Annotated in this window: 224 protein-coding genes and 2 riboswitches (2 of these 226 only partly in view); of the genes, 8 read left to right on the top strand and 216 right to left on the bottom strand. The window is 46.9% G+C overall.

Going from position 1 to position 230,686, the window contains the following annotated elements:
- The 124 genes from mutL to HAP68_RS07660 all read right to left on the bottom strand — a co-directional run.
- Window positions 1-1,201: the 5' portion of a DNA mismatch repair endonuclease MutL gene (gene mutL / locus HAP68_RS08275; protein WP_003154106.1), read on the bottom strand. The gene continues 677 nt to the left of window position 1, outside the view; 1,201 of the gene's 1,878 nt are visible here — the first part of the coding sequence; its start codon is at window positions 1,199-1,201; the stop codon falls past the left edge of the window.
- A 15-nt stretch (window positions 1,202-1,216) separates the two neighbouring features.
- Window positions 1,217-3,802: a DNA mismatch repair protein MutS gene (gene mutS / locus HAP68_RS08270; protein WP_024085312.1), complete on the bottom strand. Its 2,586-nt coding sequence runs from the start codon at window positions 3,800-3,802 to the stop codon at window positions 1,217-1,219.
- 118 nt (window positions 3,803-3,920) lie between these two features.
- Window positions 3,921-4,466: an outer spore coat protein CotE gene (gene cotE / locus HAP68_RS08265; protein ID WP_003154111.1), complete on the bottom strand. Its 546-nt coding sequence runs from the start codon at window positions 4,464-4,466 to the stop codon at window positions 3,921-3,923.
- Between the two features lie 253 nt (window positions 4,467-4,719).
- Window positions 4,720-5,151 carry a regulatory iron-sulfur-containing complex subunit RicA gene (gene ricA / locus HAP68_RS08260; protein ID WP_003154113.1) on the bottom strand — a complete coding sequence of 144 codons (432 nt, stop codon included), beginning with the start codon at window positions 5,149-5,151 and terminating at the stop codon, window positions 4,720-4,722.
- Between the two features lie 2 nt (window positions 5,152-5,153).
- Entirely contained in the window at window positions 5,154-6,683 is a 1,530-nt protein-coding gene (gene miaB, locus HAP68_RS08255; RefSeq protein WP_024085311.1) for a tRNA (N6-isopentenyl adenosine(37)-C2)-methylthiotransferase MiaB, read from the bottom strand.
- 142 nt (window positions 6,684-6,825) lie between these two features.
- Window positions 6,826-8,004: a glycine C-acetyltransferase gene (locus HAP68_RS08250; RefSeq protein WP_088037143.1), complete on the bottom strand. Its 1,179-nt coding sequence runs from the start codon at window positions 8,002-8,004 to the stop codon at window positions 6,826-6,828.
- Between the two features lie 12 nt (window positions 8,005-8,016).
- Window positions 8,017-9,063, bottom strand: a complete 1,047-nt coding sequence (gene tdh / locus HAP68_RS08245) for an L-threonine 3-dehydrogenase (RefSeq protein ID WP_024085310.1) — start codon at window positions 9,061-9,063, stop codon at window positions 8,017-8,019.
- 258 nt (window positions 9,064-9,321) lie between these two features.
- Window positions 9,322-9,582, bottom strand: a complete 261-nt coding sequence (gene spoVS, locus HAP68_RS08240; protein WP_003154135.1) for a stage V sporulation protein SpoVS — start codon at window positions 9,580-9,582, stop codon at window positions 9,322-9,324.
- A gap of 199 nt (window positions 9,583-9,781) precedes the next feature.
- On the bottom strand, window positions 9,782-10,576 hold the full coding sequence (locus HAP68_RS08235) for a TIGR00282 family metallophosphoesterase (protein WP_003154137.1): 795 nt from the start codon (window positions 10,574-10,576) through the stop codon (window positions 9,782-9,784).
- A 60-nt stretch (window positions 10,577-10,636) separates the two neighbouring features.
- Window positions 10,637-12,196, bottom strand: a complete 1,560-nt coding sequence (gene rny, locus HAP68_RS08230) for a ribonuclease Y (protein WP_003154140.1) — start codon at window positions 12,194-12,196, stop codon at window positions 10,637-10,639.
- A gap of 292 nt (window positions 12,197-12,488) precedes the next feature.
- The gene (locus HAP68_RS08225; protein WP_003154142.1) at window positions 12,489-13,670 is read right to left on the bottom strand and encodes a serine hydrolase domain-containing protein; all 1,182 of its coding nucleotides are present in this window, start codon (window positions 13,668-13,670) and stop codon (window positions 12,489-12,491) included.
- Window positions 13,671-13,838: 168 nt separating this feature from the next.
- Window positions 13,839-14,882 (bottom strand): recombinase RecA, encoded by a 1,044-nt coding sequence (gene recA, locus HAP68_RS08220; protein ID WP_003154145.1) that lies wholly within the window; start codon window positions 14,880-14,882, stop codon window positions 13,839-13,841.
- A 170-nt stretch (window positions 14,883-15,052) separates the two neighbouring features.
- Entirely contained in the window at window positions 15,053-16,303 is a 1,251-nt protein-coding gene (locus tag HAP68_RS08215; RefSeq protein WP_024085307.1) for a competence/damage-inducible protein A, read from the bottom strand.
- Window positions 16,304-16,320: 17 nt separating this feature from the next.
- Entirely contained in the window at window positions 16,321-16,902 is a 582-nt protein-coding gene (gene pgsA, locus HAP68_RS08210; RefSeq protein ID WP_003154147.1) for a CDP-diacylglycerol--glycerol-3-phosphate 3-phosphatidyltransferase, read from the bottom strand.
- A 74-nt stretch (window positions 16,903-16,976) separates the two neighbouring features.
- A complete protein-coding gene (locus HAP68_RS08205; RefSeq protein WP_024085306.1) occupies window positions 16,977-17,867 on the bottom strand; it encodes a helix-turn-helix domain-containing protein in 891 nt (296 codons plus the stop codon).
- 18 nt (window positions 17,868-17,885) lie between these two features.
- On the bottom strand, window positions 17,886-18,677 hold the full coding sequence (locus HAP68_RS08200; RefSeq protein WP_003154149.1) for a DUF3388 domain-containing protein: 792 nt from the start codon (window positions 18,675-18,677) through the stop codon (window positions 17,886-17,888).
- A 127-nt stretch (window positions 18,678-18,804) separates the two neighbouring features.
- Window positions 18,805-19,062 (bottom strand): DUF3243 domain-containing protein, encoded by a 258-nt coding sequence (locus HAP68_RS08195; RefSeq protein ID WP_024085305.1) that lies wholly within the window; start codon window positions 19,060-19,062, stop codon window positions 18,805-18,807.
- 75 nt (window positions 19,063-19,137) lie between these two features.
- Complete coding sequence (gene ymfI / locus HAP68_RS08190) at window positions 19,138-19,866, bottom strand: elongation factor P 5-aminopentanone reductase (protein ID WP_014305021.1); 729 nt, start codon at window positions 19,864-19,866, stop codon at window positions 19,138-19,140.
- Window positions 19,867-19,924: 58 nt separating this feature from the next.
- Window positions 19,925-21,211 carry an EF-P 5-aminopentanol modification-associated protein YfmH gene (yfmH, locus tag HAP68_RS08185; protein WP_014305020.1) on the bottom strand — a complete coding sequence of 429 codons (1,287 nt, stop codon included), beginning with the start codon at window positions 21,209-21,211 and terminating at the stop codon, window positions 19,925-19,927.
- Window positions 21,208-22,488, bottom strand: coding sequence for an EF-P 5-aminopentanol modification-associated protein YfmF (gene yfmF / locus HAP68_RS08180; protein WP_014305019.1), 1,281 nt, complete (start codon window positions 22,486-22,488; stop codon window positions 21,208-21,210). Before yfmF ends, yfmH begins: the two co-directional genes overlap by 4 nt.
- Before the next feature lie 151 nt (window positions 22,489-22,639).
- Window positions 22,640-25,759 (bottom strand): MMPL family transporter, encoded by a 3,120-nt coding sequence (locus tag HAP68_RS08175; RefSeq protein WP_024085304.1) that lies wholly within the window; start codon window positions 25,757-25,759, stop codon window positions 22,640-22,642.
- Window positions 25,759-26,214, bottom strand: coding sequence for a MarR family winged helix-turn-helix transcriptional regulator (locus HAP68_RS08170; protein WP_003154157.1), 456 nt, complete (start codon window positions 26,212-26,214; stop codon window positions 25,759-25,761). Before HAP68_RS08170 ends, HAP68_RS08175 begins: the two co-directional genes overlap by 1 nt.
- A gap of 106 nt (window positions 26,215-26,320) precedes the next feature.
- Window positions 26,321-27,550, bottom strand: coding sequence for a bacillibactin exporter BcbE (bcbE, locus tag HAP68_RS08165; protein WP_003154158.1), 1,230 nt, complete (start codon window positions 27,548-27,550; stop codon window positions 26,321-26,323).
- A 111-nt stretch (window positions 27,551-27,661) separates the two neighbouring features.
- Complete coding sequence (locus tag HAP68_RS08160; RefSeq protein WP_015388224.1) at window positions 27,662-28,387, bottom strand: GntR family transcriptional regulator; 726 nt, start codon at window positions 28,385-28,387, stop codon at window positions 27,662-27,664.
- Between the two features lie 124 nt (window positions 28,388-28,511).
- Complete coding sequence (locus HAP68_RS08155; RefSeq protein ID WP_014305017.1) at window positions 28,512-30,872, bottom strand: FtsK/SpoIIIE family DNA translocase; 2,361 nt, start codon at window positions 30,870-30,872, stop codon at window positions 28,512-28,514.
- Between the two features lie 134 nt (window positions 30,873-31,006).
- Window positions 31,007-31,216 (bottom strand): YlzJ-like family protein, encoded by a 210-nt coding sequence (locus HAP68_RS08150; RefSeq protein ID WP_003154161.1) that lies wholly within the window; start codon window positions 31,214-31,216, stop codon window positions 31,007-31,009.
- Entirely contained in the window at window positions 31,213-31,950 is a 738-nt protein-coding gene (locus tag HAP68_RS08145; protein ID WP_003154162.1) for a ClpP family protease, read from the bottom strand. The genes HAP68_RS08150 and HAP68_RS08145 overlap by 4 nt, the downstream gene beginning before the upstream one ends.
- Before the next feature lie 114 nt (window positions 31,951-32,064).
- Window positions 32,065-33,732, bottom strand: a complete 1,668-nt coding sequence (gene rnjB / locus HAP68_RS08140) for a ribonuclease J2 (protein WP_003154163.1) — start codon at window positions 33,730-33,732, stop codon at window positions 32,065-32,067.
- Between the two features lie 178 nt (window positions 33,733-33,910).
- Complete coding sequence (gene dapA / locus HAP68_RS08135; RefSeq protein ID WP_003154166.1) at window positions 33,911-34,780, bottom strand: 4-hydroxy-tetrahydrodipicolinate synthase; 870 nt, start codon at window positions 34,778-34,780, stop codon at window positions 33,911-33,913.
- 30 nt (window positions 34,781-34,810) lie between these two features.
- A complete protein-coding gene (gene dapG, locus HAP68_RS08130; RefSeq protein WP_003154168.1) occupies window positions 34,811-36,025 on the bottom strand; it encodes an aspartate kinase in 1,215 nt (404 codons plus the stop codon).
- 88 nt (window positions 36,026-36,113) lie between these two features.
- A complete protein-coding gene (gene asd, locus HAP68_RS08125; RefSeq protein WP_003154169.1) occupies window positions 36,114-37,154 on the bottom strand; it encodes an aspartate-semialdehyde dehydrogenase in 1,041 nt (346 codons plus the stop codon).
- Window positions 37,155-37,288: 134 nt separating this feature from the next.
- Window positions 37,289-37,879, bottom strand: coding sequence for a dipicolinate synthase subunit B (dpaB, locus tag HAP68_RS08120; protein ID WP_003154171.1), 591 nt, complete (start codon window positions 37,877-37,879; stop codon window positions 37,289-37,291).
- A gap of 2 nt (window positions 37,880-37,881) precedes the next feature.
- Complete coding sequence (dpaA, locus tag HAP68_RS08115) at window positions 37,882-38,772, bottom strand: dipicolinic acid synthetase subunit A (RefSeq protein WP_003154173.1); 891 nt, start codon at window positions 38,770-38,772, stop codon at window positions 37,882-37,884.
- A gap of 156 nt (window positions 38,773-38,928) precedes the next feature.
- Window positions 38,929-39,186, bottom strand: a complete 258-nt coding sequence (locus HAP68_RS08110; RefSeq protein ID WP_003154176.1) for a YlmC/YmxH family sporulation protein — start codon at window positions 39,184-39,186, stop codon at window positions 38,929-38,931.
- A 78-nt stretch (window positions 39,187-39,264) separates the two neighbouring features.
- Window positions 39,265-40,500: a M16 family metallopeptidase gene (locus HAP68_RS08105; RefSeq protein ID WP_003154178.1), complete on the bottom strand. Its 1,236-nt coding sequence runs from the start codon at window positions 40,498-40,500 to the stop codon at window positions 39,265-39,267.
- A 36-nt stretch (window positions 40,501-40,536) separates the two neighbouring features.
- Window positions 40,537-41,496: a polysaccharide deacetylase family protein gene (locus tag HAP68_RS08100; protein WP_003154180.1), complete on the bottom strand. Its 960-nt coding sequence runs from the start codon at window positions 41,494-41,496 to the stop codon at window positions 40,537-40,539.
- 112 nt (window positions 41,497-41,608) lie between these two features.
- Window positions 41,609-43,732, bottom strand: coding sequence for a polyribonucleotide nucleotidyltransferase (pnp, locus tag HAP68_RS08095; RefSeq protein ID WP_003154181.1), 2,124 nt, complete (start codon window positions 43,730-43,732; stop codon window positions 41,609-41,611).
- A gap of 174 nt (window positions 43,733-43,906) precedes the next feature.
- Window positions 43,907-44,176: a 30S ribosomal protein S15 gene (gene rpsO, locus HAP68_RS08090; RefSeq protein WP_003154182.1), complete on the bottom strand. Its 270-nt coding sequence runs from the start codon at window positions 44,174-44,176 to the stop codon at window positions 43,907-43,909.
- A 165-nt stretch (window positions 44,177-44,341) separates the two neighbouring features.
- Complete coding sequence (gene ribF / locus HAP68_RS08085; protein WP_003154183.1) at window positions 44,342-45,283, bottom strand: bifunctional riboflavin kinase/FAD synthetase; 942 nt, start codon at window positions 45,281-45,283, stop codon at window positions 44,342-44,344.
- Window positions 45,284-45,302: 19 nt separating this feature from the next.
- Entirely contained in the window at window positions 45,303-46,232 is a 930-nt protein-coding gene (gene truB, locus HAP68_RS08080) for a tRNA pseudouridine(55) synthase TruB (protein ID WP_024085303.1), read from the bottom strand.
- A gap of 83 nt (window positions 46,233-46,315) precedes the next feature.
- Window positions 46,316-46,669, bottom strand: coding sequence for a 30S ribosome-binding factor RbfA (gene rbfA, locus HAP68_RS08075; RefSeq protein ID WP_003154185.1), 354 nt, complete (start codon window positions 46,667-46,669; stop codon window positions 46,316-46,318).
- 16 nt (window positions 46,670-46,685) lie between these two features.
- Complete coding sequence (locus HAP68_RS08070; protein ID WP_003154188.1) at window positions 46,686-46,964, bottom strand: DUF503 domain-containing protein; 279 nt, start codon at window positions 46,962-46,964, stop codon at window positions 46,686-46,688.
- Entirely contained in the window at window positions 46,961-49,111 is a 2,151-nt protein-coding gene (infB, locus tag HAP68_RS08065) for a translation initiation factor IF-2 (RefSeq protein WP_003154190.1), read from the bottom strand. Before infB ends, HAP68_RS08070 begins: the two co-directional genes overlap by 4 nt.
- 19 nt (window positions 49,112-49,130) lie before the next feature.
- On the bottom strand, window positions 49,131-49,433 hold the full coding sequence (locus HAP68_RS08060; RefSeq protein ID WP_003154192.1) for a YlxQ family RNA-binding protein: 303 nt from the start codon (window positions 49,431-49,433) through the stop codon (window positions 49,131-49,133).
- A 1-nt stretch (window position 49,434) separates the two neighbouring features.
- The gene (gene rulR / locus HAP68_RS08055; protein ID WP_003154193.1) at window positions 49,435-49,710 is read right to left on the bottom strand and encodes a glucose-induced regulator RulR; all 276 of its coding nucleotides are present in this window, start codon (window positions 49,708-49,710) and stop codon (window positions 49,435-49,437) included.
- A 13-nt stretch (window positions 49,711-49,723) separates the two neighbouring features.
- Window positions 49,724-50,845, bottom strand: a complete 1,122-nt coding sequence (gene nusA / locus HAP68_RS08050) for a transcription termination factor NusA (protein WP_003154195.1) — start codon at window positions 50,843-50,845, stop codon at window positions 49,724-49,726.
- A gap of 39 nt (window positions 50,846-50,884) precedes the next feature.
- The gene (gene rimP / locus HAP68_RS08045) at window positions 50,885-51,355 is read right to left on the bottom strand and encodes a ribosome maturation factor RimP (protein WP_003154197.1); all 471 of its coding nucleotides are present in this window, start codon (window positions 51,353-51,355) and stop codon (window positions 50,885-50,887) included.
- A 239-nt stretch (window positions 51,356-51,594) separates the two neighbouring features.
- Window positions 51,595-55,908, bottom strand: a complete 4,314-nt coding sequence (locus HAP68_RS08040) for a PolC-type DNA polymerase III (RefSeq protein WP_024085302.1) — start codon at window positions 55,906-55,908, stop codon at window positions 51,595-51,597.
- A 111-nt stretch (window positions 55,909-56,019) separates the two neighbouring features.
- Complete coding sequence (locus HAP68_RS08035) at window positions 56,020-57,714, bottom strand: proline--tRNA ligase (protein ID WP_024085301.1); 1,695 nt, start codon at window positions 57,712-57,714, stop codon at window positions 56,020-56,022.
- Window positions 57,715-57,745: 31 nt separating this feature from the next.
- Window positions 57,746-59,014 (bottom strand): RIP metalloprotease RseP, encoded by a 1,269-nt coding sequence (rseP, locus tag HAP68_RS08030; protein WP_088005384.1) that lies wholly within the window; start codon window positions 59,012-59,014, stop codon window positions 57,746-57,748.
- A 6-nt stretch (window positions 59,015-59,020) separates the two neighbouring features.
- Window positions 59,021-60,172, bottom strand: a complete 1,152-nt coding sequence (gene dxr, locus HAP68_RS08025) for a 1-deoxy-D-xylulose-5-phosphate reductoisomerase (protein WP_003154208.1) — start codon at window positions 60,170-60,172, stop codon at window positions 59,021-59,023.
- 55 nt (window positions 60,173-60,227) lie between these two features.
- Window positions 60,228-61,025 carry a phosphatidate cytidylyltransferase gene (locus HAP68_RS08020; protein WP_021734132.1) on the bottom strand — a complete coding sequence of 266 codons (798 nt, stop codon included), beginning with the start codon at window positions 61,023-61,025 and terminating at the stop codon, window positions 60,228-60,230.
- A 3-nt stretch (window positions 61,026-61,028) separates the two neighbouring features.
- A complete protein-coding gene (locus HAP68_RS08015) occupies window positions 61,029-61,811 on the bottom strand; it encodes an isoprenyl transferase (protein WP_003154211.1) in 783 nt (260 codons plus the stop codon).
- 125 nt (window positions 61,812-61,936) lie between these two features.
- Window positions 61,937-62,494: a ribosome recycling factor gene (gene frr, locus HAP68_RS08010; protein WP_003154212.1), complete on the bottom strand. Its 558-nt coding sequence runs from the start codon at window positions 62,492-62,494 to the stop codon at window positions 61,937-61,939.
- A gap of 2 nt (window positions 62,495-62,496) precedes the next feature.
- Window positions 62,497-63,219 carry a UMP kinase gene (gene pyrH / locus HAP68_RS08005; RefSeq protein ID WP_003154213.1) on the bottom strand — a complete coding sequence of 241 codons (723 nt, stop codon included), beginning with the start codon at window positions 63,217-63,219 and terminating at the stop codon, window positions 62,497-62,499.
- Window positions 63,220-63,364: 145 nt separating this feature from the next.
- Complete coding sequence (gene tsf, locus HAP68_RS08000; protein ID WP_003154214.1) at window positions 63,365-64,246, bottom strand: translation elongation factor Ts; 882 nt, start codon at window positions 64,244-64,246, stop codon at window positions 63,365-63,367.
- A gap of 99 nt (window positions 64,247-64,345) precedes the next feature.
- Window positions 64,346-65,086 (bottom strand): 30S ribosomal protein S2, encoded by a 741-nt coding sequence (gene rpsB / locus HAP68_RS07995; protein WP_003154215.1) that lies wholly within the window; start codon window positions 65,084-65,086, stop codon window positions 64,346-64,348.
- A gap of 143 nt (window positions 65,087-65,229) precedes the next feature.
- Entirely contained in the window at window positions 65,230-65,703 is a 474-nt protein-coding gene (locus HAP68_RS07990) for a DUF6115 domain-containing protein (RefSeq protein WP_014305010.1), read from the bottom strand.
- 27 nt (window positions 65,704-65,730) lie between these two features.
- A complete protein-coding gene (gene sigD / locus HAP68_RS07985) occupies window positions 65,731-66,495 on the bottom strand; it encodes an RNA polymerase sigma-28 factor SigD (protein ID WP_003154217.1) in 765 nt (254 codons plus the stop codon).
- Window positions 66,496-66,521: 26 nt separating this feature from the next.
- Window positions 66,522-67,022 carry a chemoreceptor glutamine deamidase CheD gene (cheD, locus tag HAP68_RS07980; protein WP_003154219.1) on the bottom strand — a complete coding sequence of 167 codons (501 nt, stop codon included), beginning with the start codon at window positions 67,020-67,022 and terminating at the stop codon, window positions 66,522-66,524.
- A complete protein-coding gene (gene cheC, locus HAP68_RS07975; RefSeq protein ID WP_003154222.1) occupies window positions 67,019-67,648 on the bottom strand; it encodes a CheY-P phosphatase CheC in 630 nt (209 codons plus the stop codon). The genes cheD and cheC overlap by 4 nt, the downstream gene beginning before the upstream one ends.
- Before the next feature lie 15 nt (window positions 67,649-67,663).
- Window positions 67,664-68,137, bottom strand: a complete 474-nt coding sequence (cheW, locus tag HAP68_RS07970; protein ID WP_003154225.1) for a chemotaxis protein CheW — start codon at window positions 68,135-68,137, stop codon at window positions 67,664-67,666.
- Window positions 68,138-68,159: 22 nt separating this feature from the next.
- A complete protein-coding gene (cheA, locus tag HAP68_RS07965) occupies window positions 68,160-70,178 on the bottom strand; it encodes a chemotaxis protein CheA (RefSeq protein WP_015388231.1) in 2,019 nt (672 codons plus the stop codon).
- A gap of 5 nt (window positions 70,179-70,183) precedes the next feature.
- On the bottom strand, window positions 70,184-71,251 hold the full coding sequence (locus tag HAP68_RS07960; protein ID WP_014305008.1) for a protein-glutamate methylesterase/protein-glutamine glutaminase: 1,068 nt from the start codon (window positions 71,249-71,251) through the stop codon (window positions 70,184-70,186).
- Window positions 71,248-72,141, bottom strand: a complete 894-nt coding sequence (locus HAP68_RS07955) for a MinD/ParA family protein (protein WP_003154229.1) — start codon at window positions 72,139-72,141, stop codon at window positions 71,248-71,250. The genes HAP68_RS07960 and HAP68_RS07955 overlap by 4 nt, the downstream gene beginning before the upstream one ends.
- Entirely contained in the window at window positions 72,138-73,229 is a 1,092-nt protein-coding gene (flhF, locus tag HAP68_RS07950) for a flagellar biosynthesis GTPase FlhF (protein ID WP_003154230.1), read from the bottom strand. The genes HAP68_RS07955 and flhF overlap by 4 nt, the downstream gene beginning before the upstream one ends.
- The gene (flhA, locus tag HAP68_RS07945) at window positions 73,229-75,262 is read right to left on the bottom strand and encodes a flagellar biosynthesis protein FlhA (protein ID WP_003154231.1); all 2,034 of its coding nucleotides are present in this window, start codon (window positions 75,260-75,262) and stop codon (window positions 73,229-73,231) included. Before flhA ends, flhF begins: the two co-directional genes overlap by 1 nt.
- 33 nt (window positions 75,263-75,295) lie before the next feature.
- Complete coding sequence (gene flhB, locus HAP68_RS07940; protein WP_003154232.1) at window positions 75,296-76,375, bottom strand: flagellar biosynthesis protein FlhB; 1,080 nt, start codon at window positions 76,373-76,375, stop codon at window positions 75,296-75,298.
- Window positions 76,375-77,154, bottom strand: a complete 780-nt coding sequence (gene fliR, locus HAP68_RS07935; protein ID WP_003154233.1) for a flagellar biosynthetic protein FliR — start codon at window positions 77,152-77,154, stop codon at window positions 76,375-76,377. Before fliR ends, flhB begins: the two co-directional genes overlap by 1 nt.
- 6 nt (window positions 77,155-77,160) lie before the next feature.
- Window positions 77,161-77,430, bottom strand: a complete 270-nt coding sequence (fliQ, locus tag HAP68_RS07930) for a flagellar biosynthesis protein FliQ (RefSeq protein ID WP_003154234.1) — start codon at window positions 77,428-77,430, stop codon at window positions 77,161-77,163.
- A gap of 14 nt (window positions 77,431-77,444) precedes the next feature.
- Window positions 77,445-78,110 carry a flagellar type III secretion system pore protein FliP gene (gene fliP, locus HAP68_RS07925; RefSeq protein ID WP_003154235.1) on the bottom strand — a complete coding sequence of 222 codons (666 nt, stop codon included), beginning with the start codon at window positions 78,108-78,110 and terminating at the stop codon, window positions 77,445-77,447.
- The gene (gene fliZ / locus HAP68_RS07920; RefSeq protein ID WP_003154237.1) at window positions 78,103-78,756 is read right to left on the bottom strand and encodes a flagella biosynthesis regulatory protein FliZ; all 654 of its coding nucleotides are present in this window, start codon (window positions 78,754-78,756) and stop codon (window positions 78,103-78,105) included. Before fliZ ends, fliP begins: the two co-directional genes overlap by 8 nt.
- A gap of 14 nt (window positions 78,757-78,770) precedes the next feature.
- Window positions 78,771-79,133, bottom strand: coding sequence for a chemotaxis protein CheY (cheY, locus tag HAP68_RS07915; protein WP_003154238.1), 363 nt, complete (start codon window positions 79,131-79,133; stop codon window positions 78,771-78,773).
- Between the two features lie 26 nt (window positions 79,134-79,159).
- Entirely contained in the window at window positions 79,160-80,296 is a 1,137-nt protein-coding gene (fliY, locus tag HAP68_RS07910) for a flagellar motor switch phosphatase FliY (RefSeq protein ID WP_003154239.1), read from the bottom strand.
- Entirely contained in the window at window positions 80,286-81,284 is a 999-nt protein-coding gene (gene fliM, locus HAP68_RS07905; RefSeq protein ID WP_003154240.1) for a flagellar motor switch protein FliM, read from the bottom strand. Before fliM ends, fliY begins: the two co-directional genes overlap by 11 nt.
- Before the next feature lie 33 nt (window positions 81,285-81,317).
- Entirely contained in the window at window positions 81,318-81,737 is a 420-nt protein-coding gene (gene fliL / locus HAP68_RS07900; protein ID WP_003154241.1) for a flagellar basal body-associated protein FliL, read from the bottom strand.
- The gene (gene swrD / locus HAP68_RS07895) at window positions 81,734-81,949 is read right to left on the bottom strand and encodes a swarming motility protein SwrD (RefSeq protein WP_003154243.1); all 216 of its coding nucleotides are present in this window, start codon (window positions 81,947-81,949) and stop codon (window positions 81,734-81,736) included. The genes fliL and swrD overlap by 4 nt, the downstream gene beginning before the upstream one ends.
- A 39-nt stretch (window positions 81,950-81,988) precedes the next feature.
- Entirely contained in the window at window positions 81,989-82,765 is a 777-nt protein-coding gene (gene flgG / locus HAP68_RS07890) for a flagellar basal body rod protein FlgG (RefSeq protein WP_003154244.1), read from the bottom strand.
- A 24-nt stretch (window positions 82,766-82,789) separates the two neighbouring features.
- Window positions 82,790-83,230 (bottom strand): flagellar hook assembly protein FlgD, encoded by a 441-nt coding sequence (gene flgD, locus HAP68_RS07885; protein ID WP_003154247.1) that lies wholly within the window; start codon window positions 83,228-83,230, stop codon window positions 82,790-82,792.
- The gene (locus tag HAP68_RS07880) at window positions 83,231-84,574 is read right to left on the bottom strand and encodes a flagellar hook-length control protein FliK (RefSeq protein WP_024085300.1); all 1,344 of its coding nucleotides are present in this window, start codon (window positions 84,572-84,574) and stop codon (window positions 83,231-83,233) included. It abuts the gene before it with no gap.
- Between the two features lie 6 nt (window positions 84,575-84,580).
- Window positions 84,581-85,195, bottom strand: coding sequence for a MotE family protein (locus HAP68_RS07875; RefSeq protein WP_015388236.1), 615 nt, complete (start codon window positions 85,193-85,195; stop codon window positions 84,581-84,583).
- Window positions 85,196-85,206: 11 nt separating this feature from the next.
- A complete protein-coding gene (fliJ, locus tag HAP68_RS07870; RefSeq protein WP_003154253.1) occupies window positions 85,207-85,650 on the bottom strand; it encodes a flagellar export protein FliJ in 444 nt (147 codons plus the stop codon).
- 5 nt (window positions 85,651-85,655) lie between these two features.
- Window positions 85,656-86,972, bottom strand: coding sequence for a flagellar protein export ATPase FliI (gene fliI / locus HAP68_RS07865; protein WP_003154254.1), 1,317 nt, complete (start codon window positions 86,970-86,972; stop codon window positions 85,656-85,658).
- Window positions 86,969-87,724 carry a flagellar assembly protein FliH gene (fliH, locus tag HAP68_RS07860; RefSeq protein WP_003154255.1) on the bottom strand — a complete coding sequence of 252 codons (756 nt, stop codon included), beginning with the start codon at window positions 87,722-87,724 and terminating at the stop codon, window positions 86,969-86,971. The genes fliI and fliH overlap by 4 nt, the downstream gene beginning before the upstream one ends.
- Window positions 87,717-88,733 (bottom strand): flagellar motor switch protein FliG, encoded by a 1,017-nt coding sequence (gene fliG / locus HAP68_RS07855; protein WP_003154256.1) that lies wholly within the window; start codon window positions 88,731-88,733, stop codon window positions 87,717-87,719. Before fliG ends, fliH begins: the two co-directional genes overlap by 8 nt.
- A gap of 12 nt (window positions 88,734-88,745) precedes the next feature.
- Window positions 88,746-90,356, bottom strand: coding sequence for a flagellar basal-body MS-ring/collar protein FliF (gene fliF / locus HAP68_RS07850; RefSeq protein ID WP_003154257.1), 1,611 nt, complete (start codon window positions 90,354-90,356; stop codon window positions 88,746-88,748).
- A gap of 42 nt (window positions 90,357-90,398) precedes the next feature.
- Entirely contained in the window at window positions 90,399-90,719 is a 321-nt protein-coding gene (fliE, locus tag HAP68_RS07845; protein ID WP_003154258.1) for a flagellar hook-basal body complex protein FliE, read from the bottom strand.
- Window positions 90,720-90,729: 10 nt separating this feature from the next.
- Window positions 90,730-91,182 carry a flagellar basal body rod protein FlgC gene (gene flgC, locus HAP68_RS07840; RefSeq protein ID WP_003154259.1) on the bottom strand — a complete coding sequence of 151 codons (453 nt, stop codon included), beginning with the start codon at window positions 91,180-91,182 and terminating at the stop codon, window positions 90,730-90,732.
- Window positions 91,182-91,571 carry a flagellar basal body rod protein FlgB gene (gene flgB / locus HAP68_RS07835; RefSeq protein ID WP_003154260.1) on the bottom strand — a complete coding sequence of 130 codons (390 nt, stop codon included), beginning with the start codon at window positions 91,569-91,571 and terminating at the stop codon, window positions 91,182-91,184. The genes flgC and flgB overlap by 1 nt, the downstream gene beginning before the upstream one ends.
- Before the next feature lie 353 nt (window positions 91,572-91,924).
- Window positions 91,925-92,704, bottom strand: a complete 780-nt coding sequence (gene codY, locus HAP68_RS07830) for a GTP-sensing pleiotropic transcriptional regulator CodY (protein WP_003154263.1) — start codon at window positions 92,702-92,704, stop codon at window positions 91,925-91,927.
- 37 nt (window positions 92,705-92,741) lie between these two features.
- A complete protein-coding gene (gene hslU, locus HAP68_RS07825) occupies window positions 92,742-94,145 on the bottom strand; it encodes an HslU--HslV peptidase ATPase subunit (protein WP_024085299.1) in 1,404 nt (467 codons plus the stop codon).
- A 16-nt stretch (window positions 94,146-94,161) separates the two neighbouring features.
- Complete coding sequence (hslV, locus tag HAP68_RS07820) at window positions 94,162-94,707, bottom strand: ATP-dependent protease subunit HslV (RefSeq protein ID WP_003154267.1); 546 nt, start codon at window positions 94,705-94,707, stop codon at window positions 94,162-94,164.
- A 15-nt stretch (window positions 94,708-94,722) separates the two neighbouring features.
- Window positions 94,723-95,640 (bottom strand): tyrosine recombinase XerC, encoded by a 918-nt coding sequence (xerC, locus tag HAP68_RS07815; RefSeq protein ID WP_007409774.1) that lies wholly within the window; start codon window positions 95,638-95,640, stop codon window positions 94,723-94,725.
- Between the two features lie 69 nt (window positions 95,641-95,709).
- Window positions 95,710-97,017: an FADH(2)-oxidizing methylenetetrahydrofolate--tRNA-(uracil(54)-C(5))-methyltransferase TrmFO gene (gene trmFO / locus HAP68_RS07810; protein ID WP_003154273.1), complete on the bottom strand. Its 1,308-nt coding sequence runs from the start codon at window positions 97,015-97,017 to the stop codon at window positions 95,710-95,712.
- A gap of 64 nt (window positions 97,018-97,081) precedes the next feature.
- Window positions 97,082-99,157, bottom strand: a complete 2,076-nt coding sequence (topA, locus tag HAP68_RS07805) for a type I DNA topoisomerase (protein ID WP_003154274.1) — start codon at window positions 99,155-99,157, stop codon at window positions 97,082-97,084.
- A 181-nt stretch (window positions 99,158-99,338) separates the two neighbouring features.
- On the bottom strand, window positions 99,339-100,238 hold the full coding sequence (gene dprA, locus HAP68_RS07800; protein ID WP_015388238.1) for a DNA-processing protein DprA: 900 nt from the start codon (window positions 100,236-100,238) through the stop codon (window positions 99,339-99,341).
- A gap of 64 nt (window positions 100,239-100,302) precedes the next feature.
- Window positions 100,303-101,205: a succinate--CoA ligase subunit alpha gene (gene sucD / locus HAP68_RS07795; protein ID WP_003154281.1), complete on the bottom strand. Its 903-nt coding sequence runs from the start codon at window positions 101,203-101,205 to the stop codon at window positions 100,303-100,305.
- 28 nt (window positions 101,206-101,233) lie between these two features.
- Window positions 101,234-102,391 (bottom strand): ADP-forming succinate--CoA ligase subunit beta, encoded by a 1,158-nt coding sequence (sucC, locus tag HAP68_RS07790; RefSeq protein WP_003154283.1) that lies wholly within the window; start codon window positions 102,389-102,391, stop codon window positions 101,234-101,236.
- Between the two features lie 174 nt (window positions 102,392-102,565).
- Window positions 102,566-102,847, bottom strand: coding sequence for a FlhB-like flagellar biosynthesis protein (locus HAP68_RS07785; RefSeq protein ID WP_003154284.1), 282 nt, complete (start codon window positions 102,845-102,847; stop codon window positions 102,566-102,568).
- Complete coding sequence (locus tag HAP68_RS07780) at window positions 102,844-104,547, bottom strand: hypothetical protein (RefSeq protein WP_024085298.1); 1,704 nt, start codon at window positions 104,545-104,547, stop codon at window positions 102,844-102,846. The genes HAP68_RS07785 and HAP68_RS07780 overlap by 4 nt, the downstream gene beginning before the upstream one ends.
- 16 nt (window positions 104,548-104,563) lie before the next feature.
- Entirely contained in the window at window positions 104,564-105,331 is a 768-nt protein-coding gene (locus tag HAP68_RS07775; RefSeq protein WP_014304999.1) for a ribonuclease HII, read from the bottom strand.
- Between the two features lie 72 nt (window positions 105,332-105,403).
- On the bottom strand, window positions 105,404-106,252 hold the full coding sequence (ylqF, locus tag HAP68_RS07770) for a ribosome biogenesis GTPase YlqF (protein WP_003154287.1): 849 nt from the start codon (window positions 106,250-106,252) through the stop codon (window positions 105,404-105,406).
- Window positions 106,253-106,394: 142 nt separating this feature from the next.
- Complete coding sequence (rplS, locus tag HAP68_RS07765) at window positions 106,395-106,742, bottom strand: 50S ribosomal protein L19 (RefSeq protein ID WP_003154288.1); 348 nt, start codon at window positions 106,740-106,742, stop codon at window positions 106,395-106,397.
- Between the two features lie 140 nt (window positions 106,743-106,882).
- Window positions 106,883-107,614 carry a tRNA (guanosine(37)-N1)-methyltransferase TrmD gene (trmD, locus tag HAP68_RS07760; protein WP_003154289.1) on the bottom strand — a complete coding sequence of 244 codons (732 nt, stop codon included), beginning with the start codon at window positions 107,612-107,614 and terminating at the stop codon, window positions 106,883-106,885.
- Window positions 107,611-108,135, bottom strand: coding sequence for a ribosome maturation factor RimM (rimM, locus tag HAP68_RS07755; RefSeq protein ID WP_003154290.1), 525 nt, complete (start codon window positions 108,133-108,135; stop codon window positions 107,611-107,613). Before rimM ends, trmD begins: the two co-directional genes overlap by 4 nt.
- A gap of 4 nt (window positions 108,136-108,139) precedes the next feature.
- Complete coding sequence (locus HAP68_RS07750; RefSeq protein ID WP_003154291.1) at window positions 108,140-108,526, bottom strand: YlqD family protein; 387 nt, start codon at window positions 108,524-108,526, stop codon at window positions 108,140-108,142.
- 90 nt (window positions 108,527-108,616) lie between these two features.
- Window positions 108,617-108,862 (bottom strand): KH domain-containing protein, encoded by a 246-nt coding sequence (locus HAP68_RS07745; protein ID WP_007611392.1) that lies wholly within the window; start codon window positions 108,860-108,862, stop codon window positions 108,617-108,619.
- On the bottom strand, window positions 108,862-109,134 hold the full coding sequence (gene rpsP, locus HAP68_RS07740; RefSeq protein ID WP_003154296.1) for a 30S ribosomal protein S16: 273 nt from the start codon (window positions 109,132-109,134) through the stop codon (window positions 108,862-108,864). The genes HAP68_RS07745 and rpsP overlap by 1 nt, the downstream gene beginning before the upstream one ends.
- 105 nt (window positions 109,135-109,239) lie before the next feature.
- A complete protein-coding gene (gene ffh, locus HAP68_RS07735; protein WP_003154298.1) occupies window positions 109,240-110,580 on the bottom strand; it encodes a signal recognition particle protein in 1,341 nt (446 codons plus the stop codon).
- 13 nt (window positions 110,581-110,593) lie between these two features.
- The gene (locus HAP68_RS07730; protein WP_003154299.1) at window positions 110,594-110,926 is read right to left on the bottom strand and encodes a putative DNA-binding protein; all 333 of its coding nucleotides are present in this window, start codon (window positions 110,924-110,926) and stop codon (window positions 110,594-110,596) included.
- A gap of 121 nt (window positions 110,927-111,047) precedes the next feature.
- On the bottom strand, window positions 111,048-111,818 hold the full coding sequence (locus HAP68_RS07725) for a phosphotransferase family protein (RefSeq protein ID WP_024085297.1): 771 nt from the start codon (window positions 111,816-111,818) through the stop codon (window positions 111,048-111,050).
- 83 nt (window positions 111,819-111,901) lie between these two features.
- The gene (gene ftsY / locus HAP68_RS07720; protein ID WP_003154301.1) at window positions 111,902-112,891 is read right to left on the bottom strand and encodes a signal recognition particle-docking protein FtsY; all 990 of its coding nucleotides are present in this window, start codon (window positions 112,889-112,891) and stop codon (window positions 111,902-111,904) included.
- Window positions 112,892-112,910: 19 nt separating this feature from the next.
- Complete coding sequence (gene smc, locus HAP68_RS07715) at window positions 112,911-116,471, bottom strand: chromosome segregation protein SMC (RefSeq protein WP_024085296.1); 3,561 nt, start codon at window positions 116,469-116,471, stop codon at window positions 112,911-112,913.
- Between the two features lie 101 nt (window positions 116,472-116,572).
- On the bottom strand, window positions 116,573-117,322 hold the full coding sequence (rncS, locus tag HAP68_RS07710; protein WP_003154303.1) for a ribonuclease III: 750 nt from the start codon (window positions 117,320-117,322) through the stop codon (window positions 116,573-116,575).
- A 138-nt stretch (window positions 117,323-117,460) separates the two neighbouring features.
- Window positions 117,461-117,694, bottom strand: a complete 234-nt coding sequence (gene acpP, locus HAP68_RS07705; RefSeq protein ID WP_003154310.1) for an acyl carrier protein — start codon at window positions 117,692-117,694, stop codon at window positions 117,461-117,463.
- 84 nt (window positions 117,695-117,778) lie between these two features.
- Window positions 117,779-118,519 carry a 3-oxoacyl-[acyl-carrier-protein] reductase gene (gene fabG / locus HAP68_RS07700; RefSeq protein WP_003154312.1) on the bottom strand — a complete coding sequence of 247 codons (741 nt, stop codon included), beginning with the start codon at window positions 118,517-118,519 and terminating at the stop codon, window positions 117,779-117,781.
- Window positions 118,512-119,465, bottom strand: a complete 954-nt coding sequence (gene fabD, locus HAP68_RS07695) for an ACP S-malonyltransferase (protein WP_024085295.1) — start codon at window positions 119,463-119,465, stop codon at window positions 118,512-118,514. Before fabD ends, fabG begins: the two co-directional genes overlap by 8 nt.
- An 18-nt stretch (window positions 119,466-119,483) precedes the next feature.
- Window positions 119,484-120,482 carry a phosphate acyltransferase PlsX gene (gene plsX / locus HAP68_RS07690; protein ID WP_003154319.1) on the bottom strand — a complete coding sequence of 333 codons (999 nt, stop codon included), beginning with the start codon at window positions 120,480-120,482 and terminating at the stop codon, window positions 119,484-119,486.
- Window positions 120,483-120,495: 13 nt separating this feature from the next.
- The gene (gene fapR, locus HAP68_RS07685; protein ID WP_003154320.1) at window positions 120,496-121,062 is read right to left on the bottom strand and encodes a transcription factor FapR; all 567 of its coding nucleotides are present in this window, start codon (window positions 121,060-121,062) and stop codon (window positions 120,496-120,498) included.
- 106 nt (window positions 121,063-121,168) lie between these two features.
- Entirely contained in the window at window positions 121,169-123,217 is a 2,049-nt protein-coding gene (gene recG / locus HAP68_RS07680; RefSeq protein WP_015388243.1) for an ATP-dependent DNA helicase RecG, read from the bottom strand.
- The gene (sdaAA, locus tag HAP68_RS07675; RefSeq protein ID WP_024085294.1) at window positions 123,195-124,097 is read right to left on the bottom strand and encodes an L-serine ammonia-lyase, iron-sulfur-dependent, subunit alpha; all 903 of its coding nucleotides are present in this window, start codon (window positions 124,095-124,097) and stop codon (window positions 123,195-123,197) included. Before sdaAA ends, recG begins: the two co-directional genes overlap by 23 nt.
- Window positions 124,098-124,117: 20 nt before the next feature.
- A complete protein-coding gene (gene sdaAB, locus HAP68_RS07670; protein ID WP_003154325.1) occupies window positions 124,118-124,780 on the bottom strand; it encodes an L-serine ammonia-lyase, iron-sulfur-dependent subunit beta in 663 nt (220 codons plus the stop codon).
- A gap of 142 nt (window positions 124,781-124,922) precedes the next feature.
- A complete protein-coding gene (locus tag HAP68_RS07665; protein ID WP_003154326.1) occupies window positions 124,923-126,590 on the bottom strand; it encodes a DAK2 domain-containing protein in 1,668 nt (555 codons plus the stop codon).
- A 15-nt stretch (window positions 126,591-126,605) separates the two neighbouring features.
- Window positions 126,606-126,968, bottom strand: a complete 363-nt coding sequence (locus HAP68_RS07660; protein WP_003154327.1) for an Asp23/Gls24 family envelope stress response protein — start codon at window positions 126,966-126,968, stop codon at window positions 126,606-126,608.
- A 259-nt stretch (window positions 126,969-127,227) separates the two neighbouring features.
- Between HAP68_RS07660 and rpmB the strand changes: the two genes are divergently transcribed.
- Window positions 127,228-127,416: a 50S ribosomal protein L28 gene (gene rpmB / locus HAP68_RS07655; protein WP_003154328.1), complete on the top strand. Its 189-nt coding sequence runs from the start codon at window positions 127,228-127,230 to the stop codon at window positions 127,414-127,416.
- A 77-nt stretch (window positions 127,417-127,493) separates the two neighbouring features.
- Here the strand turns inward: rpmB and spoVM are convergent, their stop codons facing one another.
- The 17 genes from spoVM to HAP68_RS07570 all read right to left on the bottom strand — a co-directional run bounded on the left by spoVM (window position 127,494) and on the right by HAP68_RS07570 (window position 145,047).
- A complete protein-coding gene (gene spoVM, locus HAP68_RS07650; protein WP_003154329.1) occupies window positions 127,494-127,574 on the bottom strand; it encodes a stage V sporulation protein SpoVM in 81 nt (26 codons plus the stop codon).
- An 86-nt stretch (window positions 127,575-127,660) separates the two neighbouring features.
- A complete protein-coding gene (locus HAP68_RS07645) occupies window positions 127,661-128,305 on the bottom strand; it encodes a thiamine diphosphokinase (RefSeq protein ID WP_015388245.1) in 645 nt (214 codons plus the stop codon).
- Between the two features lie 65 nt (window positions 128,306-128,370).
- Entirely contained in the window at window positions 128,371-129,024 is a 654-nt protein-coding gene (gene rpe, locus HAP68_RS07640) for a ribulose-phosphate 3-epimerase (RefSeq protein ID WP_003154331.1), read from the bottom strand.
- Between the two features lies 1 nt (window position 129,025).
- Entirely contained in the window at window positions 129,026-129,916 is an 891-nt protein-coding gene (gene rsgA / locus HAP68_RS07635) for a ribosome small subunit-dependent GTPase A (RefSeq protein ID WP_003154333.1), read from the bottom strand.
- Between the two features lie 14 nt (window positions 129,917-129,930).
- The gene (gene pknB, locus HAP68_RS07630) at window positions 129,931-131,874 is read right to left on the bottom strand and encodes a Stk1 family PASTA domain-containing Ser/Thr kinase (protein WP_024085293.1); all 1,944 of its coding nucleotides are present in this window, start codon (window positions 131,872-131,874) and stop codon (window positions 129,931-129,933) included.
- Window positions 131,868-132,629, bottom strand: coding sequence for a Stp1/IreP family PP2C-type Ser/Thr phosphatase (locus HAP68_RS07625; protein WP_015388247.1), 762 nt, complete (start codon window positions 132,627-132,629; stop codon window positions 131,868-131,870). The genes pknB and HAP68_RS07625 overlap by 7 nt, the downstream gene beginning before the upstream one ends.
- Before the next feature lie 5 nt (window positions 132,630-132,634).
- The gene (gene rlmN, locus HAP68_RS07620; RefSeq protein WP_003154339.1) at window positions 132,635-133,726 is read right to left on the bottom strand and encodes a dual-specificity RNA methyltransferase RlmN; all 1,092 of its coding nucleotides are present in this window, start codon (window positions 133,724-133,726) and stop codon (window positions 132,635-132,637) included.
- 2 nt (window positions 133,727-133,728) lie between these two features.
- On the bottom strand, window positions 133,729-135,072 hold the full coding sequence (rsmB, locus tag HAP68_RS07615; RefSeq protein ID WP_003154341.1) for a 16S rRNA (cytosine(967)-C(5))-methyltransferase RsmB: 1,344 nt from the start codon (window positions 135,070-135,072) through the stop codon (window positions 133,729-133,731).
- Window positions 135,059-136,012, bottom strand: coding sequence for a methionyl-tRNA formyltransferase (gene fmt, locus HAP68_RS07610; protein ID WP_014304991.1), 954 nt, complete (start codon window positions 136,010-136,012; stop codon window positions 135,059-135,061). The genes rsmB and fmt overlap by 14 nt, the downstream gene beginning before the upstream one ends.
- Window positions 136,013-136,016: 4 nt before the next feature.
- Complete coding sequence (gene def, locus HAP68_RS07605) at window positions 136,017-136,499, bottom strand: peptide deformylase (RefSeq protein WP_003154343.1); 483 nt, start codon at window positions 136,497-136,499, stop codon at window positions 136,017-136,019.
- 24 nt (window positions 136,500-136,523) lie between these two features.
- The gene (gene priA / locus HAP68_RS07600) at window positions 136,524-138,935 is read right to left on the bottom strand and encodes a primosomal protein N' (protein WP_024085292.1); all 2,412 of its coding nucleotides are present in this window, start codon (window positions 138,933-138,935) and stop codon (window positions 136,524-136,526) included.
- Window positions 138,932-140,152, bottom strand: coding sequence for a bifunctional phosphopantothenoylcysteine decarboxylase/phosphopantothenate--cysteine ligase CoaBC (gene coaBC / locus HAP68_RS07595; RefSeq protein ID WP_003154345.1), 1,221 nt, complete (start codon window positions 140,150-140,152; stop codon window positions 138,932-138,934). The genes priA and coaBC overlap by 4 nt, the downstream gene beginning before the upstream one ends.
- Before the next feature lie 90 nt (window positions 140,153-140,242).
- Window positions 140,243-140,446: a DNA-directed RNA polymerase subunit omega gene (gene rpoZ, locus HAP68_RS07590; RefSeq protein WP_003154346.1), complete on the bottom strand. Its 204-nt coding sequence runs from the start codon at window positions 140,444-140,446 to the stop codon at window positions 140,243-140,245.
- 3 nt (window positions 140,447-140,449) lie between these two features.
- The gene (gene gmk, locus HAP68_RS07585; protein WP_003154347.1) at window positions 140,450-141,064 is read right to left on the bottom strand and encodes a guanylate kinase; all 615 of its coding nucleotides are present in this window, start codon (window positions 141,062-141,064) and stop codon (window positions 140,450-140,452) included.
- Between the two features lie 7 nt (window positions 141,065-141,071).
- Window positions 141,072-141,341 (bottom strand): extracellular matrix/biofilm regulator RemA, encoded by a 270-nt coding sequence (remA, locus tag HAP68_RS07580; protein WP_003154355.1) that lies wholly within the window; start codon window positions 141,339-141,341, stop codon window positions 141,072-141,074.
- Window positions 141,342-141,417: 76 nt separating this feature from the next.
- Complete coding sequence (locus HAP68_RS07575; RefSeq protein ID WP_003154356.1) at window positions 141,418-142,293, bottom strand: YicC/YloC family endoribonuclease; 876 nt, start codon at window positions 142,291-142,293, stop codon at window positions 141,418-141,420.
- A gap of 81 nt (window positions 142,294-142,374) precedes the next feature.
- Window positions 142,375-145,047, bottom strand: a complete 2,673-nt coding sequence (locus HAP68_RS07570) for a calcium-translocating P-type ATPase, SERCA-type (RefSeq protein WP_014304989.1) — start codon at window positions 145,045-145,047, stop codon at window positions 142,375-142,377.
- A gap of 119 nt (window positions 145,048-145,166) precedes the next feature.
- Between HAP68_RS07570 and HAP68_RS07565 the strand changes: the two genes are divergently transcribed.
- Entirely contained in the window at window positions 145,167-146,873 is a 1,707-nt protein-coding gene (locus tag HAP68_RS07565) for an Rqc2 family fibronectin-binding protein (protein ID WP_015388250.1), read from the top strand.
- Window positions 146,874-147,296: 423 nt separating this feature from the next.
- Here HAP68_RS07565 and HAP68_RS07560 read toward each other — a convergent pair whose 3' ends face one another.
- The 50 genes from HAP68_RS07560 to HAP68_RS07315 form a co-directional block, all read right to left on the bottom strand.
- Complete coding sequence (locus HAP68_RS07560) at window positions 147,297-147,785, bottom strand: precorrin-2 dehydrogenase/sirohydrochlorin ferrochelatase family protein (protein ID WP_024085291.1); 489 nt, start codon at window positions 147,783-147,785, stop codon at window positions 147,297-147,299.
- On the bottom strand, window positions 147,766-148,551 hold the full coding sequence (locus HAP68_RS07555) for a sirohydrochlorin chelatase (RefSeq protein WP_024085290.1): 786 nt from the start codon (window positions 148,549-148,551) through the stop codon (window positions 147,766-147,768). The genes HAP68_RS07560 and HAP68_RS07555 overlap by 20 nt, the downstream gene beginning before the upstream one ends.
- Window positions 148,552-149,325: a uroporphyrinogen-III C-methyltransferase gene (gene cobA / locus HAP68_RS07550; RefSeq protein WP_003154361.1), complete on the bottom strand. Its 774-nt coding sequence runs from the start codon at window positions 149,323-149,325 to the stop codon at window positions 148,552-148,554. It abuts the gene before it with no gap.
- 124 nt (window positions 149,326-149,449) lie between these two features.
- Window positions 149,450-150,043: an adenylyl-sulfate kinase gene (gene cysC / locus HAP68_RS07545; RefSeq protein ID WP_003154363.1), complete on the bottom strand. Its 594-nt coding sequence runs from the start codon at window positions 150,041-150,043 to the stop codon at window positions 149,450-149,452.
- Between the two features lie 13 nt (window positions 150,044-150,056).
- Window positions 150,057-151,205: a sulfate adenylyltransferase gene (gene sat / locus HAP68_RS07540; protein WP_024085289.1), complete on the bottom strand. Its 1,149-nt coding sequence runs from the start codon at window positions 151,203-151,205 to the stop codon at window positions 150,057-150,059.
- A gap of 48 nt (window positions 151,206-151,253) precedes the next feature.
- Window positions 151,254-152,318: an inorganic phosphate transporter gene (locus tag HAP68_RS07535; RefSeq protein WP_003154367.1), complete on the bottom strand. Its 1,065-nt coding sequence runs from the start codon at window positions 152,316-152,318 to the stop codon at window positions 151,254-151,256.
- 12 nt (window positions 152,319-152,330) lie between these two features.
- The gene (locus HAP68_RS07530; protein WP_003154369.1) at window positions 152,331-153,032 is read right to left on the bottom strand and encodes a phosphoadenylyl-sulfate reductase; all 702 of its coding nucleotides are present in this window, start codon (window positions 153,030-153,032) and stop codon (window positions 152,331-152,333) included.
- Between the two features lie 127 nt (window positions 153,033-153,159).
- Window positions 153,160-153,264: riboswitch (SAM riboswitch) on the bottom strand.
- Between the two features lie 101 nt (window positions 153,265-153,365).
- Window positions 153,366-153,998, bottom strand: a complete 633-nt coding sequence (gene pyrE, locus HAP68_RS07525; RefSeq protein WP_007611309.1) for an orotate phosphoribosyltransferase — start codon at window positions 153,996-153,998, stop codon at window positions 153,366-153,368.
- Window positions 153,995-154,714: an orotidine-5'-phosphate decarboxylase gene (pyrF, locus tag HAP68_RS07520; RefSeq protein WP_024085288.1), complete on the bottom strand. Its 720-nt coding sequence runs from the start codon at window positions 154,712-154,714 to the stop codon at window positions 153,995-153,997. The genes pyrE and pyrF overlap by 4 nt, the downstream gene beginning before the upstream one ends.
- Window positions 154,683-155,618 carry a dihydroorotate dehydrogenase gene (locus HAP68_RS07515; protein WP_024085287.1) on the bottom strand — a complete coding sequence of 312 codons (936 nt, stop codon included), beginning with the start codon at window positions 155,616-155,618 and terminating at the stop codon, window positions 154,683-154,685. Before HAP68_RS07515 ends, pyrF begins: the two co-directional genes overlap by 32 nt.
- On the bottom strand, window positions 155,618-156,388 hold the full coding sequence (locus HAP68_RS07510) for a dihydroorotate dehydrogenase electron transfer subunit (RefSeq protein WP_014304981.1): 771 nt from the start codon (window positions 156,386-156,388) through the stop codon (window positions 155,618-155,620). Before HAP68_RS07510 ends, HAP68_RS07515 begins: the two co-directional genes overlap by 1 nt.
- Window positions 156,385-159,600, bottom strand: coding sequence for a carbamoyl-phosphate synthase (glutamine-hydrolyzing) large subunit (carB, locus tag HAP68_RS07505; RefSeq protein ID WP_003154382.1), 3,216 nt, complete (start codon window positions 159,598-159,600; stop codon window positions 156,385-156,387). Before carB ends, HAP68_RS07510 begins: the two co-directional genes overlap by 4 nt.
- The gene (locus HAP68_RS07500; protein WP_024085286.1) at window positions 159,585-160,679 is read right to left on the bottom strand and encodes a carbamoyl phosphate synthase small subunit; all 1,095 of its coding nucleotides are present in this window, start codon (window positions 160,677-160,679) and stop codon (window positions 159,585-159,587) included. The genes carB and HAP68_RS07500 overlap by 16 nt, the downstream gene beginning before the upstream one ends.
- Window positions 160,676-161,962, bottom strand: coding sequence for a dihydroorotase (locus HAP68_RS07495; protein WP_014304980.1), 1,287 nt, complete (start codon window positions 161,960-161,962; stop codon window positions 160,676-160,678). The genes HAP68_RS07500 and HAP68_RS07495 overlap by 4 nt, the downstream gene beginning before the upstream one ends.
- Window positions 161,946-162,860 (bottom strand): aspartate carbamoyltransferase catalytic subunit, encoded by a 915-nt coding sequence (locus HAP68_RS07490; protein ID WP_014304979.1) that lies wholly within the window; start codon window positions 162,858-162,860, stop codon window positions 161,946-161,948. Before HAP68_RS07490 ends, HAP68_RS07495 begins: the two co-directional genes overlap by 17 nt.
- A 141-nt stretch (window positions 162,861-163,001) precedes the next feature.
- Window positions 163,002-164,312: a uracil permease PyrP gene (pyrP, locus tag HAP68_RS07485; protein ID WP_003154389.1), complete on the bottom strand. Its 1,311-nt coding sequence runs from the start codon at window positions 164,310-164,312 to the stop codon at window positions 163,002-163,004.
- 154 nt (window positions 164,313-164,466) lie between these two features.
- On the bottom strand, window positions 164,467-165,012 hold the full coding sequence (gene pyrR, locus HAP68_RS07480; RefSeq protein ID WP_014304977.1) for a bifunctional pyr operon transcriptional regulator/uracil phosphoribosyltransferase PyrR: 546 nt from the start codon (window positions 165,010-165,012) through the stop codon (window positions 164,467-164,469).
- A gap of 188 nt (window positions 165,013-165,200) precedes the next feature.
- The gene (locus HAP68_RS07475) at window positions 165,201-166,115 is read right to left on the bottom strand and encodes an RluA family pseudouridine synthase (protein ID WP_024085285.1); all 915 of its coding nucleotides are present in this window, start codon (window positions 166,113-166,115) and stop codon (window positions 165,201-165,203) included.
- Window position 166,116: 1 nt separating this feature from the next.
- Entirely contained in the window at window positions 166,117-166,578 is a 462-nt protein-coding gene (gene lspA / locus HAP68_RS07470) for a signal peptidase II (protein WP_003154398.1), read from the bottom strand.
- A 101-nt stretch (window positions 166,579-166,679) separates the two neighbouring features.
- Entirely contained in the window at window positions 166,680-167,051 is a 372-nt protein-coding gene (locus HAP68_RS07465; RefSeq protein ID WP_014304976.1) for a TraR/DksA family transcriptional regulator, read from the bottom strand.
- A gap of 149 nt (window positions 167,052-167,200) precedes the next feature.
- Complete coding sequence (ileS, locus tag HAP68_RS07460) at window positions 167,201-169,966, bottom strand: isoleucine--tRNA ligase (RefSeq protein WP_024085284.1); 2,766 nt, start codon at window positions 169,964-169,966, stop codon at window positions 167,201-167,203.
- 341 nt (window positions 169,967-170,307) lie between these two features.
- Window positions 170,308-170,802 (bottom strand): septum site-determining protein DivIVA, encoded by a 495-nt coding sequence (gene divIVA / locus HAP68_RS07455; RefSeq protein ID WP_003154406.1) that lies wholly within the window; start codon window positions 170,800-170,802, stop codon window positions 170,308-170,310.
- A gap of 94 nt (window positions 170,803-170,896) precedes the next feature.
- On the bottom strand, window positions 170,897-171,667 hold the full coding sequence (locus tag HAP68_RS07450) for a YlmH family RNA-binding protein (protein WP_014304974.1): 771 nt from the start codon (window positions 171,665-171,667) through the stop codon (window positions 170,897-170,899).
- 61 nt (window positions 171,668-171,728) lie between these two features.
- Window positions 171,729-172,007, bottom strand: a complete 279-nt coding sequence (locus tag HAP68_RS07445) for a YggT family protein (RefSeq protein ID WP_003154408.1) — start codon at window positions 172,005-172,007, stop codon at window positions 171,729-171,731.
- Between the two features lie 6 nt (window positions 172,008-172,013).
- The gene (gene sepF, locus HAP68_RS07440) at window positions 172,014-172,472 is read right to left on the bottom strand and encodes a cell division protein SepF (protein WP_003154410.1); all 459 of its coding nucleotides are present in this window, start codon (window positions 172,470-172,472) and stop codon (window positions 172,014-172,016) included.
- Complete coding sequence (locus HAP68_RS07435; RefSeq protein ID WP_024085283.1) at window positions 172,469-173,161, bottom strand: YggS family pyridoxal phosphate-dependent enzyme; 693 nt, start codon at window positions 173,159-173,161, stop codon at window positions 172,469-172,471. The genes sepF and HAP68_RS07435 overlap by 4 nt, the downstream gene beginning before the upstream one ends.
- A gap of 4 nt (window positions 173,162-173,165) precedes the next feature.
- Window positions 173,166-174,002, bottom strand: coding sequence for a peptidoglycan editing factor PgeF (gene pgeF / locus HAP68_RS07430; protein WP_014304972.1), 837 nt, complete (start codon window positions 174,000-174,002; stop codon window positions 173,166-173,168).
- Between the two features lie 154 nt (window positions 174,003-174,156).
- A complete protein-coding gene (locus HAP68_RS07425) occupies window positions 174,157-174,408 on the bottom strand; it encodes a YlmC/YmxH family sporulation protein (RefSeq protein ID WP_003154415.1) in 252 nt (83 codons plus the stop codon).
- A 60-nt stretch (window positions 174,409-174,468) separates the two neighbouring features.
- Window positions 174,469-175,749, bottom strand: coding sequence for an acetylornithine deacetylase (locus HAP68_RS07420; protein WP_024085282.1), 1,281 nt, complete (start codon window positions 175,747-175,749; stop codon window positions 174,469-174,471).
- Window positions 175,750-175,822: 73 nt separating this feature from the next.
- A riboswitch (TPP riboswitch) is annotated at window positions 175,823-175,927 on the bottom strand.
- A 4-nt stretch (window positions 175,928-175,931) separates the two neighbouring features.
- Window positions 175,932-176,729: an ABC transporter ATP-binding protein gene (locus HAP68_RS07415; protein WP_024085281.1), complete on the bottom strand. Its 798-nt coding sequence runs from the start codon at window positions 176,727-176,729 to the stop codon at window positions 175,932-175,934.
- A gap of 128 nt (window positions 176,730-176,857) precedes the next feature.
- Window positions 176,858-177,640: an RNA polymerase sporulation sigma factor SigG gene (gene sigG / locus HAP68_RS07410; protein WP_003154420.1), complete on the bottom strand. Its 783-nt coding sequence runs from the start codon at window positions 177,638-177,640 to the stop codon at window positions 176,858-176,860.
- Window positions 177,641-177,780: 140 nt separating this feature from the next.
- Complete coding sequence (gene sigE / locus HAP68_RS07405; RefSeq protein WP_007409714.1) at window positions 177,781-178,500, bottom strand: RNA polymerase sporulation sigma factor SigE; 720 nt, start codon at window positions 178,498-178,500, stop codon at window positions 177,781-177,783.
- 57 nt (window positions 178,501-178,557) lie between these two features.
- Window positions 178,558-179,487: a sigma-E processing peptidase SpoIIGA gene (spoIIGA, locus tag HAP68_RS07400; RefSeq protein WP_024085280.1), complete on the bottom strand. Its 930-nt coding sequence runs from the start codon at window positions 179,485-179,487 to the stop codon at window positions 178,558-178,560.
- Between the two features lie 216 nt (window positions 179,488-179,703).
- Complete coding sequence (locus HAP68_RS07395; RefSeq protein WP_024085279.1) at window positions 179,704-183,999, bottom strand: S8 family peptidase; 4,296 nt, start codon at window positions 183,997-183,999, stop codon at window positions 179,704-179,706.
- Window positions 184,000-184,273: 274 nt separating this feature from the next.
- The gene (gene ftsZ, locus HAP68_RS07390; RefSeq protein WP_003154424.1) at window positions 184,274-185,422 is read right to left on the bottom strand and encodes a cell division protein FtsZ; all 1,149 of its coding nucleotides are present in this window, start codon (window positions 185,420-185,422) and stop codon (window positions 184,274-184,276) included.
- Window positions 185,423-185,457: 35 nt separating this feature from the next.
- A complete protein-coding gene (ftsA, locus tag HAP68_RS07385) occupies window positions 185,458-186,771 on the bottom strand; it encodes a cell division protein FtsA (RefSeq protein ID WP_003154425.1) in 1,314 nt (437 codons plus the stop codon).
- 549 nt (window positions 186,772-187,320) lie between these two features.
- The gene (locus tag HAP68_RS07380) at window positions 187,321-188,109 is read right to left on the bottom strand and encodes a cell division protein FtsQ/DivIB (protein WP_024085278.1); all 789 of its coding nucleotides are present in this window, start codon (window positions 188,107-188,109) and stop codon (window positions 187,321-187,323) included.
- Window positions 188,110-188,238: 129 nt separating this feature from the next.
- A complete protein-coding gene (gene murB, locus HAP68_RS07375) occupies window positions 188,239-189,150 on the bottom strand; it encodes a UDP-N-acetylmuramate dehydrogenase (RefSeq protein ID WP_014304967.1) in 912 nt (303 codons plus the stop codon).
- 25 nt (window positions 189,151-189,175) lie between these two features.
- Complete coding sequence (murG, locus tag HAP68_RS07370; RefSeq protein ID WP_003154428.1) at window positions 189,176-190,267, bottom strand: undecaprenyldiphospho-muramoylpentapeptide beta-N-acetylglucosaminyltransferase; 1,092 nt, start codon at window positions 190,265-190,267, stop codon at window positions 189,176-189,178.
- A gap of 116 nt (window positions 190,268-190,383) precedes the next feature.
- Complete coding sequence (gene spoVE, locus HAP68_RS07365) at window positions 190,384-191,484, bottom strand: stage V sporulation protein E (protein ID WP_003154430.1); 1,101 nt, start codon at window positions 191,482-191,484, stop codon at window positions 190,384-190,386.
- Window positions 191,485-191,542: 58 nt separating this feature from the next.
- Window positions 191,543-192,898 (bottom strand): UDP-N-acetylmuramoyl-L-alanine--D-glutamate ligase, encoded by a 1,356-nt coding sequence (gene murD, locus HAP68_RS07360; protein WP_003154432.1) that lies wholly within the window; start codon window positions 192,896-192,898, stop codon window positions 191,543-191,545.
- Window positions 192,899-193,873: a phospho-N-acetylmuramoyl-pentapeptide-transferase gene (mraY, locus tag HAP68_RS07355; RefSeq protein WP_024085277.1), complete on the bottom strand. Its 975-nt coding sequence runs from the start codon at window positions 193,871-193,873 to the stop codon at window positions 192,899-192,901.
- 107 nt (window positions 193,874-193,980) lie between these two features.
- Window positions 193,981-195,453 carry a UDP-N-acetylmuramoyl-L-alanyl-D-glutamate--2,6-diaminopimelate ligase gene (locus HAP68_RS07350; protein WP_003154436.1) on the bottom strand — a complete coding sequence of 491 codons (1,473 nt, stop codon included), beginning with the start codon at window positions 195,451-195,453 and terminating at the stop codon, window positions 193,981-193,983.
- Between the two features lie 195 nt (window positions 195,454-195,648).
- Window positions 195,649-197,568 carry a stage V sporulation protein D gene (locus HAP68_RS07345; protein WP_003154438.1) on the bottom strand — a complete coding sequence of 640 codons (1,920 nt, stop codon included), beginning with the start codon at window positions 197,566-197,568 and terminating at the stop codon, window positions 195,649-195,651.
- A gap of 113 nt (window positions 197,569-197,681) precedes the next feature.
- Window positions 197,682-199,826, bottom strand: a complete 2,145-nt coding sequence (gene pbpB / locus HAP68_RS07340) for a penicillin-binding protein 2B (protein ID WP_015388269.1) — start codon at window positions 199,824-199,826, stop codon at window positions 197,682-197,684.
- Window positions 199,827-199,832: 6 nt separating this feature from the next.
- Complete coding sequence (gene ftsL, locus HAP68_RS07335) at window positions 199,833-200,186, bottom strand: cell division protein FtsL (RefSeq protein ID WP_003154442.1); 354 nt, start codon at window positions 200,184-200,186, stop codon at window positions 199,833-199,835.
- A gap of 39 nt (window positions 200,187-200,225) precedes the next feature.
- Entirely contained in the window at window positions 200,226-201,161 is a 936-nt protein-coding gene (gene rsmH, locus HAP68_RS07330) for a 16S rRNA (cytosine(1402)-N(4))-methyltransferase RsmH (RefSeq protein WP_003154444.1), read from the bottom strand.
- Window positions 201,162-201,230: 69 nt separating this feature from the next.
- On the bottom strand, window positions 201,231-201,662 hold the full coding sequence (mraZ, locus tag HAP68_RS07325; RefSeq protein ID WP_013352164.1) for a division/cell wall cluster transcriptional repressor MraZ: 432 nt from the start codon (window positions 201,660-201,662) through the stop codon (window positions 201,231-201,233).
- A gap of 125 nt (window positions 201,663-201,787) precedes the next feature.
- A complete protein-coding gene (gene bshC / locus HAP68_RS07320) occupies window positions 201,788-203,407 on the bottom strand; it encodes a bacillithiol biosynthesis cysteine-adding enzyme BshC (RefSeq protein ID WP_024085276.1) in 1,620 nt (539 codons plus the stop codon).
- Window positions 203,408-203,493: 86 nt separating this feature from the next.
- Window positions 203,494-204,375, bottom strand: a complete 882-nt coding sequence (locus HAP68_RS07315; RefSeq protein ID WP_024085275.1) for a 2-dehydropantoate 2-reductase — start codon at window positions 204,373-204,375, stop codon at window positions 203,494-203,496.
- Between the two features lie 162 nt (window positions 204,376-204,537).
- Between HAP68_RS07315 and HAP68_RS07310 the strand changes: the two genes are divergently transcribed.
- Window positions 204,538-205,020, top strand: coding sequence for an N-acetyltransferase (locus HAP68_RS07310; protein ID WP_003154449.1), 483 nt, complete (start codon window positions 204,538-204,540; stop codon window positions 205,018-205,020).
- Between the two features lie 40 nt (window positions 205,021-205,060).
- On the opposite strand, the gene gerR is transcribed toward HAP68_RS07310, so the two are convergent.
- The 3 genes from gerR to HAP68_RS07295 form a co-directional block, all read right to left on the bottom strand.
- Window positions 205,061-205,636, bottom strand: coding sequence for a sporulation-specific transcriptional regulator GerR (gene gerR / locus HAP68_RS07305; RefSeq protein WP_003154450.1), 576 nt, complete (start codon window positions 205,634-205,636; stop codon window positions 205,061-205,063).
- 158 nt (window positions 205,637-205,794) lie between these two features.
- Window positions 205,795-205,974 carry a 50S ribosomal protein L32 gene (gene rpmF / locus HAP68_RS07300; protein WP_003154457.1) on the bottom strand — a complete coding sequence of 60 codons (180 nt, stop codon included), beginning with the start codon at window positions 205,972-205,974 and terminating at the stop codon, window positions 205,795-205,797.
- A gap of 21 nt (window positions 205,975-205,995) precedes the next feature.
- Window positions 205,996-206,514 (bottom strand): YceD family protein, encoded by a 519-nt coding sequence (locus tag HAP68_RS07295; RefSeq protein WP_003154459.1) that lies wholly within the window; start codon window positions 206,512-206,514, stop codon window positions 205,996-205,998.
- Between the two features lie 208 nt (window positions 206,515-206,722).
- Here HAP68_RS07295 and HAP68_RS07290 point away from each other — a divergent pair, with 208 nt between their 5' ends.
- Complete coding sequence (locus tag HAP68_RS07290; RefSeq protein WP_024085274.1) at window positions 206,723-207,970, top strand: nucleotidyltransferase; 1,248 nt, start codon at window positions 206,723-206,725, stop codon at window positions 207,968-207,970.
- An 18-nt stretch (window positions 207,971-207,988) separates the two neighbouring features.
- On the opposite strand, the gene HAP68_RS07285 is transcribed toward HAP68_RS07290, so the two are convergent.
- Together HAP68_RS07285 and HAP68_RS07280 are read right to left on the bottom strand one after the other, a co-directional pair.
- Window positions 207,989-209,011: a SepM family pheromone-processing serine protease gene (locus tag HAP68_RS07285; RefSeq protein WP_003154464.1), complete on the bottom strand. Its 1,023-nt coding sequence runs from the start codon at window positions 209,009-209,011 to the stop codon at window positions 207,989-207,991.
- A gap of 5 nt (window positions 209,012-209,016) precedes the next feature.
- Window positions 209,017-209,796, bottom strand: a complete 780-nt coding sequence (locus HAP68_RS07280; protein WP_014304961.1) for a patatin family protein — start codon at window positions 209,794-209,796, stop codon at window positions 209,017-209,019.
- Between the two features lie 179 nt (window positions 209,797-209,975).
- Between HAP68_RS07280 and ylbJ the strand changes: the two genes are divergently transcribed.
- Entirely contained in the window at window positions 209,976-211,202 is a 1,227-nt protein-coding gene (gene ylbJ / locus HAP68_RS07275; protein WP_024085273.1) for a sporulation integral membrane protein YlbJ, read from the top strand.
- Between the two features lie 18 nt (window positions 211,203-211,220).
- On the opposite strand, the gene coaD is transcribed toward ylbJ, so the two are convergent.
- The 9 genes from coaD to HAP68_RS07230 all read right to left on the bottom strand — a co-directional run bounded on the left by coaD (window position 211,221) and on the right by HAP68_RS07230 (window position 215,811).
- The gene (gene coaD, locus HAP68_RS07270) at window positions 211,221-211,703 is read right to left on the bottom strand and encodes a pantetheine-phosphate adenylyltransferase (protein WP_024085272.1); all 483 of its coding nucleotides are present in this window, start codon (window positions 211,701-211,703) and stop codon (window positions 211,221-211,223) included.
- Window positions 211,704-211,707: 4 nt separating this feature from the next.
- Window positions 211,708-212,262, bottom strand: a complete 555-nt coding sequence (gene rsmD, locus HAP68_RS07265) for a 16S rRNA (guanine(966)-N(2))-methyltransferase RsmD (protein ID WP_024085271.1) — start codon at window positions 212,260-212,262, stop codon at window positions 211,708-211,710.
- On the bottom strand, window positions 212,262-212,471 hold the full coding sequence (locus HAP68_RS07260) for a hypothetical protein (RefSeq protein ID WP_015388275.1): 210 nt from the start codon (window positions 212,469-212,471) through the stop codon (window positions 212,262-212,264). The genes rsmD and HAP68_RS07260 overlap by 1 nt, the downstream gene beginning before the upstream one ends.
- 90 nt (window positions 212,472-212,561) lie before the next feature.
- Complete coding sequence (locus HAP68_RS07255) at window positions 212,562-212,834, bottom strand: YlbG family protein (protein ID WP_003154470.1); 273 nt, start codon at window positions 212,832-212,834, stop codon at window positions 212,562-212,564.
- Between the two features lie 58 nt (window positions 212,835-212,892).
- Window positions 212,893-213,342: a regulatory iron-sulfur-containing complex subunit RicF gene (gene ricF, locus HAP68_RS07250; protein WP_003154472.1), complete on the bottom strand. Its 450-nt coding sequence runs from the start codon at window positions 213,340-213,342 to the stop codon at window positions 212,893-212,895.
- Window positions 213,343-213,412: 70 nt separating this feature from the next.
- Entirely contained in the window at window positions 213,413-213,652 is a 240-nt protein-coding gene (locus tag HAP68_RS07245; RefSeq protein ID WP_003154475.1) for a YlbE-like family protein, read from the bottom strand.
- Window positions 213,653-213,667: 15 nt separating this feature from the next.
- Window positions 213,668-214,078, bottom strand: coding sequence for a YlbD family protein (locus HAP68_RS07240; RefSeq protein WP_014304959.1), 411 nt, complete (start codon window positions 214,076-214,078; stop codon window positions 213,668-213,670).
- Between the two features lie 164 nt (window positions 214,079-214,242).
- Entirely contained in the window at window positions 214,243-215,283 is a 1,041-nt protein-coding gene (locus HAP68_RS07235) for a CAP domain-containing protein (RefSeq protein ID WP_003154477.1), read from the bottom strand.
- Window positions 215,284-215,367: 84 nt separating this feature from the next.
- Window positions 215,368-215,811 (bottom strand): CBS domain-containing protein, encoded by a 444-nt coding sequence (locus HAP68_RS07230; protein WP_003154478.1) that lies wholly within the window; start codon window positions 215,809-215,811, stop codon window positions 215,368-215,370.
- A gap of 140 nt (window positions 215,812-215,951) precedes the next feature.
- Here HAP68_RS07230 and HAP68_RS07225 point away from each other — a divergent pair, with 140 nt between their 5' ends.
- The gene (locus tag HAP68_RS07225; RefSeq protein ID WP_003154479.1) at window positions 215,952-216,311 is read left to right on the top strand and encodes a YugN family protein; all 360 of its coding nucleotides are present in this window, start codon (window positions 215,952-215,954) and stop codon (window positions 216,309-216,311) included.
- A 33-nt stretch (window positions 216,312-216,344) separates the two neighbouring features.
- Here HAP68_RS07225 and ctaG read toward each other — a convergent pair whose 3' ends face one another.
- The 6 genes from ctaG to cyoE form a co-directional block, all read right to left on the bottom strand.
- Window positions 216,345-217,229, bottom strand: coding sequence for a cytochrome c oxidase assembly factor CtaG (gene ctaG, locus HAP68_RS07220; protein ID WP_003154480.1), 885 nt, complete (start codon window positions 217,227-217,229; stop codon window positions 216,345-216,347).
- Between the two features lie 24 nt (window positions 217,230-217,253).
- Window positions 217,254-217,586: a cytochrome c oxidase subunit IVB gene (gene ctaF, locus HAP68_RS07215; protein ID WP_003154481.1), complete on the bottom strand. Its 333-nt coding sequence runs from the start codon at window positions 217,584-217,586 to the stop codon at window positions 217,254-217,256.
- Between the two features lie 2 nt (window positions 217,587-217,588).
- Window positions 217,589-218,212 carry a cytochrome c oxidase subunit III gene (gene ctaE / locus HAP68_RS07210; protein WP_003154482.1) on the bottom strand — a complete coding sequence of 208 codons (624 nt, stop codon included), beginning with the start codon at window positions 218,210-218,212 and terminating at the stop codon, window positions 217,589-217,591.
- The gene (ctaD, locus tag HAP68_RS07205; RefSeq protein WP_007611227.1) at window positions 218,212-220,080 is read right to left on the bottom strand and encodes a cytochrome c oxidase subunit I; all 1,869 of its coding nucleotides are present in this window, start codon (window positions 220,078-220,080) and stop codon (window positions 218,212-218,214) included. The genes ctaE and ctaD overlap by 1 nt, the downstream gene beginning before the upstream one ends.
- A 31-nt stretch (window positions 220,081-220,111) precedes the next feature.
- Window positions 220,112-221,182, bottom strand: a complete 1,071-nt coding sequence (coxB, locus tag HAP68_RS07200) for a cytochrome c oxidase subunit II (RefSeq protein ID WP_024085270.1) — start codon at window positions 221,180-221,182, stop codon at window positions 220,112-220,114.
- A 217-nt stretch (window positions 221,183-221,399) separates the two neighbouring features.
- The gene (gene cyoE / locus HAP68_RS07195) at window positions 221,400-222,317 is read right to left on the bottom strand and encodes a heme o synthase (protein WP_003154486.1); all 918 of its coding nucleotides are present in this window, start codon (window positions 222,315-222,317) and stop codon (window positions 221,400-221,402) included.
- Window positions 222,318-222,660: 343 nt separating this feature from the next.
- Here cyoE and ctaA point away from each other — a divergent pair, with 343 nt between their 5' ends.
- On the top strand, window positions 222,661-223,587 hold the full coding sequence (ctaA, locus tag HAP68_RS07190) for a heme A synthase CtaA (RefSeq protein ID WP_003154488.1): 927 nt from the start codon (window positions 222,661-222,663) through the stop codon (window positions 223,585-223,587).
- Between the two features lie 96 nt (window positions 223,588-223,683).
- On the opposite strand, the gene pyc is transcribed toward ctaA, so the two are convergent.
- From pyc to glsA, 4 genes are all read right to left on the bottom strand, one after another.
- The gene (gene pyc / locus HAP68_RS07185; RefSeq protein ID WP_003154490.1) at window positions 223,684-227,130 is read right to left on the bottom strand and encodes a pyruvate carboxylase; all 3,447 of its coding nucleotides are present in this window, start codon (window positions 227,128-227,130) and stop codon (window positions 223,684-223,686) included.
- A gap of 75 nt (window positions 227,131-227,205) precedes the next feature.
- Entirely contained in the window at window positions 227,206-228,417 is a 1,212-nt protein-coding gene (locus HAP68_RS07180; protein WP_003154492.1) for an FtsW/RodA/SpoVE family cell cycle protein, read from the bottom strand.
- Between the two features lie 204 nt (window positions 228,418-228,621).
- Window positions 228,622-228,903, bottom strand: coding sequence for an Fpa/YlaN family protein (locus tag HAP68_RS07175; RefSeq protein ID WP_003154494.1), 282 nt, complete (start codon window positions 228,901-228,903; stop codon window positions 228,622-228,624).
- A 107-nt stretch (window positions 228,904-229,010) separates the two neighbouring features.
- Window positions 229,011-229,940: a glutaminase A gene (gene glsA, locus HAP68_RS07170; protein ID WP_003154495.1), complete on the bottom strand. Its 930-nt coding sequence runs from the start codon at window positions 229,938-229,940 to the stop codon at window positions 229,011-229,013.
- A 103-nt stretch (window positions 229,941-230,043) separates the two neighbouring features.
- Between glsA and HAP68_RS07165 the strand changes: the two genes are divergently transcribed.
- Window positions 230,044-230,520 (top strand): hypothetical protein, encoded by a 477-nt coding sequence (locus HAP68_RS07165; RefSeq protein ID WP_003154496.1) that lies wholly within the window; start codon window positions 230,044-230,046, stop codon window positions 230,518-230,520.
- On the opposite strand, the gene HAP68_RS07160 is transcribed toward HAP68_RS07165, so the two are convergent.
- On the bottom strand, window positions 230,515-230,686 hold the 3' end of the coding sequence (locus HAP68_RS07160) for a PhoH family protein (RefSeq protein WP_003154497.1). 1,157 nt of this gene lie beyond the right edge of the window; 172 of the gene's 1,329 nt are visible here — the last part of the coding sequence; its start codon lies beyond the right edge, outside the window; it ends in the stop codon at window positions 230,515-230,517. The genes HAP68_RS07165 and HAP68_RS07160 overlap by 6 nt on opposite strands.

Genomic DNA, 230,686 nt, shown 5'->3' with positions numbered 1-230,686 from the left:
CTCCGTGACCTGCTTCATCCGGCAGGGACTCTTCTTCTATGACCGGCTCCGGCTCTTTTACGACCGAACTCAGCTTCATCGGTGAGTAAGACGGCTCCGGCGTTTTTTCAGGAAGTTTCCGCTCAGGCGCGCTTTCCTCGAATGTCATAAATTGCTGTTCGTTTTTGGCCGGTGCCGGCGCTGTTTTTTTCGGGAGCTGGGCGCTCGGAATAAGCCGCTGCTTTTGAAACACTTCCTTTATCCCGTCACGGATCAGCTCATGCAGCTCCGTCTCTTTGCTGAGGCGAACTTCAAGCTTCGACGGATGGACATTGACATCGACCAAAATCGGGTCCATCGTAATTTCGATAAACGTAATCGGATGGCGGCCGATCGGCAGAAGTGTGTGATAGCCCTCATGCACCGCTTTTACAAGCGGAAAATTCTTAATGTATCTGCCGTTAATGACAGATGACATGTAGTTTCTGGATGCACGCGTGATTTCCGGAAGCGCGATGTAGCCCTTGACTTCAAAATCAAGCGAGCTGACATGGAGCGGTATCATTTTTTTCGCAACCGCCGTCCCGTAAATTGCGGCCAGCACATGGCGCACGTCCCCGTTACCGTTTGTCTGCAACAGATTTTTCCCCTGATGGCGCAGACGGATGGATACTTCCGGATGCGCAAGAGCAATCCGGTTGACAACATCCGTAATATTGCCGAGCTCCGTATGCACGGTTTTCATATATTTCAATCTGGCGGGCGTATTGAAAAACAGGTTGGTAACGATAATCTCCGTTCCTTTTCTGCTGGAGGATTTCTGCTCAGAAATGATATTCCCGCCCTGAAGAATGAGATGGGTTCCCGCCCCCTCTCCGATGCTCGTTTTGATTTCCAGATGAGAAACAGACGCGATACTTGGCAAAGCTTCTCCGCGGAAACCGAGTGTTCTCACCCGGAACAGGTCGTTTTCATCTTTGATTTTACTGGTCGCGTGGCGGCGGAAAGCCCGCTTGCAATCATCGGTTTCCATCCCTTCGCCGTTATCGAGCACCCGAATCGACGAAAGCCCCGCTTCCTCTATGTCGATCTCAATGACTGTGCTGTTTGCGTCAATGGCGTTTTCCACCAATTCTTTAACGACTGAGGCAGGCCGTTCGACCACCTCGCCGGCCGCTATTTTATTCGAAAGTTCATCTGACAGCTGGATGACTTTTGCCAAGTCCGTCACCTCTTTCTATTTTAATTTTTTTTGCAGCTCGTACATTTCATTCATCGCCTCAAGCGGCGTCATATCGAGAATATTGATTGACTTAAAAGCTTCAAGCACTTGTTTTTCTTTATTAGAAACCGCCGGTGCCTTCTGTTCTTTTTCACCGTCAGCAAAAAAGGACAGCTGTGCCGGTTCTTCTTTGACGGCGGGCTTTTTCTCAGGTGCCGCCGGAAGCTCCGGTTTATCTCCCGTCTGCTCAAGCTGTTTCAAAATCTCCTGCGCGCGGCTGATCAGATCGTCCGGGAGCTCCGCAAGCTGGGCGACATGAATGCCGTAACTTTTATCTGCGGCTCCTTCTTTGATTTGATGGAGAAACACGACCGTTCCGTTATATTCCTCTGCACGCACATGAACGTTTTTCAGCTGAGGAAGCTTATCTTCAAGCACCGTCAGCTCATGATAATGCGTGCTGAACAGTGTTTTAGCGCCGATATGATCATGAACATATTCAATAATCGCCTGTGCCAGCGCCATTCCGTCGTACGTTGATGTCCCGCGGCCGATTTCATCAAACAGGATCAGGCTGTCTTTTGTGGCGTTCACAATCGCGTTTTTCGCTTCCAGCATTTCCACCATAAAGGTGCTTTGTCCGGAAATCAAATCATCCGCTGCCCCGATTCTCGTGAAGATTTGATCAAAAATCGGCAGAACCGCTTCTTTTGCGGGCACAAAACAGCCGATCTGGGCCATGATCGATAGAAGTGCGATCTGTCTCATGTACGTGCTTTTACCTGACATATTCGGACCCGTAATCAGGAGCATTTCCCGCGAATCGCCCATCAAGCAGTTGTTCGGCACGTATTCTTGACTGTCCATCACCTTTTCAACGACGGGGTGTCTCCCTTCAATGACTTTTACTTCATTATCAGAAAAGACGGGCTTTGTGTAATGCCTGTTTTCACTGATCGTAGCAAAGCATTGCAACGCATCCAGCTCACTCATTTGTTTGGCAAGACGCTGCAGACGCGGAATAAATTGTTTGACCTTTTCACGCAGACCGGCAAAAAGCTCATATTCCAGCTCGCAGATGTTGTTTTCCGCTTCTAAAATAAGCGCTTCTTTTTCCTTCAATTCCGGCGTAATGTACCGTTCGGCGTTTGTGAGGGTCTGCTTCCGCTCATACCGCCCGTCCTCAAGCAGATGAAGGTTTGCTTTTGTGACTTCAATATAATAGCCGAACACTTTATTGAAACCGACCTTTAATGAACGGATGCCCGTATAAGCGCGTTCCTGCTGCTCCAGTCTGGCAATCCAGTCTTTACCGTTTTTGCTGGCGTCACGGTACTCATCGAGCTTCTGATGATAGCCGTCTTTAATTAAGTTGCCTTCTTTTAACGATAACGGCGGGCTTTCATGAAGGGCTTCTTCTAACAGGTCAAGCAAATCTCCGCACGGATCAATCAAGCCGGCGCGTTCTTTTGCTTTTTTATGGTTAAGAGATCCTACAAGCTCTTTAATGCTCGGCACTTGTTTTAAAGATTCTTTCAGCTGGATTAAATCTCTTGCGTTGACGTTTCCGAATGCGACCCGGCCCGCCAGACGTTCTAAATCGTATACTTCCTTCAGGCGCTCGCGCAGATCTTCACGCTCAAACAGATGATTGATCAGCGTCTCGACCATTTCCTGGCGTTCTTCGATTTGGGATGCCCTGATCAGCGGGCGGTCAATCCATTGTTTGAGAAGCCGGCCGCCCATTGCTGTTTTCGTCTCGTCTAAAAGCCAAAGCAATGACCCTTTTTTGCTTTTCGAACGGATCGTTTCCGTCAGCTCAAGATTCCGTTTTGAATACAGGTCAATTTTCATCGCTTCTTCCAATTCATATACTTGAACCGGCTGCAGATGATCCAGGCTCCGTTTTTGCGTTTTCTGCAAATACGTATATAAACGCATAAACGTCTCTGTCAGCTCTTCGCCCGGCAAGTGCTTTGCGATTTCAATGCGTTCTGTTATTTCCCCGTCTTCGATGGAAATCGTTGCGCCGCACCGTTCTTTCAGCTGAGCAGCCGTATGTTCGTTAAACTTGCTTGATACGACAATTTCCTTTGCGCCGACTGAGTAAATTTCTGACATGACATCTTCAATCCGCTCAATAAATACGGCCAGGTTTTCTCCGGTCGTTAAGTCTGATAAAGCGAGACCGTATCCGTTACGAAATTCGGAAACGGAAGCGATAAAGTTGTTTTCCGACTCATGGATGCCTTTTCCATCCATCACGGTTCCCGGGGTGATCAGCTGGACGACTTCTCTTTTTACAACGCCTTTAGCCGCCTTCGGATCTTCCGTCTGCTCACAGATCGCCACTTTATAGCCCTTTTTAATCAGCTGTTCAATATAAGCCGCCGCGGAATGATACGGCACGCCGCACATCGGAATTTTATCAGCCGAACCTCCGTCTCTGCTTGTCAGTGTAATTTCAAGCTCTTGCGACGCTTTTTTTGCATCTTCAAAAAACATTTCATAAAAGTCACCAAGCCGAAAAAATAAAAAGGCATCTTGGTGCTCTGCCTTTATCTTCAAGTATTGCTGTATCATAGGCGTGTAACTAGCCATCATTTAATCCCTCACTATGTATCTTCTCTTATCCGAATCCCATTATAACATAAACAAAAGAGTGATATCTTTATATATAAAAAAGAGACTCGGGGTGTTAAACTCCCCTAGCCTCAACTTATTCTTCAGGATCTCCGACTAAAAATTCAGGGTTAATGTCCTCTAATTCTTCGTCAAGATCGTCTTCCCAATCATCATCATCGTCTTCTTCCCAGTCAGGATTGACTTCGACGACGACTTTCGTTTCACCGACCACTTCTGCTAAAAATTCCCTCTCTGCCTGAACAACGATTTTATTTCCGTTAGGAGAAATGGTGACTTCAAGACAATTCGGCTGCTGCAGCACTTTGGCAATGACTTCGTGTTCGTCATCTAAGTAATTTGTATCTCTGTATCTGAGTTTAATCACATCGACATACTTTACTCTCTCGGTTACAACTTCCGTTTTTGTATTATCGGCGTAAGAGTACCAGACGTTTATATCATAATACCCTTCAATTTCTACAGTCTTCCCGATCTTTTCGGCATCGTACTTGTGGTTGATAATCCAGCCGCCCAGTATACTTGACGGTTTTTCTCCAGGCGAGATCGTGTTGGTGCATTGGGTGAATTTTCTTCCTTTCGCAACTACCGCTTTCGTAATAATTTCCCTGTATTCAGACATTCCGGCAGGCCTCCTTGTTCTTCTTCGTGTTATCTTATGCTGGGCATTTGTCTCATGTGCATTTTTATAATAAAAATATAAAAATACAAAGTTTCTGTTTCATTGTATGCAGCCCTGCCCAGAAACTTTACTTTTAAGTATGATAAAACTTTCCAGTAAAAAGAGGACAAAACGTTGAGACAATGAAAATTTAGTACATATCACAATTAGTTCTTAAACAGCAAAAAAACACGGGCCGATGAAGGCCCCGTGTTTAAATAGAACAGCTGTTATTCGAATGTTTTACTTTTGAACCGGTTTCTCCCGTCAGCAGGTTGCCTCCGGTAGATGTAATAATTTCGTTTGTCACCTGATTTGAGATCGTATGTGCGACAAGCTGAAGAAGGTCATTGACCTCAATCTGGGAATCTCTGAATTCCTGAATGATCGGAATCCCTTCAAGCTCTTCCTGCAGGGCGTCAATTTTACTTTCCACTTGCTTCAGCGCTTCAAGCTTTTCGTAGTGCTTCAGGTTAACGGCTTGCTTTTGCAGGGTTTTAATCTGATTAATAATCGCAGAGACTTTTTCATTTTCGTTAATCTGCGCCTCGGCGCGTTTGAAAAAATCAACTTCTTCTGTTTCAGAAATCATTTTCGCAAGGTTCCTAGCCTGCTGTACAATGTCTTTCTTTGAGTAAAGCGTCATTATTATTTCACCTCGATTGCTTCTCCTGCCATCACACCGTCAAGCGACCATGTTTTCGCCTGTTCGATTTTGACGCGTACAATCTTGCCGATGGCGTCTTTCGGCCCTTTGAAGTTGACGAGCTTGCTTTTTTCCGTATAGCCGGCAAGAATGTCAGGGTTATTTTTGCTTTCTCCCTCAACTAATACTTCGACAGTCCTGCCTTCATATTCCTTCATTTTTTTGGCTGAAATTTCTTTCACCAAATCATTAAGGCGCTGAAGACGTTCTTTCTTGACCCTCATCGGAACATTGTCTTTCATCTTCGCTGCCGGCGTGCCTTCACGAGGAGAGTAAATAAACGTATATGCGCTGTCAAATTCCACTTCGCGATATAACGAAAGCGTTTCTTCAAATTGTTCATCGGTTTCATTCGGAAAACCGACAATAATATCGGTCGTCAGTGAAGCGTTCGGCATCGCCGCTTTAATTTTTCCGACAAGCTCCAGATAGCGTTCTCGGTCATATTTACGGGCCATCATTTTTAACATCGCTGAGCTTCCTGATTGAACCGGAAGATGGATATGGTCTAAAAGGTTGCCGCCTTTGGCGAGCACTTCGATCAGATGATCATCAAAGTCACGCGGATGACTCGTCGTGAACCGGATTCTCGGAATATCAATTTTACGCAGTTCGTCCATTAAATCACCGAGACCGTACGTCATATCCTCAAAATCTTTTCCGTACGCATTCACGTTTTGACCGAGCAGCGTGATTTCTTTAAAGCCTTCGCTTGCAAGTCTTCTGACTTCCTGGATAATTTCCTCAGGACGGCGGCTTCGTTCTTTTCCGCGGGTATACGGTACGATGCAGTATGTGCAGAACTTGTCGCAGCCGTACATAATGTTGACCCAGCCTTTAATTTTTCCGTTGCGGACTTTCGGAAGGTTCTCAATGACATCCCCTTCTTTCGACCACACTTCAATGACCATCTCTTTTGATAAATATGCCTCTGATAACAGTTCCGGCAGACGGTGAATGTTGTGCGTGCCGAAAATCATATCGACAAACGGGTGCTTCTTAAGGATGCGGTTTACGACTGATTCTTCCTGTGACATGCAGCCGCAGACGCCGAGAATCAAGTCCGGGTTATTTTTTTTGAGCGCCTTTAAATGGCCGAGCTCTCCGAACACTTTGTTTTCAGCGTTTTCCCGGATGGCGCAAGTGTTTAATAAAATAACGTTCGCGTCATCTACCGAATTTGTCGCTTCATAACCGAGCGCCATAAAAATACCCGCCATGACTTCCGTATCATGCTCGTTCATTTGGCATCCGTACGTGCGGATATAAAATTTCCTGCCTTCACCAAGGCCTTTAAATTCTTCAGAGATTTTAAAATCGTTATGATATTGAACGGATTCTTTGCCCCGTTTTTTTGCATCTTTTAAAGAAGGCGGAATATATACGGCTTCAAAATACTTGCTGTAATCCTTTTCGGATTTTTTGTCCGCCGGATTCACTTGTCCGCTTTCCTGCTTTTGCTTTTCATTCATGTTCGAATGTCTCCTTTCAACCGAAACTTCCACCCTCAAGTATACTGGTTAAAAGCGTTTGGCACAACCGCCAGCCTATTATTGTACACCTTATTGAGAATAAGAATCAATAAGAAATAAAAAAGAGGGAATCATTTCCCCCTTACACAAGCTGAAGCTCTTTTGCGGCTGAACGGATTACTTCAAGGGCCCGGTCAAGCTCCTCTTTTGTATGCTCCGCCGTAATAATGGTGCGGATTCTCGCTTTTCCTTGGGCGACCGTCGGATACACGATGCTTTGTGCAAACACGCCGCGGGTCAATAAAAGGTCTGATAATGCCTGGGCTTTTTCTTCCTCCCCTATTAATATCGGCACGATCGGTGTTTCGCTTTTTGTGAGGGTCAGCCCCATTTGAACCAGTTTGTCTTTGAAATACGCCGTGTTCTCCCATAGCTTTTCCATATGCTCAGGCTCTTCCAGCAGGACGTCAATGGCTTCTATGCATGCGGCCGTTACTGCAGGCGGATGAGAAGTGCTGAATAAGAAAGGACGCCCTTTATGGCGCAGGTAATCGATCAGAACCTGCGACCCTGCGGCGTAACCGCCAAGCACTCCGATGGCTTTGCTTAATGTGCCCACCTGTATGTGGACTCTTCCGTCAAGCCCGAAGTGATTAACCGTCCCCCTTCCGTTTTTTCCGAGTACGCCGGAAGCATGCGCATCGTCGACCATCACAAAGGCATCGTACGCCTCGGCAAGTTTGACGATGTCAGGCAAAGGAGCGATGTTGCCGTCCATTGAGAATACGCCGTCGGTGACGATCAGGCGCATGCGGTAATTCATTGATTTTTTCAGCACCCTTTCCAAATCGTCCATATCAACATGGCGGTACACCTTTTTATCTGCTTTTGTCAGCCTGATCCCGTCAATAATGGAAGCATGGTTCAGTTCGTCAGAGATCACGATATCTTCTTTTGTAAGAATGCTTGATAAGACGCCCTGATTCGTTGTGAACCCCGATTGAAAAACAAGTGCCGCTTCTGTTTTTTTAAAGGTTGCCAATTTTTTCTCCAGCTCATTGTGCATTGTGAATGTTCCGGCGATTGTACGGACGGACCCCGTACCCGCTCCGAATTCTTCCGCGGCGCGTTTGGCCGCTTCGACAAGTCTCGGATGCGACGTCAAACCGAGATAATTGTTCGATGAAAGCTGTATCACGTTTTCCCCTTTGACTTCCACCGACGGACCCTGCTTCGTTTCAATTTGTTTCATTTGCTGCCACGTTTTATTTTCTTTCATTTTATCAAGCTCTGCTTTTAGAAATTCAAATTCTTTCATTATAGAACCCTCCCCTTATGGAATCAAAATGACTTTGCCGCACTGTCCCTTTCTCATCAGGTCAAACCCTTTTTCAAAGTCTTCAAGCGGAAACTGATGCGTGATCACCGGCGTCAGATCAACAAGGCCGGATTCAAGCAGGTGCGATACCTGCCGCCATGTTTCAAACATTTTTCTGCCTGTGATGCCTTGGACGGTAAGTCCTTTAAACACCACGTCATTTGTCAGGTCAACCGTCACCGGACGTTCCGGCAGACTCAGCATGTGGAACCTCCCCCCGTTGGCCGCCATCTTTAATCCTTGTGTTATGGCTGCCGGGTGGCCTGACATTTCGCAGACAAGGTCGATCCCTTCTCCGCCTGTTAAGGTGTCGATCACCTCAAGCGGATCTTCCTCGTCAGCTGAAATGGTGATCGCAGCTCCCAATTTCTTCGCAAGAGCCAGCCTGTAATCATTTTTATCAATGGCCGCAATACGGGATGCACCGGCCGCTTTAGCCACCGCCACCGCCATCAGCCCGATCGGTCCGCAGCCGATAATTGCAGCGGAACCGCCCGCAAGCCCGCTGCTTTCCAGCACCGTATGCACCGCGTTGCCAAGGGGCTCTTGAACAGAGGCGACGGCGGGGTCCATATCAGCGGGGTTTTTCCAAACATTTCGGGCCGGCACTTTGACATATTCAGCGAAGGAGCCGGCTGTATCTACCCCGAGGATCTTTGTATGGGTGCACACATGATGTTTTCCTGTTAAACACGGGACACAAGTACCGCAGACGAAGTGGGTTTCAGCCGAAACGTAGTCACCTATTTTGACATTTGTGACGTGCTTGCCCGTTTCCGCTACGATACCGCTGAATTCATGTCCGAATACTTGAGGTGTTTTGATTCGTTTCTGCGCCCATTGATCCCAATTATAAATATGCACATCTGTACCGCATATAGATGCGGCCTGTACTTTAATGAGAACTTCATTCTCATTAATGGAAGGTATGGGAATTTCTTTCAGCGTTGCTCCGAAAGCGTTTTCATTTTTAACGATAGCTTTCATCTTTCCTCCCAACATGTACACTCCTCCTCGAAAAAACACTGTAATAACTGGATTGTAACATGAGATAAAAAGGAGGTAAACACCAGTGTCCAATCGAGGAAAACAACTGCTTCCGTCCGGAAAAATGGGCGGGATTTTTTTTGAATATTATATGAATAAAGCCATTTATCATCTCTTCGTACTATCAATATAATATTGTGAGAAAATATGACAGCAATAAAAACAACCTGCTCGCCTTACGCAAGCAGGTTGAGAATGTACATGTTTTTGTTTTTAACGGGGTTCGACGATTAACTTAATCGCCGTTCTTTCTTCTCCGTCAATCTGTATATCTGTAAAAGCCGGAATACAAATCAAATCTACGCCGCTTGGCGCGACAAAGCCTCTGGCAATCGCAACCGCTTTAACAGCCTGGTTTAAGGCACCCGCCCCAATTGCTTGAATTTCGGCGGCTCCGCGTTCCCTCAATACGCCGGCAAGCGCGCCTGCTACTGAATTTGGACTTGATTTTGCTGAAACTTTTAAGATTTCCATTTCTGCTCCCCCTTAGTTTTACAATGGATAAGTGAGTGTTCATTAGAACAATCATTATTAGATGTTGCTATCCAAAAAGCCATCCCCACAATGCTTTTCAAAAATAGCGGGCTACCTTCCATTTCTACTATATTCACTAAGAAGTTGCTATATTCCTGCTTTTCCTTTTAATATTTTTATAAAATAAACACATGATCACCTATTCAAAGAACATATGGTCATCATTGATTAATATCCGTTCGATATTTACGGCCTTTTTCGTTTGATCGTCGATGTCAATGAGCACTCCGCTCAGCGTAGTTTTACCTTCCGCCACCGTAAACCGGACGGGAAGATTGGTTTTAAACCGCTTGATGACCGTTTCTCTGTCCATACCGAGAATTCCGTCGTACGGACCCGTCATGCCTACATCAGTAATATATGCCGTTCCTTTCGGCAAAATGCGGTTATCTGCCGTTTGCACGTGTGTATGGGTGCCTACTACGGCAGAGGCTCTTCCGTCTGTATACCAGCCGATCGCAATTTTTTCGCTTGTCGCTTCCGCGTGAAAATCAATAAAAATGTACGGTGTGCGCTTTTTCGCTTCTTCTATTAATTCATCCGCTTTAGCAAACGGATCATCAAGCGGCGGAAGAAACGTCCGCCCCTGTAAATTAATGACGGCAAGCTCTTTTCCGTTCGATTTAATATAAGTAATGCCTTTGCCCGGCGTACCTTCCGGGAAATTCGCCGGCCGGACAAGATGCGGCACATCATCAATAAAGTCGAAGATCTCTCTTTTATCCCACGTATGGTTTCCCATTGTAATGGCGTCGGCTCCCGCTTCCATCAGGCTGTGGTAGATCTTTTCCGTCAGTCCTTTTCCGTGTGCTGCATTTTCTCCGTTAATAATTGTAAAATGCGGTTTATGTTTCGCTTTCAGTTTCGGGACATATTCTTTTACCATGTCGCGGCCCGGGGAACCGACAACATCTCCGATAAATAAAATTCTCATACATTCCATTCCTTCCTTTTCAGGGACTCAAAAAAATAAAGTGATGCGCTAAGCATCACTTTATTTTGCATACTCTACGGCTCGAGTTTCTCTGATCACGGTCACTTTAATGTGTCCCGGATAATCAAGCTCGTCCTCAATTCGTTTACGGATATCACGCGCCAAACGATGGGCTTCTAAATCATTAATGGAGTCCGGCTTCACCATGATGCGAACTTCACGGCCGGCCTGAATCGCAAATGATTTTTCAACACCTTCGTAAGACTCGGAGATTTCTTCAAGCTTTTCAAGTCTGCGGATATAGTTTTCGAGCGTTTCACTTCTCGCGCCCGGTCTTGCGGCTGACAGTGCATCAGCGGCAGCGACCAGAACGGCGATAATGGAAGTCGGCTCTTCGTCTCCGTGGTGTGACGCAATACTGTTAATGACGACTGGATGCTCTTTATATTTGGTCGCAAGCTCCACTCCGATTTCCACGTGGCTTCCTTCCACTTCATGGTCAATTGCTTTTCCGATGTCATGCAGAAGACCGGCCCGCTTGGCAAGCTTTGCATCTTCTCCAAGCTCGGAAGCCATTAAACCGGCTAAAAACGCAACTTCCATAGAATGTTTCAGTACGTTCTGCCCGTAGCTTGTACGGAATTTCAACCGGCCGAGGATCTTGATCAGATCCGGGTGAAGTCCGTGAACGCCGACTTCAAACGTCGTCTGCTCACCCATTTCCCGGATATAGTCATCAACCTCACGGCGGGATTTTTCAACCATTTCTTCAATTCGCGCCGGATGAATACGGCCATCCTGAACGAGTTTATCAAGAGCGATTCTTGCCGTCTCCCGTCTGATCGGATCAAATCCGGAAAGAATGACTGCTTCAGGTGTGTCATCAATAATCAGGTCAATACCTGTAAGCGTTTCAAGCGTACGAATATTACGCCCTTCACGGCCGATGATACGTCCTTTCATCTCATCATTCGGAAGATTGACGACCGATACCGTCGTTTCGGCAACATGATCTGCTGCACAGCGCTGCAAAGCAAGCGACAGAATGTTTTTCGCCTTTTTATCTGCCTCTTCTTTCGCACGGTTTTCGGTTTCTTTTGTCATGATGGCGATGTCATGTGAAAGCTCATTTTCAACCCGGTCAAGAATGATTTGTTTCGCTTCATCCCGTGTCAGGCTCGAAATGCGTTCGAGTTCTGACTGCTGCATACGAATCATCTCATCCACTTTGCTTTCCATCTCTTCAATATGTTGTTGTCGTTCATTCAGAGAATGATCTTTCTTCTCCAACATCGCTTCCCGTTTATCAATTCCTTCATGTTTACGGTCAAGATTTTCTTCTTTTTGAAGTAAACGGTTTTCTTGTTTTTGAAGCTCATTTCGTCTTTCACGAACTTCCTGTTCAGCATCTATTCGAAGTGTATGGATTTCGTCCTTTGCTTCAAGCAGAGCTTCTTTTTTCAGTGCTTCAGCATCACGCTTTGCATCTTCAAGGATTTGCTCGGCAGCACCGCGTGCGCCCGCAATCTTTGCTTCGGCAATGGTTTTACGAACATAGTAGCCAACAACTAAACCGAGCAGAGTCAGCAAAATGGAGATGAGAACCGTCATTGGGGTCATACTTTCACCTCCTCTTGCTATGAACTTGGTTTTTGCTTAAATAAGTGCCGGCATGTACATTGTCTGATTTTCTCAACATACAGAACCTTCACAGGGAATGAGTCTCTCATGCCCTTGTCAAGTTTAAATGGTTTAACAATCATGTTAAAAAAACAAATGTTACAACTTCATTGTAATTGTGTCGGAAATACTTGTCAAGCTTGCCAGCTTAACGATTCGCCTTCAGCTCGGATCGCCGCCCATGTATATATCATACCATACCTTCATCCGCTTTTCGTGAATGACGGCTCTGTCAGTCCGCCTGGTTAAGCAATTGGTAAATTCTATTGTTTACCTGTCCTAATTTGGCGTTATTCTGAATGTTTGACAGTAATATGACATATTTGCTTGCCGAATGGCTGAAGCTGTTTAAAATGTTGTAACCGGGCATAACACCGTGATTGGAATAGCTGCCCGGATCAATGTAAAACCCCATCCCGTAAGCGGCACTGCTTCCTGCTGTAAACATTTTTGTGAAGCTTTCTTTTGAAAGGAGCGTGCCGTTTACGATCGCTTTATCAAATTTATAAAGATCTTCAGCGCTCATATACATGTCGCCCGCCCCGTAAAGCTGCGATAAGTCCAAAAGGTGCGGCGTTACAAGACTGCCGCTCTCATCGACTTTGTAGCCGACGGCAGGATATTTGGCTTCAGCAAATGTTTTGTAAAATCCGGCATGCTTCATTCCGGCCGGTTTGAACACGTGTTCTTTTATATATTGTTCATAAGACTCCCCGCTGACCTGAGATACGATATAAGCAAGCACTGAATAGTTGGAATCCCTGTAATCCCAAACCCCGGGCTGCCTTTTAATTCCGCGGTATTCTATATCCTTGATTAAATCAATTGGAGAAATCGGTCCCCGACCCTCAATATGCCCGTTTATGCCGGACGTATGATTGAGCAGGTTTTTCAATGTGATGCGCGTGCCGTTAGGAAAATTCGGCAAGTATGTACTGACGGGGTCACTCGTCTGCAGCAGCCCTTTTTCTTCAAGCTGCAGGACAGCCGTCGCGATTAACGCTTTTTGTGAAGAACCGATATAATATGATGTCTCCGGATTGTTTTTAATTTTTTGTTTTCGGTCTGCATAGCCAAAGCCTTTTTTCAGCACAACTTTTCCATCTTTTACGATCATTGCTGTGCCGCTGAACCCGATCTGTTGCAAGTAATTGCTGATCTGTTTATTGTGATCGATTGATTTAGGTGTTTTCTCTTTTTGCGTCTTTTCTTTTTTCTGTTGAGTCTGGTCTTTTGAAGTATCAGATTGAGCGGCGGGAGCGTTTTTAACGGATTCCTTCTCCCGATGATGCGCTGTGACGGTCCAGATCATAATAAAAACAGTGACAAGCAGCAGAAAAAGAAACAGCCCTCCCGTTTTCATCAGCTTCTTCTTTCTTTTTTTATTTATTCTTGTGCGGCGGGGGCTCGTCATCTTTTTTCCTCCTCAGATATAATTTCAACTTTCGCCATGATGTTAGACGAGTGAAGGGTGAAAAAAGTTGTAACATTCCAGATAAAATTTTCCGAAACAGCCAGTGTTTTTTTGAAACATACAAAAAAAAGAGCGGAAATTGCTTATTCCGCTCTTTTGATCGTGTTTTTATTCTTCTAATTCCATCTCTTCCTGAACTTCTTCCGCTTTGTCCGTTACACCGTTATTGTCTAAACCGTAATATTCACGGATTTGTTCCTGAATCATCAGCATGATGTCTTTATTTTCTTTTAAGAACTGCTTGGCGTTTTCACGGCCCTGACCGAGGCGTTCTTCTTCATAAGAATACCACGAACCGCTTTTTTGCACGATATCCAGTTCAGTTCCAAGGTCGATGATTTCCCCTTCTTTGGAGATTCCTTCACCGTACATAATGTCCACTTCAGCCGTACGGAACGGAGGAGCGACTTTGTTTTTTACGACTTTAATTCTCGTTTTATTCCCCATCACGTCGTTGCCCTGCTTTAATTGCTCGGCACGGCGCACTTCAAGACGCACGGAAGAATAGAATTTCAGCGCGCGGCCGCCCGGTGTCGTCTCCGGATTTCCGAACATAACGCCGACTTTTTCACGAATCTGGTTAATAAAGATTGCGATTGTTTTAGATTTATTGATAGCGCCGGAAAGCTTACGGAGCGCCTGAGACATAAGACGCGCCTGTAAACCGACGTGTGAATCACCCATGTCACCTTCAATTTCAGCTTTTGGAACAAGCGCCGCAACAGAGTCAACGACTACGATATCAACAGCTCCGCTTCGCACCAGCGCTTCAGCAATCTCAAGCGCCTGCTCTCCCGTATCCGGCTGAGAAAGCAGAAGCTCTTCGATATTGACACCGAGCTTTTGCGCGTAAACAGGATCAAGAGCATGCTCAGCATCAATAAATGCGGCCTGTCCGCCTTTTTCCTGAACCTCAGCGATTGCGTGAAGCGCTACAGTCGTTTTACCTGAACTTTCAGGTCCGTATACTTCAATAATCCGTCCGCGCGGGTATCCGCCTATTCCGAGAGCGGTATCAAGTGCAAGGGAGCCGCTTGGCACCGTTGAAATTCTTGTATCCGTTTTTTCTCCGAGCTTCATGATGGAACCTTTGCCGAATTGTTTTTCTATTTGCTTAAGAGCCATATCTAAGGCTGCCTGACGATCACTCATTTATTTTTTCCTCCTTTATCTTGCCACTACATATACTATACCTTGTTTACTGGCATTTGCCAAGAAAAAAGCGAACGCATATTCGGATTTTTTCCGCGTTCGCTTTTCTGCAAAAGAGCATAATTTCCCTTATGAAACTTAAAAATCAGAGAAAAAAGCTCTTTAAAACTTTATTTTTGATCCAGCATTTTTAAAATGAGATGGCAGCCGTATTTAGCGGCGCGCTTTCTGATTCCGGTTCTTGAGCCGGCAAAGCGAAATTCGTGCACCTCTTCTTTTCCTTCCGCTGAAATGCCGATAAAGACGCGGCCCGGCGCATGCCCTTCCTGCGGGTCGGGACCCGCGACCCCGGTAAAGCTGATGCCGATATCGCTTCCGGTCAGCTTTCTCACACCGGCTGCAAGCTCTTTCGCACACTCTTTGCTGACCGCTCCGCTTTCTGCGAGCGTCTCAGCTTTCACGCCGAGCACATGCTGTTTCACGCTGTCGGAATAGCAGACAACGCCTCCTGCAAATAGTTGAGACGCACCGCTTAAATCAGTCACCCACTCTGAAAACAGGCCGCCTGTAAAGCTTTCGGCAGAAGAAATCGTGATTTTGTTTTGTCTGCATGCTTTTGAAAGCTCCTTCACCAGGGACGTATCATCATATCCGTAGAAAAATTCACCGACACGTTCTAAAATGGCGGCTTCCGTTTCTTTTAAAAGCCGTTCTGTTTCTTTTTCGTCAGCATGTTTCGCCGTTAAACGCAGCGTGACCTCGCCGTCAGCAGCAAGCGGCGCAATCGTCGGATTCGTCTGCGCGTCAATGATATCTTCTAAATCAGCTTCAAGCTGGGATTCACCGATTCCGAAAAACCGCAGCACGGTTGAAACGATTTTCTCATTAGAACCAAGCTTTTTAAGAAGCAGCGGTTTCGCTTCATTTTCAAACATCGGACGCAGCTCGCTCGGCGGCCCGGGAAGCAGCATATAAAGCCTTGAGCCGTGCTCTGCAAGCATTCCCGGCGCCATGCCGAAATGATTCGCCAAAACGTCCGAGCCCTCAATGACGAGCGCCTGTTTGCGGTTATTCGGCGACATGGTCCGTTTTGTTTTCGCGAAATATTCTTCGATCGACCGGAACGCTTCGTCATTCAGAACGAGCGGGCGCCCCAGTGTGTTTGCAATGGTTTCTTTCGTCAAATCGTCCTTGGTCGGTCCGAGGCCGCCTGAAAAAATAATCAGGTCTGAGCGCTCTTCGGCAATGCGGATGACTTGCTTAAGCCGCTCCGGATTGTCACCGACAGCGGTATGATAAAACACGTTTACACCGATTTCCGCCAGCTCTTTACTGATAAACTGCGCGTTCGTATTGGCGATCTGGCCGAGCAGAAGCTCCGAGCCGACCGCAATGATTTCTGCTTTTTTTGCTATTTCCATCTTTAAGTCCTTCTTCCTTAGTTAGATGTTTTTAACGCATCCCAGTTCTTCGCAAAATAATCCCAGCCGGAAATGACTGTGAAGAGCACGGCCACCCATAAAGCGATATCGCCGAACGGGAAAGAAACGAGCTCAAACGGAAGATTATGCAGCAAAAGCGCGGCAACAGCGATGATCTGGGCCCATGTTTTAATTTTCCCCAGCATATTGGCGGCTACAACTTCCCCCGTTCCCGCCAGCACAAGTCTTAATCCCGTTACGGCAAATTCGCGGCTGATGATGATGATGACCATCCACGCCGGCGCAAGGTCAAATTGCACAAGCGTAATTAATGCCGCGGACACCAGCAGTTTGTCAGCCAGCGGATCTAAAAATTTCCCGAAGTTTGTCACGAGGTTCAGTTTTCTGGCGTAGTAGCCATCCACCCAGTCAGTCGTTGATGCGATAATGAACAAAACAGCTCCCGTAAGATGCGCGACCGGAATCGATTCATCCCCTATATGAACGCTGCCCCAATGAAAAGGAACAAGCATGATAATCATAAATACAGGAATTAAAGCGATTCTTGCCAGTGTGATTTTATTCGGTAAGTTAAACATAAAGCCCCTCCAATAATATGTACTCGGACGTGAAGAAAAAGTCATCTTAATCGTTCAGATGACTTTTTCCCCTTTTATTTTTTCATCTTGATTGTGATGGTCTGCGCCATCACATCATGCGGATTGAGTTCATAGGACAGAACCTCTCCGTTGATTTTAATTTTCAGGTTAGGGGCATAGCCCGTGCGGATTTCAATCTGCTTTTGATCCGTGACGTCTTTTTTAAAGGTTTCGCCTTTTTGCAGCGTTCCTTCTTTTAAAGAACCGCCGCTGTCATCACGGACGCGGATCCACGCGCTGTCAGAAGCAATCAGTTCAAGCTTATACTTATCTGCCCCGGAGACGTTGTATGAAGAAGCCGAGCCTTCCGTTCCGGCCGCTTTGATCTCCGTCTTTTCACTGCTTTTTTCTTTCTTTTTCTGCTCTGACGCTTTTGTGTCTTTTTTGCTGTCAGATTGCGCTTCGTCGTTTGTATTGCCGTCGTTTTTCAGCGCAGAATCCTTAGGAATCTCATACTTGCTCTCACTTTGGGTGACGGCCTTATCTCCGTCTGTCTGCCCGGATTTGCTCATTCCGAACTGAATAATCGCATAAATGATCGCGATGACGATAATGACACCGATGACGACAAGGACGGTCGGAAGCCATTCCGCCGCCTTTGAAGCGGACTTAGGAAGCTCCCTTTGCATGGCGAGACCGGAGATTTTTTCCGACACATCGTCATGGTACGTCTTAGGGATGTCTTTTTTATATTCTTCGAATAACTGATCTGAATCAAGCCCGACAGCTTCAGCGTACTGCTTGATAAACGCCCGCACATAAAAATTGCCGGGAATGACGTCATAATTGCCTTCTTCCAGAGCGGTTAAGTATCTTTTCTGAATTTTCGTCGCCGCCTGGAGTTCATCCAATGACATCCCTTTTTCCTCTCTGGCTTCTTTAAGCCGGATTGCTAATTCTGTCACAACAAACACCTTCCAATATTAAAAATCAAAGCTTGAAAAACCGGTCTGGTCAAACATTTGCGGTTCTTCTGCATGTTCATATGTAATGACTTCGTCAGGATCATTTCTGAGTTCGATAATATAATCGAAATCATCGAGCGTATACTCCGAATTTTGAACAAAAATATCGGGGTGCTCCACGACCTTTGTCGCCGGAAGCCGCATAATTTCACTGACGAGCTGAAGATGGCGCTCAGATCCCCGTCTTGTCGAAACGATGCCGTCGAGGATAAACACGTTTTCCGTGCTGTATTCATCGGCAACCAGCTGGCTCCGGATCGTTTGTTTTAGCAGCGTTGATGATACGAAAAGCCATCTTTTGCTGGCACAAACGCTTGACGCAACGATGGACTCCGTCTTTCCGACCCTCGGCATTCCCCGGATTCCGATCAGTTTGTGCCCTTCTTTTTTAAACAGCTCGGCCATAAAGTCAACCAGAAGACCGAGCTCGTCCCTTTCAAAACGGAAGGTTTTTTTGTCATCGGCATCACGCTGAATGTATCTTCCGTGGCGGACTGCGAGACGGTCGCGAAGCCTCGGTTCTCTCAGCTTCGTTACTTTAATGGTCTCCATTGTTTTTAAAATTGATTCCAATCGTTTAATTTGATCTATATGCCGGCATCTGAGCAGCATTCCCCTTCTGGAAAGGTCGACACCGTTAATTGTGACAATATTAATTGACAGCATCCCGAGAAGAGATGAAATATCCCCGAGCAGGCCGGGGCGGTTCACTTGAATTTCATATTCAAAATACCATTCGAGCTTTGCCAAATGATATACCCCCTCCATTGTGGCAAATTTTTACCTTCCTTTATCATAAAACATTTTTCTCTAATTAGAAAGAAGAATGTTGCTCTATAGAGGAAAACATAAAAAAAGAGAGGAGAAATCCCCCCTCTTAATGAGTGCTGTTATTTTCAACAAGCTTCACCATCATATTTGCGATGGCGCGCTGTTCATCTTGAGAAGCAACGCTCCAAAGATCAGCAAGCACTTTTTCCTGATGGTTTTTCGAGTCGACTTCGTTCGCAAGGTAACCGCCGATTTCTGTAGCGAGGTCAGTGATCGTTTCATCACTCATCCCTTTTTCCTGCGCATAGTTCAATCTGTCGCCAAGGAAATTCTTCCAATTATCCCAGTTTTCTAATACTGACATGTTGGGTTCCTCCATTTCATCTGTTGTTACAAAATTATTTTGTCCGTGCAGATGCAAACTATACACACATTTTTTTCAGCAGTGCCAGCCGCCGTTTACGGATAATATATGCCCCGTAATATAGGAAGCCTTGTCCGATAATAAAAAGGCCGCCGCTTCGGCGATTTCCTCCGGCTTTGCCAGCCGGCCCGCGGGAATTTCCTCTGCCAACGCTTCTTTTTCATCAGACGTGAATTGATCAAGCATATTTGTATCAACGGCACCCGGCGAGACCGCATTCACGCGGACGCCGCTCGGAGCGAGCTCTTTGGCAAGCGCTTTGACGAACGAATGCTGCGCTCCTTTGACCATGCTGTATAATACCTCGCACGATGCACCTGTTTCTCCCCAGACGGAACCGATCGCGACAATGCCCCCGCATTTTTTCCGGATCATGCCGGGCACCAGATTACGCGCCAAAAGAAACGGACTCGTCACATGCAGCTGCACCATCTCCCGCGCCGTGTCATCCGTAACGTCCGTAATCAGGCCGAAATGACTTTTGCCGCTGTTTAATATCAGAGCGTCCACAGGCTGCTTAACGGAACGGCTGAGTGTCTCCGCGCCATCCGGTGAGGACAGATCAGCCTGGATAGCGGAGGCTTTTACGCCGAATGATGCGCTCAGCCTTTCCGCAAGCCTGTTTGCGGCTTCCTTATTAGAATGATAATGCAAAAGGACGTCATATCCGTTTTTTGCGAGGACTTCACTTATACTTTGTCCGATTCCGCCGCTTGCTCCGGTTACGAGCGCTGTCTGTTTCATCAATCAATACTCCTTCTTTCCCCAGAAAAACATCCCTCAGGGCGTGAGGGATGTTTTGTTATGATTTTGGCACGACTTTGCAGACTGTCAGCCTGTCTTCTGATATTTCTTCTTTAATGACCCGCTTTACGTCTTCCAGGGTGATCTGCTCCAGTACGGTTACGACATCAAACAGACTCATATCTAAAAAGGCGTAGCGTGTGAATTGGTTGGCGATGTATTCAGGCGAATTGAGCGCTTTTAAAAATGACCCGATCTTCTTTTTTCTCGCAAGGTCAAGTTTTTCCGCAGTCACGGCTGATTCTGCATCAAGAAGCATCTGTTTTAATTCGTCAGCGAGCTTATCCGGCTCCGGTGTATCTCCTCCGACAGAGGCAAAGCCGAATCCGTATTCAGCCGTGTAATCAAAGCTGAAGGTTTCATCAATGTAGCCTTTATCGTACAAGTTGCCGTAATGCGGTGAGCTTTTTCCGAAGAGACATTCAAGCATGAGGTTCATGCTGAGCTCGTGCTTCAACAGCTCCCGCCCCGTTTTATAAGGGTCTTTCGCCTTTAAACCGACAAGACATTTTGAGCCTTGCACGTTCATTTTTAATTCCTGCTCCCGGCGGAAAACCGCTTCCTGCTCCTGAACCTCTTTACGTTTGATTTCAGGCTGGTCTGTAAACGGCTTTTTCTCCTGGTTTTTCCGCACCTGGCTGATGATCGCTTCAGGATCTGCGGGGCCGACGATAAAGAGCAGCATATTGCTCGGATGATAAAACGTTTCGTAGCACTCATACAGCAGATCTTTCGTAATATGAGAGATGCTCTCCACCGTTCCGGCAATGTCAATTTTTACGGGGTGGTCTTTATACATATTTTCGATAAGGCCGAAAAACAGCCGCCAATCCGGATTATCATCATACATATTGATTTCCTGGCCGATGATGCCTTTTTCTTTTTCAACTGATTTTTCCGTGAAATACGGGTCCTGAACAAAATCAACGAGTGTTTCCAGGTTTTTCTCTACATTAGAAGTGCTGGAGAACAGATAAGCGGTTCGTGTAAATGATGTAAAGGCATTTGCCGACGCCCCCTGCTTACTGAAGTCCTGAAACACGTCGCCGTCCGCTTTTTCAAACAGTTTATGTTCCAGAAAATGCGCGATTCCGTCAGGCACGTGTACCATTTCTTCCTTATTTAAAGGAACGAATTGATTGTCAATGGAACCGTACTTTGTCGTAAACACGGCGTATGTTTTATTAAAACCCTGTTTCGGCAGCACATAGACATCAAGGCCGTTTGCCATTTTTTCATGATACAGCGTTTCCTGAAGCTGTTCGAAATTTATCGGTTTAGTCAAGATGCTCCCCCCGTCCCTTTTAAGAAATAAGTCGTATCCAGCTTAATGTTCTTTCCGACATTGATAATGTCCTCTTTTGTCACTTTCTCGATATTGTCGAGGAAAGTTTCGATCGGTATCTCCACTTGGGCTGAAGCCTGCTGATACAGAAATTCCGCTAAGCCGTATGCCGTATCAATCGTTTCTAACACTTGGTTTTTAATAACGGCTTTCGTTTGGGCGATATCGTCCTCTGAAAAGTCACCGTTTTGCATAGCCTGAAATTGTTCTTCGATAATGGTGACGGCCTGCTTATAATTTTTCACCTCAATGCCCGACATGACCATCAAAAGCCCTTTGAAGCTTTCCACCCTTGAGGCTGCATAATAGGCGAGGCTTGCTTTTTCACGGACATTTATAAACAGCTTTGAATGAGAGAAACCCCCGAACAGCCCGTTAAACACCTGCAATGCCGGATAATCCGGATCTGTATATGTCGTATTGGTCCGGAATCCGATATTCAGCTTGCCCTGCTTGACGTCCTCTTCATCAATGACTTCCTTCGGATCAGGCTGTTCATTCGCCGCGCTTCTTTCAAAAGGCTGCAGCTCCCGTTCTTCCGTTTTAAAATACGTATCAACGGCCGTTTTCACCTGATCTGAATCAACATCGCCGATGACGTACAGGTCCAGCTGATCTTCGCGTATGGCTTTTTGATAGGCTTCATACAAATCTTGCGGTGTAATGTGTTCGACATCATCGAACTCGCCGTTGACGTGAAGGGCATACGGTTCGCTTTTGCACATTTCCTGAACGAGACGCAGATTAGAATATCTCATCTTATCATCATATACGGCTTGAATCCGCTGTTTCAGCGTCCGTTTTTCCTGCGTGACATAAAGGGGCAGGAAGGCACCGTTTTCCAAAGCGGGCGAAAAGACAAGCTCTGATAAAAGCTGAAGGCCTTTTTCCAATAACGGTGTGCGGTCCTTCAGATACTTTTCGTTAGGAATCTCAAGTCTGAACGTAATGACATGACGTTCTCCCTTTTTTGTCAGATCAGCTGAAACGGATGTGCCGTACAGCTCATCAAAATAAGAACGCAGATCAGCGGTTTTCGGGCGGCTTTCTGTTCCGCGCAGAAGCACATGCGGAAACAGCGCCCTTTTTGTTACGAGCTCTTTCGTTAAAGGAGCCAGCATTTTAAACGTCAGCGAAACGGTTTTAAATTTCTCAGTCTTTACGATGTGGGCGGTGATCCCGCCGTGCTTTGACTTCATTTCATTTACGTAAGTCATGTGAAACCTCCTTCGTTCATTCTTTAATAGTATGTATTATGGCCAAATTTCAGGATTCGCAAAAAAGAGTGCGCAGATGTAATTATATCAACTGGAGGATTTATAAGGAAACAAAAAACCTCTGCCCGAAAACAGGCAGAGGCATTGAACGTTATTTTTTCAAATTGAAAGGCCACCAGTTGGCTCTTCCGAATATTTTCACCATGACCGGCACAAAAAACGGAAGGACGACAATTGCGTACATGAGAAGGCCTGTTAATACCACGGTTGCAATCTGTAATAAGGAAAGAACGCCTGACGGCAGCATGGCCGCAAAGGTTCCCGCTAAAATAATCGCCGCAGAAATGATGACGGAACCCATATTTTTCATACTGCTGATCATTGCGGGTTCCGTTCCTTCTTTTTTCAGCTCATTAAAGCGGTCCATTAAAAAGATGGAATAATCCACACCAAGAGCCATCAAAATGACAAAGCCGAAGAACGGCACGGCCCAGTTTACGCCCGGATACCCGAAGAAGTGTGTAAAGATGTATTCCGTCACGCCGATGGATGCGAAATACGTCAGTACGAGCGACGCCACTAAATAAACAGGCATAATGAGAGAGCGCAGCATTATGATGAGAATCAGAAAAATTCCCGCCAGCATAAACATTGCCGTCCGTTTGAAGTCTGAATCCGATACTTCTTTCAGATCGGCATTCATGCTGGAGACTCCCGAAACGCCGAAAGAGGCATTCTTCAGATCCGTGTTCGGAATGGCCCTTTTTACGCTCGCTTTGATCGCTTGAATATCTTGAATGGCCGTATTTGAGTAAGGATTGTTATCAAGAACGACGGTCAATTCTGTCGTTTTTCTGTCATCTGACATGTACGTATTAAACACGCTTGTGAAATCACTGTTTGTCAACGCGTCTTTCGGCACAAACCAGCCTGTCATTTCTTTATCTGAGGCCTTGTGAAGCTCACCCAGGTAATCATTCGCCCCCATCATGCCGCTTGATACTTTCTTAAGCCCTTTTACACTATCGTTAAGGCCTGAAGAAAGATCGCTGAGCCGGGAAGAAAAATCACCGAGACCGCTCTTCATTTTTTTCTGGCCCTCCGCGAGCTGTCCTGCCGCCGATTCAAGGCGCGGCATTTGTCCTGCAAGAGCCCCCTGTCCGTCTGACACTTGCTGCAGACCGTTTTCAATACTGGTCAGACCGTTGATCATTGCGTTAATTTGAGTGTCAATCTTCTTTTGAGCGGCTGCCAGCCGGGCAAATTGTTTTTCCGCTTGCTGCAGATGATCCTTTTGACTGTCGACCTGTTTAGAAAACGCTTCTGCATCCGCGTTTGCCTTGGAAACGGCTGACTGTACACCCGTAAAGGCCGATTTGATTTCTTTGTAAGAGGGATCGGTTTTGACTGACGGTATTGACGCTTCCAATTTTGCAAACGGCAGCCGGGCAAGCTGCTTGTTCAAATCGGCAAGCTGTCTGCTGGCTTCATCTTTCATCGGCAGGACGGTTTTTACCAATTTTAAAGCATTTTGCGTTTCTGAAGCGAGACCGCTGTTTTGTTTGAGCTGTGAAGTCAGCATTTGTTTTTGCTCTTCAATCTGCTTTCTCATCTGGGCGACGCCGGCTTTATTCTCATTCACGCCAGCCTGCAGTTTATTCAGGTTTTCTCCTATATCAGAAAGCCCGGATTTCAGAGACAATGTTCCGTCAATAAGCTGATTGACGCTTTTCCCCGACTCTTCGATCTGCGGCTGTGAATCAGCTAACGACTTTGCGGCATGCCCTAATCCGTCCGTGATTTTTTCAAGTCCTGTATTGCCTTTATCAAGCCCTTCTTGAAGCTGCTTTGCCTGATTTGTGACAAATAATTGATTCAATCCGTTTCCGGCAGGGCGCGTGGCGCTTCTGACCGTTTTTACCCCCTCTGTTTTTTCAAGTTCCCTGCTGATTTTTTCGATATCAATCAGGTGTTTTTCGGTATTTAGAGGCTCATCATTTTTGATGACGACTGTGGCCGGAAGAAGCTCCCCCGGGCCGAATGCGTCAGAAATCGTATTAAACGCGCGGACGGATTCATATTTATCCCCGATTTCGTCAAGGCTGTTGTAAGATAGCGATCCTTTGTAAAGAAGGATAGGCGGGACGGTGAATACCGCAACGATTGCAAGACTGATGAGCGGCCTTTTAAATGAAAACCGCCCTGCCGTTTCCCAAGCTTTGCTTTGAGGATGGGAAATATCACCCTTAACGGGCCAAAACAGTCTTTTTCCTAAAACAGCCATAAAAAACGGCACGATCGTCATGAGCGCAAGCAGCAGCACCGCGACACCGACCGCAACGGCGGCTGCCGACTGATACAGCTTAAATGTCGCAAACCCGATGCAGGCAAATCCGATCAGCACCGCACCGCCGCTGTACAAAACCGTCTTTCCGGCCGTTTTGTAGGTGACGACGATCGCCTCTCTTATATCAGCGCCATGCGACAGTTCTTCTTTAAATCTGCTGAGAAGCAGAATGCAGTAGTCTGTGCCGATTCCGAACATAATCGCAACCATGAAAATCTGCGTAAAAGTTGAGAGCGGAAAATTCAGCTGGTCGACTAAAAATGCGACAATCGACTGGCTGACTAAATAAGATATCAATACAGATAAAAGCGGCACAAACGGAGCGACCACTGACCGGAATACAAGGATCAGCACGATCAGGATAAAAGCGACCGTTATATATTCAGTCTTTTTCAATCCGTCCTGTGAGCTTTTTAACACATCTTCATCGATCAGCGACTGGCCTGTAATGCCGTATGATACGCCGTACGGTTTCAGCTCTTTATCAATTTTATTTTTGATTTCGAGGATATCGTTTTTGGATGTATCAAGCTGCAGCTGAACGAGCATCGTTTGTCTGTCTTTTGACAGCAGCTGTTTTTTGATGTCGTCATTTTTCTCCCCGAAGTATGAAGTCACCGTTTTAATCTGAAGCGCTTTTTTCTGTTCAGACAAAGTGCTGACGGCTTCTTCCAGACGATCTTTTTTGTCTGTCATTAAGCCTTTTTCGTGAAATACGATGACGGCAGAAGAAGACGGTGCATCTGAATCAGACATTTCATCAAGCAATTCATGGGCATAAGAAGAGGAATATCCGTCCGGTACGGAAATCTGCCCTTTCTCCCGTGTCAATTCAGCCATATCAGGCGCTGTAAGCATAAATATCACCGTTGCGGCGATCCATACCGCGGCGATGATCCAGCGGGCTCGGATAATGTTTTTCATTATGTCTGCTGATCCTCCTCTGTCATCATCAATCGATATAATTTTTCATATGTATTAACGAACATCTCCGCCTCGTCTTCATCAAAATACATAATATATGAACGGACGAGTTCCTCAATCCGCCGCTCCACACGGTGAAATACTTCCGTCCCCTTTTCCGTGACATTTAAAAGTATGCTCCGGCGGTCGCTTTGGCTGCGTTCTCTATTGATGTAGCCTTTTTCATACAGGCGGTTCGTCATCGATGTAATGGCGCTTTTGTTGACGTGGCACACCGCGGCCAGTTCAATTGATTTGCAATCCGGATTGAGCATAATATAGCGGAGTATGTAATATTGATCCAATGTCAGCTCTTTGTTCACTTTTTCAGCGATAATGCTGTCAATTTTTTTTAAGACGTGCAGGTATACATCGGAATAACGCTGAATCAGCTGCTTTACTTTTTCTTCATGCATCTTTTCCCCCTCCTTCCAATAGTTAAAATGTTTAACTATTAAAAAGGATAACGACTTGACGATATCATGTCAATCTTCAAAATAAAATAAAAAAAGACAGTGCAGATTACACCGTCTTTAATGATTCCTTTTTTTCTTTTGCTTGTGATGAGATATTTAACAGCGCTAAAAATACAGACACAATGCCGCAAAAAGCGGATAAAATAAAAATCAGCCAGCCTGCATTTGACATCAGGGCAGCAAAGATCGGCGGTCCCGCAGCTACTCCGATAAACCGCATGCTGTTATAAAATGAGGTGATGGTTCCCGATTCCTCGTTGTCTACGCCTTCTGTGATGACAGCGTCTAATGCCGGTAATGCTATTCCGATACCGATACCGCTGACACACAAAAAGATAAATAATAAATAAAAACTGTGATTCCACCATAGGCCGATAAACGACAGTGTCACGGCACTCATTCCGAAAACGATGCAGAACTTCATTTTGCCTTGGTCTTTCCCGATTTTTCTGCCTGATATATATGAACTGACGGATAGAAATAAAAGCGGGATTGCCAAAAGCGCTCCTTTAGCCACACCGTCAATTCCGTATTTCTTCTCCAGTGAGTCTGATAAATAAAAAAGAACCCCGAACAGCAAAAACATAATCACGCAGCCGATGATAAATACCGTAAAGAGCCAGCGTCCGTCACGCTTAAATATGCGGCCGACATTTTTTACAAACTCGGAAATAGAAGGGGCTTCTTTTTGTTTCTCCGGCTTTGCCACCAAAAACAATACGAGAAAAAAACTGATAAGCGAAAAAAACGGAATGAACCAAAACGGCATAAACCAAAACCATGCAGCCAAGAGCGACCCGAGAATCGGGCTTAATACTTTCCCGGCCGTGTTTGACGTCTCAATGTCGCCGAGCCCCGCGGTAATCCGCTCATCATCCCCTTTGAATAAATCACCGATAAACGGCATCACTACAGGAGCCGCCCCTGCCGAACCGATTCCCTGCAGCACCCGCCCCGCCAAGATAATGGGATAAGGATGCTTGAACGCGGTGGAAGCTATCGCGGCAAGCGCTCCGCCCGCACCGGCTATGAGAAGACAAGGCAGAAGAACCTTTTTTCTTCCGAATTTATCGGACAAATATCCGGCAATCGGAATACAAATAATCGCCACAATCGAATAGACCGTTATAATTAACGATACTTGAAAAGACGATATGGACAGCTTCTTTTCAATCATCGGAAGCACAGGAATCAGCATGGAATTCCCGAGTGTCATCACGAGCGGTACAGAAGCCAGAGCAATGATATTTTTTGTTCCATTTTTCTTCTTACTCAACTTATTCACCCATTCACTATACTTGGTTGTTTCCTGTTTTATTGTGCCTTGCGGAAAACAAAGTATGTATTGAAGCGGCAAATAAAAAAACAGACACATGACGCGTCTGTCTTAAAAACGTTTTCTTACAACATGAAAACTGAACTTATCAGCCCGGAAATAATTTAATGAATACAGCACAGGTTCATCATTCTGATTATAGTGGGTTTGCTTCAGCAATAAAAGCGCCGTCTCCGGCTCGCACTCCAAAACCGGTGAAATCGTATCGTGATATCCGATCGGTTCGATATCAGCAACGGCATAGCTGATCACAGACCCGGAGTTTTTTTCCAAAAGATCAAAAATAGATTCCTGTTCATGACAGAAAGAATTCGGCAGAATGTGCATCGGAATCGTATCTAAACAGTAAACGACCGGAGTGCCGCTTGCCGTTCTCACGCGTTCCAAATAAAAAAGCTCCTGCTCAGGCTCAAGCCGGAATCTAGCGATATCTTCATCAGACGGCGTAATGACCTGAGACGACAAAAAAATCGTACCCGGCACCATGTTCGCCTGCTGAATCATTTTCGTCACGCTGTTGAGCTGTTCAATACCTGAAAGAAACAGCGGTTTTGTATGGACGAAAGTGCCCACACCGTGCCTTCTGATAATCACATGCTCCTCTTCAAGGATACGCAAAGCTTCACGCAGAGTTGCCCGGCTGACACCCATAGATTTTGAAAGCTCAAATTCAGAAGGAAGCTTTTCCTTTTCGGTGTAAATTCCGTTTTGTATATCCTCTTTGATTCGCTCAATCACTTTTAGGTACAAGTGACGATTGTCAGCTTTTGTAGACATGTTTCCCCTCCGTAAACCACTTTCATAAATTATTGAACAATTGGGACAACTATATCATGTTTTAATAAAAAAATAAATAGGAATGATTTTGGTGATATCATTTTCAGTGAAAACTCTCTCCTTTTTAAGAAGAGAGCTCATCATATTGTTCCTTAGATAATAGTACTTCCCTCGGTTTGCTTCCTTCATACGGCCCGACGACGCCCCGTTCCTCCATTGCGTCAATCAGACGGGCAGCTCTCGTATATCCGATTCTGAACCGCCTTTGAAGCATGGAGACTGATGCCGTCTGCATGCCGATAATCAAATCGACCGCCTCGTCATAGAGATCATCCGTTACTTCACTGTGTGTTTCCGACACTTCTTCCGGAATCATCTCTTCTTGATACTGCGCTTTTTGCTGCGTAATGACATGATCGACGACATGCTCAACCTCTTCATCGGATAAGAATGCCCCTTGCACACGCACCGGCTTATTTGCGCCTACAGGCAGAAACAGCATGTCTCCGCGCCCCAGAAGCTTTTCAGCGCCGCCCATGTCTAAAATTGTCCGTGAATCGGTCTGAGATGAGACACTGAAGGCAATTCTTGACGGAATATTGGCTTTAATAACACCGGTAATGACATCGACTGAAGGCCGCTGAGTCGCGATAATCAAATGAATTCCCGCCGCCCGCGCCATCTGTGAAAGTCTCGTAATTGAATCTTCCACGTCGGAAGAAGCGACCATCATCAGATCGGCAAGCTCGTCAACGATGACGACGATGTACGGCAGCTCAGGCTGCTTGACTTCTTCTTCGGCATTTGACCGCTTAATATGGTCGTTATAGCCTTCTATATTTCTCGTACCCGTATGGGAGAACAGCTCATAGCGGCGCTCCATCTCATTGACGACCTTTTTCAAAGCCTGCGAGGCCTTTTTCGGATCTGTCACGACCGGCGCAAGCAGATGAGGAATGCCGTTATACACATTCAGCTCAACCATTTTCGGGTCAATCATCATCATCTTCACTTCATGCGGTTTGGCCCTCATCAGAATGCTCGTAATAATACCGTTGACACAGACGCTTTTTCCGCTTCCCGTTGCCCCCGCTACGAGCAGGTGGGGCATTTTGTTCAGTTCGGCAAGCACGGCTTCCCCGGAAATATTTCGTCCCAAGCCGATCAGAAGCTTCGCGTCCGGCTTGTCATTGAGCTTGGATTCAAGCACTTCTTTTAACGAAACCATCGCAACTTCAGCATTGGGCACCTCGATGCCGATTGCTGATTTGCCCGGAATCGGCGCTTCTATCCGGATATCCTTCGCGGCAAGCGCGAGCGCGAGGTCATCGCTCAGATTCACGATTTTACTGACTTTGACCCCGACGTCCGGATACACCTCATATTTTGTGACCGCCGGGCCGAGATGAACTTGGGTCACTTTCGCCTTTACCCCGAAGCTTTGAAAGGTCCGTTCGAGTTTTCTTGCATTCTCGTAAATGTTTTTCTTATCGGTCTGCTGGCCGGTATGTTTCGGGTCAGCCAGGATGTCCAATGAAGGCATTTGATAATCTTTATTTTCAAGCTCTGTAAACGTCATCGGCGGAGCCGCAGCCGTTTCGTCACTGTCTTGAACGCCGCCGGAAGGCTCATCTTTTGCCGTTTGCGCCGTCTCCTGCGTTTTTTCCGGAATCAGCGGTTCGACGCGTTCTTCCTGACGGTCTGAAAAACTTGAAATAATCGGCTCTGAATGGATGATCGGCGAAATGATTTCCTCATCCTCTTCTTCGGGCTCAGGCACTTCTTTTCTCTTTTGAACCCGTTTTTGTTTTTTGCCCGATTTGGTTTTTGTTTTCGGCGAAGACATATTCGTTCTGACCGTTTTCATATCCTCAAGAAATGCCTGCCATTGACCGCGGATAAACCGGCCGACGGGGCTCGTCCACTTTTTGAGCGTTTCCTGCAGTGAACGCCCCGTTACAAGAATCAGCCCCATTAAGATCAGCACGATCGCCATGATCTGTGAACCCGTTGATGCAAATAAAAAGTGGGAAGCTGCAAACAGCACCGCGCCGATCATGCCGCCGCCCAAATCAGGGGAAGCAGCCTGCTGTTTCATGTCAATCATAAACAGCTCCCACGTGTTGCCGATGACACTTGCCGACCGAATCGACCCGTGATGAGACAGATTTTTAAAGAGCTGCACGTGAGACAGCAGCAAAATACTGGCGATAATACAGTACAACCCTGCCTTTCTCCTCGTTAAAAGGCTTGGACTCTTCTTTTTCCAAAACAGCGAAATTCCGAGAAGGAAGAGCGCAATTAAGCATAAAATAAACCACTCTCCGGCAAAAAAACGGAACAAGTACACAAATGTCTGTCCCACAACGCCGAGCTGCAAAACAGCAATAATCGAGATTGCAACACAGAGCAGTCCGCTTAGTTCGTATTTTAGATTGAGCTTACTCTCTTGTTTCTTTTTAGATTTCCGTTTTTTCTTTGCCACACTCATCACCTTACTGCGTTAAAAAATGTAAAATCATACATCATGAAGAAAAGCAGCCTTTTGCCGGCTGCATTTTTCTGTAGGATTCCCCTATTATAGCATATTTTGCCCCCGAGAAACGGACTGAATGCCGGTTAGATTTTCAGCTTGATTTTTTGTCCCGGAGCGATGTCCGGATTCAGAAAATCCATCGGGTTCGTACTTAAAATCTGTACGACTTCAGCTTCATTTCCCTTCATCTCAACCAGCAGCGGCACGCCGGCGTAATCTACCTGTTCATGCACGCTTTGCTCTATATCCTGACCGTAAACGACTTCTTGTGGCATGACGGTATAAAGGATCATTGAATCATCCTTCCTTCCTCGCCCTTTCGTTCCTCAATCAGCTGATTCAGCTTTTTTATCGCCTGTCCGACGCCGCCCACGGCATCAATTAATCCGTAATCAGCCGCATCTTTGCCGACTACGTTCGTTCCGATGTCCCTGGTTAAGTTTCCTTTTGAAAACATCAGCTCTTTGAATTTTTCTTCGGAAATATTTGAATGATGGGTCACAAAGTTGACGACCCGCTCCTGCATTTTATCCAGGTATTCAAACGTTTGCGGAACGCCGATAACCAGACCTGTAAGCCGAACGGGGTGAATGGTCATTGTCGCTGTCTCCGCGATAAAACTATGATCACATGACACGGCGATCGGCACACCTATGGAGTGGCCCCCGCCGAGTACGATTGAGACGGTCGGTTTTGATAAGGATGCGAGCATTTCCGCAATCGCAAGCCCCGCTTCCACATCGCCTCCGACGGTGTTTAAGATGATCAGAAGTCCTTCGATTTTCGGATTTTGCTCAATGGCGACGATTTGCGGAATGACATGTTCATATTTGGTTGTTTTATTTTGCGGCGGGAGCTGGACGTGCCCCTCAATTTGGCCGATGATCGTCAGGCAGTGAATATTGGTATCTTGGGACATTTGCGGCAGAGATGTCTCTCCCAGCTGCTGAATTTTGCTCATAATGCTGTCTTTCGCATCTGATTTTTCGGGCTGCTGTTCTTCGGTGTTTTCCATACGATGATCCATTTTATCTTTCACCCTTTCCGAATGTCTCTTTGTATTATGAACAAAGATGATGATTTCCATCCGGGACATGAACAAAAACAAAGCCGGAGCATCATGCGCTCCGGCTTTGTAACATTATACTTCCATAATGATCGGAATGATCATCGGCTTGCGTTTTGTTTTTTCATAAAGGAATTGATTCAGCGCATCACGCATTGCTTGTTTCAGCGTGGACCATTCTACGGCAGATGTTTCCGTCGCTTCAGTCACGATAGAGCGGACGAGCTCAGTAGCTTGTACAATTAACCCCTCTGATTCTCTGACATACACGAAACCGCGCGTAATGATCTCAGGGCCTGAAACAAGGTTCTTCTTCTGCTTATCGAGTGAAATCACGACGATGAGAATGCCGTCTTGTGACAATAAGCGGCGGTCTCTCAGCACGATGTTGCCGATGTCGCCGACTCCGAGGCCGTCAATCAGAACGTTTCCGTATGTGACTTTATCCCCGATTTTCACATTCTGGCCGCGGAATTCAACGACATCACCTTTTTCAATCAAGAAAATGTCGCTGCGTTTCATGCCGATCTCTTCTGCGATTTTGGAATGCGCTTTTTGCATTCTGAATTCACCGTTAACCGGAATTAAATATTTCGGTTTCAGCAAATTAAGCATGAGTTTCAATTCTTCCTGCGAACCGTGACCGGACACATGCACTCGTTTTTGGGCGAAAATGACTTGAGCGCCGGCGCGGGCAAGCAGGTTGACGGTTTTGGAATATATCAATTCATGCCCCGGAATCGGTGTTGATGCAATGACAACGGTGTCTCCTTCTTCAATGTTAAGCTGCTTGTGCGCCTGCTTGGCCATTCGCGTAAGAGCGGCCAGCGGCTCACCATGGCTTCCGGCTGTAACAATTGCCACGTCCCGCTTCGGATATTTTTTCACATCCTGCACAGGAATAAACATTTCATCTTCGGCTTCAATATAGCCGAGCTTGCGTCCAAGCTGAAGCACGTTTTGCAGATTTTTTCCGGCGATTGCAAGTTTGCGGCCGTTCTGGACGGCAGCCTGTATCACTTGCTGAATCCGGTTGATATTAGACGCGAATACAGCAATGATGACACGGTTTTCTGAATTGTTCATCGCATCGGAAATTTCACCGCTTACATATGCTTCTGACGGAGTATACCCCGGGCGCTCCGCATTGGCGCTGTCAGAAAGCAGGGCGAGCACGCCGCTGTTTCCGATTTTGGCAATTTCGCCAATATCACATGATTGATGATAAGCAGGCGTCTGGTCAAATTTGAAGTCTCCCGTGCATACAATAGAGCCAAGTGATGTTTTGAAGCTGACTCCCACTGAATCCGGAATACTGTGAATCGTTTTAAAGAACGATACTTTCGTTGATTCAAATGTAATGACTGATTTAGAGTGAACTTCACGTAAATCAGCTTTTCGATTATGCCCGTACTGCTTGAGTTTTTCTCTCAGTAATGCAAGCGTAAGCTTCGTTCCGTATACCGGCACCGACAGCTTGTTCAATAAATAAAAGACGCCCCCGATGTTTTCATCGTGCCCGTGTGTCAGAAAGATGGCCTTCACGCGGTCAGCCCGTTCTACTAAGTAGGAAATATCCGGAATGACGACATCAATACCGAGCATTTCATTTTCAGGGTGCATCAGCCCCGCATCCACTACAAATATGTCTGAGTCAATTTCAATGACATATAGGTTCTTCCCAATTTCTCCGACGCCGCCAAGGGCGATAATTCTGACGTTTTCTGTATTTTTCTTTTTCAAAATCTGTATCCTCCTAGTCTCATACCCGTCCATCATCACTTGTTCCTATTATAACTGATATCAATTTTAGAAAACAAGAAGAAGCGGAAGGTTTAGGGAAAACCAATATGTATACAAAACGGTCAAACTCACGATAAAAATGAGAATGACCGCGTATTTCAACTGTATAAATTTTTTCTTACAGTTCGCTGATGACGCTGCTCAGGCTCAGACGTTCATCTTCATTCAGCGGGATAAGAGGAAGACGCACAGATCCGACATCAAGGCCTTTCAGCTGCAGCGCCGTTTTGACCGGAGCCGGATTAGGCGCTTTAAAGAGCTCCTTCATGATCGGCAGAAGCTTCTGATGAATCAGTGCCGCGGTTGCCGTCTGCCCGTTCGTATAGTTTTTAATCATCTGCTGCATGTCAGAACCCACAATATGGCTGGCCACTGACACGACTCCTCTTCCGCCGACTGCAAGAATAGGAAGCGTTAACCCGTCATCACCTGAATAGACGTAAAAATCTTCCGGTGTTTCGGCAATGATTTTCGTAATGGCATCAAGATCGCCGCTCGCTTCTTTAATCGCAGAGATATTCGGAATCTCCGCAAGTCTGATGGCCGTTTCCGGCGCAAGCGAAGCGACCGTTCTGCCCGGCACGTTGTAAAGCATCACAGGAAGAGACGTTTCTTCAGCTATGGCTTTAAAATGACGGTACATCCCCTCTTGGGAAGGCTTATTATAATACGGCGTGACAAGCATAACGCAATCGACGCCGGCTTCTTCAGCTTTTTTTGTCAGTTTAATGGAGTCTTTCGTATTGTTGCTTCCCGTACCCGCAATAACAGGCACGCGTCCGTTCACTTCTTTGACTGTAAATTCAAAGAGTGCAATTTTTTCTTCCGTTGAAAGTGTCGGGGATTCGCCGGTCGTGCCTGCGACGACTAAAGAATCCGTGCCGTTTTTCAACAAATAGTCGATTAATGTAGACAGTTTTTGAAAGTCTACATTCCCTTTACTGTCAAAGGGGGTAATCATCGCTGTAGATATATTTCCGACATTCATTTTTTTCACCTCATCATGATTCAATCACATTTACTTTGAAAGTTCAAACACTTCATGCAGCGCATTTACGGCCGTTACCATATCTTTTTCATGAACGAGCACCCAGATCGTCGTATGGCTGTCGGCAGATTGCAGAATCGGAATGCCTTTATCAGAAAGTGCGGAGACGATTTTTGACGTGACACCCGGAACACCCATTATTCCGGCGCCGACCGCTGACACTTTCGCACAGCTTTCCGTCACTGTCGGCTCATATCCTAATTCAGCCAAAATGCTGCGCGCGGCTTCCGTTTTACTGCCGGCTACGGTATATACGATTTCACTCGGCGTAATGTTAAAGAAATCTACACTGATTCCGGCATTTGCCATTGCTTTAAAGACTTCAGTCTGAACGTTGTATTGCCCCATTTTGGCGGGAACCTTAAATTGCGTCACGTCTTTCACATGGGCGATCCCCGTAATCAGCCGTTCGAATACATCGCTGCCGATGTTAGACGAATGATGGGACGTCACCAAAGTGCCTTTGTCTTTTGAATAAGTGGAGCGCACGCGGATCGGCACCTTTGCCTGCATGGCGATTTCCACCGCGCGCGGATGAATGACTTTCGCGCCTTGATAAGCAAGGTTGCAGATTTCCGTATATGTGACATTCGGAAGCGGCTTAGCATTTTCCACGATTCTCGGATCGGCTGTCATAACACCTTCCACGTCCGTAAAAATGTCGATAAACTCAGCATCAACCGCCGCGCCGAGCGCCGCCGCTGATGTATCGCTTCCACCTCTGCCGATCGTCGTCGTGTCGCCTTTTTCAGTCGCTCCCTGAAAGCCTGCGACAACGACGGCATCATGGCTGGCGAGTGCAGCGAAAAGCCGCTCTGTTTTCATTTCTATAATTTTGGCGTCAGTATGCTGGGCATTGGTTAAAAAGCCGGCCTGAGCTCCTGTTAAAGCTGCGGCTTTTATGCCGTTTTCCTTCAGCATGCTGGAAAAAACAACGGACGAAATCGTTTCTCCGCAAGACAGAAGCATATCCTGCTCTCTCGGAGAAATGTCGGACTGGCTGCCGTAAAGGAGCCCGATTAAAGAATCTGTCGCGTACGGGTCTCCTTTTCTTCCCATCGCCGATACGACAACGACAACCTTATAACCTTCACTTATGGCATCTTTTATGTGTGCTAGCGCAAGCTTGCGGCCTTTGTCATCTTTTACGGATGTTCCGCCGAATTTTTGAACAATGATCTTCACTATTTTCACTCCAAATTAGTCTGACGTAACAGAAGAGAGCAGGCAGAGCCTTACTCTCTTCTGTTCGCCTATAGAAAATACGTTTGTTTTATACGAGGTTCAGTTTTTGCAGGCTTTCCGCGATTTGAACTGAGTTCCAAGCGGCGCCTTTTAACAGGTTATCAGAAACAACCCACAAATGAAAACCGTTTGCTCTGTCCAAATCTTTCCGAATTCTTCCTACAAATACATCGCGTTTGCCGACGCAATCAGCAGGCATCGGGTAAAGCTGCTCCGCCGGATCATCCTGAAGCGTAACACCCGGAGCTTCTTTTAAAAGCTGTTTAATATCTTCAACGGTTGCGTCATCACGGTCAAGCTCAATGTAAACAGATTCTGAATGCCCTGTTTCAATCGGCAGTCTTACACATGTCGCAGCCACTTCCAGCTTCGGCATATGCATGATTTTTTTCGTTTCATTAATCATTTTCATTTCCTCAAACGTATAGCCGTTGTCTTGGAATTTATCAATTTGCGGAATGGCGTTAAATGCGATTTGATAATGCTTTTTGTCGCCTTTAACCGGCATAATGGACGGTTCTGCGGGTTCATTGTTTAAAATCGCCTTTGTCTGGCTGTACAATTCTTTCGCCGCTTCATTGCCGGCTCCGGACACAGCTTGGTAAGTAGATACAATGACTTTTTTCAAACCGTACGCTTTGCGGATCGGTTCAAGCGCAGCCACCATCTGAATCGTTGAACAGTTAGGGTTGGCGATAATGCCGTTATGTTTGTGCAGATCACCTTCGTTCACCTCAGGCACCACGAGCGGTGTATTTTCGTCCATACGGAATGCGCTCGTATTGTCAATCACGATGGCTCCCCGTTTTACAGCCTCAGGCGCCAAGCTTTGTGATACGCTTCCGCCGGCGCTGAATAACGCGATATGAACGCCTTCGAAGCTTTCAGGAACAGCTTCCTGCACTGTATATTCTTCGCCTTTAAACGTTACTTTCGTACCAGCAGAACGCTTTGAGGATAGTAGTGTGAGTGTTTCGATTTCAAAGTTTCTGTCTTCCAGTGTTTTCAGCATTTGCTGTCCTACGGCTCCCGTCGCTCCGACAACTGCTACGTGTAATCCTCTTCCCATCTGTAAAACTCCTTCCGCCAATTAAGCATCATTTGTTGAATTGACTTTGCATTTTACGTTTTATTTTACCATAGAATAGTCACGGATTGACCGAATTTTTTTATTCCGGAATGATTTTCTGTCATCATGATTTTTTATTCATGATGGTGTACGAGCACCGGCTGAACCTGCTGGTGCAAAAGAGCTTTTTCTACCGTAATCGGAAGGAGATCCATTCTGGCGACGAGCGATGTCGGTTTTTTCACGTGGTCATCCTGTCCGAACGGGATGAAATATATGTTTTTTGCGGACATCAGCCTCATTAAATTCGTTCCGTTTAAACCAAGTCCGTCATTTGTCGAAATTCCGAGCACGACCGGGCGGCCGTTGCGGATCGTGGCTTTCGCAGCCATAAGGACGGGGCTGTCGGTCATCGCATTTGCGAGTTTGCTCATTGAATTTCCGGTTAAAGGGGCGATGACCATGCAGTCGAGCGGAAGTTTCGGCCCGAGTGGCTCCGCTTTTACGATGGAATCAATCGCCTCAAAGCCTGTTGTTTCTTCAATTTTTCTGACCCAATCTCCCCCCTCCCCAAAGCGGGTATCGGTCGATTGAACGGTTGATGTCACGACCGGCCGGACTTCAGCTCCTTGACTGATAAGCGCCTCTATTTGCGGAAACACTTCCTCATATGTGCAATGCGAGCCGGTTAATCCGAATCCGATTCTTTTCCCTTTCAGAGACATGGTTATTTCCCCTCTTTCTTTAAGTCTGCCAAAAGCTTGCTCAATACGTTCGCAATAATCTGTCCGGCTGTTTTCGGGGCCACAATTCCCGGAAGACCCGGAGCAAGCAGCGCTTTAATGCCTTGTTTTTCAGCATATTTGAAATCCGTTCCGCCCGGACGGGATGCTAAATCCAAAATCAAGGTCTTCGGCGTCATGCGCGATAAAACGCTTTGATTCAGAATCAAGCTCGGTACGGTGTTAATGCAGATATCAATATCATTTACATGATCAGTAAGCTCTTCAAGTTGAAAAGGAGAAAGCCCCATTTCCGATATACGGGCTAAATGAGCCGAACTCCGTGCGCCCACTTTTACTTTCGCCCCTAACGCTGCAAACGTCCGGGCGATCGTCATACCGGTGCGCCCCATGCCGAGAACGGCGACATTTGATCCGTGAATGGTATAGTCCGTATGCTGAATCGCCATCATGATTGTTCCTTCAACAGTGGGAATCGAGTTGAATATCGCGATGTCGTCCCGCTCAAATAATTTCACAAGCTTACGGCCGGCTTCGCTGGCGATCCCCTCAAGATACGCGTTGGAGATGCCTGAATAAATGACGCAATGCTCCGGTGTCCGCTCAAGATAGCTCTGCTTTAATACCACTTCTTCATTTGAAAAAACCGTGGAAACAACGCCTTCTCCGGTCGTTGCCGATACAGGCAGGATGATACTGTCTATTTTTTGAAAGGGAATCTCATCAATTTTGCATTTGACGGTTCCTGTAAAACCGTCATCCAATTGGTCAAACCCTGCAAGATAAATATCGGCATGCTGTTCTGTCAGCTTTCTTATAATCTCAAGCTGTCTTGCGTCACCGCCAATGATCGCAATTGTTAATCCGGTTAACATCTGAAACGTTCACCTTCTTTACAGTTACTGGATCCTTTAAGTGTCATCCTCCTCTTCATCGTATGTGCAAAGAGAAAGGGCGGTGAATGTACAGCGTCTTTTTCATAAAAAAAGCACCGGCTGTATGAGCCGGTGCTTGCAAAAAATGAATAAGATCTACTCTTCGGGAGGCGTGATCTCCCCCGGAACGTCTAAAATGATCATGTCTGACCCGATTTTTTGGATATGGTTCCAGGGGACGCGGATGTCGTGGCCTTGTTTTCGCAGTCCGAACCATTTTACCGTCGGTATCAACAGCGCGGTAATTTGTCCGTCCTGTTCATTAATTTCCAAATCGGTCTGGCCGAGCACGCCGAGCCGCTCTGCCCGTTTAATGTCCACAATTTCTTTACCTGACAGTTCACTGAGCCTCATGATAGCCACCCCCTTGTACTATATGACCGGGAGCAAAAAAAAATGCCTGCCCCGTACAGAGGCAGACTGCTTTGCAGCTTAAGACGAGGCCGGTATATTGCCGGTCGGGCTGATGAGCGATAGTGCGTAATCATCCGTAAATAAGCGGCGGCTGAGGCCGTTGACGCTTTCCAGGCTGACCGCATTTAATTCAGCGATAATTTCATCCATGGTCTTATGCTTTCCGAGCAGGAGTTCATTTTTCCCGTTCCGGCTCATTTTGCTGTTTGTGCTTTCTAAGCTGAGCATTAAGCTCCCCTTCATTTGCTCTTTGCTGTTTTCCAGCTCTTTCGGGGTGATACCGTCACGTTTTAGAACCGATAACGTTTCCTGAATGGTTTCAGACAGAAGTCCGAGCTGATTCGCGCCGGTGCCTCCGTAAATCGTCAGCATACCGCTGTCTTCATAGGAACTGTGATAGCTGTATACAGAATAGGCCAGTCCTTTATCTTCGCGCACATCCTGGAAAAGACGGCTGCTCATGCTTCCGCCAAGCACGTTGTTTAAGACGATCAAATCGTAAATGTCCGGATCTCCGACTTTCAGGCCTTTGAAACCGAGACAGAGATGCGCCTGTTCGGTGTCTTTTTTTCTCGTCAGCTTTTCATAATGAAACTCAGGCTCGCTGATGCCGCTTGCTTTGCCCTTCGCTTCGTATGTACCGAACCATTTCTCCACGTCTTTAATGAATTGTTCCGTTACATTTCCGGCGACAGAAATGACGACGCGGTCCGGCGTGTAAAAGTCATCCATATGCTGTCTGAGAGAATCGCCGTTAAACGACGAAAGCGTTTCCTCCGTCCCGAGAATCGGGTATCCGAGCGAATGATTGCCGTATGTCGCTTTGCTCAGCAGATCGTGGACAATGTCATCCGGTGCGTCTTCATACATTTTGATTTCTTCATATACGACGTTCTTTTCTTTTTTGAGCTCATCTTCGTCAAAAGCAGAATGAAAGAACATATCAGCCAGCACATCAAGTGCGTAGTTTGCATGCTCATCCAGCACTTTGGCGTAATAGCACGTATATTCTTTTGAAGTGAAGGCATTCACTTGGCCGCCTATCCGATCGAAGGATTCTGCGATTTCACGTGCGGACCTGGTATTTGTTCCTTTAAAAAACATATGTTCAAGAAAGTGCGAAATACCGTTTGTCTCCGGCGTTTCATGACGTGATCCCGTCCCGATCCATACGCCGATTGCCACAGACCGCACCGTTGGATTATTTTCAAGCACAACTCTTACACCGTTTTGGCATGTATAGCGTTTTATCAAGTCTGTTCCTCCTATTCAAAGACAGGCAACTGCCTGCTACTTCATCAGCCTGTTTTCATCCATTAAGTCAGACACTGAGCCGAGCGCGTAGCCTTTTTCTTTGATTTTTGCAATCAGTGTATCCAGGCTTTTCGCAGTCGGATCAGTCGGATGCATTAAAATCATGGCTCCGTTATGTATTTTGCTCAAGACCCTTGTTTGTAAAACAGCGGGAGACGGTTTTTGCCAGTCAATGGTGTCAACGGTCCACATGATGGTGCCCATTCCTTTTTCCGCCGCAAGGTCGACCACGGCTTTTCTGAAGCTGCCGCTTGGCGGCGCAAACCATTTCGGCTTCATGCCGAGCGTCTCGCTGATTTGTGCATTGGTTTTGTCAAGCTGTTCGGAAATGCTTCCTGAAGTCAGTTTGCTCATATCAGGGTGATTGTATGAATGATTTCCGATTTCATGTCCGTCTGCCGCTATTTTTTTCCCCAGTTCCTGATTGTTTTTCAGCCATTTCCCTTCAAGAAAGAAAGTTGCTTTGACCTGGTGCTGCTTCAGAATAGGCAGCATTTGCTCCACGTATTCATTTCCCCAGGCGACATTTATCAGGAAAGCGACCATCGGTTTGTCGGGATTTCCTTTATAAATGGGTTCGGGCGCGAGAGAATCAAGATGGACTTTCGGCTTTACCTGCTCATAGACAAGGTCGTCTTCGTGAAATTCTCCGTCCTTTTTCATTTGTTTATAGGATTTTTCCACATTGACTTTTAAACCGTTATATCCCGGTATACTCTTCCATATTTTATCAATCCGAGCGTCTTGCGGCTTCACTTCATACTCTGACGCTTTTTGCAGTAATTCTTCATAGAGCGGATCTTTTGATGCTGACACAGTTACCGCGTCTTTTTTCATTGCGTCTATGTAATCAACTGTATACGGGTTTTTTAACATTTCAAACGAAACAAAAAAAAGAAATAAAAAAACGGCAAACGGCACGAATTTTTTCAACATGTCCTTCCCCCCTCATCACACATTATGTATGAGGAGGACAAGGTAGAACCCGTCTGTTGTCTTTCTCAAAATAAAGAAGCCGGGTCTCCCAGGCTCCTTGTTAGGTTTTCATTTATGATTGTTGTTGTTCCTGTTCTTTTTCTTTCTCTTCGCGCAGCACTGCTTTACGCGACAGATTCACTCGTCCCTGTTTGTCAATTTCAGTTACCTTCACAAGGATTTCGTCACCGATTTTCACAACATCCTCAACCTTGCCGACCCGTTCGAGCGCTAGTTCAGAGATGTGAACGAGACCGTCTTTTCCGCTGAAGATTTCAACGAAAGCGCCAAATTTCTCAATCCGTTTCACTTTACCGAGGTAAAGCTGGCCGACTTCGACTTCTCTGACAAGATCTTCGATGATTTTTTTCGCTTTTTGGTTGCTGCTTTCATCAGTAGAAGAAATAAAGATGGTGCCGTCTTGTTCAATGTCAATTTTAACACCGGTATCTTCAATGATTTTGTTGATTTGTTTACCGCTCGGTCCGATAACGTCACGGATTTTATCCGGATTAATGGTCATCGTTAAAATTTTCGGCGCATATTGAGAAAGTTCTTTTCTTGATTCACCAAGCGTGCTGAGCATGCTGTCCAAGATTTCCATTCTTCCTTTTTTCGCCTGCTGAAGCGCTTCTTCAAGAATTTCTCTTGAAAGGCCTTCAATTTTAATGTCCATTTGCAGCGCTGTCACGCCTTTTTCCGTGCCGGCTACTTTAAAGTCCATGTCACCGAGGGCGTCTTCCATCCCTTGAATATCCGTCAATACTGTATAGTACTCGCCTGATTTCACAAGTCCCATCGCGATACCTGCAACAGGGGCTTTAATCGGAACACCTGCGTCCATCATGGCAAGCGTACTTGCGCAGATGCTGGCCTGTGAAGTGGAACCGTTTGATTCAAGCACTTCAGATACGAGGCGGACCGTATACGGGAAGTCTTTTTCATTCGGAATGACCGGCTCAAGCGCACGCTCTCCAAGAGCACCGTGACCGATCTCACGGCGTCCCGGTCCGCGCATCGGGCCTGTCTCCCCTACGCTGAACTGCGGGAAGTTATAATGATGCATAAAGCGTTTTGACTCTTCCACGCCTAAACCGTCAAGAATCTGAACGTCTCCAAGGGCGCCTAATGTACAAACGCTGAGCGCCTGCGTCTGTCCTCTCGTAAACAGCCCGGATCCGTGCGTTCTCGGCAGAAGGCCGACTTCTGAAGAAAGCGGGCGGATTTGATCAACGCCGCGGCCGTCCGGACGGACTTTTTCTTCTGTGATCAAACGGCGCACTTCGTTTTTCACGAGTTTAGACAGTGTCTGTTTCACTTTTTTAATTGTATCTTCATCATGCTCTTCTTCTTCGAATTTCGCGACAACTGCATTTTTCACTTCATTGATCGCGTCTTCGCGAGCATGTTTTTCGTGAACCTGAATGGCGCTGAGAAGATCCGGCTCCGCAAGGCTTTTTACTTTTGCGCTGAGCTCTTCGTCAATTTCATACAGTTCGATCTCTGTTTTCTCTTTGCCGACTGCTGCGACGATTTCTTCTTGGAATGCGATCAGGCGCTTAATTTCTTCGTGACCGAACATAATCGCCTCAAGCATGATTTCTTCAGGAACTTCATCCGCTCCGGCTTCCACCATGTTGATGGCATCTTTTGTGCCTGCAACGATGAGGTTGATATCACTTTTTTCAAGCTGGTCAACCGTCGGATTGATGACGAATTTCCCGTCAATGCGGCCTACCGTCACACCCGCGATCGGGCCTTCAAACGGGATATCGGAAACGCAAAGAGCGAGTGATGAACCGAACATTGCAGCCATTTCAGATGAGCAGTCCTGATCAACACTCATGACAATGCTGATGACCTGTACTTCGTTACGGAATCCGTCTGCGAAAAGCGGGCGGATCGGACGGTCGATCAGACGGCTGGCTAAAACGGCCTTTTCACTTGGACGGCCTTCTCTTTTAATAAAACCGCCCGGAATTTTACCTACTGCGTATAATCTTTCTTCATAGTTAACGGTAAGCGGGAAAAAATCTAGCGGTTTCGGTTCTTTTGATGCGGTTGCTGTGCTGAGCACTGCAGTATCGCCGTAGCGGACCATGACAGCGCCGTTTGCCTGTTTGGCAAGCTGGCCGGCTTCTACTGTAAGCTGTCTGCCGGCCCAATCTATGGTAAAGACATGTTTCTCTTGTCCCATTCGATTACGAGCTCCTCTCTTAATGTGTGAAATAATCAATTACTCCTATTATGAACGAAATGAATTGAACATATCAATGTCAAAGTAGTATGTAAAAGGATTTCATTGTTTTTTTATTATTATTTTTTTCGCTTTAATACGATAAAAAAGCGGGAATCCTCCCGCTTTTTACGATTATCGACGTAAGCCTAGTTTGTTAATTAACTCACGGTAACGAGTTACGTCTTTATTACGCAGATACGTAAGAAGATTACGACGTTTACCTACCATTTTAAGAAGACCGCGACGTGAGTGGTGATCTTTCTTGTGAGTACGCAAATGCTCGTTCAAGTTGTTAATTGAGTCTGTTAGGATAGCGATCTGAACTTCTGGAGAACCAGTATCAGATTCGTGTGTTTTGAACTCGCTGATGAGTTGATTTTTACGCTCTTGAGTAATTGCCATCCTGTTTCACCTCCATATCATAATTAGCCCCAGTTACCTAGCAACCGTCGGTGACTTCGGATTGCCAAGCAATGGTTTTAAGACTACGAAACATATGATACTAAAAATCGCGCCCATATGCAAATCTTTTAGAATAAAATTTGTGTACTTTTGATGTTTTTTCCGTTATTTGCTGAAAAAACGGATCGCTTCTTGTTTGTCTTTCCCGATCTGAGCCGTCAGTTCATCGATGCCGTTAAACTTCCGTTCGCTTCGGATTCGTTTGTACCACTCGATTTTAACGTCTTCTCCGTATACATCCTGTTGAAAATTAAACAAATGAACTTCAATTGACGGCTGATCGGGACGCTTTTCATAAAAGGTCGGTTTGTAGCCGATGTTGCAGACGCCTTCATACACCTCGCCTTTTATTTCGGCTTTCACTGCATACACGCCTGTCGGCGGCACGATATAGCTGTTGTGCAGGCCGATATTCGCGGTCGGAAAACCGATGGTGCGGCCTCTCTTGTCTCCGTGAATCACAGTGCCCCGGATAAAATACGGCTGACCGAGAAGAGTGTGCGCAAGTTCAACGTCACCATCCTGGAGCGCTGACCGGATATAAGTAGAGCTGATCTTTCTGTCCTGCTCGGTCTGTTTCTCGACAGTCGTGCATCCGGCCTTGCCGTTTAAATCGTCCGGCAGCGTCTCCATCGTGCCTTTTCCGTATTTTCCGTACGTAAAATCGAAGCCTCCCACAGCGTGCCGCGCGTTCAACCCTAAAATATACTCCTCGGCAAACTGTTTTGGAGACAGAGACGCAAACGCTTCATCAAACTTTACGACATACAGCACATCAGCGCCTAAACGCCCGATCTGGCTGATTTTATCTTCAAGCGGCGTAATCAGATCCTTTGGCTCTTTGTCCCTGCCCAACACATGGGAAGGGTGTGGATGAAACGTCATAACGGCCAGCGACAGGCCTTTTTCTTCGGCAATTTGTCTGGCTGTTCCGATTACTTTCCGGTGTCCCAAATGAACGCCGTCAAAGTAGCCGAGCGCCATGACAGACGCCGGCTGCTCTTCTTTTTGTAAATGATGCGGATGAGAAATATGTATCGTCTTCACAGAACGGTCACCTTTTTTCTTATTGTTCGCTTTTTTGCATGAGCACTTTAGCCGGTTTCAGCAGTCCTTTTTTTGAAGGATGCGGCATATAAATGGCCACACATTCTCCGTCTTCAGTACAGACCGCTATACGGGCATCAGCTGTCATTGCAGAAAATTCCGCCGGGATGTCAAACACTGACCCGTTTTCAGCTTTCTTAGCTAATGTATCACTTATGACCCATTTCGGCAAATGATTGAGCGCTCTATCGATCGGCACGGCATGCTCTGCAACCGTTCCGTCCGAAACCTGCTGTTCAAGTTCCTCAAACGTGAAACATTCATCAAGGCTGAAATCGCCCGAAGCAGTGCGGATGAGATGCGACATATGCGCGGGATAGCCGAGTTTTTCACCGATTGTCACCGCCAACGTTCTGACGTAAGTGCCTTTTGAGCACGTGACTGTAAAGCGGAATGATGCTGTGTCTTCGTTATAAGTGACAAGGGAAGTGAGCGCGATATCTTCAATCGTGATATTCCGCTTCGGCCGCTCCACTTCAATACCCGCTCTGGCGTATTCATAGAGCTTTTTCCCGTTGACCTTTACCGCGGAATACATCGGCGGCACTTGCTCCTGCGGTCCCTTCAATTCGTCTAAAACGGCTTTGATATCCGCTTCTTCCAGCGGCTCCCTGACAGGCTTTACGCTGACCGTTTCTCCAGTCTGATCTTCGGTCGATGTGGAGAAACCGAGAGTGATCTCAGCATCGTACGTTTTTGACTTGTCGGTGACGTACTCAACGATCTTTGTAGCCCGTCCGACACAGATCGGCAGTACGCCTGACACTTCCGGATCAAGGGTTCCCGTATGCCCGACTTTCTTTGTTTTTAACAGTTTTCTTATTTTCATTACACAGTCGTGAGAAGTCATGCCGACCGGTTTATGTAAAAGGAGAACTCCGTTAACCATCTGTCTTTCGCTCCTTTGTTATCAATTGTATCCCGTAAAACGCAGAAAAGAGGACAGACGACACTCGCCCATCCTCTTTCCCGTTATTCAGACGGTTTATCTGAATGCAGTTCGTGAATCAATGTTTCAATACGATTGCCGTACTCAATTGATTCATCAAATTCAAATTCAAGCTCAGGCGTTTTGCGGAGTCTGATTCGGCTGCCGATTTCGGAACGGATAAATCCTTTCGCTTTCTCAAGCCCTTTCAGCGCCTCCTCTTTCTTTTTCTCTCCGCCGAGAACGGAGATATACACCTTCGCTATTTGCAAATCACCTGAAACACGTACGTCTGTTACAGTGAGAAATCCGATTCTCGGGTCTTTCAGCTTTCGGCTGATAATATCCCCGAGCTCTTTTTTCATCTGCTCGCCGACACGGTTTGCTCTCATACTCAATTCAATCACCTCTAAGTTAAAACCACTCTGTTCTAGTGATCGTCCGTTCTATCTCGGGAAAGGAGTCAATAAACGCGAGTACGCGCTGGATCTCCTTTTCCGCCTGAACGTGAGAGGAAGAGACGACGGCGATTCCGAAGCTGGTCCGCTGCCAAGTGTCCTGATAGCCGATTTCTGCGGCCGACACGTTGAACTTATTCTGAACCCTCGTTATAATCCGCTTCAGAACGGCTCGTTTCTCCTTTAATGATCCCGCATCATAAATGATGCATTCACATTCCGCAAATCCGATCACTTTCTTTCGATTTCCTGCATGACATACGCTTCAAGGACGTCGCCTTCGCGAATGTCATTGTATTTCTTAATCGTTATACCACATTCATATCCTTGTGAAACTTCTTTCACATCATCTTTGAAGCGTTTCAGAACGTCTACTTCCCCTTCGAAGATGACCACGCCGTCACGGATCAGGCGGAGTCCGCTGTCACGTGTAATGTGGCCGTCTGTTACATATCCGCCGGCAATCGTGCCGATTTTCGACACTTTGAATGTTTGGCGCACTTCAACCTGACCGATGACTTTTTCTTCGTACTCAGGATCAAGCATTCCTTTCATCGCCGCTTCAATTTCTTCGATGACTTTGTAAATGATACGGTGAAGACGGATATCTACATTTTCAGCTTCAGCCGTGCTCTTAGCATTTCCGTCTGGGCGCACATTAAACCCGATAACGATTGCATTTGAAGCTGATGCGAGAATGATGTCTGATTCCGTAATCGCACCGACGCCTGTGTGAATGATTTTCACTTTTACGCCTTCTACTTCAATTTTTTGAAGAGCGGCTGTTAACGCTTCGGCTGAACCTTGAACGTCAGCTTTTACGATTAAATTGATGTCTTTAACATCGCCTTGTTTAATTTGTTCAAACAGATCATCAAGGCTCAGCTTCGCTTTGTCGCTGCGCTGTTCTTCCAGTTGCTTGGAAGCGCGTGCTTCACCGACAGAACGGGCTGTTTTTTCATCTTTAAAGACGAGGAATTGATCGCCAGCCTGCGGTACGTCGTTTAAGCCCGTGATTTCTACAGGTGTGGACGGTCCGGCTGTTTTCACGCGGCGGCCGAGATCATTGACCATGGCCCGCACGCGGCCGAATGTATTTCCGACAACGATCGGATCTCCGACATGCAATGTTCCCGTTTGAACGAGAAGTGTTGCGACAGATCCTCTTCCTTTATCGAGCTCAGCTTCAATAACCGTTCCTTTTGCCTGACGGTTCGGATTGGCTTTCAGCTCTTCCACTTCACTGACAAGCAGAATCATTTCGACAAGCTCGTCAATTCCCTTGCCTGTAAGAGCAGACAGAGGAACGAAAATCGTTTCTCCTCCCCATGCTTCAGGAACGAGTCCGTATTCAGTCAGCTCCTGCATGACACGGTCAGGGTTCGCGCTTTCTTTATCCACTTTATTCACGGCAACGATAATCGGAACCTCAGCCGCTTTCGCATGGTTGATGGCTTCGACTGTTTGCGGCATAACGCCGTCATCAGCCGCTACGACTAAAATGGTAATATCAGTTACTTCCGCACCGCGCGCACGCATTGTTGTGAACGCCGCGTGTCCCGGAGTATCTAAGAACGTGATTTTTTTGCCGTTTTCTTCGATCTGGTACGCCCCGATATGCTGGGTGATTCCGCCGGCTTCACCTTCAACAACCTTTGTTTTTCTGATACTGTCAAGGAGGGTCGTTTTCCCGTGGTCAACGTGGCCCATGATCGTCACGACAGGCGGACGGATTTGAAGATCTTCTTCTTTGTCAGCCTCTTCATATTTTTCAAGCTCAGTTTCTTCAAGCACAATCACTTCTTCTGTTTCCACACCGTATTCAGATGCGATCAGTTCGATTGTGTCTTTGTCAAGCTCCTGGTTAATGGTAGCCATTACACCCAGAAGCATCAGTTTTTTAATGAGTTCAGACGGTTCTTTGCCAAGTTCTTCGGCTAAGGCCCCGACTGTTAAAGAGCCGGAAAACGTAATTTTCTCAGGAAGCTCTTTTTTCGGTTTCAGCGGTTTTTGCTGATACTGATTTTTGTTGTTATGATTGCGTTTGTTTTTGTTTTTGTTGTTGTTGTTATTCTTCTTGTTTTTGTTAAATTGATTATTCTGCACGTCATTCTTCTTTCCGTCTCGAATTTTGTTTGGTTGATTCCCAGCAGGCTGCTGATTAATCCCTTGCGGCTTGTTTTTGTTCGTTTCCGCAGGCTTCTGAGATGTAACGCCGGCGCCGCCTTTTTTAAATTTCGCATCAAGCTGCTTAATGGTCTTTTCTTCAAGCATTGCCATATGGTTATTTACTACTATATCCATGTTTTTCAGCGCAGTCAAAATTTCCTTGCTTGAAACATTGATGGCTTTTGCATATTCGTAAACTCTCATTTTAGCCATTCGTTCACCCCCAAAAATATTAATCGAGCAAGCTGATCAGCTTATTCGCAAAACCTTGGTCAGTGACGGCGACAACGACACGTGATTCCTTGCCGATAGAGCGGCCGAGATCCGCGCGGCTTTCGACTTTTTTATAAGGCACTTTATAATAATTGCATTTATCGGATACTTTTTTTGCAGTATTCGCAGATGCATCTTCTGTCAGCAGAACAAGTTTTGCACGCGCATTTCTAATTTCTTTTATAACCAAGTCCTCGCCCGACACGACCTTACGAGCTCGATTGGCCAGACCCAGCAAGGGAAACCATTCCATTCCAGACATGTTATTTTTTCACCTTTTCCGCCAGTTCCAGCAATTCTTCGAAAATCTGGTCATCGATTTGTGATTGAAATTGATTTTGCAATGTGTTTTTCTTTTTCGCAGCTAAGATGCATTCTTTCTCAAGGGTGATATAGGCACCCCGCCCGTTCTTCTTTCCGGTCGGATCGACTGAAATCTCTCCTTCTTTAGAACGGACAATTCGGATCAGTTCCTTTTTAGGCTTCATTTCCCCCGTTACCACGCATTTGCGCAGAGGAATTTTTTTTCGCTTATTCACCTAAAGTCACCTCTTATTCATCCGATTCGGCTGTTTCAGGCTCCATAAAGAGCGGCTCTAAATCGTCATCTTCTTCATGCTCTCTCGGATAGATGCCAAGGTCTCTTGCATCCGTTTCACTTTTGATATCGATTTTCCAGCCTGTCAGTTTCGCGGCTAAGCGGGCGTTTTGCCCTCTTTTTCCGATTGCCAGAGAAAGCTGGTAATCAGGAACGATGACAGTCGTGGCTTTTTCTTCTTCGCTGACGATGACATCCAGTACTTTAGACGGGCTGAGCGCATTGGCAACAAATTCAACCGGATCATCAGACCAGTTGACGATATCAATTTTTTCGCCTTTCAGTTCATTGACGATCGCCTGCACCCGCTGGCCTTTAGGACCGACGCATGAACCGACCGGATCAACGTCAGGGTCATCAGTGCGGACGGAGATTTTAGAGCGGTCGCCCGCTTCTCTGGCAACGGATTTCAGTTCGACCGTTCCGTCATAAATTTCCGGCACTTCGATTTCAAAAAGACGCTTCAACAGACCAGGATGCGTTCTTGATACATAGATCTGCGGCCCTTTTGTCGTTTTTTCGACTTTTGTGATAAATACTTTAATCCGATCGTGCGGTTTATAGCTCTCATTCGGCATTTGTTCATTGACGGGCAGCAGCGCTTCAATCTTGCCGAGAGACACGTAAATAAACTTGCTGTCTAAGCGCTGTACAATTCCCGTCATGATGTCTTCTTCACGATCGATAAATTCTGAGTAAATCACGCCGCGCTCAGCTTCACGGACACGCTGCGTCACCACTTGTTTCGCCGTCTGCGCAGCAATGCGGCCGAAGTCTTTCGGCGTGACTTCTATTTCAACGACATCTCCGACAAGGTAGTTCGGATGGATGTGCTGGGCGTCGTCAAGCGAGATTTCAAGTCTTGAATCGTATACCTCGTCTACGACATCCTTTCTTGCGAACACGCGGATCGTGCCCGTCTCACGGTTCAGATCGACCCGTACGTTTTGCGCCTGGTTAAAATTTCGCTTATACGCGGAAATTAAGGCAGCTTCAATTGCTTCGATGATAATGTCTTTACTGATGCCTTTTTCTTTTTCAAGAATAGTGAGAGCATCTAATAGTTCACTGCTCATGTTAGCGGTCTCCCCCCTTAAACACTAATACTTCATTCATTAAAATGTTACAGCTAATCTTGCGTTAGCTATTTTTTCATACGGAATATTGACCCGTTTCTTTCTTGTTTTGACCGTCATCTCTATTGTAACAGTTTGTCCATCAAATTCAGCCAATTTGCCTTCAAACACTTTTAAACCGTCAATCGGTTCGTACGTTTTCATGTACACATTTTTGCCCAGTGATTTTTCGAAGTCGGCTTTTTTCTTTAATGGACGCTCGGCTCCAGGAGAAGATACTTCAAGAAAGTAGTTCTGAGTGATCGGATCGGCCTCATCCAGCTTTTCGCTTAACGCTTCGCTGACTTTGGCGCACTCCTCAATATCAACACCGTTATCGGAATCAATAAACACGCGAAGGAACCAGTTTTGACCCTCTTTGACAAATTCAATGTCTACGAGTTCAAGCTGAAGGTCATCCAGTATGGGCTGAGCCATTCCTTGAACGGTATCAGTCACTTTTTTGCTCATGTTTTTCCTCCTTGTGCTGTCGATATCATATCAGCCGTTCCTCTGCATAAAAACCCTGCTTCTAAAGAGCAGGGGCATTGAGAAAACGATGGACATGTCGAGGCAAAATTGCCTGTTCAATACAAAAGAGCGGGTTTCCCCACTCTTTGCCTCGGTAATCGTTAGCATTTCCAATAAAACTATACCATAACCATATATTTAATGCAAATCAAACTCCGCTCGGAGGCTGTGCACAAAGCTTAAAACAGCGACAGCTGATTTTGGTCCGGAAGCGACTCAAGACAGCCGTGACGATCTAAATACTCTAAAATGGTTTTTGACACTTTTCCTCGTTTTTGAAGGTCCTCTTTTGAAAGGAACTCCCCTTCTTCCCGCGCTTTCACAATATTGAGAGCGGCGTTGGTTCCGAGTCCCGGAATTGAGTTGAACGGCGGGATGAGACTGTTGCCGTCAATGATAAATTCCGAAGCGCTCGAACGGTATAGATCGACCTTCTGGAAGGAATAGCCGCGCTCACACATTTCAAGCGCAAGCTCTAACACGGTAAGGAGGTTTTTCTCCTTAGGCGAAGCATCAAGCCCTTTAGAGCTGATATCATCCATCACCGCTCTGATGGCGGTCGAGCCTTTAATCATTGTATCAATGTCAAAGTCATCTGCGCGGACGGTAAAATACGCAGCATAATATAAAAGCGCGTGATGCACTTTAAAATAGGCAATCCGCACCGCCATCAGCACGTATGCGGCGGCGTGGGCTTTCGGGAACATGTATTTGATTTTTTTGCATGAATCAATATACCAGTTCGGCACATTGTTCTTTTTCATTTCTTCTTCCCATTCCGGCGTCAGGCCTTTGCCTTTACGCACGAATTCCATGATTTTAAAGGCCAGTGAAGGCTCAAGGCCCTGATAAATCAAGTAAACCATAATGTCATCACGGCAGCCGATCACTTCGCTCAGTTCACACGTATTGTTGTGTATCAGTTCCTGCGCGTTGCCGAGCCATACGTCCGTGCCGTGGGAAAGCCCGGAAATCTGGACAAGCTCGGAGAACGTCGTCGGCTTCGTATCCTCAAGCATCTGCCGCACAAATCGCGTCCCGAATTCAGGAATACCGAGCGTCCCCGTTTTACAGCCGATCTGCTCTTCAGTGACGCCGAGCGATTCTGTACCTTGGAAAATCTTCATAACTTCCGGATCATCTGTCGGAATCGTCTTCGGATCAATTCCGCTTAAATCCTGGAGCATCCGGATGACTGTCGGGTCATCGTGCCCCAATATATCAAGCTTCAGCAGGTTGTCATGAATGGAGTGGAAGTCAAAATGAGTCGTTTTCCATTCAGACCCCGTCGCATCTGCCGGGAATTGTATCGGGGAAAAATCGTAAATATCCATGTAATCCGGGACAACGATAATCCCCCCCGGGTGCTGGCCGGTCGTTCTCTTAACGCCGGTGCAGCCCTGCACCAGACGGTCGATCTCCGCGCCGCGCATGTGTAGGTTGTGATCACCCGCATAGCCTTTCACATATCCGTAAGCCGTCTTTTCCGCAACGGTGCCGATCGTTCCCGCGCGATACACGTTATCTTCACCGAACAGCACTTTCGTGTAGTTATGGGCATGGGGCTGATACTCACCTGAGAAGTTCAAGTCGATATCGGGTACTTTGTCACCTTTAAAGCCTAAGAACGTTTCAAACGGGATATCATGCCCGTCCTTTTTCAAAGGTGTGCCGCAAGACGGGCAGCTTTTATCCGGAAGGTCAAAACCGGAACCGACTGATCCGTCATTAAAGAATTCGGAATATCGGCAGCTCGGGCACACATAGTGCGGAGCGAGCGGATTCACTTCAGTAATTTCCGTTAAGGTCGCCACAAGCGATGAACCGACGGACCCCCGGGAGCCGACGAGATAACCGTCATCCAGAGACCGTTTTACAAGCTTATGGGAGATGAGATAAATAACGGCGAATCCATGACCGATGATGCTTTTTAATTCTTTTTCTATTCTCGCTTCCACAATTTCAGGAAGCTCTTCACCGTAAATGCTTCTGGCGCGCTGATAGCTCATTTCACGGATTTCTTCATCGGCTCCGTCAATTTTCGGCGTGTACAGATCGTCTTTGATCGGTTTGATCTCATCGATCATCGAAGCGACTTTCTGCGTATTGTCAACCACGATTTCTTTCGCTTTTTCCGCACCGAGAAAGGAGAAAGCATCCAGCATTTCATCTGTCGTTCTGAAGTGCACTTTAGGCAGTTCGTGCCGGTTTAACGGGTTGGCGCCGCCTTGGGAAGATATTAAGATCTTCCGGTAAATTTTATCCTCATCGTTTAAATAGTGGACATTTCCGGTGGCAACGACCGGCTTATTCAATTTTTCCCCGAGCTTCGTGATGTTGGCGATGATTTCTTTCAGCGCTTTTTCATCCCGGACGAGCTCAAGCTGCAGAAGGTGTCTGTATACTTCCGGCGGCTGCACTTCAAGATAATCATAGAATGATGCGATATCTTCAACCTCTTCAGGTGATTTTTGCATCATGCCTTCAAAGACCTCTCCCCTGTCACAGGCAGAGCCGATTAACAGACCTTCTCTGTATTTATTAAGCTGCGACCTCGGAATGCGCGGCACTCTGTAGAAATATTGAATATGAGAAATGGACACGAGCTTAAACAGATTTTTAAGGCCGGTCTCATTTACGGCAAGCAATGTAGCGTGATAAGGCCTTGATCTTTGATAAGCATTGGATTGTCCCATATTCTCATTCAGCTGATCATGATAAAAAATGTCTTTTTCAGCGGCATCTTTGAGCATTTTCAACAGCAGGTAGCCCGTTGCTTCAGCGTCAAAGACCGCTCGGTGATGCTGGGTTAATTCGATATCAAACTTCTTACATAACGTATTTAAGCGGTGATTTTTAAACTCAGGATACAGGAAACGCGCGAGTTCCAGCGTATCAATAACCGGATTTTTCGCTTTTTCCGTTTTCAAAAGACGCTTGTACGCCACATTTAAAAATCCCATATCAAAGCTGGCGTTATGAGCCACAAGCACGTCATCGCCGATCCATTCTTTAAAATCCCGGACGACGTCAACGACATCGGGAGCGTCGCGGACCATGTCATCCGTAATCCCGGTAAGCTCTATCGTCGTTGCTGACAGCGGATGGTGCGGATTGGCGAACGCTTCGAATTTATCGATGATTTCTCCGCCTCTTATTTTGACTGCGGCAAGCTCAATGATGGTGTCATACACTGCGGACAGACCTGTCGTTTCAACGTCAAAGACGACGTATGTGTCTTCTTCCAAGAGACGGTGAGCTGGATTGTATGCGATCGGAACGCCGTCATCCACGATATTGGCTTCCATTCCGTAAATCATTTTAATGCCGTGTTTTTTCGCGGCGGAATAAGCATCCGGGAAAGACTGCACAACGGCATGATCAGTTAACGCAATCGCTTCATGTCCCCATTTTTTCGCCTGTTCGACAAGCTTTCCGATGCCCGTTACAGCATCCATTTGGCTCATCGGAGAATGCAGATGAAGCTCAACCCGTTTTTCGCCTTCAGGAGCGGTGTCTTCACGGGTTTTGGCTTTTATTTCATTCACGTCATTTGCAATCATGACGAGGTCTCTGACGAATGTATCGTTTTGAATGCTTCCCCGCGCCTTCACCCACATGCCTTTTTTCAGCGTTTTCATCAAAGCGGCGTCTTCTTTTTCTCTGGCGAACATTTTTACTAAAATACTGTTTGTATAGTCCGTGATTTTGAAAATGCAGAGCGTGCGTCCGCTTTTCAGCTCGCGTGTTTCAGCATCAAACACAAACCCCTGCACCGTGATTCTTCTTTCTTCATCCATGATGCTGTCAAGCGTCCGGATTTCTTCGTTCTCTTTAATTTGATAGCCGATGACAAGCGGGCCGGACGGCGCTTGATCCTCATCGCCCTCTTTTTCCTTCTTCTCCATTTCGATAAGCGCCTGCATCGCCCGCTCCTGATCTTCAGCAAGCTTTTGCTCGCGGAATTTCTGGACTTCTTGGTCAGATACGAAAATTTCGGTATCCAGCTGCAGTTCCGGAAATCCGAATTGGCGGTAGCTGTGCTGAATCAGTGCGCTGTATTTATTTTTGAGCGCCGATGCTTCTGTATCTGTTTTTGTTTTCACGATCAGTTTGTTTCCCTTGAGCTTCGGCTTCTGCTGATTCAAAAGAGCCACCATCGGCGGCGAGGTTCCTTCAAGCTCTTCAATACAGCGTGTCCAATAATCCTGTACAAGCTCCTCTGTCACTGTAGGATCGATGACCTGAACAGACGATGTGACACGGGCGATGTGAGCAAACGATTGTGTTAACCTCATCATGAATGAATCGTATATTTGATACGGCAAAAGAGCCTTAAAGCGAAATTGGAAATGCCAGGCTTTTTCTGCTTTATGGATTGTCAGTTTATCAATCTCTCCGTCTTCAAAGTATGTCATGAAGGTATCATCTGTCATATTAAGCTGCTGCAGAAGAATCTGAAACTGTCTTCTGTTTACTGATAACTGTTCCATTCAGACAGTATCCCTCCCTTAAAACATCATAAGTGAAGGTACCTCCGCAGGTGATGAGGTACCTTCTTTTTTCTCTATTTTAACATGATTTTGTACGATTCGTTATGGTGATTACTTCGTCTTAATAAATTCAGAAAGCTCATCCACTGAAACTTCAGCAGATTCACCGGTTTTGCGGATTTTCACTTCTACGATGCCTTCGTCGGCACGTTTTCCGACAGTGATGCGGATCGGAAGGCCGATCAGATCAGAATCAGCAAACTTCACGCCTGCGCGTTCAGCGCGGTCATCGTATAAAACCTCATAACCTTCCGTCTGGAATTTTCCGTAAAGCTGTTCAGCAAGCTCTTTTTGCGCTTCATTTTTCATATTCAGCGCCAAAATATGAAGATCATACGGAGCAACGCTCTTCGGCCAGATCAAGCCTTTTTCGTCGTGATGCTGTTCAGCGATGGCAGAAAGCGTTCTGGACACGCCGATTCCGTAACATCCCATCAGCATCGGCTGCGCACGCCCGTTTTCATCAAGGTATGTCGCATTCATCGCTTCAGAGTAACGCGTGCCGAGTTTAAAGACTTGTCCGACCTCAATCCCTTCAGCGAAACGGATCGTGCCTTTTCCGTCAGGTGACGGATCGCCTTCCTGAATGATTCGAAGATCGGCATACGCTTTTACAGACGCGTCACGTTCGATGTTTACGTTTCGGTAATGACGGTCTTTTTCATTCGCGCCGCAAACGGCGTTTACCATTACTTTCACGGCTTGGTCGGCATAAATCTCAATGTCGCCGGCAGCGCCGATCGGCCCCGCAAATCCCGGCTCCGTGCCAAGTTTCTCCGCTACTTCTTCATGAGACGCAAGCTCAACCACTTCCGCGTTCAGAAGGTTTTTCACTTTCACGTCGTTGACCTCATGATCGCCTCTTACTAACACGAGAACAAATCGGTCATCCGCTTTAAACAGCATTGATTTGATGCAGGCGCTCGGCTCGATCTGCAAGAACGAAGCGAGCTCTTCAATGCTTTTGACATTCGGCGTATCAATTTTCTCCAATGCCTCGGGTGTTTCATCTGAAGGCTCGCTGTTCATGACAACTTCCGCCATTTCCGTATTGGCTGCGTAAGAGGATCCATCGGAATAAGCGATGGTATCTTCCCCTATTTCAGAAAGAGCCATAAATTCATGCGTGTCTTTTCCGCCCATCGCGCCTGAGTCGGCAATAACGGGACGGACGTTTAATTCACAGCGTGCGAAAATGCTGCTGTATGCGCCGTACATGTTTTGGTACGTTTCCTCCAGACTTTCTTCAGAAGCATGGAAAGAATACGCATCTTTCATGATGAATTCGCGTCCGCGCAATAACCCGAAACGCGGGCGTTTTTCATCTCTGAATTTAGACTGGATCTGGTAAAGAGTGAGCGGCAGACGCTTATAAGATTTCACCTCATCACGCACGAGAGAAGTAATGACTTCTTCATGTGTCGCGCCTAAAGCAAATTCACGGCCGTGGCGGTCTTTCAGACGCATTAATTCAGGCCCGTACGTATACCATCTGCCTGATTCCTGCCATGTTTCAGCCTGCTGAAGGGCCGGCATCAGCATTTCCACCGCGTTGATTTTTTCCATTTCTTCACGCACGATCTTCTGAATGTTTTGAATGACCCTGTAAGCCAGGGGCATGTAGCTGTAAACCCCGCTCGTATTTTGTCTGATAAATCCCGCTCTCAGCAGAAGCTTATGGCTTTTTGCTTCAGCATCAGCCGGCACTTCTCTCAGGGTCGGAATAAGCGTCAAACTTTGTCTCATGTCTTCGCACCTCTGATTTTTTACTAGTCAATTATAAGAATAAACGCTGGATATCGTTCCATGTGACAACCAGCATAAGAAGCATTAAGAAAGCTACGCCGATAAATACGACAAATGCTTCCTTGTCACGGTTTATCGGCTTGCCGCGGATTGCTTCAATGAATAAAAACAGCAGCCGTCCGCCGTCAAGCGCCGGTATCGGCAGCAGGTTGACGATTCCCAGGTTGATGCTTAAAAACGCCGCAAACTGGAATAGGTTGATAATACCGGTTTTTGCAACTTGATCCGTCATATCATAAATGCCGACAGGACCCGAAAGCATATCAAGCTTAAACTGGCCTGTCACAAGTTTGCTCAGATTGGTCAGGATCGCTTTTGTGACATCAACGGTAGATGTCGCGCCGTAAGCAATCGCTGCAAGCGCGCCTTTTTCAGTCGGCGCATAAGAGCCGAAGCGGCCGATTGTTTTTTTATTTTCATCTTTTACAGCTTCAGGTGTAACCGAGATATGAAACGATTTGCCATCCCGTTTGACGGCGACATCGATTTTTTTCCCGGGATTTTCTTTTACCGCTGTCACGATGTCGGTCCATGACCTCATTTTTTCACCGTTAATGCTCTGGATATAGTCGCCTTCTTTTAAACCTGCAGCAGCTGCGCGTCCATTGTCTGTCAGCTTCCCGAGCTCAGGCTGATTTGAAGGCACGCCTTGAATGAATCCGAGCATGACGAGAATGACATACGCTAAGATGAAGTTCATAATCGGACCGGCAGCAATCGCCTTAATCCGCTTCCATACGGGTTTAGACCCGAATTGTCGATTGTAAGGCGCAATCTGCACTTCTTCTCCGTCTACGATAAAAAAAGAGGTCTGACTGACAGTAAAGCCCGCCAGTTCATCTTCTTTCCCCTGCTCGTACCCGGTAATCTTCATTTCGTGCTCAAGATCAGCCGTCTCCACCTCGATAATTAAAGCGTCGGGATACTTTTCCTTTTGATTAATGATGACTTTTTCCACTTCGTCCTCTTTATTAAAAAGAAGCCCGACGGTATAACCGGGTTTGACTTCGATCATCTCTGGGTCTTCACCGGCCATGCGGACGAACCCTCCGACCGGAAGGAGTCTGATCGTATACACGGTTTCATTCTTTTTAAATGAAAAGATTTTAGGGCCGAAGCCGATCGCAAATTCACGGCAAAGGATTCCCGCTCTTTGGGCGAGCAATAAATGCCCGAGCTCATGGAAAAAAACGAGCGTTCCGAAAATAATAATAAACGCGATAACTGTATTCACGAACATACCACCTTATGTGAGTATTGAATTAACGTATCCCCGGGTGTCTTTGTCCACTTCTTGGATATCCGCAAGACTCGGATCCTGAATTACGCTGTGGCGGTCCAATGCTTTTTCAATCAGGTCCTCAATCGATAAGAATGAAATCCGTCCGGCAAGAAAAGCGGCAACGGCTTCTTCGTTGGCCGCATTTAAAACCGTCGGCATCGTTCCCCCTATTTTACCTGATTCAAAGGCAAATTGTAAGCAGCGGAACCTTTCAAAGTCAGCTTTCGCAAAATGAAGGCTTCCGATCTCCCATAATTCAAGCCTTTTTGTTTCAGGCAGAGGCAGCCGGTCCGGATATGTCAGCGCGTATTGAATCGGCACCCTCATGTCCGGATTTCCGAGCTGGGCGATGACGCTTCTGTCGTGAAATTCAACCATCGAATGAATGATGCTCTCTTTATGTAATACAACGTCAATCTGTTCATACGGAATGTCAAACAGCCAATGTGCTTCAATGACTTCAAGCCCTTTATTCATCATTGTAGCCGAGTCAATCGTAATCTTTGCACCCATCGACCAGTTCGGGTGATTAAGGGCGTCGGCAATCGTTACAGACTCAAGCTCCTGCCGCGTTTTATCCCTGAAACTGCCGCCGGATGCCGTAATGATCAGGCGCTCGATATTTTTGCTCTGTTCGCCTTGCAGCGCCTGAAAAATAGCGGAATGTTCGCTGTCAACCGGAAGAAGAGGAACACCGTATCGTTTTGCGTGTCCTTTCACTATATGCCCGGCAGTGACGAGAGTTTCCTTATTTGCAAGCGCAATTGTTTTTTTCTGTTCAATCGCTTTCAAAGTCGGGATTAAACCGACGCTTCCAAGCAGCGCATTGACCACGATATCCACTTCGTCCATGACTGCCGCTTCAATCAGGCCTTCTTCTCCAATGCCGATTTGACATTCATGCGAAAAAGACGCTTCTTTCACTTTTTGATATGTATCCATGTCGCCGACTGCTACATATTTCGGCTGAAACGTTCTGATCAACGGGATCGCTTTCTCGGCGTTTTTACCGAAAGTCATCGAGACGAGACGGAACTGATCTTGATGCATGCGCAATACGTCTAACGTCTGCTCCCCGATTGATCCTGTTGCTCCTAAAAGACAAATATTCTTCAAAATGCCACTCCCATTCTATGCGTCCAGATCGGTCTTATTTTCATATTAGCCTTTCTCATGAAAAAAGCGCAAGCAGAAAGTATAAGAACGGCATGACAAACAAAAAGCTGTCAAATCGGTCTAAAATGCCGCCGTGCCCGGGAAGGATTTTCCCCGAATCCTTCACATCATAGTGCCGCTTAAGCGCTGATTCAACCAAATCCCCGATCTGTCCGAACACAGACAGAACAAGCGTGATGACCAAAAGAACCGGATATGAAATCGGAAGGTGAGCAAACAGCTGAAAAACGGCCGTAAAAATAAGGGCGATGACAATACCGCCGAGAAACCCTTCCACTGTTTTGTTGGGACTGATTTCGGGCCACAGCTTCCGCTTCCCGAGCGACTTTCCGACGAAATATGCGCCTGAGTCCGTTGACCATATGACAACGCAGGCATAAAAGATATACAAAAGCCCGTTTGTTTCAATGTTTCTGATTTCAATAAAATAATGAAAACACAGTCCGATATATACCGTCGCGAGAACGATAAACCCGACTTCGTCAAACGTAAAGGTGTTTTTCACGAGCACCGTATAGCTGAGCAGAATCAATACGGCGAAAATCGTTACTTCCATTTTCGCATCGAAAAAATGATATTTGTCCGGCATCATATACAGCCATAACAACAAGAAGCTGATCAGACCCGGAAAAGAAAAAAATCTGAGCTTTTTCATCCGCAAAAGCTCAAAAAGCGCTATACTTCCCATCACGTAAACAAATACGGTGAACGGCAATCCTCCGAAAATAACCAAAAATAAAAATAGTGCCGCTGCCAGAACACCTGTTAACAGTCTTTGTTTCATTTCCACCATCCTCTAAATTCCGCCAAACCTCCGGCCCCGCTGCTGAAATTCTCCCACTGCCTGCAGAAAGTGATCTTCTTTAAAATCGGGCCACAGGACATCTGTAAAAACAAATTCACTGTAAGCCACCTGCCAAAGCATAAAGTTGCTCAGTCTGATTTCTCCGCTCGTTCTGATGAGCAGCTCCGGGTCCTGGATTGATTCTGTCATTAAATGCCCGGAAAAGAGCGCTTCATCAATGTCTTCGATATTCAGCGTGCCGCTTTTCACCTGTTCGGCCAATGCTTTTGCCGCATTGACGATTTCCGTGCGTCCGCCGTAGTTCAAAGCGAAATTGAGAATCAGCCCGTCATTTTGTTCTGTATCTTTTACGGCCTTCTCAATCGCCCTGTACGTATGAGAAGGGAGCGCGGATTCATCTCCGATAATTTTCACCTGTACATTTTCCTCTATCAATTCAGGAAGATACGTATTCAGGAACTCTTCCGGAAGCTTCATCAAAAAGTCGACTTCCATCTTCGGTCGCTTCCAATTCTCCGTTGAAAACGCATAAAGAGTCAGAACTTTAACGCCGAGCTGATTTGCGAGCTTTGTCACCCTTTTTACCACTTTCATTCCTTCATGATGTCCGGCAATCCGCGGGAGTGAGCGCTTCTTCGCCCAGCGTCCGTTTCCGTCCATAATAATGGCAATGTGTGCGGGAATTTCACCCTTCAGTATGTCTTCTTTTGTATACCGTTCTAAGTTGGAAGCCGCATTCTGCTGATTCTTCCAATTTTTGAGTATGTTGAGCATGAGATTCCTCCGTCACCCAAAAAGGTTGCGTTGCTGATGATCAATGTAATCAACAGTATTAACAAAAAAACCCCCTGTAAACATGAGAGGGTCTTTTCACATTATCTATTGTACATAGTTTTTCATTAAACTTCCATGATTTCTTTTTCTTTGTCTTTCGTGACGCTGTCAATTTTTGACACATATTCATCTGTCAGCTTTTGAACGTCTTCACTGGAAGCACGAAGCTCGTCTTCTGTAATGTCCCCGTTTTTCTCAAGTTTTTTGAGGTCGTCGTTGCTGTCACGGCGGACATTACGGACTGCTACTTTCGCTTCTTCCGCGTATTTTTTCACGACTTTGACAAGTTCTTTACGTCTTTCTTCCGTCAGAGCCGGGATCGCGATGCGGATAATTGTGCCGTCACTTGTCGGAGTTACGCCAAGGTCAGCTTTCAGGATCGCTTTTTCAATATCGCCGATTGCCGTTTTGTCATACGGTGTGACAACAAGCATACGCGCTTCAGGCACATTGATGGAAGACAGCTGGTTTAAAGGTGTTTGGGCACCGTAGTATTCTACTGTCACTTTATCCAATAGAGATGGGTTGGCACGTCCCGCGCGGACTGACGCCAATTCACGTGAATAAGCGGCAACCGCTTTTTCCATGCGTTCTTTTGTTTGTGTTAATACTTCGTTTGACAACGTTATTTCCCCCTTACGATCGTTCCGATTGATTCGCCGATTACGGCACGCTTAATATTTCCTTCTTCCATAATAGAAAAGACGATCAGCGGAATATCATTATCCATACATAGTGAAGAAGCCGTAGAATCCATGACTTCCAGCCCGTCTTTTAACACATCGAGATAAGATAACTTTTCGTATTTAACAGCTGACTCATCTTTTCTCGGATCGGCATTATACACACCGTCGACATTATTTTTCGCCATTAAAATCACATCCGCTTCGATTTCAGCGGCACGCAGCGCTGCGGTTGTGTCCGTAGAGAAATAAGGGTTTCCCGTTCCCGCGGCAAAAATCACAACGCGTTTTTTCTCCAGGTGGCGGATGGCTTTTCTTCTGATATAAGGCTCAGCGACCTGACGCATTTCAATTGATGTCTGCACTCTGGACTGAATTCCGAGCGTTTCCAGGCTGTCCTGCAGGGCAAGTGAGTTCATGACTGTAGCAAGCATGCCCATATAATCGGCCGTCGCACGGTCCATTCCTAAGTCACTGCCTGTTTTTCCGCGCCATAAGTTGCCGCCGCCTACAACTACGGCCACTTCGACGTCAAGCTCAGCGATTTCTTTTACCTGTTTAGCGATGGATTGGATAACAGTCGGATTAATGCCGTTTCCCTGCTCTCCTGCCAATGCTTCTCCGCTAAGCTTTAAAACGATACGATTGTATTTTGGTTTTTCCATAATAACCTCCAAGTGTAAACATTGCCGTTTCCTATTATGCAAGAGAAAAAAAGGTTTGTAAATATAGTTTTAAAAATAGGGAACACAAGTAGTGTCCCCTATACTGCCTGAAAAGCCGCGAAAGATTCGCCAAGGCTTTCCGCCATTATTTTTTCACTTGGTTCATAACTTCTTCAGCAAAGTTTTCTTGGCGTTTTTCAATGCCTTCTCCAACTTCGTAGCGGACGTAAGTTTTAACAGATGCGTTTTTCGCAGCCACAACTTGTTTCACTTTTTCGTCTGGGTTTTTAACGAAAGCTTGGTCTAATAAGCAAATTTCTTCGAAGAATTTGTTCAGACGGCCTTCAACCATTTTAGCTACGATGTTTTCCGGTTTGCCTTCTTGAAGAGCTTGCTGAGTCAGGATCTGACGCTCATGGTTTGCTTCTTCTTCAGACACTTGGTCGCGGGAAATATAACGAGGATTTACCGCTGCAACATGCATCGCGATGTCTTTTGCAAGATCTTCGTCAGTTGTTCCGCTAAGAACGGATAATACGCCGATGCGGCCTCCCATGTGAAGGTAAGCACCGAACGCTTCGCTGTCTTCTTTTGTAAGAACAGCAAAACGGCGAAGAGTGATTTTCTCTCCGATTTTAGCAACGTTGCTTGTGATGTATTCTTCAACAGTAGAACCGTTTTCCATCTTTTGACCCATCGCTTCTTCAAGATCAGCAGGAGCGTTTGCAAGAAGGTGGTCAGCAAGCGTGTTCAGAAGCTCTTTGAAGCCTTCGTTTTTCGCAACGAAATCAGTTTCAGAGTTTACTTCTAAGATAACGCCTTTGTTGCCGTCAGTTTTAATAAGAGTAGAACCTTCAGCAGCGATACGGTCAGCTTTTTTAGCCGCTTTCGCAATTCCTTTTTCTCTCAGAAGGTCGATTGCTTTGTCCATATCTCCGTCAGTTTCAGTCAATGCTTTTTTACAGTCCATCATACCAGCGCCTGTTTTTTGACGCAGTTCTTTTACCTGCTGTGCAGTAATAGCCATTTGAATTCCTCCTTATATGTGTAAACAAGATATGTATAGATACATTTTTCTTGAAAAAAGGTGATAAAAGGCAGTCCCTCTTATCACCTTTTGATTAGGTTACGCAGTTGTCGTTTCTGTTTCAGGTGCAGTCTCTTCAGCAGCTTCCGCTTCTTCTTCGCCTTGCTTCGCTTCAAGAATGGCATCTGCCATTTTAGAAGTAAGAAGTTTGACAGCGCGGATTGCGTCATCGTTTGCAGGGATTACGACATCAATTTCATCAGGATCACAGTTTGTATCTACGATTCCGATGATAGGAATGTTCAATTTGCGAGCTTCCGCAACAGCGATGCGCTCTTTGCGAGGATCGATGATGAATAATGCATCAGGAAGATCCTTCATGTCTTTAATTCCGCCGAGGAATTTTTCAAGACGCTCTAATTCTTTTTTCAATTGAACAACTTCTTTTTTCGGAAGTACTTCAAATGTACCGTTTTCTTGCATTTTCTCGATGTCTTTCAGACGCTTAATGCGTTTTTGGATTGTTTCGAAGTTTGTCAGTGTACCGCCCAACCAGCGTTGGTTGACATAGTACATGCCAGAGCGTACAGCTTCTTCTTTAACAGAATCCTGAGCTTGTTTTTTTGTGCCGACGAAAAGGATTTTTCCGCCTTCAGCAGCAAGGTTTTTCGTGAAGTTGTAAGCTTCCTCTACTTTTTTCACTGTTTTTTGAAGGTCAATGATGTAGATTCCGTTACGCTCCGTGAAAATGTAACGCTTCATTTTTGGGTTCCAGCGGCGTGTTTGGTGGCCGAAGTGAACACCAGCTTCAAGCAATTGTTTCATAGAAATAACTGACATGTGATTTCCTCCTAATAAAATGGTTTTTTTCCTCCGCTTAGGTCATTTTTGTGCAGAACTGCCGTTTGCAGCACCCTCTGCATAAATCGTTAAGCGTGTGTATTTAACACCAAGACATAATATAACACAGCTTTATGCGACAATCAAGAATCCTTTACAGCTTTGCCGCGAAATTTTAAAAACAGCTCGATTTCTGTCTTTCCGCTCTGCACCCGTTTGGCGATTTCCGCAGGGGTGAGCCCTTGTTCATATAATTCTGAAACACGTTCTTCAAACGAATGCGCACCGTTGTTTTCGTCACTTTCAGCCCGTTCCGTTGCACTGATGAGCTTTTCCATGTGATCCGGAATATCAGGCTCTTTTTTCGGTTCCGGCCGGGGTTCGGCGTCTTCTGCGTCAGGCGCTTGATCATTCCGGCTTTTTGTGTCTTCGAGTCTTTCATTTTCTTCTTTCAGCTCAAGCAGAAACGCTGCAAGGGTGTTTTCCGTCTCTTCAAGAATCTTCTTCTGCTGGCGCTCCGTCTCCTTGAGGGCTGAAAACCTCGTGTACAGAATAATGACGGCATAAAGCAGTACGCCGTGAAGCACAAAGCTTAAAAGCCATAATAGTGTTGACATGTTTTTCACTCGCTAACCATGAGTTCATTATTGAATTACTTTTTCAAGCAGGTGCTTTAATTTAAACAGCGCCTTTGAATGAATCTGTGAAATCCGCGACGTCGAAAGGTTCAGGACTTGTCCGATTTCGGTCAAAGTCAGTTCTTCTTTATAGAATAAACTGACGACAAGCTGCTCTTTTTCAGAGAGCTCGTGAATTTTGCCCGCAAGCTGAGCGATCAGCTCGTCCTTCATGATTTTTTCTTCCGGCGGCACATTTTTGTCATCTCTGATCATCACTTGAATATTCTCACCGTCATCCTGGTCGTGAAGCTTTTCATCAATTGATAAGAGATTGGCAAAAAACCCTTCATTCATCGTTGATACTACGTCCTGCTCCGTCATCCCCAGCTCTTCTGCGATCTCTGAAGGCGTCACATTCCGAAGGTAGCGCTGTTCAAGTTTTTCGATTGCCGCTTCGACTTTTTTTGTCTTCTCCCGTGAAGTTCTGGGCAGCCAATCTTCTTTACGCAGCCCGTCGATGATTGCACCGCGAATTCTAAACGAGGCATAGGTATCAAATTTTAAATCCCGGCCGGGGTCAAATTTTTCTAGGGCATCATATAAACCAAGCATACCAAGGCTCATTAGATCGTCTTTATGCACCGATTTCGGCAGTCCGACGGAAATTCTGCCGACATGATATGTGACCAGCGGCATGTAACGGCGCATTAAATCATCACCGGCTTTAGGATCTTTCCACTCTTTCCAGCGCGACCAAAGCACCTGATCTTCATAATTCAAGGATTGCATTGTTATCCCCCTACCTCATACCTTTATTAAATCGTTGTTTCACCTTGTTTAACAGTTCGAATGTGCAGCATGCAGGACTTTGGCTCAAATTCAATCGTCCGGCCGCTTGAGCCGCCCGTATCTTCACTGATGACCGGAATGTTATACAATGAAAGCTGCTCTTTGATAGCCGCTACATTCCTCGGGCCGATTTTCATCAGGTCGTTTGTCATTTTAAACTTAAACATCTCCGCTCCCCCGGCGAGTTTTGCCTTCAGGGCAAACTTGCGGCAGCCGGCTTTCAAAAGCATATCAATCGTCATCTTAACGGCGGTGTCCGCGTATTTTGCACGGTTGAGCTCCGCCGTTTTTGATAAACCGGAGTCCGGCAGCATGACGTGAACGAGTCCTGCCGTTTGTTTGTCTTTATCGTATAAAACCAGCCCCACGCATGAACCGAGTCCCGAAGTCCGGATTTTATCCGGATAACGCGCGACTTGAACATCCGCAATCCCCACTTTAACGACTGCGGCTTCCGCACGGCTCATAAAGCCGCACCCAATGAGACGAAGAGCTTTTCAAAAGAATCATAGTCCGGGAGCATAAACATATGGGCTTTGAGCTCCTGCCGGCTGCCCTGGTCAAAAATAGAAGTATCCACGACAATGGCATGCTCTCCGACTTGGCTGAGCTCCATCAGTCCTTCACTGATAACCGCGCCGAACATATCAAGTGAGATTTCCGGCACGCTCGGGTAAATCTCAAGCTTTGTCAAATCAGCCAATGCCGTTAAATAGGAGCCTGCTAAAATATTGCCGAACTCATGTAAAGCAGAAGAACTCAAATGATCTTCGCCCAACTGGTCAATATCAAAATCCGGATTTCCGATCAGCTCTCTGATAAACTGTTCCGCCTGATGGAAAGGCATGATGAGAAAGATAGAGCCTGTCATGTCGCCTTCCATTCTTAAAAAGATACTGGCGACCGGCGTTTCAGCCCCGCCGAAAAAATCAGCGAGCTCATCAAATGTCAATAAAGTCGCAAACGGCACTTCCATGTCTATCTTTCTGTTCAGCAGCTGAGCCATGGCAGAAGCCGAGTGACCCGCCCCGATATTTCCGACTTCCCGCAAAATATCCATCTGCTCTTCTTTGATCGCTTCAAACTTACTCATGTTGTCTTTTCCCCTTTAAGCATTCGGCTCTCCGGACGCAGATGCCGAAGCACCTTTATCCAGCACCGCATGCGCATCAATAATATTGAGGAGCCTGTTATCTTGCTTGACGATCTGTTTAATCCACACATCCGTTTCCTTTGTCTGGCTTTCAGGCGCGGATTCGATTTCATTTTCATGCACGGTGATGACGTCATTGGCCTCATCCACGACCCATCCGACATCGGCGTCACGGTAAGAAATGATGATAATCCGTGTCTCTTCTGTGATGTCCTGTTCAGGCTGGTTCAGACGTTTTCTTAAATCAAGAACCGGGGTAATTACTCCGCGCAGATTGATAACGCCGCGGATATACGATTCCACACCCGGGACCCTCGTCGGTTTTTGCCACTTTTCAATTGATTTCACCTGGGAAACTGAGATAGCGTATTCTTTCCCGTTTATCATAAACACAATCATTTTTTCACCTGTTTTGATTTCAGCAGTCATGCGGGCACCTCCTCGTGTCGTTTTAGTAGATCAGCGCATTGCAATCAATAATCAGCGCCACTTCTCCGTTTCCGAGAATCGTAGCGCCGGAAATCGCAAAGACGTTCGTCAAATAGTCGCCGAGTGATTTCAGTACGACTTCCTGCTGTCCGATAAAAGAGTCCACGACAAAAGCAGTGGATTTATCGCCCTTTTTCACGACGATTACATGGAACTGATCGGCATCCTGTTTTGAATCTGTAATGCCGAATTCTTTTTTGAGATAGACGATCGGAACGATTTGTCCTCTGAAATCAATCACTTCTCTGTCATGCGTCTGCAGGATATCTTTCTTATCAATAACAGCCGTCTCTATAATAGAAGAAATCGGTATCGCAAACGTCTCTTCTTCCAGTTTAATGAGAAGAACGGATATAATTGAAAGTGTCAGCGGAAGCTGGATACTGAAAAGAGAACCTTGGCCTTCCGCGGATTTGACACTGACAGAGCCGCCGAGTGATTCGAGTTTATTTTTTACGACATCCAGACCGACGCCCCGACCTGAAATGTCAGAAATTTGATCGGCAGTCGAGAAGCCAGGAGCAAAAATAAGCTCGTAAATCTCATTATCTTCAAGCGTTTCAGCATCACGTTCGGTAATTACACTCCGCTCGAGCGCTTTTTCAAGAATTTTCTTTCTGTTCAGGCCGGCCCCGTCATCTTCAACCTCAATAAAGACATGATTGCCGCTGTGATATGCCTTAAGCACGACATGACCCGATTCCGGTTTTCCTTTATTCACCCGCACTTCAGGCGATTCAATGCCGTGATCGATGCTGTTTCTGATTAAATGGACAAGCGGATCGCCGATTTCATCAATCACCGTGCGGTCCAGCTCCGTTTCAGCTCCGATGATGGACAATTCGATTTTCTTGTTTAATTCCTTTTGAAGCTGGCGGATCATTCTCGGGAAACGGTTAAAGACGGTTTCTACCGGCACCATCCGCATATTAAGAATAATAGACTGAAGGTCGCCCGAAATTCTGGTCAGGCGTTCAACGGTTTCAGTCAGCTCATTGTGGTCAAGCTCTTTGGCGATCTGCTCAAGACGTCCGCGGTCAATGACAAGTTCTTCAAAAAGGTTCATTGAAGAATCCAGTCTTTCAATGTTGACGCGAATCGTTTTCGAGCCGCTGTGATGCTTCGGCTGCTCTTCCGTTTTCGCTTGCGGTTTCGGCTGTTTTTCAGCCTTTTTAACCGGAGTTTCCTTCACCGGTTCAGCTGCTTGCGGTTTTTCGGCCGTTTTTAACGGCGCACCGGCAGAAATTTCGACATTCTCCACTTCTGAAATGCCGCTGATGAGTTCTTTAATTTCTTCAGCAGGCTGCTTTGTCAAGAAACACACCTGAAAATCCGTTCCGAAATCTTCCGTCTCAAGCACTTCCGCGGCAGGTATCGTTTTTGCGACTTCCCCGGCTTCATTCAGCTTTTCAAATATCATGTACACGCGCACGGCTTTGAGCATGCAGCTTTCATTCAGGGAAACCGTTATTTCATAGCGGCTGAATCCTTGCTCTTCCGCCTCTTCAATAACAGTCCGTTCGAACTCATCATAATTCCATTCAGTTGAAGTCTGTTGTTTTGAAGCCGGCGGTTCTGCTGTTTCGGCTGAAGCCGCAGTCTCATGCACCGCATTTACGTCGAGCTTCGCACTCACTTCAGAAATATCACGTTTGCCGTCTCCTCCGTCAATAATGGACTGCACCATCTCTTCAAGATGATCAAGCGCTTCAAACAGCACGTCCAGCCAATCCGATGTAACGGGCATTTCTCCGTTGCGGATGGCGTCCAGCACATTTTCCATCAGGTGGGTTAAATGCGCCAGATCTGTATATCCCATCGTTGCGCTCATGCCTTTCAGCGTATGGGCAGCTCTGAAGATGTCATGCACAAGCTGAAGGTCTGCCGGATCTTTTTCCAACAGCAGCAGCTTTTCGTTACATGTCTGTAAGTGCTCTTTACTTTCATCAATAAAGACATCTAAATATTGATTCATATCCAATTGATTCACACCCTCTCTTTTTTCACACATCCGGTGATGGATGCCGCGATATCTTCCACATGTTTAATCTCATGAATGAGGCCCGCCTTTATCGCTGACTTCGGCATTCCGAACACAACACAGGATTCGTCCGATTCCGCAATCGTTTTAACGCCGCCTGTTCTGAGCATTTCTTTTACGCCTTCGGTTCCGTCGCTGCCCATGCCTGTCATAATGACGGCTACCTTTTCGTAACCGGATAAACGGCTTGCCGACCGAAACAAATAATCGGCTGACGGTTTATGCCGGCTTTCCGTATCATGAACATCAAGAATGATGCGGAGCCTTCCGCCTTCCTCTGCAACCGTCATATTTTTTCCGCCGGGCGCGATGTACACCCATCCGTCTTTCGCTTCTTCACCGTTTTCCGCTTCTTTGACCTGAATATCTGACAAATGGTTGAGTCTGTCTGCAAGTGAAGCGGTGAAGCCTTCAGGCATGTGCTGAACGACAAATACAGGCGCCTTTAAATCCTTCGGCAGTTTCGGAACCACCTTTTGCAGAGCCCGCGGTCCGCCTGTAGAGGTCGCGATGAATACGGCCTGCTTTGCGGATTTTGCTTTCGGTCTTTCAAATCCCGCCAAAGCCGGACGTTCCGGGATAGAAGACTCTTTCACTGCCGCCTCAGGTTTTTGTGCGCGGGACATCCCGGCTGCAATCACCCTCTCAATCAGCTGCTCTTTAATTTTATAAAGATCAAGTGAAATCGCTCCGGAAGGCTTAGTGATAAAATCAAAAGCGCCCATCTCCAGGCAGTTGATCGTTCGGTCCTTCCCTTGCTGTGTCTGGCTCGATACCATGATGACGGGAAGTTTATATATGCTGATGATCTTCCGCAATGTATCCGTTCCGTTCATGACCGGCATTTCAATATCAAGCGTGACAACATCCGGTTTGAGAAGCTCTATTTTCTTCAGCGCCTCTTCCCCGTTTCTGGCTGTCCCGATGACTTCTATCTGCACTTCCGCAGCCAGAAAATCGGTAATCATCTTTCTCATAAAAGCTGAGTCATCAACGACAAGCACACGAATCACTGTAAAGTCCTCCTCAATAAAAAAGAAGATAATCTCTCAATAAAAGCCGGTTTCTCTTCTCTTGGTTTGTTTTCTTCCGTTTGAAACAAGACATCCGTCAGAAGACGGACGGACCTGCTGGCTTTTGCTTGAGGACTTTTTATTAAAAAAGGCACCTGGTCAATGACGGCTTGACTTACTAGCGGATCATCGGGTATGGAGCCGGCGAAACGCACCTCCGCGCCTAAAAACGTGTGGATCGCATGAGAAAGGCGGTTGTACGTGTCCAGCGCCTGTTTTTGGGCGCGGGCGCGATTGACGGCAATGTTTACGGTCAGCCGTTCATCCGCGAGCAAAAGATGTTTGATCGCGCTGTACGCATCCATAATGGCCGTCGGCTCAGGCGTTGTCACGGCGAGAATGTCTTCCGCCGATAAAATAAACGGCAGCTGTTCTTTTGAAAGTCCCGCTCCCATATCAAACAGAACGTAATCAAAATCGCTTAATACAGCGGAAAGACCATTCATAAAAGCCGACCACTTCTCTCTGTCTGCTTGATAGAACGCCTCAAGCCCCGTTCCTCCGGATATGTAGCGAAGGCCTTTCGGACCGGAGGAAAGTGATTGAGCCAACGCGTGCCGATTCTCCATCACATCAATAATGGTGCGGGAAGAAGCAGCTCCGATCAGCACATCAATGTTGCCCATTCCGATGTCAAGATCAATGATGAGTGCTTTTTTTCCTTTTTCCTGCAGGGCAACTGCCATGTTTAATGTTAAATTAGATTTTCCGACGCCGCCTTTACCGCTTATGACGGCTAATGTCTTCGCTTTTTTCTCATAAAGCTCCGGCTTGATCATTTGCCTCTCTCTCATTTTCCTTCTTAATGACTCTGCCTGATCGGGTTTCATGCCAAAAGCATCCTTACAAACTCTTTTGGTGAAGCCGATAGGATGTCTTCAGGCACATCCTGTCCATTTGTCAAATAGGCGGCGCCGATTCTTGATTCCGACAGCACTTGAAACACGGAGCCGAGTGAGGCGGTTTCATCCGTTTTCGTGAAAATGAATTGATTGACCGGCACACCGGAAAACTGTTTCAGCACCTGTTTCATATCTTCATATTTTGCAGATGCCGATAATACGAGAAAGGATTGTAAGCCTGATTCAAACGGAATCATCTCTTGTAATTCCGTAATATACTGCTCTTCTTTAAAGTTTCTGCCGGCTGTATCAATGAAAACATGGTCGTATTCAGCGAATTTTTCCAGTGCCTTCAGACATTCTTCCTTTGAATAGCATACTTCAAGAGGAGCCTGAAGCAGCTCCGCATATGTCTTCAGCTGCTCGACCGCGGCAATCCGGTAAGTATCCGTCGTCATAAAGGCAATTTTTTTATGCTCTGTCAGCATTGATGAGGCCGCAAGTTTCGCAAGTGTAGTCGTTTTGCCGGCCCCGGTTGAACCGAAAAGCACGACGTATTTTGATTGAATCCCTTCCTGCCACCTGTCTGTCGAAGGGAGTTTTTTCACTAACAAATCCTGCAGCTTTGAGCTGACATTATCTTCAGTTAAATCTCCGGAAACAATTGAAGAACTGAGCAATTCACTGAGTACGGCGTTTTGCGTATGATCAGGAAGCCCGGCTTGCTTCAATAGTCTCTCGGCTTTTTTTAATGGTTCAGGGAGCACTTCTTTCAAATGCGCCAGTTCGCCGGAAATACTTTGATCCGGAAGACGCGGCGGCTGAACAGGCTCAGCTTTCTCCGCCGTTTCCGTCTTTTTCATTTCTTCAGCGGCAGCCGGCGGCGTTTTTCTCGCTTCCCTGACGTCACGATCTAAAACCGCTATCACTTCGACGGCCTGCTGCGACCGCAGCCCCAGCCATTTTCGTTTCTTTACTTGTTTGGAATGTAAAATAACGGCATCATTGCCGAGTTCCTTTTTGATTTGCTTCGCGGCATCCTGCATTGAAGCGGCTGTAAATTTTTTTATTTTCATTAAATATCCACCACTCCAATGCTCTGTACTTCAACATTTGCTTCCAGCTCATTATAAGAAAGAACCGGAAGATCAGGGAAATACCGTTCTAACAGCTGTTTTACATACATTCTGACAGCAGGCGAGCAAAGAAGAATCGCCGACTCCTGACGGATGGAAAGCTGCTCGGCCTCTTTAGCGACAGAACGGATGATGCTGTCCGAAACCTCAGGGTCGAGTGACAGGTAATTGCCCTGTTCAGTCTGCTGAACCCCGTCTGCAATCGCTTTTTCCACCCGGCCTGAGCATGTGATGACCTTCAGCGTTTCATGCTCTCTCGCATATTGTGCCGTGATTTGTTTGGCAAGCGACTGTCTCGCGTATTCTGTCAAAAGGTCTGAATCTGTCGTTAATCTTCCGTAATCGGCAAGAGTTTCAAAAATGGTCACCAAGTTTCTGATTGAAACTTTTTCTCTCAGCAATTTGGCAAGCACCTTTTGAATATCGCCGACAGAAAGAGGGTTCGGCGTGACTTCCTCAACAAGCACAGGATAATTTTCCTTCAGATGATCGATCAGCTGCTTTGTTTCCTGTCTGCCGACCAGTTCATGAGCATGCTGCTTAATTTTTTCTGTAATATGCGTAGATACGACTGACGCCGGATCAACAACTGTATACCCCAGCATGTCCGCTTCATCTTTTGCAGCTTCGCTGATCCATTTTGCGGGAAGTCCGAACGACGGTTCAATCGTTTCAATTCCTTCAATGACGTCATCTTCAGGCGTCGGTGACATCGCTAAATAATGATCCAGCAGGAGCTCTCCTTTAGCGACTTCATTGCCTTTAATTTTCAATCTGTATTCATTCGGCTGGAGTGCGATGTTATCCCTGATGCGCACAACCGGAATGACAAGTCCCAATTCAAGCGCAAGCTGACGTCTGATCATGACGATGCGGTCAAGAAGATCACCGCCCTGCCCCGCGTCTGCAAGCGGCACGAGTCCGTATCCGAACTCAAATTCAATCGGATCAATATGTAAAAGCTGCACAACGCTTTCCGGGCTTTTCAGTTCATCCGCCTGAGCCTCTTCTTCAAGAATTTCTTCCTCTTCTTCGCTCGGCTTATCCGCTTTGGACAGCATATAAGCGCCGAATGCAAGCAGACCGGCGATCGGCCCCGTCAGCAGAATACCGATCGGTGTAAGCAGACCGAGCAAAAGTACAGTTCCCGCGGCTACATACAAGAGCTTCGGATAAGCAAACAGCTGGCCTGTAATATCATGACCGAGGTTTCCTTCAGATGCCGCTCTCGTCACGACAATCCCCGTAGCCGTTGAAATGAGCAAGGCCGGCATTTGAGAAACGATACCGTCACCGACCGTCAGCATTGTAAAGTGAGACGCAGCTTCTTGTATGCTCATCCCCTGCTGCAGCATGCCGATTACGATTCCGAAAATAATATTGATCATCACGATGATGATCCCCGCGATGGCATCCCCTTTGACGAATTTGCTCGCACCGTCCATGGCGCCGTAAAAATCCGCTTCCCGGGCGACTTTTTCACGTCTGTGCTTTGCATCCTGCTCCGTAATCATGCCGGCATTTAAATCCGCGTCAATACTCATTTGCTTTCCGGGCATCGCATCGAGCGTAAATCTCGCCGCCACTTCCGATACCCGCTCGGCGCCTTTTGTAATGACGATAAACTGAATAATAATTAAGATAATGAAGACAACAAGCCCTACCAGCACATTTCCGCCGACAACGAAATTCCCGAATGTCTCAACAACCTTTCCCCCTTCTCCGTGAGAAAGAATCGAACGTGTCGTCGACACATTGAGCGCAAGCCGAAACAGCGTCAATAACAGCAGCAATGACGGGAATATCGAGAATTGCAGCGGTTCTTGCATATTCATTGTGGTGAGAAGCACGATCAACGCAAGAGAGATATTAATGATGATCAAAATACTTAACAACCATGGAGGGAATGGAATCACCAGCATTGCCACAATGAGGACAACACTTATTAAAACCGATAAATCTCTTGTTGACATGCTGTTTTTCTCTCCTTTTGAATCTGAAATTCACTATACTTTTTGTTTCGTTTTATATACATAAGCCAAAATTTCCGCAATGACTTTGAAAAACTCTTCCGGCACAGCCTGGTCAATGTCAACCTGATCATATAACGCACGCGCGAGCGGCCTGTTTTCAATCGTCATGACATCGTGTTCTTTGGCGATCTGCCTGATTTTTAATGCAAGATGGTCGACCCCTTTGGCAACAATGTAAGGGGCGTCCATTTTCTTTTCATCATATTTTAAAGCAATCGCATAATGGGTCGGGTTGGTAATGATGACATCCGCTTTCGGCACTTCCTGCATCATCCGCCTCATCGCCATTTCCCGCTGCTTCTGCTTAATTTTGGACTTGATAATCGGATCACCCTCCGATTTTTTGTATTCATCTTTTATATCCTGCTTTGACATTCTGATATTTTTCTCATAGTCAAAACGCTGATATAAATAATCAAGCCCGGCCAGCAGCATTAGAGCCCCTGATCCCGCAAGCCCCATCCAAAGCGTGAGCTTAGAAACGAAAGTGAGCACTTCCGCAGGTGTTAAAAGCGGAAGGCGGAGAATATCGCCATAATGCAGCCAGAGCACCATAAAGGCGGCAAAACCGACCACAGTAATCTTCAAAATGGATTTGACCAGTTCAACAATCGCCCTCATGCTGTAAATCCGCTTAAATCCTTTCAGCGGGCTGAGCTTATTCAAGTCAGGCTTGAGAACTTCCGCAGAAAACAGAAAACCCACCTGCATGTAATTGCTCACGACACCTGCCACAAGCGCGACCAGCATAATCGGCGCGAGGATGAGGCTGATATCTTTCACCGTATCTACGAACAGTTCATGCACGGAAGATGCTGACAGATGTAATGATATCGATTTCGTATAAAACGTTTTAATAAAGGACAGCAGCCTGTCCCGCATATAAGGACCGAGCGCGATCAGCGAAAGAAAGATAATCAGTAAAGAAACGGCTGTATTCACATCCGTACTTTTCGCGACCTGTCCTTTCTTTCTTGTATCCTTCCGTTTTTTCGGAGTGGCTTTCTCCGTTTTTTCACCGGCAAAGAATTGCAGATTCAGTCTGAGTCTCATCATGTCACACCGACCAATGCCAATAGATTCCGCATGGTTTCAACGGTAAGGCTGAAGATGTTGCGGACGACGACAAACATCACCGCCATACAAACGATCAGCATAATAAAGCTCACGGCTATTTTCAGAGGAAGCCCGACAACGAAAACATTCAGCTGCGGCACCGTTCTCGCCACAATACCGAGCGCCAAATCAACTAAAAACAGACTGGCCACAACCGGCGCAGACATTTGAAAAGCGATAATGAACATGGCATTGAAGCTTTTTGCGATAAAAAGTCCAAAGTGATCATTTCCAAACGACGGAAATGCCTGATCAAGCGGGATATACTGAAAGCTGTAATAAATCCCGTCCAATAAAAGATAATGGGCGTTTACGCTGAGCATAAATAACAGCGCCAGCGTATAAACGAATTGTCCGATCAGCGGGCTTTGCGTTCCTGATTGCGGATCAATGACATTGGCGATGGAAAAGCCCATCTGAAAATCAATAAAGGAACCCGCTATCTGAATGGCTGTCATCATCATGAAAGCAATCAGCCCGAGGCTCAAGCCAACAACGGCCTCTTTTATGACAAGCAGCATATACTGTTCCCCTATTTCTATTTCCGGCGCATGTTTCAGCGTGCTGAAGCAGATCACCGAAAGAAAAAAAGCAAAGCCGATTCGGTGAACCGCCGGCAGATTCCGATGTCCGAACACCGGCACCGTTACAAAAAAAGCAGAGATTCTGATAAAGACCAATAAAAAAGCGGGAAATAAATCAATGATGGAATTCATTTGATTCTACCCTGCAAATCGGTTCAGATGAGAGAACAGATCAGTTGTGAACGAAAGAATCGTCGACAGCATCCAAGGACCGAAAAAGATCAGTCCAAGCATCACCGCCACGATTTTCGGAATGAACGCAAGCGTCTGTTCCTGGATTTGAGTTGTCGCTTGAAAGATACTGACGAGCAAACCGACGATCAGCGCGATCGCAAGCAGCGGCCCGCTGATCATTAGTGTTACATATACGGCTTTTTCCGCCATGGAAATTACAAATTCTGAACTCACAATTAGCACCTACCCTAAAAGCTGTCAAGCAAAGATTTCACGATTAAATACCATCCATCGACCAAAACGAAAAGCAATATTTTAAAGGGCAGAGAGATCATAACCGGCGGTAGCATCATCATTCCCATTGACATTAAGACGCTCGCCACGACCATATCGATAATTAAAAACGGAATAAAAATCATAAAGCCCATTTGAAAAGCGGTTTTGAGTTCTGATATCGCATAAGCGGGCACCATCGTCGTCAAAGGAATATCCTGAATCGATTCAGGTTTTTTCATTTTGGCATAGTTCATAAACAGCGCCAGATCCTTCTGCCTTGTATGCTTGCTCATATACTCTTTAATCGGCTTCTCGGCTTTTGTATATGCTTCATCGAGACTGATTTTGTTGTCCATCAGCGGCGTTAAGGCTTCCTTATTAATCTCTGAAAAAGTCGGCGCCATAATAAAAAACGTCAAGAACAGCGCAAGGCCGATTAAAACCTGGTTCGGAGGCATGTTCTGCGTCGCCAGTGAGGTTCTCACAAAAGACAGAACGATGACGATTCTCGTAAAGCAGGTCATCAAAATCAGAATCCCCGGCGCTACTGAAAAGACAGTCAAAAGCAGCAGTAATTTAACAGTGGAGCTGACTTCGGTCGGACTGCTTGAATTAAAAAGATTAACGAATTCATTCATGATGATAAGGGCCTTTCTTCTTTCCTTCAGAACGGCTTTGTTTCAGCTCGTTCAGCTGTTCTTTCAGCGCTTTTGAAAACGACGGAAGCATCGTTTGCGGCTTTTTTTCTCCATCCTTACGCGGATTTACGAGCTTGGTCCATTCCACTTTTGAAGACATCGACTCTTCGTATTGGCTCAGAATCGCCTCGCGCTCTTTTTCATCTTCAATTTCTTTTAAAAGCTGTATCGTTTCGCCCACACCGACTACGAGAACGCTGTTTCCCACTTTAATCAGCTGCACGGAACGATTTTGGCCGACTGACGTTCCGCCGATATTTTCTACATATTGAAACGGCTTCAGCAGACGGTTTCTTCTATTCATCAGTTTGACAAATCCATAGATCAGCAGAATGACGAATAATAACGCCCCGATCATCTTTACAAAATCAAAAGCGGAGACAGAAGATGCAGAAGCATCCCCTATCTCTTGATCAGCTGTTTGTTTCGATGTATCGCTTTTTTTCTCTGTTTTGTTTGTTGATTGTTTGTCAAACCATTCGTTGACGGTGGAATTATCAGACTCCGCCGCAAAAGCAGGGAACGGATGTACATTGAGTAAAACGAAACAACAAATCAAAGCTAGTAAACCATGACTCTTTTTCAACAGTCGTACACCCTTTAGCTTAATGTTTTATTAATGGCTTCAAGCACGCGGTCCGCTTGGAACGGTTTCACGATAAAGTCTTTTGCGCCGGCCTGAATCGCGTCAATAACCATTGACTGCTGGCCCATAGCCGAACACATGATGATTTTCGCCTGCGGATCGATCTGTTTAATTTCCTTTAGAGCTGTAATCCCGTCCATTTCAGGCATTGTAATATCCATTGTCACTAGGTCGGGGGAATGCTCTTTGAATTTTTCAACTGCCTGCGCTCCGTCTGAAGCTTCAGCTACAACGTCAAAACCGTTCTTCACTAAAATATCCTTGATCATCATTCTCATAAATGCTGCATCGTCTACAATTAAAATTCTGTGTGCCATAATCTGTTTCTCTCCTCTATGTTCGCTTATTTTAAATTGTTAAGGCGGTCTGCCTGACTTAAAATATCAGTGACTCTCACGCCGAAGTTTTCTTCTATGACAACGACCTCGCCCTTTGCCACGATCCGCTGGTTGACCAGGATGTCAACAGGTTCACCAGCCAGCTTGTCAAGCTCAATAATGCTTCCCGCAGAAAGTTCAAGGATTTCTTTGACGCTTCTCTTCGTTCTGCCGAGCTCAACCGTAACGGAAAGCGGAATATCCATCAGCATATCAAGGTTATTCCTTGATCCTTGCGCCGCTTCGTTATGATCAAACGCCTGGAATTCTACCGGAGCGACTTGAACAGGAGCAGCTTTTTTTGCGGTTCCCTGTCTCTTCGGAAGCTCGGGTTTTGCCTGCGGCTCCGGCTGCATGGCAGGTTCCGGCTGCGGCGTTTCGTATGTTTCCTGTGGTTCTGATGCGGTTTCTGCGGCCTCTGACTCATGCTGGTCTGCAGTCATCAGGTCTGCGATCAGATCTTTCGCAAACGTAATCGGATAAAGCTGCATGATGCTCGAATCGATTAATTCGCCGACTTTCAGACGGAATGACACTTTTACGAGCAGGTCATCCTCAGGTATTCTGTCGGTCCCTTTTTCTTCCGTCACATCCAGAAGTTCAACCCTTGGCGGAGAAATGTCAATCTTTTTACTGAATACGGTCGACATTGACGTAGCAGCCGAGCCCATCATTTGATTCATTGCTTCCTGCACGGCGCTCAGGTGGATTTCACCGAGTGACGGATCGGCGCCCCGGCCGTCTCCGCCGATCATCAAATCCGCGATGATGGCCGCGTCGCTTTGTTCGACGACGAGCAAATTGCTGCCGTCAAAGCCTTCTGTGTAGTTCACTTCAATGGCAACATACGGATGAGGAAATTCATCACTGATTTTGCTTTTTGAAATGACGGTCACACTCGGTGTCGTAATGTCCACTTTTTGATTTAAAAGAGTGGACAGCGCCGTAGCCGAGCTGCCGAACGAAATATTCCCGATTTCTCCGATCGCATCGCGCTCAAGTTCAGACAAGTTCGCCTCTTGAGGCTGTTCTGTATCCTCTGACTGACTGCTTGTGCCGTTAAGAAGAGCATCGATTTCATCTTGAGATAATCTATTGTTCATCTTGTTCACCTCTTATGTCGTGATCTAAAATTTGCACTGCTTGTCTTCGATTCACCCGGCCGGCCTGCCCTAAAAACTTCGGTTTGTTTCCGACCAATACAGTAAGAGGATCAGTCACTGATTTGTCCAGAGTTATACAGTCCCCGACTTCCAAACTTAAAAATTCTTCTATTGTCAGTTCAGAAGCGCCCAAGAGAGCCACAACGGGAATTTGAGCCGTCATGATGCGCTTTTCAAGCAGCTTCGTTTCTTCGGGCTTCGCTTCATTCCGGTCTGATTGCATCCAATAATGTACGGAAAGCTTAGGGATAATCGGCTCAAGTACGACATGGGGAATACAAAGATTAATGACACCGCTGATTTCACCTATCTGTGTATTGAGAGAAATGACAACGACTGTTTCATTTGGGGAAACCATCTGTACAAACTGAGGATTCACTTCAAATTCAGTCATTTCAGGGTCAATATCAGCAATCGATTGCCAAGCTTCTTTGTAGTTGCCCAGTGCATTTTCAAATAAGTTAGAAATAATATTCGTTTCAATTTCCGTAAGGCTGTCAGCTTTGTTATGAGTGATGCCGATGCCTCCCATGACGCGGTCAAGCATTGCGTATGCGATGGTGGGATTAACCTCCATCATGATTCTGCCTTCCATCGGATGAACATCGAATAAATTTAAAATCGTCATGTTCGGTATGGAACGGATAAATTCTTCATACGGCACCTGGTCAACTGAGCTGACGGATATATGAATATACGTTCTGAGCTTGGCGGAAAAGTGTGTTGTGAGAAGCCTCGCAAAGTTATCATGTATCCGGGTTAAACTGCGTATCTGATCTTTCGAGAATCTGAGAGCCCGTTTAAAATCATATACCTTTACTTTTTTCTCTTTAACTTCCTTTTTCAGCTCTTCCGCATCCGCCTCACCCGTGGAAATGGCGGAAAGCAGTGCGTCTATTTCATTTTGGGAGAGAACTTCTCCTGACATTTTCTTCACCTCCGTATTCTGTCAAATTTGTTTTTATTGCAGATTAAAGGAGGTAATGTACACTTTCTGAACTTTTCCTTCTTGGAGATAGCTGTTTACTTTCTCTTTTAATGATTGTTTAAACGCTTCTCTTCCTTTATCTCCCTCAATCTCTCCGGCGCTTGTGTCAGCTAAAATGGAAATGATGTTGTCTTTCACCTGAAAATCGCGTTTTTCAAGTTCTTCCTTCGCTTTAGCCGAGTCGGTTTCAAGCTTGATGCCGATACGGATGATGCTGTCAGACTTTAAGTTTGTCGTGATATCGTCGACAGACACAGTGGCTGCAACGACTTCGTCAATTGTCGGCTTTTTATCTTTGCCGGAATGTCCGCTGACGACAAAATATGCTGCCGTTCCGAGGCCGGCGATGACAATTAAAATAATCAGCAAAATGATGACTAATTTTTTCTTCATTCTTCTTCCTCTATTCCCTGATCCAGTGAAAATATTTGTATGCTATGGTAAAACGATATGACTTTTTTGAGAACTGCTTCTTCCGGTTCTTTCACTACGAACTTTTTGCCGTTGGACAGTGTAATCGTCGTGTCGGGGAAGCACTCAATCTGTTCGATAAACAGCGCGTTCAGCGTAAAAGGCTGGCCGTTTAAACGGGTGACTTGAATCATGCAATCCGGAGAAGCGGCCTAACCGCCTCTCCTCCCTCCTTACCGTTTCAGATTAACCAGCTCCTGAAGGATTTCATCTGAAGTCGTAATGATTTTTGAGTTTGATTGGAAACCGCGCTGAGCAACGATCATTTCGGTAAATTCATCTGTCAGATCTACGTTTGACATTTCAAGATAGCCTGCCAAAAGCTTACCCGTTCCGTTTTCGCCCGGAGTGGTGACTGCGCTCGCAGCTCCTGAACTTAATGATTCTCTGTAAAGGTTGCCTCCGATTTTTTCCAGACCGGCGCTGTTAGGGAACGTGACAAGACCGATTTGTCCAGCATCATGAACCGCATCCCCTGCATCAGTGTATGTAACGGTTCCGTCTGCACCGATGCTGTAATCTTTCGCATCAGTCGGAATATTGATTTTGCCGCCGCCGATTTTTTCAAGGTAGTACCCGTCAGTCGTAACAAGGTTGCCTTGATTGTCCTTTCCGAAATTCCCCGCACGTGTGTAAACGATTCCCGAACCTGTATTAATCTGAAAGTAGCCGTCTCCGTCAATGGCTAGGTCGGTTTTATTCTGTGTAGCCTGCGGGGCGCCGGTTGAATGAACGACATCAATGGAAGAAGTCGCGGCACCCAAGCCGATTTGTTTTGAATTGGTCACGTTTGAACCGCCGGCGACTGTCTGGCTGATCATATCTTTAAATGTAACGCGGCTTTTCTTAAATCCCACTGTGTTGACATTGGCGATGTTATTGCCGATTACATCTAGTTTTGTCTGAAAGTTTTTCATGCCGCTGATACCGGAATATAATGAACGTAACATGTTAAATTCCCCCTGGGTTTCTTTTTATTTAGATGTTTCGCTGACGGCCGTGACATTCCACGGACTGACCTCTTTGCCATTTTCAAGCACGAGCACGTAATTGCCGTTTGAATGCTTGACTGAATTGACTGGGCTTGTCTGATCCTTCCCGTCGCTGTCGCTGAATGTGACATTTTTGCCGATCCAGTTCACATACATCGTAAACGGATCTTGATTTTCTACAAATTTAGTCATCGTCGTATTCATATTCATCATTTGTTCCAATGAAGAAAATGTCGCCATCTGGCTGATGAATTCTTTGTCATCAACCGGATTGAGCGGGTCCTGGTTTTGAACCTGTGTCATTAAGATCTTCAGAAATTCGTCTTTCCCTAAATTCGTACTGCTGTTTACTGCGGAGGTGCTCTTCGCGTTTGAAGTGGTTGAAGCGCCCGCCGCGGCATAATCCGAGTTTACTGATGTCAACTATTCTTCCTCCATTTCATTGAGAGAAAGCTCCTCCAGCATATCTCCGAAATCGCCTGACTGCTGCTGGTTCTTCTGCTCTCTCTGTCCCTGATGCTGCTGTTTATTGTGATCGGCCGTCTGCCCGTAAACAGACTGCTGATCCCCGCCTTGAAGCGGGACTGTAAAACGGTCGACCTGGACCGACATATTCGGAAGCGACTGTTTCAGCTGAGGAAGATGCTGTTCCAGCAGCTCTTTCGCGGACTGGCTGGATGCGATTATTTTGCTTTGAAACATCCCGTTTTCGTTTGTCACCTTAATTGTGACAAATCCGAGGTTCTCGGGATTAAGACGAATCGTAAAGCTTCCGGTTGTTTTCCCGAAAGGCGTGTATTTCATCTGTTTCCAGCCGCTGATGACCTGATCCGTTAACGGTTTATTTTCTGCCGGCTGCTGTTCAGCTCCTGCGGACGCTTGCTGAATGCCGGCAAGGCTTCTCGTTCCCGAAAACAGTATATGTGCAGACAATTTGCTGTCAGGCGCCTTTGCGTGAGAAACCGTGCCGCCGTTTTGCTGTTCCGTTTTCCCGGCTGACTCTTGGGATGATTCAGATGATTGAGATAACACAAAAGCTTTCAGCTCAGTTTCAGCCATATCCCATTCCTTTGTTCCCTTTTGAGAAAGGCCCGCAAGCTGCTCCGCGACGCTTTGAAAGCTCTTCAGCTCAGCGGCTGTCATGGAGTAAAGTTTAGATGCAGATTCGTTTTTCGGAAAAAATGTCTGCCGCAGGTCTTGAATCACGCGGTCCGGAACGCCTTGTTTTTTCAATGCCTCTAATAAACGGGCGCCTTCCTGGTAAACCGCCTTTGCCTGCGTGCTGTCCGGCAGTTCCTGCTGAGATGTGAAGAGCTGGGATACGGCTTCTTGAATGAAAAGCAGGCCCTTCTCAAGCGCATCCTTGACGGAATCCCCGTCTTTTGCGGAAGAATCCGGCTCATTCGTTTCAGGCTTCGCCCCATGCTGTTTTCCCGCTAACATGTCTTCAACGGATTCGGCAAGCTGTTTCAATAAAGGAAGAGCTGTTTCAGCCGTCTGCTTTCCTTCAAGAGCTTTTACCGCCTCAAGCAGCTGTTTAAGCTGCAATTCTTTATCTTCCGGGCCGGCTTTCAGCCAATCACCGATTTTCGATAGGGCATCATTCAGCTCTGCGTCACTTGTTTTTGTTTCATCTCCGGGCTGCCGGGGAGAAGTGATTTCCGACAGGAGCCAGTTCTGAAATAGACCTAAGCTGTTTACATTCATCTTCACATTGCTGTTTTGCGCAGTCTGCGTACGATTACCCGTTAATTCAAGCAGCTTCAACTTACATCACTCCTTATTTCCGTCAGCGGATAGTTTTTCTGTATATTTAGCCGCTTGTTCAGGAGTCATTTTCGTCAAGATTTCAGCAAGCTGCTTTTTACTTAATCCGTTTAAAATATCGAGGGCTTCTTTTTCTTTCAGCTTTACGATAATGCTTGCCGCTTTACCGCTGTCCATACTTTTATAGATGTTGATCATTTTATCTTTTCCGGCTGAATCCGAAGCGTCTTTTTTCGTTTCATCCGTCTTCGTTTTCTGCTGCTGTTCAGCTTCCTGTTTCAGCGAACGGATTTTCTGATTCAGATTATCGATTTCGGACTTGCTTGTATCTAAATCTTTATTCAAAATGTTAATTTCACTTTTTTGTTCCTTTATGGTCTTTTCAAGAGAAGCCGTTCTGTCTTCCTTCTGCTTTTCCGCCGCGCTTTTCATTTCTTTCGTTTCGGGAACCAATTCTTTTAAAACAGGCGTTTTAGCGGCTGTTTCCTGAATCGGCTTCATCACATCAACGCCGGCAGCCCAAAGGATGATGCTTGCGACGATGATCAGAAAAATCAGCGGGATCATGATAAAAAGCAGGATTGAACCGAACTTTCCAGATCTCTTTTCTTTATCGGCCATTTCATTCGCTCCTAATGCCCCTGAATCATAAACTGCTTGATTGAAATGTCGTCCATTTCCCTCATCTCTGCAGCTTTGTCTTCAAGTGCGAACATATTAAATTGTTTTTCCCGCATTTTTTCAAATTTCTTTACTTCAATGTTTTTTTCGGTGAGCTGTTCCTGCTTCTCATTCATTTCATTTCGTTTCATGATGACAAGCTTTTGATAATGATAGATGGTGTTCTCAAGATTGGAAACGAATTGCTGATAATGTCTCATTTCCTGAACGCTCATCCCGCATTTCAGCTTTGATTCTTTGTCTTTTTCGAGCAATTCTTTTTTGCTCATATTTTCATATAGTTTTTCAGCCACTGTCTCAAATTCAGAAACCGATTGTCTGTATTCAGTCAATGTTTGGTCTTTTTCATTTTCTTTTAATTCCAGCAGCTTTTGAAATCTGAATTGGTACGCCATGATGTTTATTCCTCTTTTCCTGTCAGACTCGTCAATGCCGCAATGCTGTCTTCCAATTGAGCAGGTTCTTCCGTTCCTTGTTTTAAAAATTGAATAAGCTGCGGATAAAACTGAATCGCTTCATCAATTTCTCTTGATGACCCTCTTTTGTAAGCTCCAATATTAATGAGATCTTCAGAGTTTTGATAAGTTGACAGAAGATCGCGGAATTTGTTGGCCGCCTCTATGTGCGCTGTGTCTGAAATATTAGACATGACCCTGCTGATGCTTTTCAGGATGTTCACGGCCGGGAACTGTCCTTTGTTGGCAAGCGCCCGATCGAGAACGATATGCCCGTCTAATATTCCGCGCACCGTATCGGCAATCGGTTCGTTCATGTCATCTCCGTCAACGAGAACCGTATAAAAAGCGGTTATCGTTCCTTGTTCATTTGCGCCCGTTCTTTCCAGCAAACGGGGCAAAATAGCGAACACAGAAGGTGTATATCCCTTTGTTGTCGGCGGTTCTCCCGCTGCCAGGCCGATTTCCCGCTGAGCCATCGCGACCCTCGTGACGGAGTCCATCATGAACATCACATTCCGGCCTTTATCGCGGAAATACTCCGCAATGGCGGTGGCCGTATACGCCGCTTTCAATCGCATTAACGCAGGCTGATCAGAGGTCGCGACTACGACTATCGAGCGTTTCAGGCCTTCTTCGCCTAAATCCTTCTCGATGAATTCACGCACCTCGCGCCCCCGTTCACCGACAAGTGCGATAATGTTTAAATCAGCTTCAGTCTGCTTCGCAATCATTCCCATCAAGGTGCTTTTTCCGACTCCGCTTCCGGCAAAAATCCCGATTCTCTGCCCTTTTCCTACCGTCAGCAGACTGTCAATCGATCTGACGCCGACACCCATCTTTTCCCGTATCGGCGGGCGTTTCATCGGGTTTGGCGGCGGCTGTTCCGTCGAAACGGGGGACAAACCTTTCGGAAGCGCCCGGCCGTCAAGAGGTTCGCCGAACGCGTCGACAACTTGTCCGATTAAACCCGCCCCTACTTTGATGCGGAGCGACTCGCCAGTGGCCTCCACAATGCTGCCCGGCGCGATGCTGGCCGCTTCCAGATAAGGCATTAGCAGAATGTTTTCATCCTGGAAGCCTACAACCTCAGCTTTAATCGCTTTTTTTGCATGGCCTTTCGGATAAATGAGACAAACATCTCCGATTGAGCTTTCGGGCCCTTTTGATTCAATCATCAGCCCGATGACCCGTTTAACCTTGCCGTAGCGTTTGTACGGATCCGCTGTTTCAATTGAGTCTATTAAATACTGTGTCTTCATTGCTCCGCTCCCGCCTCAAGCGCCGTTAAAAGCTTTTGCTTTAATTGCATCAGCTGAGTGTCTATGCCTGCATCAACACGTCCGAACGGAGTTTCTATCGAGCACGTTCCCTTCGCGGCTTTTTCATCGGCATATAAGCTTAATCTGCATTCTTTGTATAACAGCTGCTGAATTTCGTCCATATGCTGATGAACCGTCTCATAATATTCAGGGTCCACATAGATGGAGATGTCATCATAATCTTTTACTTCGGCTACTACCTGTTTGACCAGCAGAAGGAAAGCCTCTTTATCGTCACTTTTTTGCCGCCATACTTTTTTAGCGAGCGCAACGGAAAGCTCAATAATTTCTTCCTCAGCGCTTTCCAGTTTTTCCTCGACTGACTGTCTCGCCATTTCCATAACGGCATTGGCCCGGCTGATGAGATTGGCATATTCTGCTTGAGCATCGGCTTTTCCCAATGCCATGCCTTCTTTATATCCTTCTGCCTTCGCTTCTTCAATCAATCTTTGTTTTTCTTCCGCCCAGCGGTTTTTCTCTTCTTCAATCTGCCGAAGAGTGTGATCCAATTGACTTTTCGCTTCTTCAGACACCCTGTCGGCTTCGGCCTTGGCAAAGGCCATGAGTGCCTCCGGATTTTCAGGTTCCTCCCGATCTGGCTGGGAATGTGTTTTCCTGACTTCCTGCAAGGATAGCTTGCGCCGTTTTTGTTCAGGAGAAAATGATGATTGCTGTTTAATGATATTAGACAATAATATCGTCTCCTCCGCCTCGCGCGATTACAATTTCTCCGGCTTCTTCCAGCTTGCGGACGACGCCCACGATTCTTGATTGCGCCTCTTCCACATCACGCAAACGCACAGGCCCCATAATTTCCATTTCCTCTTTAAATGTTTCAACCATACGCTGTGACATATTGCTGAAGACAATCTCTTTGACTTCCTCGCTCGCAACCTTCAATGAAAGCAGGAGGTCGTCGTTTTCAACATCTCTGATCACGCGCTGAATCGCACGGTTATCAAGGGTGACAATATCTTCAAAGACAAACATCCGTTTTTTGATTTCATCCGCCAATTCAGGATCTTGGATTTCTAATGAATCAAGGATCGTTTTTTCCGTTCCTCTGTCTACGCCGTTTAACACTTCAACAACGGCTTCTATGCCGCCGGTCTGCGTATAATCCTGCGTAAAGGAGGAGGACAGCTTTTGTTCAAGGACCCGCTCCACTTCATTTATGATTTCGGGAGACGTTCTGTCCATAACCGCAATCCTTCTTGCCACCTCAGCCTGAACGTCCGGGTTCAGCTCAGACAAAATCTGTCCGGCCTGCACCGGGTCAAGGTAGGATAAAATCAGCGCCATCGTTTGCGGATGTTCCTGCTGAATAAAATTTAAAATCTGTTCGGGCTCCGCTTTTCTCGCAAAATCAAACGGCTTTACCTGCAAAGAAGAGGTGAGCCTGTTTAAAATGCTTACCGCTTTGTCTTCTCCGAGCGCTTTTTCAAGCACTTGGCGGGCGTAATTTAAACCGCCTTGTGAAATATAGTCCTGAGCGATTGCGATATTATGAAATTCTTCAATGATTTCATCTTTTCTTTGATGATCGACGCTTCTGACTCCCGAAATTTCGAGAGTCAATCTTTCTATTTCTTCTTCAGACAAATGCTTGTACACAGAAGCTGATACATCAAGGCCTAAGGAAATCATGAGGATGGCTGCTTTTTGTTTTCCTGTAAGCTTGTTCTGATCACGTTTCGCCATTTTCCATTCCCCCTAATCCTCGTCCAGCCAGCTTCGAAGCAATTTAGCAAAGTCTTCCGGTTTTTCTTTAGCCATTTTTTCAAGCTGTTTTCGTCTGACTGTTTCTTCCGTTTCAATTTTCTCTTCGTTGATATCAGGCAATCGAACCGGCTCCGGCGGTGTTTCATATTCATATTCTTCGTATTCATCCTCTTGTGAGCGTTTCTTTCTGATAAGGAGAATAATAAGCAGAATAATGGCCGCAAGCAGTACGCCGCCTGTAATATATACCCAGATCGGAAGACCTGAAGATTGTGCCGAATCTGTGTTCAGGCTTGTTTTTCCGTCAAACGGCTGAACGGATACAACGATTTTATTGTTGATATCATTGTCTGTCAGGTTTTGATTTTGCGTTTCGTTTTTATCAAGAGACGTTCTGACGACCGTTCCTAAAATCTTCTGTATATCAGCCTGTCTCTGTGCTGATAAGGAAGCGGCATTTTTCGGATTAGGCGGCTCCACCATGACCTGAATGCCTAAATCACGCACTTTATACGGGCTTTCCGCGATTTCTTTATGAATGCGGTTGACTTCATAGTTGATTTTATTGCTGCTTTTTTCGTAGTCCCCGCTGTTTGAACCGCCGTTTGTCTCGGCATAGTTCGCGGTGTCATTGCTTCCCGTTCCGGCCGTGCCGCCGTTGGCCGCGCCATCGCCTTTATACGTTTCCGCGACTTTTTCGGCGCTTACCGCTATGCCTTCCATGTTATCTTTATCGACAGGTTCAACAGTGTCTTCAGTGCGTTTTTCCTTCGTGAAGTCAATATCCGCCGTTACAGAAACAACGACCTTATCCTGCCCCATCATTGTGCCGAGCAGTGACTGAACATGTTTTTGAATGTCCTTTTCGACCTGCGACTTAATACCTTGCTGAGATGCATAACTGTCAGAAACGGACCCTGCACCGCTGTCACTTTTGTCATAATATGTAGAATTTTGATCCATTATGACGATATTATCTTCTTTTAAGTTCGGAACACTTTTAGAAACGAGATGGTACAGCCCGTTGATCTGGTTTTGATCAAGCGAGTAGCCCGGTTTCATCTGCAAAACGATGGATGCGGACGCTGCCGGCTGATCTTCACCGACGAACACGGCTTCTTTCGGCATATTGATCATGACCTTCGAGCTTTTAATACCGTCCATTTCATTTATCAGGTTTGACAATTCGGTCTGAGTCGCCTCAACCTTTAAAACGTCAAACTCATTATCTGTCAGGCCGAAGCCCGCATTTTGTCCGAAAAACGAATAATCAATTGATCCCGTTTTCGGCAGGCCTTCCGCGGCAAGCTGGACTTTAAGTGAATCCACTTGGCTCTCAGGAACCTTAATGACCGTGCCGCCGTCAGCAAGTTCAGAAGACACCTTTTTCGTATCGAGCTCTTCTTTAATCTTCCCCGCTTCTTCCGCGGACAAATCTTTATAAAGAGGCACCATCTTTTCAGACGAAGTAAAAATAATAACGACGATGAGTAAAATAATGAATGCGGCCAAGCCGCTTACCATGAGTATCTTCTGTGTTTTTGATCTGTTGTTCCAAAACGCTGCCGTTTTGGTTTTCATTTGCATTAGAGTACGATTCATGTTAACCCCCGGTCATTCCAGTCATTCTCTTCAATCTGACCACTACATCTGCATTCTCATGATTTCCTGATAGGCTTCCACGGCTTTATTGCGGAATTCGGTAGCGGCCGTCAGAGAGATATTTGCTTTTTGGGCAGCGATCATGACCTCGTCAAGGTTTACATCCTTTCCTGCAGCCAGTCCGTTCGTTATTTGGTCAGATTTTACTTGTGACTCATTTAACGAATCAATAGAGTTTTTTAAAAGCTCCGAAAAGCTTGTTTGGTTTGAAGAATCAGTTTTTTGAGTTTGGTTTAATTGATTCGTTACGTTTTGAGTGTTTTGGGTTTGTTGAAGCTGAAAAGGAGTAATAGCGTTAACCACTTACATCACCTTACTTTCCGATTTCTAAAGCCTTCAAAAGCATGCCTTTGGAGGCGTTTAATGCAGTTACGTTTGCTTCATATGATCTCGTGCTGCTGACAAGATCCACCATTTCTTTTAATGGGTCTACATTTGGTTTTTGTACATATCCGTCTTTATTCGCGTCAGGATTCTCCGGATCATAAACGAGATTAAAAGCGGACGGGTCTTCCGTAACGCCAGATACCTTTACGCCATTTCCCGCGCTTCCTGTTCCGTTCATCTTGGAATGTAAAAGGGACGAAAATGATTCGCCTCCGGATTGGAGAGATACCAGCTTTCTTCTGTAAGGCACCCATTCGCCATTTACCTGCTTCGCTCTCGTTGTATCCATATTGGCCAGGTTGGACGATACGACGTCCATCCGGACACGCTGTGCAGTTAAAGCGGAGCCCGAAATATTTAAGCTTTGAAAGCCACTCATTATTTTCCTCCTGTCAAGACGGTTTTCAGAGAATTGAATTTGCCGCTCATTCTTTCAACCAAAGCCTGATAATTAATTTGGTTTTCGGCTAAATCTGTCATTTCTTTGTCGATATCGACATTGTTTCCGTTTTGCTGGTACGATGTATCACTGCTGGACACGATAGAATAATCGTCCCCTGAACCCGTAAAGTCAACGTGCCGATAGTCGGTTTTTACCGCTTCAAGATTGGATGTTTCCTGATCTAACAAATTTCGGAAAGAGACTTTTTTTGCCTTATAGTTCGGTGTATCTATATTGGCGATGTTATTAGTTAAGACTTTTTGCTTAATGTCCGCTCTCCCCAAGGCATTCTCAAGATTTTGTATAGTTCCAGAAAATAAGTCCAAATCCACTTACCTCCATTTCAGATATTTTTCTCCTAAAAATCCTTGTCGAGAATTGTAAAACCATATGCTTATTGTAAGAAATAACAGGCTTAAAGTCTATGAAGTTAGGCTAAAAAAAAGTGCTCAATTATATCTATTTTGCATGTAGGTATTAAGTCCTAGAGTATTTGGACTACAAGCATTTGTTTAATATAAGACTGAAAATAGCAGAATTTCTGTATCTTCCTCCTTTTTTCACACAGCAAGATGGATTATCTCAGATCAGCTTCCAATAAGCAACTTTAAACTGCAACTTTTCACCTATTGTCCATAAAAAAAGCAGGACCCCCATTTTCAGGGATCCTGCTTTTGTCTTAATGAGATTTAAGGTTTTCCAATTCAATAAGGAATTTGTTGTTCAGAACTTTAATGTACGTCCCCTTCATACCCAGTGATCTGGATTCAATGACGCCTGCGCTTTCCAGCTTTCTCAGCGCGTTAACGATTACTGAACGCGTAATGCCGACACGGTCCGCAATTTTACTTGCCACGAGCAAGCCTTCGTTTCCGTCAAGCTCTTCAAAGATATGCTCAATCGCTTCAAGTTCACTGTAAGACAGAGAGCTGATCGCCATTTGAACAACCGCTTTGCTTCGCGCCTCTTCTTCGATTTCTTCCGCTTTTTCTCTTAAAATCTCCATTCCTACAACGGTTGCCCCGTATTCAGCAAGAATGAGATCATCATCTTCAAATTGATCCTGCAGACGGGACAGAATCAGCGTGCCCAGTCTCTCTCCTCCGCCGATGATCGGCACGATCGTTGTTAAGCCCGCTTGGAACAGGTCTCTGTTTTCCACAGGAAATGCCGTGTATTCGCTGTTGATATCAAGGTTTGAAGACGTCTCCGGAACATTGAACAGATTTCTCGTGTACTCTTCCGGGAACTGGCGGTCTTCAAGCATTTTTTTCATGCGGTCATTTTCAATCTGCTGATTAATAGAGTAGCCCAAAAGCTTTCCTCTGCGGCTGACGACGAAAATATTAGAATCAATGACGTCACGAAGCGTTTCAGCCATTTCTTTAAAGTTTACGGGTTTGCCTGCCGCAGCCTGCAGCATGCTGTTAATAATTCGTGTTTTTTGTAGTAAAGCCATGATAAATAATCCTCCTAGAATTCCTCTTATTAAATTTTCACAATATAAATTGACTTAGATCTTTGTTGTTTGCAATCGTTCCGAGCTTTTCTTCAACATATTGCGGCGTGATGGCGACTTTTTCCATCGTCACGTCCGGCGCTTCAAACGACAGGTCTTCCAAGAGACGTTCCAATATCGTGTGAAGCCTTCTCGCTCCGATGTTGTCCGTATCCTGATTCACATGATAAGCCACTTCGGCGATCTTACGAATAGCTTCGTCAGAAAATTCAAGAGATATACCTTCTGTCTGCAATAAAGCCTGATATTGTTTTAACAGCGCGTTATCGGGTTCGACGAGAATCTTCACAAAATCATCCACCGTCAGCTTGCTCAATTCTACACGAATCGGAAAGCGGCCCTGCAGCTCCGGAATCAGATCAGACGGTTTGGCCATATGGAATGCCCCGGCTGCGATAAACAGCACGTGATCTGTTTTGACGGAGCCGTATTTCGTGACGACGGTAGATCCTTCGACAATCGGAAGGATATCTTTTTGAACGCCTTCTCTCGATACATCTGCTGAGGAAGAAGCCCCTCCGTTTTTTGCGATTTTATCTATTTCGTCAATAAAGATAATGCCGCCCTCTTCAGCTCTTAACACGGCCTCTTGGCCGACTTCATCCATATCGATTAATTTGCCTGCCTCTTCATTGGTCAGAACCTTCCTTGCTTCTCTGACCGTCATTTTGCGGCGTTTTTTCTTTTTTGGCATCAGATTGCTCAGCGCATCCTGCATATTCATGCCCATCTGCTCCATCCCGGAGCCTTGCAGCATGTCAAACATCGACGGCTGCTGCTCTTCCACCTCTACGGAAACGTAATGGTCTTCGAGCTCTCCCAATGCGAGCTGATGCGCCATGCGTTTTCTTTTTTCTTCAAGGCTTGCTTCTTCCTGCTGATCGGCTTCATCATCATTTGCCGTCTGACTTCCTCCGAAAAGCATTTCAAACGGATTTTTCACACCCGCTTGTTTTTTCTTTCCCGGAACGAGAAGCCGCACGATACGTTTGTTTGCATTTTCTTCAGCCTGTTCTTTCACTTCGCTGATTTTTTCTTCTTTAATGAGCCGCACGGATGTCTCAACGAGGTCTCTGACCATTGATTCGACATCTCTGCCTACATAGCCGACTTCTGTAAATTTTGTCGCTTCAATTTTTATAAATGGCGCACCGGTAAGCTTGGCGATCCGTCTGGCGATCTCTGTTTTCCCCACCCCGGTCGGGCCCATCATCAGGATGTTTTTGGGAACGATCTCGTCTCTCAGTTTTTCATCAAGAAGACTTCTGCGATAGCGGTTTCTTAATGCCACGGCGACAGCTTTTTTCGCATCCTGCTGTCCTACAATGTATTGATCCAACCGATCTACGATTTGTCTCGGTGTTAACGGTTTGTTTTCCATGCGCCTCAAGTCCTTTCTATTCAAGTTCTTCCAAAATGATCTGATCGTTTGTGTACACACAAATCTCGCCTGCGATTTTCAAAGCGGCTTTTGCAATATCTTTGGCGGACAGATTCTCTCCGGCATAGGTTTTCAGCGCTCTTCCTGCTGAAAGGGCGTAGTTTCCGCCGGAGCCGATTGCCAAAATGCCGTCATCCGGCTCAATCACTTCACCTGTTCCCGATACGAGAAGCAAGGTATCCTGGTTCATGACAATCAGCATGGCTTCCAGCTTGCGCAGCACTTTATCGCTGCGCCATTCTTTCGCAAGCTCAACCGACGCACGTTTTAAATTGCCGTTGTATTCTTCAAGCTTCGCCTCAAACATTTCAAAAAGTGTGAAAGCGTCTGCAACAGATCCCGCAAATCCGGCCAGAACCTTTCCGTTAAACAGCTTTCTCACTTTTCTCGCGGTATGTTTCATGACTACAGCCTGACCGAATGTGACCTGGCCGTCTCCTGACATAGCGCTTTTCCCGTTATGCTGGACGGCAAAAATCGTTGTCGCATGAAAAGATGACATGAGAAGGGCCTCCTTTTAATTTTCTTTAAAAGCTCTCGGGTGGTGGGACATATATGTGTTTCTCAGCATTTCCTTCGATACATGCGTGTATATCTGCGTAGAAGACAGATTGGAATGGCCCAAAAGCTCCTGGACGCTTCTTAAGTCAGCCCCTTCATTCAGCAGATGAGTCGCAAACGTGTGCCGAAGCATATGCGGGTGTATATGTAAAGTGCCGGATGCTTTTTTTACAAGCCCGCTTAAAATATACCGGATTCCTCTGGCGGTCAGCGGGCCGCCTCTTTGATTGACAAACAGCACATCATGAGGCTCTTTTGCTTTTTCAAGCAGGCACTGCCTTCCGCTGTTGATATACAGCTCAAGCGCATCACGGGCATATGAGCCGAACGGGATATAGCGCTGCTTCTTGCCTTTCCCGTGAACGAGCACCGTATCCATGAACAGGTCAAGATCGCCGACAGTGAGCGTACAGCACTCACTGACCCTCATTCCGGTCGCATAAAGAAGCTCAAGCAGGGCCTGATCGCGCATCCCTGACGGCTGACTTCTGTCTGAGACAGCGAATAGTTCCTCAAGTTCTTTTTCATAAAGAAACTTCGGAATCCGTTTCTCTTGTTTCGGCAGATGAACAAGCTGAAACGGATTCTCTTCAACAAGCTTTTCCCTCATTAAAAATTTATAGAAGCTTCTCAAAGCTGAAATTTTCTTGCTGATTGTTTTTCTTGACAGGCCTTTTTCATAAGCCTCTGTCAAAAATATTCTCACATCATGATATGCAGCTTCTTTCATTCCATTTATATTTTGAGCATGCAGAAACATCCCAAATTCTTCAATCGAATTAACATAATTCACAATAGTATATTGTGAATAATTTTTTTCAATTTGTAAATATTCAACGAATAACTTTAAAAAAAAGTTAACATTCTCAGTCATTATGAAGACCTCCCTCTCCGAAGGGCTTTTAAATGGTATCATATAATGCATCGAAGTTGCAATGAAAAGCTATATCGTTTTCGAAATAGTTTGAATAGTCTCAATTGCGCGTTTAGCGTATTCTTCATTTCGTTCTTTTTTGTTTTTAATTTTTACAGGCAATTCTTTTAAGAGGCCGAAGTTTGCATTCATCGGCTGGAAGTTCTTCTGATTTGTCGTCGTAATGTAGTGAGCCATGCTTCCGATCGCCGTCTCCTGCGGGAATGTCACAAGATCCTGACCGAGCACAAGTTTGGCGGCATTGATTCCCGCTACAAGACCTGAAGCGGCAGATTCAACATAACCCTCTACACCGGTCATTTGGCCCGCGAAAAACAGATCGTTCCGCTGTTTAAATTGATATGTCGGGTTCAAAAGGCTCGGCGAGTTGATAAATGTGTTTCTGTGCATGACGCCGTATCTGACGATATCAACATTTTCAAGGCCGGGGATCAGTTTCAGCACTTCTTTTTGATCTCCCCATTTTAAATGTGTCTGAAAACCTACAATATTATAAAGCGTTCCCGCCGCGTCATCCTGTCTGAGCTGAACGACTGCATAAGGGCGCTTGCCTGTTTTCGGATCTTCCAGTCCGACCGGTTTCATCGGTCCGAACAGCATCGTTTTCTTGCCTCTTTTCGCCATGACTTCAATCGGCATGCAGCCTTCAAAGAAGATTTCTTTCTCGAATTCTTTTAAAGGAACCGTCTCAGCCGTCGTCAATGCTTCATAGAAACGGTCAAACTCTTCCTCTGTCATCGGGCAGTTTAAGTATGCCGCTTCTCCCTTGTCATAACGGGATTTTAAGTACACTTTATCCATATCAAGGCTGTCTTTTTCGACAATCGGCGCCGCCGCGTCATAAAAATACAGATACTCTTCTCCCGTGAGCTCTTTCAGCTGCTGTGAAAGCGATTCTGATGTAAGCGGTCCGGTCGCGATAACCGTCGGGCCTTCCGGAATCTCTGTTACTTCCTCAGTAAGAACCGTTACGTTCGGATGGTTTTTCACGAGATCCGTCACGCTTTGCGCAAATTCATGGCGGTCAACGGCAAGCGCTCCCCCTGCCGGAACCGAGCATTTATCAGCAGATTGAATGATTGCTGAGTCAAGCGCCCGCATTTCTTCTTTTAATACGCCTACCGCATTGGCGAGTGTATTTGAACGGAGGGAGTTGCTGCATACCAGTTCAGCGAATTTATCGGTATGATGGGCTGCCGTCTGCCTGACGGGCCGCATTTCGTATAGTTTTACTTGAATTCCTCGTTTTGCAAGCTGCCATGCCGCTTCACTTCCGGCAAGGCCTGCTCCGATTACATTAACTGTTTGCTGGTTCATTTCTTTTCATCTCCTGTTGTTTGTCCCTTCCACACAAAGAAGGTGAGCAAGGCTCTGCTCACCGCTACTTCTGTGGTTCTTCCTTATAATCGCATTCGACGCATTGGACTTGTATGCCTTTTTTAAGCTTTTTCTCTACGAGCATATTTTCACATTTCGGGCATTTTCGTTCAATCGGTTTGTCCCAAGATACGAAGTCGCATTCAGGATAACGGTCACAGCCGTAAAAGACGCGTTTCTTTTTTGATTTTCGTTCGACAATATTTCCTTCATGGCACTTAGGACATTTTACGCCGATTTGTTTAACAATCGGTTTTGTATTCCGGCAGTCAGGGAAGTTGGAACACGCCATAAATTTACCGTATCGGCCCATTTTATAAACCATCCGGGAGCCGCATAATTCACAATCTTCATCTGCGTATTCAGGTTCAATTTCCACTTCTTTCATTTCAGCTTCCGCTTTTTTCACGCGTTTTTCGAAATCGGTATAGAAGCTGTCAATGATTTGAACCCATTCTGTCTCGCCATCTTCAACATGGTCAAGGTCCCTTTCCATTTTAGCCGTGAATTCAACGTTGATGATTTCCGGGAAAAACTCCATGATAAGATCCAGCACGATCTGCCCAAGCTCAGTCGGCACAAACCGTTTATTGTCTAATCCCACGTAACCGCGGCGCTGGATGGTGTCAAGAGTCGGCGCATATGTCGAAGGACGGCCGATCCCCAGTTCTTCAAGCGTTTTAACCAGGCGCGCCTCTGTGTAACGCGGAGGCGGCTGAGTAAAGTGCTGCTCAGGCTCAATATCTTTTGATAAAACCGTGTCTCCCTCTTTAAGGTCCGGAAGCATGCGGTCTTTTTCTTCCAGCTGATCGTCTTTACCCTCTACATAGACTTTCATGAAGCCGGCGAATTTGACTTTACTTCCGTTTGCCCGGAATGTCAATCCGTTATTGCTGAGATCGACGCTCATCGTATCAAGTACGGCAGGCGCCATCTGGCTTGCAACAAAACGCTCCCAAATCAGCTTGTATAGTCTGAGCTGGTCTCTTCCAAGCACCGCTTTTAAGTCGGCAGGTTTTCTGAGCACCGAAGTCGGGCGGATCGCTTCGTGGGCATCTTGAGCGTTTTCATTTTTCTTTGCCGGTTTCCGTTTTCCCGCTAAGTACTCTTTTCCGTATGCCTGATCAATAAAAGCTGACGCCTCTTCAACGGCTGTATTGGAAATCCGCGTTGAGTCCGTTCTCATATACGTGATGAGTCCGACTGTCCCTTCTTTGCCGAGATCAATTCCTTCATATAATTGCTGAGCGATCATCATCGTTTTCTTCGCTCTGAAATTCAGCTTCCTGGCAGCCTCCTGCTGCAGAGTTGACGTTGTAAACGGCAGAGCGGGATTTCGTTTGCGCTCTTTTTTCGTCACCTTGTCAACTGTATACTTATTGCCTTTCAGCTGAGCAAGGACGGCTTTTACGTCTTCTTCGCTTTTTAAAGGAAGCTTTTTGCCGTTTTTCCCGAAAAATCCGGCTTCAAACGTCTCTTTTCCCTTTAAAAATGAGCCGGTAATCGTCCAGTACTCTTCAGGTTTAAAGTCATTGATTTCCTTTTCCCGGTCGATGATCAGCCGGAGCGCAACGGATTGAACACGGCCCGCACTGAGGCCTTTTTTTACTTTTTTCCAAAGAATCGGGCTGATTTTGTATCCGACGAGTCTGTCTAGTATGCGGCGCGCCTGCTGCGCATCGACAAGATCCATGTTAATCATGCGCGGATGTTTAAATGATTCTTTAATGGCGTCTTTCGTTATTTCATTAAAGACGACCCGGCAGTCAGAGCTGAGATCCAGATCAAGGCTGTGTGCGAGATGCCATGCAATCGCTTCCCCTTCTCTGTCGGGGTCGGCCGCGAGATAGACTTTTTTTGCTTTCTTTGCCGCTGTTTTTAATTCTTTTAAAACAGGGCCTTTTCCGCGGATCGTAATATATTTCGGTTCAAAGTTCTGTTCGATGTCAACTCCCATTTGACTTTTCGGAAGATCCCGGACATGTCCCATTGAAGCTTTGACTTTATATTTCTTCCCTAAATAACGTTCAATCGTTTTCGCCTTTGCCGGCGATTCCACGATGACTAGATAATCAGACATTTTCATCCCCCTCAAGAGGTGTTCTCTCTCTTTTCAAGTATCAATTCATTTTAGAGCTGCCTTTTTATGGCTTTCAACATTTCATTCTTTATGATGAACGTCATTTTATACATGAAAATAATATGCAACTTTAAATCCTCACTATTATTAAATATTACAATACCGTTTGTCAAACGATATTTCAAAAGGGTTCCGTATACTGAACGCATCGGGCGGTCAGCTCTCCGTCAATATCCTCTGCGCATAATACAGCTTTCGCCCCTTCTTGAATGAGTTTTATAGGTCCTCCGGAATATGGATTAAATATGGAACCCGGAACGGCAAATACCTCTCTGCCTTGATCGAGGGCCTGGTAAGCTGTGATTAATGAACCGCTTTTTTCTTTTCCCTGCACGACCACAATTCCTTCACTTAGTCCGCTGATTATGCGGTTTCTCATCGGAAAGTGCCATTTTTTCGGCTTTGTTTCAGGAGGATGTTCTGAGAGTAGGAGATGGTGTTCAGCCATGTATTCTGCTAACAGGAGATTTTCCCGGGGATAGATGTGATGGAATCCGCCGGCTATCACGCCGATCGTAAGCCCTTTTGCCCTGATGCTCGCCTTATGAGACAAACCGTCTATACCGGATGCAAGCCCGCTTACAATGACCCAGCCTTTTTTTGAGAGTTCGGCGGAAAGATGCCCAGCCGCTTTTATTCCGTCTTCCGTCGGTTTCCGCGTTCCTACAATCCCGATTTTTCTGCCTTTTTCAAGAAGCGGTGTGTTTCCTTTTGCATACAAGACAGCCGGCGGATCATAAATCGCTTTAAGCCATGTTGGGTAGCGGCTTGATGAAATCGGAATGACAGTAATGCCTTCGCGGCGGTAATCGGACAGAACTTCATCAAGTTCCGGATCCTTGCGCTCTATTTCCCGAAAAATTGCTTCCGGGGCTGTTTTCCCTTCTGATAAAACAGTTAATGGATGCGGATCCGGTAAAAAAGACAGAGAGTGATCAGCTTTCCACCATTTTAATAGAAGAGACGGGGAAATGATTTGATTAATACTGCAGACCATTAAACAGCGCGATGCTTGATCCAAATCGGGCAACCTCCTCTTTTTTCAGCAAAAACAGGAACAGCCGTTACGGCTGCCCCTGCTTCGATCAGTGCGTTTTGCACGTTTCAAATAAGCCTTTTTCTTTTAACACCTTAATCAGCGTTTCACCCATTACAGAAGGGGTTTCCGCGACTTCAATGCCGCAGGCGTTCATCGTTTTGACTTTTTCTTCTGCCGTGCCTTTTCCTCCGGAGATGATGGCGCCCGCATGGCCCATGCGTTTTCCCGGAGGCGCGGTTTTACCGCCGATAAAGCCGACAACAGGCTTCGTCATGTTCGCTTTCACCCACTCAGCCGCTTCTTCTTCAGCTGTGCCGCCGATTTCTCCGATCATGATGACGGCATGTGTTTCAGGATCTTCATTGAACGCTTTTAACACGTCAATAAAGTTCGTGCCGTTGACCGGATCGCCGCCGATCCCTACAGCGGTAGACTGGCCTACGCCGGCTTCTGAAAGCTGATGGACGGCCTCGTATGTCAATGTTCCTGAACGGGATACAACGCCTACATGACCCTTTTTATGAATGTATCCCGGCATAATGCCGATCTTGCATTCTTCAGGTGTAATAACACCCGGGCAGTTCGGCCCTATTAATCTCGTTTTCTTGCCTTCCATAAAGCGCTTCACTTTCACCATGTCCAAAACCGGAATGTGCTCAGTGATACAAATGACAAGATCAATTTCCGCGTCAACCGCTTCCATAATTGCGTCCGCCGCAAACGGAGCCGGCACGTAAATGACTGACGCATCAGCGCCCGTTGTATGAACCGCTTCTGCGACCGTATTGAATACCGGTACGCCTTCCGCTTCCGTTCCGCCTTTTCCAGGTGTTACACCGCCAACGATATTCGTGCCGTATTCCAGCATCTGCTTTGTATGAAATAAAGCGGTAGAACCTGTAATCCCCTGTACAATAACTCTTGTATCTTTATTGATAAAAACACTCATTATCTGGTCCCCTGCCTTTCATTCTTTCCTAAACTAAGGATACGATTTTCTGTGCGCCGTCTGCCATTGATTCCGCAGATGTGATGTTTAAGCCTGATTCATTCAGGATTTTCTTTCCTAAATCTACGTTTGTCCCTTCAAGGCGCACGACCAGCGGCAATGTCAATCCGACTTGTCTCGTCGCTTCAACAACGCCCTCGGCGATGACATCACACTTCATGATGCCTCCGAAAATATTAACGAAAATTCCTTTTACGTTTTGATCGGAAAGAATGATTTTAAAAGCTTCCGTCACTTTTTCTGCGGTTGCGCCGCCCCCGACATCAAGAAAGTTTGCAGGTTCTCCGCCGTAGTGTTTAATGATATCCATTGTAGACATTGCAAGACCCGCGCCGTTTACCATACAGCCGATATTTCCATCAAGGGAAATGTAGCTTAAATCGTATTTTGACGCTTCGATTTCTTTCGGATCTTCTTCATCTAAATCTCTGTATTCCATAATGTCTTTTTGTCTGTATAACGCATTGCTGTCGAAGTTCAGCTTAGCATCCAGCGCCATGACGTTTCCGTCCCCCGTAACGACGAGAGGGTTGATCTCAGCGATGGAGCAGTCCTTCTCAACAAATGCTTTATATAAACCGAGCATAAATTTAGCGGCTTTGCCGACAAGCTCTTTCGGGATGTTAATTGCGAATGCAATTTCCCTTGCCTGATAGCCCTGAAGGCCGACAGCCGGATCAATTACCGCTTTTTTAATTTTTTCAGGTGTTTTTTCCGCTACTTCTTCAATCTCCGTTCCGCCTTCTTCAGACGCCATTAAAACGATTCTTGAAGTAGCGCGGTCAAGTACAAGCCCGACATAGTATTCCTTTTTAATATCGCAGCCTTCTTCAATAAGTAAGCGTTTTATTACTTGTCCGTCCGGACCCGTTTGATGTGTGACGAGCGTCTTGCCTAACAGTTCTTCGGCATACTCTTTCACTTCATCTTTTGTTTTTGCAATCTTTACCCCACCAGCTTTGCCGCGGCCGCCAGCATGGATTTGCGCCTTTACGACATAAACCGAGCTTGACAGGCTCTCTGCTTTTTCAACTGCTTCCTCTGCTGTAAAAGCCACTTTACCTTCAGGAACAGACACCCCGTATTTTCTGAGGACTTCTTTTCCCTGGTACTCATGGATATTCATTTCCCATCCTCCTAACTTATGTAGCAAAACTAAAAATAGACTGCGCTTTCATTCTATATAATACTGGAAGAATTGTCTAGGGTTCAAAACAAAATCTTTATATCCTTCCAAACATTCTAACTTTTATTTTATTGAAAATATAAATTTAAACGGAGTCCGGGAAATGAATGGTCCTTATTTTTCGTTTTTCAGGGTTTCGTCCAGTCTGTAAACAAATGAAAAAATTTCGGCAACGGTTTCATAAAGCGCCTCCGGTATGTGATCGTCAACCGTCAAATGGCGCATTAATTCGACAAGGGTTCTGTCTTCCTGAATGGGGACCCCAGCCTTCTCAGCTTCTTTTATAATATTTTCCGCCACATGCCCCCTGCCTGTTGCGACAACTTTCGGGGCTTGATCTTTCTGCCGGTCGTAATGCAGGGCGACAGCTCTTCTTAACGGCGTTTGCTCTTTCATATTTTCACATCCACTTTTCTTCCGCCGTCTTTTTCTATAAACTCTTCCACAAGAGCGCTCTGGTCTTTCGGGCGCCGTTTTTTAGACGTGACGCCTGACAGGCTGAAGCCCGTTTCTTTTACGGCTTCTTTTAAAGCCGGTACGAGAGGGTCGATGGCCGCCTGAAGCTCAAAATCAGTCTCAACCGTAATGGTCATTACATTTTGCTGAATCATGCAGTCCACAACGGTTTCTTGCAGTGTTTCAAGATGCAGCAAAAACAGGAGCCTGCAATGTGACGGATCGAGTTTTCCGTCCGGCTTCTTCCGTCCTTTAAAGAGAACTGTGATGTCATTCTCATACGCGGACGCTCCCAGCGGAAATGACAGCACCATCTGCGTAAAAGAAGGGTTATGCTGCTCAATAAGCAGCTGGCCGTTTAATTTATGAATAAGCGGTTCCGCCTCTTGTTTAACGGATTGGGGCGCTTCTTGAAGCGTCCGGACGGCTTGGAGGGCCGTTTTCAGCGCTTGTTTCTCCGGCTGCGGAGATACGCCTTTTTCAAGCGCTGTAATGAATGATAATTCATCACGCGTGCCCAATCCTTTTTTGATTTTCTGCAAAAGGCTTAATACATCATGTTTTTCCGCATATTTCAATTCGGTGAGCTGAACGGCTTTTTCGAAAACAGCCGCCTCCTGTTCTGTCAGATGTGCTTTTTGAAGAACAGGTGCTGTTTTAAATGTTTTTTCTTGAGAAATGAAAGCCTTAATGATCTCCGCCGTTTCTTTTACGGGGCGGTTTTCAGTTTTTTCTGCCGATGTCATTAATTTCTCTATAATCTGTTTTGCCGTTTTTTCAGGAAGTTCCGGATCTGTCCGCGCACTCGGAGGAGAAGGTTGGCTTGAGACTGCCTTTCCGTTTTCACGAGTCTCTCTGACAAATGGTGATTGTTTTGATTCCGTCCGTTCTCCTTCATCCATCAGCCCGGTTTCTGGGATCGGCATGCGTGCAGCCTCGGCAAGCTTCTTCAAGAGACGTTCTGCATGAAGATCCGTTTCCGCGTTTAATACGTCAGAAACCGCCTCTTTGAGCACAGACAGCTCTTTTGCCGATTGAGGAGCCTGATTGATTGCCTGAAGCAGTCCTGAGAGGAGGCGACGGGTCGGAACCGGATATTTAACGGCATGAATGGCTGACAAGACTTCCGGATGTGCGGGCAGTTCCCGTTTCAGCGCAAATACGATTGTTTCCGCCGCTTTTTTCAATTCGGCGGCCGGAAGCGATTCAGCCCAGCGGATGCAGGCTTTGAGGCTGTTTTCCGTCATCGGCAGCTTCTGCTGCATAAACGTTTCGGCAATCTGCAGAGACACAGGGCCCGGTTTGACGGAAAGAGCGTTTAACAGTCTACCCGCCGCTTCCTGAACGGTTTTCGGGCTTCCTTCGAATTGATCGATGACATGAAGCCGGCCCGTTTTTTCCGCCGGCTGTTTGTCATAAGAAAACCAGTAATACGCCTGCGGCCGGAGGGCGGTTTCAAGCTTTCCCTGCATCGTCCGGCCGCCGATCTGGATAAGAGCGCTTTGATCGTCCAGCAAACGGAGAACCTTCCCTAACAGCAGCCTTTGAGTACCGCTGTCTTTACCGCCGTCCTGCCGGTCCGGAGGGATTTCCGCCGTCAGCTGTCTGAAAGCCGCTTGGATTTCGCCGCTAATGTTCATGTCTTAAGCCTCTTTTCTAACAATAAGATTGAACGGGAGCGAACGTTTTTCGGTGAATAGTTGTCGGTCCGTATGCCTGAAGAGCTTCAAGATGTTCTTTCGTTCCGTAGCCTTTATTTTTTTCAAAGCCGTACATGGGGTAAGTTTTGGCGTACTCAGCCATGAGACGGTCCCGCGTTACTTTTGCTATGCAGGCTCCGGCGGCAATTGACACGCTTTTGGCATCCCCTTTTATAACTGATGACTGCGGAATGTCAAGCGGAAGGGTCATGGCATCAACAAGCAGATAATCAGGTGTTTCCGTTAAAGCATTGACGGCTTTTACCATCGCCAGTCTCGCGGCCTCATAAATGTTGATCCGGTCAATGACGTCCGCATGGACAATGCCGACTCCTACAGCCGCCGCTTCTTCCGTGATCCGGCTGTAATACTCCTCGAGCTTCTTTTCCGACAATTTCTTCGAGTCCGTGAGACCGAGAATCTCGCATTCTGCCGGCAAAATGACGGCGCCGGCGACAACCGGTCCGGCAAGCGGCCCTCTTCCGGCTTCGTCAACACCCGCAATCAGGCGGAAGCCCTTTTTGGATGACAGTCTTTCGTATGCCGTCATGTCCAGCCATTGCTCTTTAAGAGCTTTTTCCTTCGCATGCTTTTTCAGCCATTGCTCTAAAAGCGTCTGTACGCTTTTTCTCGGGTCTTTCTCACATTGGGCAAGGAAGGGGTCGCTTTCGTCCCTGATCTCTTGCAGGCGTTCTTTTACGCTTTTTACGGTTAATGTATTCACGTTCTCTTCTCCCTTACATTATGTATATCGGTATTCTGCGGAAAAAATAAAGACCCGCATCGCTGCGCGTCTTTATTCTGATGGTGCTTCAAATGAAAGCCTGCCGAATTTTTCCGTCCGGATGTCCCGAATGATAACTTCCGTTGTTTTATCATAGTCAACCATTCCGCCGCCCATCAAACAGCCGCGTTTTTCACCGATCGCGTCGAAAAGAGCGGCGATATCCTCAGGGATTTCCTGAAGTCCGTAGCGCTCCTTCAAACGGTCGGGATAATGCTCTTCCAGAAAGCGCAGCCCGAAAACAGCCACATCCTGCAGGTTGATAATCGTATCTTTAATCGCCCCGGTGATCGCCAGGCGCAAGCCGACAAGCTCATCTTCAAATTTAGGCCATAAAATTCCCGGTGTATCGAGCAGCTCTAATTCCTTGCCTACCTTTACCCACTGCTGTGAAGTGGTAATGCCGGGCCTGTCTCCCGTCTTGGCAATGTTTTTTTTGGCCAGCCGGTTAATGAGCGTAGACTTGCCGACATTCGGAATGCCGATGATTAATGCGCGGATTGCTCTCGGCCTAACACCTTTTGCTTTCATTTTATCGAACTTATCCTTCAGCAGCTCTTTCGAGGACGGCACGATTTGATGCAGTCCCTGCCCGTTAACGGAGTTTATTGAAAGAGAGGGAATGCCCTGTTCCTGAAAGTGGTCCTTCCACTGGGCAGTCACAGCCGCATCCGCCTTATCGGCTTTATTTAAAAGCATAATGCGCGGCTTATTTTTTAAAATCTCCTCAATCATCGGATTTCTCGATGACATCGGGATTCTCGCATCCACCAATTCGTATACGATATCAATTAATTTCAGTTTTTCTGTTACTTCCCGTCTCGCTTTAGCCATATGGCCCGGGAACCATTGAATGGTCATGTGACTTCGACACCTGCCTTATTTACCGGAACCGGATGTTCCGATGATCTCTTATGTATTTTACGTTGCTTGTTCCGCTTTTACAAATTTCATATAAAAAAAGAGCCTGTTACGGGTAACAAGCTCTTTTCGTTCGTTATCATTATCGTCTGATTTCTTTAATACGAGCCGCTTTTCCGCGAAGTTCACGCAGGTAGTAAAGCTTAGCGCGACGTACTTTACCGTAACGTACAACTTCGATTTTCGCGATTTTTGGTGTGTGTACAGGGAATGTACGTTCAACGCCAACACCGTAAGAAATCTTACGAACTGTGAACGTTTCGCTGATTCCACCACCACGACGCTTGATCACAACACCTTCGAAGATCTGGATACGCTCACGGTTACCCTCAACAACTTTTACGTGTACACGTAAAGTGTCACCAGGACGGAACGCAGGAAGATCAGTGCGAAGCTGTTCTTTTGTGATATCTTGAATTAGTTTTTGCATCGTTTTCAACTCCTTCCAACAGATGCTCTTGGCCACAACTGCAAGGCACAGCGGAACATCGTTTTCAAGCTTCTGAAGGATAAGCCTCCTTAAGCCACAAGTAGTATCTTATCATATCTTCATCACCTGCGCAATAGAATCTATTCGTTTTCCCACTCGGAAATCCATTTTCTTTGCTCATCAGTGAGAGGATAGTTTTCAAGAAGATCCGGACGTCTTAAAAAGGTTCTTCTGATTGATTCTTTATTGCGCCATTCTTGTATTTTGGCATGGTTGCCGGACAAAAGGGTCTCAGGCACTTTTAAGCCTTTATAATCGGCTGGCCTCGTATAGTGAGGATGCTCTAAAAGCCCCGTGCTGAAGGAATCCTCCACGTGGGATGCTTCTTTTCCGAGGACGCCCGGCAAAAGCCTGACAACGCTGTCGGCAATCATCATGGCAGGGAGCTCTCCCCCGGTCAGCACAAAATCCCCGATGGAGATTTCATCAGTGACAAGATGTTCCCGGATCCGTTCATCATACCCTTCATAATGCCCGCAAATAAACATGAGATGTTCCTCTTCCGCCAGCTCCTCGGCTTTCTTCTGCGTATAACGCTCACCTTGCGGGCAGACGAGAATAATGCGCGGCTTGGCGTCCGTACCGGCTGTCAGCTTTTCAACCGCATCAAATACGGGCTGCGGCTTTAACACCATCCCGGCTCCCCCGCCGTACGGGTAATCATCAACCGTTTGGTGTTTATTATCCGAAAAAGCCCGGAAATTGATGACGTCAAAACGGACAGCCTCTTTTTCCTGTGCTTTTTGCAGAATGGATGAACCGAGCACCCCTTGAAACATTTCGGGAAACAGTGTTAAAAAGTCGATTTTCATTCGTCTATTAACCCTTCCATTACATGAATCTTAATTTTCTTCTCATTTATATTAATATCCTTCACCACAGAAGCTATATACGGAATGAGCGCATCTTTTTTGCCTTTTCTTGCAACCACCCATACGTCATTAGCCCCGGGCGTCAAGATTTCCTTCACTGTGCCGATCAGTTCCCCGTCTTCTGACACAACCTCGCAGCCGATGATTTCATGAAAATAAAATTCATCTTCTTCAAGCTCTCCCAAGTCTTCTTCAGGAACTTTGATCACCATGTTTCTTAGGTGTTCGACTTCATTGAGACTCGGCATTTCTTTGAATTGCAGCAGGTGAAACTGCTTGTGAAGCCTGTGGGCGCTGACCGTTACTTTGATTGGCTCCGCAGCCCCCTCCGCAAACAAATAGAGCGTATTGCCGGGCTTGTACCGTTCTTCGGCAAAGTCCGTTTTAGAAATGACCCGCACTTCGCCTTTAATGCCGTGGGTATTTACAATTTTGCCTACATTAAACCATCTGTTTGTCATATTATCACCTCGGGCGGATTTCAATTACTACCCCGTCTTTTATGACGATGGTATTTGCCGCTGTTTTTTCATGCCAGTTATCACCGACGTTGATTGAAAGCAGCGCATCGATCTCCTTTTCCTTCACTTCGCTTCCAAGCGGGAGCGACTCTGTCTGGCTTATTTGGAAATCGATCATTTTGATTTTATCTTGTCTTTTTTCAATGGCTTTTTTAAAAGATTCCGCTACATCGGGATTCTGCTGATCTTTTTCATGTTTTCTAAGCTGAAAATAGAGCTGGCTGCATTCTCGTTCAAGCGTTTGCTTTTTTTCTGCAAAAGAGGCCAAAAGCTTTTCCTTGCTTTGCTCGGTCAGAACCTGCATAACGGTTACCCTGTGAATAATCTGCATAGGACCAGACTCCCCACTCTTCCAACATATTTCTGTTCATTTGCCTTTTTTACGTGTAAAAAAAGGGGAGGTGCCGGCCCTCTCCCTTTTTCAGTCAAATATTTCAAATTGAACTTTCTTAGAAGACTGTGCGCCAGCTGCAAAAACGACGGTTCGAATCGCTCTTGCAGTCCGGCCTTGCTTTCCGATAATCTTACCGGTATCTGACTTATTGACAGATAAGCGCAGCGCAATCTTTTGATCAGTCTCTTCCTTTGTGACCGTTATGTCTTCCGGATGGTCGACAAGCGGAGCCACAATGCTGACAATCAAATCTTCCAAGTTCTGATCAGTCATTACTTGCCTTGTTTAGCGTTGTGGAATTTTTCCATAATTCCTTGGCTTGAGAACAAGTTGCGGACTGTATCAGAAGGTTTAGCTCCTGTTTGAAGCCATTTAAGAGCAAGCTCTTCGTTGATTTTCACTTCAGCCGGCTTTGCAACCGGGTTGTATGTGCCGACTGTTTCGATGAAACGGCCGTCACGCGGTGAACGAGAATCTGCTACAACAATACGATAGAAAGGAGATTTTTTTGCTCCCATACGTTTTAAACGAATTTTTACTGCCATTTTACTAGCACCTCCGAAAATATTTCAACAAGATAGTATATTAACAATGATAAAAGTGTTTGTAAAGTGTTTTTTCTTAACAACGGTTTTATCATGTATAACCGATTACATAAAAGGTAATTTAAAGCCTTTTTTCTTCCCTTTTGACATGTTGGTCATCTGCTTCATCATTTTTTTCATTTCCTCAAACTGCTTTAAAAGACGGTTGACTTCCTGAACGGATGTTCCGCTTCCTTTGGCAATCCGCTTCCGCCGGCTGGCGTTAATAATATCCGGCTGTTCTTTTTCAAGAACAGTCATTGATTTAATGATCGCTTCCACATGATTCAGCTGTTTTTCATCGACTTGGATGTTTTTTAAGCCTTTCATTTTGCCTGCGCCGGGCATCATTTGCAGCAGTTCGTCAAGAGGCCCCATGTTTCGGACCTGGCCGAGCTGCTCCAGAAAATCATCCAATGTGAAGCTCATCGTTCTCATTTTCTGCTCAAGCTCTTTGGCTTTGTCTTCATCAACGGTCGCCTGAGCTTTTTCAATCAGCGTCAGCACGTCACCCATTCCGAGAATCCGGGATGCCATCCGTTCAGGATGGAACGCTTCAAGAGCATCGAGCTTTTCTCCCATTCCGGCGAATTTAATCGGCGTTTCGGTGACCGCGCGGATAGAAAGCGCCGCACCTCCGCGGGTATCCCCGTCAAGCTTTGTTAAAATGACGCCCGTTAAACCGAGCTGGTCATTAAAGCTTTTGGCGACGTTTACCGCATCCTGACCGGTCATTGAGTCGACGACAAGGAAAATTTCCTCAGGATTTGCGACTTCCTTTACGCCGGAGAGCTCATCCATCAGTTCATGATCGATGTGCAGCCGTCCGGCGGTATCTAAAATCACATAATCATGATGCTCTTCCTTCGCTTTTTCAATCGCCTGTCTGGCAATTTCCACCGGGCTGACCTGATCGCCAAGCGAAAAGACCGGCATATCAAGCTGTTTCCCCAGTGTTTCCAGCTGTTTAATCGCGGCGGGGCGGTAAATATCCGCAGCCACGAGCAGCGGTTTGCGGTTATGTTTTTTGCGCAGCAGGTTGGCAAGCTTCCCCGTGGTTGTCGTTTTACCGGCACCTTGGAGCCCGACCATCATAATAACGGTCGGCGGGCGTTTGGCGGCGGCAATTTTGCTTTCTTCGCCGCCCATCAGCTCGGTAAGCTCTTCTTTTACGACTTTAATAACCTGCTGACCGGGTGTCAGACTCTGCATGACGTCCTGCCCGACAGCCCGTTCACTTACTTTTTTCACAAAATCCTTTACGACTTTAAAGTTAACGTCAGCCTCAAGAAGCGCAAGACGGACTTCACGCATCATCTCTTTTACGTCTTGTTCGCTGACTTTTCCTTTTCCGCGGATTTTTGAAATCGTCTTTTGCAGTCGGTCGGCTAATCCTTCAAATGCCATTGTTTGCCGCCTCCTAATCTAATTTCTCAAGCGCTTCAATCAGAGCCGTCATTTTTTCCTCTTCCTGCAAGCCGGAAGCAAGCTCTTTCAGCTTTGTAAACATTTCTTTACGCTCCTGAAACTTTTTAAAAAGGAGCAGTTTTTCTTCATATTGTTCAAGCATCGCTTCAGTCCGTTTGATGTTATCGTAAACGGCTTGCCTTGAAACGTCATACTCTTCGGCTATTTCACCAAGGGAGAAATCGTCCAGATAATAAAGCGACATATAGCTCTTTTGTTTTGACGTCAGCAACGACTGATAGAAGTCAAACAAATAGTTCATTCTCGTCGTTTTTTCGAGCGACATTTGAGCTCTCCCCTTTGTTAAGTCAAATCCCTTTACAAAAACTTAGTTTACATGGTTTCAGAGCGTGTGTCAAGTTTTTATCTTGTCAAAGCAGGATGCTCTTTTTACATAATAAGTGTTTTCAAAAAAATTCATACAGACCGTCGTTAAAATACTCGAATTCTTGTTTTGATACACGATAGCGGCAATAGCCTTCGTAAAAAGCATTGAGACATGATTCATTTGTGACAAAACGACTGATCGCTAATGATTCATCATAACGCGGATCTCCCGCCGATATTCCCGCAGCATCGATAAACAGATAGACCTCTCCGTCTCTCACCAGCACATTATCAGTCGTGCAGTCACCGTGAATCATTGTCTGCTGAACAGGAACAGGCCTATACCTGTCCAATTCCTTCAAAAGCTCTGCACTTCCTTCAGCTTGTCCTTTTTTGACATATTCCCCGGCTCGTTTGATTTGCAGATCGAGCCAGTCTGTTTCCGGCTGTAAACCAGAGACCATTTCGGTTTCATGCAGCCGCTTCAGAAACTGGCCGAAACTTTTGATCAGCTTTTTCTTTTCAGTATCCCCTTTGGCTTTTCTTAAAGCCGAAGTCAGGGTGATTCCATCCTCAAATGACATGATGATATGGCTGGCATGCTGTTCCTGTATCATCCCATAGTAAATAGGAACAGGCAGACGACGAGTTTCCGTCAGTTGTTGTAAAACGAAGGCTTCTCTCATTAACCATTCCCGATACTTCTGTTGAAAAGAACTTTTCAGCAAAAATGCGTCTTGACCGGTCACTATTTTTCGAACGGTTGAAGTGCCTCCCTGTTCATCCAGCAGCAACATATGGTTTATCGCGCCGATCTTACTTTCCAATTCAGCTTTCAGCCATTTGTCCAACAACTGCCCCCTCCATTCCGATCTATCAATGCGTATAAAAAAACGAGTATAAAACCGTCCATTTTATACTCGTTTTTTATTCATTAATCTTCGGCTTTTTCAACTAAATCCGAAAAGAGACCGTATACGTAAGATTCTGCATCAAACCGCTGGAGATCGTCAACCTTTTCTCCGAGGCCGACCAGTTTCACAGGGATGTGAAGCTCATTGCGGATCGCCAGGACGATACCGCCTTTTGCGGTGCCGTCAAGCTTCGTTAATGCGATACCCGTCACATTCGTCGCTTTGGAGAATTCTTTCGCCTGCGCCATCGCATTCTGGCCTGTCGTCGCGTCCAGCGCAAGGAGAACCTCATGCGGGGCCTCAGGCACTTCGCGTTCGATGACGCGTTTGACCTTTTCAAGCTCTTTCATTAAGTTAACTTTATTCTGAAGGCGGCCGGCCGTATCACAAATCAGCACATCCGCTCCTCTTGCTTTAGCCGCGTGTACGGCATCATAAATAACCGCAGCAGGGTCGCTTCCGGCAGCCTGCTTAATGACAGGCACGCCTGTACGCTCCCCCCACACTTCAAGCTGTTCAATCGCCCCGGCTCTGAAAGTGTCTCCGGCAGCGAGCACAACGGATTTGCCTTCATTCTTCAGCTTATGGGCAAGTTTTCCGATCGTTGTCGTTTTTCCGACGCCGTTTACCCCGACAAGCAGAATAACGTTCAGGCGCCCGTCCTGAATATTTAATTCAGAAATCTGTTCGTCGCCGCTGTTATAAATGTCGACAAGCTTTTCAGAAATGACGGACTGCACTTCCTGAGGATCCTGAATGTTTTTCAGCTTCACTTCTTTTTTGAGCTCATCAATCAGCTCCATGACGGTTGTAAAACCTACGTCAGCGCCAATCAGCACTTCCTCAAGCTCCTCGAAGAAATCCTCGTCGACTTTCCGGTAGCGGGAGACGAGTTCGTTCACTTTATTTGAGAAGGAATTTCTTGTTTTTTCAAGACCATCTTTAAATTTTTCAGAGACGGAGTCTGTCTGTTTCGTGATTTTCTCTTTTAATTTTTTAAAAAAGCTCATCTTTCAACCTCTTTCCTCGTTACTGAACGAATTCTTTTGTTTCTTCCAGTTTGACCGAAACCATTCGGGAAACGCCGGATTCCTGCATCGTAACACCGTAGAGGACATCCGCTTCTTCCATGGTGCCTTTTCTGTGGGTGATGACGATAAACTGGCTGTCGCCGCTGTATTTTTTTAAATATTGCGCAAACCTGAATACATTGGCTTCATCAAGCGCAGCTTCCACTTCATCAAGGACGCAGAACGGCACGGGCCTTACTTTCAGAATAGAGAATAAAAGGGCAATGGCAGTCAGCGCCCGTTCTCCCCCTGACAAAAGATTTAAGTTTTGCAGTTTTTTGCCCGGAGGCTGCGCGATAATGTCCACCCCGGAATTAAGAAGATCATTCGGATCAGTCAGCTTCAGTTCAGCCCGTCCTCCTCCGAATAAAGAACGGAACACGTCGTTGAATTGAGAACGGATCTGGATAAACGTTTCATGGAATCGCTTCGTCATTTCAGAATCCATTTCTTCAATGACTTGAAACAGTGTGTTTTTCGCTTCCGTCAGGTCATTTTTCTGCTCTGTTAAAAACTGATACCGTTCGTTTACTCTTTCAAACTCATCGATGCTGCCGAGATTGACCGTTCCGAGCTCTTCAATTGAAAGCTTGATCAGTTTGACCCGTTTTCTCGCCTCTTCAGGCTCGAGTTCAAGCTGATATTGTTCTTTTGCCCCTTCAAAGGATAAGCTGTACTCCTCGCGTAAATACTGCAAGAGATTATCAAGCTCAACTTCCATCCGGCCGAGTTTTACCTCTTCATCTTTCAGAATGTCCGTTTTTTGCTTGTACAGACGCTTCATCTCTTTCAGCTCAAGCTCGTTCGTATCAAGCGCCCGCTGGAGCTTCACACGCTGGTCGCGCCGGCTGGCGATCAATTCGATCGTTCTCGTTTTATCGTGAAGCTTATGATGGGCTGCTTCTTCAAGCTGCTCCTCACCGCTTGTGCTGGACGTCATCTCTGAGGTCAGGAGGCTTAAATCTTCCCGTGTTTCTTTCAGAGCGAGCTGCGTTTCTTCAAGCTCTTTTTTCAGCCTTTTGAGGTTGTCTTCCTCACTCGAGCACGCCTGTTCTTTTTTCGCAGCGGCCACTTTACATTCCGTCAGTTCATGAGAGAGCGTTTCTTTTGTTGAGGATAGGGTCTGCTTTTGTTTTGTCAGCCTTTCCATCTCTTCCTCAAGCTCTTTCAGCTGGCCGGATGCCTCACTCAGCTGTTCTTCCAGAGCTGATTTGCGCGTCTCTTTTTCCCGGCTGCTTTCCGTCAGTGATGCTTTCTCCTGATCGTAAAGCTCCAAATGGGTATTGATGTTCTTTTCAGCAACTTCGAGTTCATACAGCCTGCCTTTTACATCCTGCTGCTTTGTTCTGAAAGCCTCACCGTCTTCACGGAGGCCGCTCAGCGTATGTTCAAGCTCTTGAATGGCCTGCTTCAGCGCTTTGACCTCTTTTTCGAGCAGAGCTGTTTTTTCTTCCATTTCGGCAAGCCGCGCAGTCACCGTCTCAAGCTCGCGGCTTCTGCCGAGCAGAGAATTGTTTTTCTTTTTGACCGCGCCGCCTGTCATTGATCCGCCTGGATTGACGACATCGCCCTCAAGCGTGACGATGCGGTAGCGGTGCCCGAGAAGCTTGGCCAGTTCATTCGCGCCTTTTAAATCTTCAGTGATCAGCACGGTGCCGAGAAGGTTTTGAATGACATTCCGATACGCCGCATCATATGTGACAAGCCCGCTCGCTGTGCCGAGGAAAGACGGATGCTTTGAAGCCGTCTGTTCATCACGGGTTTGAAGCTGGCGCGGTTTCATAACTGTAAGCGGCAGGAACGTCGCGCGGCCGAAGGAATTCTGTTTTAAATATTGAATCGCTTTCCGCGCCGCCTGCTCATCGTCTGTGACAACGTGCTGCGCCGCTGCGCCGAGTGCAATCTCAATCGCCGTTTCATATTTTTGTTCGGTCGCAATCAGTTCGAGAACGGCGCCGCGGATGCCGCCGAGCTGCTCTTTCTGCTTCAGCACTTCTTTTACGCCTTGGTAAAATCCTGAAAAATCGCCTTGCATCGTTTCAAGCATATCTTTTTTGGATCTGGCCTGCTGGACGAATTGATATGCCTGATACAGCGCTGATTCTTTCTTTTCATACTGGCGTTTTTTCTGTTCATATGCTGTCTGGACTTCGCGAAAGCGGACGACCTGATTGTGAATATCCTCTTCAACGGCGGCCAATTCCTCTTCGCACGCCGCTTTGCGGACTGCAATATCGTTACGTTCTTCAAGGTATTTTTCATTGTTTGCGGTCAGTCTCGCCTGCTGGACCGCAGATTGGGACATCTGATCATCTAAAAGCTGCAGCTCGTTGCGAATCGACGCCTGGCTGTTTAACAATTCAAAGTAATCGCTTTTTAATTGTTCGATTTTCTCTTCTACATTTTCATTATGCAGACTGAGAGCCTGCTGCTTTTCTTTCACCTGGGCGTTTAACCGCTTCACTTCCGCACGAAGTTTATCATAGACGGCAGACTGTTTTTCAATGTCCGCTTTCAGTTCGGCTTCTTTGTTCGTGTAATGTGTAACGGATTCCTCTAGCTGTTCCCGGTTTTGAGCGGCGTTTTTTTTACGCTCTTTCAGCACTTCTTTCCGGCCTTCCAGCTTTTCCAGCTCTTCACTTGTCACGAGCAGCACCTGCTGCAGTTCGTTGACTGATTCATCAAGCGCGTGGATTTTATCTCTCGTCTCTTCTATCATCGCTTCTTTTGCGGACAGAGCCGATGATTCCGCCAATTCTTCTTCTTTAGCAGCCTGCACCTTTTCTTTTAAACCCGACCATCTGCTATGCAGTTGTTCAATGTCAAAGGCGGTAAGGGCGATTTCGACATGCTCAAGCTCTTTCTTTTTTTCTAAGTAGTCTTTGGCGATTGATGCCTGGATTTTCAGCGGTTCGACCTGATCTTCAAGCTCGTGGAGAATATCTTCCACCCTGTTTAAGTTATCCTGCGTCTCAAACAGTTTGTTTTCCGCTTTTTTCTTTCGTGTTTTATATTTCAGCACGCCGGCCGCTTCTTCAAAAATACTGCGGCGGTCTTCCGCTTTGCTGCTGAGGATCTCTTCGACTTTCCCCTGGCTGATAATGGAGAATGCTTCTTTTCCGAGCCCGGAGTCCATAAATAAGTCAATGATGTCTTTCAGGCGGCACTGCTGATTGTTGATGAGAAATTCACTTTCTCCGGAACGGTACACCCGCCTCGTCACGCTGACTTCGTGATAATCGATCGGGAGAAAATGATCTTCATTATCAAGCGTTAACGTGACTTCGGCAAGGTTCAGCCGCTTGCGCGAATCACTTCCCGCAAAAATGATATCTTCCATTTTTCCGCCCCGAAGCGAGCGGGCTGATTGTTCGCCGAGCACCCAGCGGATGGCTTCGGTAATGTTGCTCTTTCCGCTGCCGTTCGGACCGACAACGGCCGTGACGCCTTTTACAAAGTCAACGGATATCCGTTCTGCAAATGATTTAAATCCTATAACGTCTAAACGTTTGAGGAACATCCCAGATCCTCCTTATCGTATAAGTATCTCAATATTATCATAATCACCCGCTTATATCAGGCGCAGACATACTGAAATCCCCCTAGGGATACAGGGGGATTTTATTGTTTCGTATGATGTTTTTGCAATTTTGCAAGAGCTTCCTGTGCCGCATGCTGCTCGGCTTCTTTTTTGGAACGTCCGTTCCCGATACCGAGCGCCTCACCTTTAAGAGAGACGAGCGCCTCGAATTCCCGGTTGTGGGCAGGCCCTTTTTCATTGAGAATTTTGTACTCAAGCGATCCTTTTCCGTCCCGCTGTACAAATTCTTGAAGCTGGCTTTTGAAATCCATCACATGAGAAAAAGCACCATCGTTTATTTTAGGGAACACGTACTCTTTCAGGAATTGCTGAACCGGCTCAAGGCCCTGATCCAGATACAGTGCGCCGATAAACGCTTCAAACACATCCGCTAAAAGCGCAGGACGCTTTCTGCCGCCCGTCATTTCTTCTCCTTTTCCCAAGAGAACAAGATCGCCGAATGACAATTCGTGGGCAAGTGAGACGAGTGACGGCTCGCATACGATAGCGGCTCTCAGCTTCGTCAAATCTCCTTCACTCATGGCCGGATATTTGGCAAATAAGAATTGGGAGATCGTCAGTTCCAAAACAGCGTCACCTAAAAATTCAAGCCTTTCGTTGTCTTCATACGGCTTTTTCCGATGCTCATTCACATAAGATGAATGTGTAAATGCTTGATACAAAAGTTTCTCGTTTTGAAAATGAACCGAAATCCGTTCTTGGAACTCTTTAAATTGCTCTATTTTTTTATAGAACTTTTTTTTATCTTTAAAATGTGAGTGTTTTGACATAGTAACCTCCATAGGCACATCAGGTTCACCGCGCTCCCCGCCGTAAACGGAATCAGCAGCGCGTACAGCGTCAGACGCCGGTAACCGAACGATTAAAGGGCTAAAGCCCCGCTGTCAGGCGGGACTTTTAGCATCAGCTTATTGCTGGTTTTGTATGTAGTTCACAGCGTCGCCGACTGTTGCAATCTTTTCAGCATCTTCGTCAGAAATCTCCATATCAAACTCGTCTTCAAGTTCCATAACAAGCTCAACTACATCTAGGGAATCAGCACCTAAGTCTTCCTTGAAAGAAGCTTCAAGTTTGACGTCAGCTTCATCAACGCCAAGGCGGTCTACGATGATTTTCGTTACACGCTCTAATGTATCTGCCATAGCAATTCACCTCCCCTCAAGTATTATAGAGGATTCGTTTTTAAAAAACTAGAGAAACTAGGATGAAATTTTAAAAACAAATCTTTACATCACCATTCCGCCGTCAATATGAAGGGTTTGGCCCGTCATATAACGCGATCCTTCAGAAGCAAGGAACGTAACAACGCTGCTGATATCGGAAGGATCACCGAAACGCGCGAGCGGAATCTGCTTCAGCATTTCATCTTGGACTTCTTTAGAAAGCTTGTCCGTCATATCCGTGGAAATAAAGCCCGGAGCAATGGCATTGACCGTAATATTTCGGCTCGCAAGCTCTTTGGCTGATGACTTCGTTAAGCCGATTACACCGGCTTTTGCCGCCACATAGTTTGCCTGGCCGGGGTTTCCGCTGACGCCGACGATTGATGATACGTTGATAATCCGGCCGGAGCGCTGTTTCATCATCTGTCTTGTAACGGCTTTCGTGCAGTTGAATACACCTTTTAAGTTAATGTTAATGACATCATCCCATTCATTTTCTTTCATTCTCATCAGAAGATTGTCTTTTGTGATCCCCGCATTGTTCACGAGAATGTCGATTGAAGAAAATGCAGCGACAGCCTCTTTCATCATGTTTTGTACTTCTTCGGAATTTGATACATCGGCTTTTACGGCGATCGCGTTTCGGCCCAAAGATTTGATCTCATCTACGACTTCGTTCGCTTTCGCTTCATTCCCGGAGTAGTTGACTACTACATTACAGCCGTTTTTCGCAAGATCAAGCGCGATCGCCCGCCCGATTCCGCGGGACGCTCCCGTTACCACTGCTGTTTTTTCATTAAGCATCCTGATTCTCCTCCTTCAGCGTTTGAATCGCCAGTTCGATGGTTTCATGGTCAGAAACCGAGATTGTTTTAAGGCGGCGGTTCACTTTTTTCACAAGGCCTGAAAGCACTTTTCCGGGCCCGATTTCAACAAACGTCGTGACGCCTTCGTCAATCAGTTTGTTAATGGTTTCTTCAAAGCGAACAGGCGAATACAGCTGTTCGATCAGTTTTTTCTTGATATCGTCTTTTTCCGTCATAACGTCAGCCGAAACGTTTGAAATCACGGGAACAGCCGCATTTTTTAACTCACAGGCGCTGAGCACCTCCTCGAGTTTTTGCGCTGCCGGCTTCATTAATTCAGAATGGAACGGTCCGCTTACTTCTAATGGGATCGCCCGTTTTGCTCCGTTGTTTTTCGCTTCCTCTGAAGCCAGCTCCACGCCTTTTGCCGTTCCGGAAATGACGATCTGGCCGGGGCAGTTCAGATTTGCAAGCTGTACGAGATGACCGTTTTCCGTCACTTGATCCGTCACCTTTTTCAAGGACTCCGCATCCATTCCGAGAATAGCGGCCATGGCGCCTTCTCCGGCCGGCACGGCTTCATTCATGAATTCTCCCCGTTTTCTTACCGTGTAAACGGCATCTTTAAATGTCATCGCTCCCGCCGCAACAAGCGCCGAATATTCTCCGAGGCTGTGGCCGGCGGTGAAATCAGGGGTGATGCCGGATTCTTTAAACTTTTCCAATACGGCGATGCTCGTTGTCAACAGCGCAGGCTGCGCATTGTATGTAAGGGTCAATTCTTCGGCGTCACCTTCAAAAATGAGCGAGCTCAGCTTTGTTTCAAGCGTTTCATCCGCTTCATCAAAAATACGATTTGACGCTTCTTCGCGTTCGTACAGGTCTTTTCCCATACCGATATATTGTGATCCCTGTCCGGGAAATAAAAATGCAATCTTACTCATGATGCGGTAACCTCCAGACTACTCATCTGTTTTTTCTTCTTTTACTTCTTCTTCTATAAATGCGGCCACGTTTTGGCTGACCATTTCTCTCGCCTGGCGCAGCGCATGGTAAACAGCGCGTGCGTCAGAAGAGCCGTGCGCTTTAATGACGGGCGCTTTCAAACCGAAAAGACTCGCCCCGCCGTACTCAGAATAGTCCATTTTCAGTTTCATTTCCATCAGCTTCGGCTTCAGCACTCCCGCTGCGAGCTTAGAAACAAAACTTGAAGTCAGTGTATCTTTCAGCATTTTGAAAATCGATAACGCTGAACCTTCCAATGTTTTCAACGTGACGTTGCCCGTAAAGCCGTCTGTAACGATGACGTCAGCAGCGCCTTCGAGCAAGTCTCTCGCCTCAACGTTTCCGACAAAATTCACGTTTGTTTCTTTTAATAATTCAAACGTCTTTTTTGTCAGGTCGTTTCCTTTCTTTTCTTCCGTGCCGACATTTAACAATCCGACGCGGGGCGAGCTGATTCCGAGGACCTGCCGGGCATATACAGATCCCATAATTCCGTACTGGACGAGGTGCTCCGGTTTGGCATCGACATTGGCGCCCACGTCCAAAAGAAGGAAACCGTCGCCTGAAACGGTCGGAAGCGTCGGCGCAAGCGCAGGCCGGTCGATTCCTTTAATTCTGCCGACGATAAACAGTCCCGCTGTCATGAGTGCGCCCGTATTCCCCGCTGAGATGCAGGCGTCCGCTCTGTTTTCAGCCACTTCCTGCGCCATCAGCACCATAGAAGAGTTTTTCTTTCTGCGTACGGCGCGGACCGGTTCATCCGTCGGTTCAATCACTTCATCGGCGTGCAACACAGTGATGCGGTCTGATGTTGTTGGCAAGTGTGATTCTATCGTTGTCTTGTCACCGACCAGCGTAATATGAAGATCGTCAAATGCCTCAATACTCTTCATTACTCCGTCAATAACAGCTTTGGGTGCGTTGTCGCCTCCCATTGCATCTACAGCTATTCTCATGCATGCTCCACCTTTATGATTGTTTTGAACGGTACATGTCAAAGCTGCCGGAGAACACGACTTCTTCTCCCACATAGCTGTTGACTTCAACTACCGTTCTGCCTTTTTCTTTTTCGACTGCCGTCACTTTGGCTTTCGCAACGACGCGCTCGCCTTCTTTCACCTGTCTTGTAAAGCGGATATTTGCGCTTGCGGTCAGCGCCAGCTCATCATCAATGACGGCTACGGCGAGTGAGTTCGCCTGCGCAAACAAATGATGCCCCCGCGCAATTTGATTGCGGCTGAAGACATGTTCGCGTCTTACTTCTAATATGGAAATGGCCTGGCCGTCAAGCTCCAGATCAATGATTTCACCGATCACTTCGTCTAAAGACAATGATTTCACTTCATCATCAAGCGTTTGTTCTGCCACGTTTTTAATTCTTTCCCTCAGCTCCGGTATTGAGAGCTCTAAGCGGTCTAAACGGATCGTCTGAATGCTGACGCCGAATTTCCCCGCTAATTCTTCATCTGTGATGAAGGGTGTCGATTTGATCGTCTGCTGCAATAATTTTTGGCGTTCTTTCTTGCTTCTTCTCATCTGTAAACACCATCCGGACAATTAAGACTAGGTACTAATAGTAGTATATAATCTCATAGATTGGAATGCAATGATTGTTTTTTGAAAGCCGCCGAATTTTACAGAATCAGCTTAATTTCTCCCCTTCTAAGACGCCGCTTGAAAGTAATTGACCGCGCAGCATGCGGTATTCGTCATCTTTCCAAAAAGCCTCTGAAGACACCAGATTGGCCGCATCCTGGCGGGCCGTTTCCAAAGCTCTGTAGTCATGAACCATATCCGCCACCTTGAACTCGGGCATACCGCTCTGTTTTTTTCCGAAGAAATCACCGGGACCGCGCAGTTCAAGGTCCTTTTCAGACAGCTCGAAGCCGTCGTTTGTCTCTGACATGATTCTCATCCGTTCCTTCCCGGTTTCGGATTTCGGATCGGCCATCAAGATGCAGAAAGATTGGTGGTCTCCCCGCCCGACCCGGCCGCGGAGCTGATGGAGCTGAGATAATCCGAAACGGTCGGCGTCATAGATGACCATAATCGTCGCATTCGGCACGTTCACCCCGACTTCTACGACGGTTGTTGACACAAGTACCTGACATTGATTAGCGCTGAATTCTCTCATCACTTGATCTTTTTCATCAGAATGGAGCTTCCCGTGCATCAGGCCGACATTCCATTTACCGCGGTAAACGTCAGACAGCATGTTATATACGTCAATCGCATTCTGTACATCCAGTTTATCCGACTCTTCAATGAGCGGGCAGATAATATAGGCTTGCCTTCCCTGCTTCAGCTCTTTTTCTATAAAAGCCAAAATCCGCTCCAGCATGTCGTGTTTCACCCAATACGTTTCGATTTGTTTTCGCCCCGCGGGCATTTCATCTATCACGGAAACATCCATTTCTCCGAAGACGGTAATGGCCAACGTTCTCGGAATCGGAGTGGCTGTCATAAACAGCACATCCGGATCCTGACCTTTATTCTTGAGTTTTTTGCGCTGTTCGACCCCGAACCGGTGCTGCTCGTCCGTAATAACAAGACTCAGCGCTTTGAATTCCACTTCATCCTGGATTAAAGCATGGGTCCCTACTAAAATATCAATCTCTCCGAGAGCAAGCCGCTCCAAAAGCTCCCTGCGCCGCTTTCCTTTTACAGAACTCGTCAAAAGCGCGATATTTACATCTTCATTTGCAAACAACGATACGAGAGAATCTGCATGCTGTTCGGCCAGAATTTCAGTCGGCACCATTAATGCCCCCTGATGCCCCGACAGAATCGCAGCGTACAAAGCGATGGCGGCGACGGCCGTTTTCCCTGAACCGACATCACCTTGCAGCAGACGGTTCATTCGGTAAGGGGATGTCATATCAGCGGTAATTTCCCGAAGCACGCGCGCCTGTGCGGTCGTGAGCGAAAACGGCAGGCTGTCTGTGAAAGCGGTGAGCTTTTCAGCAGGAAACACATGGCTGATGCCTTTTGACTGTTCCCTTTCCGCTTTACGGAACGCCTGCATTTTCAGCTGAAATAATAAGAATTCCTCATAAACAAACCGGCGTCTTGCCTGCTGTAACGATTCCCTCGTTTCAGGCTGATGCATCGTCTGCAGGGCATGTTTATAATCAGGCAGCTTGTAGCGGATTCTCAATTTTTCAGGAAGCGGATCGGCTGCACTGTCCAAATGATGCTGCAGCGCTTCCTTAATAAACCGTCTCATCATTTTTACGGTGACGTTTTCTTTAACGGAATAAACAGGCTCAATGCTTTTATCTTCTTGATGAGGACCGTTTTTTAATTCCTGCACGGAAACGGTCTGTCTGTGTTTATCCCATTTCCCGGATATCGTGACGACAGAACCTAACGTCAGTTTCTTTTTTAAGTAGGGACGGTTAAAGCAGACCGCGGTAATTAAATAATTGCCGACAAGCACCCTGAATGTCAGCCTGTTTCGTTTTTTGCCGTAATAGGTAAGAGAAGGTTCTGAATGAACCTTCCCTTCTACCGTCACTCTTTCTTCATGTTTTACTTCTTCTAAATCCCTCAGCTCATAGTCGTCATAACGGTAAGGGAAATAATTCAGAAGATCAGAAATGTCATAGATACCAAGTTCGTGCAATGTTTTTTCTGTTTCCGGCCCAATGCCCTTAATTTCCGCTATACTAGTTTGCTGATGGTGTGTCACTTGATTTCAGCGCTCCTCCGAAAATTTTTTTCTCTAATTCTCTTCCCGTCGGTGTCGCAGCTAAACCGCCTTGTCCCGTTTCACGCAGTGCTGTCGGCATTGTCTGGCCGATTTTGTACATCGCGTCAATCACCTCATCGCAAGGAATGCGGCTTGTAATCCCGGCCAGCGCCATATCCGCCGCGATCATCGCGTTGGATGCTCCCATTGCGTTTCGTTTGACACACGGCACTTCTACCAATCCGGCGACCGGGTCACATACGAGACCGAGCATATTTTTCAGTGTAATCGCCATTGCTTCCGCTGATTGCTGAGGCGTTCCGCCCGCCATTTCCACAATCGCGGCCGCTGCCATGCCTGATGCTGATCCGACTTCCGCCTGACAGCCTCCTGCCGCTCCTGAAATACTCGCATTATTTGCTACGACAAAACCGAACGCGCCGGCTGTAAACAGAAAACGGATCATTTGTTCTGTCGTAGGGTTCAGCTTATGCTTTACGGCAAATAACGTTCCCGGCACAACCCCGGCAGAGCCGGCGGTCGGTGTAGCGCAGATCGTTCCCATCGCCGCATTGACTTCATTTGTCGCCACAGCTTTAGAAACGGCGTCTAAAATCAGATTGCCCGACAGACTTCTTCCCGATTGGATGTATGCCTGAAGTTTCACGGCATCTCCGCCTGTTAAACCGGTCTGACTCGTGACGCCCTTCAGCCCTTTTTCAACAGCTGCTTCCATGACGGAGAGATTGCGCTCCATTCCTGAAAAGATTTCTTCCCGTGTTTTTTGCGTCACTTCCATCTCTTGGGTGATCATCACTTCCGAAATCGGAATTTGTTTTTCTTGAGTGATTTCTATTAATTCTTTTACATTACGAAACATGTCATTTTCCTCCTGACTTTTTAGTCAGCTATCTTAGTAACCTGTATAATATTAGGAAGTGTTGAAAGCTCGTCAAGCACTTCTTCTTCAATATTCTGATCGACCTCAATCGTCATCAGCGCAAGCTGGCCGACGTCCTTACGCGCCACTTCCATATGTCCGACGTTGATGGAGAATTTCGCAAGCACATTGGCAACGCCTGCAATCGTGCCGAATTTATCATTGTGAACGACTAAAATAGCCGGGTGGTTTCCGGAAAGTCGCAGCTCAAAGCCGTTAAGCTCCGTGATTTCTATTTTTCCGCCGCCGATGGAAATACCGGTAAGGGCAAGCTCTCCCTCATCATCAGAAATGACGATACGCGCCGTATTCGGATGAACGGGCACGGCATCCTCTGTACGGAACTCTACATATATGCCCTTCTCTTCCGCAATTTGAATCGCTGTTTTAATCCGTTCATCAAATGTATCGAAATCAAGCAGGCCGCCGATAATCGCGACATCAGTGCCGTGACCCTTATACGTTTCTGCAAATGATCCGTAAAAAGACACAACGATCCGGCGGGGCTCCCGCCTGAATAAGCTTCTGGCCACTCTGCCGATCCGGGCGGCGCCTGCGGTATGTGAACTGGACGGACCGATCATGACCGGGCCGATAATATCAAAAACGCTTCTATACTTCATGCTGGTTTGCTCCTCCTTAACATCACTTCATTCAGCGCTTTTCTTTAGACTAATTGAACATTTCTCAATTGGCAAGCAGGCACACTGCCGCACTGCCGCAGGTAAATAAAGGCATAAGAATAGAAGGGCCTGATAAGCCCTTCTATTCTGCCGCAAATATATATGGATACAGAGGCTGTCTGCCGTTATGGATTTCAACCTCGATATCTTCACAGACACTAGCAATATACTCAGCGAGTTTCTCAGCTTCTTCTTCCGGCGCGTCCTCTCCGTACAGGATGGTGACGATTTCATCTTCTTCCCCGATCATTTCATCCAGCAGCAATTTCGCCGCACTTATCCGATCTTCGGCGCTGCCGATAATTGAACTGTTTAAAATGCCGATAAAATCACCTTTTTTAATATCTTTGCCGTCAATATGGGTGTCTCTGACTGAATATGTCACCTGTCCGCTTTTCACATTCCGGATGGCCTCAAGCATATTGGCTTCATTTACATCAGCCGGCTGGTCAGGGTTAAACGCAAGCAGGGCGGTCATGCCTTGAGGGACCGTTTTTGCCGGAATGACAATGACATTTTCTTCAGCCACGCTCGCCGCCTGATTGGCAGCCATCACAATATTGGAATTGTTCGGAAGAATGAAAACCGTCTCCGCATTGACAGACTGAACGGCTTCAACAATATCTTCCGTGCTCGGATTCATTGTCTGGCCGCCTTCGATTACGTGTGAAGCGCCGATGCTCGTAAACAATTCAGAAATGCCCTCTCCCATTGCCACAGTCACGATGCCAAAAGGCTTGCGGGCTTCTTTCATAACGCCGGCCGGCTTTTTTTCATCATGTTCTTGGCTGATGATTGAAGTATGCTGTTCCCTCATGTTTTCAATTTTAATTTTAATCAGATCGCCGTAACGCTGTGCGAGATTGAGTACGTTCCCTGGTTCTTCGGCATGAATATGAACTTTCGCCAGCGTATCATCAGCCACGACCAGCAATGAATCGCCGAAACGGCTCAGTTCGTTTCTGAACGCCTCTTCCTTGAACGTCCGTTTATCTTGATCCAGCCTCACCATCACTTCCGTACAAAATCCGAATTCAATGTCTTCTGTACTCAGCATGCTCTGCGCGCTTTTATGATGCTCGGCATTCACCATATCATCGAGTGCCGGAAGAACCGCTTTTTTCGGTACGGCCTCTCCTTTTAAAGCAGCCAAAAAGCCTTCATATACACAAAGCAGACCTTTTCCGCCGCTGTCAACGACACCGACGTCCTTTAAAACAGGAAGCAGATCCGGCGTGCGGTTGAGCGACGCTTCCGCTTCTTCAATAACGGCCTCCATGACTGAAATAATATCGGTTTCTTCTTTGGCCGAGGCGACCGCTTTTTTAGCCGCATCCTTGGCCACGGTTAAAATCGTTCCTTCAACCGGTTTCATAACCGCCTTATATGCCATATCCACTCCCGCTTGGAGTGCTGCGGCAAACTCTTGGGCGTCAATTTGGTTTTTGTTTTCAATGCTCTTTGTGAAACCTCTGAACAATTGGGACAAGATCACCCCTGAGTTTCCTCTCGCTCCCATAAGCAGGCCTTTTGACAGGGCGATGCCGACTTTGCCGATGTCGGGTGAGTCAATGTGCTCTACCTCTCTTGCACCGGATGACATCGATAAATTCATATTTGTTCCGGTATCGCCGTCAGGAACGGGAAACACGTTCAGCGCATCCACCGCGGATGCGTTTTGAGACAATGTCTCAGCCCCCGCCAGAATCATTGCCGCAAAAGCTCTCCCATCTAAGTTTCGTCTAGACAATACTCATCCTCCTCACTACGGGTTCGTTACTCGTACGCCTTGGACATAAATATTTACAGAATCAACTGCAAGTCCGATTGTTTGATTTACTGTGTATTTTACCTTCGTCTGAACATTGTGGGCTACTTCGGATATTTTAGTGCCGTAGCTGACAATAATGTACATGTCGATATGTATTTGTTCGGCTTCCTGACGGACATGTACGCCTTTTGCGAAGTTCTCTCTCCGGAGGATTTCAGACAAACCGTCTTTAATCTGGTTTTTTGAGGCCATCCCCACTATTCCGTAACAGTCAATGGCAGCGCCTCCGGCAACCATTGCGATGACTTCGTTGGATATATCAATCTGTCCGTATTTTGTCTTCATTTCAATGGACACACAGGTTCCTCCTTCAGGTGCATAGAGTTATCATTATTCTACTATATGTATCCCATTATGAAAAGAAAAGATACAGACAGCGGCCTTCAGCGCGGAAATGTGATTGGTTTTACATGTCAAGTGATTTTTCTTGAAAGTAAGGGAAACAATAGGTTGCAAACGGTTTTTAGCTGTGGTAAATTATTTAAAGTATTGTATAACGAAAGCATCTGAGACACTATGTTTAAAAAGATGTTTCGCGCAGTTAGGAGGGAAACAAATGGCACGTAAATGTTTTATTACAGGTAAAAAAACAAAAGCCGGAAACAACCGTTCTCACGCAATGAACGCTTCTAAGCGTACTTGGGGCGCCAACCTTCAAAAGGTCCGCATCCTCGTTGACGGCAAACCTAAAAAAGTGTATGTATCTGCCCGGGCTTTAAAATCCGGTAAAGTTGAGCGTGTATAAGCAAAAATGAACGCCTGCCCTTTTATGCGGCAGGCGTTTTTTATGCGTTCAAAGAGGGCAATTTCAGCTTCTTGGGCTTACTCTTTTCTAAATGAGCCCAGCATCGCCCGGACAATTCCTCCTAAAAACTTCGGCAATTTAATGGTATAAAATTTCATTTTGTCCCCTCCTATAAGTCCCGTATCCGCTGCGTTCATCACTTTAGGATTCATGGTTTTTTCCGCATATGGCAGAAGCCGCTTTTCTAATCCGCGCTCCTTACCATTATTAATATGCCTTTTGCAAACGAAAAAGTACCTCGTGAATGAATGAGTTCGTTACTAATACATAGTGTGGAACCCAGAGGAATATGACAATTATCAAGGGGATATTTAAAACCGTCGAGTGTCAGGCCGTCTGCCGCTTCCGTAAACGGAATGAAAGAAATATAGCGTCTGCGCACTTTTTCTTCAATTGTATAACGGCCGGGCCCGAACATCTGAATGTCATTCTGCCGGTCGATCAGCTTGACATCGGTATGCTTATGTAAGGCTTTATACAGCAGCTGGATGTTCCCTAAAAAGTGATCGGCTCTTCCGCCCGTCACACCGAATACCCGAATGTTTTCCGGTTCTTTTTGTAAAGCCCAGTCAAGGGCGAGTTCAAGATCGGTATAATCTTTTTCCGCCTGATACACATGGAGGGCCGGCGCCGCTTTTTGAATCTGCATGAGCTCCTCTTCCGTAATGCTGTCAAAATCACCGAAAGCTTCCTGCGGAATGATTCCGGCCTCCAAAAGAGCAACCGTCCCTTTATCAACTCCGACCCACGTCGTATCTCCGTCTGTGTATTCGGATAGATCGGGAATAAGCTCCCGCGGGCCGCCCGCAACGATATTGATTGTCTTCATATGCTATCCTCTCTCTTAGACGCGAAAAGAGCCGGCGGCTTTCACCGGGCTCTTTTTCAGCATGTTTATGATGCGTTTCGGATGTCAGCGATGGCTTTTTTCCGATCCGGCTGATTATATACGGCAGACCCGGCAACAAGCAGATTGGCGCCCGCTTCAGCGCATAAAGGGGCTGTTTCTTTATTAACGCCTCCGTCCACCTCGATTAAAAGCTCAGACAGGCCTTTCTCCTCAGCCAGCTGTTTGACCTGACGGATTTTCGGCAGAACCGAATGAATGAAGCGCTGTCCGCCAAAACCGGGGTTAACCGTCATTAACAGCACAAGGTCAAGCTCCTCGATCACATGTTCAATCATTTGGACGGGCGTATGCGGATTAAGCACAACTCCCGCTTTTACCCCCTGCTCTTTTATCAATTGAATGGTCCGGTGAAGATGCGGACACGCTTCAGCGTGAACGGAAAGGATGTCCGCACCGGCTTTTGCGAATGCCGGGATGTAGCGGTCCGGGTTTTCAATCATAAGATGGACATCCAGCGGCAGATCAGTCACCGGACGGACGGCTTCAACGATAAGCGGCCCGATTGTAATGTTAGGGACGAAATGGCCATCCATGACATCAATATGGATATAGTCCGCCCCTCCTTTTTCCACGTCTTTAATTTCCTCGCCCAGTGAAGCAAAATCGGCGGAAAGAATTGATGGCGCAACCTTAATCATATTAATACCTCGGCTTTCTCTCTTTTATTTCCTGCATAAATTCTTTGTAATGCTCGTAGCGGTACGGCTGAATCTCTCCTTCTTCCACCGCTTGCTTTACCGCGCATTTCGGCTCCTTAAGATGCAGACAGCCTCTGAATTTGCAGGAGGCGCTTATTTCTCTGATCTCAGGGAACGTGCTGCCCAGCTCTTCTTCCTCAATGCCGGTAAATTCAAGCGAACTGAACCCCGGAGTATCCGCAACCAGACCGCCTGATGTATGAATGAGCTCCACATGGCGCGTCGTATGTTTTCCGCGTCCCAAATGTGCGGAAATCTCGTTTGTTTTCAGCTCAAGCTCCGGGCTGATCGCATTTAAAAGCGAAGATTTTCCGACTCCGGACTGACCGGCAAACACCGTCGTTTTGTCCTCGAAGTGTTTCACAATGCCTGTTAAGCCGCTGTTTTCTTTTGATGACGTCACATATACGTCATAACCGATCGCCTGATAGTCTTTCACGTAAGAAAGTATCGCCTCTTTCGATTCCCCGTCTGCAGCTAAGTCCATTTTGGTTATGCAGATGATCGGGTGAATGCCGTTGGCTTCCACAAGGACGAGAAAACGGTCCAATAAAGACGTGCTGAACGCCGGCTGAACGGCAGAAAAGACGAGAACGGCCTGATCGACATTTGAAATCGGCGGCCTGATCAGCTCATTTGTTCGTTCTTTGATTTCCAGCAGGTAGCCTTCTTTATCATTTTCAGCCTGATAAACGGCATAATCGCCGACCAGGGGCGTTATTTTATTTTTTCTGAAAATGCCCCGGCCTCTGCATTGAATGATCTTGTCCTGTGATTCATCCAAGACATAATAGAATCCGCTTAACGCTTTTATAATTTTGCCCTCAGGCATAGGGTCCCTCCTTATCAGTCATTATCTTTCGGGTATTCAATCGTTTTGTAGCTGACGACTTTATGATCGACCATCACTTGATAATACCCCTTCTGTCCCTGATCAATCTTCAGTTCAATTGTTTTTTCGGTCGGCTCTTTTATTTTAAATGAGTCATACGTATCAGAGATGCTGTGGTCCTTATCATCGATGGCGATTTGCACTTCAAGCTCGTCCCCTTCATGTTCGGGTTCGTAAGGAATGCTGATTTTTTCTTTTAGCGTTTTCGCCGGTTTTTCTTCAGGTCCGAGCGAGAACGTCACTTCAACATTACTTCCCGGCTTAACCGCAGTGCCGGCTGACGGCTCTTGTTTCATGACTTGTCCTTCCGGCACGTCATCTGAATGGGCTTGTTTTTCAACAAGCTGCAGGCCGTTATCTTCAAGATACCCTGAAGCCGCTTCTTTGCTGTAAGTCTTTAAGTCCCTCAGCGTAACGTCCGCCGGGCCGAGGCTGACCGTTAGATTGACTTCATCGTCGCTTGCGACCATATCGGTGCCGGCTGACGGGTCCTGCTCAATTACGGTGCCGGCCTCGCTGTCATCGTTTTCTTCTTTGACATTGACATGTTTGAAACCTTTTTCCTTCAGCGCTTTTTTTGCGTCGCCGATCTGCCGTCCTTTCACGTCGATCAGCTGGGTTTTCGGTTTTCCGATGCTTTTGTACAGTTTTACAGAAGAGCCTTCTTTAACGGTAGACCCCGCTTTTGGGTCCGTTTTGACCATTAATTCCTCTTCTATTTTTTCATCTTCAATATCCGTTATATCAGGATCAGCCCGGAGCCCGTTCTTTTCAAGCAGGGCTTCCGCTTTTTCGTACTTCATGCCCCGTACGTCGGGGACGCTTACATCTTTAGGCATAAATAAAGACGGGAACACGGTGACCGCAAGAACAGCCGCCATAATGAAAATGAAACAGACGGCCAGCAAAACCCACGGCCATTTCCGTTTTTTCTTTTTGGCTGGCTGCTGTTCCTTATCATCCGTCTCCCCCGGCGTTTCCGCCTGAGACGCGGCTTTTGCGCCGTCAGTAATAACGGGAATGGCTTTTGTCATTTCCTCATCATCCTGCACGGAAAATTTTTGTTCATTCAGCCTGCCGGCGTCAAAAGCCGTTCTGATGTCCGCCTCCATGTCCTCCGCGCTTTCATAGCGGTGAAACGGGTCTTTGGCGGTTGCCTTTAAAATAATGTTTTCAACGCTCTGCGGAATGGAAGGGTTCCACTTTCTGGCGGAAGGCGTTTCTGTTTGCAGGTGCTTTAGCGCTATGCTGACGGCTGATTCTCCGTCAAAAGGGATTTTGCCTGTTAAAAGCTCAAACAGCACGATGCCGAGCGCGTAAATATCTGATTTTTTCGTTGCCAGGCCGCCTCTCGCCTGCTCCGGAGACAAATAATGAACCGAGCCCAGCACAGAATTCGTATGTGTGATTGTCGTAGACGTAAGCGCTGTGGCGATGCCGAAATCCGTCACCTTGATATGCCCTAAATGATCTATCAATATATTGTGCGGTTTAATATCCCGGTGCACGATATGGTTTTGATGGGCATGGGCGATGGCCGAGACGATCTGCTCCATAACGGACAGCGCTTCTTTCGGATGAAGCGGTCCGTGTGCGGTTATGTATTCCTTTAATGTCATGCCTTCCACATATTCCATGACAATGTAATAAATATCGCCTTCCTCCCCGATATCGTAAATACTGACGATATTCGGATGATCGAGGCTTGATGCCGACTGTGCTTCTCTTCTGAAACGCCTGATAAAATCAATGTCATTCACAAAGTCAAACCGCAGAATTTTAATTGCGACTTCACGTTCGAGAATGATGTCCTCAGCTAAAAAAACGTTTGCCATTCCGCCGCCGCCAATGGGCCGGAGGATATGATAACGCCCGCTGATCCGCTTGCCGGTTAGCACTTGTCTTCACCCTCTTTTGCATCTGCGGAAAACTCAATCAACACAGCCGTGATGTTATCTTCGCCGCCGTTTTGATTTGCTTTGCTGATGAGAAGGTCTACTTTTTCCTGAGGATCAGATTCGGCTTGAAGCATTTGTTTGATCTCGTGATCTTCTATTTTATTTGACAGTCCGTCAGAGCATAAAAGCAGCTGATCGCCGTCAGACAGTTCAAAAGAACGGGCGTCGGGGCTGATGGTTTCATCTGTCCCCAGCGCTCTCGTCAATACATTTTTCCGCGGATGGTGCTCGGCGTCCTCTTTCGAAATTTCCCCCGTCTTGACCAGCTCATTCACAAGCGAATGGTCCTCAGTCAGCTGAGTGAATTCCCCCTCTTGAAGCAGGTAGCACCGGCTGTCACCAATATGAGCCACAGTGACAAACTTCCCCGTGAATAAGGCGCAGACAATGGTGGTGCCCATTCCCCGGCATTCTTCATTGGCTTTAGCGTGGTCATGCACTTTGACATTCGCCTCATGAATCCGGTCTTTCAGCCAATCCTCGCAAGCAGACGGCAGAGAAGGAACCGTTTCGGTCCGGTTCCACTGCTCTTCCATCGCCGCAACCGCCATCCTGCTCGCTACATCTCCGGCAAGATGACCGCCCATGCCGTCGGCGACAACCGCAAGCACCGCGTCTTCTTTTGTGAAAATGCCCGCCGCATCTTCATTATGCCGGCGGACTTTACCTGTATCTGTTTTCAAGGCTGTAATCAACCTCTTCACCTCGTCTCGTCTTGACGCTCCTTCGCGCGAAGCTGACCGCAGGCCGCGTCAATGTCATGGCCTTGCTCTCTTCTGATCGTGACATTTACACCGCGGGATTTTAACGTTTTTTCGAATGCGAAAATCTGATCTCTCGGTGTGCGGACGTAATCCCGTTCAGGCACATAGTTTACCGGAATTAAATTGACATGGCATTTCACGTCTTTTAACAGTTCTGCAAGCTCTTCTGCATGTTCGACCTGATCATTTACGCCGCCGAACAGCCCGTATTCAAAGCTGATCCGTCTGCCTGTTTTCTCGATGTAATATTTGACGGCCTCCATAAGGTCAGGAAGCTTATAGGCTTTGTTAATCGGCATCAGACGGCTTCTGATTTCCGTATTCGGAGCATGCAGAGAAATCGCGAAATTGATCTGCATTTTTTGATCGGCGAAATCGTAAATCTTCGGAATGATTCCGCTGGTGGAAACTGTGATATGACGCGCTCCGATGTTCAGCCCTTTATCGTGGTTAATGATTTTTAAGAAAGCGAGCATTTCATTGAAATTATCAAACGGCTCTCCGATTCCCATGATGACGACTGAGCTGACGCGTTCATCCGTTTCATCAAGCGCCTTTTGCACTTTCACGACTTGAGCGACGATTTCTCCCGCTTCAAGATTCCGTTTCAGACCGCCGAGCGTTGACGCGCAAAATGTGCAGCCGATCCGGCAGCCGACCTGTGTCGTTACACATACAGAATTACCATACTCGTGTCTCATTAAAACCGTTTCAATCGTATAACCGTCATGAAGTTCAAATAAAAATTTCATCGTGCCGTCTTGAGATGTCTGTTTTACAGCCGTTTTCAGCGTTGTCAGCACAAAATTGCTCTCGAGTTTTTCACGCAGGCTTTTTGAGAGGTTCGTCATTTCATCAAATGAAGAAACCCGCTTTTCATAGAGCCATTCAAAAATCTGTGCTGCGCGGAACGGCTTTTCGCCATTCTCGGTCAGCCATTGTTTGATTTCATCTAATTCAAAAGAGTAAATGGACGGCTGCTCAGTCCGCAGCTCTTTCCGTACGCTTGTCTTTTTTAATTGTGTCATTTTTATCCCTTCTTTCTCATGCTGCTAATAAAGAAACCGTCTGTTCCGAAATAATGCGGAAGAATTTGAAGGCTTCCATCCTGAACAAAGGGTCTCGCCTTTTCAGGCAGCCGCTTTTCAAGAGACAAATCGGGTTCAAACTCAGGGTGTTCTTGTATAAACGCATGCATAACTTCTTCATTTTCTGTCCGATCCATTGTACACGTACTGTATACGAGTGTGCCACCTTTTTTTACTAATGGGGCGATTTCCCTTAAAATGCCGAGCTGGATTTCTGACAGCCGTCTGCTGTCCTCCGGCGTCTTCGTATATTTCATATCGGGTTTTCTTCTGATGACGCCGAAACCTGAGCAAGGGGCATCAACGAGAATACGGTCAAACCGTTCTGCGCCAAAGGCCTCTCCCGCTTTTCGCGCATCCATCGTTTGCGCGTCGATGATCGTAAGTCCGAGCCGTTCTGCGCCCTCTTTAATCAGCTTCACTTTATGGCGGTGAAGATCAAGCGATGTGAGGCTCCCCTCGTTCTCCATCAGTTCCGCAATGTGAGCCGACTTTCCGCCCGGTGCGGCGCATGCATCTAAAACGGTTTCGCCCGGCTTCGGGTCCAGCGCCCGCGCGACAAGCATTGAGCTTTCATCCTGTATGGATACCCGGCCGTTTTGGAAAAATGCCGTGTTCGCGATGCTTCCTTTCAAAAGCTTAATCGCATCAGGAGAAAGGTCTCCGGCTTCCGCTTCCAGACCGGCATTCTCCATCTCATTCAGCACCGTTTCCCTGTCGCTCTTTATGTGATTGACACGGAGCGTCTGCTTCGGCGGAATGAGATGAATCCGGCAGATTTTTTCAGCCGCCTCAAAGCCGTACGCCTCGACCCACTCTTTTACGAGCCATTCGGGATGGCTTGTCTCTGTAGAAAGACGGAGAACCGGGTCTTCAATTTCAGCAAATGACGGCGCCCCCTCACGCTGCAGGGAGCGGAGAATGCCGTTGACAAAGGACGCAATGCCCTTATGCCCGCGTTTTTTGGCGATTTCAACCGCTTCATGGATGGCGGCGCGATCCGGAATTTTTTCTAAATACTCCATTTGATACGCGGACAGACGAAGCAGCTGAATCACCCACGGCTTCACCTTATTCGGCTTGCGGATAAAAGGCTTCAGCATATAGTCTAAGGCGATTTTATTTTGCAGCGTTCCGTAGACAAGCTCTGTCAGCAGTCCTCTGTCCTGATCGCTGAGCGTGTTCGTTTTGATAACCGATGTAAGAAGCAGGTTGCTGTATGCCTGATTTTGCTCAAGCTTCTCAAGCGCTTCAAGGGCGAGCTCCCGGACATTAATTTTCTTCATTTGCTGCTCCTAACACGTCACCGGACTGCACATTTTTGCCTCTTACAAAATCTTCGCCCTTCATCCGTTTTTTCCCCGCCGGCTGCAGCTCAGTGATTAAAAGGGCGGTGCTGTTTCCTGATGCGACGACAATGCCGTTTTGCTCCGTGCGGATGACTGTTCCGGGCGCAGCATCAGTTTTTGCCGCAACTTTTTCAGAAGCCCATACTTTAATAGTTTGACCGTTCAAAGTTGTATAGGCGACAGGCCAAGGGTTTAAACCTCTGATCTGGTTGTAGATTTCTTCTCCGGGCTTTGCCCAATCAATCCGCTCCTGCTCACGCTTAATGTTAGGCGCGTAAGTCGCTTTTGATTCGTCCTGTTTGATCGGTTTAATATTTCCGGAGATGACGTTCGGGACGGTCTCTGACAAAAGCTTTGCCCCCGCTATGCTTAATTTGTCGTGCAGCGTGCCGACGTTATCCGTTTCATGAATTTCCACTTCGATTTTAGAAATCATATCGCCCGCATCAAGCTTTTCAACCATATACATGATCGTCACGCCCGTTTTCTTCTTGCCTTGGAGAATCGAATAATGTATCGGCGCTCCGCCTCTTAATTCAGGCAATAGTGACGCGTGTACGTTGATACAGCCGTATTTCGGACCGTCCAGCAGCTGCTTGGGCAGGATCTGTCCGAATGCCGCCGTAACAATCAGGTCCGGCTTCAGGCTTAGCACTTTTTCTATTTCTTCTTCGAGCCTTACTTTTTCGGGCTGAAGCACGGGAATGCCGTGACGTTCAGCTTCAGCCTTTACAGGAGGGGGCGTCATGATTTTTTTTCTGCCTTTCGGGCGGTCAGGCTGCGTAACGACACCAACCACTTCATATCCGTCTTCAATAAGCGTGCGCAGGACGGGAACTGAAAAGTCGGGCGTTCCCATAAAAACGATCCTTGTCATCCAATCATCCTTCCATTTCTGCCAGTTCTTCTTCAGTGTAGTAAGCCGTAATTTTTGATGTGAATAAAATGCCGTCTAAATGATCCATTTCATGCTGAACGGCTCTGGCCAAAAAACCCTCCGCTTCTAAAATAAACGGTTTTCCTTTACGGTCGTGGGCTTTTACCTTTACGTAATCCGGGCGGGTGACATCACCGAAAACCCCGGGAAAACTTAAGCAGCCCTCGACTCCGGTCTGTTCACCGCTCTTTTCAAGAATAACCGGATTTACAAGGTCGATCCGGCCGCTTTCTTCACCGATGTCCACGACGGCCGCTCTTTTTAAAATGCCGATTTGCGGCGCGGCGAGACCGACGCCATCCATTTCGAGCATCGTATCGTACATATCGTCAAGCAGTTTTTTTAATTTTTTATCAAACACTGTCACTTCATCGGCGGGTGTTTCCAGAACCTCCGCCGGGTGTGTGACGATTTTTTTTACAGCCAAAATTTTGCCCTCCAAAAACTAATGTTACATCAGCATGTACGGATTCATATCAATTGAAATCATTACATGCTTTTGCGCAATGTCGCGTTTATAGTGCTCCAGTATCTTTTTCAACTGAATCTGCAACTCGTTTTCCTGTCTGTATTTTATCACGCATTGATAGCGATATCTATCTTTGATCCTGGCAATCGGGGAAGCCGCCGGCCCGAGAATTTTCGTATCAGGCCCGCATCCCGCTCTTAAATAGTTTGTAATCTTTTCTGCGGTGACCGCGGCTTTTGCCGCTTCTTCATGAGAAACGGTCACCAGCGCCACGTAATAATACGGCGGGTATGACTGGGCCCGTCTGTGCGCCATTTCCTGCTGAAAAAAAGTTTCATAGTCGTGCGTTTTCGTCAGCTGAATGCTGTAATGAGACGGTGTATACGTTTGAATGACCACCGTTCCCGGCTTTTCATGCCGCCCGGCCCGTCCGCTTACCTGCGTCAGCAGCTGGAATGTCTTCTCCGCGGCTCTGAAATCTGGGATGTGAAGCGTCGTATCTGCGCTTAATACTCCGACGAGCGTCACGTTCGGAAAATCAAGCCCTTTTGCGATCATCTGCGTACCGAGCAGGATATCCGCTTTCCCTTCACCGAACGCTGACAACAGTTTTTCATGGGCGCCTTTTCTTGAAGTGGTGTCCACATCCATCCTGATCACACGCGCCTGAGGCAGCACTTTGGTAAGCTCCTCCTCCACACGCTGCGTTCCCGTGCCGAAAAAGCGGATATGTTCGCTGCCGCATTCCGGGCATGTCCCCGGGACAGGTTCCTCATGGCCGCAGTAATGGCATTTCAGCCTTTGTCCGTAGCGGTGATAAGTCATGGAAATGTCGCAATGCGGACATTGCGGCACATAACCGCAATCCCGGCACATCACAAACGAGGAATACCCCCGTTTATTCAGAAAAAGGACGGCCTGCTCTTTTTTTGCAAGCTTCTCTTCCAGCTGTTCCATCAGCTCTCTTGAGAACATTGATCTGTTGCCGTTTCTCAGTTCTTCTCTCATATCAACGAGAGAAACGTCAGGCATGAGCTGGCGGTTTACGCGATGTTTTAACGGAAGCAGCTCATAAACGCCTTTTTTCGCCCGCGCAAATGACTCCAATGTCGGCGTGGCGCTCCCGAGGACGACCGGACAGCTGTGATGCTCGGCCCGGCGGATAGCTACGTCCTTTGCATGATACCGCGGCATTTCCTCCTGCTTATAGGAAGATTCGTGCTCTTCATCAATAATGATCATGCCGAGATTTTCAAACGGGGCAAAGATGGCCGATCTGGCTCCGACGACAAGCCGGACTTCCTTGCGCTGAATCTTCCGCCATTCATCGTATTTTTCACCTGTGGATAATCCGCTGTGCATGACCGCAACCTGTGAGCCGAAGCGGCCTTTAAAACGGTTGACCATTTGCGGTGTCAACGAGATTTCCGGAACGAGCACGATGGCTTCTTTTCCTTTTGCCAGCACTTTTTCAATGGATTGCAGGTAAATTTCCGTTTTGCCGCTTCCCGTGACGCCGTGAAGCAGAAAGACGTGATGGACATGGTCGGCTACAGCTTGTTTAATCGGCTCAAAAGCGGCCTGCTGCTCTTCTGTAAGAGAGAGCGGCTCTGTTTTTTTGAACATTCTGTCCTGATAAGGATCACGGTAAACCTCCTCAAAGCTTTCCGTAAGAAGCCCCTTTTTAAGAAGCGTTTTCAGCGTCGCGGAACTGGAATCGGTCTTTTGGCAAAGTTCAGCCGCGGAAATCTTTTCTCCCCCGCCGATAAAATAAGTAAGCACGGCGAGCTGTTTAGAAGCCTGCTTTGTCAATGAATCTGCGTGCCGGGCGAGTTCTTCTTTGTCTGCCCCCGCTTCGATCATGCGGATCATTTTTTTATTCGTTTTTTGGGCGACTTTATATGTGACATCAATGCTTCCTTTACGCACGAATTTCTGAAGTGACGAAAGAATGCTTTCATCGGTAATATCCGAGTACAGAAGACTTTTTTGATTCCTGAAAAGCTGTTTGATGTCCGGTGTCAGCGCTTCTTCGTCAACGACTTTCAGCTCTTTCTCGTACTTCGCCTTCAATGCGGCGGGCAGCATTGCCTGAAGCGCCGTGATTTTAAACGACAGCGTTTTGTCAGAAAGCCATGAAGACAGCTGCATCAGTTCCTCAGTCAGAACGGGCGTCAAATCAAGAAGCTTCTCGACTTCCTTCATTGAGCCGCCGTTTAATTCGGACGAATCTTTCAAACCGGTCACAAATCCTTGAAGCTTGCGCGGGCCAAACGGGACAATCACCCGCATGCCGACTTCGATCATCCCTTTTAAATGATCGGGAATTTTGTAATCAAAGGGTCTGTCAATGTTTTTGGAGCTGACATCGACAATGACTTCTGCTACATTCATACGGGTTTTCGGTCCTCGGCTTTCAAAGCTGTCATTTCCTTCAGCATTTCAAAGGAAACGTCAAGTTTAGACATAAGCGCAAGCTCCCGTTTTCTTCCGTCCCGGAAATAGAAGGTGACGACATTCGTATCCGTGCCAAATCCGGCCCCTTCCGCTTTCACATCATTCGCAACGATCATATCAAGGTTTTTCTGTTCGAGTTTTCTGCGCGCATAGCGTTCGACGTCTTGCGTTTCAGCAGCAAATCCGACCAGCAGCTGGTGTGTTTTCCGTTCGCCGAGTTCTTTCAGTATGTCTGCCGTACGGTTGAATTCGATCACGAGCGAACCGTCTTTCTTCTTCATTTTGTGATCAGAAACAGCCGCCGGCGTAAAATCGGCCACGGCCGCCGTCTTAATCACCATGTCGCATGAATCAAACACAGAAAGCACGGCTTCTCTCATATCGGCTGCCGATTGCACAGGAAGAAACTGATACAGCCCGACTGGCGGCTCTATTGACACCGGGCCTGAAATCAGCGTCACCCGCGCCCCGAGACGGACGGCGGCTTCAGCAGCAGCGTAGCCCATTTTGCCGGTGGATTTATTTGTGAAGAAGCGGACAGGGTCCACGGCTTCGCGCGTCGGACCGGCCGTAATGACAATATGTTTTCCTTTCAGCGGCGCATCGTCTTCAGGCTCCTTAAAATGCTCTCTGACACGCTCAACAATAAGCTCCGGCTCCTCCAGCCTTCCTTTGCCGACATATCCGCATGCCAAATAGCCTTCACTCGGCTCGATAAAGCGGACCCCGTCCTGATAAAGCACAGAAATGTTCCGTTTCACCGCCGGATGATCATACATATGGACATTCATCGCAGGCGCCACCCAGACCGGGGCCTCAGCCGCCAGCACCGTCGTTGTGAGCATATCATCAGCAATTCCGTTGGCAAGCTTGCCGATAATATTTGCCGTAGCGGGCGCGACAATAATTAAATCCGCCCAGTCAGCGGCATCAATATGAGAAATCACCTTCGGATTTTGTTCATTAAATGTATCTGTATACACTTCATTCCGGCTCAGCGCCTGAAATGTCAGCGGAGAAACAAACTCACGCGCGGACTCAGTCATAATCACTTTGACATTTGCGCCGGCCTGAACCAGCTTGCTCGTGAGTGCGGAAGCTTTATAAACGGCGATTCCTCCGCTTACGCATAGCAAAATGTTTCGGTTTTTCATGAAGTCTTCTCCCCTTTATGAAAGCATTGGACAAATCCCAAACGGAAAAAAATAACAACCTATGTAGAGATAGGTTGCTACGTGTGCTTGTTATTCGCTGTCTTCTCTTTCAAACGAAAGCAGGCCCGCGTCAATTTCTTCTAAAGCTTTGCCTACATATTTGTGAGAAATGGTATGTTCAATCTGCTGGTCCTTTTTGATCTGCATTTCACGCGCGCGTCTTGCAGACACGGTCACCAGCGTATATTTAGAATCTAATTTATTCATTAAAGAGTCAATTGACGGATCTAACATAAGTTATTCTACCTCCAGCATTTTCTTATATCTCGGAGCAACGCGTTCACGTTTTAAGTGCTCGGCGAGAACGATTGCGTTAATCTTATCACAAGCCGTTTGGATATCGTCGTTTTCAACGACATAATCATACGCGTCCATCATTTCGATTTCAGCTTTTGCGGCATTCATTCTGTTTTCGATTAAATCGTCGGTTTCAGTCCCTCTTGTCACGATTCTGTTTTTCAGCTCAGAAAGACTCGGCGGCGCTAAGAAGATAAACAGGCCTTCCGGAAATGCATTCCGCACTTGGAGCGCGCCCTGCACTTCAATCTCTAAGAAGACGTCTTTTCCTTCTTGAAGCGTCTGTTCGACATAATCAACGGGAGTACCGTAATAGTTGCCGACATATTCTGCCCACTCAAGCAGTTTGTTGTTTTCAATCATGCGTTCGAATTCATCTCTGGATTTAAAGAAATAATCGACGCCGTCGACCTCGCCCTCTCTCGGGTTTCTCGTCGTGACTGAAATTGAGTATTCAAATTTCGTGTCCTGTTGTGAAAATATTGCTTGCCGAACCGTTCCTTTTCCAACTCCGGAGGGACCTGAGAGAACGATTAATAACCCTCTTTCTTTCATGCGGCAATTACCCCTGCCCTTCATCCATAATTTCTTCTTTCACAGAAAGTCTGTGTGCAACTGTCTCAGGCTGGACGGCAGATAAGATAATGTGATCACTATCCATGACGACAACTGCACGGGTTCTTCGTCCGTATGTAGCGTCTATTAGCATTCCGCGGTCTCTTGCATCCTGGATCATTCGCTTTATTGGCGCAGACTCCGGGCTGACAATCGAAATCATCCGATTGGCGGAGATGATATTGCCAAATCCGATATTAATCAGTTTAATCGTCATCTTCTACGTTCCCCCTGTAAAATAGACGTCTCTAGTGTAACCTGAAGAGACCGTCTGTAAACAATACGCACAGTCGCTATTCTATATTTTGCACTTGTTCCTTCAATTTTTCAATAGAACTTTTCATTTCAACGACAAGCTTTGTGATTTGATGATCATTGGCTTTTGAGCCGATCGTGTTCGCTTCCCGGTTAAGCTCCTGAACAAGGAAATCAAGTTTGCGGCCGACTGCCCCGCCTTCTTTTAATATATCACGGAATTGAACAAAATGGCTCTTTAATCTGGTAATTTCTTCCGTTATATCAGAACGATCGGCGAAAATGGCGCATTCCGTGATCAGCCTGCTTTCGTCGAGCGCGTCCTCCGTCCATTCCTTCATTCGGGCGTAAAGACGCTCGCGGTATTGAATAACAACGGCCGAAGCGCGCTCTTTCACCTGTTCGGACAGCGTCTCAAGCCGCTCAATGTGCAGAAAGCAGTCTTCCGCCAAAAGCCGGCCTTCTTTTTCCCTCATGTCACAAAGTTCCTTTACAGCCAGCTCAGCGGCTTCCCTGATGACTTCTTCAAGCTTGTCATCACGCATCTGTTCTTCGTGAATCTGCGCAATATGTTCAAATCTAAAGAAATCCATTGCATCGGGTTCTGCGGCCAGGCTGTAGCGCTCTTTCATGGCGCGTGCGGCGCTCACATATTCATCAAGGAGCTCCCAATCGATGTTCAGGCTTCTTTTTATAAGCGCGTCACTGTTTACAGTGAGAAACAGCTCTACTCTTCCGCGCTGTATATGCTGCAATATCGTTTGTTTCAGCTTATCCTCTACATATAGCAAAGGCCGTGGCAGGCGGGCGTTCACTTCTTTGAACCGGTAATTGACGGATTTCAATTCAACGGTTGCCGAGAGATCGCCTTTTGTGCTGCTTGCGCTGCCGAAGCCTGTCATACTCCGTATCATATGAAACACCCAATTCTTTCCCGTTATCAAAATAAAAGGGCAATAGACATGCTATTACCCCTAAGATTATATCATATGGAATTATTTTTTTCTTGTCAAAAGTGAACCCGCCAGCAAAAAAGTAGGTATGCCAGACATCCCGATAATCAGCATCCAATCGCCCGGCGTAATCGGCACTGTTTTGAAAATCGGCTGCAGCGGCGGATAATAGATGACGATGGCCATCAGGAAGACAGAAGAAATGATGGCGCCGAGCAGATAGATATTTTCAAACGGATTCCGGGAGAAAACAGACGTTTCGCTCCGGCAGTCAAACACGTGTATAAGCTGAGCCAGGACAAGAGTCGCGAATGCAACGGTCTGTGCGTAGGGCAGATTTTCAGGATTGCGGTGATAGACGATGATAAACGCTAAAATGGTTGCGGCTCCGATTAAAAACCCTCTTGATACGACTTTCCAGCCCAGTTTTCTCGCAAACACTCCTTCTTTCGGATGCCGCGGCTTCCGCCTCATCAGGTCTCCTTCCGGCTGATCCATACCGAGGGCCATCGCCGGCAGCCCGTCAGTGACTAAGTTCACCCACAATATCTGAATCGGGACGAGCGGCAGCGGCAGAGCGAGAAGCATCGCAAACAGCATCACTAAAATTTCACCGACGTTGGAGGCCAGCAAATACCGGACGAATTTTCTTATATTTTCATAGATATTCCGTCCCTCTTTTATAGCTGATTTAATCGTAGCAAAGTTATCATCTACCAGAATGAGAGAAGAGGCTTCCTTTGCCACATCCGTTCCCGTCACGCCCATGGCAACACCGATATCTGCCTGCTTTATGGCCGGCGCGTCATTAACCCCGTCTCCCGTCATGGCGACGACGTGTCCGTTTTCCTGGAACGCTTTGACGATTTTCAATTTATGTTCAGGTGACACGCGTGCGAAGACGTAGACATCATCGACCGTTTCGATAAGTTCTTTGTCCGTAAGCTCATTCAGCGTCTTGCCGTCCATCACACGCCCCTTTTTCGGAAGAAGACGCAAATCTTTTGCAATGGCCTTTGCCGTTTCGACGTGATCCCCTGTGATCATAACCGTTTTAATGCCGGCTTCACGGCATTCTTTAATGGCCTGTCTGACCTCCGGACGGGGCGGATCAATCATGCCTGACAAGCCGAGCATCGTCAGATTTTTTTCCGCCTGCTCCATTGTCGGCTTTTCTCCGGGCTTAAGCGGTTTATAAGCGATCGCGATCGTACGCAAAGCTTGCGACGCCAGCTCTTTCAGAACCGCTTCCGTTTCTGCTTTCTTTTCTCCTGAAAAAGGCGTACTTCTTGCGCCGTGCATCAGATGTGATGAGCGGTCAATCAGCACATCGGGCGCTCCTTTAGTGATGACGAACTGCTTTTTTTCCTGATCCTCTACAATGACGGTCATCATTTTGCGGACGGAGTCAAACGGAAACTCGGCAACCACGCGGTAATGCCCGCTGAGCCAATCGTTTGAATAGCCGCCCTTTCTTGCAGCCGTCAGCAGCGCTCCTTCTGTCGGATCACCATCGAGTACATAACGGCCGTCTTTCAGTGCGATTTCAGATGTGTTGCACAACGCGCCGAAAACCAGCATCTGTTCAAGAATCTTCTCATCTTTCGGCTTGATTTCCCGCTCATCTCGGGTGAAAACGCCCTCCGGCACATAGCCGATGCCTGACACTTTATAAATTTTGCCGCCTGACCACATATGAGTGACGGTCATTTTGTTTTGTGTCAGCGTGCCGGTTTTATCAGAACAAATGACAGAGGCGCAGCCCAATGTTTCAACCGCCGGGAGCTTTCTGACAATTGATTTTTGTTTGATCATGCGCTGGACGCCGATTGATAATGCCACCGTAACAATGGCGGGAAGCCCTTCCGGAATTGCGGCGACGGCCAATGACACCCCGGCCAAAAACATGCTGTAAAGATCATGTCCCTGTAAGACGCCGACTGCAACGACCAATACCGTTAAAAGGAGCGCGACGATAATTAAAATTTTGCCGAGCTCTTCAAGTCTTCGCTGCAGCGGTGTTGAAAGGCTGCCGGCGGATTCCAGCATATCGGCAATTTTCCCCATTGCCGTATTCATTCCTGTACCGACGACGACGCCGACACCGCTGCCGCGCGTTACGATCGTACCCATAAACGCCATATTGCTGATGTCGCCTAACGAAACATCCGGCTTTCTCAATTTATCGGCTTGTTTAACCACCGGAATTGATTCCCCGGTCAGCGCCGATTCCTCAATTTCAAGGCTTTTCGCTTCAACGATCCGCACATCCGCGCCAATCCGGTCGCCGCTTGAAAATTTCATGATATCGCCGGGAACGAGCTCCTTGGACTGAATTTTCTTCCAGCTCCCGTCCCGCAACGCTGACACATACGGCGTTGACAGCTCTTTTAATGCATGTAAAGACTTTTCCGCCCGCCGCTCTTGAAAAAAACCGAGAACCCCATTGACAAATACAATCGCCATAATCGCTACGGCATCTACATATTCGCCTAAAAACCCGGATATTAAGGTTGCCGCCAGCAGCACGAGCACCATAAAATCTTTAAATTGGGCGAAAAACACGGCGATCGCCGGTGTCCTCTTGCCCTCCTGAAGCTCGTTCGGCCCGTGCTTTTCAAGGCGTTTTTTCACCTCTTTTTCGGTCAACCCCTGTTTAATGGACGTATTTGTTGCTTTCAGCAAATCGGTTTGTCCCATTTCATGAAACTTCATTCTTCTCGTCCACTCCCCTGCCTCGCTTTAGAGATGTCACTCTGTAAACAAGCTTATTCTGACTCGTCCCTTTTCATGCTATAATTATCGAATGCAGGAAGAAGGAAAGGGTGTTTTATATGTCTTTTGATGGCATGTTTACATACGGAATGACACATGAATTAAACAGCCGGATCGCCGGAGGACGGATCACGAGAGTCCATCAGCCTTTTAAGCACGATGTGATATTCCATATCCGCGCCAACGGAAAAAACCACAAATTATTATTGTCGGCGCATCCGAGCTATTCACGGGTGCACATGACAAACCAGGCCTATGAAAATCCGAGCGAGCCGCCGATGTTTTGTATGCTGCTCAGAAAGCATATAGAAGGCGGATTTATTGAGAAAATAGAACAGGCCGGATTAGACCGGATTATGATATTCCGCATAAAAAGCAGAAATGAAATCGGCGACGAAACCGTAAGAACGCTGTATGTTGAAATTATGGGACGGCACAGCAATATTATTCTGACTGACGGAGAAGGATCCATCATCGACGGGCTGAAGCATTTATCTCCGTCGATGAACAGCTACCGGACCGTTCTGCCGGGCTATGATTACAAGCTTCCTCCCGCTCAGGAAAAAATTTCGCCGCTTGCCGCGGATGAAGAGGACGTTTTGCGTTATCTCAGTTTTCAGGAAGGACGGCTTGACCAGCAGATCGTCAGACATTTTTCCGGTGTTTCTCCGCTGTTTGCAAAAGAAGCCGTGCACAGAGCGGGTCTCGCTAACAAAATAACGCTGCCGAAGACGCTGATTGAAATGTTCCATGCCGTGAAAGATTGCAGGTTTACACCGAACATTACGACAGCCGGCGGAAAGGAATACTTTTATCTCCTGTCTCTCACACATGTAAACGGAGAGGAGCGCACCTTTCACTCACTGAGTGAGCTGTTGGACCGGTTTTATTTCGGCAAAGCGGAACGCGACCGCGTCAAACAGCAGGCTCAGGATCTCGAGCGTTTTGTCGCAAATGAACGGAAAAAGAATGCCAATAAGATAAAAAAGCTGGAAAAGACGCTCGACTACTCAGAGAATGCGAAGGAATTCCAGCTATACGGCGAACTGCTGACTGCAAATTTGTATATGCTGAAAAAAGGTGACAAAGAAGCGGAAGTCATCAATTATTATGATGAAGAAAGTAAAACGGTGACCATCCCTTTAAATCCGAACAAAACACCGTCAGAAAACGCGCAGATGTATTTTACAAAGTATCAAAAGGCGAAGAATTCCGTCGAGGTGGTAAAAGAACAGATCCGTCTGGCCGAGGAGGAAATCGCTTATTTCGATCAGCTGATCCAGCAGCTCTCCTCCGCCTCCACAAAGGATATTCACGAAATAAGGGAAGAGCTTGTGGAAGGCAAATATCTGCGGCCGAAACAGCAGAGAGGACAGAAAAAACAGAAGCAGCACGTTCCTGTTTTGGAGCAATATGAATCTTCACGGGGATTGACGATTCTTGTCGGCAAAAACAATAAACAAAATGAGTACTTAACGACAAAAGCTGCCGCGAGGGATGATTTATGGTTCCACACGAAAGACATTCCGGGTTCCCACGTTGTGATTAAAAGCAGCGATCCGGATGAACAATCCATACTGGAGGCGGCTGCGATCGCCGCTTATTTTTCCAAAGCGAAAGATTCCGGCTCCGTTCCGGTTGATTATACAAAAATCAGACATGTGAAAAAGCCAAACGGCGCAAAGCCCGGATTTGTCACCTATGACAGCCAGCATACCGTATTTGTCACACCTGATGCCGACCTTGTCATACGGCTGAAAAAATAAACGCACCTCCAAGCTGAAACCCGCACTCGGCTTGGAGGTGTTTTTTATTACGTATAAACGGAGACGAAACTCTCCCAGCCGTCAGAACCGATCTTTACAGTATCTGATCAGTTTCCCGTCATGTCTGCATGATCCGCCGGGCCGTCTGTGATTTAAACGGTCACACCTGATTTGGCGGCGGATACTTTCACCTTCCCTCGCCGAACCTGAGCACATCCGGGCGGGTCTCTGACCTTTCCTTTGTATGCGGGCGAAATCCAGGCGGCATCGGGATCACATACATATTCCGCATCACTTCGCAATCCTGACCGCTTGTCGGCATATACCATTCAAACTGCCCGCTTTCGTTTTGAATTTTTCACATTCGGCGGACTGTCAGGACAGTATAAAAAACACCCTGCCTGATGACAGACAGGGTGTTTTTTATGGTCTTCTTCTTTTCTCAAATAATCGATCCACTTCTTCAGCCAAATCAGCAGTAATGAGAGGCTTTATGTCCTCAGCCAGTCTTTTCGTATGTGCAGGGCTTGCGCCGCTTGTTGATACGGATACTTGAATGCGCCCTTTGCGGATGATCTTCGGCATATACACGCTGCCCCGTTCAGCCTCGCTTACACAATTGACCAGCTGCGTTTCAGAAGCGCCCTCGGCTATCTCCCGATTCACGCTGCGGTCATTTGTCGCGGCAATGATGAAAAAAGCGGGCGCAAGATCCTTCATTTCAATTTTACGGGAAACCCAGCGGATACGTCCTTCATCCGCCAGCTGTTTAATTTCAGGCAAGGCATCGGGACTGATTACAGTAATATCCGCGCCTTCCGGAAGCACTGTTTTGAGTCTTCTTAAGGCAACATTGCCTCCGCCCGCGATGACAATTCTTTTTCCGCTGAGATTAATGTGCAGAGGCAGCATACTGTCCCCCCTTAAAATCAAACTGCCCGCCGGGGTTTCGGACAGCTTCCGTCACACGGTTCAAAAACGCCTGCTTAATATGCGGGTGAAAACCTAAGTATGAAGCGAGATGAACATTTTGATTGACCGTTTGAAGCTTTTGAACTTCCCGTTCAATCTCAGTCATTAAAAGCCCGGTAAACAGAAGATATGGAACGATAAAAACGGGTGCTCCGTCATCCTCTTCAAGGCCGGCAAACACTTCTTTATAGTGCGGGTCACATGCTGTTAAAAAACAAGGGATGACTTCTTTAACAGGTGTAATCGCCTCAAGTTTTCCGGCAATCTCACTGACTGCGCTTTTAACTGCCGGATCTGTGCTTCCTCTTCCGATCAGCACCACTTTCGCCTGCTCAATGGACACTCCGGTATCTTCAATGCGATGATGGACCGCTTTTACGACTTCATCGTCCACTCCGATCGGAACACCATATGTCATTTTTATATCGGGATGCAGGGCCGCCGCACGGGCGATTTCAGCCGGAATGTCATGTTTCGCGTGGGCAGCGGTCAACAGCAGCAAAGGCACAGCCGCAATATGAGTGGCGCCTTGTCTGACACAAGCTTCAAATCCCGCTTCAATAGACGGTTCCTGCAGTTCTAAAAAACAGATTTCCTGAATGGGAGCGTCAGCGTGCGGCATGCACCCTTTTAAAAACGCCGCCGACTCTGTCTGCGCTTTTTTCAGCCTGCTTCCGTGCCCGATATATAAAATCGCCTGCTTCATTTACAACGCCTCGCTCAAATCCGGATTTTTCTGATCAGATGCATACCAGTCCAGTTTGCAGTGATAATTGACGACATCACCGATAACAATTAAACTCGGGTTTTTGATTTCTTCTTTTATCACTGTGTCTGAAAGCGTGCCGACGGTGCAGACGACTGTTTTTTGCCTGTCCGTCGTCCCCCAATGAATAAAGGCTGCCGGAGTGCCGCCGTCTCTGCCGTTTTCCAGCAGCATTCTTTCAATCTGCCGGATATTTTTAATTCCCATATAAATCACCAGCGTATCAATGCCCGTCGCCAGCGCTTTCCATTTTTCTTCAAAGTCGTCTTCTTGTTTATAATGCCCCGTAACGAATGCGACATTGGAGCTCGCCTCTCTGTGCGTCACCGGAATGCCGGCATAAGCAGCAGCCGCGATTCCTGATGTAATGCCGGGAACGATCTCAAACGGAATGGCGTTTTGCGCGAGAGCCTCCGCTTCTTCGCCTCCTCGGCCGAAAACAAACGGGTCGCCCCCCTTGAGCCTTACAACGGTTTTCCCCTTTTTCGCATACTTCACAAGGAAACGGTTGATCGTATCCTGTTTCATAATGTGAAAATCCGGGAGCTTGCCGCAGTAAATCAGATCCGCTTCTTCTCCGGCGTACTGTAAAATCTCTTTGTTTACCAATCTGTCATATAATATAACGTCCGCTTTCTGTATGGCTTTCATTGCCTTCACCGTTAATAAGTCCGGATCTCCCGGACCGGCTCCAACGATAAATACTTTCCCCATAGCATGTCTCCCCGATCCGTTTTGAAATCTTCCCAGAACAGCCGCGAGGCCGCACTTCAGCTATTTTACCATATCCCGCCATTGCGGAGGATATCCGGCTGATTGCGCGGCCTTTTTGGACCTATTATGCTAAGCTGTTTTTCACAAAGTCAACCAGTCTTCCGGTGCATTCTTCACGTTCAAATTTGCCTGAATCAAGTACGAGCTCAGGCGCTTTCGGCTCTTCATACGGTGAGTCGATCCCCGTAAAGAACGGAATTTCACCATTTCTTGCTTTTTTATATAACCCTTTCGGATCGCGCTTTTCACATATATCGAGGTCGCATTTCACGTAGATTTCATTAAATTCGCCCTCTGCCACAAGCTCTCTCACCTGATCTCTGTCCTCACGGAACGGAGAAATAAAAGCCGTGATGACGATGGTTCCCTGCTGAACGAAAAGCTTCGCCACTTCCCCGATGCGGCGTATATTTTCCTTGCGGTCATCATCGGAAAAACCTAAGTCCTTGTTTAAGCCGTGGCGGATGTTATCACCATCAAGCACAATGACTTGATAGCCTTGTTCAAACAGCTCGCGCGCTGCGGCGTTTGCAATTGTGGATTTCCCTGAACCGCTTAAGCCCGTCAGCCAGAGGATAGAGCTTTTATGCTTGTTTTTCTGCTGGTATTCTTCTTTCGTTATTGAGGCTTCATGCCATACGATATCACGATTTGTCACTCTATTTTCCTCCTTAAGAAACGCCTGCTTCTTCTTTCGTTTTCAGCCCTTTAATCAACACCTCGACAACTTCAGGACGGCTGAATTCCGCCGGCGGCATGACGCCGCTTCGCAGCATTTCTCTGACCTTTGTTCCTGACAGAATGACGTGGTCTTCTCTGTCATGCGGACATGTTTTGGCCGTTCCCATGTTGCCGCATTTCTGGCAGAAGAAGCTGTGCTCGAATTTCATCGGTGTAATTCCGAGTTCATCCGCTGTAAATTGATCAAACAGCTCTTGCGCTTCATATGTGCCGTAGTAATCACCGACGCCGGCATGATCGCGGCCGACAATAAAATGCGTGCAGCCGTAGTTTTTGCGGACAAGCGCGTGGAAAATGGCTTCTCTCGGCCCCGCATACCGCATTGCCGCCAAAAACACGCCGAGGAATACGCGGTCTTTCGGATAATAATGATCGAGCAGCACCTGGTAGCTTTCCATTCTGACATCCGCCGGAATGTCATCTGATTTTGTTTCACCGACGAGCGGGTTCAAAAACAGGCCGTCAACCGTCTCAAGCGCGGTTTTTTGGATATATTCGTGGGCGCGGTGGACCGGATTTCTCGTTTGGAAACCGACGATGGTTTTCCAGCCTTTTTCTTCGAAGCTTCGTCTTGTATCGGCAGGTTCAAATGTAAACTCAGGAAACTGCTTTGACGCTTTTTTAATTAATGTGATCGGCCCGCCGACATACGTATCGCCGCGTGAAAATAATTTTTTCACGCCCGGATGCGCGGCATCATCGGTTTTATATACGTGAACGGCTTCTTTTTGTTTATCCGGCGTATAAATATCTTCGATGTCGACGACGCCGTATGTTTCTCCGCCGTAAGTCAGTTTCACCGTGTCGCCGACGGCAAGCTCAGCCGCTTTTTCTGAATCGACCGGAAGCGTGATCGGCAGGGACCAGACAACCCCTGATGCCAGACGCATATTTTCAACGACTGACACGTAATCTTTTTCTGTGAAAAATCCTTCAATCGGGCTGTACCCCCCGATCCCGATCAGCTCTAAATCAGCGAACGAAATCAAATCAAGCTCAATTTCTTTGTGGACGGATGTAAGATCATACTGCTCATTCACCCGATTAATTAATGTTCCTCCGTGCGGTGCTAAACTCATAATACATGATTCCTCCCAGTTAACAGATAAATAAACTCAGATTAATAGTTAAATGCCCCCGCCTTGTTCATGGACAGAGCGTTTCTCTTTTCGGATGGCTTTCATCAGACTGGCGGCTCCGCCAGCTGCCAAAAGCACGCTGGCCATCATAAAGATGGAATAGTAATCTCCTTTTAACAGCAGGGAGACAAGCAGATACGAAATCGACAGTGACAAAAACGGCGAAACAACCCATACTTTGAGCATCGTTTTCACGACTTCTTTATGAAAAACGTTCGGCCCGTTTTTGGCCATTCCGATACCGATAATTGATGATGATGTGACTTGCGCCAATGGGACCGGCAGACCGAAGACGGAACTGATAATGACAAGCCCCGCACCGGTTCCTGAAAGCAGTATGCCTTCTCCGGCTGAAAACCTCGTAATCTTTTTCCCGTTGGTTTCAAGCACTTTGCGTCCTAAAAGCAGAGCGCCGAGAGCGACAAAGATGCCTCCGTACAGCGTTCCTTTTGACACGCTGAGTACGCCCGCAGCCACCAAAGGGCCCACCGCATTTGCGACATTGTTCATTCCGGCTGAAAAAGCTTCCCAAAAACCCGCAAAAAGCAGCACAATTCCTAAAATCTTCTGTTTCCGTTTCGAAATGACTCGAATATTCAGAGAACTGAATACCTTCGATACGAGAAAAGTGAAACAGAACGCGACGAACGGTACGAGCACCCAAAAAATCACGATGACCAAAAGATGCTGTAAAAACAATACTTTGTACGCGACGCCGACACCGACAATCGCCCCGACAGTGACCTCACTCGTCGACAGCGGAATGCCGAGCACATTCGCCGTGAATAACGATAGCGCCGCCGCTCCGATTATAATGCAGACAATGGTGAGCGTAATGGTTTGTTCGGGAATGATTCCGCCGCTGATCGTCTTAACGACTTCACCGCCGCCGATAACCGCCCCTGACAGGACTCCGGCCGCGCAGATGATCAGCGCATACGTTTTCTTTTTAACGGCGCCGGACCCGTAAGCGACTCCCATTGATGCCGCGGCTCCGCTGGCTCCGATATTCATGGCAAAAAACAGACAGAATAAAATAGCGGCTAATTCCATCGGGCAGCTCCTTTATTCATGCAGTCCGCATTCTGTTTTCGCCATGCCGTTCCATCTGCCGCTCCGCAAATCTTCCGCGGTAAACGCAGGTGAAGTGCACGGTTCACAGCCGATGCTCGGATACCCCTGATCATGGAGGATATTGTAATCCAGCTCATGCTTGGAAGTATATCTCCAGATGTCTTTCCATGTCCAATGGATCAGCGGGCATACTTTAATCGATTGAAACTTGTCGTCTTTATTCAGGAAATTCGTATTCGCCCGGCTCGGCCCTTGATCCCGGCGAAGGCCGGACAGCCATGCCGGATGCCCTGCGAGCGCTTCTCTTAACGGCAGAATTTTTCTGATGTAGCAGCACTGGTTCGGTTCTCTTTCCCACAGTTTATCTCCGTGAGCCTCGGCCTGTTCCTCGAGAGTAAGGCTGGGCTTTTTCAGGATAATGTTCAGCCCCGGATAACGTTCTTTCACTTTTTCGATCGTTTCATATGTTTCTTTAAAGTGAAGACCCGTATCGAGAAACACGATTTCCGCGTCTTTCTTTACTTTAGAAATTAAATCGATCAGGACGATGCCCTCAATCCCGAAGCTGCACGCGTAAACAAGCTGGTCTCCGTAGTGGCCGTATGCCCATTTTAAAACGGACAGCGCGCCTTTATAGGAATCGTCTTCCGGAAATGTAATCGCCGGTTCCTCCCATGTGTCATACGTTAGCATTTTTTCTTTCCTCCTCCCGGAGACAATCAAACAGCTGTTGTTCTCTGCCGGTTGTCTTATCCCTCAATCTTTTTTTCATATAAAAAACTTTCAATCCAGCGGAATGAAAGACAGTGACCCGGTATAGCCCTTATCTTCAAAATGCTGTGCATTTTTCTGGATGCGGCACCTTGCAATACACGCAGGTTGCCGGGCGTCATCGGTCCAGTCCCTCAGCCGCTCTTGATAAGCTTTTTAGATTTGTACTAAATTTTAGCACAATTCTAACAGAAGTCAACCCGAGTTTTTTGATAGGAATAATAAAACAGGCCCTGAGGCCTGTTTTTATTATCATTATTTTTTAAACCAATCTTTTGACTCGGGATTCAGTTTCCATGATTTCAGTTTTTCAATGTCAGCTGAATGTATCGTACCGTTTTCAAGCGCAACTTCAATCAGCGTGTCATAATCGGTTAACGAGTAATAAGGAAGACCCGCTTTTTTAAAGGCTTCTTTTGCTTTCGGCAGTCCGTATGTAAAAATGGAAATGACGCCGAGGACTTCCGCGCCCTCTCTTTGAAGGGCCGCCGCAGCTTCAAGCACGCTGCCTCCGGTAGAAATCAAGTCTTCAATCACGACTGTTTTTTGTCCTTTCTTAATGGCGCCTTCTATTTGATTTCCTTTGCCGTGCGCTTTCGGTTTGCTTCTGACGTAGCACATCGGCGCGCCTGTACGGTCTGCGAGAAGCGCAGCATGCGGAATGCCCGCCGTTGCAGTGCCCGCGATCATCTCCGCCTCGGGGAAATGCTCCTTCAGCAGTTTGCCGAGCCCGTCCGCCACATCATTTCTCACTTTTGGATACGACAATGTCAGACGGTTGTCACAATAGATCGGTGATAAAATGCCGCTCGCCCACGTAAACGGCTCATTCGGGCGTAAAAAGACAGCTTCAATGTGTAATAGATGTTTTGCGATAGCCTGTTTCATCGGCGAACGCCCTCCCATTCCAGTTTAATTGCTTCATATGCTTTAACGGGGTTTTCCGCTTTTGTAATTGAGCGGCCCACGACGATGGCTGACGAACCGTTTTCTTTCGCAAATGACGGAGTCGCCGTACGGACTTGATCGTCAGCTGCGTCACTGGCGGTGCGGATGCCCGGCGTGACTGTCAGAAATGAAGGCCGGACCGCTTCATAAATGGCTTTTGTTTCATGGACCGAACATACCACTCCGTCCAGCCCGCACTCTTCCGCCATTTTGCCGTAATGCACAACCGTTTCTAACAGCGGCTTATGCAGCAGAAGCTCTTCCTTCGCCACCTGCTCTGAAGTGCTGGTCAGCTGAGTCACCGCGATTAAAGACGGGCGTTTTCTGCCTGCCGGCGTGCCTTCTTCAAGCCCCTCAAGGGCCGCGCGCATCATGCGTGCGCCCCCTGCCGCATGCACATTGACGAGATCAACGCCGAGGCCGGCCAGCCGCTTCATCGCTTTATTGACCGTAGTCGGGATATCATGAAGCTTTAAATCTAAAAATATATCACAGTTCCGTTCTTTTAATTGGTGAATGATGGCGGGGCCTTCCTGATAAAAAAGTTCCATCCCCGTTTTGACAAAGAGCCTTTCCTTTTCAAACAAGTCTAAAAACGTTAAAGTCTCTTCCCCTGATGCAAAATCAAGCGCGATGATGGGCAGGTTGTTTTTCATGTTTCCAGCTCCTTCTGATGCATTCACTTACAGATTGAAAGCCGTGTTGGCGCAGCACATGGGGGAGCTGTTCTATGATTTCCGGGCAGACGAACGGATTGACGAAGTTCGCCGTGCCGACGGCAACCGCACTCGCTCCCGCAAGAAGAAATTCTAATGCATCCTCTGCGGTCTGAACGCCGCCCATCCCGATAATCGGAATTTGAACGGCCTGGCTGACTTCGTATACCATCCGGATGGCGACCGGTTTGATCGCCGGGCCTGACAGTCCGCCCGTTTTATTTGCTAAAATCGGCCGGCCCGTCTTGAGATCGAGCCTCATCCCGATGAGTGTATTAATCATCGTCAGACCGTCAGCACCGGCCGCTTCAATCGCTTTGGCAATTTCGGTTATGTTTGCGACATTAGGCGAAAGCTTCACATACACAGGCACTGCGGAAACTTCTTTCACCGCTTTTGTCAGTTCGGCCGCCATGACGGGATCAGTACCAAAAGCAATCCCCCCCGTTTTGACATTCGGACATGAAATGTTAAGCTCAAGCGCATGCACATTCGGCGCTTGGCTGATGTGCTCGGCCACTTCTTTATAGTCGTCCACCTGAGAACCGGCGACATTTGCGATAATCGGCGTGTCAAATTGTTCGAGCCAAGGCAGCTCGTGATTGAGCACATGCTCAAGGCCGGGATTTTGCAGTCCGATGGCATTCAGCATTCCCGCGCTTGTCTCCGCCACTCTCGGCGTCGGATTTCCGAAGCGGGCTTCGTTCGTCGTGGCTTTAATCATAATGCCTCCAAGGCATGATAAATCGTAAAATCCGGCATATTCTTTCCCGAAACCGAAACATCCGGAAGCGGGGATGATCGGGTTTTTCAATTGGAGACCCGGCAGATTCACCTCTAACATTACAGCGCCACCTCCTCAGCTTTAAATACCGGCCCGTCAAGGCAGACCTTTACATAGGATGTATCGCTTTCACCCGTGCGGCACACGCAGGCGAAGCAGGCCCCGATGCCGCAGCCCATCCGCTCTTCCATCGAAAGATAAACCTCTTTATGGCCGTACTGCTGCTTCAGAGCTTTCAGCATCGGTGTCGGTCCGCAGCTTAGCAGGACATCGAATTCGAGCTGCTTTTCACGGATGATATCGGTGACAAATCCTTTCTCTCCATATGTTCCGTCAGCCGTCGCCACATAAGTGTCTCCGTACGCACGGCATTCCTGTTCGTAAAAAACATCCTTTGCTGATTGAAATCCAAGCACATGAATGACGTTTACGCCTTTTTCCGTCAGGCGCTTTGACAGTTCCTGCAAAGGCGGAACCCCCACTCCGCCTCCGACTAACAGCGCGGTTTTGCCGGGTTCAATCCGCCGCACGGGAAATCCGTTGCCGAGAGGGCCGAGAACGTCTATTCTGCCGCCCTCTTTTTTCCCGGACAAAAGGCGCGTTCCCTCACCGTCAGCTCTGTAGATAACGGATACTTCATCCGCGGCGAAATTGACGTCCGCAATGCTGAGCGGTCTTCTTAATAGCGGTGTGACCGCGTCACTCACCTTCAGATGAAGAAATTGTCCCGGCTCGGTAAGGTGCCGGACAAGCTCTCCTTTCAGCACCATCTTATAAATCCGGTCGGCAATTTCTAAGTTGGATTGAACAGTCAAATGCGCTTTTTTCATATCGTGACTGCCGCCTTTTGATTGGTTTCGGATGCAGGCATATGATCCGCCCGGAATGTCATGCTTTCCAATACCCGCAAAATGGCTTCGGCCGTATCTAAAGATGTCAGGCAGGCGACTCCGTTCTCAACGGATTCGCGGCGGATTCTGAAGCCGTCTCTGGCCGGCTGTTTGCCCTTTGTCAGCGTATTGATGACAAATTGCGCTTCTCCGTTTCTGATCACATCGAGCAGATTTTTCCCTTCTTCGCCGATTTTCCCGACGACTTGAGCCGGAATCTGAGCGTCTTTCAAATAAGCCGCCGTTCCTTCCGTCGCCAAGATTTTATAGCCGATGGCGTGGAACCGCTTGGCGATCAGGAGTCCTTCTTCTTTATCTTTATCAGCAACGGTCAACAGCACTGAACCGTAGTTCGGGATTTGAATGCCTGAGGCAATCAGCGCTTTATAGAGCGCTTTTTCCAAGGTTGAATCTTTGCCCATGACCTCTCCCGTCGACTTCATTTCAGGGCCTAACGTGATATCCACTCTTCTCAGCTTCGCGAATGAGAAGACAGGCGCTTTCACGAACACCCCCTGCTGTTCAGGCTGCAGCCCCTCTTGATAGCCGAAATCAGCAAGCTTTTGGCCGAGAATGACCTTTGTCGCCAGATTCGCCATCGGAATCTTAGTGATTTTGCTTAAGAACGGCACGGTTCTGCTTGACCGCGGATTTACCTCAAGCACATACACCTCACCTTGCGAAAGTACGAACTGGATGTTCAGCAACCCGATGATGTTAAGGCCTTTTGCCAAGGCAACAGTGTATTGTTCGATTTTTTTCTTAATGTCTCCGCTTAAAGACTGAGGCGGATAGACGGCGATTGAATCCCCTGAATGGACGCCGGCCCGCTCGATATGCTCCATAATCCCCGGAATAACGACTGTTTCGCCGTCGGATACGGCATCGACTTCGATTTCTTTCCCCGTCAGATAACGGTCGATTAACACCGGATGCTGCGGGTTGATTTTGACCGCATTTTTCATATAGTGAAGCAGTTCTTCTTCGTGATAGACGATTTCCATCGCCCGGCCGCCGAGCACATACGAAGGGCGGACAAGTACCGGATAGCCGATGGATGCAGCGATTTTGACCGCTTCGTTCACCGACACGGCGGTTTTTCCGAGCGGCTGCGGCACATTCAGCGCCTCAAGCGCCTGCTCGAACTTATCCCGGTCTTCCGCACGGTCTAAATCTTCAAGTGATGTACCGAGAATTTTGACGCCGCGGGCGCTCAATTCTTCCGCAAGGTTGATCGCCGTCTGGCCGCCGAATTGGACAACAACGCCTTCCGGCTGTTCCAAATCAATGATGTGCATGACATCTTCTACCGTCAGCGGTTCAAAATACAGTTTGTCTGATATGCTGAAATCAGTGGACACCGTCTCAGGGTTGTTGTTGATAATAATCGCTTCATATCCTGCCTGCTTAATCGCCCAGACAGAGTGAACGGTCGCATAGTCAAATTCGACGCCCTGTCCGATGCGGATCGGGCCGGAGCCGAGGACGACGACGCTTTTTCTTGATGTTACCTCAGACTCGTTTTCTTCCTCATATGTGCTGTAGAAGTACGGGGTTTCTGATTCGAATTCCGCCGCGCATGTATCCACCATTTTATATACAGGCTTGATGGCTGCTTCTTTTCGCATTTGATACAGCTCTTGTTCCGGCATATTCCATTCCCGGCTGATATATTTGTCGGAGAAACCGAGTTCCTTCGCTGTCTGCAGGACGGCGAGGCTGCCTTTTTCCGCTTTCAGCTCGGTTTCAAAAGCGACCAGCTTACAGAGCTTGTGCAAAAAGAATACGTCAATTGCGGAAAACTCATGAAGCTGCTCCACTGTGTAGCCTCTTCTGAACGCTTCTGCAAGATAAAACAGCCGTTCATCTCCGGCCTTTCTGATCCGTTTTTCCAAAAGCCCGTCAGAAATCTCTTCCGCATCCTTCAGTTCCAGGTGATAGACATCGGCTTCCAGTGAGCGGACCGCCTTTAACAGCGATTCTTCAAGGGTGCGTCCGATGGCCATGACCTCTCCGGTGGCTTTCATCTGCGTCCCGAGCCTGCGGTTTGCCGACTCAAATTTGTCGAACGGCCAGCGCGGGATTTTAGAAACGACATAGTCAAGCGCGGGCTCAAAAGCCGCATATGTTTTTCCCGTTACGGGATTCATCATTTCATCAAGAGAAAGCCCGACTGCGATTTTCGCCGCAAGCTTTGCGATCGGGTAACCCGTCGCTTTTGAAGCGAGGGCAGATGAGCGGCTCACCCGCGGATTCACTTCGATAATGTAATATTGGAAGCTGTCGGGATCGAGCGCGAGCTGAACATTACAGCCGCCTTCAATGCCGAGCGCGCGGATCAGCTTTAATGAAACATTGCGCAAAAGCTGATATTCCCGGTCGCTCAAAGTCTGGCTCGGGGCAACGACGATGCTGTCGCCCGTATGGATGCCGACCGGATCGATATTTTCCATGTTGCAGACGACGATCGCGTGATCTCTGCTGTCTCTCATGACTTCATATTCGATCTCTTTGTAACCGGCGATGCTTTTTTCCAGAAGGCACTGATGGACGGGGCTGAGCTTTAATCCGTTTTCGACGATCTCTTTCAGTTCCGCTTCATTCGAGCAGATGCCGCCGCCCGTTCCGCCTAATGTGTAAGCGGGGCGCACGATAACCGGAAACCCGATCCGGCCGACAAATTCCTCGGCTTCCTGTAAAGTGCGGATGATCTCACTTTCCGGCACCGGTTCATTCAGCTCATTCATCAGCGTACGGAATAAGTCGCGGTCTTCCGCCTGCTGGATGGCGGACAGCTTTGTGCCGAGCACTTCCACTCCGCATTCCTCAAGAACCCCGAGTTCAGACAGCTCGACGGCAAGATTCAGTCCGGTCTGTCCTCCCAGAGTCGGCAGGATGGCGTCCGGCCGTTCTTTTCTGATAATACGCGTGAGAAACTCCGGCGTCAGCGGTTCTATGTATACCCGATCAGCCATTTCCGTATCCGTCATAATCGTTGCCGGATTCGAGTTGACGAGAATGACTTCATAGCCTTCTTCCTTTAAAGCGAGACACGCCTGTGTGCCCGCATAATCAAATTCCGCCGCCTGTCCGATAATAATCGGGCCTGATCCGATCACTAAAATCTTTTTAATATCTACGCGTTTTGGCATACCGCTTCCCCTTCTTTCTCAGTTGTTTCGATCAAGTCAATGAATCTGTCAAATAAGTGATTGGCGTCTTCCGGTCCCGGTGAAGCTTCAGGGTGGTACTGAACCGTAAATGCCGGCAATGTTTTATGCTTGAGTCCTTCGATCGTTTGATCATTGATCGCAATGTGCGTCACTTCAAGCTCTGTCTCATCTATTGAAGAAACCGTATATCCGTGGTTTTGGGCTGTTAAAGCGACTTTCCCTGTCGAAAGCTCTTTAACCGGATGATTGGAACCCCTGTGTCCGAATTTCATTTTTTCCGTTTCCGCTCCCGATGCCAGCGCAAATAATTGATGGCCGAGACAGATTCCGAATAACGGCACCTTCCCGAGTATGCCTTTTATCATTTCAATGGCTTCCGGCACATCTTTCGGATCTCCGGGTCCGTTAGAAAGCATGATGCCGTCCGGCTTGAGCTGAAGCACTTCTTCCGCCGTTACATTGTACGGCACAACGATGACATCGCATTTTCTTTTGTTTAACTCTCTTAAGATGCCGTGCTTCATACCGAAATCGACGAGCACGATGCGTTTGCCGCGGCCCGGACTCGGATATGCCGTTTTCGCCGATACTTGAGCAACTTGATTTCTCGGCAGTTCCGTTTCTTTCAGCCTTGCAAGAACCTCTCCGACATTCTCCTCACTTGATGCAAACGTTCCTTTTAATGCGCCGGCCGTGCGGATCATTCTGGTGAGTTTTCGCGTGTCGATCCCTTGTAAGCCGGGGATATTTTTCATTTTCAGATACTCATCAAGCGTGTAAGCCGAGCGCCAGTTGGAAGGCAGCTCGCACAGTTCTTTTACGATCAGCCCTTTTACAAAAGGAGTGATAGATTCAAAGTCATCTCTGTTAATTCCGTAGTTGCCGATCAGCGGATACGTCAGCGTCACGATCTGCCCGCAGTAAGAAGGGTCTGATAAAATTTCCTGATAACCGGTCATTCCCGTGTTGAATACGACTTCACCCGCGGTATGCTCCAGGCTCCCGAATGCTTCACCCTCAAATACCGCTCCATTTTCCAGCACTAGTCTTCTTTTCATTTGACGAGTCTCCCTTCTTCATATGCAAGCTTACCGGCAGCCATCGTTACAACAGGCCAGCCGAAGCACTTCATCTTGTTGAATGGCGTATTTTTTCCTTTAGATAAAAATGTATCTTTGTCAATGGCCGCTTCTTTGTCCAGATCAATCAGGGTGATGTCAGCCGGCGCCCCCGGTGCAAGCGTTCCGTACGGAAGACCGAATGCCTCGCAAGGTTTTACCGTCATGAAATCAACCAGCTGCTTCAGCGTCCACGCCCCGTTTTTCACAAAATGTGTGTACAGAAGCGGAAAGGCAGTTTCTAACCCGACAATACCGAAAGGCGCAAGCTTCATATCCGTGTTTTTCTCTTCTTCTGTATGCGGCGCATGGTCAGTGGCGATGAAATCAATCGTGCCGTCTAAAAGCCCTTCAATCAGCGCCTCTCTGTCCTCTTTGCTGCGAAGCGGCGGATTCATCTTAAAATTGGTATCAAGTCCCGGGATATCTTCGTCACAAAGCAGCAGGTGGTGCGGCGATACTTCCGCCGTCACGCGGATGCCCGCTTTTTTTGCGTCTCTTACGGCTCTGACGGATTCTTTCGTGCTGATATGACACACGTGGTAATGGCAGCCCGCCGCTTCCGCCAGCAGCACGTCACGGGCGATATGTACCGCTTCACAAATGGAAGGTATACCCTTCAGGCCGTTCGCTTTTGAAAAAGAACCTTCATGCACGCTCCCTCCGTAAATAAGCGAGTTATCCTCACAATGAGCGACAATCGCTTTATTTATTGAAGCCGCCCGTTTCATGGCTTCATACATCATTCCGGCCGTCTGAACGCCGACGCCGTCATCGGTGAAGGCGAATGCGCCCGCTTCATGAAGCGCCTCAAAATCTGTCATTTCTTCGCCGGTTTGTCTGATCGTAATCGATGCGTAAGGAAGGACCCTGACAGATGAGGTTTCTTTGATCCTGTTTTGCAGCCATTCCATCTGCTCTTTCGTATCCGGCACCGGCCTTGTATTCGGCATGGCGGCGACTGTGGTAAAACCGCCCCGCGCCGCGGCTTTAGAGCCCGTCTCAATGGTTTCTTTTTTCTCTCCGCCCGGTTCTCTGAAGTGGACATGAAGGTCTACGAGCCCAGGTGAAACGAACAGTCCCTCAGCGTCGATCACCGTTTCTCCGTCTTTCGCTGTCAGAAGCCCGGTTTCCGAAATGAATTCACCCGTTACCCGGATATCCTGTACCGCTTTTTCTCCCTGTTCATTTAATATCCAGCCGTTTTTAATGAGATAAGACATAAGCCGCTTCTCCCCTTTTCACATTGGTTTGCAGTGCTCTTTTTAAGACTGCCATTCTGATATACACACCATTTTCCATCTGTTTAAAGATTCTTGATTTTCCGCATTCCACTAATGTTGTGTCAATTTCGACTCCTCTGTTCACCGGTGCGGGATGCATGATGATAGCATGCCGCTTCATGCTCTGCGCCCGCTTTTCGGTCAGCCCGTATGCTTCCAGGTAGCCTTTTTGGTCGGCTTCTGTCTGATGCCTTTCATTTTGGATGCGGAGCAGCATGACGACATCTGAAGCTTGTATGGCCTCATCCGTCTGAACACAGGTGCCGAAGGCGTTTTTCTCATCCTGCCACTGCGGCGGCCCGGAAAACAGCACACGTGCGCCGAGCCTTGTCAGCACCTCGGCATTTGACCTTGCCACTCTGCTGTGTTTGATATCGCCATGAATGGAAACCGTCAGGCCCTGAAAGGTCTCAAATTCCTCTTGAATCGTCATTAAATCAAGCAATGACTGGGTCGGGTGCTGTCCGCAGCCGTCTCCTGCGTTTAAGACCGGAATATTGACTCTGCCGGTCAGATCTTTGTAATATTCATCCGTGCTGTGCCTGATGACGCAGACGTCCGCTCCGATTGATTCCAGTGTTTTGACCGTGTCGTATAAGGACTCGCCTTTTTGAACGCTTGTGCTCGTGCCGTCTAAGCTGAGCACGTTCATCCCGAGTTTCTTTTCCGCCACTTCAAAGCTGAACCGCGTTCTCGTGCTCGGTTCAAAAAACAGATTCGCAACGAATTTTCCCGCGAGATCGGGACGGACTGCACCCTCTTTTATCGCTTTTGCCTCTCGCAGCAGTTCTGTAATTTCAGCCGCGCTCAGTTCAGATATCGCCGTTAAATGATTCATGTTTTTTCTCCTCCGTTTCCGCTTGAAGGCCGTAAAAAACACCCCGGTCTATAGACTCGGGGTGCGGTTAAAGAGAGAAGAGCCGTACAGCGTCTTCCCGTTATAACCCTTCCAAGCCTCTCTGGACTTTCTTTAAAAGGTTTACATATGATTTGGTTTTTCCGATGCAATCGCGTCTTCTTCATTTGCATGCGGCAGGATAAGGTTCAGGATGACTCCGACGATTGCCGCAAGCGCCATGCCGGATATTTGGAACCCGCCTTTTGATACTTGAATAAAAGCCCCTCCGACGCCGATCACGAGGATGACGGATGTGATAATTAAATTTCGCTTGTTTTCATAATCAATGTTGTTGTCAATCAGCATTCTCAAGCCGCTGGAGGCAATGATTCCGAAGAGCAGGAAGGAAACGCCTCCCATAACCGCGGACGGAACAGAGCTGATCAGCGCTGAAACTTTGCCGATAAATCCGAAGCACAGCGCAATCACTCCTGCGCCGCCGATGACAAAGACGCTGAAAACTCTCGTAATTGCCAGGACACCGATGTTTTCGCCGTATGTTGTCGTCGGCGGGCCGCCGATTAACGAAGCGATAATCGTCGCTACGCTGTCCCCCATTATGGAGCGGTGCAGTCCCGGCTTTTTAATGAAATCCTGTCCGACGACTTTACTCAGCACCATTTGGTGGCCGATATGTTCTGACATCGTCACGAAAGCGACCGGCACCATCGCAGCGGCAATGCCCAATGTCACTGACGGCGTGTAGTCTTTGAAAGGGATGATAAATTCAGGAACGGCGAACCATTTTGCATCAATGACCGGCTGAAAATTGACGATGCCCTGTGTCAGCGCAAACAGATATCCGCCTATAATGCCGATCAATACCGGAATCAAGCTTAAAAATCCCCGTAAAAAGATGGCGCAGATAATGGTGATGGCCAAAGTGACGCCGGCTACACTGAAATGTTTCAGGCTGTAAACGAGTTCCTTCGCATTCGGATCAGCATACATTGCCATATTGACGGCTGTGCTTGCCAGTCCGAGACCGATGACGATGATGACCGGCCCGACGACCACCGGGGGCAGCAGCTTCATCAGCCACCCCGTTCCAAGCTGCCTGATGAGAAGCGCGATCAGGCCGTACACAATTCCCGCCAGGAAAGCGCCGACCATGGCAGCCCCCGGTCCTCCCGTCGCCTTCACCAAGATAATTGGTGATATAAAGGCGAATGATGAGCCGAGATAAGCGGGAATCTGGCCTTTTGTCACCAAGAGATAGGCGAGTGTCCCGATTCCGCTCGTGACAAGCGCCACTGCCGGGCTCATTCCGACCAGTTTCGGCACGAGTATGGTTGAACCGAACATGGCGAATAAATGCTGCAGGCTGAATGACAGCCAGGACAATGGATTGGGGACGTCCCTGACTCCCAGGTTTACTTTTTTCTTACTCATGGCGTTTTCCTCCCGGTTGACTTTCAAATGGTATAAAAAAACCTCTTTGCTTTTTGCGCAAAGAGGCATACAAAGCCCGGCCGCGTCGATCCGCCCGGCTTTGTGTTTTAAAATCCTCTTTGCAAACTCTCTGGAATGCATTTAAAAAGGGTGATTATTCATTTTCGTAAATGGCGACCATATCAGTCTGATCAACTTCGCTCAGCTGAACCATCACTTTTTCAGCTTTTGAGGTCGGAATGTTTTTCCCGATATAGTCCGCTCTGATCGGCAGCTCCCGGTGTCCTCTGTCGACAAGCACGGCAAGCTGTATCGATGACGGCCGCCCGACATCAACGAGAGCATCCATCGCAGCTCTCACCGTCCGGCCGGTATAAAGCACATCGTCAACCACAATGACCTTTTGGTCTGTGATATCGGCCGGAATGTCCGCGCCTTTTACAAGCGGCTCTTCATTGCTCGTTTTTTTTGTGAGATCGTCACGGTAAAGGGTGATATCGATTTCCCCGACGGTGACCGGATTTCCTTCAATCTGTTCGACCCGCTCGGCCAGCCGCTTCGCTAAATAAATACCTCTTGTTTTAATCCCTACAAGAATGCAGTCATTCATTCCTTTATTCCGTTCGATCATTTCATGGGCTATCCTTGTCAGCGCCCTTCTGATGGCCTGTTCATCGAGAATAACAGCTTTTTGATTCACTCGTGACACCTCTCCATTCGTATATAAGAAGAAAAAACCCCTCCTGCCAGAGCATAGAGGGGTTCCTTTCCAGGACCAAGACACACGTGTATCTCTTCTGTCCTATCCGTTATCCTTCTCAGCCTCTCCGGACTGTGTTAAAGAATCTATTCAGCTTGTTTTTATTATTTCAGAAAAGAAACTCGCTGTCAATGGCTATTTCTCAAATGTTCAATGAGTTTTTTCATATCTTCAGGAAGGGGCGCTTCAAACTCCATGTATTCGCCCGTCCGCGGATGGTCAAAACCTAATATTCCGGCATGAAGCGCCTGACCGTTGAAATCAATGGTTTTTCTCGGTCCGTACTTCGGGTCGCCTGCCAAAGGAAATCCGATATATTTCATATGAACACGGATCTGATGCGTTCTTCCGGTTTCAAGACGGCACTCTACGAGCGTGAAGTCTTGAAAACGCTCAAGCACGTGGAAATGCGTGACGGCGTTTTTGCTGCTTTCTCTTGTTACGGTCATGCTTTGTCGGTCTTTTTTATCTCTCCCGATCGGAGCGTCAATCGTTCCGTCATCATGTGAAATCAACCCGTGGACAACCGCTGTGTACTTTCTCGTCACGGTTTTATTGACGAGCTGATTAACGAGTGATTCATGCGCCATATCGTTTTTGGCGACCATTAACAGGCCGGAGGTATCTTTATCAATCCGGTGGACGATTCCCGGGCGCATGACGCCGTTAATGCCTGAAAGATCGTTGCAGTGAGCCATCAGTCCGTTTACGAGCGTCCCTGTCACATGGCCGGGCGCCGGGTGTACGACCATGCCCCGCGGTTTGTTCACAACCAAGACATCCTGGTCTTCATAGTAAATGTCCAAATCCATCGGCTCTGCAAGCACGTCCAATTCTTCCGGTTCAGGAATGGTGACGTTTACCTGATCGCCGGGCTGCATTTTATAATTCGCTTTTACGAATTTGCCGTTAACGGATACCAGTCCCTCTTTTACCCATTGCTGCACTTGAGTGCGTGACCAGTTTTCTCCCGTTGAAGCCAAAAATTTATCAATCCGTTCGCTCTTTTGTTCAGGCTGAACGGTTATCTCAAATTGATTCATGTTATTGCTCCTTCTTTTTCCCGCTGTCAAACAGCATATGAATAAATAAAAGTATTACACCGACGCACAGTGAGGAGTCCGCGATATTAAAAATCGGATAGTGATAATCCACGATGATGACATGAATAAAATCCACCACTTCCTGGCGCGCCGCCCGGTCAATAAAGTTTCCGGCCGCACCTCCCAGCATTAAGCCGAGAGAAATTCCGAGTAACATCTGCCCTTTTGCATAACGCTGTATGTAATAAACGATTCCGATAATCACGGCGATGGTAATGACGTAGAAAAACCACATTTGGCCGGCTAAAATCCCCCACGCCGCTCCCGTGTTGCGATGAGATGTGATATAAAGCACCTGGTCGATGACAGGTATGCTTTGTCCCAATTCCATATGGCTGACGACAAGCCATTTGGTCAATTGGTCGGCAATAATAATAAAAAGAGCGATAAGATAATAAAGCACACACGTTCCTCCAGTATACAGTTACTTTTATCCTTTATGAATTTTATCAGTAAAAGATGCCGGAGTAAAGGCAGATCATAAGCGTATACAAACAGACGCTGTCACTCATACAGCGCCTGATCATATGCATAATCTCCGGTTACCCAGTATGGAAGGGTTTTCTTTTCAAATTGAGCGGGATAATAAAAATCATCAGCGGTTCTGGCCGTCGGCAGCACCGCAAGTTTTTCAATCGGAATGGGGGCGCCTGTTTTTTCACAATAACCGTACGTATTGTTTTCAAACTTAGACAGGGCAAGAAGAACATCCTGAAGTTCTTCTTTTATATGATAGATCAGAGTTGCTTCTTGGTCGTTCATTGAAGGTTCAACAGATGCTGACATTTGAAAGCAAGAATATTCGAATAATCTTGATTGAAGTTCTTCTTTCATCATGAGAAGCTCCGTGTGGATTGCGGTCAGTTGATCATTCATTCATCACAACTCCTGCTCTTGATGTTATAGCTTTATTGTTGCCCTCAGAGCGCCATTTGAAGCCCATAAGAATTTTCCTGCCGTTCTAATCGATGACATTGCTGGCATGTAAAAAAGCGCCCGGCTGACACCGGGCGCTTTCTCATTTATTATTTTTGATAATATTTTTCAACGATTTCCGCATTGCGCAGTGATAATGTCGGATATTTCGGATTGGCTCCGACATCTTTAGAAATTACGCGGGAACGCTCACACATCTGGCCTTCCGCTTTTTCTACGGTCATTTTTCCTGTTGTAAAGCTTTGCGCGTTTTCCGGCGCTTCACTTTCGTCTTTTACTGTCAGTTCTGAGACGATAAACAGCTGCGCGATGTTTTCTTTAATGGATGACAAGAGGTCGCGGTTTTCTTTGTTCGGATACAAAGTCAGGCTCGCTTCCAATGATCTTCCGATAATTTTTTCGTTACGGGCTGTTTCCAAAGCTTTCAGCACGTCGTTTCGAAGCTCCATGAAGCGGTCGAATTTTTCTTCTGTCGCCTGACTGTCCGGAACAGCAATGGTTTCCGGCATATCTGTCAGCTGCACGCTCGCTTCTTCAACAAATGATAAGTGAGACCACATTTCATCCGCCGTATGCGGGAGAATCGGCGCCGTCAGTTTCACTAACGCCAGCAGCGTTTCATAGAAGACGGTCTGCATGCTGCGGCGGTCCGGATGATCCGCATGCTCGATGTACACAACATCTTTTGCAAAATCAAGATAGAAGGAGCTGAGCTCGATCGTACAGAAATTGTGAATGCTGTGATAAACAACCGCAAATTCGTATTCATCGTACGCTTTTTTCACCTTATCGATCAGCTTATTCAGCTTGATCAGCATATATTGATCCACTTCGCGGAGATCTTTTACATCCACGGCATTGACGCTTGGATCGAAATCGAACAGGTTGCCGTGAAGGAAGCGGAACGTGTTGCGGACTTTCCGGTATACTTCCGCGACCTGCTTCAGAATATCTTCAGAAACCGGGTGATCGGCCTGATAGTTTACGGAAGATACCCATAAACGCAGAATTTCAGCTCCAAGCTGTTTTGCGATTTTTGTCGGGTCAATCGTATTGCCGAGTGATTTACTCATTTTACGGCCGTTTGCATCAAGTGTAAATCCGTGGCTTAATACGCCTTTATACGGCGCTTTGCCGGTGACTGCAACAGCAGTGGAAAGAGAAGAGTTAAACCAGCCGCGGTATTGGTCAGAGCCTTCAAGGTATAAATCAGCCGGACGGACAAGATCATCTCGTTCTTCAAGAACGGCCTGATGGGAAGAACCTGAATCAAACCATACATCCATAATGTCTTGCTCTTTCGTGAAGATTCCGTTCGGGCTTCCCGGATGTGTAAATCCTTCCGGCAGGAGGTCTTTTGCCTCTCTTTCAAACCATACGTTTGAGCCGTGCTGTTTGAACAGCTCAGACACGTGTTCAATCGTTTCGTCAGTGATGATCGGCTCACCGTTTTCTGCATAAAATACCGGGATCGGAACCCCCCAGACGCGCTGTCTTGAGATACACCAGTCACCGCGGTCGCGCACCATGTTGTAAAGGCGCTGTTCGCCCCACTCCGGCACCCACTTCGTTTGTTTGATGGCATCAAGCAGATCGGATCTGAAATCTTTAATTGACGCAAACCATTGCGCAGTCGCTCTGAAGATCGTCGGTTTTTTCGTTCTCCAGTCATGCGGATAGGAGTGTGTAATAAACTCGAGTTTCAAGAGCGCGCCGTTTTCTTCAAGCTTCTCCGTGATCGGTTTATTGGCTTTATCGTAAAACATTCCTTCAAAGCCCGGCGCTTCGTCGGTCATGTTTCCTTTTTCATCAACAGGGCACAGTACTTCTAAGCCGTACTTTTGGCCGACGATAAAGTCATCTTCCCCGTGGCCCGGGGCAGTATGAACACAGCCTGTTCCGGCATCGGTTGTGACGTGGTCACCGAGCATGACGAGTGAATCTCTGCCGTACAGCGGATGTTCTGCAGTGATGTATTCTAATTCTCTGCCTTTATATGATGCGACAACTTCAGGATTTTCAAAGCCGCATGCCTCCGCTACGTTTTCGATCAGTTCAGCCGCCACTACATAACGCTTGTCTCCAACCTTGATGACATTGTATTCAAGATCAGGATGAACGGAAATTCCGAGGTTGGCAGGCATCGTCCACGGCGTCGTCGTCCAGATGATGAAGCTTTCTCCGTTTTCCAGAACGCCTTTACCGTCTTTCACTTTAAACGCAACATAAATAGACGCGGAACGTTTGTCCTGATATTCAATTTCCGCTTCTGCTAAGGCAGATTCACTTGAAGGCGACCAGTTGACCGGCTTCAGACCTTTATAAATATAGCCTCTTTTCGCCATCTCGCCGAAAACGCGGATCTGCTGCGCTTCAAATTCAGGCTGAAGCGTAACATACGGGTTTTCCCAATCGCCTCTGACGCCGAGACGCTTGAATTGTTCGCGCTGTCTTTCGATCTGCTGCCATGCATAATCTTCGCAAAGCTTGCGGAAATCAGCGACGGACATTTCTTTCCGGTTTACTTTTTTGTTTTTCGTCAGCGCCGTTTCAATCGGCAGTCCGTGCGTATCCCAGCCCGGCACGTACGGTGCGTTGTAACCGCTCATTGATTTATAGCGGACGATGAAGTCTTTCAGGATTTTGTTCAGGGCATGGCCCATGTGGATGTCTCCGTTTGCATAAGGAGGTCCGTCATGCAGCACGAATTTCGGGCGGTCTTTCGTCCGTTCTTGAACAAGACGGTAAATGTCCTGCTCCTCCCAGTCTTTTTGCATGTCCGGCTCACGATTCGGCAGATTTCCCCGCATCGGAAAATCTGTTTTCGGCATTAACAGCGTATCTTTGTAATCCATTTTCATTCCTCCACAACATTTTTCAGAAAATAAAAAAAGCCCTCTCATCCCATAAGGGACGAGAAAGCTTATCTCGCGGTACCACCCTTTTAGAAAAAACGGATCATCCGTCTTTTCCTCTCGAACATCGTAACGTGATGGAACGTCCTTTCCTACTCTCGGTTCAGAAAGGAAACTAAAGGGCTGATCTGCATGATTCCGGCCATCCCGGGCTTTCACCTTCCCCGGTTCGCTTTATAGCCTGTTTTGAGTCATGCCGGTCCCTTTCAATCGTCTTTTCATCTGAATTTATGAACGTATTATATTCGAACGGGCCGAAGAATGTCAAGAAAATCAGAAAATTATTCTTTTTCCTCAAATACCGCGTCGACTTCGTATTCCAGCAGATGATCCCAATCATCGTTCTTCAGCAGGTCAAGCTGCGCTTCAATCAGCATTTGGAAACGTGTTCTGAAGACTTTAGACTGTTTTTTCAGCTCTTCGATTTCCATTGCGATTTTTCTTGATTTGGAAAGTGACTCATTGATGATGCGATCGGCATTTTTTTCTGCTTCACGGACGATCAGCTTCGCTTCTTTCTGCGAGTTGCGCTTTACGTCTTCTGCTGCTTCCTGGGCTACGAGAATTGATTTATTCAGCGTTTCTTCGATATTGGCAAAGTGGCCGATTTTTTCGTCCAGCTCGTTCACTTTCGCCTCAAGCTCCGTTTTTTTACGGAGTGCGATTTCGTAATCTTTTCTGACCTGCATTAAAAATTCATTTACTTCATCTTCATCATATCCGCGAAAACCTTTTGTAAACGTTTTGTTATGGATATCATTCGGCGTTAATGGCATATTGCCACCTCCATTTTTACATTTCAGTACGGTTATCTAGTTCACATTATAAAACAAATACGGCACAGATGGAGAAAAAAACTGAAAAAACGACTCATTTTTGCCGTTCAAATGTAACTTTCCATTTGTCTTTTTTCGTTTTTCCGTCAACTTTTGCCAAACTGCATCGTCCGAAGCCGCGAATCGAGAGCATGTCCCCTTCAGCAACCTGAAAAGACGGATCTTCAATAGCTTTCCAATTCACCTTAACGAGCCCGTTTTTCACAAGCGCCTGCGCTTTCTGCCGGGATTGCCTGCTCATTGAAGCGCAGACGGCGTCGAGACGCAATGAAGAAACCGTGTCATCCCTTATTTCGACATCTGAAGCGGGAATGTGAAGAGCGGAAAGCTCGATTTTCTCAAGCTTTACCGGCGCTTTGCCCGCCTTCGTCAGCTGAGTGCTGACAAAATCGGCGATTTCACCGGAGACGATGAGCTGCACGGCTTCCTCTGAGAAAATCAGATCGCCGTATTTCTGCCGCTTTAAGCCGACCCCCATTAATGATCCTAGAAGAGAGCGGTGGTCAATGCTGACGAATTTTTCAGCGTATTGAACGTCAAAAGCCCGGAGCTCAAAATCATCCTGTTCAGGTTCCATATATTCAGGGTATAAAATCGCGCGTTTGCGCTCAGCTCTGTCATATCCTCCGAAAAACGCAAGACCGCAGGCGTCGCCGATAACGGCTTTTACAATCACCTGTTCCCTGGGATCTAAGAAATCAGTCAGCTTCATCCGATACTGGTCCAGGACAATCTGTTTCCATTCAAGCACCTGATCAATAAAAGGCCGCTCGTCTTGTCTGAAGTGCTGGTAAATATCGCTCATGTTCTTTCCTTTCTATGTAAAGAGGCTTGGCTGGTGCCAAGCCCGTATCAAACTGTCGCATTCAAGTATACATTGCGATCATGCGGTATAGGCCCCAAAGTCCCGTCGTGGCAAACCGAAGCACGATAATCGCTACAATCGGGGATATATCCAGCATGGCAATGGGCGGAATGATCCTTCTGAACGGCTCTAAATACGGTTCGCAAATCGCTGCGAGAAACCGTCCGACCGCCGTTTCTCTCGTACTCGGCACCCATGACATAAAGATATAGATGATCAGGGCAAACGAGTAGATGTAAATTAAATAACTCAGAACGGAAAAAATTTGATAAAGAATCATCCTGCTTTACCACCTCTGATGTTCGTCTTCATTTATAAGCTCCGAAATCGTGCCGGAAACGTCGACATTATCAGGCGTGCACAGAAAAATATCTGAACCGATTCTCTGAATGTCGCCGCCGATGGCGTAGACGGTACCGCTTAAAAAGTCGACGATTCTTTTCGCCTGATCATGCTGGATGCGCTGCAGATTGACGACAACCGCCCGCCTGTTCTTTAAATGATCGGCGATTTCCTGCGCTTCCGCATATACACGCGGTTCACTCAAGACCACTTTAGAGGATTTCTGAACACTTTGCAAGCTTACTACGTTCTGCTTGCCCTGCGGCTTCTGAGCGTAAGCAGGCTGTTTATCTTTCTGCTGTTCATGCTCTTCCTGATGATCCTGCTCCGTTTCAATGTATTCGTACTCGTACTCCTCCTCATCCATTGAGAAAAAGTTTTTCAGTTTATTTTTCATGCTCATTTGTTTACACCCCCCGGTTCATTTCCGACTAATGAAGAGCCGATTCTGATAAAAGTTGCGCCCTCTTCAACAGCGATTTCATAATCATTTGACATGCCCATTGACAGTTCCCGGCACGGCGCGTTTGTCTGATTCAGTTTTTGCACCTGATCCCTCAGATCACGCAATTGCCGGAAGCAGGCTCTGATCGTTTCTGTATCGTCTGTCAGGGGAGCCATCGTCATCAGGCCCTCTACAGAAATGTTTCTAAACTCAGAAAGCTCTCTGATAAAGGGGATGACCTCCTCTGTTTTCAAACCGTGCTTAGACGGCTCAAGCGAAGTATTCACCTGCACAAAACAGCGAACCGTATGCTGCGCCCGTTTTTCAATCTCTTTTGCCAATGACAGTCTGTCTAAGGAATGAATATAAGATACACGGTCAACGACGGCCTTCACCTTTCTGGACTGAAGACTGCCGATAAAGTGCCACTTCGGGCTTCCTTTGATGACTTCCTGCTTATGGATAAGCTCGGCATCCCGGTTTTCTCCCAGACTTGTAATACCGGCATCAACGGCCTCTTGAGCCCTTTCAGCTGATACGTATTTTGTAACCGCGATGACGGTAACATCTTCGGGGCTTCGGCCCGATCTGTTACATGCTTCGTTTATTCTTTCGTTTATATGTCGTAATTGATCAGCAACACGCAAGATCTTATGCCTCCTTCATTCCGATAAAGGACATCATGCGTCCCGTTTTCCCTTTGTCGCGGCGGTGTGAAAAGAATAGTTCACGCTCTCGTTCGGTGCATAATCCGCTGACTGAAATGTTTTCTTCCGGAATGCCGCAATGTATCAGAAGAAGACGGTTGACCTCTTTTAAATCAAGCTGATACTGGCCTTTTTCCGTTTCGCATATGGCGGATTCAGCCGTAAAGGGCAGCGCCCGCACTTCATTGATGACGCGGTCGTCGACTGTATAACTTCCCGCGCTGATGGACGGACCGATGACAGCCTGAATATCTGTTAAACGGGAGCCTTCTTCGTTTACCCAGCGTTCCGTCATGATGCGTCCGATTTGTTTGACCGTCCCCTTCCATCCGGCATGGGCAGCGCCGATAATGGATTTCACCGGGTCATAAAAATACAAGGGCACACAGTCCGCAAAACAAAGGGCCAAAAAAAGATTCGCATCTTTCGTGTAGAGCCCGTCCGTCCCGCGGAATGCGGAAGAATAGTCTCTCGCTCCTTTTCCTTTATCCCCGGCTGTCACGCGCCGGACGCGGTTTTCATGTGTCTGGTCGGCGAACACCCAGGAATCCAGATCAGTACCGCATAAGGACGCTATGACTTCACGGTTTGTCACAACATCATGAGCTTCGTCCCGGACGTGCAATCCGGTATTTAATGACTCATACGGAGGATTGCTGACACCGCCGTTTTTCGTTGTGAATCCGGCGATGACCTTTGTGTTAAGCTGATTCACACAGTTCCAGTCTTCTATCATGAGTGCCGAGGGGGTGGTAAGACTAAACGGGTGATATGTATTCATGGAGATCCAACCTTTCGACAAACATTAAAAAAGCGTAATTTCCCACTCATTTTAACACAATTTTAAGCATACGTTTAGCGGCTGATTGAAAAATGAGATAAATAAATGTGCCGGAAACATTGAGATTTCCGGCTTTTTACAAGTAAAGGGAGGATTACGCTCCCCCCTTTGGTTCATTTACACGCACTAAGATGACATCTTCCCCAATTTTAACTATATTTCGCCAAGGAATGATCATTTCCTCTTCTTTTCCGAAAAAACCGAGAACTTTTCCGCTGCCGCCTAAAATAATCGCCTGAATTTTTCCCGTTGTCACGTTAATATCAATATCCCCGATGCTTCCGAGTTTTTTTCCGTTCGACACGTTTACCACATCTTTTATTTGAAATTCAGATATGCTGATCATCCGTATCACGCCCTTTGCCCGTTCTTTTTCCTATTATATGAACGGCCGGGCTGAACCTTGTCACATCGGGCAATCTTTTTTGCGGCTGCACCAGCCGAGAATAAATCTCAGCATGATTTTCGTATAGTCCATAAGCTCATCAACGGACACTTCCTCGTTTACGGAGTGGGCGTTTTTTAAATCGCCGGGGCCGTATATGACGCTCGGAATCCCGGCCTGATAAAGCCATCCTCCGTCTGTTACGGTTTGGGAAACATCAATGACGGGCTCCTGTTTTTTGACGGCAGAGTGTGATGCAGCCAAGACAGAAACTGCCGGATGATCCGGATCGATTTCCAGCGCCGGGAACACCTCTCCTCTGTCTTCAATCATCGAAGATCCGCCCCATTTGAACACCGGCCTGTTTTCTTTGAGCCACAGATCACTGTCAGCGACACGATTAATATAGTCTTCGATTTCTGCGGCTGCTTGTTCGTGCGTTTCGTTCGGATAAAAGTGGACGGTGATCCATAACCGGCATTCATCGGCGACAAACGCTGCGTGTCTTCCGCCTTCAATGACGGCGGGGTTGATCGTATTGGTGCCGGGCGCAATGCCGGGATAGCTTTTCGTTACCGCCCAGTGGCGCTCCAGCTCTCCCAAGGCAGTGATGATTTTCGCCATTTTTTCGATGGCGCTCGCTCCGAATGTGCCTCCGCCCGCATGAATCATATTGCGCCTCATGCCGTCATGAAATGTTTGTTTGCTTTTCAATTCTATCCAGCCGGTGATGACACCGCCCTGCCCTTGAATATGCAGGCTGCTCGTATCCGCGACAACCGCAAAATCCGCGTGATAGCCGCGTTTGCAGCATTCCAGCGTCCCCGCCTCGCCGACTTCTTCTCCGATTACAGACTGTACAATGAGGTCGCCCGGAAGCTTAATGCCGGCATCATGGATCAGCTTCAGAGAGAAAAGAACACACGCCAAACCTCCTTTCATATCAGCGGCGCCCCTTCCGATCAGCATGCCGTCTTTTACGAGCGGCTGAAACGGGTCAGAGTTCCAGTCTTCGCCCCCGGCTTCTGCCACATCAATGTGTCCGTTTAAAATCAGGCTTTGATGCCTGCTTGAATCTGTCCCTTTTAAAACACCGACTACATTCGGATCTTCCGGATACACATCCCACATATCGACCGAGCAGCCCGTTTCTTTTAAAAAGCCGGCCACCCACTTTTGGGCTTCTGCCGTATTTCTTGCTGGCGGGGCCGGAGTGGGAAAGGCGATCAACCTTTCAGCAATATGTATGAAGTCGTGCCTCCGTTTCTCCGCCTGGTGTAACAGCATATCAATCTGATGCATTGGAAATCTCCCCTTTGGCTGTATCAAAAAACCCGTTTCATTAAAATGAAACGGGTAAAAAACGGATCTTCCTCCGCTTTTTTCACCGCTTCCCTCCGCCGGCATGATCCGGATCAGGTCCGTTAAGGGTTGAGACAACGTCTCTCTCAGCCGCATGGCAGCACCCCCAGGGTGAATTGATGTTATTTTACGGATGATGCCTCTTTTGCACGTGTTAAAAACGGGCGGCCATTGTTCCATAAGACATTGACAGGCGTATCGAAAAACGCTGTAAGCCGCTCGTCAGAAAGCATATCCCTGATTTCCCCGGAGGCGAACACCTCGCCTTGTTTTAAAAGCAGCGCCTGATCAAATACCGGCAGAATTTCTTCAGCGTGATGGGTGACATAAAGGATGGACGGCGCATTTTCTTTTTCGGCGATCGACGTAATCGTGTCCAGCAGCTGCTCCCTTGCCATAAAATCAAGACCCGTCACGGGCTCGTCCAAAATCAGCAGTTTGGGATCAGCCATAAGCGCCCGCGCAATCAGCGCTCTTTGTCTTTCCCCTTGTGATAATGTTTCGTACCGCCTGTCGGCGTAACTGATGGCGCCCAAATCCTTCAGAAGACCGATCGCTTTTTCCCTTACCTGCTCACTCGGAGTTTCGTACAGCCCGATTGAGGCGTACGCGCCGCTGAGGGCGATTTCAAAAGCGGAGTCCGCGGCATATAATTTGTGCTGAAGACCTGCCGAAACAAGGCCGATTTTCCTTCTGAGCCTGTCACCGAGCTCTGTTTTGCCGAACTGATGGCCGAGCACCTGCATCTCTCCTGAAGTGGGGAAGTAATAAGAGCATAACATATTCAGCAAAGCCGTTTTTCCGGCTCCGTTTAATCCGTACAGCACCCAATTTTCGTTTTTCTCGACGCGCCAGTTAATATCTTTCAAAATCCATTTCCCGTTTCTTTTTAATGACACACTGTCCAGCTGTAAAATCATTGCCGTTTCCCCCGTTTACTTTATTTAAATTTTCTAAAAACTTTTACACATTAGAATACATCACTTTTTTGCAAACGTAAACCATCGCATGAAAAAAGCCTTTAAACAAGGTTTAAAGGCTTTTTCCGTTATTGATGGATATTTTTATTCATTTGTTTAATGGCTGCCTTTTCAAGCCTTGAGACCTGAGCTTGGGATATCCCGATTTCTTCAGCGACTTCCATTTGGGTTTTCCCTTGGAAAAAGCGCTTTCGCAAAATCATTTTTTCCCGTTCGTTCAGTCTTCTCATGCCTTCTTTCAGAGCGAGCTCCTCAATCCATTGTGTATCCTTATTGCGCTCATCGCTGATCTGGTCCATCACGTAGATCGGATCGCCGCCGTCATTATAAATCGGCTCAAACAGTGAAACCGGATCCTGGATGGCGTCAAGGGCAAACACAATTTCTTCATGGGGCACTTCAAGAACTTTGGCGATTTCCTCTGCTGTCGGCTCCCTGCTTGTCTCACTGATTAACCGCTCTCTTACTTGAAGCGCTTTATATGCGATATCGCGAAGCGACCTCGAGACGCGGATCGGATTGTTATCCCGCAAATATCTGCGGATTTCTCCGATGATCATCGGTACAGCGTATGTTGAAAACTTAACATTATGGCTTAGGTCAAAATTATCAATGGATTTCATTAGTCCGATGCAGCCGACCTGAAATAAGTCATCAACATACTCTCCTCTGTTGTTAAACCTCTGAATGACGCTTAAGACAAGGCGCAGGTTGCCGTTTACAAGCTTTTCCCTCGCTGAATCATCGCCCTCATCCTGCAATTGCCTAAACAGCTTTCTCATCTCTTCATTCTTGAGCACCGGTAATTTGGAGGTATCCACCCCGCAAATTTCGACTTTATTTCTTGACACGTTTTTCCCTCCCACTAGGAGCTGCTGTACAACGTTAAGTATCTCCTCGGGTGGGAAAAATATGCACCGCCATTTTACAGAAATAAACATCCGGCGGCGGCAATCCTTGCAGCAGTAAGGGCTGTCAGATGGAAAAAATTTTACACCATTTTGTTAAACTCTTTTCTCAGTCTTTTGATAATCCGCTTTTCGAGCCGGGAGATATAAGATTGTGAAATCCCCATCATGTCGGCTACATCTTTTTGGGTTTTTTCTTCTTCTCCGACAAGCCCGAAACGCAGTTCCATAATCTGCTTTTCTCTTTCGTTTAATTGCTCAAGCGCTTTTTTCAAAAGTTTTTTATCCACATTGGCTTCAATGTCTTTCGTAATAATATCATCATCTGTGCCGAGCACATCCGAAAGCAGCAGTTCGTTTCCGTCCCAATCAATGTTCAGCGGTTCATCAAAGGACACCTCTGAACGGATTTTATTGTTTCGGCGCAAGTACATTAAAATTTCGTTTTCAATACATCGCGATGCGTAGGTGGCGAGTTTGATTTTCTTTTCCGGATTAAACGTGTTTACCGCTTTGATCAAACCGATGGTGCCGATGCTGATTAAGTCCTCGATATTGATGCCGGTGTTTTCGAATTTGCGGGCAATGTAAACGACAAGACGTAAGTTTCTCTCAATCAGGATGGCCCGCGCCGCCTGATCACCGCTCGGCAGCTTTAATAAGAGCACCTGCTCCTCTTCTTTAGACAAAGGCGGCGGCAGCGCCTCGCTTCCTCCTATGTAATACACTTCATCGCTTTTCAGTCCGAGTTTCATCAGCCATTTATACCACAAATATGTCAGACGCAGCTTAAGTTTTTTCATCTTCCTCCCCCTTCTAAATACCACGCGTTTTGAGTATGATGAATAACAGACTTTTCGTCAGGAAACATGTTTTACAGCCTTCCCTGTCAGCATCTTCGGATGAACGATTCCGTCAAATTCACCGTCAGCGGATAATGGCTTCGTGCTGATGCCGATCAGGCATTTTTCACATGCGATCATCTCGTCTTTTGTTAAAATCGTGACGTAATCCGGCTTTAAACAGAGTAAAAATTGATTGTCCTGGCCGACGCCCCTGTATGGAATCAGCCTCAGCTTATCCGCATGGCGGAACGAATCATCAAGCTGCTCTATCACTTCAAGCGGACTGGCGGATTTGATGAAGTCCGTTTCCTTTTCGCTGAGGATCGGAGCGAATTTGTTAATGTGAAGGATCATGACCGGCGTTTTCGTCAGCGGATCATACAGCTGATTCCCGGAATCCACCAATCCTTTCGCGCGGATTGTCTGTCCGCTGAATTCCGCCTGCACCATGACAAGTTCATCGTACTGAATGGACTTCGTCTCGATGTCTTCAATTCTCTTTTTCGAAAAAAACCATATGGCCGGAAATCCGATAACTACAAACATCCAGCTGATCGGGTCGCCGAATCCGGTCTGGCTTGTAACCATTACGCCTTGCTGCACAATTGATTCTGTCTGCAGCAGGGAATGTACGCCGATCATTCCCCCGCCGACGAGAAAAGTCGCGAAATAAAAGGCGAACAAATTTTGAAAAAAGTATCGGAACCGTTTAAAGCCAAAAGCCGTAAGCACGATGACTACCGAAAACGCCATTTTTCCCGCCGGATGCTCCACAAAGGGAGAAATAGGCGTAAACATCAGAAGCACAATGGCTGACCCGATGAAACCGCCGGCGGCCACTCTTCTTTTTTTCACCTGGCGTTTTAAAATAAAGGCGGTCAATAAAAGCAAAAGAGAATCAAAACAAAAGTTCAACAGCCAAATGACATCCAGATAGATTTTCACATCTGACCCCTTTCCTCTTTTGTCTTACATATCTGTTTCTCTCTCTTGTTTCATAAGTATAAAGCAAGCTCTGTGGGAAAGTCTGTCAATTAATGTTGAGGGTAAAGTACAATTTTTAAGGGATAACCGTTTTATTTGTCGAGGGCCGAAAAGGTTGATTTTCTATTGTCCCCTTCAACTAAAAAAGCGCTGCCGTGATTTGGCAGCGCTCTGTTTTTACTCATTGATATAAAGTTTTCCTTTAGCCGTCTGTCTCGTTTCATTTCCGTAGTCATCTCTTGCGATAACGTCAATTTTTGCTCCGCTTGCTTTGATGGAAGAAGCCGCCGTCCAGTAACCCTCATATCGTCCCGGAGAAATTTCTCTCAGCGGAAGCTCTGTTGCGTTTTGGCTCCCTGCCCGGGCGTTTGTCAGAGGCAGACGGATCACGAAGGAAGCGTCTAATTTCTTTCCGCTTGAAAAAGCGATTTTCACTGATTCTCCGGCTTTTAATTCCTTATCCGCTCCGGGAACCAATCCGGAAATGACGGGAGCATTGTAATTGACATCGATTACCGTCTTTTTCGTTGTTTTGTTACCAGCTTCATCTGAGGCCGTGACCTTGATCTCATTGCTGCCGTTTTCCAGAAGGGTTCTCGCTTGATAAGAACCGTTATTTACTTCAGCTTTTTTTCCGTTCACCTTTACCCATTTTAAATGGGCGTCGTGCACTTTTCCTTTTACAGTCACTGCTTCTTTATTTGTTTTATCACCGTTTGCCGGACTGTCAATCGTCACATCAGGCTTATCCTCATCCAGTATGACCGTGACAGGGCGTGACTCGTCGGTTGACCCGCTGTCTGTCACAGATGCCGCTGTCAGCCGATTGCCATCTTTAGTGAGTGTGACACCGGCCTGGAAACTGCCGTCTGCATCTGCTTTCGTTTCTGCGGCGGTTTTACCGTTATTGGTAAGACGGACAGCGGTTTTTGGTGAAGCCGTTCCTTTCACCGTGATTGACTTCTTGTTTGTAAATGACCGGTTTTCAGGCGACGTTATCTCAGGCACAGAAGCTTCGTAGTCGACCAAAGCCCTGATCATAAAGTTTCCGTCTGATTTATCGGCTTTTGACCAGCGGCCGTCGAGGTATTGCCAGTTTCTGTTCGAGTACGGACTGCCGTCATCAGATGACAGGGCAGGTGTATAAGGATCGGGTTTCGTCTGACGGAACACAAGATAAAAATCCTTTCCGACCGCGATTCCTTTTGAGCTGAGATCCACTTTGGTCCACTCGCCGTTTCGAAGCGCTTCAGCTTGGAACGGGCCGGCAATTTTGCTGCCCGGAGCTCCATCAGGGCCGGATGCATCATATACTTCTGCTTGAAATTCGGTACCGCCCGGATCAGGCCAGTCGGCGCCCCAAAATTTAAAAAGGCCTCCCGTCAGCATACCGTGTTCTTTTCCGTCTTTGAGGGTCATCTTAACGGCAGATTTGCTGCCGGCTTTAAAATATGACAGCGCGGCTTCTTCCGTCCCGTTATCATAGGCGATTTCCCCTTCATAACCGACATACGGCTTAAGCTTGACGTTTTTTTCAGCATCTCCTTTGATGTCGACAGAAAATTCGCTATTGTAAAAGCCTTTTGCCGCTACTTTGATTGTGTAGGAGCCTTCGTACGCCTTAAGCGAATATTCCCCTTTATCGTTTGTCACCGCCGGCTCAATTGCGGCATCCTCGGCCACATAAAGCGCAGCCCCTTTTACCGGTTCGCCTGTGGACTGATTGGTGATGGTTCCTTTTAGCGTGCCGGACGGCATTTGCTCCAGTGTAAAGTCTGCCTGCGCGGTTTTGTCTGCTTGAACAGAAACTTGTTTCGAAGCGGACTTAAATCCGTATGCCTCGGCTTTCAGCGTATAGCTTCCCGCTTTATGTGACAGGCTGTAGCTTCCGCTTGCAGGGTCGGAATATACGGATTTCCCCGTCTCGGCGACACTGATTTGCGCTCTGAGCGGCAGGAGGTTTGTTTCACGTTTCACTCTTTTTCCGGGTGATTTCACTGCCGGTTTGGCCTGTTTCGGACTGATGGCTTTTTTCTTCAGGTGGCCGGGAGGTGTTTGTCTATTGTGTTTACTTTTTTTAGCCGCCTTGCCGAGAGGGCTGCTTGAAAGCCGGACATCATCGATATACCATCCGTCTTCATTGAGTACTTCGTCAGACTGCATATTAAACATGAGCTTTATGTTTTGGCCTTTATACGCAGATAAATCCGCCTCTTCATCATTCCATCCTGCGGAATCACCATTGTAAACGGCCGCCTGCTCCCAATTTGATTTCCCTTCCGGCAGAACGAACACATACCCGTAATCAAAAAATTCTTCGAGCTTGTGCCAGCTTTTAAATTGTAAAAACAGCCGCCCTGTTTCCGGAACTTGAATCGGAGGCATCACGAGATTCATGTTGGCCGAATCGGCATAAGGGCCGGACAGATTCGTCGCATACACTTTATCTCCGGAAAATGCGGCGCCGGGCCCTGAACCCGGGATACCCCATTCCCATTGATCATGTGTCCCGTAACTGGACCAGCCCGCCGGCTGTGATTCAAAATCCTCTTTGTATCCCGCCGTAATGCTCGGTTTCACGTCAGCCCGGTACGTATCAGATTCTACAGAATGACCTCCGAAATCTTTTATGGTCCATTTATAACTTATCTTGCTTCCCGTTATGTCCGGAATCTCCGCCTGGTATGTTCCCTTTTTTTCATCACCGCTTTTTTGAACGGCGGCTGTCGTTTTCCACTCTCCTTCATCAAACTGATAGGAGAGGATCACCTCAGTTATGCTTACATCATCTTCTGCTGTAACCGTTAACGGAAGGTTTGCCCCTTTGTAAGCCTCTGAGACCGGTTCATGATGAAAGCTGGGCGGATTGTGATCTTCACCCGCAGAAGATACCTTGCCTTCTACGCTTCCGATTCCGTCCGTTACGGCAGAAACGGCATCAAAAGCGTTAACGAGGCCGTGGCCGTAACCGTTATTCGGTGATTCCGGAAAAACGGAATCTGTCAGCTTTTCGGCGGTGCGCGTCAGAACGTCTTCCATTTCATCGACCGTAATAGAGGCGTTCGCCTGCCTTAACAAAGCCGCCGTCGCCGCCACATGCGGCCCGGCCATTGAAGTTCCGTCCCAGCCGCCTTCGTATGTTCCTCCAGGAATAGAAGAACGGATATTCACGCCCGGAGCCGAAATGTCCGGTTTTGTTTCATGATACGGTGAGGGGCCTTGAAGTGAGAAATCAGCGAGTTTCTTGTCGATGTCAGTCGCACCTGTCGCAAATGCTTCAGGATAATTGGCCGGATTTGCGATTGAACCCGGTCCTCCCGGTGTAAATAAGTCTTCATTTCCCGCAGAGAATTCCGGAAAAATCCCTGCCGCTCTCCACGCATTCACCATATCGCGGTACCACTCGTCCATTCCCGAACCGCCCGCCCAGGAATTATTGACAACATCCGGCGCCATCTCGGGATGCGGCGTGCCGTTTTTATCTTTAGGCGCAAGCACCCATTCACCGGCATCCAAAATATCGGCATCGGTTCCTCCGTCATCTGAAAATGCTTTTACTGCGATCCATTTCGCCCCCGGAGCCACACCGATTTGATTTGAGCCGTCAGGTTCTGAACCCGTCATGGTCCCTGTTACATGAGTGCCGTGTTCAAGATCGTCGTAGGGAGCGTCTTTATGGGACACGGCATCATACCAGTTCATTTCATGATTCGGCGCTGCGGGATTTTCAGGATCGTAACCCCGGTATTTTTCCTTAAGCGCGGGATGATCCCACTGAACTCCCGTATCAATTGAGGCGACAACCGTGCCGGTTCCGTCGTATCCTGAGGCCCAGGCCTGCGGCGCATCAATTTGGCTGATATTCCATTCGATGCCTTCCTTTGCTTTGACCTCTTTTTGTTTTTTCTTCATTTGAAAAGGAGCTTTTGCTTGCCGTTGAGTAAGCTGACGTTTTTCATTCGGAAGAACTTTTTCTACTTCAGGAAATGAGGCGGCTTTTTCCATTACCTCTTTCGAAGCAGTAACTGCCATTCCGTTGACAATATAATAGGAATGGATGTGATCAGCCTTTCCTTTCTTTTTTTGTTTTTCCAAATATGTTTTCAGATTCTGCTGCGCATCATGAGCTGCCAGTTTTAAAGAAGAAACAACGGCTGACCGCTTTTGATATTCGGTTTTTGCTGCGGAAAGCGAATGAGACTCGGCATTTTTTTCTGCTTCTTTGACCGCTTTTTTCGTATTGGCTTTCTCTTTAAATTTGATAAGAAACGTGACTTTATCATTTTTTTCAAAACGCTTCTTGACTGAATCGGAAATCTTATGCTGAATGCTCTTAGAGGAAGAAAGATCTTTGGTGAAAGAAACTGCCCCCGGTGTGCTGTTCGCTCCGGCTGCACCCGGAAACAACAGTGAACTGACGACAATCGCACTTAAAACGGAGCCTGTCCATCTGTTTCTCGTTTTTTTCTTCAATCGTATCCCCCCTTATTTGGTAACGCCCTATAAAATGTGTATCCCCCCTTCATAATTGGAATCGTTTGTCATTTCGATGCTGTACGTTAAATGTAGACAATCTTCCATCCAGATATTGTCACATTCTGTAGAAAGCCGTATGAAACTAAAAAACAATCAATTCGTCATAGGTATAAAGCTTCTTTTTTCACTGTATAGATCATGGGGGATAGGAAGGAAGACTGTGCACAAAAAAGAAAAAGGACAAAACCATGTGGTCTTGTCCTTTTTTACATCAGCCGCGTTTGTTGCGGTTTCTTAAAAATGTAGGAATGTCGAGGGCATCATCCGCCGGTTGTGATGTATGGCGGTTCACCGTGTTTTGATGCTGTGTTTCTTCTCGTTTCGGCTCACGTTTCGCAGCGTTTTGGCTTTGAGACTTCAATCCTTGGTTTAAAGTCGGACGCTGCGGTTTTGAGTCATCTTTTTCCTGTTCGATAAAACCGGTCGCAATAACGGTGACGACGATTTCATCTTTCAGATTTTCATTGATAACTGAACCGAAAATCATATTGACATCAGGGTCAGAGGCAGAAGCGACGATGTCGGCTGCTTCCTGCACTTCGTAGAGGCTCAGGTTTGTACCTCCCGTAATGTTCATCAAAACACCTTGCGCTCCGTCGATTGCCGCTTCCAGTAACGGACTGGAGATCGCCTTTTTGGCGGCTTCAGCAGCACGGCTTTCTCCTGTAGCGATCCCGATACCCATCAATGCTGAACCTTTGTTGGACATGATGGTTTTGACATCGGCAAAGTCCAAGTTGATTAAACCAGGCGTTGCGATGAGGTCAGAGATACCTTGCACCCCTTGGCGAAGCACGTTATCAGCTTCACGGAATGCTTCAAGCATCGGTGTGTTTTTATCGACAATTTCAAGAATGCGGTCATTCGGAATAACGATCAGTGTGTCAACGGCTTCTTTCATTGCCGTGATACCGCCTGCAGCCTGCAGCTGGCGTTTTCTTCCTTCAAATGTAAACGGTCTTGTTACGACACCGACAGTCAAAGCGCCTAAGTCCTTTGCGATTTGAGCGATCACCGGTGCGGCTCCCGTTCCGGTACCGCCTCCCATTCCGGCTGTAACGAACACCATGTCAGCGCCTTTTAACGCTTCTTCGATTTGTTCCTTACTTTCTTCAGCGGCTTTTTTGCCGACTTCCGGATTCGCTCCCGCTCCGAGACCGCGGGTCAGCTTTTCCCCGATCTGCATTTTCACTTCCGCTTTTGACAGGTTAAGAGCTTGCGCGTCCGTGTTTACCGCAATATACTCTACACCCTGCACTTCATTTTCAATCATTCGGTTGACCGCGTTATTACCGCCGCCTCCTACTCCGATTACTTTAATTGATGCTAAGCCGTCTATGTTTGTTTCGAAATCCAACATGCTAAATCCTCCTAATCTGCCGAATGACTATCAATCTATTCCCAAAACATGCTTAATAGTTTTTTCATTTTGCTCGGTTTGTTGTGTTCGGCTTGTGTTTTTTGTTTTGCTTTTGGACGCTGCTGCGCCTCTGGCCGCTGATGATGTTCTTCTTCGTGAGAGACCGCGATTTCCTGCACGGCTTCTTCCGGCATATGAAAGCCTATTTTTCTTCCCTGAATTCTGGCATTTCGGCAGGCAAATTGTATCAAGCCGACACCCGTCATATACTGAGGGTCTCTTACACCGATGTAATTCGGGCTTGCGACCCTTACATTGTGCCTCAGCACTTCCTGTGCCAATGAAAGCACTCCGGGCATTGCGGCCTGTCCGCCGGTCAGCACAAAGCCGCCGGGCAGATCTGTAATTCCCATATGCTCAATTTCGGCTGCGGCAATCTCAAGAATCTCTTCCACTCTTGCTTCAATAATATTGGCAATTTCCTGCTGTGTAAAAGATTGCTTTTGATTCGTTCCTATGACGGTGACTTCAAATACTTCATCTTCTGAAGCCTCATCGTAGAATGCATGTCCGAATTGTTTTTTTACTCTTTCAGCCTCTTCGGTGGAAGTGCGCAATCCGATCGATACATCTTTCGTGATGTTTTCGCCTCCGAGCGGAATGACGGCTGTCTCCTTCAGGTGCCCCTGTTCAAATACCGCCACCGTCGTCGAGCCGCCGCCGATATCAATCATGGCGACTCCGAGGTTTTTTTCGTCTTTTGACAAAGCCGCCGAACCGGCCGCAAGCGGCTGCAGGCAGATATCAGTAATTTCAACGCCCGCTCTCTCCACACAGCGAAGTAAATTATGTAAGATCGTTTTGGAGCCGGTAATCAGCGTGCCTTCTACTTCCAGGCGCACTCCGAGCATTTTTTTCGGATCGGTAATTTCGTCTCTTCCGTCAACGATAAACTGTTTCGGAACGACGTCAACGATCAGCTGCTCATGCGGAACCGACACGACCTGTGCCGCTTCCATTACCCTGCGGACGTCTTCAACGTGAATTTCTTTGTTTTCACTGGAAACAGCGACAACGCCGTTCGTATCTTGAATATGAATATAATTTCCATTAACGCCGACAATGGCTTTTTTCAGCGGAAAACCTACCATTCTTTCAGCTTGGTCAAACGCTTTTCTTATAGAATGAACGGTTTCATCTATATCAACGATTGAGCCTTTTTTCAACCCTTCAGACGGTACATTTCCCACTCCGATAATGTTAAGGGAATCATCTGTCATTTCTCCGACGATCACTTTTGTATTGGACGTACCGATGTCAAGACTGACGTAAAGTTCATTGTTGTTCATTCTATGGCACCTCCTCACATTTCGATCAAATTCTATTCTATTATTTGCGGAACAACAATACAATGAATGTGGCTTTACAAGTGTGTAACAAAAACAACAGCATCAACAAATTCTTATCTGATTTCTCACAATTTATGTTTAATGAAACTATTCGTTATATTCTATGTATATCCTCTTTTATATCGCATTTTTTTTATTTTTTTTAGAGACGGCCCACCTTACCGTAAGATTTCTTGTCACGGTGCCATAATGTGCAAACCAGATGCAAATATACCCGCTTTCCATTAGTCTACACTAAGATGAACCTCCAGAAAAGCTATAGATATTGCCAGAAACATCCAAAAAAAGAAGAAACAGGAGGAAAATTCCAAATGCAATGTTCATTGAAGAAGACACGCCCATTGCATTGAGAATTTTCCCCTTGTCCGGCAGCCATATCCCGGGCAAAAACAAACATAGTCATAATTATTCCGCTATCGGTTATATCGGCTGCCCCGCTGATTGTAATAGATTCTTTTGAATCACCTTAAAATTAGTTCTTTAGAACTATTAATCATTTTCTTTTTTCTTGCCGGATTTACCTTTGTTAAATTCTTCAAAATACGTAGCGACTTCTAAGTGGATAATCCCCTTTTTCCCGCCGTCCAGCTGGGAAACGATAGAAGGATAGGTCTTCATCCGGTCGGCAAATGTTTTAATAGAAGCGGTAACTACATACCCGTCGTTCATATACAGCTTGATCCGGTCCTGGTCCATTTTTACCGGTGTATAATAGATTTCAGAAATCGACTGCTTTAGCGAACCGGAAAGCTTATCAAGCTGCTCCGCCATTTTGACCCGCTTTTTCGCGTTTGTCCAGTCAACCAAAATCGGGCCCGCGTCATCCGGCGTGACTTCGTTCGGCAGCACGGTGCCGTTCTCCAGCACTTCATAATACACATCATTCCGCTGCAGATACGCGATCGTCTTGTATTCTTCAATGTGAATGCTGACTTTATTAGGAAATACTTTTGAAAGATCCGCCTTTTTCACCAGTTTATTCTGCTCAATCTTTTCTTCTGTTTTTTTCTTGTTCAGACTCCAGAACTCGGTTTGTCCGTTATGTATATCAGAAAGCGCGTTGATCTCTTTTACAGACACGTTTTCGTTCCCGGAAACGGTGACAGAAGACACTTTGCTGATCGGCATCTGCAAGTACACGATGATCAGCACCATCATAAAAAAGAGCACAATGAATGAAATCAGCCGGCGGTTTGCTTTTTGTTTCCGCTGCTCTTTGATTTTCGGAATCCGCTCTTCAATATTTACGATTTTTTCTCTTTCATGATTTGGGTTCACTGCCTGTCCACCTCACTAAGAATGAAACAGCTTGACATTCGTCTGATTGAAAAACAAACGGCATGCTGTGATGCCGTTTGACATTTGTTAAAAGTATATCACATGAGCTCATGGAAATCAGAGAACCTTTTAACGATTCCCTCCGATGATTTCAACTTCCGTATGCATGTCAACATCATACTGCTCACGGATTGTCTTTTTCACATACTCAATCAGGTCGAGAACGTCCTTGGCAGTCGCTCCGCCGGCATTGACGATAAAATTCCCGTGCATTTCGGATACTTTCGCTCCGCCGATCTGATGTCCTTTTAATCCCGCTTTTTCAACGAGGTTTCCGGCATGATTCGGCAGCGGATTTCTGAATATGCTTCCGGCGCATGGGCTTGAATACGGCTGCGTATTTTTTCTGTAATCTTTGTTCTGCTGCATTTGCGCCGTAATGGCTTCCCGTTCCTTTTGCTCAAGCTGAAGAACTGCCTCGAGACAGACGCCGGGGCGTTTTTTCTGCAAAACAGACGTTCTGTAGCTGAAATCCATCTCTTCGTTTGTCAGCCATTCGATTGTGCCGTCTTCAAATAAGATACGCGCTTTCACAAGAATTTCACTCATATCAGATCCGTGCGCCCCGGCATTCATATAGACGGCCCCGCCGATTGATCCGGGGATGCCCGCTGCAAATTCGAGACCGGACATTCCTTTTTTACTCATGGAAGTCGCAAGCCGGACGACCGAATAGCCGCCTCCGACCGTCACCTGATCACCGTCAATCTCCAAATGATCCAGACCCGCGCCCAGTTTGATGACAACTCCTCTTATGCCTTCATCAAGCACGAGCAGATTTGAACCCCGGCCGATAACCGTCCATGGCAGATCATGTTTCTTCACAATATCCATAATATCTTTGACCGCTTCCACACTGTTGGGGATGATCAAAATGTCCGCCGGGCCGCCGATTTTCATCGTTGTATGGTTCGCGAGCGGTTCTTGTTCCAGCACTTTGCCGACTTCGCGGTCTCTTAATTCCTGAATTACGTTCTCCATCATAAACCTCCGCATTCCATTTGCTCTATTTTTTTATGTCTTCCATGATACTGTACAGTCTGGCTGCCGCATCCGGAACACCGAGTGATTTTGTCCGCTCACTCATGTCTTTTAAGGTTTCTTCATTCATGACGATTTTGTCCAGCGCAGCGATCAGTTTTTCTCCGCTGAGCTCGGTTTCCTTCAGTACGATTGCAGCGTCATGCTGGCTGAGCGCCTTCGCATTGACTTCCTGGTGATTGGCTGTCACATACGGGCTCGGAATAAGCACGCTCGGAATGCCGAGAGCGGTGATCTCCGCAATCGTCGTCGCTCCGGCTCTTGCCACAATGACATCAATTGATTGTAAGTACTCCGGCATTTGGTGCAAAAACGGTTTTGTCACCATATTATCAGCGGCTTTTCCGCCTTTCAGCTCAGCCGTTACCTTCTCGTAATGCACTTCCCCGGTAATATAAAGCACTTGGTAAGGTCTCGTTTTCAATTCTTCCTGCATATCTATCACGGCACGGTTAATGGGAGCCGCGCCTCTGCTTCCGCCGAAAATGAGCACCGTTTTTTGATTGTCTTTCAGCCCGAACTCAGTTAATGAGCGGCCTGTCTTAATTGAGACGACTTCAGAGGCTCTCGGGTTTCCCGTAAACACAACTTTTTCAGCAGGAAAATGCGATTTTGCTTCTTCAAAGCAAATTGCCACCTTATTAACATATTTCGAGAGAAACTTATTTGTGATGCCGGGCAGGCTGTTTTGCTCATGAATGATCGTCGGAATTCCCATTTTTGCCGCCGCGTATACGACCGGACCGCATACATAGCCGCCTGTACCGATAACGGCATCCGGTTTAAACTCTTTTAAATATGATTTACTTTTCTTCACGCCTTTTAAGAAACGCATGACGGTTTTTACATTTTCAAAAGAAAGTTTTCGTTTGAAACCTGTAATTTCAATGGCGCGGAACGGGATATTTTCCCGTTCAACAATTTTTTTCTCCAGACCGTTCTCTGTTCCGATATACAAAAATTCCACATCCGGATGCCGGCGCTGAACTTCTTTAATAAAGGCCAGGGCCGGATAAATATGTCCTCCGGTTCCGCCTCCGCTTACTGCAATACGCATTCGTATGTCCCCCTTAATCACATAGCGATAACCCTGTTTTTTAGGACAGGGTTATTGATGTTGTCTGTTTTTTTATAGATAACGTATAGATCATGAGTGATGAGGCAAGATACAGATCAATACCTCGAGTACCGGCTGACATTTAAAAGCACGCCGACCGCTGCGAGCATCAGCGTCAGTGATGAGCCTCCGTAGCTTAAAAACGGCAGCGTAATTCCTGTTACCGGGATCAGCCCCGTCACAACGCCGATATTAATCATGACTTGAATAGCTATCATAGAAATAATACCGATGGCGACAAAGCTTCCGTATAAATCCGGCGCGCCGAGGGCAATCCTGACGCCCCGCCATAATAAAATACTGAACAGCAGCAATATGAGCGAACCGCCGATAAAGCCGAGTTCCTCAGATAAAATAGCAAAAATGAAATCGGTTTGCGGCTCCGGCAGGTAAAAAAACTTTTGCCGGCTTTGGCCGAGCCCCATCCCGAACAGTCCCCCCGGACCTACGGCATAGAGCGACTGAATGATCTGAAATCCGCTTCCAAGCGGGTCCTCCCACGGGTTTAAGTAAGAGGTAATCCGTTTAATCCGATAAGGAGCGGACAGAACAAGCGCCGCAAATCCGCTTAAACCGATGAGTCCGAGGAACGCAAAATGAGCGATTCGCGCACCGGATACAAAAATCATCACGATGCACGTGCCCACCATTACCGTCCCCGTTCCCAGGTCCGGCTGGCACATAATAATAATAAATGCAGAAAACACGATTCCGAGCGCGGGAACGAATCCGCGTCTGAATGACGTAATATTCTTCTGTTTTTCAGAAAGAAATTTAGCCAGAAACGCAATCATCGCGAGTTTCATAAACTCCGAAGGCTGAATGCTGAACGCTCCCACTCCGATCCAGCTTCTTGAACCGTTCCGCACCATTCCGACTCCCGGAATCAGCACAAGCACAAGCAGAAAAAAACAAATGATCAGAAGCAGCTTCGACCATGTGCGCCATGTCCAATAATCCACATTCATAATGAAAAACATGGCAATGACGCCGATCCCCGCAAACAGCAGCTGCCGTTTCGCGAAGAAAAACGAGTCGTCAAATTTATAATCCGCCCATACCGCACTTGCACTGTAGACCATAATTAATCCTATTGTTAAAAGCAATAACGTAATGATAACTAATAACAAATCAGGCGCTGTTTTTTTAGTAGTCAAAGCAATCGACACCCCAAGCATAAGTCATTTAGGGCTGCCGATGAACAGAGACAAGCCCTTACTTAAGCATATGCACGGCATCTATAAACATGTCACCGCGTTCTTCAAATGTTTTGAACTGATCCCAGCTTGCACACGCGGGTGACAAGAGGATGACGTCTCCTTCATTTGAGAGCGCAAACGCCGCAGATACTGCTTGTTCAACATTATCGACACGTTTGACATGTTGTATTCCCAGCTCATTGCCCAGTTTTTCTATCTTCGGCGCTGTCTGTCCGAACGTCAGGACCGCTTTGACATTGTCCATATACGGTTTCAGATCGTCAAAACCGTTGCCGCGGTCAAGTCCGCCTGCAAGCAGAATAACCGGTGCTTTGAACGCGGAGAGCGCTTTGCTTGTGGCCAAAATATTCGTCGCTTTGCTGTCATTATAAAATTTACGATTCCGGATCGCTGTTACATACTGCAGACGGTGTTTGACACCGGTAAAGCTTGTCAGCACCTTCTGAATCGCTTTATTAGACGCGCCCGCCGTTTTTGCCGCGGCTACAGCTGCCAATATATTTTCTAAATTGTGCGCGCCCGGCAGCACGATGTCATCAACAGGCAGAATCGCTTCATCGCCGAACATCAGCATTCCGTCTTTAATAAATGCGCCGCTTGACAGTTCCTGGTGCACTGAAAACGGAACGGTGCCGGCTTTTCCGCTTTCGGCAAGCCGCACGACTGTTTCATCGCTTTGATTCACGATGGCCGTATCACTCTCAAGCTGATGAAGATACACGTTCTGCTTGGCTTTTTCATAGTTTTCACGGCTGTGATGGTAATCCAAATGAGCGTCGAACACATTTAAAATCAGGCCGATTTCAGGTCTGAACGCATGAGTCCCCATAAGCTGGAACGAAGAAAGCTCTGTGACGATCCATTCATCACCGTCAGCATGATAAGCCACTTCACTGGCGACAGTGCCGATATTTCCTGCGATCAGCGCCTTTATCGAGTCAGCTTTCAGCATTTCATAAATCAGGGTCGTCGTTGTTGTTTTCCCGTTTGAACCTGTAATGCCGATGAATTTTGCATTGGTGATATAATACGCAAGCTCGATTTCCGTCCAAACCGGGATGCCTCTTCTTTGCGCTTCCTCCACCATGATATTTTCATACGGGATTCCGGGATTTTTGATCAGAATGGTAATGTGATGCTGATCAAAAAGTGACGTCGGATGCTCACCGCAGATGACCTCGATTCCTCTTTCTGAAAGCCTTTGGGCAGGTTCGTTCTCTTCAAAGGCTTTTTGGTCATTCACGACGACGTTAATGCCTTTTTCATGAAGAATCGACGCAGCCGCATATCCGCTTTTCGCCAGTCCGAGGACCAGAAAGTTTTGTTTTCGCAAAAAAAGTTCGTTTTCCACTTATAACCACACCTCGATGTAAATTCCTAAAACGGCAAGCAGCAGTCCCGCAGTCCAGAATGTGACGACAACTCTCCATTCAGACCATCCGACCAATTCGTAATGGTGGTGAAGCGGACTCATCTTAAAGATTCGTTTTCCTGTCGTTTTAAAGCTGATGACTTGTAAGATAACAGATAAGGTCTCAATAACAAAAACTCCGCCGATAATGACGAGCAGAATTTCAAGCTTCGTCAGAATGGCAACGGTCACGATCGCTCCTCCGAGCGCAAGCGAACCGGTATCCCCCATAAATACTTTGGCGGGATGGGCGTTGAATACAAGAAAACCGAGAACGGCGCCGACAACGGCAACCGAGAAAATCGCAACGTCATATTGTGACTGGTTCCACGCAAGGATGGCGAAAGCGCCGAATGCGATAGCCGCGGTACCGGACAAGAGACCGTCCAGACCGTCTGTCAGGTTGACGGCATTTGAACCTCCGACAAGCATAAAGAGAACGAGGATAAAGTATCCCCAGCCGAGATCGATTGACAGATGTGTGCCCGGCACCCTGATGCCGGTTGAAAAATTGCAATAATGATATACTCCGTAAAATACAACGGCAATAATGATCTGGCCGATCAATTTCTGCTTCGACGTCAATCCGAGATTCCGTTTCATTACTACTTTAATATAGTCATCCAGAAAGCCGAGCAGGCCGTATCCGATCGTAACAAACAGCAGAAGAAACATTTCCGCGCTCAGATGCGAAAATTTCTGCGTCATGACAATCGCCGTAATGGCGATGGATACGATAATCATGACCCCGCCCATCGTCGGCGTCCCTGATTTTTTCATATGTGATTTCGGCCCCTCTTCCCTGATACTTTGGCCGAATTTTAAACGTCTTAAAAACGGGATAAGAATCGGAGATATCAGAACACTGATTAAAAATCCCATTATTATTGTAAATAAAATCACTTGCTCAAGCATTGCTCTTTTCTCCTCCCGTTTCGTTCAAACGACATACGTATTTATCATATTCACATTGTGTCCCCGTAATTCTTTTCATTTCCCTCATTCTAACACTCTTTCCTGTTTTACTTTTTATTCAGCTCAACAATAGCTCTTCCCGCTACTTCGGCGTCATCAAAGTCGAATGTTTCATTGCCGATCTGCTGATAGGTTTCATGCCCTTTCCCGGCAATCAGAACCACATCTCCCTTTTTCGCGTTGGCAATGGCAAAAAAGATAGCCTGCTCGCGGTTTGCGATACTGTGATAGTAGGTGCCTTCTACCCCTCTTTCCATATCTCTTAATATGGCCAGCGGGTCCTCGCTTCTCGGGTTATCTGAAGTGAAAATCGGTTCGTCGGCAATCCGCACCGCAATTTCCGCCATTTTCGGGCGTTTCGTTTTGTCCCGGTCTCCGCCGCAGCCGACGACGACGAAAAGCTTGCCCTCTGTCATGTCTTTGCATGTATTCAGAACGTTTTCCAGACTGTCAGGCGTGTGCGCGTAATCGACGACCACAGGAAACGGCTGATTATGATTCACCAGTTCAAACCGGCCTCTGACACCTTGCAGCTCTTCAAGAGCGCTCGTGATCGTATCAAACGGCAGACCCGCTGCGATCGCTGTCGCCGCTGCAGCCAGTACGTTATACACGTTGAAGCGGCCGACGAGTGAAACCGTGATCTGCTTTGTTCCTTTCGGCGTAACGAGTTCAAAACTTGTGCCTTGCGCAGAGATCTCGATTTGTTTCGCCATGACATCGGCATCGTTCTCGATTCCGTATGTAAGGATGTGCGCCGCCGTCACTTTTTCAAAATAAGCACTGGCTTTGTCATCTGCGTTTAAAACGGCCCGCTTCGGCTTTTCATGGTTAAAGGAGCCGCCCAGCTGGGAAAACAGGAGGCTTTTAGCCTGTCTGTAGTCTTCCATCGTCTTGTGATAGTCTAAATGGTCCTGCGTCAGGTTCGTGAATACGGCGATATCATAATCGCAGCCGTGAACCCTGCCGAGTGACAGAGCGTGAGATGACACTTCCATAATAGCTGTGTCAACATGCTCATCATTCATTTTCTTGAACGTTTTTTGCAGTGTGACGCTTTCGGGCGTTGTATTTTTGACCGGGAATGTCTCATCCCCGATTTTAATGTACATCGTTCCGATTAAACCGGTCTGTCTTCCCGCTTTTTTGAAAATCTCATCAACCATGTGCGTCGTTGATGTTTTGCCGTTTGTGCCGGTGATGCCGATAAGCTGAAGCTGCTTTGTCGGCTGCCCGTAAAACGCGTCAGAAAGAACGCTGAGCGCCCGCTGTGACCGGCGGACGATAATGACAGGAACATCGACGTCAAGCTCTTTCTCGGCAACGATGGCCGCTGCGCCGTTTTCTGCGGCTTTTTGGGCGAAATCATGTCCGTCTACCGTATACCCTTTTATACACACAAAAAGACTCCCTTTTCTCACTTCCCTGGAGTCCATCTCAATTGAAGTTATGTCAGGGTCATGAAAGTCATTTTGAACAGGTTCGGCCATTAAATATGTAAGCAGCTTTGTAAGTTTCATTGTATCAAACCTCTCAGAAATTCTATTCATTCTTTTATCATGATAACCGTTTATAAAAGTCAGAATGGCTTTTAAACATACAGTTCATATTTTAGCGTAAATAAAAGGATACATCCAGTTAATCTTAAAAGTTATCTTCTTTTTTTCTCTTTATGATAAAAGGCAGCCGAAAACAATCGGCTGCCTCAAAAAGACTCATTCTTCACTCAAGTAAACACGGATCTTTGAGCCTTCTTTTACTTTCGTTCCGGCTGCAGGTGATTGTTTCACAATTTTGCTTCCTTTTCCTGAGGAGTCAATATTCAAATTGACAAGCAGCGACTCAAGATCAGAGACAGACATCCCTACAACATTCGGAACCTCTATTGTTTTTGTGTCGTTCCATTGATATTTTTTCTCGATTTGATTTTTTCGCGGTTTCACGCCGAGCTCCGGCAGACTGTCTCTCATCATATTTCCGACAATCGGCGCGGCGACGGTTCCCCCGAATTGAATCGTGCCTTTCGGATTATCAACCGCGACATACACGACGAGGCTCGGGTCATCAGCCGGCGCAAAACCGATAAAGGAGACGATATGGTTGTTTTCGAGATATTTGCCGTCTTTGACCTTTTGTGCGGTACCTGTTTTTCCGCCGACGCGATATCCTTCCACGAAGGCATTCCGCCCCGTTCCCTGAGCGACGACGCTTTCTAAAGCATATCTGATCTGCTTTGACGTTTCCTGGGAAATAACTTGCCTTTTCGCAATCGGCGATTGTTTCTTAACTGTTTTTTTCGTAACGGGATCAACCCACTCTTTGGCGATAAACGGAGTATAAAGCGTTCCGCCGTTTATTGCTGCGGAAACGGCTGCCACCTGCTGAATCGGCGTGACGGAAACCCCTTGTCCGAAAGCGGTTGTCGCCTGTTCGACCGGGCCGACTCTGTCAAGCGGGAATAAAATCCCCGTTCCTTCCCCTTGCAGATCAATGCCTGTTTTCTTTCCAAAGCCGAAGTCCTTAATATATTGAAACAGCTTTTGTTTTCCGAGCCGTTCCCCCAGCTGTACAAACCCGGGGTTGCAGGAATTTTGAACGACTTCAAGATAAGATTGCGAACCGTGGCCGCCCTTTTTCCAGCATCGGAGGCGGGCGCCGTCAACCTCGGCAAATCCTTTGTCATAAAAGTGGTCTCTTTGCAAGTTTACTTTTTGCTCTTGGAGAGCCGCCGCAAGCGTAATAATCTTAAAGGTCGAACCCGGTTCATATGTGCTCCATACCGGCAGGTTCCGGTTGTAAACGGACGGATCCACCGATTGATAGTCAGCCGGATCAAAATCAGGACGGCTTGACATGCCGAGCACTTCCCCGTTTTTCGGATTCATTGCGACCGCAATCATTCCGTCCGGGTTATATTTCGCCGCTGCATTGTCGAGCTCCCTTTCTATAATCGTCTGAACCTTGGCGTCAATCGTCAATTTCATATCAAGTCCGTCTTTCGGAGGGGTGTAATCATCCGCTTCATCAGGCATTTTCTTCCCCTTGGCATCCGTATAAAATTTCACAGATCCCTTGACACCTTTTAAGTCATCATCATAATAAGCCTCCAATCCGAGAAGGCCCTGGTTATCAATACCGGCAAAACCGAGAACATGGGACAAAAAGCTTCCGTACGGATAATGACGGATGCTGTCTTCAGCCACATAAACCCCTTTTAAGTCGAGCGCTTTGATTTCTTTCGCTTTTTTATTGGAAATTTTCCGCCCCTCGGGTGAGATTTTTTCTATGGAGGTTTTCTTAGTAATATGTTTGTAGACCTTCTCTTCCGACATATTTAAAACTGACGCGAGAAGCTTGCCCGTTTTTATGGGATTTTGAATCTGGCGCGGTACGACAAAGACGGTCGGCGCGCTTTTATTCGTAGCCAGCTTCACGCCGTTTCGGTCAAGGATCTCTCCCCGCTCAGGCTCAAACGGCAAATTCCGGCTCCAGGAATCCTTAGCCAGTGAAGTCAGCTTTTCTCCCATCACAAATTGGACATAGCCTAATCTGCTGTCAATGATCAAAAAAATGATTACGCCAAAAAGCAAAACCAGTAATAAACGTTTTCGAACCGTTACATTTGAAACGCGCAAGGGACCGTCCACTCCTTATTTAGGCTTGTTTCAATTTATGCCTCAGCTTGGACACATAGAACGGCGGCGCATAAAAAAGAAGCCCGCGGGCATCCGCGGACTTCTCTGTCCCGTTAATCAGGATTTTTAAATTTCACCTTGATCACGGTATTTTCTTTCAGTTCTTTGCCTTTTTTCACACTTTGGCTTGAAGCGTAACCTTCACCGCTCACATCGATGTGAATGCCTGATACTTTGCTGAATTGAAGCACTTCCCGTCTCGACCATCCGGACATATCCGGCATCGTCATCTTTCCGTCTGTTTTCAAGAAGATTTTCTGATTGGTGATCACATCTTCTCCGGCTGTCGGATACTGCTCTTTTACGGCAACATCGCTGCCGATGACAATCGGTGTGAGGTGTTCATTTTTCGCTTCCTTCTCAGCGCCCGTGACCGTTTTATCTGTCAGGTCAGGCATCTTTTGGCTTTTCGTTTCTTCCTGACCGGAATCTGTTTTTTCCGTCGGTTCGATGTTCATGTAGTGGAGGCTGTTTTTCATCGTCGGGTTAAAGATTTCCGCAACAGGATCAGAGCTGCTTTGCCCCGCTTTTAACTGCGGCTGCTGCACGGCTACATAGATGACGAGCTTAGGATCATTTTTCGGCGCCATGCCCATGAATGAAAACACATAGTTGCTCGTTCCCCTTAAATATCCGCCCGTCCCGGCGATTTGTGCGGTTCCCGTTTTACCCGCGACGTCAAAACCTTCAATTTTATAAGGTTTCCCCGTTCCGATGTCTGACGTCACGACTTCTCCGAGCAGGTTCCGGACTTTTTTCGCCGTATCGGCTGAAATCGGCGTGCCTACTTGCTCCGGTTTTGTCTGCTTGACGACTTTTTTCGTATCGGGGTCGACAATATGATCAATGACGTAAGGTTTCATCATTTTGCCGTTATTGGCAATCGCCGTGACGGCCTGAAGCTGCTGGATCGGTGTTATCGCCGATGCTTGGCCGTAAGCCGTAGACGCTTTGTCAAAATCATATTTGTAGTTAATTTTACTTGATACTTCACCGGGCAGATCAATCCCTGTTTTTTGATAGAGCCCGAATTTGTGCAGGTACTCATTAAACCGGTCAAACCCCAGTTTTTCGTTGGCCAGTTTGGCGAAAGCAACATTCGATGACCTCATGAGGCCGTCATGGAAGCTTGTCATACCCCATCCGGCGCCATCGTTCCAATCTTTAACAGGTTTGCCTCCCACTTTATATGTTCCTGATTTATATTTCTCGTTTGCGGAAAACACATTTTCCTGAATCGCCGCGGCAAGCGTAAAGATCTTCATCGTTGAACCCGGTTCATACGCGTACGACACTAAGTCGTTGTAATAATTGGTGACGTTTCTGATATTCGGGTCAAAACTCGGACGCTGCCCCATCGCAAGCACTTTGCCTGTTTTCGGTTCTACGACAGCCGCCATAATTTTTTTCGGTTTATATTTTTCCGCTACTTTCGTCATGCTGTCTTCTAAAAAGGTTTGAATTTTCTGATCAATGGTTAAATATACATTGTCACCGTTTTTAGGTGCGGTGATTTTTTCCTTGCTGTTCGGAAGTTTCCAGCCGGATTTATCACTTTCGTAAGTGACGGACCCGTCACGTTCCGTCAGATAGTTATTCAGTATTTTTTCAAGCCCTAAAGAGCCTTGTATCTCGTTTGTTTTTTCATTCACATCGGCATAGCCGAGAACATTTGACAAAAATATGCCGTTCGGATAGTAGCGCTTCGTATCTCTTAAGAAAGAAATACCCGGAAGATCCATTTTTTCGATCTTTTGTTTTTTCGCATAAGAGATATCGCGGCCGGCTGAACCGAATTCCACCTGCTTCGCGCCATTCCTGTTTAAGATGTCCAGAATCTCGCTTTTATCAAGATTGATAACGGTCGCCAGTTTTTCCGCCGTTTTCTCTTTGTCTTTGACATGCTGAGGATGCTTCGGATCACTCGTCATTTTTTTATCAAGCACGGCAATGAGCTTATATGTCGCCGTGTCCTCTGCAAGCACTTTGCCGTTCCGGTCAAGAATAGAGCCGCGGCTCGCTTCTATCGTCCGCTTTTTTTCGTGCTGCTCGGTCGCTTTTGTTGCAAGTTCTACTCCGTTTGCTTTACCGGTTAATTGAATGTACGCCATTCTCCCGAGAATGACAAAGAAAAAGAGAGCGAAACAAATACTGAGTATCGCTGCTCCTCTGTTCATAAACTTATTTTTTTTCGGCATGGGTTATCATTCCTGTATGTTTTTCACTTTTTTATCTTTCAGATTCAAACCGTGCTTTTTAGCGATATCCATCAGGCGCTGCGGCTGGCTTAAGTCAGCAGCCGTCTTTTCGAGATCACCGATCTGCTTATTCTTCTCAGATACTTTCTCCTCCAGTTTTTGCACCTCAATATTGGATTGGTACGCCGCGTATGCCTTTGATACGATAAACATTGATGTGGAGAGAACGGCAATGGCAAACAGGACGAGCAGCACCTTTTCCCCGAGTGTAATGGAAGCCCTCTTTTTGACAATCACCTTTTTTTCGGGACTTATCACTGGCCGTTGTTGTTTTTCCTGCTGGTAAGCTAAGTTGCTCATAGGCTGATGACCTCCTTTAATGTTGTCATTTGCTGCCCGTTATTTTCGTTTCTCCGCAATGCGGAGCTTCGCTGACCGGGCGCGGTTATTTTCTTCAAGCTCCTCTTTTGATGCCGTAATGGGCTTTCTCGTAATCAGTTTTAATTCCGGTTCAAATTCTTCCGGTATCACGGGAAGACCCGGAGGCAGTTCGGGAAGTGATGATTTTTCCTTGAATGTCGTCTTGCACATTCTGTCTTCCAGCGAGTGAAAAGTGATCACAGACACCCTTCCGCCCGGCTTCAGCACCTCTATCGCTTGCAAGAGGGCCTCTTCAAATACCTGAAGCTCGTCGTTTACGGCGATTCGAATGGCTTGGAATACACGTTTGGCCGGATGACCTCCGCTTCTTCTTGCCGGAGCCGGTATCGCGTCCTTTATTAGATCGACCAGTTGGCCGGTTGTTTGAATAGGCGATTTTTCTCTTGCCTCTTCAATTTTCCGGGCGATCTGCTTGCTGAATTTTTCTTCTCCGTATTTAAAGAAAATTCTCACAAGGTCCTCATACCGCCATTCATTTACGACTTCTTTCGCCGTAAGGGCGGCCGACTGGTCCATCCTCATGTCCAGCGGTGCGTCATGATGATAACTGAATCCCCGTTCCGGTGTATCAAGCTGCGGAGAGGATACTCCTAAATCAAATAAAATTCCGTCGACACTCGTAATGCCGTGTTCATGTAAACACTCTTTTAAATAACGAAAGTTGCTTTTTACCAGAATGAGCTGTCCTTTGTATTCGGACAATGTTTTCTGTGCGTTTTCAAGTGCCGTGTCATCTTGGTCAAAGGCGATCAGGCGTCCTTTTTCCGATAATTGCTGCAATAAATATGTACTGTGCCCGGCGCCGCCAAGGGTGCAGTCCACATAGGTTCCGTCCGGTTTGATATTTAAACCGTCGACGGTTTCACGAAGAAGTACTGTCTTATGCTGAAACATTTGTGTCGGTCCCACCTTTATCAGGAATGAATTGAATTGTCAGTTGTTGTTGTGATGCACGAAGATCCATTATATATCAAATCCAATCATGTTTTCAGCAATTTCAGCGAATGAATCTTCTTGCTCTTCTGTGTATTGTTCCCATATTACCTTACTCCACAATTCAATTCGATTGGAAACCCCGATGACAACACATTCTTTTTCCAGTTTTGCGTAATTCAGAAGAGATGACGCAATATTAACCCTTCCCTGCTTGTCCAGTTCGCATTCGGTCGCACCGGAAAAAAAGAATCGGGTAAATGCGCGGGCGTCTTTTTTGGTGAGCGGCAGAGCCTTCAGCTTTTCTTCAATCAGCTTCCATTCATTCATCGGATAGCCGAAAAGGCATTGGTCAAGTCCTCTTGTCAGCACAAACTGCTCACCGAGGCCTTCTCTGAATTTTGCGGGTACGATCATGCGGCCCTTTGCATCAATTGTATGCTGGTATTCACCCATAAACATGATAAGGACCCCCACTTTCTCCCCTAAACTCACCACTATCCGCCACTTCTCTCCACAACCTCATTTTACACTGTTTACACATAAAAAAAAACCCTGAACTATTCAGGGTTCTTTAAAACTTTATTTCAAAGTTTGACAATCTGATGTTGGTTTTGAAAAGAAAATGGCAGATGTTTGAAGGTTGTGAAGAATTTTGGACCATAACGGTTCAAATAATACATTACATTCCAAATCCGTTCCTGCGGAGCGCCGAGCGGTCTGATGCTGTTTTGGATTCTTTCATAGTCACGCAGCACAAAATCTTCTTTTTCTTCAATTCTTTTCGTTACCGTCCGTTCTAAAAACAAGAGCTGATCCTGAATGAAGGCGGCATTCTTCTGTAAGAGCGGCTCAAGGCTTGAATCGACCTTCAGCGCTTCGTTCCTTGCGCTTTTATGGACAGCTTCAATCTGCGACTTCGCCTGTTCCATTACAGAAGAAAACTCTTCCGGAATCTGCTCTTCAAAATAAGCGTCTTTCAGGTGTCCGGTGCCGTGTTCGATCGCTTCCTGAAGCGGAATATTCCGTTCTGAAAGCTTCTTTTCAATATGGCGCTCAAGAATCGTAATGTTCAGTCTCGGCACTACCGGCGTCATGCGGAAGCCCATTAATGAGAAAGCCTGCTTCAGCTCACCCCAATAATTGATCTCCCCCGGTCCCGCGATAAACGCCAGAGTCGGGATGAGAAACTCCTGCATAAGCGGCCTTGTCACAACGTTATTGCTGAAACATTCCGGTTTTTCTTCCATATGGGTATGAAGCTCGTCGTTCGTCCACTTCAGGTCAAGCTCCTTAATGACAAAAACGCCGTTTTCTTTTTCAATTAAGAAACGCTCTCCCTCGTGTTCGTAAAACAGATTAGCCTGATCTTTGTCCGATTCAATAATCGGGTGATAACCGGCTTCCCGCATAAGACGCTGCTGGTCTGACACGGCTTTGGCAAGCTCGTGATTGTGTTTTAAAATCTGCTGAAACATACCCGTTTCCAGCTTTTTAATCCCCGGATCTCCCGAATTCATCAGAATAAGGCCTTCTTCTTGAAACAAGTCGGCGATCAACAGCTCAAAAAAGTCCGTGAATGTCTCTGATGAGCGTAAACATCGCTTCACGTTTTGAAGGAGTGTGTTTGTGTGATCCGTTTCCTCAAAAGCAGCGAACACTTCATCAATCCAAGCCGCGCATTTTTCCTGATCAAGCTCGGTTTTAGCCGCCGATGTTTTTTTCCAGTACGACTGCGGCAGTTTCCGCTTCACCAGACCTTTATTCTCTGTTGACGTATGCACATAATTAATTTCTTCCAGATCGTGATCTTCACCCGCCACCCAGAAAATCGGAGCGACAGGAATCCGTAGCGCCTCTTCCTGCTGTCTGGCAAGTACGATAATGGAGATAATTTTATGTATGGTGTAAAGAGGCCCTGTTAAAAGACCGGCCTGCTGGCCGCCTACAACCGCTGCGCTTTTTGGATCTCTCAGTTTTTCGATGGAGGCCTGCATGGCGTCGGAATGAAATTTTTCGTGATAGGAGGATAAATAATCCGCTAATTCCTCTCTGGCAAACGGCCGCGAAGAGAGGTCATGAAGCCGCTTTTGCCATACGTCCTCTGAATGAATATCATAATCAAAAAATGAAGACATGTTTTCTCCATCTATATAGTGCTGCACAAACTTATTTTGACTTTTGATGGAAAGTTCAGTTAGCTGCATCTGTCTGGAACTTCCTTTCTCCAATAAATAGTTAGGTTTCCGAAATGAGTATAGCATGTTACCGGAAAACCTCAAAAGACTTTGTTTCAGTTTCTTTCTAACGCTTTTATGCTGCGGTGTAAAAACGTGAGATGAACGGCCGGCAATCCGCGGCTTTCCGCTTCTTTTACAAGGTAGCCGATAATCGCATCGGCCTCTGTCCGCCTGCCTGCCATGATATCGACGAGCATGGAAGAATGATTTTTTTCCGTCAGTCTGCAAACTTCGCAAACCTTGTTCCACGCTTTTTCTCTATCGGCGAGGCCAAGTATTGTCTCCGCTTCTTCAAAAACGTTTCTCATATATTTTTTGTAAGCGTCATTTCTTAACAGCTCTCCGTTTTTCACGCGCAGCAATGCAGTTAACGGGTTGATGCATACATTGATGATCAGTTTTCCCGTTAAAAGCCGATACCAGTCGTTTTCATCATATACGGGAAAATCCCGGTGCATGCCGGAAAAGATGCTTTTGAGCATTTCCGGCCGGGATGCGCTGAATACACTCCATCTTATGGCTCCCGCTCCCGTATGTTCAACGGCATGATCCGATATCTTTTTTGCTCCGTGCTCAACTGTGCCGGCATAAAGCGAATGATCCGTATGCCAATCTTTAATGTCGTGTATGTGTCCCATGCCGTTTTGCAAAAACAGCACATTCGTCCCTTTTACCGTCTCAAGATCCCGCAGCACAGCACTGAGCTGGTGCTGTTTAACGGCTGCGATTAAGAGGTCGAATCCGGAAGTGATGCCTGTTTGCGCTCTGCATGCCGCCGTACATTCTATTCCGTCTTTCAAAAGCCGTATACCGCCTGAGTTAATCGCATCAGCCTGCTCCGTCCGCCGCGTAATGACTGTTACCTGATGGCGGGACGATAAGTAGTAAGCACATAAAAGGCCTACCGCTCCGCCGCCGATAATTCCGATTTTCACACTGTCACACCCTATATCTGCATTTTTCCATATTATCATAGCAGAAGCCGCCGCAAATTACTTCAATTTCGTTTTGAGCAAAAAGACAGGCAAGCATATTATAGTTGGAATTTTCAATTAAAGCGTTTACAATAATGGTAGAACACAACAAAGGGGGAGTTTGTGTTGAAAATAGAGCGCCTGCTCATCAACTATAAGACACTTGAAGAATTTAAAAGGTTTAAGGAATACGGGATGCAGGAGCTGTCGATGCTTGAAGATCTTCAGGATAATATCATTGAAAATGACAGCACCTCGCCTTTTTACGGGATTTACTTCGGGGATAAACTAGTGGCGAGAATGAGTTTATATCAGGTAAACGGAGGTGCGAATCCGTATTTTGATCAGCGTCAGGACTTTTTGGAACTTTGGAAACTTGAGGTTCTTCCGGGCTATCAAAACAACGGATACGGAAAAGCGCTTGTTGATTTTGCAAAATCCTTCAGAATGCCGATCAGGACAAATTCACGCATGAAATCAGCAGAATTCTGGGATAAGATGAATTTCGAGCCCGTTAAATATGATATGGCGCGTGATAAAGGAGAAAATCCTTACATCTGGCATCCCGATATGGACGGTGAAATGACATCCGGAGAAACGGCATAATAAAAAACCGGCCGGGCCGCCGCCCTCAGGCCGGTTCATTTTACAGGCTCTGCGCCGATTTCCTGTCGTCTTCTTTTGAATTGACCATCCTTCTCGCTCTGTCCATAATGTCAATTAACGCTTTATAATCTTCTTCCGTCATCTCCAGCTTGTTTCTCAAGCTTTCATTTTCCTCACGCAGATCCTCGACTTCTTTTTGCAGCGCGGTCAGCTGTTCTGTGAGTTTTTCTTTTTCATGACGAACATCCGCTGCGGCCGGCGACTCTTTAAATTGCTGAAGAAACAAAATGACATCATCAATGGACAGCTCTTTTTCTCCTTCCGCCCTGCGGATCGGAGGCTGTTTGACGGTTCCCGGCAGATTGGCGGAATGCACCCCGATCTGCTTTCTTAATTCCTTCCGCTGTTTTTTCGCCAGTTCTATCCCTGACTGATATTGTTTTCTGACATAAGAATTCCATCTGAACCCGCAGGCGGCAGCCGTTCTCGTCAGCGCTCTGCCGACTTCTTCAAAAGCGGAAAGCTGGGTCCCGCCTTCCCGAATATGCCTGAGCACCACTTCGGCCAGCAGCAAATCTTCATCTTGCGTCCACGCGTCTTGTCTCGTTATCGTCAATCGTATCTCCCTCCATATTTGCTCATTTACCTCATACATATGCCGCTGATAGATTAGATAGACTACTGGCGCTCACAATTTTTTCGGCGGAAGCAGGCCGGAGGGGCAAAAAAAAAGAAAAGCGCAGGAACCGAGATTCCCGCGCTTTTCTTCATACATTAATTGCTTTTAACATTTATGTCTTTGCCGTTGTATGATCCGCATGCTTTACATACACGGTGAGACAATTTCATCTCTCCGCATGACGGGCATTCTGTCATACCAGGTACATTTAGTTTGAAATGTGTACGGCGCAATCTTTTTTTCATTTTAGAAGTTCTTCTAAAAGGTACAGCCATTATTCCCACCTCCTTAAAGAGTTAAGATTCATCATCTTGTGTTAAGAGCTTTTTCAGATCCGCAAGTCTGGGGTCGATTTGATTTTTCTTGTCTTCCTCAGAAATCACTTGCCAATCCTTCCCCACTTGGGGAGCGGCTCCTTCTTTTTGTTCAGTTTCACAAAAGACTTGCATAGGAATTTCTAAAAGAATCTCTTCTTTTACGATCGGAGTTAAGTCGACGATATCGTCTTCAGCAATATGAACGTCCTCATCTTCTATATCATCCGACTTATGAAATCTAAACAGTTCTTTTGTCGCGATTGTAAATGGATACGGCACATCAACTAAAGTTCTTGAGCACGGCAAAACCATTTCGCCTGAAATCGTAAAGTCAAACGAAACTTGCTTGGATTCAATCTCCGCGCGGCCCTTCACCCGGACGGGAGAAATGCGGCGGATGTCAGAATTCAATTTTGTCAGCTCATTTAACTCAACTGTTTCATCAAATTCAAAGCTCTTTTTCGCCATTTGATGAAGCTGATAAATCGTCCATTTCATTTGTATCACCTCAGGAAAGCAACAAACATGATTATAGCTTTTCAGAATGTTTTTGTCAATATTTTTTCTTTACAGCATAATGCCGCCGTCATGCAATCGTTGACAGCCGGATAGGCTATGCATACACTAAACGAAACGGACTAAAATATGCACTTCATTTGCAAATGTACCACACGAAGCAAAACATAGCAAGAAAGGCGGGACAAATATGAAAGCAGTCGGCCTGGTTGTTGAATATAATCCCTTTCATAACGGACACCGCTATCATGCGGAACAAGCAAAAATCAAAACGGACAGCAGCGTCGCGGCGGCGGTGATGAGCGGCCCTTTTTTGCAGCGCGGAGAACCGGCCGCCGTCTCAAAGTGGGCCCGGACAAAAATGGCGCTGGAAAACGGCGTGGATATCGTCATTGAGCTCCCTTATATGTATGCCGTACAAAAAGCGGAATTATTCGCGCGCGGCAGCGTTTCGCTTCTTCATCATTTAGGATGCAGCAGCTTGTTTTTCGGCAGCGAAAACGGGCGGATCGAACCCTTTATTGAAGCGTCTGAAGCGTTCAGCCGAAAGGAAGATGACTGCAGCCTGATTCTGAAAGAGGAGCTGAAAAAGGGTCTCAGCTATCCGGCCGCCGCCTCAAAAGCTTTTTCACACATATTCAAAGGGCGGGACATGCTCGATTTGTCCAAGCCGAACAATATTCTCGGTTTTCACTACGTTAGAGCGATACACGCCTTCGGTTCCGCTATGAAGCCTTATACGACAGTCAGAATCGCTTCCCAGTATCATGACGCCGAGCTTCCCGGAGATAACAGCCGGATAGCCAGCGCAACAAGCATCCGGAAAGCGCTGATAGAAAAAGGAACGGCGGCCGCAAGGAGCTTTCTCCCGGAAGCGTCTGCGCGTGAGCTGGAGGCATACAGAAATTCATACGGGATATGGCACAGCACGGAAGACTATTTTTCATATGTAAAATACAGCCTCAGCACTCTGTCCGCTGAAGAATTGAGCCGAATCTATGAAGTGGAAGAAGGCCTTGAGCACAGAATTCTGCGCACCATCAGACAAGCCCGATCCTATCGCGAAATGATGGAACGATTGAAAACAAAACGATACACGTGGACGAGGCTGCAGCGGATGAACACGCACATTCTGACACGGACGAAAAAGGAGGACATGCATCGGCTCTTACAGCCTTCAAGCGCTCCTTATATCCGTCTTCTCGGAATGACGAAAAAAGGACAGGCGTACCTGTCGGCAAAGAAAAAAGAGCTTACCGCACCTCTCGTCAGCAAGCTCTCTTCTTTCTCTCATCCCGCTCTGGATCTGGACATACTGGCGGGACGGGTTTACAGCCTGCCGATAAAAGAACCTGAACGCACATTGTTTGAGAAACAGGAATTTTCACAAGCGCCGATCCGCTATGATGAAGACGAACAGCGTTTTTTGAATGCGTAAAAAAAGCACCTGCCTGTATCAGGTGCTTTTTACTTTCAGCTGATCCAAATAGTCAAGTGCGTCCTGCATGGTGTCGACAGGGACGATCTTCATATCGGACTTGATTGCTTTCGCTGTTTTTACCGCATTTTTGTAATCAGAATTTTCAGCTCCGTTTTGATTCGGCGCAAAGAAAATATCTTTTCCCGCTTTGTCTGCGGCGACGACTTTCTGATCGATTCCGCCGATCGGTCCGACCTTGCCGTCCACGTCGATTGTCCCCGTTCCGGCTATATTATAGCCTTTTGTTTCGTCAGGTTTTGTCAGCTGGTTGTAAATTTCTAAAGACATCATGAGACCCGCAGAAGGCCCGCCGATATTTTCAATGCTGAAATGGAGATCCGGCTTCACCTTCACGTTCCGATCCGTATATAACGCGACGCCGATTCCCGCTCTTTTCGGGTCGTCCGGGAATGATTTCAGCACAATGTCAACGGTCTTTTCTTTCGTGTCCCGTTCAATGTGGAACGTTACTTTTTCCCCCGCTTTTTTGCTGCTGATATAATCAATCAGCTTTTCAGCGGATTCGTATGTTTTCCCGTCCGCGCTGATGATTTTATCTCCGACCTCTATTTTTCCTTTTGCCGGCATGTCAGAGACGACTGAGCTGGCGAAAATCCCGTTAAATGAGTATTTCACCTGTTTCCCGGCTTTTTGATAAGCGGCAATGACCGCGTTTTCTTGGGAGCTTTTCATCATTTGCAGCTGGCGCTTCATATAATCCGAGTCCGATTCGCCCTCTTCTTTTATGCTTTCATCAGGGACGATTTCATCGTAAGGATGCACTTTCGCCCAAAGATATGTATACGGATTGGCGGGGCCTACTTTGACAGTCATCAAGGAAAGGCTTCCTTTTTCAGGATAGCCTCCGTCCACCTTAATCAGCGGTCTCAGCTCTGATGCTTCTCCCGGCTGTGTAATATAATACGGAAGCTTAATAAATGTAACAGCAATTAATAAGATCAGGATGATAAACACCCAGCGAAAATGTTTTGCTTTCATATGAGTTAGCCCTCCCAGTTCTCTATTTCTTGTTTAATCCGGCCGATCATCCGGTCTGCGGCTTCTTCGCCCGCTGTGATCATATGATCAATGTTGGCAAAAGAACTTGAGCTGAATGATTCAAGAGAAGGGCGGATCATGACGTCTGCGGCAATGGTCTGGTGACGGACCAATTCATTTTGCAGTATATCCATACTTTGCATGATTACATCAAAAATATGTGCCGCTTTTTCCGTTTTTTTCACCCGGGATACGTCAGAGGCGATGACGATATCAGCACCCATGTCTTTTACGGCGGACACCGGTATTCTGTCGACCACCGCGCCGTCGACTAACATACGTCCGTTCATTTTTTGCGGGACGAAAACGCCCGGTATGCTGATGCTCGCGCGGACGGCTTCGGATACTGAACCTTTCGTAAAAACGAGTTTTTCGCCGGTCTGAAGGTCGCAGGCCACGATGCCGAGCGGGATCCGCAGTTCTTCTATCGGCTTGCCGTACGTATAGGCATGAACGAGCTGCCTGATGCGGTCTCCTTTTAAAAATCCGAGCCTCGGCATCGTATAATCCGCGTACAGCCGCCGCTTAAATGCTTTGGCGACTTTTTTCATCGTAGCCACGTCATGCCCGGCCGCATAAAAGCTCCCGACTAATGCTCCCATGCTGCTGCCGGCAATCATATCAATTGGAATCTGATGCTTATGTAAACTGGATAACACTCCGAGATGAGCGATGCCTCTTGCCCCTCCCGAACCTAACGCTAACCCGATTGTAGGTTTGGCCAACGCGACGAACCCCCTAATAGACATCCTATACATGAATTCTATGGTCTAAATTGAACCCCTATGCTCGTATATTAGTACAGGATGACAAATAGGTACTTGCCCGGCCGCCTTTAAGGTCTGTTCTATATTTTATCATGATATAAATGTCAGTGTGCAATTTTAGCATCGGGGAGGTAAGAATGAATTTGTCTAAGTTTCATACATTTTTGATTTCATTGTTTTTCATTTTTTTGACGGCGACGGTTATTTCACACCCTCAGGCCTCATTCGAAGCCTCCAAAACCGGTCTTTCCATGTGGTGGGAGGTCGTTTTTCCTTCATTGCTTCCGTTTTTTATTCTATCTGAGCTTTTAATCGGATTCGGCATTGTCAAATTTGTCGGCCTTTTACTCGAACCCTTTATGCGTCCCATTTTCAGAGTGCCGGGGGTCGGCGGATTTGTACTGGCTATGGGCATGGCTTCAGGCAATCCGGCCGGCGCGAAGCTGACTGCACGGCTGCGCCAGGATAAACAAATCTCCAGAGTAGAGGCTGAACGCCTCGTCTCTTTTACCAATTCATCCAATCCGTTATTTATATTCGCTGCCGTGGCGGTCGGCTTTTTTCATAACGCGTCTCTCGGCATTCTGCTGGCATCGGCTCACTATCTCGGAAACATCGCCGTCGGCCTGACGATGCGTTCATACGGACGGAAAGAAGAGGCAGCATATACCGGTAAAAAGACGATCGCTCTCCCTTCTCTGAAGGAAGCATTTCTGGCCCTCCACAAGGCGCGGCTTTCGGAAAAGCGGCCGCTCGGAAAAATTTTGGGCGACGCCGTCACTTCTTCTGTACATACCTTGCTGATGGTGGGCGGTTTTATTATATTGTTTTCGGTTTTCAGCCGGTTATTATCAATCGTACAAGTCATGGATGTGCTTTCTGTATTTACAAACGCGCTGCTTTCCCTTTTTCATCTTCCGGCAAATCTGGACATCCCTCTTATCAGCGGAATGTTTGAAATTACACTTGGGAGCAAGCTGGTCAGTGAAGCTGATGCCGCCTTGCTGCCGAAAGCCATGATTGTGAGTTTTATTCTCGGTTTCAGCGGCCTTTCCGTACAGGCCCAGGTAGCCGGCATTTTATCGGAAACAGATATCCGCTTTAAACCGTTTTTCGCGGCGCGTATCCTTCAGGGCATTTATGCTGCACTTTTTATTCTCTTACTGTGGAAGCCGCTTTACCTTGCATTGGACGAACCTTATCAGTCCGTATTCCTCCCTTTCCGCGATCAGGACGCGGGATCTGCTGCCGTCAGCGGATGGAATACACTTGTTGAAACCGGGCCCGCCATCACGCTGACAGCTCTCGCCGTATACGCATTGATTTATTGTTACAGGCTGTCAGCACGGACAAAAAAAGGATGAGACGCCGATCAGCGCTTCTCATCCTTTAAATTTCTGCTTCAGCGCCTGTTCAACTTCCTGAGGAACAAACTCTGAAACAGGCCCGTTATATTTTGCGACTTCTTTTACGATGCTTGAACTTAAAAAAGAGTACTGATTGTTCGTCATCATAAAAAAAGTTTCTATTGATTCGTCAAGCACGCGGTTGACGGAAGTCCCCTGCATCTCATATTCGAAGTCAGAAACAGCTCTGAGCCCCCTGATAATCGCCTTCGCCCGCTTTTTTTTCGCATAGTCGATTAACAGTCCCTGTGACGTCTCGACCGTAATATTCGGAATGTCTTTTGTCACTTCTCTTAACAGCTCACAGCGTTCCTCGACTGTAAACAGCGGCTGCTTAGAAGAATTATTGAGCACGCATACGTACACATGCTCAAACACGTTTGCCCCCCGTCTGATAATGTCCAGGTGTCCGTAGGTGACGGGATCAAAACTTCCGGGACATACAGCTATACTTGCCACATCATTACCCCCTATTTCGGTATATCGTCACTCCTGTAAGCCCGTAAATTTCCCTTCTTGTTACAGAAAGCGCGCCGACGGCTTCAGGAAGCACAACGGCTTTATCATGCTCGGCTACGACAAAACCGTCTTCATTCAGCATGTTCTGCTCATCAATCATTTCGATAAGCGCTTTCAGCTTTTGTTCCTTATACGGAGGATCTAAGAAAATTCCGTCAAAACCTTTTTCCCGTTTCACCGCGGCATAGAGGGCCCGCTCTGCATCATTGCGGTATACTTCCGCTGAAGACAGCAGATCGAGCGCTTTGATATTTGCTTTTACCGTTTGGATGGCTTTGAAATCACGGTCCACAAAGATACAGCGGTCAAATCCGCGCGACAGCGCTTCAATCCCGAGGCCGCCGCTCCCCGCAAACAAATCCAGCCCTGTTCCTCCGTCAAAATACGGGCCGATCATATTAAAAATAGACTCTTTTACTTTATCCGTCGTCGGCCTTGTTGATGTGCCCGGCACCGCCTTTAAGGCTCGTCCTTTTCTTGAACCGGAAATTACTCTCATTATTCACACCACTTTTTCTGAAAACTTTGATGTTTCTCATCGGCTGAGCCGTTATGTATAAAAACAATCCCTATCTTATCATAAAGCATTCTTTCAAACAATGAACGTGAAAAACGTGTATACATATTCACATTCCTGTCAAGACTACGTGTAACAGCATCAATGAATGATGTTGTTGCCAACCGCGGAGAAGACTTACGTTTCCCCATAAGTTCTTCCTCCGGTTTCTCCTCTCCCTTTTCCTTCTCCTTAACTTGTTAAGGAATAGAAGGACCCCGCAGGTATCTGCGGGGATTTTTTTATATACCGACTTTATAATCGTACTCTTTCGCTTTATCAAGCTTTGATTCAAATTCCAGCTTTAAAAAAGGTTTATAAGAAGGCTCTACCTTCTTCACATAAGAATAAGAAGAAATCTTTTCCATTGTTTTTTCGATCAGGTCCATATCGCAATACAGCACAACGTATTTCAGCCGCTTGGAAACATAATGAACGTTGCCGAATTTTCTCAGCATTTTGCTGTGTTTTAAAGAATGCAGATATACGATTATGCCTTGGCGCTTATTTTCCATCATGATCACCCGCCTGACTTTCTGTTCATTTTATGTAAAAGACGAGACGGCCGTCTCGTCAGGAAACTTTGCATCCGCAGCCGCCGCCGGAACCGCAGCCGCCGCCGCAGGATGACAGGCCGTCAAAATAAGGATTCCCCGTCGGCACTTTTACATGCTCCGAGACGGCCGTTCCGAGTTCAATGCTGATCTCGTCAAGCAGCGACTGAAGCTCAGTCTCCGCTTTTTTAAATTCGGCCACCTTATCGTTTAAATCGAGCTCCCGCTTCATTTCTCTCATTTTGCGGGAAATCTCTCTATAATCAGGATGGTATTTGCCAAAGCGCTGCACATCCTCATACTGCTCTTTAACGCTCATAAAAGAACGAATGATCCGCCCTGCCTCTTCATCTTCACGGAGACGCTTGTAACAATCGCGGTAATTTTCAGCCGTCTCAGACTGCAGAATCATGCCGGCAAGCTGTTCCGCTTCACTTTGAAGCTTGACGGACTCAATTGTTGCATACATAAATACGCACCTCCAGTTGCTAGTTTACCATGAAACCACCCAATTGGAAAATGCGGCGTTTAAACGCTTTTTAATCCTGCGAACGCATGGCGTGTACCATCTGCATCATCATCTGCGCCATTTGAATCCCGTTTGAGAATTGACTTACCCGATGCGGTATCGTCTTTTCATAAAAATTCATCATGTCAAGCTGAAAGGAATTGAGATCGTCCGGTTTTCTCGCAAGTCTGCGGTACCAGACGGGACGCTGCCGTATAAACCGTTTCCGTTCCTCATCTGCGGATATGAATTCCTGAACCTCTTTTCGCATACACGATCCCCTTCTTTAATCCTTTCTGAATGAAAAAGGATGTTGTCCGGAGCCTTGCCGGGGCTGCTTCGTGCTGCTCCCCGAAAATTGGCTTAAAAGGCTTTGCAATGATGAAATGGACTGGCTCATTTTATTGATCTGCTCATTCATTTGGTTGATATCCATCTTTTTGACGGCAGTGACCATTTTTGAAACGAAATCGTTCTTTTCAGCTGGTTCCTGTTTGGTTTCCGCGTCGGAAGAAGGCTGAACGGCCTCGTCTTTAAAAGGATCCCACATCGAATCATCCTCGCCCAGGAGCACCCAGTTTTCATAGACTTCCTGCCAGCTTCTTTGTTCCTTGCGAACATTTTGGATCAGTTTGGGATGCTTTTTTACGAATTGTTTAAAATCATCGATTGATTGCCGTGATTGCTGATTCGCCACAATTCTCACCCCCTCCGAAAAGTTTTGCCTGCTATAATGTATCGGTTCATGCGCCTTAATGTTCGCCTAAATTGCGAAAAAAAGCAGGTATATTTTTTTCAGCAGGAGCGCCGCTCGCGAAAAAACATAAAAAAACCGCGGGGGACGCGCCCCTCTGCGGTTTTTTACTGCCAAGGCTTAATGAAGTTTTGCGTATAATACTTCCGGTCCACGCCGACACCGAGGTGCGTATAATCCGGGCTTAACAGCGCCTTCCTGTGGCCTTCGCTGTTCAGCCAGCCCTCCACGGCTGCAGGACCGTCCACATAGTTGTAGGCAATATTTTCACCGGCCTCCCGGTATTTCACATCGCCTTTTTCCAAGCGGTCCTTCAGAGTCCCGTATTTCTTTGAGACGTGAGAGAAATACTTGTTATCCTTCATGTCCTTGCTGTGGCCGAATGCCACTTTCGCGGCGCCTTCGTCCCATTTCAGCCTTGCCAGTCCGTGTTTCACGCGGATGACATTTGTAATGTCGAGAATCTGCTGTTCACTCGCTCGTTCAATGTCGTTCCATTTTTTATCAGAAACTGGCTCGGGTTCTGTCAGCTTTCCTCTGTACATGACCTCATACGGCCTTTGTTTCACCAGCGTTTCCGCATCAAAAGCCCTGATGCTTGACAGATTCCCGTCAAATTTGTCCATGTACAGCTGAACATACATTCCGCCTATCTTGACGGTGGGACGGGTATTGATATCTTCTTCGGAAAACTCAAACCGATACGTGTTTCCCTTGTCAGTCACATTGACAAAAGGAGAAACCTGCGTCGTTTTAAAAACTTCGCCCGTCGATTCGCCGATCTTAAACGGTTTTGCGTTGATGCCGCTTCCCGAAGCGTATAAAGTCACGGCTTTATCATTCAAAATACCGACTTGTACGTATTGGTCTTTCCCCTGGTTGTACACCCACCACTCGTAATCGTAGGCAGAAGGATCTTTCCGGGACGGTTCCCCAAGTTTCTTTTTCACATCGGCGGCAGATTTCCCCATGAGAGAAAGCAGTCCGGATGACGGCATTTTCAGCCGTTTTCCGCTCTCTTCTTCATTGGAAACCTGAGGCTCCTCCTGATTGGTCTTTTTCTGAGGAGCCGATCCATATTGTATAAACAGAACATACGCTCCGTAAATAAGCAAAAGGATAACGAGAGCCCTTGCAATATTTTTCAACCTCTCACCCCCATATCATCAAACCGTTCTGTTTTTGTGTACTCTTATACAGTACAGCCTATTTGCATCGTCCGTGATTTATGTTTAATGGATAAACCCCTCCGGACCTCCGTCTTCAGAAATGTCAGACAGCGCCCGGCCTGCTTGCTCATTTGATTGCTCGGCCAACGAAAGATCGCCGAGCGTAACAATGCCGACCAGTTTTTTATCCCGTGTGACGGGAATTCTTCTGAGCTGATGTTCAGCCATCAAATGGAGCACCTCCTCCACAGAGGCGTCTTCTTCTGCACTGATAACCCGCTCTGTCATTGCGTCGGTTATTTTTTGAGAGTTCGGCTTTTTTGAAGCAATTCCCCGTAATACGAGATCTCTGTCTGTCACGATCCCGACAAGTGTGGCGCCGTCTTCATCCACTATCGGAATGGCGCCGACATCCGCGTCTTTCATCTTCACCGCAGCTTCATATACATTATCTAATACTGTACAATATTGCAAGTCTGACGTCATGAGCTTATTGATCTTTGTCATTGCGGAATTCCTCCTTTTTTCTGCTACTATTGTCGTCAAATTTTTGTTTTTGCATACTTTCACCGTATGAATCATTGAAAGTGTAACGCTTTCATACTATGATTGTCAGGAAAGGGCATTTTTAAAAGGAGGGGGAAGGTTTGAAGTTTGAAAACAGCGGTCTTGAAGGGGTAACAGCGGAGCTCAGCCGCTTGAACGATCTGATGGAAGGCAAAGGGCTCATTCTGGCTGGACAATGGGATTATGAAAGAGTGACTTACGACAAAAAGTTTTCAGTACCTGAGGGGACATTTTATCTGCGGATTCAAGGAACGGCAAAAGAGGGCGATGTCGGCGGCAGACGGGCCGTGATTCAGCTGAAGGCCCCTCTTTTAGGAAAGCATTATTATCCGCACGGCGTAGAATACGGCAGCGCTGAAGAATTTCCGGAACATGTCGTCGCTGAAAGCAAAGCTTTACTGCTTGAATTGGAAGAGTCATTAAAAACAGTGCAAATGTAATAAAAAAGTACAGCATATTCTGCTGTACTTTTTTTATGAGACGGTATGCTCGATATACGGCGGCTCTGACAGCGTATCTTTTTCCCGTTCCGTTCTGACCCACTGAAAAAAGATGACAGCCAAATATATTCCGTAGACCGCCTCTTGAATGATTTTCATCAGCACTGCTCCAAGCTGCTGATCTTCCAGAGGAGGTAGCGTGTTAAACATCTCCGGCCCGGATAAAGGGATCTCCTCCAGCAAATCTAAAGGAACGCAAAGCTTCATTGCTTCGGCCCAAGCCGCCGGATCTGTATACGTGGCATACATGGGCGCCCCGCTGAACATAATGAGCGCGCAGGCCGGCGTTAACAAAATCCCGTCCGCCATAATATACCCCAGCTTCATTAAACCGCTGAGACGGGGCAGACCGTCCACCTTATGCACAAGCGGCCACCACATAAAAAACGCCGTTACAAAGATGAGTCCGTTCATCAGCGTGTGATACAGCGAATCCGTTTTGACGAAATCAAATATAAACGGGATGTGATACAGCGAAAAAATACCGTTAAACAGCACTAAAGCGATAAGCGGCATTGAAAAAAACGAAAACAGCGGCTTTACGACAGGACGGAAGATCAGTTTTTTCCATGCCCAGCCGGGAATTCCGGAGATCAACAGCGGCGGTACGACTAAAAACAGAACCGCCATCTGCGCCATATGGGCGCTGAACATCACATGGCCCAATAAATCAACCGGACTTCCCGCAGCCGCGTAAAAAAATAGCGCGGAAAGCACAAACAGCACCTTCTCCTTAACGGCCACACGTCCTTTATGCCTGCTGCACCAGTAAAAGTAAACACCTGTTATCACGGCAGTTATACAAAACAGATACGGGCTCCACATTGCGCGAAACCCGAACATTTCCAAATTAATCAAATCTCTCACTCCCCGCCGCCCCGATTACCACCAAATAATTGTGACAAATGCAAGCACGGTGATAAACGCGACAAATATTCCCGAATACAGAAATAATGACGGCGCTTCATGCCCCTTCTGGCTCATATGCATAAAGTAAAACAGCTGAAAGATGACCTGAATGACCGCAAGCAGGATCAGAAACGGCATCGTAAACCATCCGGCAATGCCGTCTGCAGCCACCGTCAAAAACGCGACAAGCGTAAGGCCGATCATCAAGCCGAAGGAGATGACCTGATATTTCATCTCCTCGGCATTTTTCCTTCTCCGATATTCAAGATCCGTACTGACAGTCTCTCTGTTTTTGTTATCGTCCATCGTTATCCCACCATCCCCATCAAATATACAACGGTAAAGATAAAGACCCACACGACATCGATAAAATGCCAATATAAGCTGGCCACATAATATTTCGGCGCATTATAAAGGCTGAGCCCTCTTTTCGCATTCCGGATCATGAGCGCGCTGATCCACAACAGCCCGAACGCCACGTGTGCTCCGTGTGTGCCGACGAGCGTGTAAAACGCTGAGCCGAGCGCAGAGCTTGTAATGGTAAATCCGAACTCGTGAGTGTAATGCATAAATTCATAGATTTCAACCCCTAAAAATCCCGCTCCCAATAATACGGTAACCAGAAGCCACACCTGCATTTTTTTAAAGGAGAAATTTTTCATATGATACATCGCATACACACTCGTTAAGCTGCTCGTCAAAAGAAGCATCGTCGCGATAAACACGATCGGCAGCTCAAACATCTCAGCCGTTGACGGCCCTCCGGCTTTAGATTCCCGTAAAGCAAGGAATGTCGCAAATAGCGAGGCGAACAGAACCGTTTCGCCGCCGAGAAACAGCCAAAATCCCAAAAACTTATTTTTCCCCTCCAGCGTTGCTTTTTCAGGAGAAGCCGGAAAGGTTTCAGCCGTCATTTTTTCCTGCAGCTGCATTACGCCTTCACCCCTTTATCATCATTCGGCAGATCTTCTTTGTGAATATGATAGCCGTAATCATCGACCACAGAGCGAAGCAGCATGGTAAAGAATGTGATGCCGAGCCCTATGAAGATAACCGGAAGCCCCCATGAATAATCGGAGTGGTATAAAAACCCGAACGCTGCGACAAACAGCCCGAAAGATATGATAAACGGCATGATGGAGCCGTTCGGCATATGAATGTCCTCTACAGGCTCTGCAGGCGCCATCCCTTCATTTCCGGCCTGCTTTTCAATCCACAGCGGGTCAAGTCCCCGGACAAACGGAAGCTGTTTAAAATTATATTCCGGCGGCGGCGAAGAGACCGCCCATTCAAGCGTACGACCGTCCAGCCACGGGTCGTTCCCGACGTATTTCCCCTTTATTGAGGTATAAATAATATTGACGACGAGTAAAGCGGCCGCGCCTGCCATGAAAAACGCGCCGATTGAACTGATCAGGTTGCCGGTATCAAGCCCCTGGCCGGGCAGATATGTGTAAACGCGGCGCGGCATTCCCATCAAGCCGAGAAAATGCTGAATGAAGAAGGTAAGATGAAACCCGATAAAAAATAAGACGAACGAAATTTTCCCCATCGTTTCATGAAGCACCTTCCCGAACATTTTCGGCCACCAGAAATGCACGCCCGCCAGGATGCCGAACACAACGCCGCCGATAATGACGTAGTGGAAATGCGCTACGACAAAATACGTATCGTGGAACTGATAATCTGCCGCTGCGGCCGCCAGCATGACACCCGTGACTCCTCCGAGTACGAAAGAAGGAATAAAGGCGACGGCATACAGCATAGGCGTCGTGAATTTGACGTTTCCTCCCCAGATGGTCAAAAGCCAGTTGAAAATTTTAATGCCGGTAGGCACCGCGATCGCCATCGTCGCAACCGCAAATATCGCATTAGCGATCGGTCCGAGTCCCGTTGTAAACATGTGGTGAACCCATACCATGAACCCGAGAAAGCCGATCAGCACGATCGCAAAGACCATAGACGAATAACCGAACAGACGTTTCCTCGCAAATACGGGAATGATTTCTGAAAAAATCCCAAAGGCGGGAAGAATTAAAATGTATACTTCCGGATGCCCGAAAATCCAAAACAGATGCTCCCAGATTATCGTATTGCCGCCCAATTCAGGATTAAAGAAATTCGTTCCGAACAAACGATCCAGCATCATCAGCGCCAAACCGACGGTGAGCGGAGGAAATGCGAATAAAATGAGTGCCGACGCCACAAATGTCGTCCACGTAAACAGCGGCAGTCTCATATACGTTAAACCCGGCGCCCTCATATTAATAATCGTGGCGAGAAAATTGATCCCCGCAATGAGCGTACCTAAGCCTGATATTTGCAGGCCGAGCACGAAAAAGTCTATGCCGTGCCCTTTCGAATTCAGCGCAAGCGACGCGTACGACGTCCAGCCTGCATCAGGAGCGCCCCCTAAAAACCAGCTCAGATTCAAAAAGATGCCTCCGAAGAAAAACAGCCAAAATCCGAGCGCATTCAAAAATGGGAATGATACGTCACGCGCCCCGATCTGCAGCGGCACAACCGCGTTCATCAGCCCGAATAACAGCGGCATTGCCGCCAGGAAGATCATTGTCGTGCCGTGCATCGTCATAATTTCATTAAACTGCTGAGCACCCATAAAATCGTTCCCCGGCCTCAAGAGCTGAATCCTGATAAGCATGGCCTCAAGTCCGCCGACGACGAAGAAAAATCCCCCGGCGATCATATATAAAATCGCGATTTTCTTATGGTCAACCGTCGTCAAATAATCCCAAAGCAAAGAGCTTTTTCTTTGCTGTCCTGTAAGCGTATTCATCATTTGCGACCTCCCCCCTGATATCTCCCTGTCCTCACTTGTTCTCCGCTTTCAGCCCTTTTAAATATTCATACAGCGCATCCGTTTCAGCGTCCGAGAGCTTCGGATAAGTGCCTGTCATTTTATTGCCCGGTTTAATGCTGTCCGGATTTTTCAGCCAGGCTTTTATATTCTCTTTATTCGCATCCTTAATGCCGGCCACTTTGACCCGTTCACCGAAGGTAGCGAGGTTCGGAGCCGTTCTTGCCGCTTCAGCCCGTTTATCATTGGGCTCAACCGCATGACAGCTCAGGCAGTTTTTTTCCTTAAACAGCTCTTCTCCTTGTGCTGCTAAATCGGAATCTGTTGTATGCTTATAATTTTTCATCGCTTTCGTCCATTGTTTAAATTCTTTTGACGGCAGCGGTTTCACTTTGAAATCCATCAGCGCATGTGAAGGTCCGCACAGCTCTGCGCATTTCCCGAAGAAATATTCTCCCGCTTCTTTGCTGCGTTTAGAATCGAAGGTCAGAAAGAAAGTGTTGTCATTATCCGTATTCGTATCGATTTTTCCCCCGGCTGACGGAATCCAGAAAGAGTGTTTCACATCTGAGGACTTCAGCTTGAAATAGACGCGTTCATCTGTGGGAACGATCAGCTCCTGACTTGTCACAAACCCGTAATCGGGATACTCGAATTCCCACCAGTATAAATTCGCCCTTACATTAATCACGAGCGCATCCTCTGCTTTACGGTTTTTCTTATCCATCGGCGACGTATCCGCCAGTGCCAATGTATCGATGACAACCGGAATGACAAGAATAATCAGAAGCAGGATCGGAATAACGGTCCAGGTGATTTCTAAAAAACGGTTCCCCTCCACCTGTTTCGGTATCGTGTCTTCCCCTATACGCGACCGTCTGAATCTCACAATGACGTAAAAGAAAATAACTGCTACGACCGCAACGACGACAACCATGATAAGTGTGCTGAGCACCGTCAGATCATATTGTTTATCAGCCACTTCGCCGGCAGGCTTGAGTGTGGACAGAAACGGTTTTCCACAGCCGCTCAATAAAAGCGGCACTAAGGCTAATAATGATAAAAGACGCCAACGCTTTAACATTTCACCCAACCCCTTTTTTGAATCAGTACGAGATGCACAAGCAGTAAATCTGCTTCCAGCCGAAATACTTCATTTCCTCATTTCTTAAAATATGAGATTTTTTACTTAAAATTCCATCTATGTATAAAAGCAAAGCCGCCTGATTAAACAAAAGGTCAAGGCGGCGTTTACTAGTTGTCATTGTTTGTTTTGGCGATCAAACAAGCTCATTATTCAATTAAAACAGCGTGAAGACCACCATCGCTACAAAATAAATGGTCATGTAGTTAAGCGAATAGACAAACATAAGGGTTGCCCACTTCATGATGTTTTTCATGCGGAATCCCATCAGTCCGAGAACAAGCCATCCGACATTCAGCAAAGTGCCGAGAATGACGATCGGAAGACCGAGACTGCCGAGGAAAAACGGAAGCGGCAGCAGGCATGCGACCCAGACGATAATCTGTCTTTTCGTCACTTCAAAGCCGTGCACTACCGGAAGCATCGGAATATTCGCTGCTCTGTAATCTTCCGTCTTTTTAATCGCAAGCGCTAAAAAGTGCGGAATCTGCCAGATGAATAAAATCATGAATAAAACCCACGCGACAACACCGATGTGCCCTTCAACCGCTGTCCAGCCGATTAACGGCGGCACGGCGCCTGATACACTTCCGACAACCGTATTAATCGTATAACGGCGTTTCGTCCACATTGTATAAAGAACAACGTACGTAAACACGCCGATAAAACCGATGACTGCTGCCATCACGGTGGTCATCAAAAGCATGATAAGTCCTAAAGCAATGAGTAAAATTCCTGACCACAGCGCTTGATTCGGCTGAATCTTTCCGGTTACCGTCGGTCTTACTTTCGTGCGTTCCATTAAATGATCAATATCACGGTCGTAATAGTTGTTAACCGCACAAGAACCGGCGATGATCAAAGAAGATCCTATTAATGTAAGAAGCACGGTGTTTAAATTGCCTAAAAAACTCAGACCGGATATATGTAACGCAAGCCACATGCCGGTAAAAGTCGTAATTAAATTCGAATTGACGATTCCTATTTTGATAAGCGAAAGGAAATCCTTCCATGCCGTCGTCTCTTCAATCTGTCCGTCTATAGCTGTATCGTTTAAAATTCTGGAATTAGCCATAACGTAAACCTCCCTTACAAACCTAAAGCAGGTTTTTTAAGACCTGCAACTCTATCATACAAGATAATGACCTGTAAAAAAACATCCTCTTAAATATTAAACGAGAAACAGGAATTTATTTGTGAACTTTTTATGAATTTTACCAAATCCGCCGGCTTCATAATAAAGCGGTTACTTTATTTCTATCAGACCCATCTGGAATAATCAACCCCATTATCTAAGAAGTCCTGATTCTATTATATTTTTGTGAACAAACAGAATTGAGAATTGCCACAAAACACATATTCGCTTACACTTGGTACGTATATCATTTTGTCCAGTTTGTTAAGAAGGTGAATGTAAAATGAATAAAGCTTTGAAAGCGCTCGGCGTGCTGACGACGTTCGTTATGCTCGTCGTGCTGATCGGCGGCGCTCTTGTCACAAAAACAGGATCGGGTCTCGGATGCGGAAGGCAGTGGCCGCTTTGCCACGGCCGGTTTTTCCCGGAGCTTAACGCCGCTTCTATCATTGAATGGAGCCACAGACTCGCAAGCGGTGTCTCAATCGTTCTCGTGCTGAGTCTCGCTTTTTGGGCATGGAGAAAAGTCACGCCTGTTTTCCGTGAAACAACCTTTCTCGCCATTATGTCCATTATCTTTTTATTTTTACAGGCGCTTCTCGGCGCATTAGCGGTTGTTTTCGGATCAAATGCGCTCGTTATGGCGCTTCATTTCGGTATATCGCTGATTTCTTTCGCTTCTGTTCTGATTTTGACGCTGCTCATATTTGAAGCTGATAAATCAGACAAAAAGCTCGTCAAGCCGCTCAGAATCGGCAGGAAAATGCAGTTTCATATGATCGGCCTTTCGATTTACACGTATATCGTCGTTTATACGGGGGCTTACGTCCGCCATACGAAATCAAGCCTTGCCTGTCCTGACGTTCCGCTTTGCAGCAGGCTGAACCACGGACTTCCGTCCCAATTTCAGGAGTGGGTGCAGATGGGCCACAGAACGGCAGCGCTGCTTCTGTTCGTATGGATTCTTGTCGCTTTTGCGCATGCGGTGCGCTCCTACAAAGACCAAAAACAGATTCTTGGGGGCTGGATAGCGGCTCTTGCCTTTGTTGTATTACAGGCGCTCTCCGGAATCATGGTTGTTTATTCAGAAATGGCCACCGGCTTTGCACTTGCCCATTCGCTCTTTATTGCCGGCCTGTTCGGCGTCTTATGCTATTTCTTATTATTAATCGCCCGCTTCCGCTATGAATCAAAACAGCGGAACATCTGAGGCACACGAAAAGGCCGAAGCATCAGAGCTTCGGCCTTTTCACATATAAAAAACCTGATCGCACACGGGGCGGATCAGGTTTTTTATGTTCATTTTTTACGCTTTTTCAATTTCGATCAGTAAATCGCCTGTCTGAATCGGTTCACCGTTTTTCACATGAATCTGCTGTATTGTCCCGGAGAACGGTGCCTGTACCGTCGTCTCCATTTTCATCGCTTCATTAATCATCAGATGATCGCCTTTATTTACCTTTGCCCCGGTTTCCGTTAACAATTTAATGACCGTTCCCGGCATGGATGCCGCAATGTGGCTTGGGTTTGTCCGATCTGCTTTTAATTTTTCCTGTACGGACGATTTAATGCTTTCATCTTTAATGACCACCTCGCGCGGCTGGCCGTTCAATTCGAAATAAACGACACGTGTCGCATCTGGCTGCGGTTCACCGATAGATACAAGCTTCACGATCAGCGTTTTTCCGCGCTCGATTTCCACTTCGATTTCTTCACCGAGTGTCATGCCGTAGAAGAAAGTCGGTGTGTCCAATACGGAAATATCACCGAAGCGTTCAGCCGTTTTAACATATTCAGTAAATACTTTCGGATAAAGAGCATACGCGATTGCGTCCTGATCACTCAATTCCATCTGATGCGTTTCTTTCCATTCTTCTTTAATGCCTTCAAAAGATACCGGTTCAAGCAGCTCACCCGGTCTTACCGTGATCGGCGTCTGTCCTTTCAGAACGAGCTTTTGCAGTTTTTCCGGAAATCCGCCGTGCGGCTGACCGATCTGCCCTTTAAAGAGCTCAACGACTGAATCCGGAAAATCAAGCGTTTCGCCTTTATCATAAACATCTTGTTCTGTTAAATTGTTTTGCACCATGTAAAGCGCCATATCTCCGACGACTTTGGAGGAAGGTGTTACTTTCACGACGTCGCCGAACATGCGGTTGACGACGCTGTACATGTCTTTCACCTCATTCCAGCGATCGCCCAGACCGACTCCTTTTGCCTGCTGCTGCAGATTGCTGTACTGCCCGCCCGGCATTTCATGATTATAAATCTCAGTATGCGGAGACTTCATCCCGCTTTCAAATTCACTGTAATACTGACGGACGGATTCCCAATATTGTGACAGTCTTTCCACCTGCCGGACATCCATTTCAGGACGGCGGCTGTTTCCTTCAAGCGCATGATAAAATCCGCTTGCGCTCGGCTGTGAAGTCAGACCCGCCATTGAGCTGACGGCGACATCCACGATGTCCACACCCGCTTCAACAGCTTTGGCATAGAGAAAGACGCCATTGCCGCTCGTATCATGCGTATGAAGATGAACGGGAATATCAATCGTTTCCTTCAGCGCTGAGACAAGTTCATATGCGGCTTGAGGTTTCAAAAGACCGGCCATGTCTTTAATGCCGAGAATGTGCGCACCAGACGCCTCAAGCTCTTTCGCCATAGAAAGATAATATTGCAAATCATATTTCGTCCGGGTCTTATCAAGAATATCTCCCGTGTAACAAATCGCAGCCTCCGCCACTTTTCCGGTTTCACGGACGGCATCGATGGCCAGCGTCATCCCTTTTACCCAGTTCAGGCTGTCAAAGATCCGGAATACGTCGATACCGGACTCCGCTGACTGCCGGACAAATTTTTGAATGACATTGTCGGGATAGTTTGTATAACCGACGGCATTTGATGAACGAAGGAGCATCTGGAACAATGTGTTCGGCACTTCCTTACGGAGATCTTCAAGGCGTTTCCAAGGGTCTTCTTTTAAGAAACGGTACGCTACATCAAATGTCGCGCCTCCCCACATTTCAAGGCTGAACAGTTCAGGCCACAGGGCAGCCGTAGGATTCGCGATTTTTTTCAAATCATTGGACCTGATCCGTGTTGCGAGCAGGGACTGATGGGCATCCCTGAACGTTGTATCGGTCAGGAGCACGGATTTTTGCTCTTTCACCCAGTCTGCAAGTCCCTCGGCGCCTCTTTCATCAAGGATCTGTTTCGTACCGCTTGCCGGCTTTTCCCCGATATCTAACGTAACGGTCTGAGGCTTATCAAATGCAGGTTTTTCTTTTTTCCCGATTCCCGGAAAACCGTTCACCGTGACATTGCCGATATAGGAAAGCATTTTTGTTCCGCGGTCCTTCTGTTTTGGGAAAACAAACAGCTCAGGCGTTGTGTCGATAAACGATGTGTCGTATTGGCCCGTCAGGAATTTTTCATGCTTTGCCACGTTTTCAAGAAACGGAATATTGGTCTTAATGCCCCTGATCCTGAATTCCTGCAGGTTGCGGACCATTTTCGCTGATGCCTGTTCAAACGTCAGCGCCCATGTCGACAGCTTGACGAGCAGTGAATCATAATAAGGCGTGATGACGGCGCCCTGGAAGCTGTTTCCCGTATCAAGGCGGACGCCGAAACCGCCGCCTGAGCGGTAAGCCATAATTTTACCCGTGTCAGGCATAAAGTCATTCAGCGGATCTTCAGTGGTCACACGTGATTGTATCGCATACCCGTTTGTAAAAATGTCTTTCTGCTCTGGGATATTGACGGCGCGGCTGTGCAGTCCGTGGCCCTGCGCGACGAGAATCTGCGTCTGAACGATATCAACCCCCGTTATCATTTCCGTAATCGTATGCTCCACTTGTACGCGCGGGTTCACTTCAATAAAGTAAAATTCACCGCCCGCTACGAGAAATTCCACGGTCCCCGCGTTGATATAGCCGACATTTTTCGCAAGCGCCACAGCCGCTTCACAGATTTCGTCCCTTAATTCAGGCTGCAAAGATACACTCGGCGCCACTTCAATGACCTTTTGATGGCGTCTCTGAACGGAACAGTCCCGCTCATACAGATGGACGACATTGCCTTCTTTATCTCCGATCACCTGAACTTCAATATGCTTAGGATTTTCGATCAGTTTTTCAACATACACTTCATCATTTCCGAATGCGGCTTTCGCTTCTGATTTGGCCCGCTCAAACGATTCTTTCAATTCGCTTTCGCTTCGGACGATTCTCATGCCGCGGCCTCCGCCTCCGAGCGATGCTTTAATAATAAACGGAAATCCGTGGACTTTTGCGAATTGTTCGACATCTTTTAATGTTTCAGCCGGTCCGTCACTCCCCGGAATAACGGGGATACCGGCTTTTTCCGCCTGCTCCCTCGCCTTTACCTTATCTCCGAACATATCCAAATGCGCTGACGTCGGTCCGATGAATACGATGTCCTCTTCTTCACAGCGTCTCGCAAATTGGATATTTTCAGAGAGAAATCCGTAGCCCGGATGAATGGCATCAACGCCGTTTCTTTTTGCGATCTCAATAATCCCTTCAATATCAAGATACGCGTCAATCGGTTTTTTGCCTTCGCCCACAAGATAAGCTTCATCCGCTTTATAGCGATGATAGGAGCCCGAATCTTCTTTTGAATAAACGGCTACCGTTCTGATGTTCAATTCTGTGCACGCCCGGAAAATCCGGATCGCAATTTCTCCCCTGTTTGCTACTAACACTTTTTGGATGGATTGTTGTGACAAACTTTTCTCCCCCTTGGCCTAATAAATATGTAGTTTATAATAAAGGAATATCCGCCCTGTGTATACACTTGTTTTTTAGAGATACACAGATTTTTCCGTCTGCCGTCTTTTTACCCCTTTAGACGGAACGGGCTCCCTCTTTTTCTTCTTTTCTGAGTACTTGACATGCATGCTGACATTCACCAATATACCGGCGCTCGTCAATAACAAAAACATTGATGATCCCCCGTAGCTGATAAACGGCAGCGGAACACCTGTGATCGGAATTAAACCGCTGACACCGCCGAGATTGATAAAGGTCTGAATCGCAATCATGCTGGATATCCCGATTGCCAAAAGGCTTCCGAACGGATCTTCACATTTTCTCGCAATATAAAAACCTTTTAACACCACAAAAGCCAGCAGCACAATGACAAACAGGACGCCGAAAATGCCGAGCTCCTCTGAAATAACCGCCATAATAAAGTCTGTATGCGATTCAGGCAGATAACCGTATTTTTGAATGCTTTCTCCAAGACCGAGACCGAAAAAACCGCCTGAGCCGATCGCATAATACGAATTTATAATCTGCAGACCTGATGTGCTGGCGTATTTAAATGGATTTTCAAGGCTTTCAAACCGGCTCATACGCCCGGGTGTCAAAATATCGTCCCATTTCAGATAAATGATCGGGCTGACAAGGAGTAATACGATTCCCGCCATGAGAACCAGCCTGAGCAGGGTCCTTCCGCTGAATCCCGAACACATAATGACGCAAAACGCGATCAGACCGATAATCATCGCCGTTCCGAAGTCGGGCTGAATAGCGATAAGCGCACAAATGACTACGGTGACGATCACCGGCGGCGCAACCCCCGTCAAAAGCTGATCGATGTAGCTTTGTTTCTTTGCGTACACCGCGGCAAGATACAGTATCAGGGTCAGCTTGACAAATTCCCCCGGCTGAATGGCCATTCCGCCGATTTTAAACCAGCTTTGCGCATTTCCGGCAACATGTCCGAAAACAAACAGCGCGCAAAGCGCAGCCACTGACGCAAGCAGTATGATTTTCTGAATCTTTTGATGGGCGAACACTTTGTACGGAAAAACGGCCGCGATAATAAACAGCACAAACCCCGCGATGACGGCGAACAGCTGCCGTTTAAAGAAATAGTCGCTGCTCACGCCGTAACGCATAACGGCGGTAATCATGCTTGAGCTGTATACCATTACCAATCCGAAACTGCACAGCAGAATGATAGCGCATATCAATGAATAATCGTAAGATTTTAACATTCTTTTAAACATAACATCCTCTTTCCTGCTTAAAGCTTACGTTTAATACCTATTGCGTATTATATTTTACTATAATTCATAAACAATTTACGCAGTTTCTTTATAGTTTTTCGGATGAAATGCAGATTAAGAGACCGTCTTACGAAAAGAAGATGCAAAAAAACGGTTTACGGTTATAAAAAAACCCAAACCGTTGAATAGTTTGAGTTTGATCATTTATTTTCCTGTAAACGCGTCATGCAAAGCAGACAGTTCTCTTTCAAGTCTGTCCAGCAGCTCTTTGCCGTCGTTTTCGTCAACTAATCCCAGGCGGACAGCAAAATCGATTTCCCTCGACAGTCCGAACATCTGAGTATCCAAGACCTCTTCATACAGAGGACATTGAGGCATCGTTAAGTTATCCATTTGTACTCGGATCAGCTTCAAAATCTTCTCAGCATCTAACTTCAACAGCTCGAATGCTTTCTGCTGATGGTCAACTATAATCTCTGAAGCCAAAAGTATCCCTCCGTTCCCCAGGCGAGTACCTAATTCTTCTATTTATCATAAAGGGTATCAGATGAAATTGCAAGAGGATTTAAGCAGATGTTATGATAAAAAATGTTTCAAAAAATACTCAGCCTGTATTTCTCAGACATGATTTCCAAAAGCTTCACACCCGCGATGCTGTTGCCTTTTTCATCAAGCGCCGGGCCGAATATACCGATTCCGAAGTTGTACGGCGAAATGCCCATGATTCCTCCCGAAACGCCGCTTTTAGCGGGAATGCCGACCTTGATTGCGAATTCCCCGCTCGCATTGTACATGCCGCATGTCACCATAAACGTCTTGCAGATTCTCGCCACATCTTTTTTAATGACCTGCTCCCCGGTTTCCGGATGCTTGCCGTCAAGGGCGAATACACAGCCGATTTTGGCTAAATCCAGACTGCTCATCTTAATCGCGCACTGTTTTGTATACAAATCCATGACCTCTTCAACATCGCCTTTAAAAATGTCATACTGCTTCATGTAATAACACATGGCCCGATTAATCATGGAAGATTTGAATTCCGATTCCGCGACATGTCTGCAATATGTAATGTCCTGATTGTTCGCAAGTCTTCTGATGAATCCGAGCAGGTAATCCAGGCGGTCTTTCGGCGAATGCCCTTTAATTAAACCCGTAACGATGAGAGCTCCCGCATTAATCATCGGATTTAAAGGCTTGCCCGGATTCACTGTTTCAAGCTTAATCATGGAGTTAAACGGGTCGCCGGTCGGCTCCTGACCCACGCAGCTGAACACCTTTTCCTTTCCGTAATCCATCAGTACGAGCGCCAGAGAAAGCACTTTCGAAATGCTCTGCAGCGTAAATGTCCGGTCGGCGTCTCCTGCCGTCAGACATGTATTTTCCGCATGATAAATCGTGACCGAAAGGCTGTCTTGTTCAGATTCAGCCAGAGCCGGAATATAGTCTGCTACTTTGCCTTCTTCGGTTCTTTTTTTCGCTTCCTGAACTAATGCGTCCAGCTCTTGGTAATGCCGGCATACCATGTCGATCATCCTCACTTCGCTGCCGTTGTATACATCTAATTTGCAACGCAAAGTGACAATTCATGCGAAAACTTTTATACTTTAAGTAAAGGGGGGCTTCAACATGAGCGTTATTCAAGTAAAAGGCAATGTTACATACCCGATTACAATTGATCCGAGTGTCTGGATTTTCGATGACCGCAAATTTCCGTTTGAAAACAATCAGCCTGTTCATCCGGACGGCTCTGCAGAAACCCAGGAGCATACGCTTGATCCTGAACGGGTGATCAGAGAAGGGCGCATTTCGCCGCCGACTTTAAAAAGTGAAAAACGTTATGAAAAAGAAAGACTGATGAACGGCAGCTTCGCCATGAAGCTCGGCGCTGTTTTAGCAAATGCCGAGCCGAAAGAAAGCGCTGTCCTGTGCGCATTTATTTCAAAATCAGAAAGAACCGAAGTGCCGCTTGAAAAGGCGATGGACGCAATCGCGCATTTCAGCGATGCGGGGAAACCGCTTCAAGACGGCGGTCCGGTCCATTTTTACGTGGACGGAGACTTTGAAAAACCGATAACGGGCGTCACAGAAATCGAAGTTTTATAACAAATCGGCGGCAAGCTGTGCAAGGCCGGATCTCTCACCTTTCACAAGCTTCACGCTGCCGGAGACGGTTTGTCCTTTAAACCGCTCTACAACATAAGCAAGTCCGTTGTTTAAACTGTCTAAGTATGGGTGATCTATTTGCTCCGGATCGCCCATCAGGACAATT

Source organism: Bacillus sp. Bvel1 (genome assembly GCF_014872755.1).
In the GTDB taxonomy this organism is placed as follows: Bacteria; Bacillota; Bacilli; order Bacillales; family Bacillaceae; genus Bacillus; species Bacillus velezensis.
The sequence above is the reverse complement of the archived record's forward strand: the minus strand, read 5'-3'. Positions and strand labels throughout refer to the sequence as shown.

What these genes read in the sequence shown, in the direction of transcription:
- cheC (WP_003154222.1), bottom strand. Translation starts at nt 67,648, where the DNA reads ATGAGTAAGTTTGAAGCGATCAAAGAAGAGCAGATGGATATTTTGCGG.
- ricA (WP_003154113.1), bottom strand. Translation starts at nt 5,151, where the DNA reads ATGACGCTTTACTCAAAGAAAGACATTGTACAGCAGGCTAGGAACCTT.
- divIVA (WP_003154406.1), bottom strand. Translation starts at nt 170,802, where the DNA reads ATGCCATTAACGCCGAATGATATCCATAACAAAACGTTTACAAAAGGT.
- ctaE (WP_003154482.1), bottom strand. Translation starts at nt 218,212, where the DNA reads ATGCAGCTGCAGGAAAAAATGACGGCTGAAACCTTTCCGGCTTCTCCT.
- sigE (WP_007409714.1), bottom strand. Translation starts at nt 178,500, where the DNA reads ATGAAAAAACTTAAGCTGCGTCTGACATATTTGTGGTATAAATGGCTG.
- dapA (WP_003154166.1), bottom strand. Translation starts at nt 34,780, where the DNA reads ATGAATGTCGGAAATATATCTACAGCGATGATTACCCCCTTTGACAGT.
- HAP68_RS07785 (WP_003154284.1), bottom strand. Translation starts at nt 102,847, where the DNA reads ATGAAAGAGCAAACGCCGTTAAGAAGAGCTGTCGCCCTGCATTACGAC.
- trmD (WP_003154289.1), bottom strand. Translation starts at nt 107,614, where the DNA reads ATGAAAATCGACTTTTTAACACTGTTTCCCGAAATGTTTCAAGGGGTG.
- rlmN (WP_003154339.1), bottom strand. Translation starts at nt 133,726, where the DNA reads ATGACACAATTAAAAAAGACAAGCGTACGGAAAGAGCTGCGGACTGAG.
- sdaAB (WP_003154325.1), bottom strand. Translation starts at nt 124,780, where the DNA reads ATGAAGTATAGAAGCGTTTTTGATATTATCGGCCCGGTCATGATCGGT.
- pyrH (WP_003154213.1), bottom strand. Translation starts at nt 63,219, where the DNA reads ATGGAAAAACCAAAATACAATCGTATCGTTTTAAAGCTTAGCGGAGAA.
- HAP68_RS08035 (WP_024085301.1), bottom strand. Translation starts at nt 57,714, where the DNA reads ATGAGACAAAGTTTGACGCTTATTCCGACCCTGAGAGAAGTGCCGGCT.
- fliM (WP_003154240.1), bottom strand. Translation starts at nt 81,284, where the DNA reads ATGTCAGGAGAAGTTCTCTCCCAAAATGAAATAGACGCACTGCTTTCC.
- pgeF (WP_014304972.1), bottom strand. Translation starts at nt 174,002, where the DNA reads ATGAATACATATCACCCGTTTAGTCTTACCACCCCCTCGGCACTCATG.
- HAP68_RS08020 (WP_021734132.1), bottom strand. Translation starts at nt 61,025, where the DNA reads ATGGTGGAAATGAAACAAAGACTGTTAACAGGTGTTCTGGCAGCGGCA.
- HAP68_RS07955 (WP_003154229.1), bottom strand. Translation starts at nt 72,141, where the DNA reads ATGAAACCCGATCAGGCAGAGTCATTAAGAAGGAAAATGAGAGAGAGG.
- tdh (WP_024085310.1), bottom strand. Translation starts at nt 9,063, where the DNA reads ATGTTGGGAGGAAAGATGAAAGCTATCGTTAAAAATGAAAACGCTTTC.
- rncS (WP_003154303.1), bottom strand. Translation starts at nt 117,322, where the DNA reads ATGTCAAAACACTCACATTTTAAAGATAAAAAAAAGTTCTATAAAAAA.
- rpmB (WP_003154328.1), top strand. Translation starts at nt 127,228, where the DNA reads ATGGCACGTAAATGTTTTATTACAGGTAAAAAAACAAAAGCCGGAAAC.
- xerC (WP_007409774.1), bottom strand. Translation starts at nt 95,640, where the DNA reads ATGACTGAGAATGTTAACTTTTTTTTAAAGTTATTCGTTGAATATTTA.
- acpP (WP_003154310.1), bottom strand. Translation starts at nt 117,694, where the DNA reads ATGGCAGATACATTAGAGCGTGTAACGAAAATCATCGTAGACCGCCTT.
- HAP68_RS07500 (WP_024085286.1), bottom strand. Translation starts at nt 160,679, where the DNA reads ATGAAAAGAAGACTAGTGCTGGAAAATGGAGCGGTATTTGAGGGTGAA.
- HAP68_RS07285 (WP_003154464.1), bottom strand. Translation starts at nt 209,011, where the DNA reads ATGAAAGCAAAACATTTTCGCTGGGTGTTTATCATCCTGATCTTATTA.
- pbpB (WP_015388269.1), bottom strand. Translation starts at nt 199,826, where the DNA reads ATGCCGAAAAAAAATAAGTTTATGAACAGAGGAGCAGCGATACTCAGT.
- HAP68_RS07535 (WP_003154367.1), bottom strand. Translation starts at nt 152,318, where the DNA reads ATGGAATTAGCCGCTATTTTATTCTGTCTGTTTTTTGCCATGAATATC.
- coxB (WP_024085270.1), bottom strand. Translation starts at nt 221,182, where the DNA reads ATGTTAAAGCGTTGGCGTCTTTTATCATTATTAGCCTTAGTGCCGCTT.
- HAP68_RS08225 (WP_003154142.1), bottom strand. Translation starts at nt 13,670, where the DNA reads ATGACGAGCCCCCGCCGCACAAGAATAAATAAAAAAAGAAAGAAGAAG.
- HAP68_RS08100 (WP_003154180.1), bottom strand. Translation starts at nt 41,496, where the DNA reads ATGTTGAAAAAATTCGTGCCGTTTGCCGTTTTTTTATTTCTTTTTTTT.
- rsmH (WP_003154444.1), bottom strand. Translation starts at nt 201,161, where the DNA reads ATGTTTCAGCATAAGACAGTACTTCTTCGTGAAACCGTCGACGGTTTA.
- HAP68_RS08060 (WP_003154192.1), bottom strand. Translation starts at nt 49,433, where the DNA reads ATGTCTGGAATGGAATGGTTTCCCTTGCTGGGTCTGGCCAATCGAGCT.
- fliF (WP_003154257.1), bottom strand. Translation starts at nt 90,356, where the DNA reads ATGAATCGTACTCTAATGCAAATGAAAACCAAAACGGCAGCGTTTTGG.
- HAP68_RS07515 (WP_024085287.1), bottom strand. Translation starts at nt 155,618, where the DNA reads ATGTTAGAGGTGAATCTGCCGGGTCTCCAATTGAAAAACCCGATCATC.
- fabG (WP_003154312.1), bottom strand. Translation starts at nt 118,519, where the DNA reads ATGCTTAATGAAAAAACAGCAGTGGTAACGGGAGCGTCCCGCGGAATC.
- HAP68_RS07295 (WP_003154459.1), bottom strand. Translation starts at nt 206,514, where the DNA reads ATGAAATGGACGATTTATCAGCTTCATCAAATGGCGAAAAAGAGCTTT.
- flhB (WP_003154232.1), bottom strand. Translation starts at nt 76,375, where the DNA reads ATGAGACTCAGACTGAATCTGCAATTCTTTGCCGGTGAAAAAACGGAG.
- cheD (WP_003154219.1), bottom strand. Translation starts at nt 67,022, where the DNA reads ATGAGCCGTGCGGAAGCCGCAGTCGTTAAAGTGGGGATTGCGGATGTT.
- rsmB (WP_003154341.1), bottom strand. Translation starts at nt 135,072, where the DNA reads ATGAAGAAAATTAATGTCCGGGAGCTCGCCCTTGAAGCGCTTGAGAAG.
- HAP68_RS07510 (WP_014304981.1), bottom strand. Translation starts at nt 156,388, where the DNA reads ATGAAAAAAGCGCATTTGACTGTTCAATCCAACTTAGAAATTGCCGAC.
- coaBC (WP_003154345.1), bottom strand. Translation starts at nt 140,152, where the DNA reads ATGAAAAACCGAAACATTTTGCTATGCGTAAGCGGAGGAATCGCCGTT.
- HAP68_RS07730 (WP_003154299.1), bottom strand. Translation starts at nt 110,926, where the DNA reads ATGTCGCTCGAAAAAACGACGAGAATGAACTATTTGTTTGACTTCTAT.
- rsgA (WP_003154333.1), bottom strand. Translation starts at nt 129,916, where the DNA reads ATGCCTGAGGGCAAAATTATAAAAGCGTTAAGCGGATTCTATTATGTC.
- cotE (WP_003154111.1), bottom strand. Translation starts at nt 4,466, where the DNA reads ATGTCTGAATACAGGGAAATTATTACGAAAGCGGTAGTTGCGAAAGGA.
- tsf (WP_003154214.1), bottom strand. Translation starts at nt 64,246, where the DNA reads ATGGCTATTACTGCACAGCAGGTAAAAGAACTGCGTCAAAAAACAGGC.
- rimM (WP_003154290.1), bottom strand. Translation starts at nt 108,135, where the DNA reads ATGACAAACAGATGGTTTAATGTAGGCAAAATTGTAAATACCCACGGC.
- swrD (WP_003154243.1), bottom strand. Translation starts at nt 81,949, where the DNA reads ATGATTCAAGTCACCCGTTTAAACGGCCAGCCTTTTACGCTGAACGCG.
- HAP68_RS07490 (WP_014304979.1), bottom strand. Translation starts at nt 162,860, where the DNA reads ATGAATCATTTAACGGCGATATCTGAACTGAGCGCGGCTGAAATTACA.
- pyrE (WP_007611309.1), bottom strand. Translation starts at nt 153,998, where the DNA reads ATGAAACAGGCTATCGCAAAACATCTATTACACATTGAAGCTGTCTTT.
- HAP68_RS07255 (WP_003154470.1), bottom strand. Translation starts at nt 212,834, where the DNA reads ATGGAAAATAAGCGCCAAGGCATAATCGTATATCTGCATTCTTTAAAA.
- fabD (WP_024085295.1), bottom strand. Translation starts at nt 119,465, where the DNA reads ATGAGTAAGATTGCATTTTTATTTCCCGGACAGGGATCACAATATATC.
- HAP68_RS07425 (WP_003154415.1), bottom strand. Translation starts at nt 174,408, where the DNA reads ATGATCAGCATATCTGAATTTCAAATAAAAGATGTGGTAAACGTGTCG.
- HAP68_RS07555 (WP_024085290.1), bottom strand. Translation starts at nt 148,551, where the DNA reads ATGAAGCAGGCGATTTTATATATCGGGCACGGAAGCAGGCTGAAAAAA.
- ileS (WP_024085284.1), bottom strand. Translation starts at nt 169,966, where the DNA reads ATGGATTACAAAGATACGCTGTTAATGCCGAAAACAGATTTTCCGATG.
- HAP68_RS07575 (WP_003154356.1), bottom strand. Translation starts at nt 142,293, where the DNA reads ATGATACGGAGTATGACAGGCTTCGGCAGCGCAAGCAGCACAAAAGGC.
- fliI (WP_003154254.1), bottom strand. Translation starts at nt 86,972, where the DNA reads ATGAAGACACAGTATTTAATAGACTCAATTGAAACAGCGGATCCGTAC.
- HAP68_RS07570 (WP_014304989.1), bottom strand. Translation starts at nt 145,047, where the DNA reads ATGAAGTTTCATGAAATGGGACAAACCGATTTGCTGAAAGCAACAAAT.
- HAP68_RS07450 (WP_014304974.1), bottom strand. Translation starts at nt 171,667, where the DNA reads ATGAGCGATATTTACCAGCACTTCAGACAAGACGAGCGGCCTTTTATT.
- pyrP (WP_003154389.1), bottom strand. Translation starts at nt 164,312, where the DNA reads ATGAGTAAGAAAAAAGTAAACCTGGGAGTCAGGGACGTCCCCAATCCA.
- mraZ (WP_013352164.1), bottom strand. Translation starts at nt 201,662, where the DNA reads ATGTTTATGGGTGAATACCAGCATACAATTGATGCAAAGGGCCGCATG.
- rpmF (WP_003154457.1), bottom strand. Translation starts at nt 205,974, where the DNA reads ATGGCTGTACCTTTTAGAAGAACTTCTAAAATGAAAAAAAGATTGCGC.
- rny (WP_003154140.1), bottom strand. Translation starts at nt 12,196, where the DNA reads ATGACCCCAATGACGGTTCTCATCTCCATTTTGCTGACTCTGCTCGGT.
- ylqF (WP_003154287.1), bottom strand. Translation starts at nt 106,252, where the DNA reads ATGACCATTCAATGGTTCCCGGGCCATATGGCTAAAGCGAGACGGGAA.
- ctaF (WP_003154481.1), bottom strand. Translation starts at nt 217,586, where the DNA reads ATGGACGATAACAAAAACAGAGAGACTGTCAGTACGGATCTTGAATAT.
- yfmF (WP_014305019.1), bottom strand. Translation starts at nt 22,488, where the DNA reads ATGACTTACGTAAATGAAATGAAGTCAAAGCACGGCGGGATCACCGCC.
- pyrF (WP_024085288.1), bottom strand. Translation starts at nt 154,714, where the DNA reads ATGAAAAACAACCTGCCCATCATCGCGCTTGATTTTGCATCAGGGGAA.
- fmt (WP_014304991.1), bottom strand. Translation starts at nt 136,012, where the DNA reads ATGACAAGGATCGTTTTTATGGGAACGCCCGACTTTTCAGTTCCCGTC.
- HAP68_RS07290 (WP_024085274.1), top strand. Translation starts at nt 206,723, where the DNA reads ATGAAAGCAGTCGGCCTGGTTGTTGAATATAATCCCTTTCATAACGGA.
- rpsP (WP_003154296.1), bottom strand. Translation starts at nt 109,134, where the DNA reads ATGGCAGTAAAAATTCGTTTAAAACGTATGGGAGCAAAAAAATCTCCT.
- glsA (WP_003154495.1), bottom strand. Translation starts at nt 229,940, where the DNA reads ATGGTATGCCGGCATTACCAAGAGCTGGACGCATTAGTTCAGGAAGCG.
- ricF (WP_003154472.1), bottom strand. Translation starts at nt 213,342, where the DNA reads ATGTATGCAACAATTGAGTCCGTCAAGCTTCAAAGTGAAGCGGAACAG.
- HAP68_RS08145 (WP_003154162.1), bottom strand. Translation starts at nt 31,950, where the DNA reads ATGGATCATCGTATGGAAAACACCGAAGAACAGCAGCCCGAAAAATCA.
- rimP (WP_003154197.1), bottom strand. Translation starts at nt 51,355, where the DNA reads ATGAGCAAAAAAGTGACTGATACCGTTCAAGGAATGGCTCAGCCCATA.
- fapR (WP_003154320.1), bottom strand. Translation starts at nt 121,062, where the DNA reads ATGAGAAGAAGCAAGAAAGAACGCCAAAAATTATTGCAGCAGACGATC.
- flhF (WP_003154230.1), bottom strand. Translation starts at nt 73,229, where the DNA reads ATGAAAATAAAAAAATTTACAGCCGCTTCAATGCAGGATGCCGCGAAG.
- fliL (WP_003154241.1), bottom strand. Translation starts at nt 81,737, where the DNA reads ATGAAGAAAAAATTAGTCATCATTTTGCTGATTATTTTAATTGTCATC.
- HAP68_RS07565 (WP_015388250.1), top strand. Translation starts at nt 145,167, where the DNA reads ATGTCTTTTGATGGCATGTTTACATACGGAATGACACATGAATTAAAC.
- plsX (WP_003154319.1), bottom strand. Translation starts at nt 120,482, where the DNA reads ATGAGAATAGCTGTAGATGCAATGGGAGGCGACAACGCACCCAAAGCT.
- fliR (WP_003154233.1), bottom strand. Translation starts at nt 77,154, where the DNA reads ATGAATTCCATCATTGATTTATTTCCCGCTTTTTTATTGGTCTTTATC.
- carB (WP_003154382.1), bottom strand. Translation starts at nt 159,600, where the DNA reads ATGCCAAAACGCGTAGATATTAAAAAGATTTTAGTGATCGGATCAGGC.
- cheW (WP_003154225.1), bottom strand. Translation starts at nt 68,137, where the DNA reads ATGACTGCTGAAATCAAAACAGGTGAAAAAATGATTGTGTTTATGATA.
- infB (WP_003154190.1), bottom strand. Translation starts at nt 49,111, where the DNA reads ATGGCTAAAATGAGAGTTTACGAATATGCAAAAGCCATCAATGTTTCA.
- HAP68_RS08110 (WP_003154176.1), bottom strand. Translation starts at nt 39,186, where the DNA reads ATGAGGCTCAGTGAACTGTCAGGTAAAGAAATTGTGGACATTAAACGG.
- priA (WP_024085292.1), bottom strand. Translation starts at nt 138,935, where the DNA reads ATGAATGTAGCAGAAGTCATTGTCGATGTCAGCTCCAAAAACATTGAC.
- gmk (WP_003154347.1), bottom strand. Translation starts at nt 141,064, where the DNA reads ATGAAAGAAAGAGGGTTATTAATCGTTCTCTCAGGTCCCTCCGGAGTT.
- ylbJ (WP_024085273.1), top strand. Translation starts at nt 209,976, where the DNA reads ATGAATTTGTCTAAGTTTCATACATTTTTGATTTCATTGTTTTTCATT.
- flgC (WP_003154259.1), bottom strand. Translation starts at nt 91,182, where the DNA reads ATGAGTGGCTTTCAAAGCTTAAATATTTCGGGCTCCGCTTTAACTGCA.
- HAP68_RS07180 (WP_003154492.1), bottom strand. Translation starts at nt 228,417, where the DNA reads ATGTTTAAAAGAATGTTAAAATCTTACGATTATTCATTGATATGCGCT.
- dpaA (WP_003154173.1), bottom strand. Translation starts at nt 38,772, where the DNA reads ATGTTAACCGGATTAACAATTGCGATCATTGGCGGTGACGCAAGACAG.
- fliP (WP_003154235.1), bottom strand. Translation starts at nt 78,110, where the DNA reads ATGAATGAATTCGTTAATCTTTTTAATTCAAGCAGTCCGACCGAAGTC.
- pnp (WP_003154181.1), bottom strand. Translation starts at nt 43,732, where the DNA reads ATGGGACAAGAGAAACATGTCTTTACCATAGATTGGGCCGGCAGACAG.
- smc (WP_024085296.1), bottom strand. Translation starts at nt 116,471, where the DNA reads ATGTTCCTCAAACGTTTAGACGTTATAGGATTTAAATCATTTGCAGAA.
- rplS (WP_003154288.1), bottom strand. Translation starts at nt 106,742, where the DNA reads ATGCAAAAACTAATTCAAGATATCACAAAAGAACAGCTTCGCACTGAT.
- spoVM (WP_003154329.1), bottom strand. Translation starts at nt 127,574, where the DNA reads ATGAAATTTTATACCATTAAATTGCCGAAGTTTTTAGGAGGAATTGTC.
- HAP68_RS07445 (WP_003154408.1), bottom strand. Translation starts at nt 172,007, where the DNA reads ATGATTCTTTATCAAATTTTTTCCGTTCTGAGTTATTTAATTTACATC.
- topA (WP_003154274.1), bottom strand. Translation starts at nt 99,157, where the DNA reads ATGTCTGATTATCTAGTCATCGTGGAATCGCCGGCAAAGGCGAAAACG.
- miaB (WP_024085311.1), bottom strand. Translation starts at nt 6,683, where the DNA reads ATGAATGAAAAGCAAAAGCAGGAAAGCGGACAAGTGAATCCGGCGGAC.
- HAP68_RS08215 (WP_024085307.1), bottom strand. Translation starts at nt 16,303, where the DNA reads ATGGAAATAGCAAAAAAAGCAGAAATCATTGCGGTCGGCTCGGAGCTT.
- HAP68_RS07165 (WP_003154496.1), top strand. Translation starts at nt 230,044, where the DNA reads ATGAGCGTTATTCAAGTAAAAGGCAATGTTACATACCCGATTACAATT.
- asd (WP_003154169.1), bottom strand. Translation starts at nt 37,154, where the DNA reads ATGGGAAGAGGATTACACGTAGCAGTTGTCGGAGCGACGGGAGCCGTA.
- ftsZ (WP_003154424.1), bottom strand. Translation starts at nt 185,422, where the DNA reads ATGTTGGATTTCGAAACAAACATAGACGGCTTAGCATCAATTAAAGTA.
- sdaAA (WP_024085294.1), bottom strand. Translation starts at nt 124,097, where the DNA reads ATGTTTCGTAATGTAAAAGAATTAATAGAAATCACTCAAGAAAAACAA.
- fliG (WP_003154256.1), bottom strand. Translation starts at nt 88,733, where the DNA reads ATGGCGAAACGTGATCAGAACAAGCTTACAGGAAAACAAAAAGCAGCC.
- HAP68_RS08235 (WP_003154137.1), bottom strand. Translation starts at nt 10,576, where the DNA reads ATGAGAATTTTATTTATCGGAGATGTTGTCGGTTCCCCGGGCCGCGAC.
- recA (WP_003154145.1), bottom strand. Translation starts at nt 14,882, where the DNA reads ATGAGTGATCGTCAGGCAGCCTTAGATATGGCTCTTAAGCAAATAGAA.
- HAP68_RS07780 (WP_024085298.1), bottom strand. Translation starts at nt 104,547, where the DNA reads ATGAACATTAGCGGCGAAATCCAAGCGGCTTTCAGACAGCTGACGGCG.
- HAP68_RS08150 (WP_003154161.1), bottom strand. Translation starts at nt 31,216, where the DNA reads ATGATCCTTTATACCGTCATGCCACAAGAAGTCGTTTACGGTCAGGAT.
- sucC (WP_003154283.1), bottom strand. Translation starts at nt 102,391, where the DNA reads ATGAATATCCATGAGTACCAGGGAAAAGAAGTCCTCAGAAAATACGGG.
- dpaB (WP_003154171.1), bottom strand. Translation starts at nt 37,879, where the DNA reads ATGTCTCTGAAAGGGAAAAGAATCGGATTCGGATTAACCGGCTCGCAT.
- nusA (WP_003154195.1), bottom strand. Translation starts at nt 50,845, where the DNA reads ATGAGCAGTGAACTATTAGATGCTCTCACTATTCTTGAAAAAGAAAAA.
- HAP68_RS07745 (WP_007611392.1), bottom strand. Translation starts at nt 108,862, where the DNA reads ATGACTGATCAGAACTTGGAAGATTTGATTGTCAGCATTGTGGCTCCG.
- ffh (WP_003154298.1), bottom strand. Translation starts at nt 110,580, where the DNA reads ATGGCATTTGAAGGATTAGCCGACCGACTGCAAAAGACGATTTCAAAA.
- murG (WP_003154428.1), bottom strand. Translation starts at nt 190,267, where the DNA reads ATGCGTATTGCAGTAAGCGGAGGCGGAACCGGAGGACATATTTATCCG.
- sucD (WP_003154281.1), bottom strand. Translation starts at nt 101,205, where the DNA reads ATGAGTGTTTTTATCAATAAAGATACAAGAGTTATTGTACAGGGGATT.
- rsmD (WP_024085271.1), bottom strand. Translation starts at nt 212,262, where the DNA reads ATGAGAGTAATTTCCGGTTCAAGAAAAGGACGAGCCTTAAAGGCGGTG.
- fliY (WP_003154239.1), bottom strand. Translation starts at nt 80,296, where the DNA reads ATGAACAATAGATTATCTCAAGATGAAATCGATGCTCTTCTTAACGGC.
- HAP68_RS08040 (WP_024085302.1), bottom strand. Translation starts at nt 55,908, where the DNA reads ATGGAACAGTTATCAGTAAACAGAAGACAGTTTCAGATTCTTCTGCAG.
- HAP68_RS07420 (WP_024085282.1), bottom strand. Translation starts at nt 175,749, where the DNA reads ATGCATCAGATTGATATGCTGTTACACCAGGCGGAGAAACGGAGGCAC.
- rpsB (WP_003154215.1), bottom strand. Translation starts at nt 65,086, where the DNA reads ATGTCAGTTATTTCTATGAAACAATTGCTTGAAGCTGGTGTTCACTTC.
- ymfI (WP_014305021.1), bottom strand. Translation starts at nt 19,866, where the DNA reads ATGAAACAGACAGCGCTCGTAACCGGAGCAAGCGGCGGAATCGGACAA.
- HAP68_RS08015 (WP_003154211.1), bottom strand. Translation starts at nt 61,811, where the DNA reads ATGCTCAACATACTCAAAAATTGGAAGAATCAGCAGAATGCGGCTTCC.
- HAP68_RS07475 (WP_024085285.1), bottom strand. Translation starts at nt 166,115, where the DNA reads ATGAATCAATTTGAGATAACCGTTCAGCCTGAACAAAAGAGCGAACGG.
- HAP68_RS07230 (WP_003154478.1), bottom strand. Translation starts at nt 215,811, where the DNA reads ATGACAAAGATCAATAAGCTCATGACGTCAGACTTGCAATATTGTACA.
- ctaA (WP_003154488.1), top strand. Translation starts at nt 222,661, where the DNA reads ATGAATAAAGCTTTGAAAGCGCTCGGCGTGCTGACGACGTTCGTTATG.
- ftsA (WP_003154425.1), bottom strand. Translation starts at nt 186,771, where the DNA reads ATGAACAACAATGAACTTTACGTCAGTCTTGACATCGGTACGTCCAAT.
- sat (WP_024085289.1), bottom strand. Translation starts at nt 151,205, where the DNA reads ATGAGTTTAGCACCGCACGGAGGAACATTAATTAATCGGGTGAATGAG.
- HAP68_RS07350 (WP_003154436.1), bottom strand. Translation starts at nt 195,453, where the DNA reads ATGAAACTTACAAAGCTGCTTACATATTTAATGGCCGAACCTGTTCAA.
- spoVS (WP_003154135.1), bottom strand. Translation starts at nt 9,582, where the DNA reads ATGGAAATCTTAAAAGTTTCAGCAAAATCAAGTCCAAATTCAGTAGCA.
- fliJ (WP_003154253.1), bottom strand. Translation starts at nt 85,650, where the DNA reads ATGGCGTACCAATTCAGATTTCAAAAGCTGCTGGAATTAAAAGAAAAT.
- codY (WP_003154263.1), bottom strand. Translation starts at nt 92,704, where the DNA reads ATGGCTTTACTACAAAAAACACGAATTATTAACAGCATGCTGCAGGCT.
- HAP68_RS08170 (WP_003154157.1), bottom strand. Translation starts at nt 26,214, where the DNA reads ATGCATGAAGAAAAAGTAAAGCAGCTGATTCAGCGTTATTCCGATGTA.
- HAP68_RS07990 (WP_014305010.1), bottom strand. Translation starts at nt 65,703, where the DNA reads ATGTCAACACTATTATGGCTTTTAAGCTTTGTGCTTCACGGCGTACTG.
- bshC (WP_024085276.1), bottom strand. Translation starts at nt 203,407, where the DNA reads ATGCAGCTAACTGAACTTTCCATCAAAAGTCAAAATAAGTTTGTGCAG.
- truB (WP_024085303.1), bottom strand. Translation starts at nt 46,232, where the DNA reads ATGGTTAACGGAGTTCTCCTTTTACATAAACCGGTCGGCATGACTTCT.
- cheY (WP_003154238.1), bottom strand. Translation starts at nt 79,133, where the DNA reads ATGGCACACAGAATTTTAATTGTAGACGATGCAGCATTTATGAGAATG.
- hslU (WP_024085299.1), bottom strand. Translation starts at nt 94,145, where the DNA reads ATGGAAAACAAACCGTTAACACCGAGACAAATCGTAGATCGGTTGGAT.
- HAP68_RS07415 (WP_024085281.1), bottom strand. Translation starts at nt 176,729, where the DNA reads ATGATTTTACAGCTGGACAGTGTGTCATTAAAAAGAAACGGGAAATGG.
- HAP68_RS07530 (WP_003154369.1), bottom strand. Translation starts at nt 153,032, where the DNA reads ATGCTAACGTATGACACATGGGAGGAACCGGCGATTACATTTCCGGAA.
- murB (WP_014304967.1), bottom strand. Translation starts at nt 189,150, where the DNA reads ATGGAGAACGTAATTCAGGAATTAAGAGACCGCGAAGTCGGCAAAGTG.
- rpsO (WP_003154182.1), bottom strand. Translation starts at nt 44,176, where the DNA reads ATGGCAATTACTCAAGAGCGTAAAAATCAACTCATCAGCGAGTTCAAA.
- HAP68_RS07495 (WP_014304980.1), bottom strand. Translation starts at nt 161,962, where the DNA reads ATGTCTTATCTCATTAAAAACGGCTGGATATTAAATGAACAGGGAGAA.
- ftsL (WP_003154442.1), bottom strand. Translation starts at nt 200,186, where the DNA reads ATGAGCAACTTAGCTTACCAGCAGGAAAAACAACAACGGCCAGTGATA.
- HAP68_RS07260 (WP_015388275.1), bottom strand. Translation starts at nt 212,471, where the DNA reads ATGGGGAAACGTAAGTCTTCTCCGCGGTTGGCAACAACATCATTCATT.
- HAP68_RS08160 (WP_015388224.1), bottom strand. Translation starts at nt 28,387, where the DNA reads ATGTCTACAAAAGCTGACAATCGTCACTTGTACCTAAAAGTGATTGAG.
- cyoE (WP_003154486.1), bottom strand. Translation starts at nt 222,317, where the DNA reads ATGGCTAATTCCAGAATTTTAAACGATACAGCTATAGACGGACAGATT.
- rpoZ (WP_003154346.1), bottom strand. Translation starts at nt 140,446, where the DNA reads ATGTTAGATCCGTCAATTGACTCTTTAATGAATAAATTAGATTCTAAA.
- HAP68_RS07560 (WP_024085291.1), bottom strand. Translation starts at nt 147,785, where the DNA reads ATGCTGCCTCTGCACATTAATCTCAGCGGAAAAAGAATTGTCATCGCG.
- rpe (WP_003154331.1), bottom strand. Translation starts at nt 129,024, where the DNA reads ATGATTAAGGTTGCGCCATCAATTCTTTCCGCCGATTTTGCTTCACTG.
- ctaD (WP_007611227.1), bottom strand. Translation starts at nt 220,080, where the DNA reads ATGATGAATACGCTTACAGGACAGCAAAGAAAAAGCTCTTTGCTTTGG.
- HAP68_RS07245 (WP_003154475.1), bottom strand. Translation starts at nt 213,652, where the DNA reads ATGCGAAAAGAGGTTCAGGAATTCATATCCGCAGATGAGGAACGGAAA.
- HAP68_RS08175 (WP_024085304.1), bottom strand. Translation starts at nt 25,759, where the DNA reads ATGAAAAACATTATCCGAGCCCGCTGGATCATCGCCGCGGTATGGATC.
- remA (WP_003154355.1), bottom strand. Translation starts at nt 141,341, where the DNA reads ATGACGATTAAACTGATTAATATCGGATTTGGCAATATCATCTCCGCC.
- trmFO (WP_003154273.1), bottom strand. Translation starts at nt 97,017, where the DNA reads ATGAACCAGCAAACAGTTAATGTAATCGGAGCAGGCCTTGCCGGAAGT.
- mraY (WP_024085277.1), bottom strand. Translation starts at nt 193,873, where the DNA reads ATGCTTGAGCAAGTGATTTTATTTACAATAATAATGGGATTTTTAATC.
- cobA (WP_003154361.1), bottom strand. Translation starts at nt 149,325, where the DNA reads ATGGGGAAAGTATTTATCGTTGGAGCCGGTCCGGGAGATCCGGACTTA.
- mutS (WP_024085312.1), bottom strand. Translation starts at nt 3,802, where the DNA reads ATGGCTAGTTACACGCCTATGATACAGCAATACTTGAAGATAAAGGCA.
- ftsY (WP_003154301.1), bottom strand. Translation starts at nt 112,891, where the DNA reads ATGAGCTTTTTTAAAAAATTAAAAGAGAAAATCACGAAACAGACAGAC.
- HAP68_RS07875 (WP_015388236.1), bottom strand. Translation starts at nt 85,195, where the DNA reads ATGGCCGATAAAGAAAAGAGATCTGGAAAGTTCGGTTCAATCCTGCTT.
- sepF (WP_003154410.1), bottom strand. Translation starts at nt 172,472, where the DNA reads ATGAGCATGAAAAATAAACTGAAAAACTTTTTCTCAATGGATGAGGAG.
- HAP68_RS07465 (WP_014304976.1), bottom strand. Translation starts at nt 167,051, where the DNA reads ATGAATGATCAACTGACCGCAATCCACACGGAGCTTCTCATGATGAAA.
- flgG (WP_003154244.1), bottom strand. Translation starts at nt 82,765, where the DNA reads ATGTTACGTTCATTATATTCCGGTATCAGCGGCATGAAAAACTTTCAG.
- HAP68_RS07645 (WP_015388245.1), bottom strand. Translation starts at nt 128,305, where the DNA reads ATGAAGACAATCAATATCGTTGCGGGCGGCCCGCGGGAGCTTATTCCC.
- HAP68_RS08195 (WP_024085305.1), bottom strand. Translation starts at nt 19,062, where the DNA reads ATGTCAGTATTAGAAAACTGGGATAATTGGAAGAATTTCCTTGGCGAC.
- flhA (WP_003154231.1), bottom strand. Translation starts at nt 75,262, where the DNA reads ATGTCAACAAGAGATTTATCGGTTTTAATAAGTGTTGTCCTCATTGTG.
- sigD (WP_003154217.1), bottom strand. Translation starts at nt 66,495, where the DNA reads ATGCAATCCTTGAATTATGAAGATCAGGTGCTTTGGTCGCGCTGGAAA.
- hslV (WP_003154267.1), bottom strand. Translation starts at nt 94,707, where the DNA reads ATGTCATCTTTTCATGCGACAACGATTTTTGCCGTCCAGCATAACGGG.
- rseP (WP_088005384.1), bottom strand. Translation starts at nt 59,014, where the DNA reads ATGTTCGTGAATACAGTTATCGCGTTTATTATTATTTTCGGAACGCTC.
- HAP68_RS07750 (WP_003154291.1), bottom strand. Translation starts at nt 108,526, where the DNA reads ATGCAGATTATTCACAGGGTAACCGTTATGCAGGTTCTGACCGAGCAA.
- pgsA (WP_003154147.1), bottom strand. Translation starts at nt 16,902, where the DNA reads ATGTTTAACTTACCGAATAAAATCACACTGGCAAGAATCGCTTTAATT.